This window comes from Novosphingobium rhizosphaerae (assembly GCF_050920675.1).
In the GTDB taxonomy this organism is placed as follows: Bacteria; Pseudomonadota; Alphaproteobacteria; order Sphingomonadales; family Sphingomonadaceae; genus Novosphingobium; species Novosphingobium rhizosphaerae.
The window spans coordinates 3,999,955-4,224,222 of the sequence record NZ_CP137861.1; the positions used below are offsets into that span (position 1 = coordinate 3,999,955).

At 66.5% G+C, this 224,268-nt stretch carries 219 protein-coding genes, 7 tRNA genes, 1 other RNA gene, 12 pseudogenes and 3 riboswitches (2 of these 242 cut by a window edge); of the genes and pseudogenes, 80 read left to right on the forward strand and 159 right to left on the reverse strand.

Annotated features, from left to right (window positions below; genetic code table 11):
• On the reverse strand, positions 1 to 991 hold the 5' portion of the coding sequence (locus R9J51_RS18070) for an MFS transporter (protein WP_168556898.1). Its footprint begins 488 nt before the window's first position; 991 of the gene's 1,479 nt are visible here — the first part of the coding sequence; its start codon is at positions 989 to 991; its stop codon lies off the left edge, out of view.
• 115 nt (positions 992 to 1,106) lie between these two features.
• Positions 1,107 to 2,141, reverse strand: coding sequence for a LacI family DNA-binding transcriptional regulator (locus R9J51_RS18075; RefSeq protein WP_168556897.1), 1,035 nt, complete (start codon positions 2,139 to 2,141; stop codon positions 1,107 to 1,109).
• Between the two features lie 370 nt (positions 2,142 to 2,511).
• Here R9J51_RS18075 and R9J51_RS18080 point away from each other — a divergent pair, with 370 nt between their 5' ends.
• The 5 genes from R9J51_RS18080 (at position 2,512) to R9J51_RS18100 (ending at position 12,497) form a co-directional block, all read left to right on the forward strand.
• Positions 2,512 to 5,343 carry a TonB-dependent receptor gene (locus R9J51_RS18080; RefSeq protein WP_168556896.1) on the forward strand — a complete coding sequence of 944 codons (2,832 nt, stop codon included), beginning with the start codon at positions 2,512 to 2,514 and terminating at the stop codon, positions 5,341 to 5,343.
• Between the two features lie 94 nt (positions 5,344 to 5,437).
• Entirely contained in the window at positions 5,438 to 6,958 is a 1,521-nt protein-coding gene (locus R9J51_RS18085; RefSeq protein WP_179505294.1) for a tryptophan halogenase family protein, read from the forward strand.
• Positions 6,955 to 8,805, forward strand: coding sequence for an alpha-amylase family glycosyl hydrolase (locus R9J51_RS18090; RefSeq protein ID WP_179505295.1), 1,851 nt, complete (start codon positions 6,955 to 6,957; stop codon positions 8,803 to 8,805). Before R9J51_RS18085 ends, R9J51_RS18090 begins: the two co-directional genes overlap by 4 nt.
• Positions 8,802 to 10,427, forward strand: coding sequence for an alpha-amylase family glycosyl hydrolase (locus R9J51_RS18095; RefSeq protein WP_179505296.1), 1,626 nt, complete (start codon positions 8,802 to 8,804; stop codon positions 10,425 to 10,427). Before R9J51_RS18090 ends, R9J51_RS18095 begins: the two co-directional genes overlap by 4 nt.
• 6 nt (positions 10,428 to 10,433) lie before the next feature.
• Positions 10,434 to 12,497 (forward strand): glycoside hydrolase family 97 protein, encoded by a 2,064-nt coding sequence (locus R9J51_RS18100; RefSeq protein WP_179505297.1) that lies wholly within the window; start codon positions 10,434 to 10,436, stop codon positions 12,495 to 12,497.
• 498 nt (positions 12,498 to 12,995) lie between these two features.
• On the opposite strand, the gene R9J51_RS18105 is transcribed toward R9J51_RS18100, so the two are convergent.
• Both R9J51_RS18105 and R9J51_RS18110 read right to left on the reverse strand, forming a co-directional pair.
• Complete coding sequence (locus R9J51_RS18105; RefSeq protein WP_179505298.1) at positions 12,996 to 13,439, reverse strand: c-type cytochrome; 444 nt, start codon at positions 13,437 to 13,439, stop codon at positions 12,996 to 12,998.
• A 142-nt stretch (positions 13,440 to 13,581) separates the two neighbouring features.
• Positions 13,582 to 14,559 (reverse strand): GAF domain-containing protein, encoded by a 978-nt coding sequence (locus tag R9J51_RS18110; protein ID WP_168556889.1) that lies wholly within the window; start codon positions 14,557 to 14,559, stop codon positions 13,582 to 13,584.
• 225 nt (positions 14,560 to 14,784) lie between these two features.
• On the opposite strand from R9J51_RS18110, the gene R9J51_RS18115 reads away from it, so the two are divergent.
• Entirely contained in the window at positions 14,785 to 15,834 is a 1,050-nt protein-coding gene (locus tag R9J51_RS18115; RefSeq protein ID WP_179505299.1) for an aldo/keto reductase, read from the forward strand.
• 197 nt (positions 15,835 to 16,031) lie between these two features.
• On the opposite strand, the gene R9J51_RS18120 is transcribed toward R9J51_RS18115, so the two are convergent.
• Positions 16,032 to 16,214 carry a Flp family type IVb pilin gene (locus R9J51_RS18120; protein WP_168556887.1) on the reverse strand — a complete coding sequence of 61 codons (183 nt, stop codon included), beginning with the start codon at positions 16,212 to 16,214 and terminating at the stop codon, positions 16,032 to 16,034.
• Between the two features lie 223 nt (positions 16,215 to 16,437).
• The gene (queF, locus tag R9J51_RS18125; RefSeq protein WP_168556886.1) at positions 16,438 to 16,902 is read right to left on the reverse strand and encodes a preQ(1) synthase; all 465 of its coding nucleotides are present in this window, start codon (positions 16,900 to 16,902) and stop codon (positions 16,438 to 16,440) included.
• A gap of 192 nt (positions 16,903 to 17,094) precedes the next feature.
• Here queF and R9J51_RS18130 point away from each other — a divergent pair, with 192 nt between their 5' ends.
• From R9J51_RS18130 to R9J51_RS18145, 4 genes are all read left to right on the forward strand, one after another.
• Positions 17,095 to 18,351, forward strand: coding sequence for a hypothetical protein (locus tag R9J51_RS18130; RefSeq protein WP_179505300.1), 1,257 nt, complete (start codon positions 17,095 to 17,097; stop codon positions 18,349 to 18,351).
• A gap of 120 nt (positions 18,352 to 18,471) precedes the next feature.
• The gene (gene sseA, locus R9J51_RS18135; protein ID WP_168556884.1) at positions 18,472 to 19,329 is read left to right on the forward strand and encodes a 3-mercaptopyruvate sulfurtransferase; all 858 of its coding nucleotides are present in this window, start codon (positions 18,472 to 18,474) and stop codon (positions 19,327 to 19,329) included.
• Between the two features lie 53 nt (positions 19,330 to 19,382).
• The gene (gene metC, locus R9J51_RS18140; RefSeq protein WP_179505301.1) at positions 19,383 to 20,630 is read left to right on the forward strand and encodes a cystathionine beta-lyase; all 1,248 of its coding nucleotides are present in this window, start codon (positions 19,383 to 19,385) and stop codon (positions 20,628 to 20,630) included.
• On the forward strand, positions 20,627 to 21,574 hold the full coding sequence (locus tag R9J51_RS18145) for a mechanosensitive ion channel domain-containing protein (protein ID WP_179505302.1): 948 nt from the start codon (positions 20,627 to 20,629) through the stop codon (positions 21,572 to 21,574). The genes metC and R9J51_RS18145 overlap by 4 nt, the downstream gene beginning before the upstream one ends.
• On the opposite strand, the gene R9J51_RS18150 is transcribed toward R9J51_RS18145, so the two are convergent.
• The 3 genes from R9J51_RS18150 to R9J51_RS18160 form a co-directional block, all read right to left on the reverse strand.
• Positions 21,542 to 22,822, reverse strand: a complete 1,281-nt coding sequence (locus tag R9J51_RS18150; protein ID WP_432787648.1) for a chloride channel protein — start codon at positions 22,820 to 22,822, stop codon at positions 21,542 to 21,544. The genes R9J51_RS18145 and R9J51_RS18150 overlap by 33 nt on opposite strands.
• Positions 22,823 to 22,903: 81 nt before the next feature.
• Positions 22,904 to 22,992, reverse strand: a riboswitch (Fluoride riboswitch).
• A 135-nt stretch (positions 22,993 to 23,127) separates the two neighbouring features.
• A complete protein-coding gene (locus tag R9J51_RS18155; RefSeq protein ID WP_168556880.1) occupies positions 23,128 to 23,370 on the reverse strand; it encodes a GCG_CRPN prefix-to-repeats domain-containing protein in 243 nt (80 codons plus the stop codon).
• A gap of 119 nt (positions 23,371 to 23,489) precedes the next feature.
• Positions 23,490 to 24,359, reverse strand: coding sequence for a GGDEF domain-containing protein (locus R9J51_RS18160; RefSeq protein WP_179505304.1), 870 nt, complete (start codon positions 24,357 to 24,359; stop codon positions 23,490 to 23,492).
• A gap of 319 nt (positions 24,360 to 24,678) precedes the next feature.
• Here R9J51_RS18160 and cobA point away from each other — a divergent pair, with 319 nt between their 5' ends.
• The 9 genes and pseudogenes from cobA (at position 24,679) to R9J51_RS18205 (ending at position 30,780) form a co-directional block, all read left to right on the forward strand.
• Positions 24,679 to 25,446 (forward strand): uroporphyrinogen-III C-methyltransferase, encoded by a 768-nt coding sequence (gene cobA, locus R9J51_RS18165; protein ID WP_179505305.1) that lies wholly within the window; start codon positions 24,679 to 24,681, stop codon positions 25,444 to 25,446.
• Positions 25,447 to 25,472: 26 nt separating this feature from the next.
• Positions 25,473 to 25,772: a DUF2849 domain-containing protein gene (locus R9J51_RS18170; RefSeq protein WP_168557013.1), complete on the forward strand. Its 300-nt coding sequence runs from the start codon at positions 25,473 to 25,475 to the stop codon at positions 25,770 to 25,772.
• A 2-nt stretch (positions 25,773 to 25,774) separates the two neighbouring features.
• Positions 25,775 to 27,409, forward strand: a complete 1,635-nt coding sequence (locus R9J51_RS18175) for a nitrite/sulfite reductase (protein ID WP_179505306.1) — start codon at positions 25,775 to 25,777, stop codon at positions 27,407 to 27,409.
• Positions 27,402 to 27,842, forward strand: coding sequence for a DUF934 domain-containing protein (locus tag R9J51_RS18180; RefSeq protein ID WP_179505307.1), 441 nt, complete (start codon positions 27,402 to 27,404; stop codon positions 27,840 to 27,842). Before R9J51_RS18175 ends, R9J51_RS18180 begins: the two co-directional genes overlap by 8 nt.
• 4 nt (positions 27,843 to 27,846) lie before the next feature.
• A pseudogene (locus R9J51_RS18185) lies at positions 27,847 to 28,589 on the forward strand (phosphoadenylyl-sulfate reductase); the annotation flags it as partial.
• 172 nt (positions 28,590 to 28,761) lie between these two features.
• A complete protein-coding gene (locus R9J51_RS18190; RefSeq protein ID WP_432787649.1) occupies positions 28,762 to 29,979 on the forward strand; it encodes an MFS transporter in 1,218 nt (405 codons plus the stop codon).
• Positions 29,919 to 30,155: a hypothetical protein gene (locus R9J51_RS18195; RefSeq protein ID WP_432787650.1), complete on the forward strand. Its 237-nt coding sequence runs from the start codon at positions 29,919 to 29,921 to the stop codon at positions 30,153 to 30,155. Before R9J51_RS18190 ends, R9J51_RS18195 begins: the two co-directional genes overlap by 61 nt.
• An 88-nt stretch (positions 30,156 to 30,243) precedes the next feature.
• Positions 30,244 to 30,450, forward strand: a complete 207-nt coding sequence (locus tag R9J51_RS18200; RefSeq protein WP_179505308.1) for a DUF2945 domain-containing protein — start codon at positions 30,244 to 30,246, stop codon at positions 30,448 to 30,450.
• A gap of 3 nt (positions 30,451 to 30,453) precedes the next feature.
• Positions 30,454 to 30,780, forward strand: a complete 327-nt coding sequence (locus R9J51_RS18205; protein WP_179505309.1) for a hypothetical protein — start codon at positions 30,454 to 30,456, stop codon at positions 30,778 to 30,780.
• A gap of 257 nt (positions 30,781 to 31,037) precedes the next feature.
• On the opposite strand, the gene R9J51_RS18210 is transcribed toward R9J51_RS18205, so the two are convergent.
• The 6 genes and pseudogenes from R9J51_RS18210 to R9J51_RS18235 all read right to left on the reverse strand — a co-directional run bounded on the left by R9J51_RS18210 (position 31,038) and on the right by R9J51_RS18235 (position 35,046).
• Complete coding sequence (locus tag R9J51_RS18210; protein ID WP_432787651.1) at positions 31,038 to 31,367, reverse strand: hypothetical protein; 330 nt, start codon at positions 31,365 to 31,367, stop codon at positions 31,038 to 31,040.
• Positions 31,368 to 31,410: 43 nt separating this feature from the next.
• Positions 31,411 to 31,897: pseudogene (locus R9J51_RS18215) on the reverse strand (SDR family oxidoreductase).
• Between the two features lie 81 nt (positions 31,898 to 31,978).
• Positions 31,979 to 33,107: pseudogene (gene proB, locus R9J51_RS18220) on the reverse strand (glutamate 5-kinase).
• A gap of 125 nt (positions 33,108 to 33,232) precedes the next feature.
• A pseudogene (gene obgE / locus R9J51_RS18225) lies at positions 33,233 to 34,285 on the reverse strand (GTPase ObgE).
• Between the two features lie 181 nt (positions 34,286 to 34,466).
• Positions 34,467 to 34,542, reverse strand: a tRNA-Ala gene (locus R9J51_RS18230).
• A 105-nt stretch (positions 34,543 to 34,647) separates the two neighbouring features.
• On the reverse strand, positions 34,648 to 35,046 hold the full coding sequence (locus tag R9J51_RS18235; RefSeq protein ID WP_432787652.1) for a hypothetical protein: 399 nt from the start codon (positions 35,044 to 35,046) through the stop codon (positions 34,648 to 34,650).
• Positions 35,047 to 35,178: 132 nt separating this feature from the next.
• Here R9J51_RS18235 and R9J51_RS18240 point away from each other — a divergent pair, with 132 nt between their 5' ends.
• Positions 35,179 to 35,370, forward strand: a complete 192-nt coding sequence (locus tag R9J51_RS18240; RefSeq protein ID WP_432787654.1) for a hypothetical protein — start codon at positions 35,179 to 35,181, stop codon at positions 35,368 to 35,370.
• Positions 35,371 to 35,629: 259 nt separating this feature from the next.
• Here the strand turns inward: R9J51_RS18240 and R9J51_RS18245 are convergent.
• From R9J51_RS18245 to R9J51_RS18375, 27 genes and pseudogenes are all read right to left on the reverse strand, one after another.
• Positions 35,630 to 36,406: pseudogene (locus R9J51_RS18245) on the reverse strand (Bax inhibitor-1/YccA family protein).
• A gap of 88 nt (positions 36,407 to 36,494) precedes the next feature.
• Positions 36,495 to 37,253, reverse strand: a complete 759-nt coding sequence (locus R9J51_RS18250; protein ID WP_432787655.1) for a pyrroline-5-carboxylate reductase family protein — start codon at positions 37,251 to 37,253, stop codon at positions 36,495 to 36,497.
• Positions 37,254 to 37,317: 64 nt separating this feature from the next.
• A pseudogene (locus R9J51_RS18255) lies at positions 37,318 to 37,819 on the reverse strand (YbjN domain-containing protein).
• Positions 37,820 to 38,108: 289 nt separating this feature from the next.
• Entirely contained in the window at positions 38,109 to 39,578 is a 1,470-nt protein-coding gene (locus R9J51_RS18260) for an SPOR domain-containing protein (RefSeq protein WP_432788007.1), read from the reverse strand.
• On the reverse strand, positions 39,491 to 40,159 hold the full coding sequence (locus R9J51_RS18265) for a tetratricopeptide repeat protein (RefSeq protein ID WP_432787656.1): 669 nt from the start codon (positions 40,157 to 40,159) through the stop codon (positions 39,491 to 39,493). The genes R9J51_RS18260 and R9J51_RS18265 overlap by 88 nt, the downstream gene beginning before the upstream one ends.
• A 125-nt stretch (positions 40,160 to 40,284) precedes the next feature.
• Positions 40,285 to 41,735, reverse strand: a pseudogene (gene ftsZ / locus R9J51_RS18270) (cell division protein FtsZ).
• Between the two features lie 204 nt (positions 41,736 to 41,939).
• A pseudogene (gene ftsA / locus R9J51_RS18275) lies at positions 41,940 to 43,204 on the reverse strand (cell division protein FtsA).
• A gap of 21 nt (positions 43,205 to 43,225) precedes the next feature.
• On the reverse strand, positions 43,226 to 44,188 hold the full coding sequence (locus R9J51_RS18280; protein ID WP_168556863.1) for a cell division protein FtsQ/DivIB: 963 nt from the start codon (positions 44,186 to 44,188) through the stop codon (positions 43,226 to 43,228).
• A 2-nt stretch (positions 44,189 to 44,190) separates the two neighbouring features.
• Positions 44,191 to 45,155: pseudogene (locus tag R9J51_RS18285) on the reverse strand (D-alanine--D-alanine ligase).
• A complete protein-coding gene (gene murB / locus R9J51_RS18290; RefSeq protein ID WP_432787657.1) occupies positions 45,152 to 46,039 on the reverse strand; it encodes a UDP-N-acetylmuramate dehydrogenase in 888 nt (295 codons plus the stop codon). Before murB ends, R9J51_RS18285 begins: the two are co-directional and overlap by 4 nt.
• A gap of 104 nt (positions 46,040 to 46,143) precedes the next feature.
• Entirely contained in the window at positions 46,144 to 47,568 is a 1,425-nt protein-coding gene (gene murC / locus R9J51_RS18295; RefSeq protein WP_169476043.1) for a UDP-N-acetylmuramate--L-alanine ligase, read from the reverse strand.
• Positions 47,565 to 48,779 (reverse strand): undecaprenyldiphospho-muramoylpentapeptide beta-N-acetylglucosaminyltransferase, encoded by a 1,215-nt coding sequence (gene murG / locus R9J51_RS18300; protein ID WP_179505315.1) that lies wholly within the window; start codon positions 48,777 to 48,779, stop codon positions 47,565 to 47,567. The genes murC and murG overlap by 4 nt, the downstream gene beginning before the upstream one ends.
• A complete protein-coding gene (locus tag R9J51_RS18305) occupies positions 48,776 to 49,927 on the reverse strand; it encodes an FtsW/RodA/SpoVE family cell cycle protein (RefSeq protein WP_179505316.1) in 1,152 nt (383 codons plus the stop codon). Before R9J51_RS18305 ends, murG begins: the two co-directional genes overlap by 4 nt.
• 104 nt (positions 49,928 to 50,031) lie before the next feature.
• Positions 50,032 to 51,327, reverse strand: a complete 1,296-nt coding sequence (murD, locus tag R9J51_RS18310) for a UDP-N-acetylmuramoyl-L-alanine--D-glutamate ligase (protein WP_179505317.1) — start codon at positions 51,325 to 51,327, stop codon at positions 50,032 to 50,034.
• Complete coding sequence (mraY, locus tag R9J51_RS18315) at positions 51,324 to 52,388, reverse strand: phospho-N-acetylmuramoyl-pentapeptide-transferase (RefSeq protein ID WP_168556857.1); 1,065 nt, start codon at positions 52,386 to 52,388, stop codon at positions 51,324 to 51,326. The genes murD and mraY overlap by 4 nt, the downstream gene beginning before the upstream one ends.
• Before the next feature lie 13 nt (positions 52,389 to 52,401).
• Positions 52,402 to 53,880 carry a UDP-N-acetylmuramoyl-tripeptide--D-alanyl-D-alanine ligase gene (locus tag R9J51_RS18320; protein ID WP_179505318.1) on the reverse strand — a complete coding sequence of 493 codons (1,479 nt, stop codon included), beginning with the start codon at positions 53,878 to 53,880 and terminating at the stop codon, positions 52,402 to 52,404.
• The gene (locus R9J51_RS18325) at positions 53,877 to 55,343 is read right to left on the reverse strand and encodes a UDP-N-acetylmuramoyl-L-alanyl-D-glutamate--2,6-diaminopimelate ligase (RefSeq protein WP_179505319.1); all 1,467 of its coding nucleotides are present in this window, start codon (positions 55,341 to 55,343) and stop codon (positions 53,877 to 53,879) included. The genes R9J51_RS18320 and R9J51_RS18325 overlap by 4 nt, the downstream gene beginning before the upstream one ends.
• Positions 55,340 to 57,079, reverse strand: coding sequence for a penicillin-binding transpeptidase domain-containing protein (locus tag R9J51_RS18330; protein ID WP_168556854.1), 1,740 nt, complete (start codon positions 57,077 to 57,079; stop codon positions 55,340 to 55,342). Before R9J51_RS18330 ends, R9J51_RS18325 begins: the two co-directional genes overlap by 4 nt.
• Positions 57,076 to 57,885: a hypothetical protein gene (locus R9J51_RS18335; RefSeq protein WP_179505320.1), complete on the reverse strand. Its 810-nt coding sequence runs from the start codon at positions 57,883 to 57,885 to the stop codon at positions 57,076 to 57,078. Before R9J51_RS18335 ends, R9J51_RS18330 begins: the two co-directional genes overlap by 4 nt.
• A complete protein-coding gene (rsmH, locus tag R9J51_RS18340; protein WP_432787658.1) occupies positions 57,882 to 58,880 on the reverse strand; it encodes a 16S rRNA (cytosine(1402)-N(4))-methyltransferase RsmH in 999 nt (332 codons plus the stop codon). The genes R9J51_RS18335 and rsmH overlap by 4 nt, the downstream gene beginning before the upstream one ends.
• Complete coding sequence (locus tag R9J51_RS18345) at positions 58,877 to 59,377, reverse strand: division/cell wall cluster transcriptional repressor MraZ (protein WP_179505321.1); 501 nt, start codon at positions 59,375 to 59,377, stop codon at positions 58,877 to 58,879. The genes rsmH and R9J51_RS18345 overlap by 4 nt, the downstream gene beginning before the upstream one ends.
• A gap of 418 nt (positions 59,378 to 59,795) precedes the next feature.
• Positions 59,796 to 60,134, reverse strand: coding sequence for a hypothetical protein (locus R9J51_RS18350; RefSeq protein ID WP_246866182.1), 339 nt, complete (start codon positions 60,132 to 60,134; stop codon positions 59,796 to 59,798).
• Positions 60,135 to 60,163: 29 nt separating this feature from the next.
• On the reverse strand, positions 60,164 to 61,162 hold the full coding sequence (locus tag R9J51_RS18355; RefSeq protein ID WP_168556850.1) for a cysteine synthase A: 999 nt from the start codon (positions 61,160 to 61,162) through the stop codon (positions 60,164 to 60,166).
• Positions 61,163 to 61,240: 78 nt separating this feature from the next.
• Positions 61,241 to 61,903, reverse strand: coding sequence for a heme exporter protein CcmB (gene ccmB, locus R9J51_RS18360; protein WP_179505322.1), 663 nt, complete (start codon positions 61,901 to 61,903; stop codon positions 61,241 to 61,243).
• Complete coding sequence (gene ccmA, locus R9J51_RS18365; RefSeq protein WP_179505323.1) at positions 61,900 to 62,514, reverse strand: heme ABC exporter ATP-binding protein CcmA; 615 nt, start codon at positions 62,512 to 62,514, stop codon at positions 61,900 to 61,902. The genes ccmB and ccmA overlap by 4 nt, the downstream gene beginning before the upstream one ends.
• 25 nt (positions 62,515 to 62,539) lie before the next feature.
• On the reverse strand, positions 62,540 to 63,331 hold the full coding sequence (locus R9J51_RS18370) for an SDR family oxidoreductase (protein ID WP_179505324.1): 792 nt from the start codon (positions 63,329 to 63,331) through the stop codon (positions 62,540 to 62,542).
• Positions 63,328 to 63,945 (reverse strand): DNA-3-methyladenine glycosylase 2 family protein, encoded by a 618-nt coding sequence (locus R9J51_RS18375; protein WP_179505325.1) that lies wholly within the window; start codon positions 63,943 to 63,945, stop codon positions 63,328 to 63,330. Before R9J51_RS18375 ends, R9J51_RS18370 begins: the two co-directional genes overlap by 4 nt.
• Positions 63,946 to 64,056: 111 nt before the next feature.
• Between R9J51_RS18375 and R9J51_RS18380 the strand changes: the two genes are divergently transcribed.
• Positions 64,057 to 64,362, forward strand: coding sequence for a 2Fe-2S iron-sulfur cluster-binding protein (locus tag R9J51_RS18380; RefSeq protein WP_168556845.1), 306 nt, complete (start codon positions 64,057 to 64,059; stop codon positions 64,360 to 64,362).
• Positions 64,363 to 64,434: 72 nt separating this feature from the next.
• Here the strand turns inward: R9J51_RS18380 and argC are convergent, their stop codons facing one another.
• The 3 genes from argC to R9J51_RS18395 form a co-directional block, all read right to left on the reverse strand.
• Complete coding sequence (gene argC / locus R9J51_RS18385) at positions 64,435 to 65,376, reverse strand: N-acetyl-gamma-glutamyl-phosphate reductase (RefSeq protein ID WP_179505326.1); 942 nt, start codon at positions 65,374 to 65,376, stop codon at positions 64,435 to 64,437.
• On the reverse strand, positions 65,373 to 65,753 hold the full coding sequence (locus R9J51_RS18390) for an SH3 domain-containing protein (RefSeq protein ID WP_169476028.1): 381 nt from the start codon (positions 65,751 to 65,753) through the stop codon (positions 65,373 to 65,375). The genes argC and R9J51_RS18390 overlap by 4 nt, the downstream gene beginning before the upstream one ends.
• Before the next feature lie 98 nt (positions 65,754 to 65,851).
• Positions 65,852 to 67,246: a M17 family metallopeptidase gene (locus tag R9J51_RS18395; protein WP_179505327.1), complete on the reverse strand. Its 1,395-nt coding sequence runs from the start codon at positions 67,244 to 67,246 to the stop codon at positions 65,852 to 65,854.
• Between the two features lie 56 nt (positions 67,247 to 67,302).
• On the opposite strand from R9J51_RS18395, the gene R9J51_RS18400 reads away from it, so the two are divergent.
• Positions 67,303 to 68,148, forward strand: a complete 846-nt coding sequence (locus R9J51_RS18400) for a PdaC/SigV domain-containing protein (protein WP_432787660.1) — start codon at positions 67,303 to 67,305, stop codon at positions 68,146 to 68,148.
• Positions 68,149 to 68,295: 147 nt separating this feature from the next.
• On the opposite strand, the gene R9J51_RS18405 is transcribed toward R9J51_RS18400, so the two are convergent.
• Positions 68,296 to 68,697: a hypothetical protein gene (locus R9J51_RS18405; protein WP_168556841.1), complete on the reverse strand. Its 402-nt coding sequence runs from the start codon at positions 68,695 to 68,697 to the stop codon at positions 68,296 to 68,298.
• Between the two features lie 368 nt (positions 68,698 to 69,065).
• Here R9J51_RS18405 and map point away from each other — a divergent pair, with 368 nt between their 5' ends.
• From map to R9J51_RS18425, 4 genes are all read left to right on the forward strand, one after another.
• Positions 69,066 to 69,896, forward strand: a complete 831-nt coding sequence (gene map / locus R9J51_RS18410) for a type I methionyl aminopeptidase (protein WP_168556840.1) — start codon at positions 69,066 to 69,068, stop codon at positions 69,894 to 69,896.
• A 401-nt stretch (positions 69,897 to 70,297) separates the two neighbouring features.
• Positions 70,298 to 70,636, forward strand: coding sequence for a P-II family nitrogen regulator (locus R9J51_RS18415; RefSeq protein ID WP_110761627.1), 339 nt, complete (start codon positions 70,298 to 70,300; stop codon positions 70,634 to 70,636).
• 154 nt (positions 70,637 to 70,790) lie between these two features.
• Positions 70,791 to 72,200, forward strand: a complete 1,410-nt coding sequence (glnA, locus tag R9J51_RS18420; protein ID WP_168556839.1) for a type I glutamate--ammonia ligase — start codon at positions 70,791 to 70,793, stop codon at positions 72,198 to 72,200.
• A gap of 206 nt (positions 72,201 to 72,406) precedes the next feature.
• Complete coding sequence (locus R9J51_RS18425; protein WP_179505328.1) at positions 72,407 to 72,910, forward strand: CHAP domain-containing protein; 504 nt, start codon at positions 72,407 to 72,409, stop codon at positions 72,908 to 72,910.
• A gap of 376 nt (positions 72,911 to 73,286) precedes the next feature.
• Here the strand turns inward: R9J51_RS18425 and R9J51_RS18430 are convergent, their stop codons facing one another.
• Positions 73,287 to 75,542, reverse strand: coding sequence for an EAL domain-containing protein (locus R9J51_RS18430; protein ID WP_248290522.1), 2,256 nt, complete (start codon positions 75,540 to 75,542; stop codon positions 73,287 to 73,289).
• 239 nt (positions 75,543 to 75,781) lie between these two features.
• Between R9J51_RS18430 and R9J51_RS18435 the strand changes: the two genes are divergently transcribed.
• Together R9J51_RS18435 and R9J51_RS18440 are read left to right on the forward strand one after the other, a co-directional pair.
• On the forward strand, positions 75,782 to 75,931 hold the full coding sequence (locus R9J51_RS18435) for a lmo0937 family membrane protein (RefSeq protein ID WP_168556836.1): 150 nt from the start codon (positions 75,782 to 75,784) through the stop codon (positions 75,929 to 75,931).
• A 137-nt stretch (positions 75,932 to 76,068) separates the two neighbouring features.
• Positions 76,069 to 77,493, forward strand: coding sequence for an aldehyde dehydrogenase family protein (locus R9J51_RS18440; protein WP_179505329.1), 1,425 nt, complete (start codon positions 76,069 to 76,071; stop codon positions 77,491 to 77,493).
• Positions 77,494 to 77,617: 124 nt separating this feature from the next.
• Here R9J51_RS18440 and R9J51_RS18445 read toward each other — a convergent pair whose 3' ends face one another.
• The 3 genes from R9J51_RS18445 to R9J51_RS18455 form a co-directional block, all read right to left on the reverse strand.
• On the reverse strand, positions 77,618 to 78,130 hold the full coding sequence (locus R9J51_RS18445; protein ID WP_179505330.1) for a hypothetical protein: 513 nt from the start codon (positions 78,128 to 78,130) through the stop codon (positions 77,618 to 77,620).
• A gap of 176 nt (positions 78,131 to 78,306) precedes the next feature.
• Positions 78,307 to 78,690, reverse strand: coding sequence for a hypothetical protein (locus R9J51_RS18450; protein ID WP_184117314.1), 384 nt, complete (start codon positions 78,688 to 78,690; stop codon positions 78,307 to 78,309).
• A gap of 275 nt (positions 78,691 to 78,965) precedes the next feature.
• Positions 78,966 to 79,376, reverse strand: coding sequence for a MarR family winged helix-turn-helix transcriptional regulator (locus R9J51_RS18455; protein ID WP_432788008.1), 411 nt, complete (start codon positions 79,374 to 79,376; stop codon positions 78,966 to 78,968).
• Between the two features lie 241 nt (positions 79,377 to 79,617).
• On the opposite strand from R9J51_RS18455, the gene R9J51_RS18460 reads away from it, so the two are divergent.
• Positions 79,618 to 80,058, forward strand: a complete 441-nt coding sequence (locus tag R9J51_RS18460) for an organic hydroperoxide resistance protein (protein ID WP_179505332.1) — start codon at positions 79,618 to 79,620, stop codon at positions 80,056 to 80,058.
• A gap of 21 nt (positions 80,059 to 80,079) precedes the next feature.
• Here R9J51_RS18460 and R9J51_RS18465 read toward each other — a convergent pair whose 3' ends face one another.
• Entirely contained in the window at positions 80,080 to 82,206 is a 2,127-nt protein-coding gene (locus tag R9J51_RS18465) for a tetratricopeptide repeat-containing sulfotransferase family protein (protein WP_432787661.1), read from the reverse strand.
• Positions 82,207 to 82,684: 478 nt separating this feature from the next.
• Here R9J51_RS18465 and R9J51_RS18470 point away from each other — a divergent pair, with 478 nt between their 5' ends.
• From R9J51_RS18470 to R9J51_RS18500, 7 genes are all read left to right on the forward strand, one after another.
• Positions 82,685 to 85,099 carry a TonB-dependent receptor gene (locus R9J51_RS18470; RefSeq protein WP_168556831.1) on the forward strand — a complete coding sequence of 805 codons (2,415 nt, stop codon included), beginning with the start codon at positions 82,685 to 82,687 and terminating at the stop codon, positions 85,097 to 85,099.
• A 119-nt stretch (positions 85,100 to 85,218) separates the two neighbouring features.
• Positions 85,219 to 85,905 (forward strand): TetR family transcriptional regulator C-terminal domain-containing protein, encoded by a 687-nt coding sequence (locus tag R9J51_RS18475; RefSeq protein WP_179505333.1) that lies wholly within the window; start codon positions 85,219 to 85,221, stop codon positions 85,903 to 85,905.
• A gap of 179 nt (positions 85,906 to 86,084) precedes the next feature.
• Positions 86,085 to 87,260, forward strand: coding sequence for an amine dehydrogenase large subunit (locus R9J51_RS18480; protein ID WP_168556829.1), 1,176 nt, complete (start codon positions 86,085 to 86,087; stop codon positions 87,258 to 87,260).
• Positions 87,257 to 87,826, forward strand: coding sequence for a MauE/DoxX family redox-associated membrane protein (locus R9J51_RS18485; RefSeq protein WP_432787663.1), 570 nt, complete (start codon positions 87,257 to 87,259; stop codon positions 87,824 to 87,826). The genes R9J51_RS18480 and R9J51_RS18485 overlap by 4 nt, the downstream gene beginning before the upstream one ends.
• On the forward strand, positions 87,823 to 88,425 hold the full coding sequence (locus tag R9J51_RS18490) for a methylamine utilization protein MauD (protein ID WP_179505334.1): 603 nt from the start codon (positions 87,823 to 87,825) through the stop codon (positions 88,423 to 88,425). Before R9J51_RS18485 ends, R9J51_RS18490 begins: the two co-directional genes overlap by 4 nt.
• 34 nt (positions 88,426 to 88,459) lie before the next feature.
• Complete coding sequence (locus R9J51_RS18495; protein ID WP_168556827.1) at positions 88,460 to 89,008, forward strand: methylamine dehydrogenase light chain; 549 nt, start codon at positions 88,460 to 88,462, stop codon at positions 89,006 to 89,008.
• A 34-nt stretch (positions 89,009 to 89,042) separates the two neighbouring features.
• Entirely contained in the window at positions 89,043 to 89,561 is a 519-nt protein-coding gene (locus R9J51_RS18500; protein WP_432787664.1) for a cytochrome C, read from the forward strand.
• A 55-nt stretch (positions 89,562 to 89,616) separates the two neighbouring features.
• Here the strand turns inward: R9J51_RS18500 and R9J51_RS18505 are convergent, their stop codons facing one another.
• On the reverse strand, positions 89,617 to 91,386 hold the full coding sequence (locus R9J51_RS18505) for an amidohydrolase (protein WP_432787665.1): 1,770 nt from the start codon (positions 91,384 to 91,386) through the stop codon (positions 89,617 to 89,619).
• Positions 91,387 to 91,486: 100 nt separating this feature from the next.
• Between R9J51_RS18505 and R9J51_RS18510 the strand changes: the two genes are divergently transcribed.
• Together R9J51_RS18510 and R9J51_RS18515 are read left to right on the forward strand one after the other, a co-directional pair.
• A complete protein-coding gene (locus tag R9J51_RS18510; RefSeq protein ID WP_179505336.1) occupies positions 91,487 to 92,653 on the forward strand; it encodes an aminotransferase in 1,167 nt (388 codons plus the stop codon).
• A gap of 107 nt (positions 92,654 to 92,760) precedes the next feature.
• A complete protein-coding gene (locus R9J51_RS18515) occupies positions 92,761 to 92,955 on the forward strand; it encodes a YqaE/Pmp3 family membrane protein (RefSeq protein ID WP_168556825.1) in 195 nt (64 codons plus the stop codon).
• A 7-nt stretch (positions 92,956 to 92,962) separates the two neighbouring features.
• On the opposite strand, the gene R9J51_RS18520 is transcribed toward R9J51_RS18515, so the two are convergent.
• From R9J51_RS18520 to R9J51_RS18535, 4 genes are all read right to left on the reverse strand, one after another.
• Entirely contained in the window at positions 92,963 to 93,655 is a 693-nt protein-coding gene (locus tag R9J51_RS18520; RefSeq protein ID WP_168556824.1) for a glutamine amidotransferase, read from the reverse strand.
• Positions 93,656 to 93,727: 72 nt separating this feature from the next.
• On the reverse strand, positions 93,728 to 93,901 hold the full coding sequence (locus R9J51_RS18525) for a hypothetical protein (protein WP_168556823.1): 174 nt from the start codon (positions 93,899 to 93,901) through the stop codon (positions 93,728 to 93,730).
• 307 nt (positions 93,902 to 94,208) lie between these two features.
• Positions 94,209 to 94,367: a hypothetical protein gene (locus R9J51_RS18530; protein WP_168556822.1), complete on the reverse strand. Its 159-nt coding sequence runs from the start codon at positions 94,365 to 94,367 to the stop codon at positions 94,209 to 94,211.
• A 49-nt stretch (positions 94,368 to 94,416) separates the two neighbouring features.
• Positions 94,417 to 96,009, reverse strand: coding sequence for an isocitrate lyase (locus tag R9J51_RS18535; protein WP_179505337.1), 1,593 nt, complete (start codon positions 96,007 to 96,009; stop codon positions 94,417 to 94,419).
• Positions 96,010 to 96,155: 146 nt separating this feature from the next.
• On the opposite strand from R9J51_RS18535, the gene R9J51_RS18540 reads away from it, so the two are divergent.
• The 5 genes from R9J51_RS18540 (at position 96,156) to R9J51_RS18560 (ending at position 100,698) form a co-directional block, all read left to right on the forward strand.
• Positions 96,156 to 97,574, forward strand: a complete 1,419-nt coding sequence (locus R9J51_RS18540) for a helix-turn-helix transcriptional regulator (RefSeq protein WP_179505338.1) — start codon at positions 96,156 to 96,158, stop codon at positions 97,572 to 97,574.
• 227 nt (positions 97,575 to 97,801) lie between these two features.
• A complete protein-coding gene (locus R9J51_RS18545; protein ID WP_179505339.1) occupies positions 97,802 to 98,311 on the forward strand; it encodes a GNAT family N-acetyltransferase in 510 nt (169 codons plus the stop codon).
• Between the two features lie 22 nt (positions 98,312 to 98,333).
• Entirely contained in the window at positions 98,334 to 98,909 is a 576-nt protein-coding gene (locus R9J51_RS18550; protein WP_179505340.1) for a DUF1285 domain-containing protein, read from the forward strand.
• Positions 98,906 to 99,517, forward strand: a complete 612-nt coding sequence (locus R9J51_RS18555; protein WP_179505341.1) for an NUDIX hydrolase — start codon at positions 98,906 to 98,908, stop codon at positions 99,515 to 99,517. Before R9J51_RS18550 ends, R9J51_RS18555 begins: the two co-directional genes overlap by 4 nt.
• Positions 99,514 to 100,698 carry a CCA tRNA nucleotidyltransferase gene (locus R9J51_RS18560; RefSeq protein WP_179505342.1) on the forward strand — a complete coding sequence of 395 codons (1,185 nt, stop codon included), beginning with the start codon at positions 99,514 to 99,516 and terminating at the stop codon, positions 100,696 to 100,698. The genes R9J51_RS18555 and R9J51_RS18560 overlap by 4 nt, the downstream gene beginning before the upstream one ends.
• 117 nt (positions 100,699 to 100,815) lie before the next feature.
• On the opposite strand, the gene cobU is transcribed toward R9J51_RS18560, so the two are convergent.
• The 14 genes and pseudogenes from cobU to cbiE form a co-directional block, all read right to left on the reverse strand.
• Entirely contained in the window at positions 100,816 to 101,322 is a 507-nt protein-coding gene (gene cobU / locus R9J51_RS18565; protein WP_179505343.1) for a bifunctional adenosylcobinamide kinase/adenosylcobinamide-phosphate guanylyltransferase, read from the reverse strand.
• The gene (locus R9J51_RS18570) at positions 101,315 to 102,772 is read right to left on the reverse strand and encodes a cobyric acid synthase (RefSeq protein WP_179506557.1); all 1,458 of its coding nucleotides are present in this window, start codon (positions 102,770 to 102,772) and stop codon (positions 101,315 to 101,317) included. Before R9J51_RS18570 ends, cobU begins: the two co-directional genes overlap by 8 nt.
• Positions 102,772 to 103,713, reverse strand: a complete 942-nt coding sequence (cbiB, locus tag R9J51_RS18575) for an adenosylcobinamide-phosphate synthase CbiB (RefSeq protein ID WP_179505344.1) — start codon at positions 103,711 to 103,713, stop codon at positions 102,772 to 102,774. The genes R9J51_RS18570 and cbiB overlap by 1 nt, the downstream gene beginning before the upstream one ends.
• Positions 103,706 to 104,692 carry an aminotransferase class I/II-fold pyridoxal phosphate-dependent enzyme gene (locus R9J51_RS18580; protein ID WP_432788009.1) on the reverse strand — a complete coding sequence of 329 codons (987 nt, stop codon included), beginning with the start codon at positions 104,690 to 104,692 and terminating at the stop codon, positions 103,706 to 103,708. Before R9J51_RS18580 ends, cbiB begins: the two co-directional genes overlap by 8 nt.
• Entirely contained in the window at positions 104,689 to 105,420 is a 732-nt protein-coding gene (gene cobS / locus R9J51_RS18585; RefSeq protein WP_179505346.1) for an adenosylcobinamide-GDP ribazoletransferase, read from the reverse strand. Before cobS ends, R9J51_RS18580 begins: the two co-directional genes overlap by 4 nt.
• A complete protein-coding gene (locus R9J51_RS18590; RefSeq protein WP_179505347.1) occupies positions 105,417 to 105,986 on the reverse strand; it encodes a histidine phosphatase family protein in 570 nt (189 codons plus the stop codon). Before R9J51_RS18590 ends, cobS begins: the two co-directional genes overlap by 4 nt.
• Positions 105,983 to 106,999, reverse strand: a complete 1,017-nt coding sequence (cobT, locus tag R9J51_RS18595; RefSeq protein ID WP_179505348.1) for a nicotinate-nucleotide--dimethylbenzimidazole phosphoribosyltransferase — start codon at positions 106,997 to 106,999, stop codon at positions 105,983 to 105,985. Before cobT ends, R9J51_RS18590 begins: the two co-directional genes overlap by 4 nt.
• The gene (locus R9J51_RS18600) at positions 106,996 to 107,403 is read right to left on the reverse strand and encodes a DUF1636 domain-containing protein (RefSeq protein WP_169476004.1); all 408 of its coding nucleotides are present in this window, start codon (positions 107,401 to 107,403) and stop codon (positions 106,996 to 106,998) included. The genes cobT and R9J51_RS18600 overlap by 4 nt, the downstream gene beginning before the upstream one ends.
• Before the next feature lie 23 nt (positions 107,404 to 107,426).
• Complete coding sequence (gene cobO, locus R9J51_RS18605) at positions 107,427 to 108,035, reverse strand: cob(I)yrinic acid a,c-diamide adenosyltransferase (protein ID WP_179505349.1); 609 nt, start codon at positions 108,033 to 108,035, stop codon at positions 107,427 to 107,429.
• Complete coding sequence (gene cobF, locus R9J51_RS18610; protein WP_179505350.1) at positions 108,022 to 108,789, reverse strand: precorrin-6A synthase (deacetylating); 768 nt, start codon at positions 108,787 to 108,789, stop codon at positions 108,022 to 108,024. Before cobF ends, cobO begins: the two co-directional genes overlap by 14 nt.
• Entirely contained in the window at positions 108,786 to 110,096 is a 1,311-nt protein-coding gene (locus R9J51_RS18615; protein WP_179505351.1) for a cobyrinate a,c-diamide synthase, read from the reverse strand. The genes cobF and R9J51_RS18615 overlap by 4 nt, the downstream gene beginning before the upstream one ends.
• Positions 110,093 to 110,857, reverse strand: coding sequence for a precorrin-4 C(11)-methyltransferase (gene cobM / locus R9J51_RS18620; RefSeq protein ID WP_179505352.1), 765 nt, complete (start codon positions 110,855 to 110,857; stop codon positions 110,093 to 110,095). Before cobM ends, R9J51_RS18615 begins: the two co-directional genes overlap by 4 nt.
• Positions 110,854 to 111,231, reverse strand: coding sequence for a cobalamin biosynthesis protein (locus R9J51_RS18625; RefSeq protein WP_179505353.1), 378 nt, complete (start codon positions 111,229 to 111,231; stop codon positions 110,854 to 110,856). Before R9J51_RS18625 ends, cobM begins: the two co-directional genes overlap by 4 nt.
• Positions 111,228 to 112,429: pseudogene (gene cbiE / locus R9J51_RS18630) on the reverse strand (precorrin-6y C5,15-methyltransferase (decarboxylating) subunit CbiE). Before cbiE ends, R9J51_RS18625 begins: the two are co-directional and overlap by 4 nt.
• Between cbiE and R9J51_RS18635 the strand changes: the two are divergent.
• Positions 112,428 to 113,189, forward strand: a complete 762-nt coding sequence (locus tag R9J51_RS18635; protein WP_179505355.1) for a cobalt-precorrin-6A reductase — start codon at positions 112,428 to 112,430, stop codon at positions 113,187 to 113,189. The pseudogene cbiE and the gene R9J51_RS18635 overlap by 2 nt on opposite strands.
• On the opposite strand, the gene cobJ is transcribed toward R9J51_RS18635, so the two are convergent.
• The 10 genes from cobJ to R9J51_RS18685 form a co-directional block, all read right to left on the reverse strand.
• A complete protein-coding gene (cobJ, locus tag R9J51_RS18640; RefSeq protein ID WP_179505356.1) occupies positions 113,153 to 113,914 on the reverse strand; it encodes a precorrin-3B C(17)-methyltransferase in 762 nt (253 codons plus the stop codon). The genes R9J51_RS18635 and cobJ overlap by 37 nt on opposite strands.
• The gene (gene cobI / locus R9J51_RS18645; protein WP_179505357.1) at positions 113,911 to 114,654 is read right to left on the reverse strand and encodes a precorrin-2 C(20)-methyltransferase; all 744 of its coding nucleotides are present in this window, start codon (positions 114,652 to 114,654) and stop codon (positions 113,911 to 113,913) included. The genes cobJ and cobI overlap by 4 nt, the downstream gene beginning before the upstream one ends.
• Positions 114,651 to 115,280, reverse strand: a complete 630-nt coding sequence (locus R9J51_RS18650) for a precorrin-8X methylmutase (protein ID WP_179505358.1) — start codon at positions 115,278 to 115,280, stop codon at positions 114,651 to 114,653. The genes cobI and R9J51_RS18650 overlap by 4 nt, the downstream gene beginning before the upstream one ends.
• Positions 115,264 to 116,400: a cobalamin biosynthesis protein CobG gene (locus R9J51_RS18655; RefSeq protein ID WP_179505359.1), complete on the reverse strand. Its 1,137-nt coding sequence runs from the start codon at positions 116,398 to 116,400 to the stop codon at positions 115,264 to 115,266. Before R9J51_RS18655 ends, R9J51_RS18650 begins: the two co-directional genes overlap by 17 nt.
• A complete protein-coding gene (gene cobN, locus R9J51_RS18660) occupies positions 116,397 to 119,657 on the reverse strand; it encodes a cobaltochelatase subunit CobN (RefSeq protein ID WP_179505360.1) in 3,261 nt (1,086 codons plus the stop codon). The genes R9J51_RS18655 and cobN overlap by 4 nt, the downstream gene beginning before the upstream one ends.
• Positions 119,658 to 119,668: 11 nt before the next feature.
• Positions 119,669 to 120,706, reverse strand: coding sequence for a cobalamin biosynthesis protein CobW (gene cobW / locus R9J51_RS18665; RefSeq protein WP_179505361.1), 1,038 nt, complete (start codon positions 120,704 to 120,706; stop codon positions 119,669 to 119,671).
• A 193-nt stretch (positions 120,707 to 120,899) separates the two neighbouring features.
• A riboswitch (cobalamin riboswitch) is annotated at positions 120,900 to 121,122 on the reverse strand.
• A gap of 69 nt (positions 121,123 to 121,191) precedes the next feature.
• Positions 121,192 to 122,238: a HoxN/HupN/NixA family nickel/cobalt transporter gene (locus tag R9J51_RS18670; protein ID WP_432787667.1), complete on the reverse strand. Its 1,047-nt coding sequence runs from the start codon at positions 122,236 to 122,238 to the stop codon at positions 121,192 to 121,194.
• Positions 122,239 to 122,403: 165 nt separating this feature from the next.
• Positions 122,404 to 122,642: riboswitch (cobalamin riboswitch) on the reverse strand.
• Between the two features lie 108 nt (positions 122,643 to 122,750).
• Positions 122,751 to 123,701 (reverse strand): oxygenase MpaB family protein, encoded by a 951-nt coding sequence (locus tag R9J51_RS18675; RefSeq protein ID WP_179506558.1) that lies wholly within the window; start codon positions 123,699 to 123,701, stop codon positions 122,751 to 122,753.
• 72 nt (positions 123,702 to 123,773) lie between these two features.
• On the reverse strand, positions 123,774 to 126,035 hold the full coding sequence (locus R9J51_RS18680; RefSeq protein WP_179505363.1) for a TonB-dependent receptor domain-containing protein: 2,262 nt from the start codon (positions 126,033 to 126,035) through the stop codon (positions 123,774 to 123,776).
• Between the two features lie 60 nt (positions 126,036 to 126,095).
• Positions 126,096 to 126,281, reverse strand: coding sequence for a hypothetical protein (locus R9J51_RS18685; protein WP_179505364.1), 186 nt, complete (start codon positions 126,279 to 126,281; stop codon positions 126,096 to 126,098).
• Positions 126,282 to 126,950: 669 nt separating this feature from the next.
• Between R9J51_RS18685 and R9J51_RS18690 the strand changes: the two genes are divergently transcribed.
• Positions 126,951 to 127,847 (forward strand): LysR substrate-binding domain-containing protein, encoded by an 897-nt coding sequence (locus tag R9J51_RS18690; RefSeq protein WP_179505365.1) that lies wholly within the window; start codon positions 126,951 to 126,953, stop codon positions 127,845 to 127,847.
• A 267-nt stretch (positions 127,848 to 128,114) separates the two neighbouring features.
• Here R9J51_RS18690 and R9J51_RS18695 read toward each other — a convergent pair.
• Positions 128,115 to 128,191, reverse strand: a tRNA-Met gene (locus R9J51_RS18695).
• Between the two features lie 148 nt (positions 128,192 to 128,339).
• A complete protein-coding gene (locus R9J51_RS18700) occupies positions 128,340 to 128,588 on the reverse strand; it encodes a DUF465 domain-containing protein (RefSeq protein ID WP_179505366.1) in 249 nt (82 codons plus the stop codon).
• Between the two features lie 206 nt (positions 128,589 to 128,794).
• On the opposite strand from R9J51_RS18700, the gene R9J51_RS18705 reads away from it, so the two are divergent.
• Both R9J51_RS18705 and R9J51_RS18710 read left to right on the forward strand, forming a co-directional pair.
• Positions 128,795 to 128,870, forward strand: a tRNA-Thr gene (locus R9J51_RS18705).
• 241 nt (positions 128,871 to 129,111) lie between these two features.
• Positions 129,112 to 129,225: an Arm DNA-binding domain-containing protein gene (locus R9J51_RS18710; protein WP_246866172.1), complete on the forward strand. Its 114-nt coding sequence runs from the start codon at positions 129,112 to 129,114 to the stop codon at positions 129,223 to 129,225.
• A 121-nt stretch (positions 129,226 to 129,346) separates the two neighbouring features.
• On the opposite strand, the gene R9J51_RS18715 is transcribed toward R9J51_RS18710, so the two are convergent.
• From R9J51_RS18715 to R9J51_RS18740, 6 genes are all read right to left on the reverse strand, one after another.
• Positions 129,347 to 129,823, reverse strand: a complete 477-nt coding sequence (locus R9J51_RS18715) for a nuclear transport factor 2 family protein (RefSeq protein ID WP_168556764.1) — start codon at positions 129,821 to 129,823, stop codon at positions 129,347 to 129,349.
• 13 nt (positions 129,824 to 129,836) lie between these two features.
• Positions 129,837 to 130,877 carry a serine hydrolase domain-containing protein gene (locus R9J51_RS18720; RefSeq protein ID WP_432787668.1) on the reverse strand — a complete coding sequence of 347 codons (1,041 nt, stop codon included), beginning with the start codon at positions 130,875 to 130,877 and terminating at the stop codon, positions 129,837 to 129,839.
• Between the two features lie 240 nt (positions 130,878 to 131,117).
• Positions 131,118 to 132,377, reverse strand: a complete 1,260-nt coding sequence (locus tag R9J51_RS18725) for a TolC family outer membrane protein (RefSeq protein ID WP_179505367.1) — start codon at positions 132,375 to 132,377, stop codon at positions 131,118 to 131,120.
• Entirely contained in the window at positions 132,370 to 134,787 is a 2,418-nt protein-coding gene (locus R9J51_RS18730; protein ID WP_179505368.1) for an ABC transporter permease, read from the reverse strand. The genes R9J51_RS18725 and R9J51_RS18730 overlap by 8 nt, the downstream gene beginning before the upstream one ends.
• Positions 134,788 to 134,799: 12 nt before the next feature.
• A complete protein-coding gene (locus R9J51_RS18735) occupies positions 134,800 to 135,480 on the reverse strand; it encodes an ABC transporter ATP-binding protein (RefSeq protein WP_179505369.1) in 681 nt (226 codons plus the stop codon).
• 14 nt (positions 135,481 to 135,494) lie between these two features.
• Positions 135,495 to 136,730 carry an HlyD family efflux transporter periplasmic adaptor subunit gene (locus R9J51_RS18740; protein ID WP_179506560.1) on the reverse strand — a complete coding sequence of 412 codons (1,236 nt, stop codon included), beginning with the start codon at positions 136,728 to 136,730 and terminating at the stop codon, positions 135,495 to 135,497.
• A gap of 157 nt (positions 136,731 to 136,887) precedes the next feature.
• On the opposite strand from R9J51_RS18740, the gene R9J51_RS18745 reads away from it, so the two are divergent.
• The 5 genes from R9J51_RS18745 to R9J51_RS18765 all read left to right on the forward strand — a co-directional run bounded on the left by R9J51_RS18745 (position 136,888) and on the right by R9J51_RS18765 (position 142,917).
• Positions 136,888 to 138,159 carry a response regulator gene (locus tag R9J51_RS18745; RefSeq protein ID WP_179505370.1) on the forward strand — a complete coding sequence of 424 codons (1,272 nt, stop codon included), beginning with the start codon at positions 136,888 to 136,890 and terminating at the stop codon, positions 138,157 to 138,159.
• A complete protein-coding gene (locus R9J51_RS18750; RefSeq protein ID WP_179505371.1) occupies positions 138,149 to 139,300 on the forward strand; it encodes a sensor histidine kinase in 1,152 nt (383 codons plus the stop codon). The genes R9J51_RS18745 and R9J51_RS18750 overlap by 11 nt, the downstream gene beginning before the upstream one ends.
• Before the next feature lie 172 nt (positions 139,301 to 139,472).
• Positions 139,473 to 140,984 carry a tryptophan halogenase family protein gene (locus R9J51_RS18755; protein WP_179505372.1) on the forward strand — a complete coding sequence of 504 codons (1,512 nt, stop codon included), beginning with the start codon at positions 139,473 to 139,475 and terminating at the stop codon, positions 140,982 to 140,984.
• Entirely contained in the window at positions 140,981 to 142,366 is a 1,386-nt protein-coding gene (locus R9J51_RS18760; protein WP_179505373.1) for a putative 2OG-Fe(II) oxygenase, read from the forward strand. The genes R9J51_RS18755 and R9J51_RS18760 overlap by 4 nt, the downstream gene beginning before the upstream one ends.
• Positions 142,367 to 142,452: 86 nt before the next feature.
• Complete coding sequence (locus tag R9J51_RS18765; RefSeq protein WP_179505374.1) at positions 142,453 to 142,917, forward strand: GNAT family N-acetyltransferase; 465 nt, start codon at positions 142,453 to 142,455, stop codon at positions 142,915 to 142,917.
• A 35-nt stretch (positions 142,918 to 142,952) separates the two neighbouring features.
• Here the strand turns inward: R9J51_RS18765 and R9J51_RS18770 are convergent, their stop codons facing one another.
• The 5 genes from R9J51_RS18770 to aspS form a co-directional block, all read right to left on the reverse strand.
• On the reverse strand, positions 142,953 to 143,477 hold the full coding sequence (locus R9J51_RS18770; protein ID WP_179505375.1) for a 2'-5' RNA ligase family protein: 525 nt from the start codon (positions 143,475 to 143,477) through the stop codon (positions 142,953 to 142,955).
• Positions 143,478 to 143,597: 120 nt separating this feature from the next.
• Positions 143,598 to 144,581: an endolytic transglycosylase MltG gene (gene mltG / locus R9J51_RS18775; protein WP_168556757.1), complete on the reverse strand. Its 984-nt coding sequence runs from the start codon at positions 144,579 to 144,581 to the stop codon at positions 143,598 to 143,600.
• Between the two features lie 59 nt (positions 144,582 to 144,640).
• Positions 144,641 to 145,897 carry a beta-ketoacyl-ACP synthase II gene (gene fabF, locus R9J51_RS18780; RefSeq protein ID WP_168556756.1) on the reverse strand — a complete coding sequence of 419 codons (1,257 nt, stop codon included), beginning with the start codon at positions 145,895 to 145,897 and terminating at the stop codon, positions 144,641 to 144,643.
• A gap of 138 nt (positions 145,898 to 146,035) precedes the next feature.
• Positions 146,036 to 146,272, reverse strand: a complete 237-nt coding sequence (locus tag R9J51_RS18785; protein WP_028657713.1) for an acyl carrier protein — start codon at positions 146,270 to 146,272, stop codon at positions 146,036 to 146,038.
• A 140-nt stretch (positions 146,273 to 146,412) separates the two neighbouring features.
• Positions 146,413 to 148,194, reverse strand: a complete 1,782-nt coding sequence (gene aspS, locus R9J51_RS18790; RefSeq protein WP_179505376.1) for an aspartate--tRNA ligase — start codon at positions 148,192 to 148,194, stop codon at positions 146,413 to 146,415.
• A gap of 184 nt (positions 148,195 to 148,378) precedes the next feature.
• On the opposite strand from aspS, the gene rnd reads away from it, so the two are divergent.
• Genes rnd through R9J51_RS18805 form a run of 3 tightly spaced genes read left to right on the forward strand, consistent with a single transcriptional unit; the run spans position 148,379 to position 151,106 of the window.
• On the forward strand, positions 148,379 to 149,611 hold the full coding sequence (gene rnd, locus R9J51_RS18795; protein ID WP_168556754.1) for a ribonuclease D: 1,233 nt from the start codon (positions 148,379 to 148,381) through the stop codon (positions 149,609 to 149,611).
• Complete coding sequence (locus R9J51_RS18800; protein ID WP_168556753.1) at positions 149,608 to 150,504, forward strand: hydrogen peroxide-inducible genes activator; 897 nt, start codon at positions 149,608 to 149,610, stop codon at positions 150,502 to 150,504. Before rnd ends, R9J51_RS18800 begins: the two co-directional genes overlap by 4 nt.
• Positions 150,501 to 151,106, forward strand: a complete 606-nt coding sequence (locus R9J51_RS18805; protein ID WP_179505377.1) for a YitT family protein — start codon at positions 150,501 to 150,503, stop codon at positions 151,104 to 151,106. Before R9J51_RS18800 ends, R9J51_RS18805 begins: the two co-directional genes overlap by 4 nt.
• 138 nt (positions 151,107 to 151,244) lie before the next feature.
• Here the strand turns inward: R9J51_RS18805 and pgsA are convergent, their stop codons facing one another.
• A complete protein-coding gene (pgsA, locus tag R9J51_RS18810; RefSeq protein ID WP_168556751.1) occupies positions 151,245 to 151,838 on the reverse strand; it encodes a CDP-diacylglycerol--glycerol-3-phosphate 3-phosphatidyltransferase in 594 nt (197 codons plus the stop codon).
• Between the two features lie 227 nt (positions 151,839 to 152,065).
• On the opposite strand from pgsA, the gene R9J51_RS18815 reads away from it, so the two are divergent.
• The gene (locus R9J51_RS18815) at positions 152,066 to 153,484 is read left to right on the forward strand and encodes an MFS transporter (protein ID WP_169475974.1); all 1,419 of its coding nucleotides are present in this window, start codon (positions 152,066 to 152,068) and stop codon (positions 153,482 to 153,484) included.
• Positions 153,485 to 153,491: 7 nt separating this feature from the next.
• Here R9J51_RS18815 and R9J51_RS18820 read toward each other — a convergent pair whose 3' ends face one another.
• The 3 genes from R9J51_RS18820 to R9J51_RS18830 form a co-directional block, all read right to left on the reverse strand.
• Positions 153,492 to 153,752 carry a hypothetical protein gene (locus tag R9J51_RS18820; protein ID WP_168556749.1) on the reverse strand — a complete coding sequence of 87 codons (261 nt, stop codon included), beginning with the start codon at positions 153,750 to 153,752 and terminating at the stop codon, positions 153,492 to 153,494.
• A 158-nt stretch (positions 153,753 to 153,910) separates the two neighbouring features.
• Complete coding sequence (locus R9J51_RS18825; protein ID WP_168556748.1) at positions 153,911 to 154,093, reverse strand: CsbD family protein; 183 nt, start codon at positions 154,091 to 154,093, stop codon at positions 153,911 to 153,913.
• Between the two features lie 131 nt (positions 154,094 to 154,224).
• Positions 154,225 to 154,659 carry an EVE domain-containing protein gene (locus tag R9J51_RS18830; RefSeq protein WP_168556747.1) on the reverse strand — a complete coding sequence of 145 codons (435 nt, stop codon included), beginning with the start codon at positions 154,657 to 154,659 and terminating at the stop codon, positions 154,225 to 154,227.
• 63 nt (positions 154,660 to 154,722) lie between these two features.
• On the opposite strand from R9J51_RS18830, the gene R9J51_RS18835 reads away from it, so the two are divergent.
• On the forward strand, positions 154,723 to 155,658 hold the full coding sequence (locus tag R9J51_RS18835) for an isopenicillin N synthase family oxygenase (RefSeq protein ID WP_179505378.1): 936 nt from the start codon (positions 154,723 to 154,725) through the stop codon (positions 155,656 to 155,658).
• 209 nt (positions 155,659 to 155,867) lie between these two features.
• Positions 155,868 to 156,434, forward strand: coding sequence for a carboxymuconolactone decarboxylase family protein (locus R9J51_RS18840; protein ID WP_168556745.1), 567 nt, complete (start codon positions 155,868 to 155,870; stop codon positions 156,432 to 156,434).
• A gap of 51 nt (positions 156,435 to 156,485) precedes the next feature.
• Here R9J51_RS18840 and R9J51_RS18845 read toward each other — a convergent pair.
• The 3 genes from R9J51_RS18845 to R9J51_RS18855 all read right to left on the reverse strand — a co-directional run bounded on the left by R9J51_RS18845 (position 156,486) and on the right by R9J51_RS18855 (position 157,205).
• Positions 156,486 to 156,561: transfer RNA gene (locus R9J51_RS18845), tRNA-Ala, on the reverse strand.
• Between the two features lie 64 nt (positions 156,562 to 156,625).
• A tRNA-Ala gene (locus R9J51_RS18850) sits at positions 156,626 to 156,701 on the reverse strand.
• Between the two features lie 186 nt (positions 156,702 to 156,887).
• Positions 156,888 to 157,205, reverse strand: coding sequence for an FYDLN acid domain-containing protein (locus R9J51_RS18855; RefSeq protein ID WP_168556744.1), 318 nt, complete (start codon positions 157,203 to 157,205; stop codon positions 156,888 to 156,890).
• Positions 157,206 to 157,457: 252 nt separating this feature from the next.
• On the opposite strand from R9J51_RS18855, the gene aroA reads away from it, so the two are divergent.
• From aroA to R9J51_RS18905, 10 genes are all read left to right on the forward strand, one after another.
• The gene (aroA, locus tag R9J51_RS18860; protein WP_179506561.1) at positions 157,458 to 158,780 is read left to right on the forward strand and encodes a 3-phosphoshikimate 1-carboxyvinyltransferase; all 1,323 of its coding nucleotides are present in this window, start codon (positions 157,458 to 157,460) and stop codon (positions 158,778 to 158,780) included.
• Positions 158,777 to 159,067 carry a CBU_0592 family membrane protein gene (locus tag R9J51_RS18865; protein ID WP_179505379.1) on the forward strand — a complete coding sequence of 97 codons (291 nt, stop codon included), beginning with the start codon at positions 158,777 to 158,779 and terminating at the stop codon, positions 159,065 to 159,067. Before aroA ends, R9J51_RS18865 begins: the two co-directional genes overlap by 4 nt.
• Positions 159,064 to 159,690: a cytidylate kinase gene (locus tag R9J51_RS18870; protein WP_179505380.1), complete on the forward strand. Its 627-nt coding sequence runs from the start codon at positions 159,064 to 159,066 to the stop codon at positions 159,688 to 159,690. Before R9J51_RS18865 ends, R9J51_RS18870 begins: the two co-directional genes overlap by 4 nt.
• A 98-nt stretch (positions 159,691 to 159,788) precedes the next feature.
• Positions 159,789 to 160,226, forward strand: a complete 438-nt coding sequence (locus R9J51_RS18875; protein WP_179505381.1) for a PilZ domain-containing protein — start codon at positions 159,789 to 159,791, stop codon at positions 160,224 to 160,226.
• 140 nt (positions 160,227 to 160,366) lie between these two features.
• Positions 160,367 to 161,527 carry an acyltransferase family protein gene (locus tag R9J51_RS18880; protein ID WP_179505382.1) on the forward strand — a complete coding sequence of 387 codons (1,161 nt, stop codon included), beginning with the start codon at positions 160,367 to 160,369 and terminating at the stop codon, positions 161,525 to 161,527.
• Positions 161,528 to 161,719: 192 nt separating this feature from the next.
• On the forward strand, positions 161,720 to 162,319 hold the full coding sequence (locus R9J51_RS18885; protein WP_432787669.1) for an NYN domain-containing protein: 600 nt from the start codon (positions 161,720 to 161,722) through the stop codon (positions 162,317 to 162,319).
• A gap of 173 nt (positions 162,320 to 162,492) precedes the next feature.
• Positions 162,493 to 162,855: a 30S ribosomal protein S6 gene (gene rpsF / locus R9J51_RS18890; RefSeq protein ID WP_179505384.1), complete on the forward strand. Its 363-nt coding sequence runs from the start codon at positions 162,493 to 162,495 to the stop codon at positions 162,853 to 162,855.
• Between the two features lie 3 nt (positions 162,856 to 162,858).
• Positions 162,859 to 163,083 carry a 30S ribosomal protein S18 gene (rpsR, locus tag R9J51_RS18895; RefSeq protein WP_011445073.1) on the forward strand — a complete coding sequence of 75 codons (225 nt, stop codon included), beginning with the start codon at positions 162,859 to 162,861 and terminating at the stop codon, positions 163,081 to 163,083.
• Positions 163,084 to 163,095: 12 nt separating this feature from the next.
• A complete protein-coding gene (rplI, locus tag R9J51_RS18900) occupies positions 163,096 to 163,689 on the forward strand; it encodes a 50S ribosomal protein L9 (RefSeq protein ID WP_179505385.1) in 594 nt (197 codons plus the stop codon).
• A 180-nt stretch (positions 163,690 to 163,869) separates the two neighbouring features.
• The gene (locus tag R9J51_RS18905; protein WP_168556738.1) at positions 163,870 to 165,333 is read left to right on the forward strand and encodes an AMP nucleosidase; all 1,464 of its coding nucleotides are present in this window, start codon (positions 163,870 to 163,872) and stop codon (positions 165,331 to 165,333) included.
• A gap of 43 nt (positions 165,334 to 165,376) precedes the next feature.
• Here the strand turns inward: R9J51_RS18905 and R9J51_RS18910 are convergent, their stop codons facing one another.
• The 4 genes from R9J51_RS18910 to R9J51_RS18925 form a co-directional block, all read right to left on the reverse strand.
• Complete coding sequence (locus tag R9J51_RS18910; RefSeq protein WP_179505386.1) at positions 165,377 to 165,898, reverse strand: YbjN domain-containing protein; 522 nt, start codon at positions 165,896 to 165,898, stop codon at positions 165,377 to 165,379.
• A 189-nt stretch (positions 165,899 to 166,087) separates the two neighbouring features.
• Entirely contained in the window at positions 166,088 to 167,902 is a 1,815-nt protein-coding gene (locus R9J51_RS18915; protein ID WP_179505387.1) for a M2 family metallopeptidase, read from the reverse strand.
• A 79-nt stretch (positions 167,903 to 167,981) separates the two neighbouring features.
• A complete protein-coding gene (locus R9J51_RS18920) occupies positions 167,982 to 168,740 on the reverse strand; it encodes an alpha/beta fold hydrolase (protein WP_169475964.1) in 759 nt (252 codons plus the stop codon).
• A complete protein-coding gene (locus tag R9J51_RS18925; protein WP_169475963.1) occupies positions 168,740 to 169,525 on the reverse strand; it encodes a sulfite exporter TauE/SafE family protein in 786 nt (261 codons plus the stop codon). The genes R9J51_RS18920 and R9J51_RS18925 overlap by 1 nt, the downstream gene beginning before the upstream one ends.
• Before the next feature lie 311 nt (positions 169,526 to 169,836).
• Between R9J51_RS18925 and R9J51_RS18930 the strand changes: the two genes are divergently transcribed.
• On the forward strand, positions 169,837 to 170,499 hold the full coding sequence (locus tag R9J51_RS18930) for a hypothetical protein (RefSeq protein ID WP_168556733.1): 663 nt from the start codon (positions 169,837 to 169,839) through the stop codon (positions 170,497 to 170,499).
• A gap of 86 nt (positions 170,500 to 170,585) precedes the next feature.
• On the opposite strand, the gene R9J51_RS18935 is transcribed toward R9J51_RS18930, so the two are convergent.
• The 10 genes from R9J51_RS18935 to ffh all read right to left on the reverse strand — a co-directional run bounded on the left by R9J51_RS18935 (position 170,586) and on the right by ffh (position 178,947).
• Complete coding sequence (locus R9J51_RS18935) at positions 170,586 to 171,611, reverse strand: aspartate-semialdehyde dehydrogenase (RefSeq protein WP_169475962.1); 1,026 nt, start codon at positions 171,609 to 171,611, stop codon at positions 170,586 to 170,588.
• Positions 171,612 to 171,709: 98 nt separating this feature from the next.
• Positions 171,710 to 173,986, reverse strand: coding sequence for a S9 family peptidase (locus R9J51_RS18940; protein ID WP_179505388.1), 2,277 nt, complete (start codon positions 173,984 to 173,986; stop codon positions 171,710 to 171,712).
• A 93-nt stretch (positions 173,987 to 174,079) separates the two neighbouring features.
• Positions 174,080 to 174,460 carry a 50S ribosomal protein L19 gene (rplS, locus tag R9J51_RS18945; RefSeq protein ID WP_168556730.1) on the reverse strand — a complete coding sequence of 127 codons (381 nt, stop codon included), beginning with the start codon at positions 174,458 to 174,460 and terminating at the stop codon, positions 174,080 to 174,082.
• Positions 174,438 to 175,343: a tRNA (guanosine(37)-N1)-methyltransferase TrmD gene (trmD, locus tag R9J51_RS18950; RefSeq protein ID WP_179505389.1), complete on the reverse strand. Its 906-nt coding sequence runs from the start codon at positions 175,341 to 175,343 to the stop codon at positions 174,438 to 174,440. Before trmD ends, rplS begins: the two co-directional genes overlap by 23 nt.
• A 100-nt stretch (positions 175,344 to 175,443) precedes the next feature.
• Positions 175,444 to 175,818, reverse strand: coding sequence for a type II toxin-antitoxin system VapC family toxin (locus R9J51_RS18955; protein WP_179505390.1), 375 nt, complete (start codon positions 175,816 to 175,818; stop codon positions 175,444 to 175,446).
• The gene (locus R9J51_RS18960; RefSeq protein WP_179505391.1) at positions 175,815 to 176,093 is read right to left on the reverse strand and encodes a hypothetical protein; all 279 of its coding nucleotides are present in this window, start codon (positions 176,091 to 176,093) and stop codon (positions 175,815 to 175,817) included. Before R9J51_RS18960 ends, R9J51_RS18955 begins: the two co-directional genes overlap by 4 nt.
• Before the next feature lie 65 nt (positions 176,094 to 176,158).
• Entirely contained in the window at positions 176,159 to 176,383 is a 225-nt protein-coding gene (locus R9J51_RS18965) for a hypothetical protein (protein ID WP_184117315.1), read from the reverse strand.
• 152 nt (positions 176,384 to 176,535) lie between these two features.
• Entirely contained in the window at positions 176,536 to 177,024 is a 489-nt protein-coding gene (rimM, locus tag R9J51_RS18970) for a ribosome maturation factor RimM (RefSeq protein WP_179505393.1), read from the reverse strand.
• Positions 177,025 to 177,039: 15 nt separating this feature from the next.
• Positions 177,040 to 177,432 (reverse strand): 30S ribosomal protein S16, encoded by a 393-nt coding sequence (gene rpsP, locus R9J51_RS18975; RefSeq protein WP_169475956.1) that lies wholly within the window; start codon positions 177,430 to 177,432, stop codon positions 177,040 to 177,042.
• 39 nt (positions 177,433 to 177,471) lie between these two features.
• Positions 177,472 to 178,947 (reverse strand): signal recognition particle protein, encoded by a 1,476-nt coding sequence (ffh, locus tag R9J51_RS18980; RefSeq protein WP_179506562.1) that lies wholly within the window; start codon positions 178,945 to 178,947, stop codon positions 177,472 to 177,474.
• A gap of 321 nt (positions 178,948 to 179,268) precedes the next feature.
• On the opposite strand from ffh, the gene R9J51_RS18985 reads away from it, so the two are divergent.
• The 6 genes from R9J51_RS18985 to R9J51_RS19010 all read left to right on the forward strand — a co-directional run bounded on the left by R9J51_RS18985 (position 179,269) and on the right by R9J51_RS19010 (position 185,013).
• Positions 179,269 to 180,936: a putative bifunctional diguanylate cyclase/phosphodiesterase gene (locus R9J51_RS18985; protein WP_168556723.1), complete on the forward strand. Its 1,668-nt coding sequence runs from the start codon at positions 179,269 to 179,271 to the stop codon at positions 180,934 to 180,936.
• Between the two features lie 40 nt (positions 180,937 to 180,976).
• Positions 180,977 to 181,798: a diaminopimelate epimerase gene (gene dapF, locus R9J51_RS18990; protein WP_179505394.1), complete on the forward strand. Its 822-nt coding sequence runs from the start codon at positions 180,977 to 180,979 to the stop codon at positions 181,796 to 181,798.
• An 8-nt stretch (positions 181,799 to 181,806) separates the two neighbouring features.
• Positions 181,807 to 183,000, forward strand: coding sequence for a MiaB/RimO family radical SAM methylthiotransferase (locus R9J51_RS18995; RefSeq protein WP_432787671.1), 1,194 nt, complete (start codon positions 181,807 to 181,809; stop codon positions 182,998 to 183,000).
• On the forward strand, positions 182,997 to 183,923 hold the full coding sequence (ftsY, locus tag R9J51_RS19000) for a signal recognition particle-docking protein FtsY (RefSeq protein ID WP_168556720.1): 927 nt from the start codon (positions 182,997 to 182,999) through the stop codon (positions 183,921 to 183,923). The genes R9J51_RS18995 and ftsY overlap by 4 nt, the downstream gene beginning before the upstream one ends.
• Positions 183,920 to 184,585: an inner membrane-spanning protein YciB gene (locus tag R9J51_RS19005; RefSeq protein ID WP_179505395.1), complete on the forward strand. Its 666-nt coding sequence runs from the start codon at positions 183,920 to 183,922 to the stop codon at positions 184,583 to 184,585. Before ftsY ends, R9J51_RS19005 begins: the two co-directional genes overlap by 4 nt.
• Positions 184,586 to 184,665: 80 nt before the next feature.
• A complete protein-coding gene (locus R9J51_RS19010; RefSeq protein ID WP_168556718.1) occupies positions 184,666 to 185,013 on the forward strand; it encodes a hypothetical protein in 348 nt (115 codons plus the stop codon).
• A gap of 22 nt (positions 185,014 to 185,035) precedes the next feature.
• Here R9J51_RS19010 and R9J51_RS19015 read toward each other — a convergent pair whose 3' ends face one another.
• The 30 genes and pseudogenes from R9J51_RS19015 to rpsB all read right to left on the reverse strand — a co-directional run bounded on the left by R9J51_RS19015 (position 185,036) and on the right by rpsB (position 208,613).
• Entirely contained in the window at positions 185,036 to 185,404 is a 369-nt protein-coding gene (locus R9J51_RS19015) for a response regulator (protein WP_179505396.1), read from the reverse strand.
• Complete coding sequence (locus R9J51_RS19020) at positions 185,401 to 185,916, reverse strand: hypothetical protein (RefSeq protein ID WP_432787673.1); 516 nt, start codon at positions 185,914 to 185,916, stop codon at positions 185,401 to 185,403. Before R9J51_RS19020 ends, R9J51_RS19015 begins: the two co-directional genes overlap by 4 nt.
• Positions 185,886 to 186,428 carry a PAS domain-containing protein gene (locus tag R9J51_RS19025; protein ID WP_432787675.1) on the reverse strand — a complete coding sequence of 181 codons (543 nt, stop codon included), beginning with the start codon at positions 186,426 to 186,428 and terminating at the stop codon, positions 185,886 to 185,888. Before R9J51_RS19025 ends, R9J51_RS19020 begins: the two co-directional genes overlap by 31 nt.
• 98 nt (positions 186,429 to 186,526) lie before the next feature.
• Positions 186,527 to 188,487, reverse strand: a pseudogene (locus R9J51_RS19030) (potassium transporter Kup).
• 142 nt (positions 188,488 to 188,629) lie between these two features.
• On the reverse strand, positions 188,630 to 188,851 hold the full coding sequence (locus R9J51_RS19035; protein WP_432787677.1) for a hypothetical protein: 222 nt from the start codon (positions 188,849 to 188,851) through the stop codon (positions 188,630 to 188,632).
• Between the two features lie 129 nt (positions 188,852 to 188,980).
• Entirely contained in the window at positions 188,981 to 189,325 is a 345-nt protein-coding gene (locus tag R9J51_RS19040) for a hypothetical protein (protein WP_432787678.1), read from the reverse strand.
• Entirely contained in the window at positions 189,322 to 189,759 is a 438-nt protein-coding gene (locus R9J51_RS19045; RefSeq protein WP_168556713.1) for a cytochrome c-type biogenesis protein, read from the reverse strand. The genes R9J51_RS19040 and R9J51_RS19045 overlap by 4 nt, the downstream gene beginning before the upstream one ends.
• Positions 189,756 to 190,316: a redoxin domain-containing protein gene (locus R9J51_RS19050; protein WP_179505399.1), complete on the reverse strand. Its 561-nt coding sequence runs from the start codon at positions 190,314 to 190,316 to the stop codon at positions 189,756 to 189,758. The genes R9J51_RS19045 and R9J51_RS19050 overlap by 4 nt, the downstream gene beginning before the upstream one ends.
• Positions 190,313 to 192,255: pseudogene (locus R9J51_RS19055) on the reverse strand (heme lyase CcmF/NrfE family subunit). Before R9J51_RS19055 ends, R9J51_RS19050 begins: the two are co-directional and overlap by 4 nt.
• Positions 192,252 to 192,704, reverse strand: coding sequence for a cytochrome c maturation protein CcmE (gene ccmE / locus R9J51_RS19060; protein ID WP_168556710.1), 453 nt, complete (start codon positions 192,702 to 192,704; stop codon positions 192,252 to 192,254). The pseudogene R9J51_RS19055 and the gene ccmE overlap by 4 nt, the downstream one beginning before the upstream one ends.
• A complete protein-coding gene (locus R9J51_RS19065) occupies positions 192,701 to 192,886 on the reverse strand; it encodes a hypothetical protein (RefSeq protein ID WP_169475948.1) in 186 nt (61 codons plus the stop codon). Before R9J51_RS19065 ends, ccmE begins: the two co-directional genes overlap by 4 nt.
• 22 nt (positions 192,887 to 192,908) lie before the next feature.
• Positions 192,909 to 193,637 carry a heme ABC transporter permease CcmC gene (ccmC, locus tag R9J51_RS19070; RefSeq protein WP_168556997.1) on the reverse strand — a complete coding sequence of 243 codons (729 nt, stop codon included), beginning with the start codon at positions 193,635 to 193,637 and terminating at the stop codon, positions 192,909 to 192,911.
• 165 nt (positions 193,638 to 193,802) lie between these two features.
• Positions 193,803 to 193,879: transfer RNA gene (locus R9J51_RS19075), tRNA-His, on the reverse strand.
• A gap of 130 nt (positions 193,880 to 194,009) precedes the next feature.
• Positions 194,010 to 194,882, reverse strand: a complete 873-nt coding sequence (locus R9J51_RS19080) for a type II secretion system protein GspK (RefSeq protein WP_179505400.1) — start codon at positions 194,880 to 194,882, stop codon at positions 194,010 to 194,012.
• Positions 194,879 to 195,463: a type II secretion system protein GspJ gene (locus tag R9J51_RS19085; RefSeq protein ID WP_179506564.1), complete on the reverse strand. Its 585-nt coding sequence runs from the start codon at positions 195,461 to 195,463 to the stop codon at positions 194,879 to 194,881. The genes R9J51_RS19080 and R9J51_RS19085 overlap by 4 nt, the downstream gene beginning before the upstream one ends.
• Entirely contained in the window at positions 195,460 to 195,828 is a 369-nt protein-coding gene (gene gspI / locus R9J51_RS19090) for a type II secretion system minor pseudopilin GspI (protein ID WP_179562315.1), read from the reverse strand. Before gspI ends, R9J51_RS19085 begins: the two co-directional genes overlap by 4 nt.
• Positions 195,825 to 196,331, reverse strand: a complete 507-nt coding sequence (locus tag R9J51_RS19095; protein WP_179505402.1) for a GspH/FimT family pseudopilin — start codon at positions 196,329 to 196,331, stop codon at positions 195,825 to 195,827. Before R9J51_RS19095 ends, gspI begins: the two co-directional genes overlap by 4 nt.
• A 77-nt stretch (positions 196,332 to 196,408) precedes the next feature.
• Complete coding sequence (locus R9J51_RS19100; protein WP_179505403.1) at positions 196,409 to 196,870, reverse strand: MarR family transcriptional regulator; 462 nt, start codon at positions 196,868 to 196,870, stop codon at positions 196,409 to 196,411.
• Between the two features lie 173 nt (positions 196,871 to 197,043).
• Positions 197,044 to 197,271, reverse strand: a complete 228-nt coding sequence (rpmE, locus tag R9J51_RS19105; protein WP_022677314.1) for a 50S ribosomal protein L31 — start codon at positions 197,269 to 197,271, stop codon at positions 197,044 to 197,046.
• A gap of 125 nt (positions 197,272 to 197,396) precedes the next feature.
• On the reverse strand, positions 197,397 to 197,870 hold the full coding sequence (gene fabZ, locus R9J51_RS19110; protein ID WP_168556704.1) for a 3-hydroxyacyl-ACP dehydratase FabZ: 474 nt from the start codon (positions 197,868 to 197,870) through the stop codon (positions 197,397 to 197,399).
• A 20-nt stretch (positions 197,871 to 197,890) separates the two neighbouring features.
• Positions 197,891 to 198,586, reverse strand: a complete 696-nt coding sequence (locus R9J51_RS19115; protein WP_168556703.1) for an OmpH family outer membrane protein — start codon at positions 198,584 to 198,586, stop codon at positions 197,891 to 197,893.
• Positions 198,586 to 201,255 (reverse strand): outer membrane protein assembly factor BamA, encoded by a 2,670-nt coding sequence (bamA, locus tag R9J51_RS19120; RefSeq protein WP_169475942.1) that lies wholly within the window; start codon positions 201,253 to 201,255, stop codon positions 198,586 to 198,588. Before bamA ends, R9J51_RS19115 begins: the two co-directional genes overlap by 1 nt.
• A gap of 231 nt (positions 201,256 to 201,486) precedes the next feature.
• A complete protein-coding gene (gene rseP / locus R9J51_RS19125; RefSeq protein WP_179505404.1) occupies positions 201,487 to 202,635 on the reverse strand; it encodes an RIP metalloprotease RseP in 1,149 nt (382 codons plus the stop codon).
• Positions 202,632 to 203,795, reverse strand: coding sequence for a 1-deoxy-D-xylulose-5-phosphate reductoisomerase (locus R9J51_RS19130; RefSeq protein WP_179505405.1), 1,164 nt, complete (start codon positions 203,793 to 203,795; stop codon positions 202,632 to 202,634). Before R9J51_RS19130 ends, rseP begins: the two co-directional genes overlap by 4 nt.
• Entirely contained in the window at positions 203,792 to 204,553 is a 762-nt protein-coding gene (locus R9J51_RS19135) for a phosphatidate cytidylyltransferase (RefSeq protein ID WP_432787679.1), read from the reverse strand. The genes R9J51_RS19130 and R9J51_RS19135 overlap by 4 nt, the downstream gene beginning before the upstream one ends.
• Positions 204,540 to 205,184: a polyprenyl diphosphate synthase gene (uppS, locus tag R9J51_RS19140; RefSeq protein WP_179506565.1), complete on the reverse strand. Its 645-nt coding sequence runs from the start codon at positions 205,182 to 205,184 to the stop codon at positions 204,540 to 204,542. The genes R9J51_RS19135 and uppS overlap by 14 nt, the downstream gene beginning before the upstream one ends.
• Before the next feature lie 80 nt (positions 205,185 to 205,264).
• Entirely contained in the window at positions 205,265 to 205,822 is a 558-nt protein-coding gene (gene frr / locus R9J51_RS19145; RefSeq protein ID WP_168556699.1) for a ribosome recycling factor, read from the reverse strand.
• 3 nt (positions 205,823 to 205,825) lie between these two features.
• Entirely contained in the window at positions 205,826 to 206,551 is a 726-nt protein-coding gene (gene pyrH, locus R9J51_RS19150) for a UMP kinase (protein WP_168556698.1), read from the reverse strand.
• A 237-nt stretch (positions 206,552 to 206,788) separates the two neighbouring features.
• Positions 206,789 to 207,733 carry a translation elongation factor Ts gene (tsf, locus tag R9J51_RS19155; protein WP_168556697.1) on the reverse strand — a complete coding sequence of 315 codons (945 nt, stop codon included), beginning with the start codon at positions 207,731 to 207,733 and terminating at the stop codon, positions 206,789 to 206,791.
• Between the two features lie 124 nt (positions 207,734 to 207,857).
• A complete protein-coding gene (rpsB, locus tag R9J51_RS19160; protein WP_168556696.1) occupies positions 207,858 to 208,613 on the reverse strand; it encodes a 30S ribosomal protein S2 in 756 nt (251 codons plus the stop codon).
• A gap of 511 nt (positions 208,614 to 209,124) precedes the next feature.
• On the opposite strand from rpsB, the gene R9J51_RS19165 reads away from it, so the two are divergent.
• Entirely contained in the window at positions 209,125 to 209,451 is a 327-nt protein-coding gene (locus tag R9J51_RS19165; protein ID WP_179505407.1) for a hypothetical protein, read from the forward strand.
• Here R9J51_RS19165 and R9J51_RS19170 read toward each other — a convergent pair.
• Both R9J51_RS19170 and R9J51_RS19175 read right to left on the reverse strand, forming a co-directional pair.
• Positions 209,423 to 210,214: a CDP-alcohol phosphatidyltransferase family protein gene (locus R9J51_RS19170; protein ID WP_168556993.1), complete on the reverse strand. Its 792-nt coding sequence runs from the start codon at positions 210,212 to 210,214 to the stop codon at positions 209,423 to 209,425. The two genes, R9J51_RS19165 and R9J51_RS19170, sit on opposite strands and share 29 nt — an antisense overlap.
• A gap of 5 nt (positions 210,215 to 210,219) precedes the next feature.
• Positions 210,220 to 210,969 (reverse strand): phosphatidylserine decarboxylase, encoded by a 750-nt coding sequence (locus R9J51_RS19175; RefSeq protein WP_168556694.1) that lies wholly within the window; start codon positions 210,967 to 210,969, stop codon positions 210,220 to 210,222.
• A 218-nt stretch (positions 210,970 to 211,187) separates the two neighbouring features.
• On the opposite strand from R9J51_RS19175, the gene R9J51_RS19180 reads away from it, so the two are divergent.
• Complete coding sequence (locus tag R9J51_RS19180; RefSeq protein WP_179505408.1) at positions 211,188 to 211,484, forward strand: hypothetical protein; 297 nt, start codon at positions 211,188 to 211,190, stop codon at positions 211,482 to 211,484.
• On the opposite strand, the gene R9J51_RS19185 is transcribed toward R9J51_RS19180, so the two are convergent.
• Complete coding sequence (locus tag R9J51_RS19185) at positions 211,466 to 212,125, reverse strand: XRE family transcriptional regulator (protein WP_168556692.1); 660 nt, start codon at positions 212,123 to 212,125, stop codon at positions 211,466 to 211,468. The genes R9J51_RS19180 and R9J51_RS19185 overlap by 19 nt on opposite strands.
• 107 nt (positions 212,126 to 212,232) lie before the next feature.
• Here R9J51_RS19185 and R9J51_RS19190 point away from each other — a divergent pair, with 107 nt between their 5' ends.
• A complete protein-coding gene (locus R9J51_RS19190; RefSeq protein WP_210425693.1) occupies positions 212,233 to 212,481 on the forward strand; it encodes an ogr/Delta-like zinc finger family protein in 249 nt (82 codons plus the stop codon).
• A 55-nt stretch (positions 212,482 to 212,536) separates the two neighbouring features.
• Here R9J51_RS19190 and R9J51_RS19195 read toward each other — a convergent pair whose 3' ends face one another.
• The gene (locus R9J51_RS19195; protein ID WP_179505409.1) at positions 212,537 to 212,833 is read right to left on the reverse strand and encodes a hypothetical protein; all 297 of its coding nucleotides are present in this window, start codon (positions 212,831 to 212,833) and stop codon (positions 212,537 to 212,539) included.
• Positions 212,834 to 213,117: 284 nt separating this feature from the next.
• Positions 213,118 to 213,203 (reverse strand) — tRNA-Tyr (locus tag R9J51_RS19200).
• 189 nt (positions 213,204 to 213,392) lie between these two features.
• On the opposite strand from R9J51_RS19200, the gene rlmB reads away from it, so the two are divergent.
• Positions 213,393 to 214,241 carry a 23S rRNA (guanosine(2251)-2'-O)-methyltransferase RlmB gene (rlmB, locus tag R9J51_RS19205; protein ID WP_169475938.1) on the forward strand — a complete coding sequence of 283 codons (849 nt, stop codon included), beginning with the start codon at positions 213,393 to 213,395 and terminating at the stop codon, positions 214,239 to 214,241.
• An 88-nt stretch (positions 214,242 to 214,329) separates the two neighbouring features.
• Here the strand turns inward: rlmB and R9J51_RS19210 are convergent, their stop codons facing one another.
• The 5 genes from R9J51_RS19210 to R9J51_RS19230 all read right to left on the reverse strand — a co-directional run bounded on the left by R9J51_RS19210 (position 214,330) and on the right by R9J51_RS19230 (position 220,795).
• Positions 214,330 to 214,602: an HU family DNA-binding protein gene (locus R9J51_RS19210; RefSeq protein WP_168556689.1), complete on the reverse strand. Its 273-nt coding sequence runs from the start codon at positions 214,600 to 214,602 to the stop codon at positions 214,330 to 214,332.
• A gap of 217 nt (positions 214,603 to 214,819) precedes the next feature.
• Positions 214,820 to 217,231 (reverse strand): endopeptidase La, encoded by a 2,412-nt coding sequence (lon, locus tag R9J51_RS19215; RefSeq protein WP_179505410.1) that lies wholly within the window; start codon positions 217,229 to 217,231, stop codon positions 214,820 to 214,822.
• 168 nt (positions 217,232 to 217,399) lie between these two features.
• The gene (locus R9J51_RS19220; RefSeq protein WP_179505411.1) at positions 217,400 to 218,476 is read right to left on the reverse strand and encodes an MlaA family lipoprotein; all 1,077 of its coding nucleotides are present in this window, start codon (positions 218,474 to 218,476) and stop codon (positions 217,400 to 217,402) included.
• Between the two features lie 136 nt (positions 218,477 to 218,612).
• Positions 218,613 to 218,948, reverse strand: coding sequence for a YbaB/EbfC family nucleoid-associated protein (locus R9J51_RS19225; RefSeq protein ID WP_168556686.1), 336 nt, complete (start codon positions 218,946 to 218,948; stop codon positions 218,613 to 218,615).
• Positions 218,945 to 220,795, reverse strand: coding sequence for a DNA polymerase III subunit gamma/tau (locus tag R9J51_RS19230; protein WP_432787680.1), 1,851 nt, complete (start codon positions 220,793 to 220,795; stop codon positions 218,945 to 218,947). The genes R9J51_RS19225 and R9J51_RS19230 overlap by 4 nt, the downstream gene beginning before the upstream one ends.
• Before the next feature lie 100 nt (positions 220,796 to 220,895).
• Between R9J51_RS19230 and R9J51_RS19235 the strand changes: the two genes are divergently transcribed.
• Positions 220,896 to 221,405 (forward strand): DUF4188 domain-containing protein, encoded by a 510-nt coding sequence (locus tag R9J51_RS19235; RefSeq protein ID WP_179505412.1) that lies wholly within the window; start codon positions 220,896 to 220,898, stop codon positions 221,403 to 221,405.
• 10 nt (positions 221,406 to 221,415) lie between these two features.
• Here R9J51_RS19235 and ffs read toward each other — a convergent pair.
• The 5 genes from ffs to R9J51_RS19260 all read right to left on the reverse strand — a co-directional run.
• An RNA gene (ffs, locus tag R9J51_RS19240) (signal recognition particle sRNA small type) lies at positions 221,416 to 221,510 on the reverse strand.
• 50 nt (positions 221,511 to 221,560) lie between these two features.
• The gene (locus R9J51_RS19245) at positions 221,561 to 221,839 is read right to left on the reverse strand and encodes an ETC complex I subunit (RefSeq protein WP_168556684.1); all 279 of its coding nucleotides are present in this window, start codon (positions 221,837 to 221,839) and stop codon (positions 221,561 to 221,563) included.
• A gap of 61 nt (positions 221,840 to 221,900) precedes the next feature.
• Positions 221,901 to 222,365 carry a low molecular weight protein-tyrosine-phosphatase gene (locus R9J51_RS19250; RefSeq protein WP_168556683.1) on the reverse strand — a complete coding sequence of 155 codons (465 nt, stop codon included), beginning with the start codon at positions 222,363 to 222,365 and terminating at the stop codon, positions 221,901 to 221,903.
• Between the two features lie 149 nt (positions 222,366 to 222,514).
• A complete protein-coding gene (locus tag R9J51_RS19255) occupies positions 222,515 to 223,636 on the reverse strand; it encodes a glycerophosphodiester phosphodiesterase family protein (protein ID WP_179505414.1) in 1,122 nt (373 codons plus the stop codon).
• Between the two features lie 2 nt (positions 223,637 to 223,638).
• A protein-coding gene (locus R9J51_RS19260; protein ID WP_432787681.1) for a TonB-dependent receptor crosses the window boundary here: on the reverse strand, positions 223,639 to 224,268 show its end. The gene runs 1,779 nt beyond the window's last position; the window shows 630 of its 2,409 coding nt (coding positions 1,780–2,409); the start codon falls outside the window, past its right edge; it ends in the stop codon at positions 223,639 to 223,641.

Genomic DNA, 224,268 nt, shown 5'->3' on the forward strand with positions numbered 1-224,268 from the left:
ACACTTCGCGCGTGACCACCGGCGTGGTGTAGATCCACAGGATGAACAGCGCGACCCAGGTGAAGAACTGCGCCAGGGCCAATTGCCGCATCGCGCGCGGCATCTGCGCCAGGTCGCTTACCACATGGGCCAGCGCGCCGGTGCTGCCCAATGCCCGCACCACCACCTGCAACACGCCGAACGCCACCAACCCGCCGCCCAGCACCAGCAACTGCTTGTCGAGGCCCAGCGCCAAGACCAGGCCGAGCAGCACCGCCCCGCCGATGATCCACAGCGGCCCGCGCGCGGGATAGACCAGCGGCCCATGGCTGGCCTCGGTTTCCGGCTCTTCGGCAAAGGCGGCCATCTGCGCCGGGCTGTATTCGCGCACGCGCAGCGCGGTCCACGCCACTGCCGCCACCATGGCAAAGGCGCCGAGGTAGAAACTATAGCGCACCGAGGGTGGGATCACCCCTTCGGGTGCGGTATTGGCAATGCCCATTGCCTTGAACGCAGCCGGCGCCAGGCTGCCCAGCACCGCGCCCGCACCGATGAACCAGGTTTGCAGGGCAAAGCCCTGGGCGCGCTGATGCGGCGGCGTCATGTCGCCCACAAAGGCGCGAAACGGTTCCATCGCCACGTTGAGCGAAGCGTCGAGCAACCAGAGGAACAGCGCGGCCAGGATCAGCAGCGGCGTGTTGGGCAGGCCCAGCAGCGCCAGCGCCGCCAGAACCGCGCCGGCCACGAAATAGGGCCGCCGCCGGCCGAATTTGCCCCAGGTGCGATCCGACCAGTGCCCGATCAGCGGCTGCACCACCAGGCCCGTGACCGGCCCCGCGATCCACAGGAATGCCAGATCGTCCACCTTGCTGCCCAGCGCCTGGAAAATACGGCTGACGTTGGCGTTCTGCAGGGCAAAGGCCAATTGGATGCCGAAAAAGCCGAAGCTGGTGTTCCACAGCCCCCAGAATGTCTGTGGGGGTTTTTGTGCCCCAAACGCAGCGGTGCTCATGGCGTCCTCTCTTCATTTCCCGCCTGCCGCGATGCGCCAGAGCGACCGCAGGAGCGAGATGCATACGAATGCTATGCGTTGGCCAGGGGGTGGAACCCTCGCGCTGGCAGCAATGCTACCCCCCGCTGCTCGCCCGCACCACCAGCCGGGTGGGCAGCACGGCGGGCGGCGGAATGCGCTCCTCGATTTGCGCAAGTACCGATTCCACCAGGGCTTCCCCTGCCAGGCGGATGTCCTGCACCACGGTGGTGAGCGGGGGATTGGCAAAGCCCGCGGCGGGAATATCGTCAAACCCCACGATCGCCACGTCGCCGGGTACGGCCAGCCCGGCATCGGCCAGCACGCGCTGCGCGCCGATGGCGATCAGGTCGCTGGCGGCAAAGATGGCATCGAACGCCACCCCGCGCGAGAGCAGCGTGCGCGCCGCGCCATGGCCGGATTCTTCCGAACTGATCGCATCGACCACCAGCGCCGGGTCTTGCGACAAGCCCGCTGCCGCCAGCGCGCGCAGCAGGCCTGCATGGCGTTGTTCGAATTCGGGATAATGGCTGTCGGCCTGGCCCAGGAATGCGATGCGCCGGCGGCCCCGCGCGATCAGGTGCTCGCCCGCCAGCCGCCCGGCACCGAAATTGTCCGATCCCACCGTGGCGCCGATCGTGCCCTGGTCAACCGAACCCCAGCGCACGAAATGGGTGCCGGCCTTCACCAGTTGGCGCAGGCGGCTTTCATAGAGGGTATAGTCGCCATAACCCAGCAGGATCAGCCCGTCGGCGCGGTGGCTTTCCTGATAGCGGCGGTGCCAGTCGTCCTCCAGTTTCTGGAACGAGACCAGCAGGTCCAGCCCCTTGGCCGCGCAATGCCGGGTGATCGAGCCCAGCATCGAAAGGAAGAACGGGTTGATGTTGGATTCATCGGGCGTGGGATCTTCGAAAAACAGCAGCGCCAGGGTGTTGGAGCGCTGCGTGCGCAACGAAGAGGCGTTCTTGTCCACCGTGTAATTGAGCTGGCGGGCGATCGCCTCGATCTTTTCGCGCGTGGCCTTGCTCACCGATTTGCTGCCGCGCAGCGCCCGGCTGACGGTGGGCTGCGAAACCCCGGCCAGGTAGGCGATTTCGAAACTGGTCGGCTTGTTCGAAGGCTTGCGCCCCATGGCGTGCTCTCCCACCCCGGATTGTTACCGCGCACATTATGCATAATTTCTAATTTATGCAACAACGCGTGAGCATATGCCCTGCCAATGGCATGATCTTCAAATCTATACATATGGAAAAAAAGACATTTTTTCGCATAAGCGAAATATGCCGGAATGCATGGTATACGTATGCCTTATTCGCTCCGGCCTTGCTTGGGCGTAGTTTGTAAACAAGCGAGATCCGGTGGAACCAGGTGTCACACATGCCGCCCAGCGGGATGGATGAACCTGGCGGGTATCGCGCATATGCCGATCGCCCAAATGGCGATGGGCCCGCCAACAAGGTTCGTGGCCGGTAAGAGTGCCGGCTGGGGGAGTGGAAGGTATCATGGCACATCACGCAGTTTCTGCGGGCGGCTTGCGCTGCTCGCTGGTCGCGCTGGCGACCGTTCTGGCCGGCAGCAGCCCGGCTCTCGCTCAGGAAGCGGCACCCGCGACGGCGCCGCAGGCAACCGCAGATGCCACTCCCGAACAGGGCGCCATCGTGGTTTCGGGTATCCGCGCCTCGCTCAATGCCTCGGCCTCGATCAAGCGCAATTCGATCGCCATCGTCGAAGCGGTTTCGGCCGAAGACATCGGCAAGCTGCCCGACGTCTCGATTGCGGACTCGCTCGCCCGCCTGCCCGGCGTGACCGCGCAGCGACTGGAAGGGCGCGACCAGCGCCTGTCGATCCGTGGCCTTGGCCCGGATTTCTCCACCACGCTGCTCAACGGCCGCGAACAGGTGACCGTGGGCGATAACCGCGGCGTCGAATACGATCAGTACCCGTCGGAATTCTTCAAGAACGTGGTCGTCCACAAGGCCGCCGATCCTTCGCTGATCGCGGCGGGCATTTCCGGCACGGTCGATCTGCGCATGCTGCGTCCGCTCGCCCAGGCCGGCCGCGTCATCGCTGTGCAGCTGCGCGGCCAGATGAACGGCATGAAGAAGCTCAACCCTGATGGCCAGCGCTATGGCTATCGCGCTTCGGCCACGTATGTGGACAAGTTCGCCGACGACACCTTCGGCATCGCCATCGGCGTTTCGGCCACCTCGGCCCCGTCGCAGGACGAACGCTACAACGCCTGGGGCTTCCCCACGCTGTCCGATGGCAAGACCCTGATGCTGGGCGGCGCCAAGCCCTATGTGCAGTCCAACCTGCTCAACCGCTATGGCGCGGTCGCCACGCTGGAATACCAGCCCAACGACAACTGGCACTCCACGCTCGACGTGCTCTATTCGCACTTCAAGGAAACGCAGCACCTGCGCGGGATCGAATTCCCGATCTTCCCCGATTGGTCGGGCCTGGGCGGCGGTGACACCACCACGATCCAGCCGGGCTACACGGTGAAGAACGGCTTCGTCACCGATGCCACGATCACCAACGTCAAGGCGGTGATGCGCAACGACTATAACCAGCGCAAGGCCGACAACCTGTCGATCGGCTGGAACAACGTGTTCGGCCTGTCCGACACGATGCACCTGACGGTCGATGCCAGCTACAGCCACGCCAAGCGCACCGACTTCCTGCTCGAAAACTATTCGGGCACCGGCTATATCACCGGTGGCGCGCGCGACACGCTGCACATCACCCAGAACAGCAACGGCACGTTCGATATCGTGCCCACGCTCGACTATGGCAACGCGGCGAATTTCGGCATCACCGATCCGCGCGGCTGGGGCTACAACGGCACCACCGCCGTGGTCCAGGCCGGCTTCCTCAACAAGCCCAGCTTCAAGGACGATCTGGCCTCGCTGCGTGCCAGCCTGGATGGCGAATTCGCCTCGGGCGGGTTGCTCAAGGGCTGGGAAGTGGGCGCCAACTACAGCTATCGCAAGAAGACCTCGGCGTTCACCTCGTACTTCCTGTGCCCCAAGGGCGGCGGCACCGGTTGCACGCCGGGCAGCGGCACCACCACGTTCGCGCCCATCCCGCAGGCCGCCGTCATCGGCACGGTTCCGCTCGCCTACCTCGGCGTGCCGCGCATGCTCGCGCTCGATCCGATGTACCTCTACAACAACGCGTACAACTCGGTGTACGACAACCGCCCGGTCTCGCTGGTGCGCGACAACTCGGTGACGGAAAAGGTCTGGACCGGCTATGCCATGATCAAGCTGGATGGCGACGTGGGCGGCAAGCGCCTGTCGGGCACCATCGGCGTTCAGGGCATCTACACCGACCAGAGCAGCAAGGGGTCGCTCTCGAACTTCGACAGCACCACCGGCGCGGTGATCGTGACGCCCGCCACCGGCGGCGCCAAGTACTGGAACGTGCTGCCCAGCGCCAACTTCGCGCTGGAACTGGCCCCGGCCACCTACCTCAAGCTCGCCGGCTCGCTCACCATGGTGCGCCCGCGGCTTGACCAGGAACGCGTGAACCAGGAATTCTCGATCAACCCGACCAACATCGGCTCCACCGATCCGACGCGTCCGTTCTTCAGCTCGAACGGCGGTAACGCAGCGCTGCGTCCCTACAAGTCGGCCAATCTCGACCTGTCGGCCGAGCACTACTTCGCCAAGGGCGGCTATGTGTCGGCAGCGCTCTATTACAAGCGCCTGACCGACTTCGTCGATCCCAACAACTCCTACGCCTATGATTTCAAGTCGGTCGTCGCCAGCCTGCCGGCCGCGATCCGCGACCAGATCGCCACCACGATCGGGCCGGTGACGGCGCCGGGCAACACCGGCAAGGGCACGGTCAAGGGCGCCGAAGCGACGGCTTCGCTGCCGTTCGGCATGTTCACCCCGGTGCTCGATGGCTTCGGCGTGTTCGGCTCGGTCAGCTATACCGACAGCCGCATCGTCTTTGCCAAGAACCCGGACGATCCGATCACGCTGCCGGGCCTCTCCAAGTGGGTGGCCAATGCCTCGGTCTATTATGAAAAGGCCGGGTTCCAGGCGCGGGCGAACTATCGCTTCCGCTCCAGCTTCCTGGCGGAAGTGGCGGGTCTTTCGGCCAATCCCACCTATCGCACGGCCAAGTCGGAAGGCATTCTCGATGCGCAGATCGGGTATGAATTCCAGCCCGGTTCGTCGCTGGCGGGTCTGGCTGTCATGTTCCAGGCCAAGAACCTCACCGATCGTCCGTTCATCACCTACCAGAACAACGATCCGCGCCAGGTGATCGATTACCAGCGCTATGGCCGCGATTTCTATCTGACCGTAAGCTACAAGCTGTAAGTTCCCTCCGAAAGCGGGTGGCTCTGCCGGGCCACCCGCTTTCAACCCCCAGGGTGCGAAACGTCGTCACGCTCTAACCGGAAGGCGCCCGGCCATGGACAGCCAAGCAGCACGTTCGATCACCATCGTGGGCGGTGGCACCGCCGGCTGGATGTGCGCGGCGGCCCTGGCCCATTTCGTGGGCGAAAACACCCGTATCACCCTGGTCGAAAGCGATGCCATCGGCACCATCGGCGTGGGCGAGGCCACCATTCCCCAGATCCGCATGTTCAACCAGACGCTGGGGATCGACGAGACCGATTTCATCCGCGCCACGGGCGCCACGTTCAAGCTGGGCATCGAATTCGCCGGCTGGCTCCGCCCCGGCCACAGCTATCTCCACGCCTTTGGCGACGTGGGCCGCGACATCGGCCTGGGCGGCTTCCGCCATTTCTGGTCGCGCGCGCATCGCCTGGGCCTGGCCCGCCCGCTGGGCGATTACAGCGTGAATGACCTGGCCGCCCGCGCCGGCAAGATGCACGACGGCGCCCCGCTGACCAACCGCAACGTGCCCGCCGTTCCCCACGCCTTCCATTTCGATGCCGGGCTCTATGCCGCCTACTTGCGCCGCTACGCGCAAAAGCATGGCGTGGTCCGCCAGGAAGGCACGATCGTGTCCGTCGCACGCGATGGGCAGAGTGGCGATGTCACCACCCTCACCCTGTCCGATGGCCGCGTGGTGGCCGGTGACCTATTCATCGATTGCTCCGGCCTGCGCGCGCTGCTGATCCAGGACACACTGGGCGTCGGGTTCGACGATTGGTCGCACCTGCTGCCCGCCAACAGCGCCGTGGCCGTGCCCAGTGAACGGACCGCACCGCTCACGCCCTATACGCGCGCCACCGCCCACGCCGTCGGCTGGCAATGGCGCATCCCGCTGCAGCACCGCACCGGCAATGGCCGCGTCTATTGCAGCGCCTTCATCAGCGATGACGAAGCCGCCGCCGGCCTGCTCGCCAATCTCGACGGTGCCCCGCTCGCCGACCCGCGCGTGATCCGCTTTGCCACGGGTCGCACGCGCCAGGCCTGGTCGCACAACGTGATTGCCATGGGCCTGGCCAGTGGGTTCCTCGAACCGTTGGAATCCACCTCGATCCACCTGATCCAGTCGATGATCGCGCGGATCATGGCGTTTGGCCCCACCTGCCGCCCGGCGCCTGCCGTGCGCGCCACGTTCAACCGCCAGTTTGCCGACGAGATGGAGCGCATCCGCGACTTCATCGTGCTGCATTACTGGGCGAACGAACGCGAAGAACCGTTCTGGCAGGCCTGCCGCAGCATGGCCCTGCCCGACAGCCTGGCCGAAAAGATCGAACTTTTCCGCAGCGCCGGGCACCTGTTCCGGGATCAGTCCGACCTGTTCAGCGAAGTGGGCTGGCTGCAAGTGCTGGTCGGCCAGGGCATCGTGCCCGCCACCAGCCACGCCCTGGCCGAAGCGGTCTCGGAAAGCGACCTGGCCGCCTGGCTCGATACCCTGCACACGCTCTATGCCCGTGAAGTGGCCGCCTGGCCCACCCACGCCGATTACATCGCGCGCCATTGCGCCGCGCCTTCCCCACAAGGACTTGTTGCATGATCCTGCGCCGCCGCGCTGCCGCCCTGGCGGCCGCTCTTGCTGCTTCCGCCCTGGCGCCGGCCCATGCCGCGCCCGCTCCCTCTGCCGTGGCCGCGCGCCCAGCGGCGGGCGAGTCGATATATTTTGTTTTGCCCGATCGCTTTGCCAATGGTGACAGCGCCAACGACACCGGCGGCTTGAAGGGCGGGCGCCTGCAAACCGGTTTCGATCCGGCCGACAAGGGCTTTTACCATGGCGGCGATATCAAGGGCCTGATCGCGAGGCTGGATTACATCAAGGGCATGGGCTTCACCGCCGTCTGGGTCGGCCCGGTGTTCAAGAACAAGGCCGTGCAAGGTGCGCCGGGGCAGGAAAGCGCCGGCTACCACGGCTACTGGATCACCGATTTCACCCAGGTCGATCCGCATTTCGGCACCAATGCCGAATTTGCCGCGCTGGTCACCGCCGCCCATGCGCGCGGCCTGAAAGTCTACATGGACATCGTGGTCAACCACACGGCCGACGTGATCCAGTATCGCGAAGCGCCGGCTGGCACCGCCGCCCCCTATCGCGACAAGGCCAGCTATCCCTACAGCCGCAAGGGCGGCCTGTCCGGCCCGGCGATCAACCAAGGCTTTGCCGGGGACGAAGATTCGAGCGAGGCCAATTTCGCCCGCCTCACCGATCCCGGCTATGCCTACACGCCCTTCATTCCCAAGGGCGAAGAGCACGCCAAAGTGCCCGATTGGCTGAACGACGTGCGCTATTACCACAACCGGGGCGACAGCACATTCAGCGGCGAAAACAGCCGCTTCGGCGATTTCGTCGGGCTGGACGACGTATTCACCGAGCATCCGCGCGTGCGCGCCGGGATGATCGCGATCTATGCCGACTGGATCCGCAAGTTCCACGTAGACGGGTTCCGCATCGACACCGCGCGCCATGTCGATCCCGGTTTCTGGCAGGCCTTCATCCCCGCGATGCAGCAAGTGGCCAAGGCCCAAGGCATTCCCCATTTCGCCATCTTCGGCGAAGTGGCGCGCGAAAACCCGGACAACGGCTATATCGCCCGCTTTACCCGGCGCGACGGCTATCCCAACGTGCTCGACTTTGCCTTCCACGCCGCCGTGCGCGCCGTGCTGGCGCAGGGCAAGGGCACCGATGTGCTGGCCGACCTGTTCGATGGGGACGTGCTCTATCAGGGCGGAGACGCGGCCGCGCTGGCCCAGCCGACGTTCATCGACAACCACGACGTGGGCCGCTTTGCCTGGCTGGTGGAGCACGACATGCCCGGCATCGGCCAGGACGAACTGCTCGCCCGCACGGCGCTCGCCCATACCATGCTGCTCACCCTGCGCGGCAGCCCGGTGGTCTATTACGGCGACGAACAGGGCATGATCGGCCATGGCAACGACCAGGCCGCCCGGCAGGACATGTTCGCCAGCAAAGTACCCAGCTACAACGACCAGCCACTGCTTGGCACCACCCGCACCACGACGCAGGACAATTTCAGCCCCGATCACCCGCTCTACCAGCTGATCGCCCGGCTCAACGGCTTGCGCGCCGCGCATCCGGCCTTGGCACGCGGGCGGCAGGTGACGCGCAGCTATGGCGAAAAGCCCGGCTTGTTCAGCGTTTCGCGGTTCGATCCCGTCACGGGCGCGGAATATCTGATTGCCTTCAACACCTCAGGCCAGCCCATCAAGGTGGCCAGCACGATCGGCACGAGCGCGAAAGACTTGCAAAGCCTGTTGGGCCAGTGCCCCGCCCATGTGGCTGCGCCTGGCTCGGTTGTGCTTGACTTGCCCGCTTACGGCAGCGCTGTCTGCCGCGTCCTTCCCACTTCCTCTCCTAAGCAAGGCCAATGACCCAGCAAACGCCCCCGTCTTCCGCCCAAGACCTGCCCTGGTGGCACGGCGCGGCGATCTACCAGATCTATCCGCGCAGCTTTGCCGATTCCAATGGCGACGGCGTGGGCGATCTGGCCGGCATCACCGCCCGGCTCGATCACGTGGCGCGGCTGGGCGCCGATGCCATCTGGATTTCCCCGTTCTTCACCTCGCCGATGCGCGATTTCGGCTATGACGTTTCGGATTACTGCAATGTCGATCCGGTGTTCGGCACGCTCGAGGATTTCGATGCCCTGGTGGCGCGCGCCCACGAACTGGGCCTGAAAGTCACCATCGACCAGGTCTATGCCCACACGTCGGACCTGCACCCGTGGTTCGTGGAAAGCCGGCAGAGCCGCGACAATTCCCGCGCCGACTGGTACGTCTGGGCCGATCCCAAGCCCGATGGCTCGCCGCCCTCGAACTGGCAATCGGTGTTCGGCGGCCCGGCCTGGCGCTGGGACGCGCGGCGCTGCCAGTATTACCTGCACAATTTCCTGGCCGAACAGCCGCAGGTCAACGCCCACAACCCCGCCGTGCAAGAAGCACTGCTGGGGGTGATGAAGTTCTGGCTGGATCGCGGGGTCGACGGGTTCCGCATCGATGCACTCAATTTCCTGATGCACGATCCCACCCTGCGCGACAATCCGCCCGCGCCCGAGGATGGCCGTCGCCGCACGCGCCCGTTCGATTACCAGCTCAAGATCTACAACCAGTCGCACCCCGGCATCGTCACGTTCATCGAACGCCTGCGCGCGCTGTGCGACAGCTATGGCGCGGTGTTCACCGTGGCCGAAGTGGGCGGTGACTTGGCCGAAACCGAAATGAAGGAATACACCGCCGGCCCGGCGCGCCTCAACAGCGCCTATGGCTTCGATTTCCTCTATGCCCCGCAGATCACGCCCGTCATGGTGCGCGATGTCCTGGCCAAGTGGCCCGATGAACCCGGCATGGGCTGGCCGAGCTGGGCGTTCGAAAACCACGATGCGCCCCGCGCCCTTTCGCGCTGGGCCACGCCCGAGGCGCGCGATGCCTATGCCCGGATGAAAGCCGTGCTGTTTGCCGCCCTGCGCGGCAACATCATCGTCTACCAGGGCGAGGAACTGGGCCTCACCCAGGTGGATATCCCGTTCGAGCAGTTGCAGGACCCCGAGGCGATTGCCAACTGGCCGCTGACGCTCTCGCGCGATGGCGCCCGCACCCCGCTGCCGTGGCAGGCGCAAAGCGCGATGGGTGGCTTCACCGCCGGCCCTGCCCCCTGGCTGCCGCTCGGCGAGGAAAACCTGGCGCGCGCGGTAGACCGCCAGGAAGCCGATCCCGCCTCGCTGCTCTCGCTCACCACGCGGCTGCTGCACTTGCGCCGGGAAAGCCCGGCGCTGCGCCACGGCAGCTTCGACGTGCTGCAGGCCGATGCCAGCCTGCTGGTGGCGCGCCGCCGTTTCGGCGGGCAGTCGCTGCTAGTGCTGATCAACATGGCAAACCAGCCGGTCGCCTGGCCGCAGGACGTGGCCGCAGAAGGCACCGTGCTGGTGGCCGAAAACGACGCCAGCCTGGGTTACCTGCCTGGCTTTGCCGCCCTCATCGTCGAAGAGAGGATCTAACCCCCCATGTCCGTTCTGACCCGTCTTGCAGCGCCGCTGGCGCTGACGCTGGCTTGCGCCCCGCTGCCGGCGCTGGCCCAGCAAACCCAGGATGCCCCCGTCACCGCCGCTTCGCCCGATGGCAGCCTGGTACTGACCGTCGCCATCGATGGCGATGGCCGCCCCACCTACAGCCTGTCGCGCAAGGGCAAGCTGCTGATCGGCGCCTCCTCGCTCGGCTTCATCCTCACCGATGGCCCCACCATGGTGCGCGGCAACCACATCGTGGGCAGCGAAAGCGCCAAGCCCGCCGCCACCACCTGGGAGCAACCCTGGGGCGAGCGCCGCTTCGTCACCGACAACCACACCGAATTGCTGGTCAAGTTCAAGCAGGTGCCCGAATGGGGCGGGCGCGAGATGAATGTGCGCTTCCGCCTGTTCAACGATGGCTTCGGCCTGCGCTATGAACTGCCCACGCAAGCGGCGATGACGACGATGAAGATCGCCGACGAGCTGACCGAGTTCAACCTCGCGCAGAACGGCACCGCCTGGTGGATCCCCGGCGGCGAATGGAACCGCTACGAGCAGGTCTACCAAAAGACCCCGATCGACGGCGTGTCCACCGCGCACACGCCGATCACCATGAAGCTCGCCGATGGCACGCACCTCGCGTTCCACGAAGCCGCGCTGGTCGATTATTCGGCCATGTGGTTCAAGCGTATCGATGGCACCAGCTTCCGCTCCACCCTCTCGCCCAATCCGGGCGGGCCGAAAGTGACGCGCGACCTGCCGTTCAACACCCCCTGGCGCACGATCCGCATTGCCGACAACGCCGCCGGCCTGGTCGAAAACGACCTGGAGCTGAACCTCAACGAGCCCAACAAGCTGGGCGATGTCAGCTGGGTCAAGCCGATGAAGTATATCGGCATCTGGTGGGGCATGATCCGCGGCGACTGGACCTGGGCCGAAGGCCCGAACCACGGCGCCACCACCGCCCGCACCAAGCAATACATCGACTTTGCCGCCAAGAACGGCTTCGGCGGCGTGCTGGTGGAAGGCTGGGACAAGGGCTGGAACGGCAACTGGTTCGGCAACGGCAAGGATTTCAGCTATACCCAGGCCACACCCGATTTCGACATCAAGGACGTCACCGACTACGCCCGCAAGAAGGGTGTGGAACTGATCGGCCACCACGAGACCGGCGGCAATATTGCCAATTACGAAGCCCAGCTTGATGACGCGATGAAGCTCTATGCCGCGCTCGGCGTTCATTCGGTCAAGACCGGCTATGTGGCCGATGCCGGCGGCATTCTCGCCCCCGGCGCCACGCCGGGCACTTATGCGATGGCCTATCACGATGGCCAGCGGCAGGTGGAACACCATCTGAAAGTGGTGGAAACGGCGGCCAAGTATCACATCGCCATCGACGCCCACGAACCGGTCAAGGACACCGGCCTGCGCCGCACCTATCCCAACTGGATCGACCGCGAAGGCGCGCGCGGCATGGAATACAACGCCTGGGGGCAGTTCGCCAACGGGCCGAGCCATGAACCCACGCTGGTCTATACCCGCATGCTCTCAGGCCCGATGGACTTCACGCCGGGCGTGCTCAGCCTCGAAGGCGCCAAGCACGCCCCGCTCGCCTCCACGCTGGCCAAGCAGCTGGGCCTTTACCTGGCGATCTATTCGCCGATCCAGATGGCCGCCGATTTCATCGAAACGCTGGCCGCCCATCCCAAGGAACTGGCCTTCATCCGCCAGGTGCCGGCCGACTGGTCGGAAAGCCACCTGATCGCGGGCGAAGTGGGCGAATATGCCATCTTCGCGCGCAAGGACCGCAAGAGCGACGACTGGTACGCCGGCGGCGTCAACGACGCCACCGCCCGCACCGTGACGCTCACCTTCGACATGCTCGACCCCGGCAAGACCTACGCCGCCACGATCTACAAGGACGGCGAAGGCGCGACCTACGAAACCGACGCCCGCCACAGGATCGCCTACGATACCAAAACGCTGAAAAAGGGCGACACCCTCACCCTCTGGCTGGCCCCCGGCGGCGGCACCGCCATCCGCCTCCACCCCACGAAATAAACGCAAAAGCCCTCTCCCCTTCAGGGGAGAGGGTTGGGTGTGGGGGATGCTGGGCGCGGAAAGGGATGGGCTCAGCCAACCAAGCCCAGTGCTTCAAGAAAATACGCCGCACCGATGATCGTGAGCATGGCAAAGAAAAAGATATCGAAGCATCTTTGAGCCTTGAAAACTCTCAAGATCGTCGTGCTTCGGTCGAACCTCGACCAACGCGAACCTGGCCTAAGGTGGCCCGTCCTGGCGATTTCTCGAAGCGCACGAAAAGACGCAACGGTCATCCACCCACCAAAAACCATCAGCGGAAAAGCGAGCCAAGCAGGCATGGCTTAGTCTACGATTTTTTATAAACTTTCACAACACAGTCCTCATCGCGAAGTTTGGTCAGCCCCCTTCGCCACTCTGAACTTGTTTCAGGGTCCAGGGTTCCACCTCGCATAGTGATCCAAGATATTGCCAGCATTCAAGCTGGACCCCGTGTCAAGCACGGGGCGACGACCCATGCTAGCGCCCCTGCGACCGCAAATAGGCAATCACATCCGCTCGGTTGAGCGGGTCGGAAATCCCCCCAAACATCATCGCCGTGCGCGGCACTACCGCCTGGGGATTTTTCAACCAGGCATCGAGCGTCGCATCGTCCCATTTGCCGCCGGCATCGCGCAGCGCGGCGGAATAGCCGAAAGCGGGGCGGTTGCGGCCCATGGGCTGGCCATAGGCGCCGTGCAGGTTCGGCCCGGCCATGTCCGGGCCGCCGGCATCGAAGGTGTGGCAGGCCTTGCACGAGGCGGCCTTGCGATCCCCGATCTGCGGATCGGCCACGCGCATCAGCGCGGCGAGCGAGGGGTTGGGACCGGCCTTGGCCAGCCGCGCATCGTGGGTCTTGTCTCCGCCGCAGGCAGACAGCGAAAGCCCGGCAAGGGCGGCGATCATGAGGCGCAGGCGGATCATGCGCCGGGCCTATGCCGCCGCATGCCCACGCGCGATATGGCATTTTGTCCCGCCGCGCCCAGTTGCACATTTTGCATTGCGCCCATCACACCGGCAAAAAATTTGCTCACAGCCGCGCAAATGGCGGCCGCGCCGGCGCGAATCAGTGCCGCAGCGACAGCCCCACCCGCTCCATCCGGCGGTAGAACGTGGCGCGGCCGATGCCGAGCAGGCGCGCCGCGCTGCTGACGTTGCCGCCTGCGCGGGCCAGGGCCTGGCGCAGCACGGCGCGTTCGCCGTCACCAAAGCAGGCAGGCTGGCCATCGCCCAAGAACTCTCCCAAGGGACGCGGGCTGATCGCCGTGCCCGAACCCAGGCGGAAATGCTGGCGCGCGGCGCGCGTGGCCCCGATTACCAGGTCGTCACGGTCCACCGCCAGCAGGGCATGGCCGCGCGCGGCCGGATCGGTGCCGGCCAGCACGATGCGCGCATCGGCATAGCGGCGGCAGAACAAGTCGCGCTCGATATGCCGGGCCGCGTCCTGCACCAGCGCGGCGATCAAGGCGGCCATGGCGCGATCATGGTCCCCACGCGCGGAAGATATGTCGAGCGCGGCGACCAGGCGCCCCTCGGCGTCGAAAATCGGCGCATCCATGCAACTTACGCCCACGTTGCGGCTGGCAAAGTGCTCGTCACGGTGGATGGTCACCGCGCGTCCTTCTACCAGGCACGTGCCGATGCCATTGGTGCCTTGCGCCGCCTCTGCCCAGGACGCGCCCGGCGCCAGGCCCATATCCTCGAACGGGGCGGCATCGGCATCGCCGGCGCGCCAATCCAGCACCACGCCGCCAGTATCGGCGATCATCACGCAGGCCCCGGCCAGCCCCACGCTGCCGAACAACCGATCGAGCACGGGCGCGGCCACGGCCAGCAATTCGCCGTTGGCGGCGCGCAAGGCGTTGAGTTCGGTCCCACTCAGCCGCTCTGCCGCAGCATCTGGCGCGGCCGGGTCCAGCCCGTGGTGCAGGGCCGAGCGGCACCACGAGGCCGCCACCGCCGAAACCGCCGCGCGCGAGGAATGCACCGCGCTGAGCACGCGGGCGGCATGATCGGGATCGGACACGGGATGCAAAACGGCCATCGGCACTGCCTCTCCATCGGCTGGGCTGCATGATTGCGATGCGGGCCTGCGCCGGCGCTTGTGCGGCACGGCCCCCTTTGCGGCGGGTTTATCTGGCTCCATCACTTCCATTTGCAAGGCATTTCAACCCTTGCCCATTGGCCTTTCGGCCGATGAGAAATCCTCATGTGCTTTTCCGCAATTCCCCGGCAAAGAAGGCGCGGCACCCAACGATGGAGCATTGTCTTGCAAACCCGCAAACTTGGCACGACCGGTCTCGATGTCAGCCTGATCTGCCTGGGCACGATGACCTACGGCTCGCAGAACACGGAAAGCGAAGCCCACGCCCAACTTGACTACGCCGTCGATCACGGCGTCAATTTCATCGACACCGCCGAAGCCTATCCCGTCACGCCGTTTCACAACGACACCATCGGCCGCACCGAGGAACATATCGGCACCTGGCTGGCCCAGCCGGGCAAGCGCGACAAGGTGATCCTGGCCACCAAGGTGGCCGGCCCCGCGCGCGACATGGTGCGCAAGTTCCGCGGCGGCGACAACAAGCTGGACCGGCGCAACATCCTTGCCGCGATCGACGGCAGCCTGGCCCGCCTGCGCACCGACTATGTCGACCTTTACCAGGTGCATTGGCCCGAACGCCACGTGCCGATGTTCGGCGCGCGCGGCCTTGCCCATGTGCAAGACCGCGAAGACCTGACCCCGCTTGAGGAAACGCTCGATACGCTGGGCGAACTGGTCAAGGCCGGCAAAGTGCGCCACGTGGGCGTATCCAACGAAACGCCCTGGGGCGTGGGCGAATACCTGCGCCTTTCCCGCGACAAGGACCTGCCGCGCATCGCCTCGATCCAGAATGCCTACAACCTGGTCAATCGCCTGTTTGAAAACGGCCTGGCCGAAGTGGCCTTGCGCGAAAGCGTGCCGCTGCTGGCCTATTCGCCGCTGGGCGCCGGCAACCTGACCGGCAAGTATCTGGGTGGGGTCATCCCCAAGGGTTCGCGCCGCGACGTGGCCAACCAGTTCACCCGCTACAACACGCCCAACGCCAACGATGCGATCGCGCGCTATGTCGCTATCGCGCACGCCTTTGGCCTGGATCCGGCCACCCTGGCGCTGGCTTATGTCAACAGCCGCCCGTTCGTGGCGGCCAACATCATCGGCGCCACCACGCCGGAACAACTGGCGCTGGCCATTGCCAGCGCCGACGTGACGCTGCCGCCCGAAGCGCTGGCCGCGATCGAGGCGGTCCACGCCGTGCTGCCCGATCCCTGCCCGTGATCGCTGCTGGAATTCCGGCGGAACCGGAATTCCAGGTTGCGGCACCAACCCGCACAAAAAGAAAGGGAGCCATTGCTGGCTCCCTTTCCCTCTACCGTGGATGGCCCACGCCCCGATCCGCACGGATCGTCGCAGGCCCTGGGACAGCCCAGACCAGCGCATCGGCGCGGCCTGGGCCATCAAGCCAGGATCAGGCCTTAGAGGTGGCCGTCCTGCGCGTTGTTCATGTCGTTCGACACGAGGTTGAAGGTGCCCGAGAGCGAGTTGCCCAGCGCGCCCATGGCGGTGATGGCGGCAACGGCGATGAGAGCAGCGATCAGGCCGTATTCGATGGCGGTGGCGCCTTCGGTGTCCTTGATGAGCTTGCGGAAGAAGGTCATGTCCAAGTCTCCTGTTTGAGTAACCCCGCCGCTCTTTTGGCAAAATCCCCCTAACCAATGGTAAATGCCCTAAGGAATTTCACAGGGATGCTGCGTTGCAACACCCTATCCCCGGCGCAACTCGTGGTTAATCTTTTGCAACCAATCCGGCGGCGCCAGCACCCAAGACAAAGGGAGCAAACTGCCCCCTTCATCCAAATCGATACGAAATCAGGAAATTTGCTCAACCGCGGCCCCGATAGCCGGGCACGCCCTGGTCGGGCAGCCACAGGCCGGCGGGCGGCGTAGCCGATTGCCAGAACACGTCGATGGGAATGCCCCCGCGCGGATACCAATAGCCCCCGATTCGCAGCCATTGCGGCTTCATTTCATCGAACAGCCGCTGGCCAATGCCCACGGTCACGTCTTCGTGAAAGCCGTTGTGGTTGCGGAACGAGCCCAGGAACAGCTTGAGCGACTTGGATTCGACGATGGTCTCGCCCGGTGCATAGTCGATCACCAGGTGGGCAAAATCGGGCTGGCCGGTCACTGGGCACAGCGAGGTGAATTCCGGCGCGGCAAAGCGCACCAGATAGAGCGAGCCCACGCGCGGGTTGGGCACATAGTCCAGCACCGCTTCTTCGGGCGAAGCGGGCAAGGCGCTGTTCTGCCCCAGATGCAGCGGAGCCGGGTGATGGGGGTCTGACATGACGGGGGAGTCCTTTCTCTTGGGTCGCGCCATGCACCGAAACCCGCGTGCCAGGCAAGCCGGCGGCTTGCGCCTGCCCATTCAGGCACTATTCAACGCCCTCCGGCCGTATCCGGCCAGAGAGGGCGCGGCAACGGCCCGATCATGCCATAGAGGCGACACATCTTGAGACGAGGCAGTTCAGGCCAGGCCATGCGCGGCATTTCCATCCTTCTTGCATCGACCCGCACCCTGCTGGTCACTGGTACCCTGCTGGCCATGCCGGCCATGGCATCGGCGCAGACCGCTTCGCAGGCCACCCCGCAGGCGGCACCCACGCAGCCCATCGTCTCGGCCGTGCCTACGCCGTCGCTGCCCACGCTCAATTCGCCGACGCCAGCCCCGGCGATCAAGCCGTCAGCACCTGCCGCGTCCACGCTCGTACCGCTGCCCCAGGCGAGCACCCCGGCTGTGGTGCTGCCCCAAGGCACGCCAAACCGTACCGCGCCCACACGCCGCCCGGCGGCGCAGCCCAAGCCGCCCGCTCCCGCACCCGCAGCCGTGGCCACACCCGCTGCATCGGCAACGCCCGGGCCGGAAACGACGCCAACGCCAAGCCTATCGCCTGTGCCCGAGCCATCACCCAGCGCCGCGCCGGAAGCGGCCAGCGACACCCCGGCGCCCGAAACCAGCGCAACGCCTGCCCCGCTTGCCCCCGCCACCGCCAGCGATGGCGCCGCCACGGCATGGTGGCCCTGGGCCGCCGGCCTTGGCGCGCTTGCCGTGATCATCGCCGCGCTGGCGCTGCGCCGCCGCCGCGCCACCCCGGTGCAAGCGCAGCCAACGCCGGCCCCGGCCCCCGCGTCCCGGCCGGCACCCAAGCCCCCCGTGCCCAAGCCCGCGCCCACCCCTTCACCGGCCCCGCAACCCCTGCCCGTACCGCCGCAGGCCGATCAGGCCGCACCAAGTCTTGAACTGGCCCTGCTGGCCGATCGGCTCAGTGCCACGCTGGTCAACGCCACGCTGTCCTGCCGCCTCGTGCTGACCAACCATGGCGCCGCGCCGCTGATCGACCTTGCGCTGTCGGGAGACATGACCTCGGCCCATGCCTCGCGCCCGATGGACGAACAACTGGGCCTGGCCGGGCCCGAATTGCCGCCACTGCGCCTGGTGGAGCAACTGGCACCGGGCGAAAGCGTTACCGTCGCTGCGGAAATGCGCCTGCCGCTGTCATCCATCCTGACGATTCGCGCTGGCGCGGCGCAATTGTTCGTGCCGATCGTGCGCGCCAGCGTCTGGGCGACCAAGGCCGACGATGGCGGCGCGCAGCACGCCCACGGTGCGTTCCTGGTGGGCCAACCCGCCGCCCCAGGCGATCAGGCGGCGCGGCTGCAACCTTTCCGCCTGGACCAGGGTCCCCGCGTGTTCGACGCGCTCGACCAGCGCGCGATGCCGCTGCCGGCGTTGTAATGCCGAAACGGCACACGTCGATTGGCCATTTTTGCAATCGACGCCACCGCGCTTGGGCTTTAAGTTCGGTCCCCAAAATGAACCCGCGCCAGACGGGTCGCACGCAGGCAGGAGAAATTCATGGAACCGCTGGTCTCCACCCAATGGCTCGCCAACGAGATGGGTGCGAGCGATCTGCGCATCGTTGATGCCAGTTGCTTTTTGCCCGAACACCGGCGCGATCCCGCGCTGGAATATGAAGCGTGCCATATTCCCGGCACGGTCTTCATGGATCTGGGCAACCTGGTAGACAGCGCCACCGGCCTGCCCAACACGCTGCCACCGGCGGAAAAATTCGCCAGCCGGATGCAAAGCCTGGGCCTGGGCGACGGCAGCCGGATCGTGCTTTACGATGACAGCCCGATCAAGTCGTCGACCCGCGCGTGGTTCCTGCTCACCCTGTTCGGCGCGCAGAACGTGGCCTTGCTCGATGGCGGGATCGCCAAGTGGAAAGCCGAAGGGCGGCCCTGCGCCCAAGGGCGCGAAACCCTGCGCCACCGCCATTTCACCGCCTGGAGCGACTTGCGCGCGCTGCGTTCCAAGGATCAGGTCATGGCCAACCTGGCCAGCCATGCCGAACAACTGGTCGATGCGCGCGGCGCCGGGCGCTTTACCGGCGAGGTCAAGGAAACCAACCCTGCGCTGGCCAGCGGCCACATCCCCGGCGCGCGCAACGTGCCTTATGCCAGCCTGTTTGCCCCCGATGGCACCTGGAAAAAGCCCGAAGGCCTGCGCGCCGCCTTTGCCGATGCCGGGGTTGATCTCGGCCGGCCGGTCATCGCCAGCTGCGGTTCGGGAATGACGGCCAATGTCGTGATCTTTGCCCTGCACCTGCTCGGCAAGAGCGACGTTGCACTTTACGATGGCAGCTGGAGCGAATGGGGCGCCGATCCCGCCACCCCCAAGGAAACCGGCCCGGCCACCTGCCTGGTAGACTGACGCAACGGTATGCAGGCTTTCGGATCGAGCGCAACTGTGCTTTGCACGCGGGCATGACTGCCCCTTCCGATACGCCGCCGCAAGACAGGCCGCTTCAAACCGCCACCCGAATCGTTGCCGCTGGCCGCCGTCCGGAATGGACCGGCACGGCCGGCCATCCCGGCGCCGTCGTCAACCCCCCGGTCTGGCGCGCGAGCACGCACCTTTACCCGGACATGGCCGCGCTGCGCAGCCATCCCGGCAATGCCGACGGGCATTTCTATTACGGCCGGCGCGGCGCGCCCACGCAATGGGCCCTGGCCGAAGCGCTCACCGAGCTGGAGCCGGGCGCGCAAGGTGGCGGCACCGTGCTTTATCCCTCCGGCGTCAGCGCGATTGCCGGCGCGCTGCTCACCGTGCTGCGCCCCGGCGACACCCTGCTGCTCACCGACAATGCCTATGAACCCAGCCGCGCCATGGCGCGTGGGCTGCTGGCCGATTTCGGGGTGAAGACGATCTGGTTCGATCCGATGGACACCACAGCGTTCACCGCGCTGTGCCCCGGCGCTGCAGCCGTGCTGCTGGAAGCGCCGGGCAGCCTGACGATGGAAGTGCCCGACATGCCCGCCCTGATCGGCGCGGCCAAGGCGCAGGGCCTCACCGTCCTGGTGGACAACACCTGGGCTTCGCCACTCGGCTTTGCCCCGCTGACCCATGGCGCCGATATCAGCATTGCATCGCTGACCAAGCACGTCAGCGGCCATTCCGACGTGGTCATGGGCAGCGCCACCGCCGCGGCCCCCTGGTATGGCAAGCTGCGGCTGCGCAGCCAGAACCTGGGCCTGGTGGTTTCGCCCGACGATGCGGCGATGATGCTGCGCGGCCTGCGCACCATGGGCCTGCGGCTGGAAGCGGCAACGGCGGGTGCGCTCAGCGTGGCGCAATGGCTGGCCACGCGGCCCGAAGTGGCGCGCGTGCTGTGCCCGATGCTGCCGGGATCGCCGGGCCATGAATATTGGCGGCGCGATTTCACCGGCGGGTGCGGCCTGTTCAGCTTCGTGCTCAAGGGCGGCACGGCCAAGGCGCGCGATGCCCTGATCGATGCGCTCACCTTGTTCGGCATCGGCTACAGCTTTGGCGGGTTCGAAAGCCTCGCCACCCCGGTCGATCCCGCCGCGATCCGCACGGCCAGCCCCTGGCCGCGTCCCGACATGGACAGCGCAGATCGCTTTGGCGTGCGCCTGGCCATCGGTCTGGAAGACGCGGGCGACCTGATCGCCGATCTGGAACAGGCCCTGGCCGCCTGGGCTGCCGCACAATGAGCTGGATGAGCCGCAAGGCGCACCACCAGGTAAACGATTTCCTCCAGTCGCTCGACGATCTGGGCTTTGATATCGGCCATTACCACATCTCGGTGTTCAACGCCGCCAAGATGGTGCTGGTGGTCGTGGCCATGTTCATGCTTGCCCGCCTGGGCAGCAAGCTGGCGCGCTATTTCTTTGCCCGCGCCACCAGCCTCGATTCCACCCAGCAGGTGCTGGGGGAAAAGATCGTCTCGCTCATGGTCTGGGCGCTGGCGTTCTTCATGGGCATCGACCTGCTCGGCATCAATTTTACAGCGCTCACGGTCTTTTCCGGCGCCTTTGGCCTCGCCATCGGCTTTGGCCTGCAAAAGACCTTCGGCAACCTGATTGCCGGGCTGATCCTGTTGATGGACCGTTCGATCAAGCCCGGTGACGTGATCGCCATCAACGATGGCAAGGGCAACACCGTGGGCCAGGTGCGCAAGATCGGCATCCGGGCGGTTTCGGTGGCCACGCGCGATCATCGTGAATACCTGATTCCCAACGAAATCCTGATGACGACCCAGGTCGAAAACTGGTCGTACTCCAACACCCAGATCGTGCTGACCATCCCGATCAGCGTGGCCTATGGCACCGATATCGACCTGGCCGAAAAACTGATGCTGGAGGCCGCCCGCGCCGCGCCGCGCGTGCTGCCCGAACCGGGGCCGTCGGTCGTGGTCACGGCGCTCGGCGTGAACGGGATCGAGATGGCGATCTATGTGACGATCGAAGATCCCGAAGAAGGTACGGCCAACGTGCGCAGCCAGGTGTTGCGCGCGTTGTGGCGACTGTTCCAGCAGCACGACGTGGAAGTGCCTTTTCCGCAATCGGACGTGCGCCTGCGCGATACCGCCGCGCTGCGGGCATTGCTTGAACCGGCGCCGCCGTTACAGCCAGACGCGGCGCACGGCCCGCAGTGATGCGCCGCCGCTGCGGCGTGGCCACTTGGGCCGGGCGATCCGCTGCGAAAGATAGATGCCGCCGTGGCCCGAGGCGAGATAGGCGCTGACGCAAGCCACGATCAGCGCCGGCGCCGCATCGATGCCGAACAGTTCCAGCCCCATCACCGCGCAGGCGACCGGGGTATTCGCCGCCGCACCGAACAGCGCGATCATGCCCATCGCGGCCATCAACGGCACCGGCAGCCCAAGCACGGGCGCCAGGGCGGAACCAAGCCCTGCACCGATGAAGAACAGCGGCGTCACTTCGCCGCCCTTGAACCCGGCGCTCAAGGTCGCCACGGTAAAGACCAGCTTGATCAGCCAGCTCCAGCGATCGGGCGGCGCCACGAAGAAACCCGGCAGGGTCGGTGCACCCGGATGGGCCGAGAGCACGCCAAGGCCAAGATAGTCCTGCGTGCCGAACGCAAATGTCAGGCCAATCACCAGAGCCCCGCCGATTGCCGGGCGCCACAGCGGATTGGCCACAAAGCGCTTGTACAGGTCGGCAAAACCATGGTTCGCCTCGGCAAACAGGCGCGCCACGGCCCCGCTGGCCACGCCCACCAGTGCGGCCTTGGCCAAGAGCGTGGCAAAGCCGGCCAGATTGGCCAGCGGCTCGGTCAACGGCAAATCGACGTGTGGATAGGGTGTGTGATGCGCGCCCCACAGGCGGCAGGCGAAATCGCCGGCCAGCGCCGCCGCCAGGCACGGCACCAGCGCGGCCAGGTCCAACCCGCCGAGCGCCAGCACCTCGATCGCGAACACCGCACCGGCCAGCGGGGTGCCGAACACCGCACCAAAGCCGGCGGCCACGCCGCCCATCAACAGCAGGCGCCGCGCCTTGCCCGTCAGCGCCAGCCGATCGACCAGCCCGTGCGCCAGGCTGCCGCCCAGTTGCACCGCCGTCCCTTCGCGCCCGGCCGATCCACCGAACAGGTGCGTCGCCACCGTGCCGATCACCACCAGTGGCGCCATGGCCAGGGGCACGCCACCGCCGGGCTCGTGAATTTCGTCCAGGATCAGGTTATTGCCGCCTTCGGCCCGCGCCCCGAACCGACGATAGAGCCAGGCCACGCCCACCCCGCACAGCGGCAGGCCATAGAGCAGCCAGGGCGCGGCAAAGCGTGTCCGCGTGGCCGCGTCCAGCGCCCACAGAAAGCCAGCGCAGGCCGTGCCCACAGCCAGGGCCATGGCAAGCAGCGCCAGCACGAAGCGAAGGCGGGTCATCAAGACGGGAGAACGGGTGAAAAATGCGCGCACGATTCCTCCTGTTGCACGGGCCGGCATGAACCATCATGGGGCCACTGGTTTCAGGTAGGAATCATCAGCCCTGGCGCCTTGCGGCGTGGCGGGCGGTTCGGCCAAAGGCCCGGCGGAAATCCATCGCCTTGGCCCGCGCTATGCCCAAGGCCCGCCGTTCGGTCAAGATGGTGCAGAATGCGAGGCTGCAAGGCGCGCTGTCAACGATCCGGCCAGGCTACGACGCAGCCAGGCCGTGACAGGGGCGGCCCCGCCCCTGCCCGCCCTGGCGATCAGCGATAGCGCCAGCCGCGATGCCATTCATGATAGCGCGGCCCATAGCCATGCCAGCCACGATAATAGCCATAGCCGTAGCCATAGACCGGCCGTTCGACCACGACCGTGCGCCCCATGGCATAGCAGCGGCCGTCCCAGGCGCGATACCAGCCCGCGCCACAACCATCGCGCGCCAGCGCCGGGGCCGTTGCCGCGAGGGAAGCGACCGCAACGGCCGCTGTCAGCAGGATCTTGTTCATATCAACCTCGTCTTGCCATTGATCCAGGCGTGTTTCCTGTGCCTGGTATGGGGTTGAACGCCGCAACGCCTGCTTTCCGTCGCTTCGTTTCGTCGCGGATGATACCGGATTGGGCGAACTCAGGGCCGTGGCAACGTGGCCAGTTGCTCGTCCCGCTGGGTGGCATGGCACACCACCTGGTCGCGCCCACGATCCTTGGCGCAATAGAGCGCTTCGTCGGCGCGCAGGACGGCGGCCGCCACGTCGCCATCGGTACAGGCGCTGATCCCGGCGGAAAAGGTGATGGCCCGGCCGCCAACCTGCCCGATCGGGGCCTGGCGCATGACCTGGGCAATGCGGCCCATGATCCGGCTGGCCTCTTCCTCCACGCAACCGGGCAGGAAGACCACGAATTCCTCGCCGCCCCAGCGTGCGACCAGGTCCACCCGGCGTGTCTGGCGCGACAGCAAGGCCGCCAGCGCGCCCAGGATGCGGTCGCCCTCGTCATGGCCCAGCGTGTCGTTGACCGACTTGAAGTAATCGACGTCGAGCAGCACCACGCAGCCGCGCACCCCGTCGTTGATCAGCGTGACGATCTCATCCAGGAAACCTCGCCGGTTGAGAATGCCGGTCAGCGCATCTTCCTGCGCCGCCACCACCAGCGCCTGGATCTGTGCCCCGGTGGACACGGCGGCGCGGTGCACGCCGGCATAGAGCGACTGGATTACATCCATTGCCGGCGGCAGCGCGGGGTTCTCGGCGGTGTTGAGGCTTTGCGCCAGGGCATGGATCGGATCGAGCAGCGCACCGATCCCCAGCAAGGCCATGATCGCGCCGATCACGGTGGCCAGCGTCAACAGCACGAATTCGGCCAGTTCGATGCGCCCTGTGGCAAGGCCCCAAGTGCAATAGCTGGCCAATGGCACGTGCGTGGTGACAAAGCACACCGTGAACAGCCGCAGCCGCAAGGAGCGCGGAAATATGAAAGACGTTGCGAGGTAGAAACGCATGATTGGTCCCCGGTGATCGGCCCGCCCGAGATTTATTGAACCCTGGCGCCCATGATCGGTGTGCGTAGATCAACAAATCTTTGGGGAAATTGGTTAAGTTGCGCCGGGCCAGCGGCGCGCCCAGCACCGCTGCAACCGCGCATAGCCGCCACTGCGGCGGCGCGGCGGCGCGTTAACCCATTGCCGCGAAATTGATCCTGTTCGACAAGCCGTGCTGCGGGCGCGAGCGGCCGTGGCGGGGCCGCCCTAAAGTTCGCCTAGCCCCTGCCCAATCCATTCTCGCTGGCAGGATGGCTTGGGTGGGGCCACATGCGCCACCATGACTGATCCCACACCTTGCGGAACCGTGTTCCTGGTCGGCGCCGGCCCCGGCGATCCCGATCTGCTGACCTTGCGCGCCGCGCGCCTGCTGATGAAGGCAAGGCTGGTGGTTCATGATGGCCTGGTTGAACCGGCCATCCTGGCGATGGTGCCGCGCGGTGCCCGGTTCATCTCGGTAGCCAAGCAACGCGCCCGCCACACCATGCCACAAGAGGCGATCAACGCGCTGTTGGTGGCAGAGGCGCAGGCCGGCCACGATGTGGTGCGCCTGAAAGGCGGCGATCCCTTTATCTTCGGGCGCGGCGGGGAAGAGGCGGAAGCCTGCCATGCCGCCGGCGTGCCCGTGCAGGTGGTGCCCGGCGTCAGCGCGGCACTGGGCGCGGCGGCATCGGCGCAGATCCCCCTCACCCACCGCGAAAATGCCTCGATCGTTTCATTCGTGGCCGGGCAATGCAAGGGGCTGTCGGATCAGAACTGGGCGGGCCTGGCAGGCGTTGGCCGCACCCTGGTGATCTACATGGGCGTGGCCACGGCCGCCGCCATTGCCGAAAAGCTGATGGCCGATGGCCTGGCGCCGACCATGCCGGTGGCCGTGATCGAAAATGCCTCGCGCCCGCAGATGCGCGTGGTAAGGGGCGCGCTGGCGGGCCTGGCCGATCTGGTGGCACGCGAACATATCAAGAGCCCGGCACTGATCGTCATTGGCGAAGTGACCGCGCGGGGAGATATCATGGAATTGCAGCAGGTGGTGGAGGCCGCGCGATGAGCGACAAGATCCCGGTGACGGACAAGATCAAAGTGATCACCGGCAGCGATCTGCGCACCGGCGACGTGATCTGGTGGACCGGTGAAGGCTGGTCGCGCCATGTCGACAACGCCGTGGCGGTAGATCACGATGCCGATGCCATCATCGCGCGCGAAAACGCCAAGCAGGTGGTGACCGACACCCATGTGATCGACGCCTTTGCCGGCCCGGACGGCACCGTGCGCCCGGCCCACATCAAGGATCGCATCCGCGCCCTTGGCCCCACCGTTCGCCTCGATCTTTCGCTCAAGCCTGCCGATCCGCAGGCCGGCACCTGGGTAATCTGACGATGTATCAATACGATCAACACGACCAGGCGATGGTCGATGCCCGCGTGGCCGAATTCCGTGGCCAGGTCGCGCGCCGCCTTTCGGGCGAACTGACCGAAGACCAGTTCAAGCCGCTGCGCCTCAAGAACGGGCTCTACCTGCAGCTCCACGCCTATATGCTGCGCGTGGCGGTGCCCTATGGCACGCTCAATTCCGCGCAGATGCGCGTGCTGGGCGATATCGCCGACAAGTACGACCGCGGCTATGGCCACTTCACCACGCGCCAGAACATCCAGTACAACTGGATCAAGCTTGCCGATGCGCCCGATATCCTGGCCGACCTCGCCAAGGTCCAGCTCCACGCGATCCAGACCAGCGGCAATTGCATCCGCAACACCACGTCGGATCACTTTGCCGGCGCTGCCGCCGACGAAGTGGCCGATCCGCGCCCCTATGCCGAACTGCTGCGCCAGTGGTCCACGTTCCACCCGGAATTCGATTACCTGCCGCGCAAGTTCAAGGTGGCGATCATCGCCAGCGACACCGACCGCGCGGCCATGCGCCTGCACGACATCGGCATCCAGATCGTGAAGAACGAAGCGGGCGAAATCGGCTGCAAGTTCTTTGCCGGCGGCGGCATGGGCCGCACCCCGATGATCGCGCCGTGCATTGCCGAATTCGTGCCCGCGCTGCAGATGATCAGCTTCCTCGAAGCGGCCCTGCGCGTCTACAACCGCCACGGCCGGCGCGACAACAAGTACAAGGCGCGGATCAAGATCCTCGTCCATGAAATCGGCGTGGCGGAATACAGCCGCCAGGTGCAGGAAGAATTCGCCCACATCCTCACCCAGGGCCTGGAACCGCCGCCAGAGGAACTCGAGCGCATCAAGGCGATGTTTGCCGATCCCGGCCTGGAAAGCGGCCTGCCTGACGATCTGGACCTCAGCGATCCCGATTTCGCGCTGTGGGTGGATCAGAATGTCCACGCCCACAAGCAGCCGGGCTACGCCATCGTCACCATCAGCCTCAAGCCCACCGGTGGCATTCCCGGTGACGCCAGCGCCGACCAGATCCGCCTGATGGCCGACCTGGCGCGCGACCACAGCCTCGATGAACTGCGCGTCAGCCACGCGCAGAACATCGTGCTGCCCCACGTGAAGAAGGCCGATCTCTATCGCGTCTGGCAGGTGCTTGATGCAGCGGGCCTCGCCACGCCCAACCTTGACTTGATCACCGACATTATCGCCTGCCCGGGCCTGGATTACTGCGCGCTCGCCAATGCCCGCTCGATCCCCCTGGCGCAGAAGATCACCGATCGCTTTGCCGACGTTGGCCGCCAGCGCGAACTGGGTGAGCTGAAGCTCAAGATCTCGGGCTGCATCAACGCCTGCGGGCATCACCACGCCGGCCACATCGGCATCCTCGGTGTGGACCGCAAGGGCGTTGAAAACTACCAGCTTTTGCTCGGCGGGGCGGAAAGCGCCGATACCTCGCTCGGCACCATCACCGGGCCGGGCTTTTCCGAAGATGGCGTGGTCGATGCCATCGAAAAGGTGACCGACGTCTATCTCGCCCGCCGCGATGCCGGGGAACGCTTCCTCGATACCTATCGCCGCATCGGCATGGCCCCGTTCAAGGAGGCGATCTATGGTTGAGTCCGTCCTGCGCTATCGCGATGATGAGCCGGTGGGCGATCCGGCCGTGACCGTCGATTCCTTTGCCGCGCAAGGCAATGCCACGGCCGTGCGGATCGAGCCGGGCGACGATGCCCTGGCCTTGCTGCCCTACCTCGATCGCATTGCGCTGATCGAAGTGAACTTCCCCAACTATGCCGACGGGCGTGGCTATTCGGCCGCCCGCAGCTTGCGCGAACGCGGCTATACCGGCGAATTGCGCGCCGTGGGCGATGTGCTGATCGATCAGCTTTCGCACATGCGGCGCTGTGGCTTCGATTCCTTTGCGCCGGAAAGGCCGATCAGCGCAGAGCAGGCCGAAGCCGCCTTTGCCACCTGGAGCGAAGTCTACCAGAAGACCGTCGATGGCCGCGCGCCGATCTGGGCCGCCCGCCACGGCAAGCAGGGGGCCTGAAGCCATGGCCAGCCCCGCCCGCACGCCCGACATCCTCGACACCGCCCCGCGCTTTACCGCGGATGACGTGGCCGCGCTCAACGCGCGGTTTGCGCAGGCCAGCACGCAAGAAATGCTGGCGGCGGTGCTGGGTGAAGGGCTTGCCGGCCGGGTGGCCGTCGTCTCCAGCTTCGGCGCGGAAAGTGCGGTACTGCTCCACCTGGTGGCCCAGGTCGATCCGGCCACGCCCGTGCTGTTCCTCGATACGCACAAGCATTTTCCCGAGACGCTGGCCTATCGCGATGCCCTGGTGGCGCAGCTTGGGCTGACCAATCTCGTCGTGCTCGAACCCGATGCCGCGGTGATCGCGAAAAAGGACGAAGCGGCCTGCGCTGGTCTTGGGACCCGGATGGCTGCTGCGAAATCCGCAAGGTGGTGCCGCTGGCCAAGGCCCTGACCGGGCTGGATGCCACGATCACCGGGCGCAAGGGCTTCCAGTCGTCGACCCGCGCCGGCCTGCCCCGGTTCGAACTGGACAGCAGCGATGCGGCCGGCCGCCTCAAGATCAATCCGCTCGCCAGCTGGACCAAGGACGCGCTGGAAGCCTATTTCACCGTCCATGGCCTGCCCCATCACCCGCTGGTGGCCCAGGGCTATCCGTCGATCGGCTGCGCCCCCTGCACCAGCAAGGTGGCGCCGGGCGAAGACCCGCGCTCGGGCCGTTGGAAAGGCTGGGACAAGACCGAATGCGGCATCCACGTGCCCGGCGCCAAGGACGACGACGAGAGCAAAGGTGGGGGCGAACTCCCCCCGGCTACGAACCGGTGTTTTGATCAAACCGCAATAACCGCAACGATAAACTTCATCGTTGCGCCGGGCTTGATCCCGCGCCTCGCTTTGGCCAAGGCCGGCGCAGCCCCCCGCCAGGAAAGCCCCGCCCTTGACCGAAGAGATCACCCCGCTGCGCCGCCGCCTGATCATGTGGCTGGTCACCGGCGCGCTGTTCATGGAAATTCTCGACGGCACCATCCTTACCACCGCCCTGCCGTCGATGGCACAGACCTTCCGCACCACGGCGGTGGCGCTCGATATCGGCATCTCGGCCTATCTGCTCGCGCTGGGCGTGCTGATCCCGGCGAGCAGCTGGCTGGCAGACCGCTTTGGCTCGCGCCGCGTCTTCGTCACCGCGATCGCCATCTTCACCCTGGCTTCGGCACTGTGCGGCCAGGCGCAATCGGTGCCGGAATTCGTTGCCCTGCGCGTGTTCCAGGGCGTTGGCGGCGCCATGATGACCCCGGTTGGGCGGCTGGTGGTGATGCGCCACACCCCGCGCGACCAGTTGATCGCAACGCTGTCTGCCCTCATCTGGCCCGCGCTGTTTGCCCCCGTGGTCGGCCCGCCGGTGGGCGGCTTCATCACCGAACACCTGGGCTGGCGCTGGATCTTCTATTTCAACGTGCCGCTGGGCATCGTGGCGCTGGCCGCGGCGCTGTGGCTGATCCCCGATGTGCGTGGTGAACGCCGCCGGTTCGACTGGACGGGCTTTGCCCTCACGGCCGTGGGCGTGTTTGCCTTGCAGATCGGCTTCGAACACAGCGCCCGCCGCATCGACGCGCTGGGCCTGGGCCTTGTCGCCGCCGGTCTTGCCGTGCTTGCCGTCACCATGGCCCACTTGCGGCGCAGCGCCAATCCGCTGCTCGATCTGGCCGCGCTCAGGACGCCATCGTTCCGCGCGGCGGTCAGCGGCGGCACGCTCACCCGCATGGCGATCGGCGCGGTTCCGTTCCTGCTGCCGCTGATGATGCAGGCCGGCTTCGGATTTGGCGCGGTGCACGCCGGGCTGTTCGTGGTGGCGCTGTTTGCCGGGGACATCACGATGAAAGCCATGGTGGAACGCATCCTGCGCCGTTTTGGCCACCGCCCCGTGCTGATCGTCAACGGTGTCCTGTGCGCCGCCTCGCTGGTTTCGCTTGCTGCGATCGGCCCCCACTCCCCTGCGCCGCTGGTGGCCGTGCTGCTCTATGTCAACGGCTGGGGCGCTCGCTCCAGTTCTCCACGCTCTCCACCCTCGCGTTCGCCGATGTGGATTCCGCCGCGATGGGTGACGCCAACGGCCTGTTCAACACCATCCTGCAACTGGGCGCCGCTGCTGGCGTGACTGCGGCAGCGATGAGCGTGCACGCGGGCGAAGCCCTGGCCGGCACGCTGGGCCTTGCGGGCGCCGGGGCGGATTACCGCTTCGCGTTCATCGCGATGGCGGTCCTGTCACTGGGCGGCCTGGTCAGCGCGCTACGGCTGCCGCACGAGGCTGGGCGGGCTCTGACCGCGGGGTGACAGCCGGCGCTGCCGGCGTTGCCCACAACCGCCTGGGAACGGGCTGGGTCACGTCTCGTTTTCGATTGCATAGCAAGAGGAAACGACCATGGCCGAAACGCTCCGCAAAGGCACCAAGGTAAAATGGAACAGCAGTGGCGGCACCGCGCACGGCAAGGTCGTGAAAAAGGTCACCAGCGGAACCAGGATCAAGGGCCACAAGGTTGCCGCATCGCCTGATAACCCGCAGGTAATCGTCGAAACCGACGAAGGCGCGCGCGCGGCCCACAAACCCCATGCCTTGACCAAGGAGTGAGGCATGGCGACCCAGAGCTTCACGCCCACGCACAAGATGGCGGCCAACGCCAAGCGCGGCCTCAGGCTGCGTGAAAAGTTCAACCGGGGCGGAACGGACGTGGGCGTCAAGCGCGCGCACCAGCTGGCCGAACGCCGGACCGTCAGCGAAAAAGACGTCAAGGCGATGGCAAGCTATTTCGCGCGCCATGCCGTCGACAAGAGTGGCCAAAGCCACCAGTGGGACAGCAACGATGATCCCTCCGCCGGCTTCATCGCCTGGCTGTTGTGGGGTGGCGATGAAGGCAAGCGCTGGGCAGAGGCAAAGCGGAAATCGCTGGACGAAGCCTAAGGCCTGCGTGCGGCTTGCAGGGCAACCGAAGCAGGACGTTAAACGCGCCGCCGCCCACAAAACGCAATCGCGCGCCCGCGGGACAGCGCCAGTCCGCGATCAACCCCTGCCGCGCAGCTGCGTTGGCGCTGATTGGCCAGGCAACCGTCCAGATCAGGATCGTTCCGGCCATGGCCTTGCGCGCAATGTCATGCGCGCAGGCTCGCGCGGATGGGCCGGCAATGCAAGGACGACGCAGGCAGGCGCGGCCTTGCCCCTTACAGCCAGCCCTCTTCCTTGTACCACGCTGCCGTTGCATGCAGGCCCAGCGTGGTTTCAACTTGCGGTTCCCACAGGCTGGCGGGTGGCCGCGCGCCGTCGCTCACGGTCCAATCGGGGTGGCACATATAGCCCACGCGATCGAGCGTGAGCTTGGCCTTGTCCTTGCGGGCCCAGCGATCGGCCTTGGCGGCCCATTCCAGCACGCCGCGCGGCAGGGGCAGCGGCTTGACCCGCTTGCCCACCGCCAAGCCGATGGCGCGGGCCAGGTCGGTATGGCTCCAGCCGCCGGGCACGCCATCGTCGGGCTCGAATGTCTGGCTGGTCACGTCTTCGCCACCGGGCACGAGGGCCAGCAGCAGCCGCGCCAGATCACTGACGTGAATGATCGAAGCGCGCCTTCGGGCGGCAGGGGCACCAGGCCTTGCGCGCCAGCTTGAACAGCTCGAACATCTCGGTGTCACGCGGGCCATAGATTGCCGGCGGGCGCACCACGGTCCAATCCAGGCTGGACGCGCGCACGATCATCTCGCCCTTGCGCTTGCTGGCGCCATAGGCCGAAAGCTGCGGCTCGCGCGCCGAAAGCGAGGAGACGTGGATGAACCGCTCCACCCCGCCGGCGAGCGCGGCGTTGACCACATTGAGCGTGCCCGACACGTTGCCGGCGTGAAAGCCGGCTTCGTCGGGCGCGTTCACCACCCCGGCAATATGCAGCACCACACCCGCCCCGCACCAGCCGCTTGAGCGCCGCGCTATCGTGCAGATCGCCCATCACCCATTCCACGCCATCACGCGCCGGCTGCGGGCGGCGGGTCAGCGCGCGCACGTCGATCCCGCAGCGCGAAGCCTGTTCCAGCACCGCCTGGCCAACAAAGCCGGTGGCCCGGTGATCGCCAGCAATTCGCCGGGCCTTTGGCGCAGGGCCATCATGTGCGGCCCCTCACAACAGCACCATCTGGTCCCGATGGATCAGCGCCGAGCGCGGGCATAGCCCAGGATTGCTTCATGGGCGGAAGACGGATGGCCCAGCAGGCGCGCCGCTTCGGCCGCATCGTATTCCGCCAGGCCACGCGCCAGGGTCTGCCCATCGGGGCCCAGCACGGCCACCACATCGCCACGTGCGAAATCGCCGGCAATGCCCGTGACCCCGGCAGCAAGCAGGCTCGATCCCCGCGCCAAAGCCGCCGCGGCACCCGCATCGACCGTCACCGTGCCGCGCATGCGCAGCCGCCCACCCAGCCAGGCCTTGCGCGCGGTGTGGCGGCGGCGCGGCAGGAACAGCGTGCCACGCGTGGTGCCAAACGCAGCGGCAATCGGCGAGACCGGCTGCCCGTCAATGATTGCCAGGGCCATGCCAGCCATTTCGGCAATCTCGGCGGCCTGCAATTTCGACGTCATCCCGCCCGATCCCAGGCCGGACGAGGAACCACCCGTGGCCATGGCGTGGATTTCGGGCGTCACGCCCTGCACCACGGGAATGCGCACCGCATCGGGCAGGCGAGGATCGCGATCATAGAGCCCGTCGATGTCGGACAGCAGCAGCACGCCCTGCGCGGCAGCGGCCTGGCCTACCCGCGCCGCCAGCCGATCGTTGTCGCCAAAGCGGATTTCCTGGGTCGCCACCGAATCGTTTTCGTTGATCACCGGCACTGCGCCAGCGGCCAGCCGGCCCAGCGTGGCCGTGACATTGAGATAACGGCGGCGGTCTTCCAGGTCTTCCAGCGTCAGCAGGATCTGCGCGGCGGTGATGCCGTGGCCGGCCAGCAGTTCGGCCCACAGCCCCGCCAGCGCGATCTGCCCGACAGAGGCACTGGCCTGGGCATCGGCCAGGCTGCCCCGCCCGCCCTTGGACAGGCCCAGCTTGCGCGCGCCCAGCGCGATGGCGCCCGAAGATACCACGATCACTGCTGCCCGGCGGCACGGGCGGCAGCAATCTCGGCCACCAGCGCGGTCAACCATTCGCGGCGCGGCTGCCCATCCTTGCCCACCAGCAAAGCCGAGCCGACCTTGATCACAAGGCGGGGGCAAAGGGCAGGATCGGCGAGATGGGAAAGCTGGCGAATGCGCATGATCGGCGCGGCTTAGGCCAAATGCCCGGCAGGTGAAGGGCGCTTGAAGGAATTGTGACACGGTTGGGCGCGGGCATGTGGATCAGCTTGCGCCAGGCCCCGTACCACCCCCAACCCCGATAAAATCAGATCGGGGACCAGGCTTGGCGTCGGCCGCGTCTTCCACTTCGCCCGAGGGGCGCTCGGTCGAGGTGGCGGCGGGCAGATGGTCGAGCACGGCGTCGAGCAGGTCGTCCATGCCCTTGCCCGTCGCGCCCGAAATCGGGAACACCCGCGTTGCGCCCGCTTCGATCAACTCGCGCGAGAACGCGCGCACCAGTTCGGCATCGACCAGGTCGATCTTGTTGAGCGCCACCAGGCGCGGCTTGTCTTCCAGGCCGGCGCCATAGGCTTCGAGTTCGTCTTCCACGATCTGCAACGCTTCGGCCGGATCGGTGCCGTGGATGTCGATCAGGTGGATCAACACGCGGCAGCGCTCGATATGGCCCAGGAAGCGGTCCCCGATCCCTGCCCTTCGGCTGCGCCCGCGATCAGGCCGGGAATGTCGGCCAGCACGAATTCACGCGCGCGATGACGCACCACGCCCAGCTGCGGGCGCGTGGTGGTGAACGCATAATCGCCCACCTTGGCCTTGGTGTTGGTGATCTGGTTGATGAACGTGGATTTGCCCGCGTTGGGCAGGCCAACCAGGCCGGCATCGGCCAGCAGCTTGAGCCGCAGCCACACGTACATTTCATCGCCCGGCCAGCCCGGCCCGCACTGGCGCGGGGCGCGGTTGGTGGACGATTTGAACGAGAGATTGCCGCGCCCGCCATCGCCGCCACGCAGCAGCACCACGCGCTGCCCCGGCTCGGTGAGATCGAGCAGCACGTTTTCGCGTTCGTCGTCCAGCACTTGCGTGCCCACCGGCACTTTGATCACCAGATCGTTGCCGCCGCGCCGGTGCGGTTCTTGCCCGCGCCGCCATGGCCGCGCTGGGCTTTGAAATGCTGGGTATAGCGGAAGTCGATCAGGGTGTTGAGCCCGGTCACCGCCTCGAAAACGATGTCGCCACCCTTGCCGCCATCGCCACCATCAGGGCCGCCGTATTCGACGTATTTCTCGCGGCGGAAGCTGACCGCACCGGGGCCACCCTGCCCTGAGCGGATGAAGATCTTGGCCTGGTCGAGAAAATGCATGGCGTTTAAATCCGGCAGTCCTGAAATGGCGCCGCCAGCGTGCCTTTTCAGCAAACGCCGATTGCGCCAAGGCCCGCTTTGCCCACCCGGCCCGTCGGCTGATGGCGCGTCGGAATTCAGGCTGGCTGCAGGCTGGCGAGCATGGGGACCGGAAATGGAACCGATCCGTTCAATTTCATACTGGTGGAGCCGAGGGGGATCGAACCCCTGACCTCGTCATTGCGAACGACGCGCTCTCCCAGCTGAGCTACGGCCCCGTTCCAGTATCTTCCACAGCGGGGATGCCAAGGCGTCCCTCGCTTCGGGAGCGCCGCCATTAGCGCAGAGGCATGGCGGCGCCAAGAGCAAATTTCGATCTTTTTTTAGAGCGCGCCAGTGGCCGGAGCCGGGCTGGCGCCCAGATTGGTCCCCTCGCTTGCCACCACCGGAATCACCAACCGGGTGCCGGGCTCGGCATTGCCATATTGCGCCCGCCAGATCGCCAGATCGGTGCGGTACTGATCATAGCGGCGATAGAATGCGTCGAACACGATCTCGATATTGGGCAGGCTGCGCACGGCGAACGCTTCCAGTTCTGCCGGGGGCAGCGTGGCCGCGTCACGCGCCACGGCGAGCGTCGCATCGCAGAAATCGTTCATCGTGGGCGGCAGGGCGAAGTGGTTGTAGACTGCAGTCATGTACTGTTCGCGCGGGGCGATAAACTGCGCGCCGAACTTGGCCTTGAATTCCTGGTCCACCGTCTTGTTGGCCTTGTCCAGCATCTTGGCTGGGATTTCAGGAATGTGCGATAGAGCGGCAGCAGATCGGCATGGCGCGGGCCAGCGCAATTGAGCGCGGCGACGTTATAGGCCGAACGCAGGTTCCACACCATCTGCGCCGGGGTGATGTTGCGGTTGACCGACTCGCGCAGGCCCGTGGCCGCCAACGGCGGCACGGTAAGATTGGCGCTGGCACCGTTGGGCGGCGTTGGCCGCGCCGGCACGATCACGACCTTGGGCGGCGGGGGCGGCGGCGGAGGGGGCGGTGGCGGCGCCTTGGCAGCGCAGCCGGCCAGGGCCACGCCCAGCACGGCGGTCAGCGCGTAGGCGCAGATCCGTGTCCGGCTTTGGTGCAACATGGCCATTTCCCCCTTTGATTTTCAACACTGTTTTTGGCGCTGGTGCGCAACATTCCCACCATGGCAGACCCCGGATCACGTGAACGGCGCTTGTGGTGAAGCGCCAACCTTTCTGAAAGCTGACTGAATTGGTAACCTGCTTTCCCGGAAAGGAAAATGCCCGACAACCGAAAAGGTTGCCGGGCACGTAATCTAACCTATGCCCGCCGCGGCAGGCAATGGCACGATCAGCGACGATCGCCCATCAGTTGCAAAAGCGAGGTGAACATGTTGATGAAATCGAGGTACAGCGTCAGCGCGCCCATCACCACGACCTTGTCCATCATCGCCGTGCCAGCGACATAGGCATACTGTTCCTTAAGGCGCTGCGTGTCATAGGCGGTAAGACCCGCAAAGATCAGCACGCCCAGGAAGCTGATGCCCCAGGCCAGGCCCGGCGAGGCGAGGAACAGGTTGATCACGAGGCGATGATCAGGCCGAACAGGCCCATGATCAGGAACGTGCCCATGCCCGACAGGCTCTTGCGCGTGGTATAGCCAAACAGGCTAAGCCCGCAAAGGCGCCGGCGGTGGCAAAGAACGTCGCCGCGATCGATGCGCGGTATAGACGAAGAAGATCGACGAGAGCGACAGGCCCATCGTCACGCTGAACGCCCAGAACAGCGCCTTGAGCGTGCCGGTGGAAATGCGGTTGATGCCAAAGCTCATGACCATGACGAACGCGAGCGGCGCAAGCGCGACCACCCAGCGCAGCGGGGTGCCGAACACGGCGGCGGCCATGCCGCTGGTGGCGAACACCAGCGCGACCACGCCCGAGAGCAACACGCCCGAGGCCATGTAGTTGTAAATCGAAAGCATGTAGCGACGCAGGCCGGCGTCGAACACTTCGCCGCGGCCGAATGCACCCGATAGGCTCGGAGACGCGCCGAAGCCCGTCTGCGAGGGCTGAGGGTCGTTCCAGTTTGCCATGGCTTGCACTTTCTCCATTGCGGGCAAAATGCCCATGGCTGCAATATCGGCCTTCCCCGCGCCGCTTTCAAGCGAAACCGGTGCGGACAAAATGTGACAAAGTGTATTTGCCGCGAGGGCGAAATCAGGCGGCGTCGCGGGCTTCCTGCGTCATTTCCGCGCTGCGGTCGCGCGCGGCGCGCAAGGTATCCTGCATCAGCAGCGCCAGGCGATCATCGGCGTCGAGCACGTCGAGCCCCTTTTGCGTGGTACCGCCGGGGCTTGCAACACGGCGGGCCAGTTCGCCCGGCCCGTATTCCGAAGCGGCCGCCAGGGCGGCGGCGCCATCCACCATGGCCAGAGCCAGGCGGTCTGCCTGTTCGCGCGGCAGGCCCAGCGCCGCCGCGCCTGCAGCCAGGGCATCGATCACGCGATAGATGAATGCCGGGCCCGATCCTGCCAGCGCCGTCACCAGGTCCATCTGGTCTTCGCCCGAAAGCCATTCGGCCGTGCCGAGCGGCGCCATCAGGTGCGTGACTTCGGCATTGATCAGGTCGGTGCCATCGCCCACCAGCGCGATGGGCGACTTGCCCAGTGCCGCGGCCAGGTTGGGCATGACCCGCACGACGGCGGCAGCATGCGGGAAACGCGCACGCAGCGTGGCAAGGTCAACCCCGGCCAGGATCGAAAGCACCACGGTGTTTTCCCCCACCAGCGGCGCGATCGCCGGCGCCGCTGCAGCCAGGCCCTGCGGCTTGAACCCCAGCATCACGAACCGCGGCGGCGCTTCGCCCACCGGGGCGCTGCGCAGCAGGCGCACGCCGGCCGGTGCCTGTGGCAGATGGGGATCGACCACTGTGAACGCCGCGGGCGCAATGCCGCTGGCCAGCCAGCCCGTGAGCATGGGCGCCACCCATGTTGCCGCAACCGAACTGGAGGAAGGAATACGTCATCTGCAAAAGGCTCCGTCAGGCTTCGCCCGCAGCATCGACCAGCGCGCTGGCCAGCGCATCGCCGGGCTCTTGTCACCCCAGAGGATGAACTGGAAAGCGGGGTAGAAGCGGTCGCACTCGTCCACCGCCGCCTCGATGGCGACTTGCGCCTGGTGCAGGCTGAGCAGGCCGTCGTCGCCCAGCATCAGCCCGTGGCGATAGAGCAGCACGCTGCCGTTGGACCAGATGTCGAAATGGCCGAGCCAGACCTGCTCGTTGATCAGCGCCATGACTTCGAACATCGCAGCCCTCTTGTCATCGGGCACGCGAATGTCGGGCAGCGAGAGGATCTGCAGCACATGATCCTCGGGCCGCCAGATGCAACGCAACTGGTACGTGGCCCAGGAGCCCTGCACTTCCCATGGATTTCATCGTCCGACACGAATTCGCAGGGCCAGCCCCGCGCTTCGAACAGGGAAGCGAGCATGTCCACCGGCGCGGCGTCGTCGCGGTCGCTGTCGTCGTGGCCGGTTCGCATCATCACGCCCCCTCACACGGTGCCCATGCCGGCGACAATGCCGACGCCGTTGCCGGCAGCCGTGGTTTCCATTCGATCCATCGCGGAGCGAATTGCCGCCGACAATCGACCGTTAGCCCAGGCTTGGGCAAAACTCGACAAGGCTGTGCAAAACTTGTGGACAAGCAGGTCAATCGCTCCCCTTCCTCGTTAGAGGAGCGGGTCCGGGGATGGTTGAACCCTGACGCAAGGCTTCGCACCACCCCCAACCCCTCCTTGCGAAGAGGAGGGGCGATTTCTCAACACCGTCCTACTTTGCAGAAACACCGTCCATCGCTTGCCCGGCCGGACTGTCGAACTGGAAGGCACCGACGCCCTTTGCCTTGAGCTTGGCCACAAATTCCTGCGCGGCGGCATCGCTGGGGAATGGCCCGGTGACCAGGCGATAGACCCGGTTCCACGATGTGACATAGGCCTTGCGGCCGTGCAATTCGGGAGCCTTGGCCTGAAGCCCGGCCCATTCCTTGCCCATCTTGGCGCGGTTGCCACCGGTCAGCACCTGAACCCAGGTGCGCGCCGGATTGGCGGCAAGCCGCTTGGCCTCTTCCTTGGCCTTGCGCGCTTCCTCGGCCTTCTTGGCATCGGCCAGCTTCTTTTCGGCCGCAGCCTTCTTGTCGGCAGCGGCTTTCTTGGCGTCGGCCAGCTTCTTGGCTTGGGCCGCCTGGCGCGCCTCGATCGCCGCCTTTTCGGCGGCAGCACGCTCGTTGGCGGCCTGGATCGCGGCCAGATCGACGGCAACGGTCGGCCGCTGCCGCTCTTCGGCCGGGGCGGCGAAACCGGCGAAGAGCGCGGCAAAGCCATCGGGCGAAGGCGCCGGCGGCACCGCTTGCGGCGCCGGTTGAGGCGCGGCTTGCGGAGGCAGCGTGTAGGAAGGTGTGGACGACGGCGTGGGCGCCGGCACGGGCACGGCCTGGGCCACCTGCACCGGCGTGGGATGCGGCGGCACGCCGGGCGCCGATGCGGGCACCGCTGCCGGGGCCTGCGGCACGGGCGGCAGCACGATGGCCGGCGCCGGCGTAGCAGTGGCCGGGGCGGTGGACGCGGTGGCCGGCTGGGCTGCCGGCGGCGACGCAGGACGCGGGATGACGTCCACGATCGGACCGGCATAAGCACCGGACGCGGCGGGCGGACTGGGTGGCGTGGCCTGCGCCAGTTGCGTGGGCCGCGCCACGCCCGCCGTGGCTGTGCCGGGCGTGGTGGAGGCGCTGGCCGTTGCCGTGGCGGGCGCCGGGATCACCCGCCCACGCCGATCGCGACGCACGGGCGCGGTAGCGGGCAGAGTCGCCGGCTGGGCCTGCGCCACGAGCACGGGCGCCTGGCGCGGATGGCTTTGCGCATATTGCACGATCTGCGGATCGTCGCGGCCGATATCGGCCGCGCGGGGAAAGCGGCCGAAATTGGCAGCCGCCGCCTGCTGTGCCGGGGTCAACCGGGTCAGATAGCGCAAGTATGGCGCGATGCCTGCGGCCAATTGCGGCGGCATCGAGGAATTGGCCACGGCCACGGCTTCGTCAGGCTGCCCGGCAATCGCCAGGATAAAGGTGCGCACGCGCCAGGCGGCACGATCCGACTGCGCAATCTGCGGGGCCAGCACCTTTTCGGCACTGGCGCGGTCGCCCCCGATCGCCAGGCTCAGCGCCAGGCGCCGGGTGATCTCGGCATCGGGCGCACGGGCCAGGGCCTGCTGGTAATAGCGCTGCGCCATCGCGTTATCGCCCACCAAGTCGTGCGCCAGCCTCGGTCCCCGGCCATGCCGGCCAGGTCTGCCCCGCTGCGCTCCGCCTCGTCAAAGGCGCGAATGGCGGGCAAGGGTTCGTTGTGACGCAACAGGGCCTTGCCGAGCTGGGCGTTGACCCGCCCATTGCCCGGCGCCACGTCGGCGGCGCGGCGCAGGAAACCCAGTGCGGCATCCACGTCGCCCAGCGCCATGGCAGCATTGCCGGCATCGAGCAGAGCCTCGGGATTACGCGGATCCTGGGCCAGGCGGGCCAGCGCGGCGTTGAGGCCTTGGCCATCCCCCCCCGACGGCACGGCCTGGACAACCGGGCGCGACACGGTGGGAAGCGGCTGCACCACCGGATTGGAGACCATCGGCAGCGGCGCCCCGGTGTAGGTCGGCGTGGGCGCAGGCGGCGTGGTGCTGCGGGTGACGGGCCGCGCGGTGCGGCTGCCCGGCGTATCCAGCACCGACTGCTGCGGCATCTGCGAAAGGTCTTGCGCCAGCAGCGGCAGCGGCGCCGCCATCAGCAGCACGGCCGCCAAAGCGGAAAACGGGCGAGCGGGAGAGGTTTCAAAAGTCATCTTGGCGCCGCCTTAGCGCATTGTCGCTTAAGCCAGAACAACAAGCCGCCACTCTCACGGGGGAAAGTGGCGGCATGGTGTGGCATCAAGCCAGAACGATTGCCCAGAGATTCATGAGCCGGGGATCATTGATTGTTCTGGCGGCCCAGGAAGCGCGGGATGCTGAGCGAGGACGCATCTTCGCCTTCTTCACTCTCTTCCGTGCGGGCGGCGCCGCGCGAAAGATTGGCCATCCGCTCGAACAGGGTGCTGCCCCCTGCCCCGCCACCCACGCGCGGGGTCGGGCGTTCAGCCTCACCCCCGGCACCGCCACCAAGGCCCAGACGCGGGGTTGGCGCGGTGGGCGCGGGATCGATCGTGTAGTCCTGCGCCGGATCGGCACCCAGGTCCAACGTCAGGTCGAGCGGATCGTCCGCAGCCGGTGCCGCTTCGGGCTCGGGCGTCCAGGCCGGAGCGGCCGGCGGCGGCGTGGCGGCAACGGGGGCCGGAGCCGCAGGCTGGGCCGTGGGCGTGGCAATCGCCGGACGCGGCGGCGCGGCCGCGTGAACGACGGGCCACGCGCTGCGCCGGGCAGGTTCACCGGGCGAGCAGCCTGTTCGGCCTGTTCCACGCTCTGCTCTATGCCAGTGGCGACCACCGACACGCGGATCTTGCCGTTGAGATCGGGATTGAACGCCGAACCCCAGATGATGTTGGCGTTGGGATCGACCAGTTCGCGGATGTGGTTGGCCGCTTCATCCACTTCGAGCAGCTTCATGTCGTCGCCGCCGATGATCGAAATGATCACGCCCTTGGCGCCCTGCATCGAAACGCCATCGAGCAGCGGGTTGGCAATGGCGCGTTCGGCCGCTTCGAGCGCACGGTTGGGGCCTTCTCCCTCGCCCGTGCCCATCATCGCCTTGCCCATTTCGCCCATGACCGAGCGCACGTCGGCAAAGTCGAGGTTGATCAGGCCGGGCATGATCATCAGGTCGGTGATCGAACGCACGCCCTGCTGCAGCACTTCGTCGGCAAGCTGGAACGCTTCCTTGAACGTGGTTTCGGCCTTGGCCACCAGGAACAGGTTCTGGTTGGGAATGACGATCAGCGTATCGACGTGCTTTTGCAGTTCCTCGATGCCGGTTTCGGCCGAGCGCATGCGGCGCGTGCCTTCGAACAGGAACGGCTTGCTCACCACGCCCACGGTCAGCACACCCTTGCGGCGCGCCGCCTCGGCAATCACCGGCGCAGCGCCAGTGCCGGTGCCGCCGCCCATGCCAGCCGCGATGAACACCATGTGCACGCCATCGAGCACGCGTTCGAGCTCGGGCAGGGTTTCCTCTGCCGCGGCGCGGCCCACTTCGGGGCGGGCGCCGGCGCCCAGGCCCTGCGTGATCGCCGGACCAAGCTGGATGCGGTTTTCCGCGATCGAATTGTTCAGCGCCTGCGCGTCGGTGTTGCAGACCACGAAATCGACGCCTTCGATATTGGCGCTGATCATGTTGGCAATGGCGTTGCCGCCGGCGCCACCCACCCCGATCACCGTGATACGGGGCCTAAGCTCGTCGATGGCCGGCGGTCCGATGTTGATGCTCATGTCGGTCTCCCTTTCGGGTTTGGCAGTGGGATGGGTCTGGGGCCGGAATGGCCGAAATGTGGATTTTCCAGCTTTGGCACGGAACGTTTCATCGAATCAAAGGCGATCGGCGCTTTTCCACAAGATCGATTGGCCATTTGGCCCCGAAATCGGCCAATCCGGTTGCTTCGTGCGACGAAAGCCCCGGATCGGTGGCATCAGCGTCTAAAAATACTCCTTGAGCGCGCGCGCGATCCGCCGCCCCATGCCCCACAGCGTAGTGGCGCCGGCGCCCTGGCTGGCCGCGGTCAGCTTGCGAATGTCGATCGGGTCGGACGCGGCATAGAGCACAAGACCCACCAGCGTGGACGAACTGGGCGTGGCGTGGCCCTGCGGCAGGCCCAGCATGGCCGGCGGCGCGCCGATCCGCACCGGGCGCCCCAGTGCCGATTGGGCATAGTCCGCCAGGCCCGGCAGTTGCGCACCGCCACCGGTCAAGACCACTTGCTGCCCGCGCGTGCCGGTAAAGCCATGGCCTTGAGGCAGCGGCCCAGCTCGTCGGTGAAATGGCCCAATTGCTGGGTAATGACCGAGATCAGCTCGGCGCGTGGAATGCGGTTCTTGTCGTCGGCATGACGCGCCATCGGCCCTGCCCCTTCGGGATCGCCCGGCGCGTTGACCGGGATCATCTCGCGATGGTCGGCAGGGCTGGCGATGGCCGAGCCCGACATGCACTTGAGCCGCTCGGCCTGATAGCGGCGGATGCCGAAGGCGGAGGCCACCGCGTCGGTGATGTCCCCCGATCCGAACGGCAGGACCTGCATGCCCAGCAGCATGCCACCGGCGTGGACCGAAACCGTGGTCACTTCCGCCCCGAAATCGACCAGGGCCACGCCCAAGTCGCGCTCCTCCTGGGCCAGGCAGGCAAGGCCGGCGGCCACGGGCGCGGCCACCACGCCATCGACCTTGAGGTGGGCGTTCTCCACCGTCTCGCGAATGTTGCGGATCGGTGCGCCATCGGCGAGCATGACGTGGATATCCACCGCCAGCCGATCGGCATGCAGCCCCTTGGGATTGGGCACGCCGTGCGCGCCATCGAGCGTGTAATGCGCCGGCTGGGCATGGAGCACGGTGCGCCCGTCGGGCTGGATCACGTCGCGCGCGGCCACCAGCAGGTGCGCGATATCGTCGTCCTCGATCCGCCGTCCGCCGATTTCCACTTCCACTTGCGCGGTGGAACTGGCCAGCCCCGCCCGGCACAGCCGACCAGCACTTGCGTGATCGAGGTGTTGGCCATCTTCTCGGCCCGCTCGATCGCGTCGCGCACCGAATGGGTGGCGGCGAGCATATCCACCACATAACCGCGCTTGATCCCTGCGAGGCGCGGTGGCCCGAGCAAGCACGACGAGTTCGCCCGCTTCGGACAGCCCGGCGATCATCGCGGAGGTACGGAACGAGCCAAGATTGACCGCGGCAAAGACCTTGGTGATGCGAGGGCTGCCACGGGCGGCTTATTCCTTGGTCTTGGCGGCCGCAGCGGCGGCCTTGGCCTTGGCCTTGGCAGCGACCTTGTCGCGCTGTTCCTGCGCCATTTCGTCAGAGTGACCAGGCACAAGCAGGTACGTGCGGTCCTTGGCGCGCATGTCGAAGCTGGAAACCTTGCCGCCCAGCAGGCGGTTGACCCCATCCATCCGCGCGAATTCCAGCAGCGCGGCGGCTGCTTCGTCTTCGCCTTCGGGCAGGGCAAGGACCTGGCCGGTCTTGAACGTCAGGTTCCAGCGGCGATTGCCGATCCATTCCGCTTCGGCCACCTGGGGCTTGAGCGCGGGCGCGGCATCGAGCAGGCGGTTGAGATCGGGCACGCGCGCCGCGGCACCATCGCCCGACAGCACAAACATGCCCTTGGCGCGCGCCTGGCTCACCGGCTCCAACTCGTGCCCGGTTTCATCGATCAGCATGAGCTGGTCGCCCTTGCGCAGCACGCCGTGGGGCGTGCGCTCCACCACATCGACCACCAGCGTATCGGGCAACTGGCGCGAAACGCGCGCGTCCTTGACCCACGGCAGCGTCAGCAGGGTTTCGCGCAAGGCGGCCACGTCCACCCGCGACATCGCCTGGTCGCGCTGGCCCAGCACCTTTTCATAGATGGTCTGCTCGCTCATCCGGCGCACGCCGCGCACTTCCACGCGCTTCACATCGAAGCCCGCGCCATGGGCCATGCGCGCCACTTGCGCTTCGGCCAGCGCCGGCACGCCGGCGATGTTGGCCACCGTCCACACCGTTACCGCGGCGGTGGCGAGAATGGCCGTCAACATGATCCGGTGCAGCGTTTCCTCGCTGAACGGCTGCACGCGCATGACATGGCCGATGGCAGAGCCGGTCTGCTTGCGCGCCGTCTGCACTTTGGCCTTGGCCCCGCGCTGCGCGGCCACCCGCCGCACGCCCTTGCCGCCACGCCGGATCGTTTGCGCCATGGTCAGCCGGCTCCTTGCTTCGCCTTGGCGGCGGCGGCGTCTTTCAGCGCCTCGGCCACGATCGCTTCGACAAGGTCAGGATAGTCCATCCCCATGTGCCGGGCCTGTTCGGGCACCAGGCTGAGCGGGGTCATGCCCGGCTGGGTGTTCACTTCCAGCAGGAACAGCCCTTCCACGCCGCGCTCGTCGTCCCAGCGGAAATCGGAACGGCTGGTGCCCTTGCAACCCAAGAGCTTGTGCGCGCGCAGGGCGATGTCCTTGCACGCCTGGGTGATGGCGTCAGGGATTTCCGCCGGGCAGACATGCTCGGTCAGCCCGTCGGTGTACTTGGCATCGAAATCATAAAAGCCGGTCTTGGGCTTCAATTCGGTGACCATCAGCGCCTGATCGCCCAGCACCGCCGTGGTCAGTTCCTTGCCGCGGATGAACGGTTCGGCCAGCAGTTCGGGAAATTCCTGCCACGGGCCGCGCGCCTCGGCACTGATCGGATTGCCGTAATTGCCTTCGTTGGTGACGATGGCAACGCCCACCGACGAGCCTTCGTTCACCGGCTTCAACACATAGGGGCGCGGCAGCGGATCGTGGCTGTACAGCTCTGCCGTCTTGACCACGCGCCCGCCGGGCATGGAATGCCGTGGGGCACCAGGGCCTGCTTGGTCAGTTCCTTGTCGATGGCGATGACCGAAGTGGCCAGGCCCGAATGGGTGTAGGTCAGGCCCATCAGGTCCATCATGCCCTGCACCGTGCCATCTTCGCCAGGCGTGCCGTGCAGCGCGTTGAACACCACATCGGGCGCCGCGTCGGCCAGGCGCAGCGCCACATCGCGGCCCATGTCGATCCGCGTCACCTTGTGGCCGCGCTGCTCAAGCGCGCTGGCCACGCCTTCGCCGCTGGTCAGCGATACCGGCCGCTCGCTCGACCAGCCGCCCATCAGCACCGCCACATGAAGCCGGGGCAGATCTGTCATGGCCGCCCTACCCGCTTGATTTCCCACTGCAACTCCACGCCTTGTGACTGTTTCACGCGGGCACGCACTTCCTCGCCCAGCGCCTCGATCTCGGTGCTGGTGGCATGCCCGGTGTTGATCAGGAAATTGGTGTGCTTCTCGCTCACTTGCGCGCCACCGATCGTAAGGCCGCGGCAGCCGGCTGCATCGACCAGCGCCCAGGCGCGGTGCCCCTCGGGGTTCTTGAACGTCGATCCGCCGGTCTTGCTGCGCAGCGGCTGGCTGGCCTCGCGCGCAGCGGAAATGCGGTCCATCTCCGCCTGGATCGCCGCCGGCTCGCCCGGTTCGCCCCGGAAGCGCGCGGCAACCACGATGGCGCCATCGGCCAGGTCGGAATGGCGATAGGCATAGCCCAGCTCGGGCAAGTCCATCCGCACCCGTTCGCCCGAGCGCAGCACTACGTCGCAATCGACGAGAATGTCCTTCACCTCGCGGCCATAGGCGCCCCCGTTCATGCGCACGAAGCCGCCGACCGTGCCGGGGATCGAACGCAGGAATTCAAGCCCCGCAATCCCGGCGTCGCGCGCGGTGGACGAAACCAGAATGCCCGAGGCCCCGCCCCCGCAATCGAGCGTGACAGCATCGAGCGCGGTCACTTTGGCAAAGGGCTTGCCCAGCCGCACCACCACGCCCGGCACCCCGCCATCGCGCACGATGAGGTTGGAACCAAGACCCAGCGCCATGACCGGCACTTCTGGCGCGAGCGCAGCGAGGAAGCCTTGCAGGTCCGCCGCGTCCTTGGGTTCGTAGAGCCAATCGGCATTGCCGCCGGACTTGAACCAGACCAGCGGGGCGAGCGGGGCGTTCGGGGTGAGCTTACCTTTGAGGTTGCTTGTGGTTTCCACCACCCCCCGGCCCCCTCCTCTGAAGAGGAGGGGGGGATTGGCATTGTGCTCCCCCTCCTCTTCAGAGGAGGGGGCCGGGGGGTGGTGCTGGCCCAAGCCCGACATCAGCCCTCACCCCGCAACGCCGTGATCGCCCCGGCCAGCCCGGCGGCCCACTTGGTGATGTCCCCCGCCCCCAGGCACACGATCATGTCGCCCGCCTGCAATTGCGGCGCCAGTTCGGCGGCGAGCGCTTCGGCGCCGGCGATCAGGTGCGCGCTGCGGTGGCCGCGCGCCTTGATGCCTTCGACCATCGCGGCGCTGTCCACGCCCTCGATCGGCTGCTCGCCAGCGGGATAGACCGGCGCTGCATAGACCACGTCGGCGTCGTTGAACGCGCCCTGGAAATCTTCCATGTGGTCGCGCAACCGGGTGAAGCGGTGCGGCTGGACCACGGCGATCACCCGGCCGCGCACGCCTTCGCGAGCGGCGGCCAGCACGGCGCGGATTTCCACCGGGTGATGGCCGTAATCGTCGATCACCGCCACGTCGCCGCCGTCCACGGCCACTTCGCCCACCTTGGTGAAGCGGCGCTTGACCCCGCCGAACTTGGCAAAGCCGGTGCGCACCAGATCGTGCGGCACGCCCATTTCCACCGCCACGGCAATCGCGGCCAGCGCGTTCTGCACGTTGTGGCGGCCGGGCATGGGCAGGTGAATATCCTCGATCCGCTGGAACGAGCCGTCGCGCTGGCGGAGCACGGCGGTGAAGCGGTTGCCACCCGGCACCGGGGTCACGCCTTCGCCGCGCACGTCGGCCTGGGCGGAAAAGCCATAAGTCACCACGCGGCGATCGCGCACCTGGGGGATGATCGCCTGCACTTCGGGATGGTCGATGCACAGCATCGCCGCGCCATAGAACGGCACGTTCTCGATGAATTCCACGAAAGCGCGCTTGACCTTGTCGAACGAGCCATAGTGATCGAGATGCTCGGGATCGATATTGGTGACGACCGCGATCGTGCCGTCGAGGCGCAGGAACGAACCGTCGCTCTCGTCGGCTTCCACCACCATCCAGTCGCTATCGCCAAGGCGCGCGTTGGAGCCATAGGAATTGATGATGCCGCCGTTGATCACCGTGGGATCGACCCCGCCGGCATCGAGCAGGCAGGCCACAAGCGAGGTGGTGGTCGTCTTGCCGTGCGTGCCGGCCACAGCCACGGTGTTTTTCAGCCGCATCAGTTCGGCCAGCATTTCCGCGCGGCGCACCACGGGAATGCGCGCTTCCAGCGCGGCGACCACTTCGGGATTGTCCCGCTTCACGGCGGTGGAGGTAACCACCACTTGCGCGTTCGCGACGTTTTCGGCGCGCTGGCCGATCATCACCGGAATGCCGCGCGCGCGCAGCCCTTCGACGACATAGCTTTCCGCCATGTCGGAACCCTGCACGGCATAGCCCATGTTGTGCATCACTTCGGCAATGCCCGACATGCCGATGCCGCCGATGCCGACGAAATGGATCGTGCCGATTTCAACGCCGACACCCTTCATGCTTCATTCTCCAGAGCGAGCGCACCGGCGCCGGCACCAACATTGCCCTGTGCCGGGGCGGTCGAGGCCGCATCCACCCGGATCACATCCATCAGCGGGGCGCCGCCAAACCCTTCGACCAGGTCGGCCAGATCCTGCACGGCATTGGGCAGCCCGCAATTCCACGCGGCATGGGCGGCATGGCCCAGGCCTGCCGGATTCATCGCCATGGCCTGGATCTGCTTGGCCAGTTCCTTGGGGCTGAAACCCGTCTGGCGAATCGCACGGGCCCCGCCGGCCTTGACCATTTCGCGGGTGTTGGCGGCCTGGTGGTCGTCGGTCGCGATGGGCAGCGGCACCAGGATCGCCGGCCGGCCCACGGCAGTGAGTTCGGCAATGGTCGACGCCCCGGCCCGGCCGATGAACAAGTGCGCGCCGGCCAGGCGGCTGGCCATGTCTTCGAAATAAGTGCCCAGTTCCGCCGGAATTTCATGCGCAGCATAGCGCGCGCGCACCGCTTCCAGGTCTTCCGGGCGGCATTGCTGCGTCACTTGCAGGCGATGGCGCAGCGCAGGCGGCAGCATGGCGAGGCCATCGGGCACCACTTGCGCCAGAACCGACGCGCCCTGGCTGCCGCCGGTTACCAGCACGCGAAACAGGCTGTCTTCGGAAAATTCGGGGAACGGCTCCCCGCGAAGGCCCAGCACTTCGGGGCGCACCGGGTTGCCCACCAGATGCACTTTGCCCCAGAAACGCGGATCGAGCCGTTCCACTTCAGGATAAGCGGTGGCGATGGCATCGACGCTTTTGGCCAGATAGCGGTTCACCCGGCCCAGCACGGCGTTCTGTTCGTGAATCACCGTGGGAATGCCGGCAGCGCGGGCGGCGAGCAGCGCGGGCAGCGCGGGATAGCCGCCAAAACCGATCACGCAGGCCGGCTGAAAGCTTTCGAACAGGCGCAACGCCATCGACCGGCCGCGCAGAATGGCCCGCAGCCCCTTGAACAAGGCCACTGGGTTCTTGCCCAGCCGTCCGGCGGGCAGCACATGCGCGGTAAGGAAATCGGGCTTGCCGGGTATCTTGGCGCCGCGCGCATCGGTGATCAGCGCCACGTGGTGGCCGCGTGCATGCAGTTCGGTGGCCAGGGCAAAGGCCGGAATCATGTGCCCGCCGGTGCCCCCGGCCGCCAGCACGAAGTGGCGCGATACGCCGGGTTGGTGTTGTACAGTCATTTGCGCGTCAGTTCGCCCAGGTGAAAGGTTTCGCGCGTCAGATAAGGGTTGCGGCGCGTGATGGCGAGCAGGAAACCCACGCCGATCAGCAAGGCAATGGTGGACGAGCCGCCATAGCTGATCAGCGGCAAGGTCATCCCCTTGGACGGGAACAGTTGCAGGTTGACGAGGATGTTGATGAAAGCCTGGCCGGCAAGCTGCGCCGTCAGGCCCGTGGCGGCCAGCACCGTGAACAGGTCTTCCTCGTCCACCAGGCGCAGCAGCACCCGCAGCACGATGGCGCAATAGAGGATCACGACGATAGCGCACGAGATCAGGCCGAATTCCTCGCCGATCACCGAGAAGATATAGTCGGTATGCGCTTCGGGCAGGGCATTCTTGCGCGCGCCCAGCCACAGCCCGGTGCCGCTCCACCCGCCGGCCACCAGCGTGCGCATGGCGAGGTCAACCTGGTCGAACTCTGCCCCGCCGGAAAGGAAATTGTCGATGCGGTGCGTGGCATTGGGATAGAGCAGATAGGCCAGCACCACAGCCGCGATCGCGCCGCCCATTGCCCAGCCCACGCGCGCCAGCGGCAGGCCCGAAAGCAGGACCAGCACGAACCACACGCCGGCGAACAGCACGGTGGAGCCGAAATCGGGCTGCGCCATCAACAACACCGCCACCAACACCATCGGCACCATCGACAGGCGGATCACCGGCATGTGCGGATCGCGCACTTTCCACGAGAGGATCCATGCCACGGCAATGGCAAAGCCGGGCTTGAGGAATTCCGACGGCTGGATGCCCAGCACCCAACGCTTGGCGCCTTTCACTTCGGTGCCCATGATCGGCACCAGCACCAGGGCAATGATCATCACCCCGGCCAGCATGATTGCGGCGCGGCGCGCGGCATCCTTGGGCAGCAGCGAGACGGCAAACATGCCGAGCAGGCCAAGTGCCTGCATTTCCAGCTGGCGCCAGAAGAAATAGAGATCGCCCAGCGCTTTCTGATGGGTGGAGAGGCGATGCGCGCTGGCCGGAGAGGCCGCCGCCACGGCGATCGCCCCCACGATCATCAGCACGAGGATCAGGCCCAGCAGCACGCGATCGATCTCGCGCCACCAGATCACCAGTTCGCTGCGCCGGGTGCGGCGAAAGCGCTGCATGGCGCCGGCCGAAGTGGCGGGCGCGGCGGTGGGCAAAGCAACGGCAGACGCCGGAACCGGACCGGTCGGCGGAGGGGCAACGGGCCCGCCAGAAGGCATGCCGATCAACTCCCCGCCGTCAGGGCTGCCACGATCTGGCGGAAGCATTCGCCACGCGCCTCGAAATCGCGGAACTGATCAAAACTGGCACAGGCCGGCGAGAGCATGATGACATCGCCCGGCACGGCCTGCTCCATCGCGGCGCGCACGGCATCGCCCAGCATCTCGGCCCGGGTCACCGGCATGACCGGCTCCAGGATTTCGGCAAAGCGAGGGCCCGCCTCGCCAATGGTATAAGCGCGCACGACGTGGCCGAAATGGGGCGCACACTCATCAAGGTCGTCGCCCTTGGGCAGCCCGCCCACGATCCAGTGGATGCGCGGAAACGCCGCCAGCGCCGGCGCGGTAGAGGCCGGGTTGGTGGCCTTGCTGTCATTCACGAACAGCACGCCGTTCTTTTCCGCCACGCGTTCCATGCGATGCGGCAGCCCAACGAAGCTTTTGAGGCCCGCGGCAATCGTCGCCTCGTCAAGGTCGAGATAGCGCGCGGCCCCCACCGCCGCGGCAGCGTTGGCGCGGTTGTGCGGCCCTTGCAAGCTGGGCCATTGCGCCGGATCGCCGGGCAGGTCGATGCCGTTGATGAACTGGAAGTTGGTGCCTTCGGGGGCAAAGCGCAGCACATCGTCTTCAAGCTCTGCCCGCATGTCCACCAGCGCAAGGTGGCCATGCGCCTGCATGCCGAACAGCCGCGCCTTGGACGCGACATAGGCATCATAGCCATCGTAGCGATCGAGGTGATCCGGGCTGACATTGAGCAGCACGGCCACATCGGCATCGAGCCGCTGGGTCAGGTCGATCTGGTAGCTCGACAGTTCCAGGACATAGACCCCGCCGGCCGGCAAGGGCTGCTGCTCCAGGATCGGCTTGCCGATATTGCCACCCATCAGGCTGGGCACGCCGGCAGCCTGCAACAGATGATGGGTCAGCGCGGTGGTGGTGGACTTGCCATTGGTGCCGGTGATCGCCACCACGCGATGGGCGGGCAGGTCGGCGCGGGCCTGGGCGAACAGCTCGATGTCGCCGATCACCGGCACCCCGGCACCGCGCGCATGGGCGGCAATGGGATGGCGGTTGAGCGGCACGCCGGGCGACACCACGACGCCGGCAAATCCGGCGAGGTCGATCGCCAGGGGGTCGGCCAGGGTGGCACGCCCTTCCAGCGCGGCGCGCGGTTCCTCGCGCGCGTCCCACGCCGTGACGTGGGCACCGCTGGCGAGCAGGCATTCGACCGTGGCCATGCCCGAGCGCGCCAGCCCGAGCACGGCGTATTTCTTTCCGGCAAAGGCGGACGAGACGATCATCGCACCTTCAGCGTGGCAAGACCGAGCAGGGCCAGCACGATCGAGACGATCCAGAAGCGGATCACCACGGTCGATTCCTTCCAGCCGAGCTGTTCGAAATGGTGGTGGATCGGGGCCATGCGGAACACCCGCTTGCCCGTGCGCTTGTAGACGAAGACCTGCACGATCACCGAGACCGCTTCCATCACGAACAGCCCGCCCACGATGGCCAGCACGATTTCATGGTGCGCGGCCACGGCGATCACGCCCAGCGTGCCGCCCAGCGCTAGGCTGCCGGTATCGCCCATGAACACGGCGGCCGGCGGCGCGTTGAACCACAGGAAAGCAAGGCCCGCGCCCATCACCGCCGCGCAGTAGATCGCCAGTTCGCCCGCGCCCGGCACATGGGGAATGCCCAGGTAATGCGCATAGTCGGCGCGGCCAGCCAGATAGGCGATGATCGCAAAGGTGCCGCAGGCGATGATCACCGGCATGATCGCCAGGCCATCGAGCCCGTCGGTCAGGTTCACGGCATTGCCCGCACCCACGATGACGAAGGCGGCAAACACGAAGTAGAACGGCCCGAGCGGAATGTAGAGATTGCTGAACACCGGCACATAAAGGTTGGTCTCGGTCACCACCAGCCAGGCAGCGATGCCGGCAATCACGAATTCGAGCAGCAGGCGCACCTTGGCCGGCACGCCCTGGTGCGCGTACTTCGTCACCTTGTCGTAATCGTCGAGAAAGCCGATCAGCCCGAAACCGAGCGTGACGATCAGGCAGGCCCAGACATAGCGGCTCGACAGGTCCATCCACATGAGCAGGCCAAGGACCAGCGCGGTCACGATCATCAGCCCGCCCATGGTGGGCGTGCCGCGCTTGGCCAGGTGGGTTTGCGGCCCATCCTCGCGGATCGGCTGGCCCTTGCCCTGGCGGATGCGCAGCATGTTGATGAAACGCGGGCCGATCAACAGCCCGATCATCAGCGCGGTCAGCAGCGAGGCCCCGGCCCGAAACGACTGGTAGCGGAAGAGATTGGTCAGGCCTTCATAATGCAGCCAGTGAGCCAGGAGATAGAGCATTCACCGTTCCTTGTCAGGCCAGCGCCTTTACCAGCGCGCCCAGACCAACCGAATTCGAACCCTTTACGAGGATAGCGTCCCCGCCCGCAATGCCGATCCGGGCCAGCACGTCTGCGGCCTCGGCACTCGTGTGCACATGATCGACTTGCAGCGACGCGGCAAGCGCGGTGCCGCTGCTTTTCCCCAATGCGGCGGCCAATGCCGCCATTTCGGGCCCAACCAGCACGGCGTGGGCAATGCCCGCCGCCAGGATTGGCCCGGCCAGGTCGGCGTGATAGCGATCCTCGTCGGCGCCCAGTTCGCGCATCGCGCCCAGCACGGCAATGCGCCGCGCTGCCGGGGTGGCGCCCAGGCCCGCCAGAGTAACGGCCATTGATGCCGGATTGGCGTTATAGCTTTCATCGATCAGCAGCGCGGTACCGCTGCCATCGCCGCCGGGGGCGGCAATGGCATGGCGCGCGCCGCGCCCGGCCAGCCCTTCCATTTCCGCCAGCGCCAGGCCGGCCGCACCCAGGTCTCCACCCACAGCGCGCACCGCCGCCATCACGGCGAGCGAGTTGATCACCCAGTGATCGCCCGGCTGCGCGACGGTGTAGCACAGCTTGCCGCCCCCTTCGCCAAAGCCGCCCAGGTCGGCGGTGACCAGCGAACCGCCGCCGGGCGCGGCCACCACGTCGAGCAGGCGCACATCGGCATGGGCGGCACGGCCAAAGGCAATGATCGTGCCGGCATGTTGCGCGGCCTTGGCGCGCAGGCGTTCGTAGTGCGGGCTGTCGGCCGGGATGATCGCCACCCCGCCCGGTTCCAGCCCTTCGAAAATCTCGCCCTTGGCGTCGGCAATCGCTTCCTCGCCACTGAAATGGCCGATGTGGGCCGGCGCGATGGTGGTGACGATGGCCACGTGCGGGCGCACCAGCCGCGTCAGCGCGGAAAGCTCACCGGCGTGGTTCATGCCCATCTCGAACACGCCGAACTGCGTGCGCGCCGGCATGCGCGAAAGGCTGAGCGGCACGCCGACGTGGTTGTTGTAGCTTTTCACCGAGCGGTGCGCGCGGCCCCGGCTGCCCCGGTCGAGCGCGGCGAACAGCGCTTCCTTCACCGAAGTCTTGCCCGCCGATCCGGTCACGCCGATCACCCGTGCCTCGGGCGCCAATCGCGCGCGGGCGGCGCGGCCCAGCGCATCGAGCGCGGCAGTGGTGTCCTCCACCAGCACATGCGGGTGCAGCACGGGATGCTCCACCAGCGCGGCGGCCGCACCCTTGCCGAACGCGCCAGTGACAAAGCGATGGCCGTCGGCGCTTTCGCCGCGCAGCGCGAGGAACAAGTCCCCTTCCATCACTTCGCGGCTGTCGAACGCCACCCCGTTCACGGCAAAGGCGGTGGAGGCCTTGCCCCCGGTTGCCGCCGCGATCTCGCTCGCGCTCCATAGCGCCAGCGGCGTATCGTCCTCGGCCTCCAACGGCCAATCGAGCAGGGCGGCGGTTGCGCTCATCCGGTTATCTCTCCCACGCATTCGCGGGCCACCTGCACGTCGTCGAACGGCAAGACCCGCATTGCTTCACCACGCCCCACGATCTGTCCCTGTTCGTGTCCCTTGCCGGCCACCAGCACGATGTCTCCCGCGCCGGCCTGGCTGACGGCCGCGGCAATCGCGGCGCGGCGGTCGGCCACTTCCACCGCCTTGCCATCGCAACCGGCCATCACGGCGGCGCGGATCACCGCAGGATCTTCGCCGCGCGGGTTGTCGTCGGTCACGATCACCACGTCCGATCCGGCGCAGGCCGCCGCGCCCATCGGTGCGCGCTTGCCGGTATCGCGATCGCCGCCCGCGCCGATCACGGTGATCAGTCGCGCGCCCACGTGCGGGCGCAGCGCGGCAATCGCGGCTTCGATGGCATCGGGGGTGTGCGCGTAATCGACATAGACCGGCGCGCCGACGCGGCTGATCGCCGAGCGTTCCAGCCGCCCGCGCACCGGTTGCAGCCGTGCCAGCGCATCGAGCGTGCGACCCGCGTCGCCGCCGCTCGCGATCACCAGGCCTGCGGCCACCAGGGCATTGGCCGCCTGGTACGCGCCGATCAGCGGCAACGTCACCTTGCGGGTGGCGCCTTGGTGCACGAGTTCAAGCACCTGGCCCAGTTGCGTGGGGGTGCGGCCGGCCAGGCGAATGGTCTCCCCCTTTTCGCCCACGGTGATCGCCTTGAGGCCGCGCGCCGCCACATGGGCCAAGGCCTTGTCGCTCCACGCGTCATCGGCCCAGACCACGGCGCTGCCGCCATCGGCCACCACTTCATCGAACAGGCGCATCTTGGCCGCGAAATAGGCGTCCATCGTCTCGTGATAGTCGAGGTGGTCGCGGCTGAGGTTGGTAAACCCGCCGGCCACCACGCGCAGCCCCTCGTTACGGAACTGCGAAAGGCCGTGGCTGGAGGCTTCATAAGCCACATGGCTCACCCCTTCGCGCGCCAGACCATGCAGGTTGGCCAGGAACGTGACGATATCGGGCGTGGTAAGGCCGGTGGAAACGCTTTCATCGGCGGTGGTCACGCCCAAGGTGCCGATCGAGGCGGCGGCGTGCCCGGCCATGCGCCACAGCTGGCGCGTCATTTCGACGGTCGAGGTCTTGCCGTTGGTGCCGGTCACCGCCACCACGGTTTCGGGCACGGGGGCAAAGAACGGCGCGGCCAAGTGCGCAAACAGGCGGCGCGGGTTGGCATCGGCCAGGTGCACGGCCCCTTCGACGCGGGCTTCCGGCCGGGCGACCACGGCAATCGCACCGGCGGCAATCGCGGCGGGAATGAAATCCTCGCCATTGGCCTGCGCGCCGGGAAAGGCACCGAACACCGTGCCCGGCGCCACCTTGCGATTGTCGATGGCAAAGCCGGTCACATTGATCTCGGCGGCCGCCTGGGGCAGCGCAACACCGGCAGACCGTGCCAGCAAACCCAGCTTCATTCACCATCTCCACTGCCGATCAACGGCGAAAGGTCAGAAATATCCACGTCGCGGCTGGCATCGGGCACCACGCCCAGCAGCGGCCCGATGCGCGGCACCACGCGGCCCACGATCGGCGCCGCGTTCCACGCCGCCGTGCGCTGGCCCGAGGTGGCCGCCGTGCCCTGCGGTTCATCGAGCATGGCGATGACCACATAGCGCGGCTTGTCCATCGGGAAGGCCGCCGCAAACGTCGCCACCAGCGACGTCTTGCGATAGCCGCCATTGCCCGGCTTTTCGGCCGAGCCGGTCTTGCCGCCCACGCGGAAGCCCGAGGCATCGGCCTTGCGCCCCGTGCCATCGGCCACGATCATGCGCAAGAGCTGGCGGATGCGCGCACTCGTGGACGCCTTGAACACGCGCGTGCCGGCCGGCACATGCGCCGGGTCCACCTTGTAGAGCGTGGCCGGGCGCCAGATGCCGCCATTGACCAGCGCGGCATAGGCACAGGCCAGGTGCAGCGGCGTGACGGCAATGCCGTGGCCATAGCTGACCGTCATGGTGGTGATCCGGCTCCAGTCGCCAGCCGCGTTTTCGCCGTGCGGCCACAGCGGAAAGCCGCGCGCCGGCAGTTCGATGGTGGGGCGCTGGTTCATGTGCAGCGCCATCATCGTGCGCTTGAGCAGCGGGCCGCCCAACTTGTCGGCGACCTGTGCGGTGACGATGTTCGATGAATGGATCAGCGCCTCGGGCACGTTGAGCGAGGCGCCGAAATTGTGGCTGTCGTGGATCGTGCGCCCGGCGATATGCAGGGGTCCGGCCGGGTAGCGAACCGACAGGTCGGTGACCACGCCCGCATCGATCGCAGCGGCAATGGTGATCGGCTTGAACGTGGAACCAAGCTCGTACACCTGGTTCGACACGCGGTTGAACACGAGGTCGTTAAACGCGCGATCCGATCGGTTGGGATTGAACGAGGGCAGCGAGGCCAGCGCCACCACTTCGCCGCTGTCCACATCCAGGACGATGCCCGCCGCGCCCTTGGCGTTGCTTTCCTGCATGCCGCGCAGCAGTTCGTCTTCCAGCGCGCCCTGGGCCCGCGAATCGAGCGAAAGCGCCACCGGCGTGCCGCGCTGCGCGGGATCGAGCAGGCGCGGCTCGAGCACCTGCTCCATGCCGACGTGGCCCTGGCCTTCTTCATCGACATAGCCCAGCACGTTCGCGGCAAGCGAGCCTTGCGGGTAATAGCGCTGGTTTTCACGCGGGAATTCCAGCGCGGGTTCACCCAGGGCAAACACGCGGTTGGCTTCCTCGGGCAGGACGCGCTTGCGCAAGTAGCTGCCCCTGCCCGATTTCAGGCGCTCCACCAGGTCCTTGTAATCGGCATCGGGGAATATCTGGACCAGCGCGCGGGCCACTTCCTCGGGCGTCTTTACCAGGGGATTGCCCCCCTCGCCCAGCGCCTTGGGATTGAACCACAGCGAATAGGACGGGAATGCGCGGGCCAGCGGCACGCCGTTGCGATCGGTGATCTCGCCACGCGGCGGCAAGAGCGCCTCTGCCAGCGAGCGGCGATCGGGCGCCTGCTCGAACAGCCCCAGCTGGGTGAGCCGCACCAGCGCGGTCAGGGTGAGAAAGATGAAGCCGACAGCCACCACCAGGACGCGAACCTTGGCGGTGACCAGCGAACGCTGGCGCACGCTGGCCAGCTGGACGCGGCCCGTGGCGATGGCTGCCGAGGCGGTAAGCTGGTTCACCGGCTCGTCTTCACTCCTGTCTTGCGATCCGTATGGGCAGTCTTTTGTGCAGTCTTCACGGCCGGCTTGGCTTTCGCCTTGCCTTTGCCGTCATCCTTGTCCGCCTTGGCGGATTTGGCCACAGCCTTAGTCCGGGCGCCGGTATCGCGGGAAGCCTGGGGCTTGGCCTTCTCCACCGTTGCCACGCGCTTGGCCGGGGCCTTGTCGCGCTTTTCGCCCTTTTCGTCGCCGCCATCGCGCTTGTGCGCGGTCTTGCTCGCGCTCGGGGCGTGCAGCGTGCCAAGCTTTTCGGCAAGCGTCGCGGTGGCTTCGGCATGGTCGAGCGCGCGGTTGCGCGGCTTGCCAGCGCCCCCATCGTCGCCCCCGGCGCCATCCCGCTCGGCCTCGTGCGTTTCGGCCAGCGGGCGCACGCCGGCATGCTCGCCCGACAATGCCGGGAAGGCGGCGGCGGCAATCACGCTGTCATCCACCGTCGCCACGCGGATCGGCGCGGGGGCATCGGGTTCGGCCGGCTTGCTCAGCACGGCAAGCTGGCGCTCGTTTTCCAGGTACTGCCCGGCCACGGGCGCGACATAGCCGAATTCCAGGTCATTCCACGCCTTCAACTGCTGCTGGTTGGCGCGTGTTTCGAATTCGGTTTCCAGGTACATCTTCTGCTGCTTGAGCGCGACGATCTGCCCTTCGGCACGGTGCACCTGGCTGCGCAGCGCATTGACGCGGAAAGACAGGATCATGACCAGCGCGCCGCATACCGCAAGCAGCGCCAGCCAACCGATCGACCGCAGGCGTTGGGCAGACAGGATCATGCCGAAAGGCTCCCCGCATTTTGCGAAAACGCGCGCGCGGAGGCGGCGGTACGCACCGCCCAGCGCAAGGTGGCAGACCGGGCGCGCGGGTTGCGTGCCTCTTCCTCCGCCCCCGGACGGATCGCCGCCGAAGGCTTTTCGAACACCGCGGCAAAGGCTTGTGCCTGGGGCGGCAGATGGCGCGAGCCCGACGGCGTGGCGCCGGCCGCTTCGCGCAGGAACTGCTTGACGATGCGGTCTTCCAGGCTGTGGAAGCTGACCACGGCCAGACGCCCGCCCGGCGCGAGCAGCCGCTCTGCCGCATCGAGCGCGGCGCGCAACTCGTCCAGTTCACCGTTCACGTGGATGCGCACGGCCTGGAAGCTGCGCGTGGCCGGATCCTTGGCCGCGCCGGGGCGATAGCCCAGCGCCTTGCGCACCACGGCGGCAAACTGGCCGGTGGTGGTGAGCGGCCGGGCCGCCACCACGGCACGCGCCACGCGGCGCGACTGGCGCTCTTCGCCATAGACATAGAGCACGTCGGCGATTTCGGCCTCGTCCGCCTCGTTGAGGAAGTCGGCCGCGCTCATCCCGTCTTGCGACATCCGCATGTCGAGCGGGCCGTCGCTGGAAAAGGCAAAGCCGCGCTCGCGCTGGTCCAATTGCATCGAGCTGACGCCGATATCGAGCACCACGCCCTGGACCTGGGCCATGCCCGCCTCCGCCATGGCCTCTGCCATTTCCGAAAAGCGGCGCGGATGCAGCACCAGCGTGGGCGCAGCGCCCTGGGTTTCGGGCCACAGGCGCCCGGCGGCAATCGCATCGGGATCGCGATCGAAGGCGTGAACCGTGGCGCCCTGCGCCAGGATCGCGCGGGTATAGCCACCCGCGCCGAACGTGCCGTCGACGATCACGTCACCGGCCTGTGGGGCAAGCGCGGCGATCACTTCATCGAGCAGCACGGGAATGTGCGGGGCCTGCACGGGCACGAGCGCGGAAGGCGGCAGATCGCTCACTTGCGCTTCCCCTTCTGCGCCGCTTCGGCCAGCAGCGCACGGCACGTCGCCTTGGCGCTGTCCCAGCCGCTGTCCATTTCGAACAGCACTTCGGGCGCCCAGATGGTGAAGAATTCGCCGCCACCGTGGAAATAGAGCGCGTCGCTCACGCGGGCCTGCTCCCCGAGGTGATCGGGCAGGATGAAACGACCGGATTCGTCAAAGCTGGCACGCAGGAAACCATAAAGCTGGGCGGCACGGGTATCGGGATCGAAATCCTCGCCCCGCTTGAAAGCCATTTCCTCTTCCCGCGCGATGCGGGCGGGAAAGGTTTCGACGCGAGACAGCCCGAAACCGGTGAGGCAGGGGAATTTGTGGTGGCGATCGAGGCAAAGCAGGCGCTGGCCCTGGGAGGCGTCCTTGACGGCGGCGCGGAAGTCTGCGGGCAGCACGAAGCGGTTCTTCTCGCCACGCGGCGAGAAGCCTTGCCCCCAGTAGTTTGACGGTGCTCCCGCCACGTCCCGTCACCACCTTGCCCGCCGGACAAAAGCTTCCCGTCTACGGCCGATGTGCGCACACCAGCCGAACCATCCCCCACGGATGCGACATGAAAGTTTGTCCCGATGGCGCCATGCTATCGCGGGAGCATCCGGGCGAAAAGGGGAAATTGCGGGAAAGAACGGTCAAAACCTGATTCAATTGAGGTTTTTTATGGTTTTTTGCCTTTAACCAAAGATGTGTTCACGAAATGTTTCCACCAAAAACCGTTGGAATCCCGTCGGTTTCCGAATCAGGGTCATTTTGGAGGTGCTTTTTCCCGTGCTTTCCCGTGGCGAACCGGGAATCGCGGACGCACTGTCCCGCATTTTCCCCGAAGCGGGAGAATCGCGCGAACGCATCACGCCTGGCCGCGCGCGGCGCAGCCAACGGGCGCGATCAGTGCTGTTGCGGGCTGGGGCTTTGCTGGGGCGGCGCGGCGCCAACCGGCAATTCCGGCGCGACGCCCATATCGACCAGGGGATCGTTGGCGGCCGTAGCGCTGGCTTCCACCGTGGGATCGAGCGCAGCGGCGCGATTGGCCAGCGTCACACGCTCCATCACCACATTGGCCAGGCTGATCAGCAGGATGATGGCCCCCAGGCCAAACAGTCCCACTTGCAGGCGATACACCGCCTGGGCACGCAGTTCACGTGGCGAAAGCGGCACGTGGTGGACCGGCACGATGGGCGCAGAAGGCGGCGCCCCGAACGGGGAGACCTTGCGTTCGCGTTGCAAGCCGAACAGCGCCATCGCGCAGCTATAGCTTATTGCTCAAGCCACGGGAAGATGGGCAGACCCTTGGCGCGCAGCCATTCGGGATTGTAGAGCGAAGAGAGGTAGCGGAAGCCCGTGTCGCACAGGATCGTGGCCACCCGTGCGCCGGGGCCGATCTGCTTGGCCAGCGCCACGGCGCCGGCCACGTTGATCCCGCTCGACAGGCCCAGGCACAGCCCTTCCTCGGCCAGCAGGCGCTCGACCCAATAAAGCCCTTCCTCGTCGGAAATGCGGAACTGGGTATCGATCGGCGCGCCTTCCAGGTTGGCGGTGATGCGCCCCTGGCCGATGCCTTCGGCCACCGAAGACCCTTCGGCCTTCAACTCGCCATGGGCGTAATAGCTGTAGAGCGCGGCACCATGCGGATCGGCCAGGCCAATGGTGACTTTCTCGTCGAACGCCTTGAGGCCCATGCCCGTGCCGGCGATCGTGCCGCCGGTGCCCGCCGCACAAATGAAGCCGTCGATGCGGCCATCCATCTGCGCCCAGATTTCGGGCGCGGTGCTTTCGATATGGGCGCGGCGGTTGGCGATGTTGTCAAACTGGTTGGCCCAGATCGCCCCTTCGGTTTCCTCGGCAATGCGGCGCGAGGTATGGACGAAGTGATTGGGATTGGAAAAGGGCGCCGCCGGCACCAGCACCAGTTCGGCCCGCAGCGCGCGCAGCGTGTCCATCTTTTCGCGCGATTGCGTCTCGGGCATCACGATCACGCTTTTGTAGCCCAGCGCATTGGCCACAAGGGCCAGGCCGATACCGGTGTTGCCGGCCGTGCCTTCGACGATGGTGCCGCCGGGCTGCAACACGCCGCGCTCTTCGGCATCGCGCACGATCCACAGCGCCGCGCGGTCCTTGACCGAGGCACCGGGATTGGCAAATTCGCACTTGCCATAGATTTCGGCGCCGGCCGCTGCGCTGGGCCCAGCCAGGCGCACGAGCGGGGTGTTGCCGATGAGGGAGAGGCTGTCGGGAACGATCGCGGGAGCAGTCATGGCAAGCGAGTTAAGGTGCCCCGACGCAATCGGCAACCCAATTGCGCTTGGGCACTCGAAAGCTATTCGCGCGCCGATCTATTCACGGCCGGCGCGGATCGCCGCCGCACCGGCAAAGGGCGCCACCGCCAGCGCCACCAGGCTGCACGCGGCCAGCAGGCCCAAGCCGCCTTCCCCGCCCGGCTGCAACGAGCCGGCGCCGAAGATCAGCAGGGGCACGGTCAACGGGATGGCCAGCAACCCGCCCAGCGCCGCGCCCGCGCGCAGCCCGGCCGTAAGCGCCGCGATCGTCACGCCGATGGCGGCCAAACCCGGCGTGCCTAGCAGCAGGCCCCATTCTACCGTGGCCAGTTGCACCGCATCGAGCGATAGCAACCCCGCCGCGATCGGCGTGGCCAGCAGCAACGGCACGCCAAAGCTGATCCAATGCGCCACGATGCGCACCAGCAGCAGCGCTTCTTCCGAAAGGCCACGCAGGGCCCATTGGTCGAACAACCCGGCTTCCACATCTGGCTCCACCAGCCGGTCGAGCGGCAGGATCGACGCCAGCAATGCCGCCACCCAGATCACCCCGGCGCCGGTGCGGCCCAGCAGGCGGGCATCGGGCCCGACGGCAAAGGGATAGAGCATCGCCACGGCCAGGAAGAACAACAAGGGCAGCGCCGCCCCGCCCCGCCCCTGTGCACCGCGCAGGAGCAGCGCCAGGTCGCGCCGAAAGATCGGCCAGAGGCGCGCGATCATGCCCAATCCCCTTCCGCGTCATCCCCATGGGGCAGCGGCACGTGATCGGCCATGGCCAGGGTCTTCACGCCCGCAAGCGCCAGCGGCTGGTGCGAGGCAATCACCACCAGCCCGCCACCGGCGCGGTGCGCCTCGATCGCCGCCTGCGCCTGGGCAGCCCAGGCCGTGTCGAGGCCATTGAGCGGCTCGTCCAGCAGCCAGATCGGCGCCTGGGCCGCCGCCAGTCGCGCCAGCGCGGCGCGCTTCTTTTGCCCGGTAGACAGGTAACGCACTGGCACATCGGCAAGATCGGCCAGGCCAAACGGATCGTCCGCATCGGGTGCCGTGCCGTCGATCCTGTGCCAGAAAACCAGCGCACGGCCCAACGGCAGATGCCCGTCGAGCGCCAGCCGCTCATCCACCAGGGCCACCGCGCCATGGCGCTCCACCGTGCCGGCAAAGGGCCGCATCAGGCCGGCCAGGATGCGGATCAGGCTGGATTTGCCGATGCCATTGGCCCCGGCCAGATGCAGCGCGTCGCCTGGCCCCAGGGCAAAGCCCACCCCGCGAAACAGCACGCGGTCGCCGCGCCGGCAGGCAATGTCATGGGCGGCAAGATGGGGTGCGGTCATCCCATCGGGCTCTAGCCGCCGCGCCTCATCGCTGCAACCGGCGGCGCAGCGCGCCGGGCAGCCAGCGGGCCGCAAAGGCCAGGCGCCGTGCCGTGGGGCCGACCAGCGTGTGCAGCCGTTGGCCATGTACCGCCTGCCACGCCGCCTGCGCCACGTCTTCGGCGCGGCCGATCTCCAGCCGCTGGCGCGTGACGACGTCGCGGATCGTGCCCGGCGTGGCGGCATTGGGTGCCTGCTCGATCAGCGGCGTGGCGATGAAGCCGGGCATCAGACTGCGCACGGCAATTCCATCACGTGCCCATTCGGCATCGAGCGCTTCGGTCAGCGCACGTAGCCCGGCCTTGGTGGCGGCATAGACGCTGGTGCCCGGCGTGCCGTAAAGCGCCGCCGCGCTGGCCGTGTTGAGCAGGCAGGCCGGCGCCCCGCCCTTCGCCGCCGCGGCCTGCAACCAGGGGTAGGCCGCGCGCGCGCCCAGGGTCGCGCCGGTCAGGTTGATCGCGATCACCTGCTCGATTTCGGCCACGCTGCACTGCGCGAGCGGCCCGCCCAGTGGCACCCCGGCATTGTTGGCGACAACGTGGATCGCGCCGCCCCCGGCCTGCGCAGCCTCGGCCAGCGCCGCGTCCCACCCGGCTGCGTCGCGCACATCGAGCCTATGGGCCGACCAGCGCCCGGCGGGAAGCAGCGCGCCGGTCTGCGCCATGCCGGCCGCGTCCACATCGGCCAGCGCCACGAACCAGCCCTCGGCAGCAAAACGTTGCGCGATGGCGCGGCCAATGCCCGATGCGCCGCCGGTGATGAAGATCGTGCCGGTCACAGCGCGGGATTGGAATAGCAGTGCCAGGTAAACAGTGCGAGCGCGCCGCGATGCGGGCGCCAGGGCTCGGCCAGGGCCCGCGTTTCCGCTTCGCTCGGCCGTTCGGGCAGGCCCAGCAGCTTGCCCAGGCCAACCTGCACGGCCAGGTCGCCGGCCGGCCAGATATCGGGCCGCCCCTCGGCAAACAGCAGATAGATTTCGGCAGACCAGCGCCCGATGCCCTTGATCCGCACCAGTTCGGCAATCGCGGCCTCGTCGTCCTCCGGCAGCGCGGCCAGGTCCAGTTCGCCCGAAACCACCAGCTCGCACAGCGACCGGGCATAGCCCTGCTTCTGCCGCGACAGGCCACAGCCGCGCAGCGCGTCGAAATCCGCGGCCAGCAGATCGGCAGGCGGAATCGCTTCGCCCAGCAGCGCTTCCATCCGCGTCCAGACCGAAGCGGCGGCGGCCACGCTCACCTGCTGGCCCACGATGGTGCGCAGCAGCGTGCGGTAGCCGGTCTCGCGCAGGCGTGGCTCGGGATAGCCCACTTTGGCCAAAGCATCGGCGAAAGCCGGGTTCTGCACGGCCAGGTGATCGAGCCCGGCCCTTATCGCTTCTGCCGAAAGTCCCATCGGGCGCCTCATCCCTTCGCACTTGCCAATATATTTGGGGGGCATTAGCAGCCGGGACGAAGGGCGAACAGAGATCGATGCGAATCCCGCCCCCATGAGGAGCTTTTGACAATGCCGAAGCTGGTTGTCGTAGATCGTGCGGGTGAGGAAAAGACCATCGAGGTCGGCACCGGCCTTACCGTGATGGAAGCCATTCGCGACAACGGCTTTGACGAGCTGCTGGCGCTGTGCGGCGGGTGCTGCTCTTGCGCCACCTGCCATGTCTATGTCGACGACGGCGCCGCGGCCCTGCCGACGATGAGCGAAGACGAAAACGACCTGCTCGACAGCTCGGACCACCGCACCCCGGCTTCACGCCTGTCGTGCCAGCTGCCGGTGGTCGATGGTCTCAAGGTCACGATCGCACCGGAAGACTGATCGCTTCCGCGCCTGTGGGCATGAAAAACGCGCCGGGGCCTGACCCTGGCGCGTTTTTTGTTGGTCAGGTTTTTAGAGCGAAAGCCCCGCCGTTTCCGGAAGGCCAGCCATCAGGTTGAGCGTCTGCACCGCAGCGCCGCTGGCACCCTTGCCCAGATTGTCCAGCCGCGCGACGAGACGCGCCTGGGCGCCATCCTTGCTGCCGATCACGCTCAGCGCCAGGCCATCCCAAGCCTGGGCGCTGCGGCGCATCAGGAACTCGCCTTCCTCGGGCGCCCCTTGCGTGACGCTCACGATCGGGCTGCCGGCATAGAACGCAGCCAAGGCATCGAACATCGCCTGGGCCGAACCGGTGCCCGAAAATGTCCGGCGCATGGCTTCGAGTGAAAGCGGCACTTCCACCACCATGCCGCGCAGCGCGGGCACCACGGCGGGGCTGAACAGCGGCGCGACCGAAAGCCCGGCATAGGCCGTCATTTCCGGCACATGCTTGTGCCCGAAGGCCAGGCCATAGCCACGCCAGGCAATGTCGGTATCGTCCTCGAACCGGGCGATCAGCGCCTTGCCACCGCCCGAATAGCCCGAGACGGCATGCACCACATAGGGCCAGTCGGCGGGCAACAGGCCGGCGCGCACCAGCGGCGCTAGCAGCGCGATGAAACCGGTGGGATAGCAGCCCGGGTTGGCCACGCGGCGGGCATTGGCCACCGCCTCGCGCCCGATGACTTCGGGCAGGCCATAGGTCCAGCCATCGGCCACGCGGTGTGCGGTGGAGGCATCGATCACGCGGGTGGTATCGTTGCCGATCATCGCCACGGCGGCGCGCGCGGCATCGTCGGGCAGGCACAGGATCACCACGTCCGCCGCGTTGATCGCTTCGCCACGCGCCGCATCATCCTTGCGACGCGCCTCATCCAGCGTGATCAGCGCAAATTCGGGCCGACCCGCCAGCCGCTCGGCAATTTCCAGGCCGGTGGTGCCGGCCGCGCCATCGATGAAGACCTGCGTGGTCATGCGTCCTGCTCCCCGGTAGGCTCCAGCGCGGCCAGCGCGACATAGCCGACCCGCCCGCCTTCATCCGAAGCCTGGCCCCAGGCCCAGCCGCCGGCCATGTCGATCACGGCAAAGAATTCGCCCGCCGGCAGGTCTGCCAGCACGTCTGCATCGGCGCGGCCCGCGCTGCGCAGCGGGGCGGCCGCCTTCAGGCGATGGGGCATGGGCACCGCATAGTGCGGCACGAACACGCGCCCTGCCAGGCGAATATGCGCCAGGTCACCGCGCACGGGCAGTCGCAACGGATCGACCTTCGCCGAAGGGCCGGACAAGGCCAGTTCTCCCTCGGGCGCTACGGCCGGGGAAACGACAAGGGCAAGATCGGATTCGGCAGACAAGACGGGTTCCCGGACATTCGCAAAGGCGCGCGCTTAGCCGCCCTTGCCCCGCGATTCAAGTTTTCCCCAAATCCGCCCTTTGCAGCGCGTGGCGCGGGTCAGGCCCGATAGCGTGCCTGCAACAGCCCCCAAGCCGCGCGCAGCCCCAGCGCCTCGCCACCCTTGGGCCGGCCAGGCTTGGCCACCGGCCGCCAGGCAAAGGTATCGAAATGCAGCCAGTCGATGCCCTTGCCCACAAAGCGATCGAGGAACAGCGCCGCCACGCTGGCGCCGGCAAAGCCGTTGCTGGGGGCATTCTGCAGATCGGCAACGTCGGATTTCAGCCATTCGCGATAGGCATCGTGCAGCGGCAGCGGCCAGCACGGATCGTCGCAGGCATTGCCGGCGGCCTGCACCGCACGCCCGGTTTCCTCCTGCCGCGCGAACATCGCGGGCAGATCGGGACCCAGCGCCACGCGCGCCGCGCCGGTCAGGGTGGCGAAATCGATCACCAGATCGGGCTTGGCCTCGCTCGCGCGGGTCAGCGCATCGCCCAGTACCAGGCGCCCTTCGGCATCGGTGTTGGTCACTTCCACGCTCAACCCCAGCCGCGTGCGCAGAATGTCCCCAGGGCGGAAGGCATTGCCGGCAATGGCGTTTTCCACTGCCGGTATCAGCAGGTGCAGCCGCACGGGCAAGTTCTGGCCCATGATCAGCGCCGCCAGCGCCAAGGCGTGGGCCGCGCCGCCCATGTCCTTTTTCATCAAGGCCATGCCCGAGGCCGGCTTGATATCCAGCCCGCCGGAATCAAAGCACACGCCCTTGCCCACCACGGCCACGCGCGGGGCATGGGGATCGCCCCATTCCAGCTCGATCAGGCGCGGGGCATGGCTGCGCGCCGCCGCCCGGCCCACCGCGTGGACCATCGGATAGTCGCGTTCCAGCGCATCGCCGCTCACCACGTGGATCGTGGCATGGTGCGCCTTGGCCAGGGCGCGCGCCTCGGCCTCGATCTGCGCCGGGCCCATGTCTTCCGCCGGCGTGTTGACCAGGTCGCGCACCATGGCGACAGCGGCAGCCTCGGCCAGGATCAGCGGCAGCGCGCGCACCGCGCCGGTCAACAGCACGCGCGTGCCGGGCTCTCCTGCTTCGCTGCGATAGCGATCGAAACGGTACTGCGCCGTGATCCAGCCATGCAACGCGCGGGTGCCATCGACACCGCCGGCCAGGCGATAGGTGCCTGCCGGCAGCCGCTCGGCCGCGCGGGCCAGGCACCAGGTGCCCAGGCTGGCGCGCTCGGCCACGCCGGCCACGGCCAGCCAGCCATCGCCCGCGCCTTCGGGCACCACGGCCACTTCTCCGGCAGCGCCTTCAAAGCCTTGCGCGGCCAGCAGCGCGCGCGCCTGGCCGCTGCGGGCGCGGAGCCATTCGGGCAGCGCGGCCTTGTCGACAATGTGCAGGGCAATCGCGGCTTGGTCGCGATCGGGCTGGATCAACGCGTTCTTGTCGGTCATCTTGGCGCAGACCTTGGCCCAGGTTGGCGCCAAGATCGAGAGGAATTTGCCCCGCAATGCCCGTTATGCCCCCTGCCCGCCCCCTCGCGCTGCTGGCCCTGGCCACGCTGGCCGCCTGCAACCGCCAGGCGCCGCCGCCGCCCGGCCCGACCAGCACCGCCGCCACCGCCGCTTCGGCAACCACAACGGCCACCGGCAGCCATGCCAGTGCCCAAGCCACGCAATCGTCCACCACCGGGCATGGCGTGAAGGAAAGCACCGACGCTTACGAATTTTCCTATTCCTGGCCCGCTGCCGCCGATGCCCTGCCGGCGCTCCGCGCCCAGCTCGCCGCAGACGAAGCCAAGACCCGCGCCACTTTGCTGCACGATGCCGCGCAGGGACAGAAGGAAGCCGCGCGCGACAAATACCCGTTCCATCCCTATGCCCACTGGCAGGAATGGCAGGTGGTGACCGACCTGCCCGGCTGGCTGAGCCTGTCGAGCCTGGTCGGCAACGACAGCGGCGGCGCCCATCCCAACTATGGCTATGCCGCGATCCTGTGGGACAAGGCCGCCGGCCAGCAGCGCCAGCCACTCGACCTGTTCACCTCGCCCGCGGCGCTGGCCAAAGCGATCCGCGCGGATTTCTGCAAAGCGCTCGACGCGCAGCGCGCCAAGAAGCGCGGCGGCAACGCCAGCCTGGGCAGCGCCAGCGGCTTTGACGAATGCATCGATCCCCTGGCGCAAACGGTCATCCTGGGGTCGCTGCGGCAAAAGGGCTTCGATCGCATCGGCTTCCTCATCGCGCCTTATGAAGCCGGGCCTTATGCCGAAGGCAGCTATGAAGTGACGCTGCCGGTCACCCCGGCGGTGCTGGCGGCCGTAAAGCCCGAATGGCGCGGGGCTTTTGCTGCGGAATAGGTGACGTGGTCTTCTTCACGCGGCAGCTTTTACTTTTTATCCATGGCTCCCGTTAATTTATTGGCACGCAGAGGCACACCAACATGGTAAATAATAATACTTTATTTGGAGAACATGGCTATGGCTGGTGACATATACGAATTTATATCAGAAGCCGAAAATATCACTGGCGACGACGACCACGAAAATCAGAAGGTAGGATAGGCCGATGGAGGCAAACACTTGATTGCTCATCCGTCGATAACCTTGAATGCGAAGCGCAATCGCCATACCTACACTCAACGCAAGAATTGGACCGAATACCACCGCCAGGATCCATCCACCGGCGCTAAGCGGCCGAAACTCCCTGTCACCCTCTCCGACAAGATGGTCGTTGTAGTCATCAATTGCCTGCTCGATCTCGTGTTCGGGTATTGCCCTACGCGCGATTTCCATCTCCGCTGCAGCAACTGCTGCTGGCTCAAAACCCTCATTCGAAACATCCGCCGCAATGCGCACAAGGTCGACATCAGACATTGAGGCCATACGCTTGGCAAAATCGGCTTCCATTGCTGCTCCCCTTGGTCCTTCGCACTATCCGGCGCGGCGCTACCTCGCGTCAAGCATTCCTTACTTTTTCACCACGCCAGCCAAAGGACGAGTGGTACGCTTGGTCTAGTTGGCAGAGCAAGACCGGAACGTCCGCTTCCCGCCACTCTCAACCCGCCCCTTGATTATTCCTGCGCAAGGGGGGAATCCAGATTTCTGGGCGTCGTCAAAAACCGGGTAGCCCTGATTATCATGCGGCAGCCACTGGATTCCCGCCTGCGCGGGAATGACGAAGTTGGGTGTGACGGACGCAGCTTCGCACCAAAAGCAGCCGCCACCCCCTTCGATCCCACCTCGCAATTTCGCCCCGCCCGCGCTATCTAGTCGCGATGACCGACTATGTGACCGTTGACGACACCGAAACCGTCCTGCGCGACGGAACGATCAAGCTGCATGGCCCCGCCGGGTTCGAGGGCATGCGCAAGGCCGGGCGCCTCGCCGCCGAGATCCTCGATGCCCTGGCGCCGCTGGTGCAGCCGGGGGTGACCACCGCCGCGATCGACGATGTGGTTCGCCAGATGACGCTGGACGCCGGCGCCGTGCCGGCAACGCTCGGCTATCGCGGCTACGCCCATTCCTGCTGCATCTCGATCAACCATGTGGTGTGCCACGGCATCCCCTCGGACAAGACGTTCAAGGATGGTGACATCGTCAATATCGACGTGACGCCGCTGCTCGATGGCTGGCACGGCGATACCAGCCGGATGTATCTGGTGGGCGATGTGCCGCTCAAGGCGCGCCGCCTGGTCGATGTGACCTATGAATGCCTGATGATCGGCATCGAACAGGCCAAGCCCGGCGCGCGGCTGGGCGACATCGGCGCCGCGATCCAGGCCCATGCCGAAAAGCAGCGCTATGGCGTGGTGCGCGATTTCTGCGGCCATGGCCTGGGCCGCCTGTTCCACGATGCGCCCGAAGTGGTCCACGCCGCGCGCGCGGGGACCGGACCGGTGCTCAAGCCCGGCATGTTCTTCACCATCGAGCCGATGATCAACCTGGGCAAGCCGGCGGTGAAGATCCTGGATGATGGCTGGACGGCGGTGACACGCGACCGGTCGCTGTCCGCGCAGTTCGAACATTCCATCGGCATTACCGAGGACGGCTGCGAAATCTTTACCGCCAGCCCCAAGGGCCTGCACAAGCCGCCCTACGCGGGGTGAGCGTCTGTTCCAAAATTCGCCCTCGGCGAATTTTGGGTTCGGCACCGGCCCACGCCCCCACCCGACCTCCCATAGGGTACTATCGCTGGGAGGTCGGGTGGGGGCGTGGGCCGGTGCCGCACAACAAGCGCGCTGCCCAAAAAAGAGGCAGTGCCTGCCTTTTATTTAAGCATTTTTAAGTCGCATTTGCGCAACAACCCGCATGATTTCATGCAAGGTTGGGTTGCTTTCTTACTTTCCCTGTGCATTTCCCGCTTTCGCACAAGGCAGCAATGGCCTAGGGCAAGGTGCTTAACAGTGGCACGATTCTTGTTAGTATCGGCGCTGCGGACACAAGGAACGTGCGGCTGCCCACATACCCGTGGTGCAGCGCGGCATTCAGGTGCAGGGGTCAGGAACCGGTGAAGAAGATCGAAGCGATCATCAAACCCTTCAAGCTCGACGAAGTGAAGGAAGCGCTGCACGAAATCGGCGTTTCGGGCATCACCGTCACCGAGGCGAAGGGTTTCGGCCGACAGAAGGGCCATACCGAGCTTTATCGCGGCGCCGAATATGTTGTCGATTTCCTGCCCAAGGTGAAGCTTGAGGTGGTGGTGGGCGACGCGCTGGTGGAACGCGTGGTGGAAGCCGTGGCCGCCGCCGCGCAGACCGGCCGCATCGGCGATGGCAAGATCTTCGTGATCCCCATCGAAAGCGCGCTGCGCATCCGCACCGGCGAACGCGACAACGACGCGATCTGATTGAATTTCGCCGCGGGCCCGGCCTTTCCTTCCGTGGAAGGACGGCTGGACGTGCGGCGCGTTAGCGGGGGTGGCCTTGGGACGGGCGGCCTCCTTATCCAACCACCCCTGACGCCCGCCGCACATATCTGGCAGGCAAACAGAAGGACCAGCGATGGCAAGTGCAAAGGACATCCTCGCCCGTATCAAGGAAGAGGAAATCGAGTGGGTTGATCTCCGCTTCACCGACCCCAAGGGCAAGTGGCAGCACCTCACCATGGTGTCTTCGGTCCTGGGCGAAGACGAACTGGAAGACGGCTTGATGTTCGACGGCTCGTCGATCGAAGGCTGGAAGGCCATCAACGAGTCGGACATGATCCTCAAGCCCGACCTCGACTCGGTGTTCGTCGATCCGTTCTCGGCCACGCCGATGCTGATCATCAACTGCGACATCGTCGAACCGTCGACCGGTGAACTCTATGCCCGCGATCCGCGCTCGACCGCCAAGCGCGCCGAAGCGTTCCTCAAGTCGACCGGCATCGGCGACACCGTCTATGTCGGCCCGGAAGCGGAATTCTTCCTGTTCGACGACGTCAAGTTCTATGACGGCTACGACGGCAACGGCTTCAAGATCGACGACATCGAGCTGCCGACCAACTCGAACAAGGACTACGAAGCCGGCAACCTGGCGCACCGTCCGCGCGCCAAGGGTGGCTACTTCCCCGTCGCCCCGGTCGACAGCTGCGTCGACATCCGTGGCGAAATGGTTTCGACCATGCTCGAAATGGGCCTGCCCTGCGACAAGCACCACCACGAAGTGGCCTCGGCGCAGCACGAACTGGGCCTGACGTTCGGCACCCTGGTGCAGACCGCCGACCGCATGCAGATCTACAAGTACGTCGTGCACCAGGTCGCGCAGGCCTATGGCAAGACGGCCACGTTCATGCCCAAGCCGATCATGAAGGACAACGGCTCGGGCATGCACACCCACATCTCGATCTGGGATTCGGGCAAGCCGCTGTTCGCCGGCAACGGCTATGCCGGCCTGTCGGACATGTGCCTCTACTTCATCGGCGGCGTGATCAAGCACGCCAAGGCGCTCAACGCCTTCACCAACCCGACCACCAACAGCTACAAGCGCCTGGTGCCGGGCTATGAAGCCCCCGTGCTACTGGCCTATTCGGCCCGCAACCGTTCGGCGTCGTGCCGCATCCCCTATGGTGCCGGCACCAAGGCCAAGCGCGTGGAATTCCGCTTCCCCGACGCGATGGCCAACCCCTACCTCGCCTATGCCGCGCTGCTGATGGCCGGTCTCGACGGGATCAAGAACAAGATCCACCCGGGCGAAGCCATGGACAAGAACCTCTACGATCTGCCGCCGGCCGAACTCGCCGCCGTGCCGACCGTCTGCGGTTCGCTGCGTGAAGCGCTGGACTCGCTGGCCGCTGACCACGAATTCCTGCTCGATGGCGGCGTGTTCACCAAGGACCAGATCGAAAGCTACATCGAACTGAAGTGGCCCGAAGTGTACCGTTGGGAAACCACGCCTTCGGCCGTCGAATTCGACATGTACTACAGCGCGTAAGCCACGCGCCGCCCGGCTGCCTCGCGCAGCAGGTGCACAGAACGACGCCCGGACCCAAGCGGTCCGGGCGTTTTTCGTTGGCCGGCATGCTGCATCGCAAAAGTTGTCCACAGGCGAGATGAATGCAGGATAAACGGTTCAGCCGCAGCGGTGAACCGTGGGAACCGCGGGTTCTCGAATCCGGGCAAATCCTTAAGGTGAGCGCCATGCTTCGCACCGCACTCACCGCTCTGGCCGCTTTCGCTTCGCTTGCTGCACTGCCGAACGTGGCCCATGCCCGGCTCCAGTGCGTGACTTATGCCCGCCAGGTTTCCGAGGTGCAGCTTTCGGGCAATGCGCGCGATTGGTGGGGCAACGCCGCCGGCACTTATGCCCGCGGCCAGGCCCCCAAAGCCGGCGCGGTCCTGGCATTCCGCGCTTCGCGATCGATGCCCTATGGCCACGTTGCGGTGGTGAGCAAGGTGGTCGATGCCCGCCACGTGATGATCAACCACGCCAACTGGTCGCGCCCCGGCATGGTCGAACGCGGCGTGATGGCGGTGGACGTTTCCGACGCCGGCGACTGGTCGGAAGTGCGCGTGTGGTATGGCCCGACCCAGTCGCTCGGCCTGCGCCCCTCGCCCGCCTTCGGCTTCATCTATCCCCACGGCGGCGTCGACACCCAGACCGCCTCGGTGGAGCTGGCCATGGCAGACAAGGCCCAGGGCTGATCGCTCCATCAACGCCAACGCAACAAGCCGCCCGCTTCCGGGCGGTTTTTTGTTGGTCGCACCGGCGCCGGCGGATTGCATGGCTTAGGTCATCGATTGTGGTGATTGGCTGCCGCAAGCAGTGGGACCCCGGGTCAAGCCCGGGGTGACGTTATCCATTTAATTATCTGAACTTTCGTCACCCCGGACTTGATCCGGGGTCCCACTATGCCGGTAACGCGCAAGCCCGGACAGGAACACGCGTCGTTTTCGGAATGGCTTCACACGAACGCACGAAGCGGGATCACGCGGTCTCTTCGTGGCTTTGTGGCTTCGTGTGGAATTTTGAACGCCCGAGCCAAGATGCCGCCCCACCAAAACGAGGAGGATCGCAGCCTCAGATCACCTGCCGCATGCGATCGGCCGCATTGCGGGTCAGCAGGGCGCAGGCCTGGTCTGCAGGCAGTGCCGGCCAGAACAAGTGCCCTTGGACAAGCTCGCACCCGGCCGCGTGGACCAGGCGGCGCTGGAGTTCGGTTTCCACGCCTTCGGCCACCACTTTCATGCGCAGCGTCTGCCCCAGCGCCACGATCGCGCCCAGGATCGATTGGGCGTCATGGTCCGCCTCGATGTTCTGCACGAACGAGCGGTCGATCTTGATGCGGTCGAACTGGAACGAGCGGAGGTAGCTGAGCGAGGAATAGCCGATCCCGAAATCGTCGAGCGCGATGCGGAAGCCCATGCCCTGCAGCGTGCGCAGCGATTGCGCCACGTTGTCGCTGCGATCGAGCATCACGCCTTCGGTCACTTCCAGGATGACCCGGCGCGGCGAAATGCCGGTTTCCTCCACCAGCGACTGGATCGTCTCGACAAAGCCGTGGGCCATGATCTGGATCGGCGAAAGGTTGATCGACAGGTCGCACGCCGGCCAGTTGCGGCACTGGGTGAACACGCGGCGCAACATCCATGTGCCTAGCGGCACCATCAGCCCGCATTGCTCGGCAATCGGCACGAACACGCCCGGGCCGATATCGCCACGCTGCGGGTGTGGCCAGCGCAGCAAGGCTTCGAACCCCTCGATCTGCCAGGTCGAAAGGTCCACGATCGGCTGGAAGTGGGCTTCCAGCTCGTCGGCGGCAATGGCCCGGCGCAGCTCCAGCTCCAGCTCGCGCGCCAGGCGCTCCGTCGCTTCCATGCCGTTGGTATAGCAGCGATAGCGCGCCCGGCCGCCCTGCTTGGCGCGGTAGAGGGCAATGTCGGCGCGGCGCAGCAGTTCGTCGGCGTCTTCGGTCTGCCCCGGTCCCCAGCTGATCCCGCACGAGCACGTGACGCCCAGGCTATGGCCCGAAATGATGAACGGCTCGGCCATCAGTCCCACCACTTGCCGCCCCAGGGCGTTCGCCGCGCCCAGCCCGCCTGTGGTGCGGCGCATGACCACGAATTCGTCGCCGCCAAAGCGCGCGATCAGGTCGGTCCGCAACAACCCGTCGCGCAGGCGCTGCGCCACCTGGGTCACCAGTTCGTCCCCCACGTGGTGGCCCATCGTGTCGTTCACCGTCTTGAACGCGTCGAGATCGATATAGGCGACGAACACGTCACCCTGGCCGCCCTGCGCGCGCTGGGCGATGACGATGTCCAGTTCCCCGCGCAGGCGTTCGGCAAAGTACAGGCGATTGGCCAGGCCCGACATCGGATCGTGCAGCGCGTTGTATTGCGCTTGAGCCTCGCTCGCCTGGAGATGGCGGGTGGTATCGCGCATGCGGCGCACGATCATGACGCCGCCCGCCAGCACGGCCAGGAACAGGAAGATCCAGGTGGCCAGCAAGGGCGCCGCGGCCTGCCAGATCGCCGGGCCGGGCAATTGCGCCGTCCACACGAAATAGCCCACCGGCCTGCCATCGGCGCTTTTGCGTGCCAGGATGTTGAGCGCCGGATCGCGCGGCGCGCGGCTGACGAAGCGGAAATCGGGCAGCAGCAGATCCGCGCCCAGCGCCCGCAGCACCTGCGAATCCATCACCCGCAGCGATACCAGATAGCGCGGCTCGGCCTTGAGCAGGGCATAATCACGGTCGGGCACGATTGCCGCCACCGTCAGCAGCATGGGCCGGCCGCCCCGCCAGATCAGCGAAGACGCCCAGCGCGTGAGCGGCGCCCCGCGCCGGTCCACCGGCCACAGTGTACCGCCCCGCCGTTCGAACCGCGCCATGGTGCCCGAAATCCGGCGGTTGCTGCGCGCCAGGTCGAGCGCGGCCTCCACCTGCCAGCGCAGTGGGCCATAGGGATAGGCCGGGTCATAATGGCCCTGCCGCCAGCCGCGCACCAGCGTGCCATCGGGCTCCACCAGCATGGTTTCCTGCGCGCCCTGGTTGGTCCAGGGGAACATGCCGAGTTCGCGATCCATCCAGTTGGTATCGGTCCGGGCCACCGCGTGGCGCATGGTTTCATCCCACACCAGTTGACCAGTCTGCCCGATGATCACCGTGCGCACGCGCCCTTCGAGATAGCGATCGACCATCTCGCGCTCGTCCTTGCGGGTAAAGGCATCGGCCACATGGACCGAGTGGTTGAACGCGGCCATCAGTGCGGCGGACAGCGCCAATAGTGCCGCGAAGGTGGCACCGACAATCCAGCCCGTGCGCTGTTCCTCGCTCACCCTTCGCTTCCCCCGGCCCTGGGATCGGCGCGGCGCGCGCCAAACTCTTCGAAAAATGTGGAGGAATATTCCCAATAAATGGTTAGCGGATAACCGTTAACCGCCCAAAATCTGCGGTTAAGCCGCTGGCGAGGCTTCGGGAACCATGGCCATCCTGCGCAGTTTCCATCGTCATAAGGATGCCAATCCGCGCCACTGCTCCCAAAAAAAGCGGGGCGCCCCCGTTCCAGGAGCCTGCCATGCTGTTGACCATTGCCCTTGTCCTGCTCGTGCTTTGGGCGCTGGGTGTTTTCGCCTTCAAGGTGACCGCCGGCGTCATCCACATCCTGCTGGTCCTGGCGATCATCGTGGGCCTGGTGCAGCTGTTCACCGGCCGCCGAACCGTCTGATCAAGCGCGCCGTGCACTTTCGAACCGATGGTGCACGGCGTGAAATCTTGGGCAGGTTGCATATGGCAACCGGCCTTGCCATCCGCCAAGCGCGTCCCTAAAAGTTAGCCAAACTAACTTTTGATCGGAGAAGCGCGATGCGCGAACACCTTCAGCACTATATCGATGGCCAGTGGGTCAATAGCCAGGGGGGCCGCCGCCACGAGGTGATCAACCCCGCCACGGAAGAGCCATGCGCCGCGATCACTCTGGGCACTGCCGCAGACGTGGACGCCGCCGTGCAAGCCGCTCGCCGGGCGTTCAAGACTTTCAGTCGCACCACGCGCGACGAACGCCTCGCGCTGCTGACCCGCATCGTTGAGGAATACAAGAAGCGTATTCCCGATCTGGCCCGCGCCATGGCTGAAGAAATGGGGGCGCCCGTCAGCTTTGCCGGCACGGCCCAAGTGGGCGCCGGGATCGGCGGCTTCATGGGCACGATCGCCGCGCTCAAGAACTTCCAGTTTGTCGAAGACAATGGCGCGTTCCAGGTGGCCTATGAGCCGATTGGCGTGGTCGGCCTGATCACGCCGTGGAACTGGCCGCTCAACCAGATCGCGCTCAAGGTGGCGCCGGCGCTGGCGGCAGGCAACACCATGGTGCTCAAACCTTCGGAAGAATGCCCCACCTGTGCCGCGATCCTGGCCGAAGTGATGGACGCCGCCGGCGTTCCAGCCGGTGTGTTCAACCTGGTCCAGGGCGATGGCCCGGGTGTTGGCACGGCAATCAGCAGCCACCCCGATATCGACATGGTCAGCTTCACGGGCTCCACCCGCGCCGGCATCATGGTGGCCAAGGCCGCTGCCGACACGGTAAAGCGCGTGCACCAGGAACTGGGCGGCAAATCGCCCAACCTCGTCCTGCCCGATGCCGATTTTTCCACGCAACTGCCCGCCACGGCTTCGGGCCCGCTGGTCAATTCGGGGCAAAGCTGCATCTCTCCCACGCGCATCCTCGTGCCGCGCGAGCGCCAGGCCGAAGCCGCGGCCTTCGTCAAGGCGATGTACACCGCCGCCAAAGTGGGCAATCCGCTGGAAGAAGGCGGGCACCTGGGCCCGGTGGTCAACAAGGCGCAGCACGAGAAGATTCGCGGGTTGATCCAGTCCGCGATCGACGAAGGCGCCACGCTGGAATGCGGCGGGCCCGACCTGCCGGCCGAAGTCAACCGTGGCTATTACATTGCGCCGACGCTGTTTTCCAACGTCTCGCCCCAGATGCGCATTGCCCAGGAAGAGATCTTTGGCCCGGTGGCCACGATCATTCCCTATGACAGCCTGGATGAGGCGATCGAGATCGCCAACGACACCAGCTATGGCCTGTCCGCCTGCATCACCGGCGATCCGGCCAAGGCCGCCGAAGTGGTCCCCGCCCTGCGCGCCGGCATGGTGGCCATCAACAACTGGGGCCCCACCCCCGGCGCCCCGTTCGGTGGCTACAAGCAATCGGGCAATGGCCGCGAAGGCGGTCTCTATGGCCTGAAGGACTTTATGGAAATGAAAGCGATCAGCGGGTTGCCGGCCTGATTTGTCGCCAGCATGCGCACTGCAAGGCCGCTCTCCGCTCGAGGGCGGCCTTCGTGTTTTGGGCGCGTCGGGTGGGGGCTTGGCGCAATGGCCATGGTGGATCGTGGTGGCAAACGGTCGTTCCCTAATTACCGCAGATAACGTTTGTCGGCTCCCCGAGAGCAACGACAACTTTCTTTATCTGGTCGTATTTCGCGGCAACGATCTGGTTCGAGGACGGGAGGTGTGCATCCCCCGTTACCTCAACGCCACCACAGCAAAAACAGACCGCTACCACGCCAATCTGATGGCCGTGATTGTAATATCGAAAGAAATGGTGCGGGTCAAAACAAGCGGCCACCTGATCCGGTGGATCGGTCAAATACAATGCCTTTTCGAAATCGGCGCGCTGCCTGGATTCAAGAATTCTTCCACGCGGATTTCGAAATTTCTGAACACCGTTTACGCCACTATTTTCCGCTTCCACAAATAAACGAACCTCGTTTGCATCGGGGAATATATTCGCAATCTGGTGATCAGGCTCTGGTGAATTTCGAGTGATTTTTTCCTGCGGCGCCAGTGGCGTTGCATGCTTGCTGTCGCAACTTCCCAGCACCAGCGCGAGAAAACTGGCAACGATATAAACGCCCCTCCGCATAATCGCCTTCCCCAATCTCCGAAAAACTATCGCCGCATTCACACCTTAAGATATTATGCTCCGCTGCGATAATCTCAGCAACTGGGCGCTTGCGCACAATATGCTCCGGTCACCTTGCACAATCTGGAAAGCGCAACGGAATTTTGATTCGCGCGGAGACGCAGAGACGCAGAGAATCAGCTTTTTATCTGCACTTCCGCGTGCCAACAGATTTCACACGAAGACACGAGGAGAGCGCTTCTCTTCGTGACTTCGTGGCTTCGTGTGGGATTTTGGGAAAGAGTGGCCCCGGCAATGAAGCGCATCAAGTTCAAACAGCGTGACGCATCACGAAGTTGGCTGAAATGTCCGAGTTTTGGTGAGAATCTGCCTTTGTCGCCTCCAACCTCGCCATTCTCGCGCAGGCGGGAATGGCGAGGGAAACGGCTGAAAGTGATGGTTGGCTGCCGGTTGATGGCCGCCTGAATTGCGTCAAGCTGGCAAGAGGCAGTAATTTCGCCAGACAAAGTGGTATTCACAATTTTCGGTTGGCCTGATGGCGCGTTGAGCGGTCCAGCCATCTTCGAAAGGCTGAACGAAGGTCATCGAACGTAGCTCTGGAAACTCACGCTTTAAAACGCGTCGAGCAATCGCTGCGGTTAGCCGCCGCCCAGTCTCAACTTCTACGAAACGGATCTCAACAAGACTCTCGACGTCGTTGCGTTTGTCAGTCACCCTAATCTTAACCGCTTGCATCTAATTTACCACCTCAGGGTAAAAGCAACGCCCGTACATAGCATCATTACTAATTATATCCAAAACTGAGCGCAAGCCAACATTCCCAAACCCTTCGGGCTCAGCCTCCCGTCTTCCGCAATTCCGCACCCAAGCGATCCATCGCGGCCTTCATCTGCTGCAAATCGCCCATCGGCATGTCGAGCGCCGAGAGCACGTCGAGCGGTACGCATTCCACTTCCCCCACCACTTTGGCCCCGGCCGGAGCCAGGGCCACGCGCACCACGCGCTCGTCCTGGGTGTCGCGCCGGCGCACGACGAGGCCGGCGGCTTCCATCCGCTTGAGCAAGGGGGTCAGCGTGTTGGATTCGAGGAACAGGACCTCGCCCAGTTCGCCCACGGTGCGGTCTTGCGCCTGGGCCAGCGCCACCAGCACCAGGTATTGCAGATAAGTCAGCCCGTGCGGCGCCAGCAATTGCTTGTAGAGCCGGTTGAACGCCAGTTGCGCGGCATAGACCGAAAAGCACAGCATGTTGGCAAAGGGCTGCCCCGGCACGCCCGGCGCCACGGCTTGCCCGCGCGCAGCAAGCAGCGCGGCGGCTTGCGGGCCTGAGAGCGTGGGTTCGATCGGGTCGGGCGTCTGGTTTTCCATGGCGCCAAGATAAATCGCACACGATCCAATCGCAAGGGCTTGACCTTTGAGCGCGACTCGACTAATTAGATCGCACACGATTTAGTCGTTTTCGATTTAAACCCAGGAAAGGACATCCCTCATGTCGATCAAGCCGCTCTACACCGCCCATGCCAAGGCCACCGGTGGCCGCGATGGCCGCGCCACGATTGCCGAAGATGGTGTCAACAATGGCCTGGAAGTGACGCTGGCCACGCCCAAGGAACTGGGTGGCAACGGCGCGGGCAACAATCCCGAGCAGCTCTTTGCCGCCGGTTATGCTGCGTGCTTCATCGGCGCGATGAAGTTTGCCGCGGCGCAGGACAAGGCCCTGCCCCGCGTGCCCAACGACATCGTGGTGGATTCGGCCGTGGGCATCGGCGCGCGTGCGGATGGCGGCTTTGGCCTGGCCGTGACGCTCACCGTGAACCTGCCGGGCGTGGATCGCGCCGCCGCCGAAGCGCTGGTGGCCAAGGCCGATGAAATCTGCCCCTACAGCCACGCCACGCGCGGCAACATCGACGTCACGCTCAACGTCGCGTAATCATTGCAGCAGCCGGCGGGTTTACCAGCCCGCCGGCACGCCTGGATAACTGCCCAGAACCGGCCCCAGCGCCACCCGCAAGGGATCGAGCCAGGGCTCGAACCGCTTCCAGTGTTCCACCGCATCGGTATAGATCGGCTGGCGCACTTGCTCCGAGCTCGCCGTGCGCACCGCGCGGCGATTTTGCCAGAACGCCAGGCAGCCGTCCTCGAACGGCACGCCCACCGCCGCCAGCAGCGCGCGCACCTGGCCCGGCGTATCGGCCACCATCTCTTCATAGATCACGCGGTGCACGCCTTGCGGCACCACGCGGTCGAACGCGGCCATCTGCCGCACATAGGCGGCGTAATAGCGGCCGATCTCGCTCAGGTCATAGCTGAACACCTGGCCCCGCGCGAAGTACTGCTTCCACCCCGAAAAGCAGCAGCCCAGCGGATGACGCCGCGCGTCGATCACCGTGGCATTGGGCAGGATCATGCGGATCAGGCCCACGTGTTGCCAGTTGTTGGGCATCTTGTCGACGAAGTGGGGCCGATCGGTCTTGCGATGGATGCGCGTGCGCTCCAGGTATTCCTCGCCCAGGCGGCGGCATTCGTCTGGCCCCAGGGAGGATAGCAGCGCCGCCATGTCGGCAAATTCGCCCCCGTCCTCGTCATTGGCGTCGACGCGCGATTGCAGGCGATCGGCAATCAGCATCATGTCGGGCAGTTCCATGGTGCCCTCGATCTGCGAATGGCTGGCCAGGATCTGCTCCACCAGCGTCGATCCGCTGCGCGGCAGGCCCACCACGAAGATCGGATCGGCGGCGGGACACCCCCAACCCTCGCGGCTTGCGAAAAACGCCTTGTCGAACAGTGCGATGTTCCGGTTGACCGCCGCGTCGGTGCGCGCCGGGTCATAGTCGAGCACGCTGCGCCGCAGCGCGTTGCCGCGCGCATAATGGGCAAACGCGCTTTCTGCCGCCGCGGGGTCGTCGCGGCTGAGGTCTTCATAGGCCTTGCCGAGCGCAAAGTGCAGTTGCGCCACGTCTTCGGCCCGGTCTCCGCCCACGGCATCGTGCGGCAGGGCGGCGCGCATCGCCGCAATATCGGGACGCTCCAACCGCACGGTCTTGAGATTGGCCAGGCTCCACCACGCTTCCCCGGTGGAGGGATCGAGCGCGGCGGCGCGGCGATAGGCGTTGATCGCTGCCGCCTGGTTGCCGATCGTCTTTTCCACGTGACCCAGGTTGAGCCACACCCGCGGCCGGCCCGGATCGCGTGTCAGGATCGCGCGATAAAGGTCGCGCGCGCCTTCCTGATCGCCGATGCGCACCAGCAGCGAGGCCTTGAGCATGGCGTGGCCGCCGTGTTCGGGATCGTCGGCCACCAGCCGCGTCGCATGGTCGAGCGCTTCGGCCACGTCGGGGCCCGTCGCCAGCAACCGCACCAGCAATTCGCGCGCAGCCACGAAAGCCGGGGCACGGGCCACGGCCGCGCGCAGCAACGGCAAGGCCGCGTCGATCTCGCCCTGGCGCCATAGCACTTCGCCCAGCAGGCGCAGCGCGGCAGGGTCGTCCGGCAAGGCGACAAGACGGGCGCGCACGTGCGTCTCGGCCTCGTCCAGCCGCCCCTCGCCCATCGCCAGGGCCGCGCGCAACAGCACGGGATCCTTGGATGCCGCCTCGATCCCGGCGATTTCGGCCTGGGCGGCGTCGGCCTCGTCGCCACTCGCGCGCAGCAGGCCGGCCAGCGCCTGCCAAGCATGGGCCAGTTCCGGCTTGAGCGCCACCGCCCGGCGCAAGTGGGCAGCGGCCTCGGCCCGCTCGTCGAGCGCAGCCAGCGTCAGGCCCAGTTCGGCCGCAGCGGCCGCCGCGCGTGGCTGGCTGGCGGCCAAGGCAGACAGCACGGCGCGCGCCTCGTCCAACCGGCCCAGCACGCGCAGGGCCTGGCCTTCGATCAGCACGGCATGGGGATGGCCAGGCACCGCGCGCAGGATTTCGCGCGCCTGGGCAAGCGCCAAGGCAGGCTGGCGCGCCATCAACCGTGCCGCGTGGCCCAGCGCCGCCTCTACCGAACCCGTACCTGTGCCGGTCGTGGCCGCGTCGGCCGTCGCTGCATTGGCCGTCCCCGTCGTCGCCATGCGCTGCCCGGCCATTTCGTTTGCCATCACAGTTCCTGCCATCCGTGTTTGCCCTCAATGAAGCATGCCACGCCTGCACGATTACGCAACTGCGAAGAAAGCCGTCATGGCGCACCAGCCACAGGCACGGCAATCTGCGATGCCAGATCGTGAATTTTTGTTGACAGCCTGGGATTTGGTGGCACTATCCAATTCCAGACAGTCGTACAAAATGCGCCGCAACGCGGTACTATGGGGCTAAATCAATACCTTGCATACAGTGCGCCGCAAAAGCGCACGCCTGCTGCCATTCGCGCAGCACGCGAGCCTGGGCGATGGCGCGCTCTGCAAAGATTGATCGCACGAGTGGGCAAGACGGCGCGGCGACTGCACAATAGAGCGACATAAATACAACATCGCACCACAGATCACCGTTCGCAGGAAAACGGCAAAGACAAAGAACTTCAGGCCATCAGGGGGCATGAACAATGGTGTTTGAACAACCGTCGCAAATCAGGGGTCGCAAATGAGGCGTGCGCTCAGGGTTCTCGGAGCCTCGACCGTCCTTTCCAGCATGGCCGTACCGGTTGCGGTGCTGGCCCAGGCCGCCCCGGCGCCTGCCCCCGATGCCGCCGCCGAAAACGGCACCGGTGGCCTGGGTGAAATCGTGGTGACCGCCACGCGCAAGGCCGAAAGCGTGCAGAAGGTGCCGATCTCGATCCAGGCACTGGGCGCGGAAAAGCTGGAACAGCACCAGGTTGCCACGTTTGCCGACTATGCCGGCATGCTGCCCTCGGTCAGCTTCTCAGGGCTTGGGCCGGGGCAGAGCGAAGTCTATTTCCGCGGCATTGCCGTGGACGGCGGCGCGCTCTCGACCAGCGGCACTTATCTCGATGACGTGCCGATTTCGGCGCCGGCGCGCATGCCCGAAGTGCACATCTATGATATCGAGCGGGTCGAGGCGCTGTCGGGCCCGCAAGGCACGCTTTATGGCGCCGGCTCGCTGGCCGGCACGCTGCGCATCATCACCAACAAGGCCAAGATCGGCAAGTTCGAGGCCGGATACGATGTGCAGGTCGATGCCTATGGCAAGGGCAAGCCCGGCGCCATGGTCGAAGGCTTCGTCAACATCCCGGTGAACGAAAACGTCGCCGTGCGCATGATGGGCTTCTATGACCACGAAGGTGGCTACATCGACAACACCCACGGCACTTATACCTACCAGTTGGGCGACGATGATCCCAACACCACCTACACCGTGGACAACGCCACGCTGGTGCAAAAGGATTACAACCCGGTCGACAGCTATGGCGGGCGCATCAATGCCACGATCGAGGCGGGCGACTGGAAGCTCTATCCGTCGGTCACCTACCAGTATCTCGACGCCAAGGGCTATTTCAACTACGATCCCCGCGTCGGCGATCTGCAAGTCCACGACTACAGCCCCACCGAAAACATCGATCGCTGGGTTCAAGCCTCACTGACCATCCAGGGCAAGATCGGCGATTTCGACCTGGTTTCCTCGTCTGGCTATTTCAAGCGCAAGATCGACAATACCAGCGATTACACCTATTACTCGGTGCACTACGACCAGCTTGGTCCGGGTTATGAAAACTATCTCAAGTTCCGTGACAAGAACGGCAACTTCATCAACCCCACCCAGTCCTACATCGGCCGCATCAAGCAGACCAAGGTGACGCAGGAAGTGCGGCTTTCGGTGCCCAAGACCTGGGGCTTCGACCTGACCGTGGGTGCGTTCTTCCAATACCAGAAGCAGTCGCAGGACGATGACTACCAGATCCCCGGTCTGAGCAAGATCGACCTGGCCACCTCTTGCGACGACGGCTGCGAATGGAATCCCGCCGTCAAGCGCGACGGGTTCTACAACGTCGATCTCGACCAGAAATTCCGCGACTATGCGGTGTTTGCCGAAGGCACGGTGCCGATCACCTCGCAAGTCAAGGTGACGGGCGGCATCCGCTTGTTCAAGGCCAAGAATTCGGTCTACGGCTTCAGCGGCGTGGCTTCCACCGCGCTGGCACTGGGCTGCACCGTGCCGTTCCCGGCCGACCAGCGCTTTACCTGCGTCAACAACAACAAGGCGCCCTACGAGGAAAATGGCGAGACGCACAAGGCGAGCGTGACTTGGCAGGTCACGTCCGACAAGATGGTCTACGCCACGTATTCCACCGGCTTCCGTCCCGGCGGCACCAATTCGCTGCCCGCGATGGGATCGTACAAGGCCGATCGCCTGACCAACTACGAAGTGGGCTTCAAGACCAGCTGGAACAACATGCTGCGCTGGAACCTGGCGGCCTATTACGAAAAGTGGACGGGCGTGCAGTACACCGTCATCCCGCTCGGCTTTTTCGGCAATGGCGGCACGGTCAATGCCGGCAAGGCGCGCGTGCTCGGCGTGGAAACCGATTTCGACCTCAAGCTGGGCAACATCACGCTGAGCGGTTCGGGGGCGTACAACGATGCCAAGTTGACGCAGGATTTCTGCGTGCTCGATCCCGCTACGCTCACCCCGCTCACCAATTGCTCGGGCAATCCCGATGCCATTGCCGCGGCCAAGGGCACGCGCCTGCCACGCCAGCCGCGCTTCAAGGGACAGCTTTCGGCCCGCTATGAAGGCAATTGGGGCTCGCTCGACGATTTCGCGCAGTTCACGATGCACGCGCAGACGATGTCGACGTCCAACCTCGATACCACCAAGAATGCGCTGCTCGGCAACACGCCAGGCTTCGTCAGCTTCGATTTCTCCACCGGCGTGTCCAAGGATAGCTGGACGCTCACGGCCTTCATCGAAAACATCTTCGACCGGCGCGGGCAGCTGTCCAAGAACACCTTCTGCGCCATCGAATATTGCTCCGGATCCTCGCGCACGATGCCGATCAAGCCACAGTATTTTGGCCTGAAATACTCCGTGCGCTATTGACGCGGCGTCCTTGCGGCGCGTTTCCCCTGCCCCCGTCGTGCCCCGGCACGGCGGGGGTTGTTTCATGACGTGACGATGGCAACTGGCCGGACCGTTCGCCCCGTGATAGCGTCGTGGCGATGACCGAAGCAGCCTCTGCGTCTCTCTCTTCCCGCGCCGGCGGCTATGCCCGCGGCGCCGCCACGGCCGAAGCCATCGTCAAGGCCGCGCGCAAGGTGTTGATCGAGGATGGCGCCGCCCATTTCACCGTGCGCCGCATCGCCGCCGAATGCGGCATGAAAGTGGGCAACGTCAGCTATCACTTTCCGCGCAAGGAAATGCTGGTGCAACTCCTGCTGGACGACATGCTCGACAGCTATGACAAAGTGCTTGAAAGCGAAGTGCGCCAGCCCGGCCTCAGCCCGCGCGAACGCCTGCGCCGCGTGATCGCACTGTGCCTTGAAGACATTGCGGGCAAGCGCACGACCCGGCTGTTCACCGAATTGTGGGCGATGGCCAACCAGAACGCCGTGGTGGCAGAGCGCGTCGCCCTGTTCTACGCCCGCGTCCATGGCGTGATCTGCGAATATGTCGGCGAACTCAATCCCGCGCTCTCACCGCAGGAAGCGCAGACCGTGGCGCTCTATATCAGCGCCTCGATGGAAGGGGCGACACCGTTCCTGGGCTTTGAAAAGCCATGGGCGGCCCAGATGCCGGCATTCATCGCCATTGCCGGCAAGGCCCTGGTCGATCTGGCCTGCACCATCACCCCGCAAGACATTGCCGGCCTGCCGTGCCCACCGCCGCAAGCATGTGATGCCAGATAAGGCAAAAAGTTTTGCCGCGCCTGCGAATGTCGCTTGACTGAAATAGGACAATCGTCAAAACTTGCGATCGCAACGGCAGGTGGGGGCATGCCGGACTCGGGGAAAATCCCCATCCTGCCTCGTCCATACCGATGCCGCGATCACCACGGGCTGTCACATTCAAACGGGGGCCGGCCACGATGACGTTTGCTGCCATCAAGGGGCGTTTCTTCGCATCTGCAACACTGGCTTTGGCGCTCGGCGGCGCGATGGCGCCGGCCATGGCGGCCCCGGTCGCCTCGGTCGAGCCCGAACAGTCCGACGTGGCGCAATTGACGCCGCCCAAGGCGAGCTGGTTCTTCATCAACCGCGGCTTCACCGAGAATTCCTCGGCGATCTACGACACCACCACCGGCAAGCTGCTCGGCCATGTCGAAACGCCGCAGCTGACCGACCTGGCGCTCGATCCGGCGGGCAAGTTCTATTACGTGTCTTCGACGTTGTGGACCAAGGCCTCGCGCGGGACGCGGCAGGACTATGTCTCGGTGTTCGACAGCGTCGATCTCAAGCTGCAGACCGATATTCCCATCCCCGGCCGCCTGCTCGTGGGCGGGCGCCTGAACAATTTCGTGGTCAGCCCCGACGGCAAGTTTGGCTATGTCTACAACATGAGCCCGGCATCGTCGGTCAACGTGGTCGACCTGGCGGCGCGCAAGTTCGTCAAGTCGGTAGAGCTGCCTGGCTGTGCCAGCCTGGTCTCCGTACCCGGCGTGGGGATTTCCGCCCTGTGCTCAGATGGTTCGCTCGCCACGCTCAGCCTTGCCGGGGCGAAAAGCGCGATCACCCGCAGCGAGCCGTTCTTTTCCGCGACCGACGATCCGATCTTCGACAATTTCCAGGTCGATCGCACCAAGAACCAGATCGTGATGCTCAGCTACACGGGCAAGATCTATACCGCGACGCTGGGTGCCAAGCCGGTGATTTCCGCGCCGTTCTCGCTTCAGGAAGCAGCCGGCGTGCCGGCCGGCTCCTCCGCGCCGAACCTGGTGAACTGGTATCCTGGCGGGGTGCAGCAGATGGCCCTGCATGTCCCCACGGGGCAGCTCTACGTGCTGATGCACATGGGCGAATTCTGGTCGCACAAGGCTGGCGCCAGCGAAGTGTGGCAGCTCGATCTTGCCACCCGCAAGGTAGTCAAGCGCATGGCCGTGCCGGGTGAACCGCGCATGATCGCCGTGACGCAGGAAGCCACGCCGCACCTGGTCTTCGCCGGAGAGGACGAGACCGTCTACGTCTATGACCTTGCCACCGGCAAGCAGGCGTGGAAGCTCGATCAAGCCGGCAACGGCGTGATCACGGTGGCGCAATCGCAGTGATCACGAGCGCCGCCCCCAATCTTGCGGGCGCGGTGGCCCTGGTGGGCCAGATCGCCACGGTCGGCGTGGGGCTGGTGTTCATGACGGCTGGGCTGGGCAAGCTGCGCCACCGGGCTTTGCTGCCCGGCGTATTGGCCAACTATCGCCTGCTGCCCGCGGGGCTGGTCGCGCCGCTGGCCGCCGTGCTGCCGGTGGTGGAACTGGCACTGGGCGGCCTGCTGGTGTCCGGCTTGCTGTCGGTGCCGGCCACGGCCCTGGCCATGGCGCTGCTGCTGGTCTTTGCCTGGGCCATGGCGGTGAACCTGCGGCGCGGGCGTGGGCATATCGATTGCGGCTGCGGGCATGCCGCCTTGCGCCAGCCGCTCGCCTGGCCGTTGGTAGCGCGCAACGTGGCCCTGGCTGCGCTGCTCGTGCCGGCGCTGGCGGGCCTGCCTTTGCCGGCCGGAACCTGGCCACTGGGCCTGACCGGCGGCGTGGTGCTGTTCCTTCTGTTCCAACTGTTCAATGCGATCGTGGCGCTGGCGGGTTCGCCCCTGGCAAACGCGCGAAAGGTAAGCGTTCGATGATGACGGCTCTGATCGTTGCGCAAGGGATTTCCTGGGTAGTCATCGCCGCGTTGGTGGTGGCGCTGCTGGCGCTGGCCCGACAGGTGGGCGTGCTGCACATGCGCGTGGCGCCGGCCGGCGCGCTGACCACAGCCGGTGGCCCGGCGGTGGGTGCGGCCAGCCAGGCGGTGGAAAGCCGCAACCTGGATGGCGCGCCGGTCCTGGTGGGCGGCGCGGCACATGGCACGCCGCTGCGCCTGCTGATGTTCGTCTCGGCCTCTTGCCCGCTGTGCAAGAACCTGATCCCCATGGCCAAGTCGTTTGCCCGTGACGAGCGCGTGGCGCTGACTTTCGTGGGCGACGACACGGTGGACGCCCAGCGCGAGATGATCGCCCGCCATGGCCTGGAAGCCTATCCCTTCGTCAACGGTCCGGAAGTGGGCCAGGCCTTTGCCGTGGGCAAGCTGCCGTTCGCCGTGCTGCTCGACGACAAGGGCGTGGTCCTGTCCAAGGGACTGGTCAACAGCCGCGAGCATCTCGAAAGCCTGGTGATCGCCCACGAGATGCGGGTCCATTCGGTGCAGGATTATGTGGCGCGGATGCACGGCGCTGTCGCCTGAACCCTGACGCCAAGATTTTTGAGGGGCAACGATCATGATCCATTTCGATGCTGACAGCCTGGGCGAAAAGGTCCTGCGTCGCTTTGCCGGTGGCACCTCGCGCCGGGGCATCCTGGCCCGCCTGGGCACTGCGCTGGTGGCCGCGCCGCTGTTTCCCGTGCTGCCCGTCAGCCGCGCCAACGCCGCCCCGGCCAAGCCCGATCGCGGGCCCGAAGCCAAGACCGGCTTTGCCCGCGGCGCGCAGGTGACCGACAACACCAAGTGCGATTACTGGCGCTATTGCGCGATCGACGGCGCACTGTGCACCTGCTGCGGCGGCGGGGTGCACACCTGCCCGCCCGGCGCGGAACCCTCCCCGGTTTCGTGGGTGGGCACTTGCGTCAATCCCGAAGACGGCAAGTCCTACCTGATCGCCTATCGCGATTGCTGCGGCAAATCCTATTGCAACAAGTGCAATTGCGACAATGCCGACCGCGAAACGCAGATCTATGTGCCGCAGCTCAACAACGACATCATCTGGTGCTTTGGCACACAGAGCATGGAATACCATTGCTCCACCGCCGTGCTGGTCGGCGCGGCCTGAGGCTGGCACCATGCGCTTTGCCCGGATTGCGTTGATGGCGGCGACTGCCATGTTGGGGGCGGGCCTGGCCACGCGGCTTGCCGCGGCGCACGATGCCACGCCCCCCGCGCCGCCACAGCAGGTGATGGAAGACCCCAACCAGGCGCGCGTGGACTATATCGAGAATTGCGGCGGCTGCCATGGCGTGAACGGCAGCACCGTGCCCGCGCAATTGCCCGAACTGATGGGCCGGGTCGGCTGGTTCATGTGCACGCCCGAAAGCCGCGCCTATCTGCTGCGCCTGCCCAACGTGGCGCACAGCCGCATTCACGACAATGCCGAACTGGCAGACCTGATGAACTACGTGGTATTCGTGCTGGGCGGCAACAGCGTGCCCGCCGGCACCCGGCCGTTCACCGCCGACGAGGTGGCCCGCGAACGCCAGCATGCCCTGGCCAATGCCTCGCTCACCGCCGAGCGCCTGCGGCACGCCACCGCCGCGGTCAAGCAGTGCCACGCCCCGCAGGATATCAAACTGCTCTATCCCGGCTACAATCCAGCCACCGCGCATTGACGGGCAGGCCCACGCTTGGGCAGCGCGGCATCATGGCCGCGCTGCCCATGGGCGTTTACCCCCGGGTTCGGCTGTCATAGACCAGCTTGCCGCCCACGAACGTCATGTCCACCTTGCCTTTGAGCAGGGCTTCGGGCGCAACCGTCAGCGGATCGAACGGCAGCACGATCATGTCGGCCAGCTTGCCCGGCTCCAGCGTGCCTTTCTGGTTCTCTTCCCATGAAAGCCAGGCGCCGTTGGCGGTGTACATGCGGATCGCCTCGGCCCGCGACACCGCTTCTTCCGCGCCATGCACCGCGCCGCTCGGCCCCTTGCGCGTGATCGCCGCATAGAGGCCGACCAGCGGCCCCACCGGCAGGTTGTCGCTGCCAAAGGCCATGAACAGCCCGAACTTCTTCACCGGCGTGGCGATCGCATTGTTGTGGGCCAGCCGCCAATCGTCGAGCACCTGGGTATAACGGTCTTCCAGGTTGTAGAGGAAATTGGGCTGCTGCGCGATCATCACATGATCGCGCGCCATGGTCTGCATCGTCGCCACTGGCGGCAGAATCGTGAAATGGTCGGTGAACCAGCGGCGTTCGGCGGGCTTGTGCGCGGGATCGGGGATCGTGCCCAGCGCCTTGTCATAGGCGGCCACGGTCTGGACGATGGCCGCATCGCCGATGCAGTGCAGCCCCAACTGCCAGCCCGCCCTTGCGGCGGTATCGACCATCGCCTGCAATTGCGCATCGGTGAACCGCCCCTTGCCGCGAAAGCCGGGCTGGCCCTTGTAATCGGCCAGGAGCCAGGCGGTCGGCCCGGTAAAGCCGCCGTCCACCGCGTTTTCACCGATCGCGCCCAGCCGCACGCGGTTGTCGCCATAGCCGGTGTGGTGCGGAAAAGCCTTGAGCCGCTCTGCCCCGGGATAGCTGATGTACATGGTCACGCGGGGCAGGCTTTCGCCCATTTCCGCATAGAGGGCGCGCGCGCGGCGAAAGGTCATGCCCGCGCCCAGCAGGTCCAGCCCCTGTTCGCCCGGCTTGGGCCCACCCGCGCCATAGGGTTCATCGTCGATCGATCCGCTGGCGTCGTGGAAACTGGTGATGCCCAGCGCCAGGATCGATTTGAGCCAGGTGACCGTCGCCGGCTTCATCACGTCCCAACCGGGCTGCGGGATCAGGCGCAACACCGCGCCATAGCTTTCGCGGATGATCCCGTTGGGTTCGCCGCCCGCATCGTGTTCGATCAGGCCGCCGGCCGGATCGGGCGTGTTGCGATCGATGCCCGCCAGTTTCAGCGCCAGCGAATTGGCCACCGCCGAATGGGACCCGGCGCGCACCAGCAGCACGGGATTGTCGGGCGCCGCGGCATCGAGATCGGCGCGGGTGATATTGCGCTTTTCCGCCAGGTTGGCTTCCTGCCAGCCATAACCGGTGATCCACTGGCCCGGTCCCAGCGCGCGCGCCTTGTCGCGCAGCATGGCCTGCACCTCGGCCATGCTGGCGGCCGACGCCACGGCAATGTCGCTCGGCTTGATCGGGGCGGGATGCAGGTGCGTGTCGATGAAACCGGGCATCAGTGTGCGCCCGTGCAGATCCACCACGTTTCGGGCGCGATAGCGGGCCAGCAGCCCTTCCCCGCCCACGGCAACAATGCGATCGCCTTTGACAGCCACCGCCGACGCCACGGAAAACCGCCTGTCCACCGTCAGGACATGGCCGTTGTGCAGGATCAGGTCTGCCTGCACGGCGCCGGCTTGGCCCCGGGCCAGCGCCACCGGCGCTGCCCCTGCCGCCGCCACCGTCATTGCCGCTGCGGCCACGCCGCAAAGCCACGTCCTGCCCATGATCTGCCTGCCCCCTTGATCGTTGCCAGCCACGCTAGCAAATTGTGATCGCAGTGCAACGGCCCTTGCCGCGCGGTGTCGCGCGCATAGAATAGCCGCCATGACCACGCCGTGCCTGAACCCGCTTTACGCCCAGATGCCGACCACGATTTTCGAGGCCATGTCGGGCCTGGCGCGGCAACACGGGGCGATCAACCTGGGCCAGGGCTTTCCCGATGGGCCGCCCCCGCCCGCCCTGGCGCAAGCCGCCGCGCGCGCCATGGCAGAACGATCGCAGCAATATCCGCCGATGGCCGGCGTGCCCGAACTGCGCGATGGCGTGGCCGCGTTCTACGCCCGGCGCCAGGGCCTGGCCCTGTCGCGCGAGCACGTGATTGTCACCTCGGGCGCGACGGAGGCGGTGGCCGCCGCAATCCTGTCCACGGTGCAGCCCGGTGACGAAGTGCTGGTGCTGGCCCCGGCCTATGACGCCTATGCCCCGTTGGTGCGCCGCGCCGGGGGCGTGCCGGTGTTCGTCGCGCTCAGCCCGCCGGCCTGGGCCATGCCGATCGACGCCTTGCACGCCGCGATCACGCCACGAACGCGCGCGCTCATTCTCAACGATCCGCTCAATCCCACCGGCACCGTGACCACCGCCGCCGAGCGCGCCGCATTGGCTGCACTGTGCGTGAAGGCCAATCTTGTCGCCATCTGCGACGAGGTGTGGGAAGTGGTGCGCTTCGATCGCCAGCTTCACGCGTCGCTGATGGCCGAGCCGGGCATGGCCGCCCGCACGATCAAGATCGGTTCGGCCGGCAAGATCTTCGGCGCCACGGGCTGGAAAGTGGGTTGGCTGGTGGCCGATCCGGCGCTGGCGGCCGTGGTGGCCCGTGCACACCAGTTCCTTACCTTCACCACGCCGCCGATGCTGCAATGGGCCGTGGCCGAGGGGCTGGCCGATGACGCGCTGATCGATAGCCAGGTGGCCGACTGGGCCGCTTCGCGTGCGGCGCTGCTGCGCGCCCTTGCGGCCCATGGCTTTGCCGTGCTGCCGGGCACGGCCACGTGGTTTTCCTGCATAGACCTGGCGCAAAGCGGCTTCACGCTGGATGACACTACCTTTGCCACCCGCGCCGTGGCCGAAGCCGGGGTTGCCACGATCCCGCTGTCGGCCCTCTGGGAAGGGCCGCCCGCGCCGCGCCACATCGTGCGGCTGTGCCACTGCAAGCCGGCGGCGATGGTAGAGGAAGCCGTGGCGCGCCTGGCGGCTTGGCGGGATGGGCTTTGATGCCTATCGCCTGCCGACGCCCATCGGCCCTTCATCGACAAGGCATTGCCCGCCGTCGCCGGCTTCCTATCTTCAACAGGCTCGCAACCGAAATCCCGGAGAATGCCGTGCTCTACCTTGTGGCGATCCTGTTTCCGCCGCTCGCGCTGTTGCTGGTGGGCAAGCCATTCCAGGCGGTGCTCAACCTGTTCCTGTGCCTGTTGTTCTGGATTCCCGGTGTCGTGCACGCGCTGTTCGTCGTGCATTCGGCCAAGGCAGACGCGCGCACGCAGCGCATCGTGACGGAACTGCGCCGGCGCTGAAGCGGCCCTAAGCCAATCCTGCCAGCCATTCCCCGATCATGGCCCGGCCGGCCTGAACCGCGCCACCGCCGTGGGCATCGTGCGCGTGGCGCAGCGAGGCCTCGGTGTGGCCGGCGGCCGAGACATCCTCGGGGGATTGCTCGATCCAGGCGTCAAATCGCGGATCTTCGCCCATTTCGGCGTGGAATTGCAGGGCCAGCAGGTTCTTGCCACGGCGAAACGCCTGGTGGGCATAGACATGGCTTGACGCCAGCAGTTCCGCGTTGGGTGGCAGCGTGAAGGTGTCGCCATGCCAATGCAGCACCGGCACGCCGGCAACATGGCGCAGCGGGCTGTCGGCAACGTGCACCTGCACGGGGTGGAAACCCACTTCCTTGGCATGGCCGCGATAGACATCCGCGCCCAGCGCTGCGGCAATCATCTGCGCGCCAAAGCACACGCCCAGCGTGGGCCGGTCGGCTGCCAGGCGCAGTGCCAGGCGGCGCATCTGGCAGCGGATCCAGGGATGCTCGATCTGGTCATAGATGCCCATCGGCCCGCCCATCATGATCAGCAGGTCGGGCTCGCGCAGGTCCAGCGCCGGAAAGGCCGGATCGGACACATCGATCCGGTCAACCACATAACCGGCCTCTTCGATCGGCTGACGATAGCCGGCCACCCCTTCGTAGGGCACGTGGCGGATGATCAACGCAGACTTCATGGGCCTCTATCGTGAACAATCGGTTTCAGGCGGGCAAGCGCACCCTTGGGGTTTTCTACAGGGGTCTTGTCGTCACAGGCCCAGCCGGCGGAAAAATTCCTCCGCCGTGCTGGGCCGTTCGCCATCCGGCCGCGCGGCGCCCAGCGTGCCCCACGAAGGGTGCGGCAGGGGCGCGGCAACGCGAAGGGATGCCGGCTGGCGGGAAATTCGGCGGGCCAGTTTGGGCTGGGCAAGCAAACGGGACATTCGCATTCTCCTTTTTACGGGGCCGAACACGAACCTGGCCACATGGCCTCGCTTTCGTGCGCTTTAGCTTTTGGTGACGCGGAGCAAGCTGGCAGGATCAAAAGCCGCGATCGGACATGCCGATGCATTTTCTCTACTGATTCGGTTGATAAAGGTCATTCGAGAAATGCTGAAGGCTGCCCAAGATTTCCTTGGGCTGTCGAGCACGCAAAGCCCTGGCCAAGAAGAAGGCCCGCCGCGCGCCCTTGGGCGTGCGACGGGCCAGCCTTTCCTCCCCAGGAAAAGCGAAGTCGTCCGATCCTGCGGCTTAGCGCCCGATGGCGCTGCCGAGGCGGTGATAGAGGTGCGAGAACTTCACCGATTCGGGCTTGTCCTCGATATCCTTGAGGTAGTGCAGCACGGCCTCGCGGATCAGCTTGAAGTCCTCGGTCGAGAGGACTGCACGGGCACGGGCAGGTTCAGCCATTGTCCTTCTCCTTCGTGTTGGGTTCGCTTCTCTTGATTCTTGGCCTGGCTCAGGCCGCGAACTGGTTCATCGTGTTGTGTGCGCCGCCGGCCTTGAGCGCGGCTTCGCGGGCGAAGTATTCCTTGTGATCGTCGCCGATGTCCGATCCGGCCATGGCCTGGTGCTTGACGCAGGCAATGCCCTGGCGGATTTCCTGGCGCTGCACGCCCTTGACGTAGCCCAGCATGCCCGCCTCGCCGAAGTACTCGCGGGCCAGGTTGTCGGTGCTGAGCGCGGCCGTGTGATAGGTCGGCAGCGTGATCAGGTGGTGGAAGATGCCGGCTTCGCGCGCCGCATCGCGCTGGAACGTGCGGATGCGCTCGTCGGCCTCTGCCGCCAGCGGCGTTTCGTCATAGTCCACGCTCATCAGCCGCGCCCGGTCATAGCCGCTCACGTCCTTGCCTTCCGCCGCCCAGGCGTCGAACACCTGCTGGCGGAAATTGAGCGTCCAGTTGAAGCTGGGCGAGTTGTTGTAGACCAGCTTGGCATTGGGGATCACTTCGCGGATGCGCGAAACCATCCCGCCGATCTGGCCGATGTGCGGCTTTTCGGTTTCGATCCACAGCAGGTCCGCGCCGTTCTGCAGGCTGTTGATGCAATCGAGCACGCAGCGGTCTTCCCCGGTGCCGGGGCGGAACTGATAGAGGTTCGAAGGCAGGCGCTTGGGCTTCACCAGCTGCCCGTCGCGGGTGATCAGCACGTCGCCATGGCCCAGCGTGGTGGCGTCGACCGGCTCGCAATCGAGGAAGCTGTTGTACTGGTCGCCGATGTCGCCGGCTTCGCGGGTGAAGGCGATCTGCTTGGTCAGGCCCGCACCCAGCGAGTCCGTCCGCGCCACGATCACGCCATCGTCCACGCCCAGTTCGAGGAACGCGTAACGGACCGCGCGGATCTTGGCGATGAAGTCCTCGTGCGGAACGGTGACCTTGCCATCCTGGTGGCCGCACTGCTTTTCATCGGAAACCTGGTTTTCGATCTGGATGCAGCAAGCGCCCGCCTCGATGAACTTCTTGGCCAGGAGATACGTCGCCTCGGCGTTGCCGAACCCGGCGTCGATATCGGCCACGATCGGCACGATGTGCGTTTCGTGGGTGTCGATATCGTGCTGGATCTTGGCCGCACGCACCTGGTCACCAGCCGCGCGCGCCGCGTCCAGATCGCGGAACAGCTGGTTCAATTCGCGCGCATCGGCCTGGCGCAGGAACGTGTAAAGCTCTTCGATCAACGCGGAAACGCTGGTCTTCTCGTGCATCGACTGGTCGGGCAGCGGCCCGAATTCGCTGCGCAGCGCGGCGACCATCCAGCCCGACAGGTAGAGGTAGCGCCCCTTGGTGGTGCCGAAGTGCTTCTTGATGGAAATCATCTTCTGCTGGCCGATGAAGCCGTGCCAGCAGCCCAGCGACTGGGTGTAATTGGCTGGATCGGCATCATAGGCAGCCATGTCGCGGCGCATGATCGCGGCGGTGTAGCGCGCGATGTCCAGCCCGGTGCGAAAGCGGTTCTGCAGGCGCATGCGCGCCACGCTCTCGGCGGCGATGCCGTCCCAATGGGTATTGGGCGTGATCGTGCGATCGGCCTCGATGATCGATTGCTGGTACGTCATGGCATGTGCCCCTTCCGGTATGCGTGATCCTTCGCTGCAACCGGAATTACTGCTGCATGATGCACTGCGGAATGCGTTACGGGGTCATGTTGTCAAACTTTACAGCTTTTGCTTGTAAAGTTGTACAGGCCTGACAAGATGCCGCCATGGCCCGACCATCCGCCCCATCCCGCCCACTCTACCTGGGCCCGCGCATCAAGCGCCTGCGCCGCGAACTCGGCCTTACGCAACAGGCCATGGCCGAGGACATGGGCGTTTCGCCCAGCTACATCGCCCTGATCGAGCGCAACCAGCGTCCGTTGACGGCCGACCTGCTGTTGCGCCTGGCCGCCACCTATCGGCTCGACATGGCCGACCTCGCCGCCCAGGACCGCGACGATCACGCCCGCCGCCTGGCCGAGGCGCTGCGCGATCCGCTCTTTGCCGAAATCGACCTGCCCGCGCTGGAAGTGGCAGACCTCGCCACCAGCTTCCCCGGCATGACCGAGGCGATGCTGCGCCTGCACGGCGCCTATGCCCGCGCGAATCAGGCCCTGGCAGAAGGGCGCGAGGCCCATTCCGCTACCCCGGCTGCGGACCCGATGGGCGAAGCCCGGCGCTTCATGAGCGCGCGGCAGCACTGGTTTGCCGCGCTCGAAACCCGCGCCGAAGCCGTGGCCACCGAAATCGACAGCGCAGGCGGTAGTGCCGAATGGCTGCGCCAGGCCGGTGTGCGCGTGCGCGCCATGCCGGCCAGCGTGATGATGGGCGCGCTGGCCCGCTATGACCGGCACAACGAACAGCTCCTGCTCGACGAGTGCCTGGGGCCCCAGCGCCGCGCCTGGCAGATCGGCCTGCACATTGCCTATACCAGCCTGCGCCCCGATATCGCCGCCATCGTGCGCGGCGAAAGCTTTGCCAGCGCCACCGCCGCGCAACTGGTGCGCCGCGCCCTGGCCGAACTGGGCGCGGCGGCGCTGCTCATGCCCTATGACCGCTTTGCCCGTGCCGCGCAGGCCCTCGGCCACGATCCACAGGCGCTGGCAGACCTGTTCGGCCTGGAATGGCAGCACGCCGCGCTGCGCCTTGCCACGCTGAACAAGCCCGGCCACGAAGGCGTGCCGTTCTTCCTGGTGGAGCAGGATGCTGCCGGCAACGTTACGCGGCGCATGGACGGCGCCAGTTTTCCGTTTGCCGCGCCCTCGGCCGCAGGGGGCGGCGGCTGCCCGCTGTGGACCCTGCACCAGGCCTTTGCCCGGCCCGGTGAAGTGCTGACCCAATGGCTGGAAATGCCCCATGGCGAGCGCTTCTTTTCGGTCGCTCGCACCGTGGACGTGCCCACCGGTCCCGGCCTTCCCCCGGTGCGCCGGGCGATGGCATTGGTCTGCCCGGCGGCCCACGCACCCCGCGTGGCCGCCGCCCGCGGCGCCGATCCGCAAGCAACGCCGGCAACGCCGGTGGGTGTGACCTGCCGCCTGTGCCAGCGCACCGAGTGCCCGGCCCGCGCGCAGCCGCCACTGGGCCGCGAAATCCTGCCCGACGATTATCGCCGCGCCGCCGTCCCCTTCGTGTTCAGCGAGAGTTGAGCCCAGCAACGGGAAGCACCCTCGCAGTCAAGCGCCGCGCCAGCGCCCTTCGACAAGCTCAGGGCGAACGGAGGGGGGAGAGCGATTCTCTGAAATCCCGTTCGGGCGTGGCCTGTCGAAGCCCCGGCCCCACCGCCGCCGGCCCCCAATCGCTTGCACCCCCGCCCCCCGGCCGCTATCGGCCGCGCGACTTTTCCCGATTCCCCAGCGCAAAGGCGCCCTGTCCCTTGTCCACGATCATTCCCCTGGCCGACGTCGATCCGCAACTGGTCGAAGAGCTGCTCGATGCCGCATTCGAACCGGAACGCCGCCAGCGCACGGCCTATCGCCTGCGCGAGGGGCTGGAATGGCTTCCTGGCCTGTCGTTTGCCGCGCTCGACGACGAGGACATGCTCGCCGGCACGATCCAGTGCTGGCCCGTGGCGCTCACCACGCTCGAAGGCCGCCGCGTGCCGATGATCATGGTCGGCCCCGTGGCGGTGATGCCGGGGCAGCAGGGGCGCGGCTATGGCAAGGCGCTGGTCACGGCCAGCCTGACGGCGATCGATCCGCGCGCACCGCTACCGCAGGTGATGATCGGCGATCCGGAATACTACGAACGGTTTTTCGGTTTCAGCAATGCCCACACCGGCGGCTGGCAGCTCCCCGGCCCGTTCGAGCAGCACCGCCTGCTGTGCCGCACCGCCAATCCTGCCGTTCTCCCGGCCGAAGGCGTGCTGGGGCCTTGGCGGGGCTGATCAAGTCTGGCACTTGCGAGGCGTGCCCTACGATCCTCCCCCCGAGCTGGCCGGTCTTTCGCTGAGCGAAATCGCCGCGCTGGCGCAAAGCCGCCGCCTGCCCCCGCTGGACCAGTGGAGCCCCGCCCACAGCGGGGAAAGCCACATGCGCATCCAGGCCGATGGCACCTGGCTGCACGAAGGCAGCCCGATCACCCGCCCGGCCATGGTCCGCGCCTTTGCCACGCTGCTGATGCGCGACGCGGACGCGCAGCACTGGCTGGTTACCCCGCACGAGCGCCTGGCCATTGCCGTGGACGATGCCGCGCTGATCGCCATCGACATGGGAGTGCGGCACGATCCCGCCACTGGCGAAGCGGTGCTGGCCTTCCGCCTCAACACCGACGATATCGTGCTGTGCGGGCCCGAGCACCCCTTGCGCGTGGCCGGCACGCCCGATGTGCCCGCATTCTACCTGGCGGTGCGCCACGGCGTGGAAGCGCGCCTCAACCGCAGCACTTATGGCCAATTGGTGGCCCATGCCCTTGATGTGTCCCCGCCCGAAGCGCTTGGGGTTTCCAGCCGGGGGGCCCACTTTGCCCTGGTGCCGCCAGCGTGACGGCTTCGCTGTTCGACCGCCTGCGCGCCTTGCACCGCGCCGGGCATGACGGGCCCACTCCCGATCTGATTGCCGATTGGCGCGTGTTGCCGCCGGGCGGCTTGCGCGCGGCGGCCGTGCTGATCGCCGTGACCGACCGCGCCGATCATCCCGATGGCCCCGGCGTGCTGCTGATCCACCGCCCCAGCCACATGCGCGCCCATCCCGGCCAGGCGGCGTTTCCGGGCGGCAAGATCGAACCGGGCGAAACACCGGTCGAAGCTGCGCTGCGCGAGGCGAACGAGGAACTCGGCATCGATCCGGCCGACGTGCGCGTCATCGGGCCGACCGATCGCTATCGCACCGGCACCGGGTATGACATTACGCCCGTTCTGGCCGTGGTGCCCGAAGGCCTGGCGCTCCAGCCCAATCCGGCCGAAGTGGCCGGCTGGTTCGAACCGCCACTGGCCTTGCTGATGGACCGGCGCCGCCACGGCTGGGTAGAGGCGGAATGGAACGGCCAGCGCGGCCGCACGATCGAGCTGATCTGGCAGGGCCACCGCATCTGGGGCGTGACCGCCGCGATCATCGCCAACCTCGCCAAACGCCTGGAATGGCCCGCCGCATGACCACAACCCTGCCCGCCGCCCCCTGGACCGCCCGCCAAGACCTGGCCGCGCTGGTGGCCGCGCTCGATCCCGACGGGGCAGGCACCTGCCGCTATGTCGGCGGCGCGGTGCGCGACACATTGCTGGGCATCGATGTGAAAGACATCGACATGGCCACGCCGCACCGGCCGGAAGAAACCCAGGCCCTGCTCAAGGCCGCCGGCATCCGCCAGGTGCCCACCGGCCTTGCCCATGGCACGATCACCGCCGTGCTGCCCGGCGGCCCGGTGGAAATCACCACCCTGCGGCGGGATGTGTCCACCGACGGGCGCCACGCCACCGTGGCGTTTTCGCAGGAATGGCACGAAGACGCCGCGCGGCGCGATTTCACCATCAACGCGCTCTATGCCGATCCGCGCACCCTGGAAATCAGCGACTATTTCGGCGGGGAGGCAGACCTTGCCACCCGCACCGTGCGCTTCATCGGCGATGCGCAGCAGCGCATCCGCGAGGATTACCTGCGCATCCTGCGCTATTTCCGCTTCCAGGCGCGCTTCGGCTCACTCCCCGCCGATGCTGAGGCAGAAGCCGCCTGCGCCGCGCTGGCGCCGGGGATGAAAGGCCTCTCGCGCGAGCGGATTGCCAGCGAACTGCTGGGCCTGCTCGCCCTGCCCGATCCCGCGCCCACCGTCACGCGCATGGCGCAGCTGGGCGTGCTGGGGCAAGTCTTGCCAGAGGCGGACCCGGACGCGCTGCCGGCGCTGATCGCGGCCGAAGCGCGCGAGGGGCTTGCGCCCGATGCGCTGCGTCGCATGGCCGCGCTGCTGCCGGCCGATCCGCCGCTGGCCGACCAAGTCGCCGCGCGGCTGCGCCTGTCGGCCGCCCAGCGCAAGCGCCTCGCCAGCGCCGCCGCGCGCACCGTGCTCGATGGTGCGCGCCCGGCGCGCGCACTGGCCTATGAACTGGGCATGGCAGAAGCCATCGACCGCCTCGCCCTCGCCGGCCGCGACACCGCAGACCTGGCGGACTGGACCGTCCCGCGCCTGCCGCTCAAAGGCGGACAGATCGTGGCGCGCGGCGTGGGCGCCGGGCCAGACGTCGCCCGCACCTTGCGCGCCGTGGAAGCCCGCTGGGTCGCCGAAGGCTTCCCCGACGAAGCCCGCGTGATGCAACTGCTGGACGAAGAACTGGCAAAAATCTGACTCAACTCCCCCTCCTCTTTAGAGGAGGGGGCCGGGGGGTGGTGGAAACCTGGCGCAAGGCCCCACACCACCCCCAACCCCCTCTTCTAAAGAGGAGGGGGCTTTTGCAATCCCCCCCTACTTCAACCGCACCGCCAGCCCCGCACAGACCAGCACCGCCTCGTCGCAGCAGGCCGCCATGCGCTGGTTGGCCCAACCGGCCTCGTCGCGAAAGCGCCGCGCGAGGGCATTGTCGGGCACGATGCCCTGGCCCACTTCGTTGCTCACCAGGATCACCAGCCCCGCCGCCCCGGCCACCGCGCGCTCCAGCGCGTCGAGCGCCCCTGAAATGTCCCGCTCCGCCAGCATCAGGTTGCTGAGCCAAAGCGTGAGGCAATCGACCAGCAGCACGCGGCCCGGCCCCGCCTCCCGCGCAATCGCCTCGGGCAAGTCCAGCGGCGCCTCCACCGTCTGCCAGCGCCCATCGCGCTCCGCCTGGTGGCGGGCGATGCGGGCGGTCATTTCCCCGTCGAAAGCCTGCGCCGTGGCGAGATAGACCGGTGCCAGCCCGCTCGCCTCGGCGCGCATCTGGGCATGGCGGCTCTTGCCCGACCGCGCCCCGCCGATCACGAACAGGCTAGGCATCCTGCGCCGCCAGGGCCAGCAATCCGTCTATATCCATGTGCCGCTCCAGTTCCTGCGCGATCTCGTCCAGCGCGGCATCCACCACGGCATCGTGATCCGCCCCGTCAGACGGCGCGCCCAGCCAGGCCAGCAGTGCCCCGCGCAAACCCGGCCCACCCAGCGCGCCATGGACATAGCTGCCGATCACCTGCCCCGCCGCGTCCATCGCCCCATCGGCGCGCCTGCCGTCCAGCACGGCAAAGGGCCGCGCGCAATCGGGGCCTTGCGTTTCGCCCATGTGCATCTCGAACCCGGCGAAGGCCTGCCCCATGGCCTGCCCCGTCACGCGGCGCAGCGCCTTGTCGGGGGTCAACACCGTCGTCACGTTCAGCAGCCCCAGCCCGGCCACTTCGCCCGGTGGCCCTTCGATGCCCAGCGGATCGGCAATCGTCAGGCCCAGCATCTGGTATCCGCCGCAAATGCCCAGGATGCGCCCTCCACGCCGGTGGTGGGCCAGAATATCGATATTCCAGCCTTGGGCGCGCAGGGCGGCCATGTCGGCCAGCGTGGCTTTCGATCCGGGCAGCACGATCAGCGCGCAATCGGCGGGGATCGGCCGGCCGGGCGGCACCATCACCAGTTCCACCCCGCTTTCGCCTTTCAGCGGATCGAGATCGTCGAAATTGGCAATGCGCGGCAGGATCGGGCAGGCAATGCGCAGGGCACCGGGGCGCGGCGCGGCGTGGCGTTCCAGCACCACGGCGTCTTCGCTGGGCAGCCGCGCACTGGCCACCAGCCAGGGCACCACGCCAAACCCGCGCCAGCCCGAAAGCGCTTCGATCTGGCGATAGCCATCCTCGAACAGCGCCACATCGCCCCGGAACTTGTTGATGACAAAGCCCTTGATCATGGCGGCGTCTTCCGCATCGAGCACCGCGCGGGTGCCCACCAGCGCGGCGATCACCCCGCCCCGGTCAATATCGCCCACCAAAACCACCGGCACTCCGGCGGCGCGGGCAAAGCCCATGTTGGCAATGTCCCCGGCGCGCAGGTTGATTTCGGCGGGCGAACCCGCGCCCTCCACCAGCACGAGATCGGCCCGCGCGCGCAGGCGCTGCCAGCTGGCCAGAACTTCGGGCAGCAGCGCCGCCCGGCCCATGCGGAAATTGCCGCTGCCCAGCGTGCCACGCACTTTGCCGTGGACCACCAGTTGCGAGGTGTGATCGGCCTGGGGCTTGAGCAGCACGGGGTTCATGTCGGTGTGCAATTGCGCGCGGCAGGCCAGCGCCTGTAACGCCTGCGCCCGGCCGATCTCGCCGCCATCGGCGGTGACGGCGGCGTTATTGGACATGTTCTGCGGCTTGAACGGCAAGACCCGCAGGCCCCGGTTCGCCGCCGCGCGGCACAGCCCCGCCACCAGCACCGATTTGCCCACGTCAGACCCGGTGCCCTGCACCATCAACGCACCCATCATGATCCTTTCCATGCCCACAGCGCGGCTAGCACGATCAGCAGCACGCAGGCGCGGCGATAGAGGCGCAAGGCCCGCGCCACATCGCCCGCCGTCGCCTCTACCCGGCCATCACCAATCCACGCCTTGTCGTGCACCACGCCGTCATAGGCCACTGGCCCGGCCAGGCGCAGGCCCAGAGCGCCGGCCATCGCTGCCTCGGTCCAGCCGGCATTGGGCGAGGCATGGCGGCCATGATCGCGCCACAGCACCGCCCAGCCACCTCCACCCGCCAGGCACAGCAGCACGGCCCCCAACCGCGCTGGCAGCAGGTTCAACACATCGTCCAGCCGCGCCGCTGCCCAGCCGAACGGCCCCCACGGCGCCTCGCGATGGCCGATCAGGCTGTCAGCGGTGTTGATCGCCTTGTAGGTCCAGAGGCCAGGCAACCCACCCACGACCAGCCAGAACAGCGGCGCGGCCACGCCGTCGCAAAAACTTTCGGCAAGGCTCTCGATCGCGGCGCGCGCCACGCCGGCGGCATCGAGCGTGGCGGTATCGCGCCCCACGATCATCCCCACCGCGCGCCGCGCCGCCGGCAGATCGCCCTGCGCCAGTCCCACGCCCACGGGCCGCACATAATCATGCAGGCTGCGCAACGCCAGCCCCGGCCAGGCAAGCAAAGCCACCGCCGCCCAGGCCCATGGCCCCAGCAGCCAGCCGGCCAGTGCCTGCAACAGCCAGCCGCCGCCAATCGCCAGCACAAGCAGCACCAGCGCGGTCAGCGCGCCCATGGCCCGCCGCAGCGTCGCACCCCATTCCTGCCGGTTCCAACCCCGTGCGCACCAGCCGATCACGCGGGCAAAGCCACCCACCGGATGGCCCAGGCGTGCATAGAGCGGCGCGGGCCAGCCGATGGCCGCGTCCACCAACAACGCGGCCAGCACCATGGGTTCAGCCATGATCAGGCTCAATACATTCGGGCAGGGCCTCCACCAGCCGCGCCAACGCGGCCGCATTGCCAGGCAAGCCCAGCCGCAGCCAATCAGGTCGCGCAGCAAAGGGCCGCGTCAGGATATGCTGCCGGGCAAGGTGATCGAACAGGGCCGCCCCATCCACCCCGCGCACCAGGCGGAACAGCGGGCACATGCCGCCCGGCGCATAGCCTTTGGCCACCAGCCCCGCATCGAGCGCGGCGGCCTGCGCGGCCAAATCGACCCGCGCCTGCGCAATCCAGCCCGCGTCGCGATAGGCCGCGGTGCCGATGGCCAGCCCCGCCGCGCTCACCGGCCAGGCCCCCAGCCGCGACCGTACCTTATCCAGCAACCCGCGCGGCCCCAGCACAAAGCCCAGCCGCACGCCGGCCAGCCCAAAGAACTTGCCGAACGAGCGAAACACCACCAGCCGCCGCGCCTCGCCCACGTCCCCGGCCAGGCTCTCAGCGGGATGCGTGTCGGCAAATGCCTCATCCAGCAAGAGCCAGCCCTTGCACCCGCGCCGTTCCAACAGATCGCGCATGGCGGCGCGGGGTAGCAAACGGCCATCGGGATTGGCCGGATTGGCCATGACCAGATGCCCGCCATCGGCTGCCGCCAGATCATCGACCGCCACGCTATCGCGCAGCATGGCGGCATGGGTGCGATAGCCATGCGCGGCATGGAAGCCCGCCTCACCGATCAGATCACCCACCAACCGCAGGCCGATCTCGGTGCCCGGCACGGCGCAGACATGATCGACCGCGCAGCCGAAATGCCCTGCCGCCGACCGCTCCAGCGCATGCAACGCCGCTTCATCGGGCAGTGCCTGCCAATCGACCGGCACTTGCGCGGTGTGGGGCCAGGGGCGAGGGTTGATTCCGGTGGACAAGTCCAGCCAATCGCCATCGCCATAGCGCACCCGCGCCGCCGCCAGCCCGCCGCCGTGCCAGGTGAACCGGTTCAGCTCCACAGTCGCGCCTCCACGCACACCGCCAACAATAGAACGACTTCGTTCCATTCGATCCCGGCGCCATGGCCATCGCCCGAAATTCCGCCGATCCGCGTGGCCAGCCACCGGCCCCACAGCGCGATGGCTGGCACCGCCACCAGCAGCGCAGGGTGCCACCAGGCTGCAAGCAACAAAGCGCCGGACCACAGCGCCAGATCGCGCCGCCGGATCGCCCCGGCAAAACGCGCGCCCAGCCCGGCATGGAGCGGCACCATCCAGCGCGCCCAGGCCAGCGGGCCGATGCGCGCCGCGAACGGCACCAGCACCACGGCGGCCAGCCCATGCTGCACGGCCACGGCGTGCAGCAAAACCAGCTTGGCCATAAGCTGCATGACCACGGCCACCACGCCAAAGCTGCCCACATGGGGATCGGCCAGCACGGCCAGCAGCCGCGCGCGGTCCTGGTGCGCGGCGTGCGCGGCGCCGCTGGCATCGGCGATATCGGCCAGGCCATCGAGATGCAGCGCGCCGGTGATCCACACCCAGGCGATCACGCCGGCCAGTGCGCCGGTCCAGGGATCGATCCACGCCCCGGCCCAGGCGGCGCCGGCCACAGCAGTGCCCACGATCAGGCCAACAGCGGGAAACCAGCGCATGCAGGCGGCAAAGTCCGCCTCATCCGCCATGACCGGCGGCAGCGGCAGGCGGGTAAGGAACTGCGCTGCCAGGATCAGCCGCTTCATGCCGCCAGCCCCACGATCTGCGCCACGCGCGGCTTGACGGGCCAAACCTTCAGGCTGAGCAGCGCGGTATAGGGCAAGTCGAACGCCCAGGCCTGTTCCGGCGAGAAGCCGCACAACGCCGCCAGTGCCGCGCGCATCGCCCCGCCATGCGTTACCACCAGGGTATCGACCGGAGCCAGCGCGGCCAGCGCGTCGGCCACGCGCGCGCGCAGGGCTGCCCAAGGCTCGCCGCCGGGTGGGGCGTGGGCATCGGGATCGCGGTAGAACGCCGCCAATGCCGCCGGCTCGATCTGCGCCGGGGCCATGCCGTCCCACGCGCCGAAATCCAGCTCACGCCAGCGCGGATCGGCCTTTGCCACCAGGCCCAGCGGCGCGGCGATGGCCTGGGCCGCTACCCGGCAGCGTTGCAGGTCTGACGTGATCACCTCTGCCACGCGCAAGCCCTGCGCGCGGGCCACGCAAGCAGCCAGTCCATGTGCCGCAGAGGGCATATCACGATGCCCCAGCAACAGCCCTGGCTGTTCGGGCGCGCCATGGCGCAAAAGATGCAGCATGAACGCGGTCATAGCCCGGCGGCCACCCCGGCTTCGTCGAACGTGGCCATCTGCGCATGGGCAGCCAGCGCGGCGCGGATCACGCCCACCGCCACGGCCGCGCCGCTGCCCTCGCCCAGCCGCATGTTCAGGCTGAGCAGCGGATCGAGGCCCAGCCGCGCCAGCAGGCGCACATGGCCCGGTTCCGCCGAACAGTGCCCGGCCAGGCAATGATCGACGATGCCCGGCGCCTGCACCGCCAGCGGCGCCACCGCCGCGCAAGTGATGAAGCCATCGAGCACCACCGGAATGCGCAAGGCCCGCGCGCGCAGCACGGCGCCGGCCATGGCGGCAATCTCCCGCCCGCCCAGGCGGCGCAGGGTTTCAAATGCCTGGTTCGGCGCATCGGCATGCCGGGCCAGCGCGCGTTCGATCACCATGGCCTTGCGCGCAACGCCACTTGCATCCAGGCCGGTGCCCGGCCCGGCCCAATCGGCCGCACTGCCACCGAAACTGCGCGCGCAGAGCGCGGCTGCGGCAGTGGTGTTGCCAATTCCCATTTCGCCCAGCGTCAGCAGATCGAGATCGGGCGTCACCACCTCCGCCCCGGCATTGAGCGCGGCCAGGCATTCGGCTTCGCTCATCGCCGGGCCAGCCGTGAAATCGGCGGTGGGACGATCGAGATCGAGCGCCACCACGCGCAAGTCCATCCCGGCCGCCCCGGCCAACGCGTTGATCGCGGCGCCCCCGGCGACAAAGTTGGCCACCATCGCGGCCGTCACGCTGACCGGAAAGGCGCTGACGCCGTGCACGGCAAAGCCGTGGTTGCCAGCAAAGATCGCGGTGCGCCCCTGGCCGATGGCGGGCCTCTCGCGCCCTTGCCACCCGGCCATGAACACGGCGATTTCTTCCAGCCGGCCCAATGATCCACGTGGCTTGGTCAAGACCGCCTGCCGCGCACGCGCAGCAGCAATGGCACCAGCATCGGGAGCCGAGAGATCGGCCAGCGCCGCAGCAAAGGCGGCGGGAGAGGCAAACACGCTCATACCGCAACAAACCCGGCGGGCGGGGTGCGGGTGATGAAATGGCCTTTCACGCCTTGCGGCCATTCCTTGAACGGCACGCGGCCATGCTCGCTTTGCGCATAGGCGGCCGCATAATCGAGAATGGCGGTGGCGGCCGCTTCATCGGGCGCGAACCGGCCCAGCACATAACCCACTTTGCCCGGCGCACGCAGGTGCACGGTGCAATGGTCCTTGCAGGCAAACAGGCAGGGCATTTCCTGCAAGGCGATGCCGGCATAGCGCGCATCGCCCTGCTGCACCGCGCGCAGCGCCTCCAGCAGGCGCGCGCCGCCGCGCTGGCCATTGTCATCTTCGCGCACGTCGGCGCTCAATCGGCAAGTGTTGCAGGCCACAATGGCCGGGCCATCGTCAACGGGTGTGAGCATGGGGGTATCCTTCAACGGGGGGATCAGAATTCGATGCCTGCTTGCGCTTTCACGCCAGAGCGGAAGGGGTGCTTCACCTGGGCCATTTCGGTGACGAGATCGGCCGCCTCCACCAGCGCATAGGGCGCGTTGCGGCCGGTGACGATCACGTGCTTCATCGCCGGGCGCGCGGCGAGCACGGCCAGCACTTCGTCGAGCGGCAGGTAATCGTAGCGCAGCACGATGTTCAGCTCGTCTGCCAGCACCATGGCATAGGCCGGATCGGCGATCATGCGCGCCACTTCCTCCCACGCGGCGCGAGCGGCCGCCACGTCGCGCGCGCGGTCTTGCGTATTCCAGGTGAAGCCTTCGCCCATGGCCTTGAAATCGACGTGATCGGGAAAGACATCGAACACGCGCCTTTCCCCGGTGGTCATCGCGCCTTTGACGAACTGCACCACGCCCACCCGCATGCCGTGGCCCACCGCGCGCAGCACCATGCCCATGGCGGCGCTGGTCTTGCCCTTGCCCTTGCCGGTGTGCACGATCAGCAGGCCCTGTTCGCGGGTCTTTGTGGCCATGATCTTGCCTTGCGCGGCCTGCTTCTTGCGCATCTTTTCGGTGTGGCGCGCCTCGTGATCAGCAGCTTGCATCGCCCTTGTCCTTTTTCAGCAGATAGATGTCCATGATCCAGCCGTGCTGCGCGCGCAGCGCGGCACGGCGGGCCAGAATGCGCGGGGCGGCCTGGGCCAGGGGGCCATGCTCCAGCGCCTGTTGCGCCATGCCCAGATAGGCGCCCCACCAGATGGCAATGCCCGCCGGATCGAGCGCCCGAAACGCGCCACCGGCATCGAGCATGACCACCACATGCAGCGCCCCCGGCGGCCAGCCATGCGCGCGCAGCAGGCGGCCGGTGGTGATGGTCACCGGCCCGGCCAGGGGGTTGAGCGGAATGGCATGGGCGGCGGTGAGCGCCTGCACGCTGGTGATGCCCGGCACCACGTGGATCGACAGCGGCAAGCCTTGGCCCGCCAAATGTGCGGCAATGCGCAAGCTGCTGTCATAAAGCGCGGGATCGCCCCAAACGAGCAAGGCCGCCCGCCCGCCCTGCGGCAGGGCCTGCGCCAGGGCGGCCTGCCACACCCCGGCAATTGCGTGGTGCCAGGCGTTGACCGCACCGGCATAATCGCCCGCGCCATCGCGCACCGGCATGGCAAATTCCACCTGTGGCACCGCGCGGGTGAGCACCGCCGCGCAGATCGTGCGCCGCACGTCGATCAACCCGGCCTTGTCCGCGCCTTTATCGGGCAGAAGGATCACATCGGCTGCGTTCATCGCCTGCACGGCAGCCAGCGTCAGGTGATCGGGATTGCCCGTGCCGATGCCAATCAGATCGAGGTGGATCATGCCTGCCCCGCGATCATGTGGAAGAACGTACCGGTCACGCGGCCCCGCCGCGATCCGCCTTCGGGCACGGCAGCGCCGGTGGCATCGGCCACACTCGCCAGCGCCTCGTCCGGCTGGGCCAGGATGCTGCAATAATGGAATTCGTGCCCGCGCAAGGCGGTGCCCGCCGCCATCGCCCCCACCGGCGCCAGCAGCCGCGCCGCGCGATAGCCCAGGTGCAGGCGCCGCACGGCATGGCTGGTTTCCAGGCCGAGCAGCCCGGCCATGGCGTGGCGCGTGCCGGCCTTGTCCACCAAACTTTGCCCCAGCACCATGTATCCGCCACACTCGCCATGCACGGGCCGCGTCTGCGCATGATGGCGCAGCCCGGCGAGGAAGCGCCCTGCCGCAGCGATGCGCCCGGCGTGCAGTTCGGGGTATCCGCCCGGCAGCCACACCATGTCCGCATCGGGCGCGGGCGCTTCATCGGCCAGGGGCGAGAACGGCAGGATCTGCGCGCCCGCCGCCTGCCAGCCATGCAGCAGGTGCGGATAAAGGAACGAGAACGCCGCATCGCGCGCCACGGCCAGGCGCTGCGCCGGCGGGGGTGGCAGGTGGGCCGCCGATGGCTGGGCCGCCTGCCCGGATGCCGCCGCGATCAGCGCGGCAAGGTCCACATGATCGCGCACGAACGCCGCCAGCTTGTCCAGCGCGCTGTCGAGATCGGCGTGTTCCTGTGCCTGCACCAGGCCCAGGTGCCGCTCCGGCAAGGCAAGGTCTGTGCGGCGCGGCAGGGCGCCCAGCACCGGCAGACCCACTTGCGCCATGCCGGCGCGCAGCAGGCTTTCGTGGCGCGGGCTGGCCACTTTGTTGAAAATCACCCCCGCCACGCGCAAGGCGGGATCGAAGCGGGCAAAGCCCAGCGCCGTCGCCGCCGCCGATTGCGCCTGGCCCGAGGCATCGAGCACCAGGATCACCGGCCAGCCCATGCGCCGCGCCACATCGGCACTGGCACCGTTGCCGGTGGCGCCCGGCTGCGCAACGCCATCGAACAGGCCCATCGAGGCTTCCGCCAGGGCGAGGTCTGCCCCCTGCGCCTGGCCCGCCAGCGCATCGATCAGGCCGGGCGCCATGGCCCAGCTATCGAGGTTGAACGAAGCACGGCCGGCAGCGGCGCGGTGAAACGCCGGGTCGATATAGTCAGGCCCGTTCTTGAACGGCTGCACCACCAGCCCCTGCTGCACCAGCGCGCGCAGCAGGCCGAGCGTGAGCGTGGTCTTGCCCGCGCCCGAACTGGGCGCCGCGATCATCAGGCCCGGCACTGTCATGCCTCTGCCTGTTGCGGGCGGAAGCGCCGCTCATAATCGGGGGCATAGAGGCTGCTGGGCGCAAAATCGCTGGCGTCCAGCACGCGGCCCACCAGGATCAGCGCGGTGCGCTCCATGCTGCCGGCCACCGCCGCTTCCACGCTGGCCAGCGTGGCGCGCACCACGCGCTCCTCGGGCCAGCTCGCGCGCCAGACCACCGCCACCGGGCAATCGGCGCCATATTCGGGCAGCAGATCGGCCACCACTTGCCCCAGATTGTGGATCGAGAGGTGAATGGCCAGCGTCGCCCCGGTCTGGGCAAAGGCCGCCAGGTTTTCACGCGGTGGCATGGCGCTGGCGCGGCCGGGCGTGCGGGTGAGCACGAGCGATTGGCCCAGCGCGGGCAGCGTCAGTTCCGCTTCCAGCGCGGCAGCGGCGGCGGCAAAGGCCGGCACGCCGGGGGTGATGGTGAAAGGAATGCGCAAGGCCCGCAGCGCGCGCAACTGCTCCCCCATGGCCGACCACACCGAAAGATCGCCCGAATGCAGCCGCGCCACATCGTGCCCGGCGGCATGGGCGGCGGCGATTTCGGCCATGATCTGGTCAAGCGAAAGCGGCGCGGTGTTGATGATGTGCGCGCCGGGCGGGCAGTGATCGAGCACGGCGGCCGGCACCAGCGAGCCGGCATAGAGGCACACTGGGCAGGCCGCGATGCGATCCCGCCCGCGCAGGGTGAGCAGATCGGGCGCGCCGGGACCGGCGCCGATGAAATGGACGGTCATCGTTCTGTGCTTTCGGCAAGGGCGCAAGTGGCCAGGCGATCGGGCGAAATATGGCGCGCGCTCAGCAGGCGGGCATGGGGGCCAGCGCCAGCCAGCGCGGCCGCTTCGGCAAGGCTGCCGATGCCGCGCGCGTGCAGGCTGGCGGGCGATTGCGTGGGCGTGGCGCAATGGGCCAGCTGTTCGGGCGCGATCGGCAGCAGCGGCAGGCCGAGCGCCTGGGCCAGAGGGGCCAGCGCGGCGGCCTTGTCTGCCGCCGTGGCCAGATGGGTGACGGGCGGATGCCCCTGTTGCGCCAAGGCCAGGGCGGCGCGCAATGCGGCGGGCGTGGCAGCGCCGCGAAAGCCGAAGCCGGCAACAATCCCATGGCCGATCATCGCACCGCGCTCCACTGCACCAGCGGATAGCGTGCTTTCCACCCGCGCCGGCTGCCCAGCGCGGTGGCATCGGCCAGTTCGATGCGCAGCAGGCTGCCACCGGCTTGCGCGTGCCACTGCGCCAGCAATGCTTCGGATTCCAGCGTGACGGCGTTGGCCACCACACGCGTGCCCTTGGGCAGGCACGCCCACAGCGCATCGAGCAGCGCCGGGTTCAGCCCGCCACCGATGAACACGGCATCGGGCGGCGGCCCATCGGGCAGGCAGACCGGCGCGCGGCCGGTGATCACGCGCAGGCGATCCACCCCCAGCGCCGTGGCATTGGCGCGCGCGCGGTCGGCACGCAAGGGATCGGCCTCCACCGCCACTGCCCGGTTGGCCGGGTGGGCCAGCAGCCATTCGATGCCGATGGAGCCGGAACCCGCGCCGATGTCCCACAACAGCTCCCCCGCGCGCGGGGCCAGCGCCGCCAGCGTCAATGCGCGCACGGGCGCCTTGGTGATCTGGCCATCGGCGGCGAACAGGGCATCGGGGCGGCCGGCGGTGACCGGCATGGCCAGCCCGTCTCCCGCCACGGCCAGGCCCACCGCCACGGGATGGGCCACGTCTGCCAGCGCAAAGCCATCGGCGCGCACCTGCCGCACCCGTTCGCGCGGGCCGCCGAGCGCCTCCAGCACATGAAGCTGGGCTTCGCCAAACCCGGTGGCGACGAGATAGGCGGCGAGATCAGCCACGGCGGCGCCATCGCGCAGCAGCACAAGCGCGCAGGCGCCGGGCGCAAGATACGGGCGCAGGCGTGAGAGCGGCGCGGCGTGCAGGCCCAGGCACGCGCAATCCTGCAAGGCCCAGCCCAGCCGCGCCGCCGCCAGGGCAAACGTACCGGGCGCGGGATGGGCCACCCATTCGTGGGGCAAGAGATGCGCTGCCACACTGCTGCCTGCGCCGAACCAGAACGGATCCCCCGATGCCAGCATAGCCACACGCCGCCCGCGCAAGGCCAGAAGCCGTTCGATTCCGTCGGCAAATGGCACTGGCCATTCGATGACCCGCGCCGTAAGCGGGCCAGCCAGGGCGAGATGGCGGGGCGGGCCGATCACCACCTCTGCCCGGCCAAGGCCGCGCGGGCAGCGGCGGAAAGGCCATCACGGCCATCCTCGCCCATGCCGATGATGCTCAACCAGGGAGCCGGTTCAGACATGCCAGAGATCCTGATTCTGGGCGGCACGACCGAGGCGAGCGCGTTGGCGCAGTTGCTGGCCGCGCAGGGTCTGGCCGCCACGCTCAGTTATGCCGGGCGCACCCAGGCCCCGCGCGCGCAGCCGGTGCGGGTGCGCATCGGCGGGTTTGGCGGGGTGGAGGGGCTGGCCGCCTATCTGCGCGAATACGGCGTGACGCATCTGGTGGACGCGACCCATCCCTTTGCCGCGCAGATGAGCGCCCATGCCATGGCGGCCGCGCAGGCCGCTGGCGTGCCGCTGATCGCCCTCACCCGCCCGGCCTGGCAGACGCAGCCGGGCGACGCCTGGACCCGCGTGGCCGATGTGGCCGGCGCGGTGGATGCCCTGGCCGGGCCGGCGCGGCGCGTGCTGCTGGCGCTGGGGCGGATGCATGTGGCAGCCTTTGCCGCGCAGGGGCAGCACCACTATGTGCTGCGCTTTGTCGACACGCCCGATGCGCCGCCGCCCCTGCCCGATCACGCGCTGGTGGTCGATCGCGGGCCCTTCACCGTGGAGGGCGATATGGCCCTGCTGCAACGCCATGCCATAGACCTGATAGTGTGCAAGAACGCGGGCGGCAGCGGCGCGCAGGCCAAGCTGATCGCCGCGCGCGCGCTGGGCCTGCCGGTGATCATGATCGACCGGCCAGACCTGCCCCCGCGCCACGAGGTGCACGATCCGCAAGCGGTGCTGGACTGGATCGCTCATGCCGCGGCCCCATCAAGGCTGCGCGGGGTGTAAAGCACCGGGCCAGTGGCCCGGTGGATCATGCGCGTCTGGCTCGATCCCACGATCACCACGGTGCGCATGTCGGCCATGTCGGGCTGCGCCTGCGCCAACGTAACGATGCGCAAGTGCTCCTCGGGCGTGGAGACGGCGCGGGCGAACAGGACCAGGCGCGCCGGGCCGCAGCATTCGCGCAGCACGGCCAGCGCGCGGGCGAACCCCTCGGGCCGCGCGCGCGAGCGGGGATTGTAGAACGCCATGGCGAAATCCGCCTCTGCCGCCAGACGCAGCCGCCGCTCGATCACCGCCCAGGGCTTGAGATTGTCCGACAGGTTGATCGCGCAGAAATCGTGGCCCAGCGGCGCCCCGGCGCGCGCGGCAGCGGCCAGCATCGCGGTGATGCCCGGCAGCACGCTGACCGGCACATCGGCCCAGCGGGGCGCGCCTTCTTCCACCACTTCGAACACGGCGGCGGCCATGGCGAAGACGCCGGGATCGCCCGAGGAAACCACCACTACCTGCCGGCCCTGCGCCGCCAGATCGAGCGCATGGGCGGCGCGTTCGCGCTCCACCCGGTTGTCCGACGGGTGCAGCGTGAGGCCGGGGCGCGGCGCCACGCGGGCGACATAGGGAATATAGCCGATAACATCGGTAGCAGCATCGAGCGCGGCGCGCACTTGCGGCGTGACCATGGCTTCGTCGCCCGGCCCAAGGCCGACGATGGCAAGCGTTCCGGTCATGGCCGGCGCCCCTGGCCGTGGATCAGCAGAATGGAGAAATAGGGCGTGACTTCGCTCGCCTCCATCAGTGGCGTCACCCGCTGGGCGGGCATGGCGGCATATTCCACCAGCCAGGCCGCACCCTCGCGCCCGGCAGCGGCCACGGCGCGGCGCAGCTTGGGCAGGTTGCGGCCGATCTTCATCACCACCAGCGCATCGGTATCGCGGATGCGGCGGGTGAGTTCGTCTTCGGGCAGCGTGGCCATGGCCACGGTCAACACATCGTCACCCCAGGTGATCGGCAGGCCGGTGGCATTCCAGGCGCCGGCCATGCCGGTGATGCCGGGCACCACCTGAACCGGCACCTGGCCCGCCAGACGGCTGTGCAGGTGCATGAAAGAGCCGTAGAAAAAGGGATCACCCTCGCAGAGCACGACCACGTCTTCGCCGGCCCGGGCCAGTGCGGCCAGGCGCGTGGTGCACTGGGCATAGAACGCGGCAAGGCAGGCGTTGTAGCGCGGATCGCTGACCGGGATTTCGGTGGTGACGGGATATTCCATCGGGATTTCCACCGCATCATCGCGCAGCAGATCGGCGGCGATGCGCCGCGCCTGCCCCGGCCGCCCGGCCTTGCGGAAATAGGCGATGTGGCGCGTGGTGCGCACCAGCCGGTCTGCCCGCACGCTGAGCAGATCGGGCGCGCCGGGGCCAAGGCCGACACCGTGGATCGTGCCGGCAATAACGTTGGGAGCCGCGCTCATTCCGCGTCGCTCGCCAGGGCGTTGATCGCCGCCACGGTGATCGCGCTACCACCCAGGCGCCCATCCACCACGCAGCAGGGCACGCCCTGCCACTCCCACAACGCAGCCTTGGATTCAGCCGCGCCGACAAAGCCCACCGGGCAACCGATGATCGCCGCCGGGCGCGGGCAGGACGGATCTTCCAGCATGTTGAGCAAGTGGAACAGCGCGGTGGGCGCGTTGCCGATGGCCACCACGCTGCCGGCCAGATGCGGTCGCCACAATTCCAGCGCGGCGGCGGAGCGGGTGTTGCCCATGGCCCGCGCCAGCGCAGGCACGCCCGCATCGTGCAGCGTGCAGACCACGGCGTTGCCGGCCGGCAGGCGCGTGCGGGTGATCCCTTCGGAGACCATACGTGCATCGCACAGGATCGGTGCCCCGGCGCGCAGCGCGGCGCGCGCGGCATCGACAAAGCCAGCCGAAAAGCGGATCTGCCGGGCCAGGTCCACCATGCCAGCAGCGTGGATCATGCGCACCGCCACCGGCTCTTCACGCGCGGCGAAGCGCGCCAGATCGGCCTCTGCCCGGATCGTGGCGAAGGACTGGCGATAGATCGCCGCGCCATCGGTTTCATAGCTGTGCGGCATCGGTCAGCCTTTCGAAATGGGCGAGCACCTCTTGGGTGCAAAGCGGGGTTCCCGTGCCGGCCAGGGCATCACGCGCCAGATCGAACCGGCCATCGGCGCGGCCGGTCAGGACATGGGCGGCAGGGCGGCTGGACGCGCAGCCCTTGGCGCAGCCAGAAACGTGGAGTGTGCCGCGCACCAGCGGCGCCAACGCCAGGGCAAGATCGCGCGTGGGCACATGGGCCTGCGGGCAAGCCGGCGCGCCGGGGCAGGCCTCCACCTGCAAGACCGGATCGGTCGGATCGGCGATCAGGCCGGGGACCGTCCCGGCACCGGCACCCTCCACCACCATGACGCGCCACGGGGTCAGGCGTAGGGCCTGCGCACCGGGCACATCGAGCGCAGCGACAAGCGCGGCGGCATCCACCCGGCCGAATGGCGCGCCATGGGCCATGCCCAGCGCACCGGGACCGGGGCGCAGCGGCGCAGCGGACGCGGCCGGGGTTTCCTGGCCCGTGGCCCAGGCGGGCAGCGGCGCGGCGTGGCGAGCCATGCGCCCTGCAAAGCCGCTGTTCGCAAACCAGCGGGCCAGCGCGATCAGGCCATCGGCTTCCCGGCCCGGCACCAGTGCCACGCCCGTGGCGCGCCCGGCGGCGCGCAGGATCAGGCCACCGCCCGCACCCCGCTCCACCCGGAAATCGCCCGGTTCGCCCAGCAGCATGGGCGCGGCGCCCGCGTCGATCACGAAACCCACCTTGCCCGGCAACGCGGGCAGTTCGGGCAGGCGCGCCAGCAATTCCGCCGCCACGCGCGCGGTATCGTCGCCCATGATCCAATCGGGGGCGACCAGCACATTGGCGCGGCGCTCCGCCACCGGATCGGCGTCTACCAGTCCCAAGGCCAGCAAATCGTGCAGCGCGGCCTGCCAGCCGGCTTCGTCCAGCCCGCGCAGTTGCAGGTTGGCGCGGCGCGACATGTCGATCAGGCCATTGCCATGGCGCGTGGCCAGCCCGGCCAGCGCCAAAGCATGTTCTCGCGAAAGCCGGGCCAGGCGCGGCTTTACGCGCAGCAACAGGCCATCGCCCGCCGCCATCGGGCGCCAGGCATCGGGGCACCAGCCGGCGATGCGAAAGCCGCTCATGCCAAAAGCTCCGCCAGGATGGCATTGCGCCGCGTGGGCCACAGGCCCGCCGCATGTAGCGCAGCAAAGCGCTGCTGCATCGCCGCCAGCGCACCGGGATTGTCGCGTTTCAGAAACGCGCGCACTTCGGGCGTGCCCAGCGTGGCCTGGTAATAGAGGTCGATCAGGTGCGCGGGCACGCTGCCGGGCGCCAGATGGGCAAAGGCGCCCAGGTGATCGAGCGTGGCGGCCAGTTCTGCCCCGCCGCGAAAGCCGTGGCGCATCATGCCGGCAATCCACCCCGGCTGCGCCGCGCGGGCGCGCACCACGCGGGCGATCTCTTCGTTCAGGGTGCGCGCCACGGGCCGGGCGGGATCGCGATGGTCGAGATGATAGAGCGCGGCCTTTCCGCCCGCTACGGCTTGCGCGGCGGCAAAGCCGGCCTCGTGCGCGGCATAGTCCATGCTCAGCAACAGGTCGGTTTCGGGCAGATCCTGCGCATGGACAAAGGCATCGGCCGCCGCCACGCGGGCGCGCAGGCCGGCGGCATCCTCTCCCGCTGCATCGAGCGCGTGGGAAGAGGCAGCCAGCCAGGCTTCGCCAGCGGCACGGCGGCTGGCCGCGTCATAGGTTTCGGCCGCTTCACCCAGCCCGAGGCCATAGCGGCCCGGCGCCGGGCCATAGACGCGCGGCGCGGGCGCCTGGCCGGCGAAAGGGTTCCACTCGGGCGGCTCATCACGCCCACACAGCGCCTGCACCGCCTGGCCAAACAGCACGGGCAGCATGGGAAAGGCATCGCGAAACAGGCCCGAAACCCGCAGTGTCACGTCCAGGCGCGGATGGTCGAGCGTGGCCAAGGCCAAGATTTCCACGCCGGTCACCCGCTCGCTGGTGCCGTCCCAGATCGGCGCCGCGCCCAGCAGGTGCAGCGCCATGGCAAAGTCTTCGCCACCCGTGCGCATCGTGGCCGATCCCCACAGGTTCACCACCAGCGCGCGCGGATAATCGCCGTGGTCCTGCAAATGGCGGCGCACCAGTTCCTGCGCCATGGCCACCCCCTGCGCATGGGCGGCGCGGGTGGGCAGGCTGCGCGGATCGACGGCATAGAGATTGCGCCCGGTGGGCAAGACATCGGCCCGCCCGCGCCAGGGCGAACCCGCCGGCCCCGCCGCCACGCGCCGCCCGGCCAGCGCGGCCAGCAGGCCAGCGCGCTCTGCCGCGCCCTGGCTGCCGCGCCCGAACACGTGCAGGCCATCGCCATATTGGCTGTCTTTCACGTCGCACACGAAGCGGTCGATCCGGGCGATCGCCTCGGCCGGGCTGGCATCGGGGGCAAGGCCCAGTTCGGTTTCCAGGCCCAGGCCTTGCGCCTCTGCCCGGATCGCGCCGATCAGCCGATCCCGCCGCGCGGGATCGAGGCCCACGGCCCCGGAAAATTCATCGAGCAGTGCCTCCACCCGCGCCAGGCCCGCGCCGCTTGCCACCCGCACCGGCGGGGGCGGCATGTGGCCCAGCGTGACCGCTCCGATGCGCCGCCGCGCCTGCGCCGCTTCGCCCGGATCGTTGACGATGAACGGATAGATCACCGGGAGATCGCCGATCAGCGCCTGGGGCCAGCATTGTTCGCCCAGCGCCACCGCCTTGCCCGGCAGCCATTCCAGCGTGCCATGCGCGCCCATATGCACCAGCGCGTCCATCCCTTGCGCCCGCAGCCAGAGATAGAACGCCACATAGCCATGGCGCGGGCAGCGGGTGAGATCGTGATAGCTCTCGTCCCGCCCAGCCACGTCGCCGCGTTCGGGTTGCAGCGCGATCAGGGCATGGCCGGCGCGCAAGGCGGCAAAGTGGAATGCGCCGTCGCGCACCGCCGGGTCCGCCTCGGCCGCGCCCCAGCTTTGCGCCAGGTCTTGCTGCAAGGCGGGCGCCAGCTCTGCCAGAGCGGCGCCATAGGCGGCCAGCGGCCATGCCAGGGTTTCCCCCGCCAGCCGCGCCGCCAGATCGCCCGCAGGCGCCATGGCATAGCCGGCACCCGCCAGATCATCGAGAACGGCGGCTGTAGAGGCCTGCGCATCGAGGCCCACCGCGTGGGCCATGGCATGGGCCTTGCCCGGATAGATGGAAAGCACCAAGGCAACCTGGCGCTCTGCCGCCGGGCGCTGCGCCAGCGCGATCCACGCCGCCACGCGCCCGGCAATGGCGACGATGCGCGCGGCATCGGGCGCATGAACCTGGCGGGCAAAGCCCAGCGCGGCATCCTGCGCCACGGCCTGCTTGAAACTGGCCACCCCGGCAAACACGCGCCCGTCGATTTCGGGCAGGACGACATGCATGGCGAGGTCTGCCGGCGCCAGGCCGCGCGCAGAGGCGGCCCAGCCCTCACGCGTGCCGGTGGCCAGCGCCACCTGGAACACCGGGGCGCCGGCGCCATCGAGCGGGCTGTGCCCGGCCTCGTCCCGCGCGGAAAAGGCCGTGGCGTTGACGATGGCGGCGGGCCTGAGCCGGTCCAGCGCGGCTTCGACCAAGGCGCGCGATTGCGGTTCTTTCAACGACGTGACGTAAAGCCCCAGGGCGCCGATGCCGTGTGCCGCGAGGGCCGCGATCAGCGCGGCGATCGGCGCGCAATCCTGCGCCGCCAGGGTGGAGCGATAGAACACCACCAGCGCCAGCGGCTGGGCCGGATCGGCCTGCCAGGCCAGCGGATCGCAAAGGCCGCCCTGCGGGTGCCAGCCCCCAGCCATCGGCAGCGGCGGTTCCGCGATCGCAGCAGAGGCCCCACGGCCCAGCCCGGCCTCTTGCGCCAGCAGGGCGAGCGCGGCAGCCATGCCTTGCGCGCCGCCCGCGTCGCACTGCCGCGCCAGTTCGCGCAAAGGTGCCTCGCCCAGCGTGGACGCGGCATCGAGCTGAGCATCGGCGCGCCCGTCTGCCGGCAAGACCGCCAGCGCGATGCCGCGTTCGCGCGCCAGCTGCGCCACCTGGCCCAGGCCATAGCGCCACCACGCCACCCCGCCGATCAGCCGGATGAGAATGCCGCGCGCGCCGGCGAGCGTGCGCTCCACATAAGTATCGACCGAAAGCGGATGTTCCAGCGCGGCCAGATTGGCCAGGCGCAGCGTGGGAAACGCCGGATCGCGCGCGCGCGCCAAGTGCCAGGCGGCGGCACAGGCAGCCAGGTCGCTGTCAGAGAAAGACAGCACGACCAGGTCTGCCGGGGCCTGCCCCAGGTCTTGCGGCACGGCGGTTTCTTCCAGGCCGTGGCTCTCGCGAAAGAGGACGTGCATCGCGCCTGCCCTCAGGCCAGCAGCGCCGCCCGGATCGCTTCCGGCTCCAGCCGCTCCCGCTCGGCAATCGCCACCAGTTGCCCGCTGCGCGGCTCGCCCGCGCGCCAGGGTCGGTCATAGTGATGGCGCACGCGCGCGCCCACCGCCTGAACCAGCAGGCGCATCGGCTTGCCCGCCACCGCGACATGGCCTTTCACCCGCAGCACGCCGTGGTCTGCCGCCAGGCGCGCGATGCGCGTGGCAAGGTCTGCCGGATCGGCGATTTCGTCCAGTGCCACCACGGTGCTGGCGAAATCGTCGTGCTCGTGATCGTCCGCGCCATCGTGGTGAGACGGGCGCGCGGCGATATCGTCTTCCGCCGCCGCGTTCAGGCCCAGGATCACGCGCGGATCGGCGGCACCTTCGGCCAGGTCGATCACCGGCATGGGGCGCGGCGCGGTCTGCGCGATCACCGCGCGGGCCTGCGCGAGCCCGTCCGGCCCGGCCAGATCGCCCTTGGTCAGCAGCACCATGTCGGCACAGGCAAGCTGGTCCTCGAACACTTCAGCCAGCGGTGTTTCGTGGGTCACGCCCGGATCGGCGGCGCGTTGCGCCTCAAGCGCCACCAGATCGGGGGCGAAGCGGCCGGCGGCCACGGCCTCTGCATCGGCCAAGGCCAGCACGCCATCGACGGTGATGCGGCTGCGGATCGCGGGCCAGTCGAACGCCTTGAGCAGCGGCTTGGGCAGCGCCAGGCCGGAAGTCTCGATCAGGATGTGATCGGGCCGGGGATCGAGCGCGAGCAGGCGCTCTACCGTGGGGATGAAATCGTCGGCCACGGTGCAGCAGATGCAGCCATTGGCCAGTTCCACGATGTTTTCGGCCGGGCAATCGGGAATGGCGCAGGATTGGAGGATGTCTCCATCCACGCCCAGCGTGCCGAATTCGTTGACCACCACCGCCAGCCGGCGCCCGCCGGCGTTGCGGATCAAGTGGCTGATCAGCGTGGTCTTTCCCGCGCCCAGAAAGCCGGTCACGATGGTGACGGGCACTTTTGCCAAATCCGGCATGCACAAAACCCTTCCGCGCGCCAGCGACGGACAAAGGCAGGGCTTCACCGGAACGATCCGGCCGGGCGCGCGGCGGCGGGCCGGCGCACGAAGGCGCCCGCCACAACGCAAGCCCGTGCAGCCCCAGCCGCACAAGTCTTCGTCGCCCAGACGGAAGTGTTACCGTGCCCGGACCATCCCCTGGATCAAGGCAAGAGCGACCAGTGCGCCGGCAGGTCTCCTGGCTCGTGGGTCAGGGCTTGATGCACGCCTTCCCAGGCACTTGGTGCCCAGTGGCCGCCCCCGGCCAAAACCGGAGACAAAGTGCATCGCGCTCGCCACTTACAGTTGCAGGGACAGCTGCGGACTTGGGGCAAAGCCCCGCACCGCATTCCCGATTAAGCCCCTCTCGGGGCACCGACGCGATCTTCGCGAACGACGGGCCAGGCCCGTCCTTCGTCACTGCATCTAGCCCAGTTCGGAAGCCAAGCCAACTGTCCTTGGCATCAGGATGGTTCTGCCACCTCGATCTCGTCCAGCCGCTGCCAGCGATAGATCGCCAGGCTGGCCAGCCAGCACAGCGCGAACAGGCCGATGATGGCAAAGCCCAGGCCATTGAAATTGCCGGCCAGATCGGCGGCCAGGCGAAAGGGCGCACTGCCCAGCCCCAGCTTCTGCCCGATCAGCGCGGCCGCCTCGATCCCGCCGATCACGATCGCCACCAGCGCGGAAACCAGCGTGATGGTGATATTGTAATAGAGCTTGCGGATGGGTTTGACGAAGGCCCACTCATAGGCGCCGAGCATGACCACGCCATCGATCGTATCGACCAGCGCCATCCCCGCCGCAAACAGCGCGGGCAGCACCAGCACGGTGCCCAGCGCCAGCCCGCTCGCCGCCTGGCTGGCCGAAAGGCCGAGCAGCGCCACTTCGGTGGCGGTGTCGAACCCCAGGCCGAACAGGAAGCCTAGCGGCGCCATATGCCACGAGCGCGTGACCAGGCGGAACATCGGCCGAAACAGGCGCGAAAGCAGCCCCCGGCCCGAAAGCAGCAGGTCGAGGTCTTCCTCCACATAGGTGCCCCCTGCCCGCACATGGGCAAAGGTGCGCCACACCGACCGCAGGATGACCAGGTTCATCGCCGCGATGGCAAACAGGAACAGCGCCGAAACCGTGGTGGCGATCACCCCGCCCACCTCGCGCCAGGCACCAAACCGGGCGAGCGCCGTGGCGGTGAGCGCCACCGCCACCGAAGCGAGCGCGATGATCGCGGCATGGCCCAGCGCAAACCACAGGCCCACGGCGACGGGCCGCTGCCCCTGTTGCATGAGCTTGCGCGTGACATTGTCGATCGCGGCGATGTGATCGGCATCGACCGCATGGCGCAAGCCAAGGCCCCAGGCGAGCAGCGCGGTGCCGAGCATCAGCGGTTGGGCGTGGAACAGGCCCAGCGCCCAGACCCAGGCAAGCCCATTGGCAAGGACCAGGCAGGCGATAAGCACGGTGATGCGCCGCCGCAGCGGCGACGCGGAAAAACGGGATGATGCAGGCACGAACAGACACTCCGGCCAGGGTTGCGACTGGACCGGACACGCTTGTTGCGCGCGCACGCCACGCATGGCGCCCGCGCAGCCGCGCCCGGCCGCGATGGCGTCGCTCTGACGGAATGAACCGTGCCGCGGCCATCCCCTGGGCCAAGGCCATCCCCCGGACGGAGGAACGAGCGACCTGCGCCGGCCGGTTTCCTGGCTTGCGGGTCAGGGCTTGATGCATGCCTTCCCAGGCCTCGCCCGTCTTGGCGTCCGGCCCAGTGGCTGCTTTCCCGCCGATACCGGGAAAGCGGTATGCATCGCGCTCGCCGCTTACAGTTGCAGGGACAGCCACGGATTTGGAGCACCAGGCCCCGCACCGCGTTCCCGATTGAGCCCTCTCGGGCACCGGCGCGATCTTGCGCCCGGCGATTGCGCACCGGGCGGCAAGGGCATAGCCAGCACTCTGCCCCGGCGCAATGGCAAGTCGCCGGCCAGGTAACCGCGCCGCCGCGCCGCCTGGGTGCTGCGCTCGCTCAGTCTGACGATCCCCCGCCCGCTGCCCGCTGGCGTGCGGGCGCGAACGCCCATTGCAGCGTGCGCGCCATGGCAAAGGCGCCGCCGCGCACGATCGGCAAGGCGGGCAGCATCACGTGCCGCTGGTGCAAGGCCTTGGCCCAGGGCGGCATGAGATCGACCGCCGCCTGAAACAGCACATGCTGTGCCGGCGCGGCGGCCAGCGAGGGCGCGGGTTGCGACAACACCATGCGGGCGACCTCGCGCGTGCGCTGGTCGGCGCGCAGTTCGGGGCGGAATGCCGCCATCAGTGCCTCCGCCTCGGCGCGGGTTTCCGGGACCGGATCGGCGTCCAGCCGACGCGCAACCAGGCCTGCCTGCCTGATATAGGTATCCTGGTCGGCGCGCGTCATGCCCGGTTCGCCATAGGCGATCCAGGCGTCGAGAAAGCATAGTGCCTCGCACACGTGAACCCAGGCCAGCAAGCGCGGATCGCTGGCGCGATAGGGCGTGCCATCGGGCAAAGTGCCTTGCACATGCGCATGGACGGCTTTCACTTTGTCGATCGCAGCATCCGCCAGGGCACGATCGGCATAAGTCGTCACGGCAATGAACCGCGCGGTACGCCGCAACCGGCCGGGCATGTCGTTGCGGAACGTGCTGTGGTCCCACACCCCGGCCAGAGCGGCGGGGTGCAACATCTGCAACAGCAGCGCCGCGACGCCGCCGATCATCATCGTGGTCACATCGCCGTGCACGCGCCAGATCACCGAATCGCGCGCGAACAATGCATTGTCCGATCGCACGACCGGACTTTGCCCCCTCGCCCGATCGTGGAACACCGCCTGTACCTGCGAAACGAGCAAGCGCCGCAGCAGCGCGGTGGGGGCAAGGTCCGTCGGGCTGGTCACGCCGCAAGGATTGCCCGAAACGCGGCCGGCGCGCCAGCGGTTAGCGACAGGCCACGGCATGATGCTGCAGGCCATGAGCACCCCCGTGGTGACCATGGCCTGCAGAGAAGCAAAGAACCAACCGGCGCGGGTTCAGAAGTTGAAGCCGAGACGGGCGCCAAAAGTGCGGGGCGGACGCAGGCCAACCACCGGCAGACCGAGCACGGGATGAACGAACGACATCGACTTGATCACGCGGTCTTCGATGTTGTCGACAAAGCCCGAAACCGAGAAGCGGTCTCCCGCGGCGTGCCAGGTGAGCGTGGCGTTCGAAACGGTCGTGGCGTCCTGGTATTGCCCAGAAACATACTCCTCGCCCAGCCAGTACCCGCTTTCGATCCGCGTGCCGACCTGCGCATCGATGCGCGATCCACCCGCCAAATCAAACGTATGGCGATAGGACAAGTTCACCGTCCACGTGGGCGAAAGCGGCACGGTGCGTCCCGCACAATTGACCTGAACCGCCGCTTGCCCGGCAATGGCCGTCGTGGGGCAGCTCGTCTGCGCCGGGCCATTGGCGGTGCTTTGGGTATAGGTGAATTCCTTGTAGCGGGAATGCAGGTACTGCACGTCTGCGCTCAGCGTGTCGCTCGGCGCGGGCTGCCAGGTTATTTCCACTTCCGAGCCATAGATTTCGGCCTTGCCGGCATTTTCGGTGATGAGGTCGAAGCCGGCCGGCTGGATCGGGCCAAGGTGCGTCACCTGCTTGTTGCGGTAATCCCAATAGAACAATTCGGCGTTGACCTGGAGCGTGTTGCCAAAGAAGCGGTTCTTGCTGCCGATCGTATAGGCCGTAAGCGTTTCGGGCTTGTAGGTGTTGGGCGGCTGCGAGCCGAAGAACCCGCCAGCCTTGAAGCCGGTTCCGACATTGGCATAAAGTAGCGACTGCGGGCCGGCGTCGTATTCGACACCACCTTTCCAGGTTACGCGGTTGGCAGTCAGGTCACCGCTAAGCGCGGCATAGCAGGCGCCCGTCGTGGCATCATAGGGCGCGCAGGTGGAAGTGGATTGCCCAGCCCCCAGCGGCGAACCGTGGTTGCCCGCCTGCGTCTTGTGCTCGTGCGTGTAGCGCAGGCCGCCCGTCAGGCGCAGGCCATCTGCCAGGGCAAAGGTCAACTGGCCGAAGGCGGCATAGCTGCGGGTGTTGAGCAGCGGATTGGTATAGCTGAACGATACCCCCTGGTTGGCAAACAGGTTGAAATGCAAGTCTTCGTTATAGAAGAAGCCACCCAGCAACCACTGGAGCCGCGCCGTCTTGTTGGACGAGGCCAGCCGCGCTTCGAGTGAGGTGGTCTTGGCATTTTCCGAAACCTGCAACGGAAAGCCGGGGTTGTACTGAAGATAATCGTTGCTGCTGTCCCGATAGGCCGGAATAACCGTCAGCGTGGCATTGTTGAACGCATATTCGGCCGTCGCCGAAACGCCCACGTTGTTGGCATTGACATAGCCCTTGTCGGTAAATGCCGGCAGCAGATTGGGATTTTGTCCACCCGTGATGCCAAGCGAGACATTGCGCAGCAGTGCATTGCTGCCATCGGCCGTGGGCCCGGCATAGGCATTGGAAGACAAGAACGGCGAAAACACGGCGCCCGGTCCCTTGCCACCCTGGTGCGCATAGTCGCTGGCGATCAGGACGTGAAAGCGGTCGCTGGCGACGAGTTTCAACTGAGCGCGCACCGCTTCGCTGCGATCGTCGTTATAGCCGTCGGAGAAATAGCCATCACGGCGGGTGATCTGCCCGGCCACGCGGAACGCCGAACCGCCACCGAGCGGCGCATTGAGCGCCAGTTCGCCGCGCCACAGATTGTAGTTGCCCACTGTCACGTTGCCGCTGGCTTCATAGGCATCGTCGGGCTTGTGCGCGATGATGTTGAGGGCCCCTGCGGTTGCATTGCGGCCATAGAGCGTGCCCTGCGGCCCCTTGAGCACTTCAACGCGGTCAAGATCGTAAAACAAGCCGTCGGCGCCAGCCGAGCGAGCGATGTAAACCCCATCGAGGTTTACCGCCACGGCCGGTTCGGCATAGGCATTGCCGGCAAAGTTGCCCACGCCGCGCACCGTCACTTGCGTACCGGCCCCGCCCGACGCCGCCAGCTTGAGCGCCGGCACCAGTTTGGAAAGATCTTGCGGCTGGCTGACGCCAGCATTGACCAGCGACGCGGCATTGACTGCCGAAACCGCCACGGCCACGCGCTGCAGGTTTTCCGAGCGCCGCTGTGCCGTCACCACGATATCGCCGATCCCGGTCTGCGGTGCTTCTGGCGTGGTTGCCGCGCCGGCGTCTTGCGCCTGGGCCAGCGATGGGCTGCTTGCCAGGGCGCATGCCGCCGCCGACCACAACAGATATTTGGTCATCAAACCTCTCCCTTGAAATCCCGGCCTTTTCCGCCGGTTTTAAACTGCGCCGTTGTGGCGTCAGGCCTGTGCGAAGTTGGCGTCGTGGATCACCGCAAACGCCAGGATTCCCACCCGGCAGCCACGCCCGAATGCAAACCCATGGCTTTCGACGAATGCGACGCCCATTGGCGTGCCCGTGGCGATCGGGCCGCTTGGACAGAGCGTTCTCATCGTTTGCTGAAACGCGCCAACTTCCTGCGCCAAGCCCTCCTCCGCGCTGGCGGCGCTAACGGCCACCTAACTGACCAGATCCCCATTAATGTACGATTTAGTCATTGTCACGCGAAATATGCGGCAAGCAGCCCTCGCCGCCCACCGGGCACCACTGCGCCGCAGGCTGAACGCCCGCAACCGCGGTGAACCGGCGGGCTTTTGCCGCAGCCACCATCAGGGAGGATTTGCAAAACGCTGCGCAGCATGGGCGCACGAGACCGCCGGGCAGGATGCAGGCGACACAGCCGCAGGGAGCGGCGCTGGCCGCCGGCTTGGTTGGCGCCGGATCAGATCCGCGCCCGCTCTGTCCTCAGCAAAAAAGCGACAAGGCGGGCGATGCCGCCAGCGCGCTGGGCCGCAAACTCATAAGCCTGGACTATGGCCGGGCGCGGTGTTGGTCCCTCTTTTGCGGGATGCTCCACGGGCTGTCGAACGCCGTTCGCACGTAGACGGCAGAGACGCCCAGCATAGTCTCCCAGAGCAAAGACAATCTGGTGAAATGGTGCGATGGTTGGCGATCCATACAGGGCACAGGTGCATGGTTCATGGCTGGCTATCCTTGCGGCGGCGGTGAAAACTGCCATCCGGAATACCCAGCCCACGCCCGTTCTGGCCAACCAATTGATCGACAGAGATCATTACCTGTGTTTATGATCTTGCATGCGCAAGATTCCCCCCCTGGCTGCTGTTCGGGTGTTCGAAGCGGCGGCGCGACATGAAAACTTCACCGCCGCCGCCCAAGAACTGGGGATGACCCAGGCTGCTGTCAGCCACCAGATTCGCCTGATCGAAACCCATCTGGGCCAGCAGCTGTTCCGGCGCGAGCGCCAGCGCGTGGTCCTGACCGATGCAGCGCGGCGCGCGGCGGCAAACCTTGGCAAGGGCCTCGACATGATCGAGGCCGCCTTTGCCGAGATGCGCGCCGATGACGAAGGCACCCTGACGATTTCGACCACGCCCACATTTGCCAATGCCTGGCTGGCATGGCGGATCGGCCGCTTCCAGATGTGCTATCCCGATATTGCCGTGCGTCTGTTGATGCAGGAAGGGCTGGCCGACTTTGCCGGCGATGGCATCGATGTGGCGGTGCGTTCAGGATACGGACCCTGGCCCGATCTTGCGACGCATCGCTTGATGGAGCAGGATTTTACCCCGATGTGCAGCCCGGCATTCCTGGCGGCACAGGGTGGGCAGATCCTGGCCGAGGACCTGCTCCGCCTGCCCCTGATCAGCCCGCATGATCCCTCGTGGGCCTGCTGGCTGCAGCAGGCGGGGCTGACACGCGCAGACGAAGCATCCTTGCAGGGCGTGCGCATGGATTCGCAGGCAAACGAAGGCCATGCGGCAATGGCGGGCCAGGGCGTGGCGATGCTGACGCCGTTTTTCTGGCACCAGGACATGGCCGAAAAGCGTTTGGTTCAATTGTTTCCCCAGGTGTCCAGCCTGGGTATGGCCTATTGGATCGCCTATCCCGACCATCGCCGCCGGTCCCGCAAGATCCGTCGCTTTTGCGAATGGCTGCTGGCCGAAATCGGGACATTCAAGCAGCCATCCTGAAATCGCCGCCCTTCACCGGAAAGGGCAATGCAGGCGCCAATGTCCTGGCCGGGGGCCGAGGCGAAGGACGTCCTCTAACGACCTGGACGGGGCAGACACACTCTATGGCTGGGGCGGCAACGACGCGCTGGTGGATGGCCTTGGGACGGTCGCAGCGACGGGCACAACGACCCATTCAAACCAAATGGAATCTGGGCTTAAACGTGGTTCCAATTTTCCGGAGAAGTCATTTCTCGCTTTGAACGCAAAGGAACAAAATGACTTTGATGGTAGCGGAGGAGGGACTCGAACCCCCGACACGCGGATTATGATTCCGCTGCTCTAACCGACTGAGCTACTCCGCCCCAGGCCGCGCCGCGTCTGGCGACGCGCGGTAGGGCGGCCAACTAGGCGGCGCGGGCTGATACGTCAACCTGCTTTTTGCCGACTGGGCCGCGTTCTCCACAAGCTTGACGGCCTTGACCCCACCCGCGCCGGGCGGCGGTGACGGGCTCACGCTGCCTTGGCCAGTGCCAGTTGCTCAGCCAAAGCATCGAGCAAGGCAAGGCGCTGCTTCTTCAAGCCCTCGAGATGCTCGTCCGAAGCGGGCGCGACATCGCTTTCGATCCGGTGCACCGCGCGGTTGAGCGCGTGATATTGCTCCACCAGCTTGTGAACGTGGGCATTCCTGGCCCGCAAACTGTGCAGCAGCGCCGCATCGTCGGAAAAGGCGTCCTGAAGATCGCCGGGAACGTGTGTCATGCACAACTCCTGCATGCCGTTTCTGTCATGAAGCGATCATGCCCGCGCTGCACCCACCGGCATTGCGCTTGGTCAATCGCCCGGAAATTCCACGCGCGCCCGCGGATTTCGCAAGATATCCACCAAAAACCCGCCGCCACCCCACGCAAAAACCATTGCATTCCCCTCCGCGCAAAGCTAATCGCCCGCCAGCCCACCGGGGCCAAGCCGCTTTAGCTCAGTTGGTAGAGCATCGCATTCGTAATGCGGGGGTCACAGGTTCGAGTCCTGTAAGCGGCACCAGGGGCTTATTCCCAAAACGCCTCAGCACATTGACTTGGCTAGATTTTCGGTCGATTTTGTCTTCCGGATGCTCTCGCTTTGTGCCAGGCTTTCTCACCACTTTTCACGCCAAGTGGGGCATTTCTGAGGGAAACGGAACCCTAGCAAAAGGCGTTGCCCGAAATTTTCAGCTTCAAACTCTCCCTATCGCAAGCCCGATGGGAAAGGCCTCTATCTTGAGGTCTCGCCCTCAGGCACGAAGATCTGGTACTTCAAACATCGCCTTCATGGCGTTGAGAAGCGCCTGTCGCTTGGCCAATGGCCGGACGTTGGGCTGAAAGCGGCCGCGCCCGGCCTGACAAGGCGGGCGATCTGATTCGTGATGGCAGGGATGTGGGATGCCCTCGACCATTCGAACGCCCCTCCCTTTGGAGGTGCCATTTCGCCGCCTCTCATGGCGAGTTCGGGCAAAGGCAATCTTGCCAGCCGGCAGGTCGCTACTGACCTGCCGCGTCTTGCTGCTCTGCCGGTGTCGCGGCACGGTGGCCGTAGCTGAGCACGCTGGTGATCCGCCAGGCGCCGTCCTGCTTTGCCCAGACCATCACGAACTTGGCGATACCCTCGCACCGTCCTGTCGCCAGTTCGCAGAAGCGGTGTTCGCCTTCCTCGATCGCGCCAAAGTCCTTGATCGGATAGACGCGGAACGTTGTCGGGATCAGTTCGCGCTTCACCTTCCCGCAGATGTACTTGCGGACGCCATCGACCATCGCGTCACGCTCGAACGTAGCGCCGCCGGTGTCATGATAGAAGGCAACCTTGGGGTCGAAATAGCCGGAGAAGGTCGGCAGGTCGCAGCGGTTGTAAGCATCGAACACCTTGGCATCGAGCGCGCCGATCTCCGTCGTCAGCGGATCGTTCATCGGCGGGGCTGGCGTGGCGGGCAACGCGGCGGCGAGGACGATGGCGGTCATCATGCGCTTGGTCCTTTCAGTTCATCTGGCCGCGCAAGAAGGCGATCAGTTGGGGATCACTGTTGGTGCCTTCGAGGATGGGCAGGATGACCCGCCATCCGTTGTCGCTGTTGGTCAGGATGACGATCCCGTCGCCGCTGGCGCGATTGATGGCGGCGAAGGTGAAAGCCCCGGCGTCCTTGCCGGTGTGCAGCATCGTCGTCCCGCCGGGAAAGCCGAGGAGCTGCCAGCCCAGGCCAAACCCGGTCCAGGGCGGACAACTGGTCGCTTTGGCTCCGGCACATGTCCCGGGGGTCAGATCGGCCTGCGACCGGCGGCGTTCTGCGGCAACGGAGGGGGCCAACCCACGGTCGTTCCGCACTGCGATGAGGAAGCGAGCATAATCGCGCGCCGTCGCGTGCGCCAGGTCTGCGGCATTGTAGTGCGTGACCGGCCCGAAGGGCAGCGGCTTGCCCGCCTCGTCATAGGGAACGGCGAGCGGCATCGTCGCGCCCTGCGCGGACACATAGCCCGAAGCCCGCATGCCGGCCGGGGCGAAGAGCCAGCGTCCCGCAAGCGCCACGAACGATTTCCCGGTGCGATGCTCGGCATAACGCGCGGCGTATTGATACCCCTCGCCCGAATAGCCCGTTGTCGTGCCGGGATCATGCTCGAAGGCCAGCCCCTGCGCGTCGCGCCAGTTGGGCAATCCGGTGCGATGGCTCAACGCCATGCGAACGGTGAGCTTCAGACGCCGGGGGTCGTGCGACAGGTCCGGATCGCTCCAATAGCGATCCATCGGCGCATCGAGCGCCAGCTGGCCAGCCGATACCAGCCGCAGCACGACCTCGGCCGTCAGCGGCTTCGTCAGCGATGCGAGATTGTAAGGCGTGGACACCCTGGCCGCACGGTTGGGGCCAGCCACGCCCCAAGCGCGCGTCGAGACGATGCGGCCGCTGCGGATCAAGGCGACCGATGCGCTCTCCACGCGCTGTTCGCGCAAGACGGTGGTCATGTCCGGCAGCGAGGCCTGGGTTCTGGCTTGCGCCACCGGCACCCAGCCCAGAACGGCCATCATGGCCCAAGGAACTATCTGCTTCAGCACGGCAACTGTATTACGCATGCAAAGCAGCTAGCGAGATCGACGGTCGGCAGCAACCTGGCTTGTTCCGGTCCCCCGTTTTGACAGACGTGGCAACCCAAGGGCACGCGCCATCCCCAGTTTGGCGGCGGCCAACGAGGCGGGAGGGACCATCGAAGCCAGAACGGGGACCAATTCCGATCCGGCTAAAACACCTGCAACGCAGCTGGGTGCGCTTCATGGGCCTGGTATCGCATCATGATCGAGGTGCCCGGTGGCGCGCAACAAGGCGGCTTGGGCAATGATCGTGTCGCTGCGGTTGCGCGCCAGGGCGAGCTGGGCGGAGCGCAGGCTTTCATCGGCAACGAGAATGTCGAGCGTCGAGCGCAGGTCGAAGCCATATTCGGCCCTGACGCCGCCCAGGGCAAGATTGGCTGCATCCACGCCCGCCTGGTTGGCGGTCATCTGCGCCTTGGCACCGGACAGCGCGGCCCAGGCGGCATCGGTGGAGCGGGTCGCCTCGCGGCCGGCGGCGGCGGCATCGAACATGGTTGCGCGGTGCTGGGCCTGTGCCTGGCGCACTTGCGATGCCACCAGCCCACCGGTCAGAAACGGTACGTGCAGGGTCAACCCCACATTCGCGGCACGCAGGAAACTGCCTGGCCCTGCCCCGCCGATGCGCACGTCATAGCCATAGCCGCCGCCCAGCGACACCGTTGGCGCGCCGCCTGCGCGCGCCTGCTGGATCCGGGCGCCGGCCGCATCGGCGGCACGCAGGCTCTGCTGGTAGAGCGGGTTGGCGTCCAGGGCGTCCGCACGCGCCTGCGCCAGCGTGGCCGGTAGCGGGCCGAGCGCGGGTGGCGGTGCCAGCGCGCCGGGATCATGACCAACCACCGCGCGATAATCGGCCGCGGCCCCATCAAGCTTGGCCTGGGCCGCGGCAAGCGTTGCGCCGGCGCTGGCACGTTGGGCCTCCAACTGGGCGACATCGGTGCGGGTGGCCTTGCCCAGGCGATAGCGGGCCTGCGCCTCTGCCACCTGATGATCGAGCAGTGCGATATCGGCCTTGCCGATTTCGACGGCCTGCTGGTCATAAAGCAGTTCGGCATAGACGCCGACGACTTGCGTAAGCAGCACCGCTTCGGCATCGCGCAGCCCCTCTTGGCCGGCGGCCACATCGCGATCAGCTGCGCGCACGCCCGACGCAATGCGGCCACCGGTCCAGATGGGCAGGCTGGCCGAAACGGTGCCTCCCGCGCCGCGATCATAATCGAACCGGTCATAGCCTGCCGCGCCGTCGGCAGCGGCGGTGATCCGCCCGGCCGCCCGGGCCTGTTCGGGCGTTTCGGCCAGCGCATCCTGCCGCGCCCGCGCAGCGGCAAGGGTCGGATTGCCGAGATAGGCCGCCTCGACTGCATCGCGGAGCGTCTCGGCCGCAGCCGGGGGCGATGCCAGCACCGTGGCCAGCGCGGCGGCAACCAGCATCGACTTATTCATGATGCAGCGCCCAGGCCGGGGTTGCCCGCGATGCCCGCAGGGATTGGGCAAGCACCGTGACCACCGCTATGCCCAGCGCCAGCAGCGTCGCAGCCACGAAATAGAGTGGCGAGAGCGCAATGCGATCGCTGAAGCCGGCCAGCCAATGCCGCATGGCAACCCATGCCAGCGGCCAGGCAATCACATTGGCCATCAGCACGGGACGCAGGAACTGGCCCACCAGCAGCCTGACGATATCGCGGGACGAGGCGCCGAGTGCCTTGCGAATGCCGATTTCCTTCACCCGCCGCGAGGTGTTGAACGAGGCGAGCCCCCACAGCCCGACGCAGCCGATCAGGACGGCCAGGACCGATCCGATGGTGAAGAGATTGGCCGCGTGGTCATCGGCAGCAAACAGCTTGGCAAGGTCCTGATCGGCCGGTGCGGCGTCGAACGGCACTTCGGGTGCGATCTTGCGCCAGGTGGCGCGCACCGCGTCCATCGCGGCATCCATGGGGCCGGCATAGCGCACGGTGATGACCGGCGCGCCGAGGTAGCGGCTCCAATAGGTGTAATACGTGGCGTCCATCGGCACGTGCGGCGAGAAAAAGCGCATGTCGTCGACCACGCCGATGATCGTGCGCGGCCGCCCCTTGCCAACTGTCTTGCCGACCGCATCCTGTGCGGAGCGGAAGCCGAGCATGGGAACGGCGGTGCGGTTGATTACGATGGCGCGGTTTTCGGTTCCCTTGGTGCCATTGGAATCGTCTGTCCCGTGGCGATCATCAAACAAGCGGCCGGCCACCACCCGCGCGCCATACGTGGTGAAGAAGTTGCGGCCGACGACGATCTCGCGCAGCGATGGGCCTTCGCCGGGGCGGCCCGGTATCTCGATATTGTTGGCGTTGTTGTTGCCAAAGCCGCCGGCGGCGGTATCGGCCATTGCCACCGAACGGATCATCGGCAGCCCGCCAATGGCGTCGCGCATGGTGCTCTGTTGCCCCTCGCTCAGCCCGGCGCCGCTCTTGATCACGATCAGCCCGTCGCGGGCAAAGCCGAGATCGGCCTGCCGCAGATGGCGCGTCTGTGCCACCAGCACGAAGGTGCCGATGATGAATGCGGTGGCGAGGGTGAACTGGAAGACGACGAGCATTTCGCGCAGCCTGGCGCCGGTGCGGCCACCGCCGGGCGAACGCGCCGATGCCAGGACGGCTGCGGCCGGGAAACGGGAAAGCAGCACCGCCGGATAGAGGCCAGCGCCCATCCCGACGACAATCGCCAGCACCACCAGCGCGGGCACGACCAGGGCATAGGGGATAGACAGGGTGAGCCCGGCCGCGGCATTCACCAGCGGCAGGCCCAGTTCTGCCAGCGCCAGCGCCAATAACGCGGCAAGCGCGGTGGTGAGGACCGCCTCTCCGGCAAACTGGCGCACCAGCGTGCCACGGCTGGCGCCCAGCACTTTGCGCATCGCCACTTCGCGGGCGCGCAAGCCAGCGCGGGCCGTGGCCAGGTTCACGTAGTTGACGATCGCGATCAGCAGGGTGAGCACACCGACAATGCCCAGCGTCACGATGGTCTGGCGCACGCTGGCCATTTCGCGGCCAGCCGGGGTGAGATGGTGATCGGCAAGCGGCAGCAGCGTGAGCTGCATCGTCTTGTCGGCGTTGGCGCCCAGATCGGCGGTGCCATGGCGGACGACGAACGCCGGCATCCTGGCGGCAAAGGCCTTGGCCGCAGCCGGGTCGGGAAAGCGCAGATAGGTGTTTACGGATGTGCTGCCCCAGCGATACCACCAGTCTTCATTGCCCTGCGGCGCCCCCTTGGGAATGCGGGCCAGCATCGTGAACTTGAGATCGGTATTGCGGGGCAGCGGAGCGAATACCCCCGCAACGCGATAGGGCGCGGTTCCTGCGCCGATGTTGAGCGTAAGGGTCTGCCCCACCGGATCGGTGGTGCCAAAGTATTTGTGCGCGATATTGGCATCGATCAGTACGTTGGACGGCGCGGCCAGCGCGCGTGCGCCATCGCCTTGCAGCATCGTCAGATCAAACAGGTCGAAAAACTGCGAGTCGACCCAGCCGAGATCCTCGGCCGTGCCGATGCCGCCGCGCAGCACCGTGGCCCCCACATTGTTGATGCGGGTGCCCGAAAGCCCGGGAAAATCGGCCTGCATTTCCTCCAGCAGGCCGCCCATCGTGTTGGGATAGGCGCCGTTGAACGGGCTGTCGGGCATGTTCCACACCGTCTGCACCAGATAGACCTGATTATGGCGAGGCAACCACGTCTCGTAGCTCGTCTCGAACCGCACATAGAGGCCAAGCACCAGGAACACGGCGATGCCGATGGCCAGGCCACCGATGTTGAGCGCGGCATAGAGCCGGTGGCGGGTGAGCGAGCGATAGAGGGTGAGGAAAGCAAAGCGGTTCATCGGCATGCCTCCTCAGATCGCGCGGGCCAGCGAGGCGACGATGCGCCCGTCGAGCATGTCGATCCGCCGCCGCGCGATGTCGGCATGGCTGGGCGAGTGCGTCACCATGATGATCGTTGCGCCTTCGGCATTGAGGCTGGTGAGAATATCCATCACCTGCTGGCCGTTTTCGGTATCGAGGTTGCCGGTCGGCTCGTCGGCCAGGATCAGCTTCGGTTCGCCGACGATGGCGCGCGCGATGGCGGCGCGCTGTTGTTGCCCGCCGGAAAGCTGGTGCGGAAAGTGCCGTGCGCGGTGCGATACGCCGACGCGGTCCATCGCGGCGGCAACGCGGGCCTTGCGATCGCCGCCGCTGTCCTGGCGATAGATCAGGCCCAGTTCGACATTTTCGGCAATCGTCAACTCGTCGATCAGGTTGAAGCTCTGGAACACGAAGCCCAGCGTCATCGCGCGAAAGCGGGCAAGCTCGGCTTCATTCAGCGCCACCAGGTCGCGATCGCCAAACAGATAGCGGCCTGCCGTGGGCCGATCGACCGTGCCCAGCGTGTTGAGAAGGGTGGATTTGCCGCAACCGGAAGGCCCCATGATCGCGACGAATTCGCCCGCTGCAACCTCCAGGTTGATGTCGGCAAGCGCGGTCGTCTCCACATCGTCGGAAACGTAGCGACGCTGGATATTCTCTAGGCGGATCATCAGGAGCCCTTCGGTCAGCGGAGGTTGAGGGTATCGCCCGTGATGGACGATGTGTTGGAGGTCACGATGCGGTCTCCCGCGGCCAGGCCCGAAAGGATTTCCACTTGTTCGGGGTTGCGCCGGCCAACCTTGATTGCGCGGCGCCGGGCATGGCGGCCATCGGCGTCGATCACGAAGGCAGAGGTGCCGCCGCCGCTGTCCAGCCAGCCGCCCACCGGGGCCACCAGCGCGCTGCTGGTGGCGCCCAGGGTGGCGCGAATATCCATGGTCTGCCCGCGATTGAGGCCTTGCGGCGCCTGGCCCTGAAAGCCCAGTTCGATGTGGAAGCGGCCGTTGGCCACTGCGGGCAGGACCTTGGTGATCACCAGGCCGATGCCCGCCTCGCCTTTGGCCTGCTGGCCCACCGCGACACGGCCGAGATAGTATTCGTCCACATCGGCAACGAGTTTCCACGCGCCTTCGCTATCGACCTGGGCCACGTGATCGCCGGCCTTGAGCGTCTGCCCGGGCTGGATGACCAGGTTGCCGAGACGGCCGGTGACCGGCGCGCGCACCACCAGCGCATCCAGCCCGGCGCGCACGGCAGCCAGGTTGCCGGTCAACCGCGCGCGGGTATCGGCCAGGCGCGAGGCCTGGACCCCGGCAGTGCGGTCTTCACGGTCCTGCCCGGTGCGCAGCTGGCCCAGGCGCTTGCGCTGATAATCGGCCTCTTCCTGATAGCTTTTGACGCCTTCGTCGGAAACGAAGCCCTGATCGTGCAATTGCTGGCGGATCGACAGATCGCGGCGCGCCTTGAGCAGGTCGTAGTTGGCCGATGCGGTTTGCGCCGCCCGATCCAGACGACTGCGTTCGAGGGACAATTCGTCACCGGTCAAGGTGCCGAGCTGGCTGGCGATCTCCGCCTCGCGAGTGAGAACGTCCAGCTTGAGCGTGGGATTGACCAGCGTGGCCAGCGGCTGGCCCGCATTCACCCAGGCGCCGTCCTGCACCAACAGCTTTTCCACCTGCCCGCCCGACAGGGTATCGACCAGCGTGGTGACCTTCGGAGCGACCGACGCACGGATCGGCAGATAGTCTTCGAACGGCGCCCGCGCGACAGCGCCCGTCTCGATCGTGGCTGCCGCAATGTCGGTCGATCCGGCCGCGGGCAGCAATCGCCAGGCGAGCCCTGCCGCCAGCACGATGGCCACGCCGCCGGCGACCCAGCGCCAGCGGCGGCCAAGGCGGGGCCGCGTGATGCGGCGGTCCATGCCCGCGCCATGGTTGCGCGGTGATTCGGGAGATGCTCCGTTGCTCATGCGGAAAGTATCGCAAAGTCTGGAGCTTTGAACTAATTGACTGCCAATAAACAATAAATCAGGTTTGTCTGGACAAGCGCGTTTGCGATATCGCACACACTGTCCGGAAATGGACACTTCCCCACGCCCGTCAACCGCTCCGCGCGTTCTGCTGATCGACGACGATCGCGATGTGCACCAGGCCGTATCCGTCCTCTTTGCCAGGGCCGGTATCGATCTGGTCAGCGCCATGCAGCCGGAAGAGGCCTATTCGGCGCTGGAACTGGCGTCGGCCGACGCCATCCTGCTGGATCTCAATTTCACGCGCGGCCGTACCCATGGCGAGGAGGGCTTTGCGGCCCTCGCCCGGCTCCTGGGGGATGATCCGGATGCAGCGGTGGTGGTGATCACCGGACACAGCGGCATTCGCATCGCCGTGGCCGCGATGCAGGCCGGGGCGATCGATTTCGTCATGAAACCCTGGCGCAACGAGGAACTGCTCGAACGCGTGCGCGCCGCGATCGCGCATCGCCATCGACGCCGGGAAATCGCGGCACTGCGGCAGCATGATGGCGCACTGGCCGATCCGCCGCGCCTGCTGGGCGCCAGCGAGGCGATGGAACGGGTGCGCGATCTGATCCGGCGGGTCGGGCCGACGACCGCCAATGTGCTGATCCTTGGCCCGGCCGGTTCGGGCCGCAGCCTGGCCAGCCGGGCGATCCATCATGCATCGGCGCGCGCGGCGGGCGAACTGGTGACCCTCGACGCGCGCGCCGCGGCCGACGTGCACGACGATGTCGCCGGCGCCGATATCGTGCGCGCGGCAGGTGGCACGCTGCTGCTGCGCCATGTCGATCGGCTGAACGAGGTGTCGCAGGGGCGCCTGCTTGCCCGCTTGCCCGGCGATGTCCGCATCATCGCCACGGCGCAGACGGCCGAGCCGTTGTTGCCGGCGCTGCGGGCCAGGGTCGGTACGGTAGACATCGCACTGCCCCCGCTGGCGCGGCGTGGCGGCGATGCGCTGCTGCTCGCCCGCCACTTTGCCCGCGCGGCCGAACGCCGCCATGGCCGGCCGGTGCTGGGCTTTACACCCGAAGCAGAGGCGGCAATCGCCGTGGCCCACTGGAGCGATGACGTGCGCGGGCTGGCCCAGGCGGTGGAGCGCGCAGTGGTGCTGGGCGATGGCGGCCTGATCGGCGAGGCGGATCTGGGCCTTGGTCAGCCCCTTGCCGAAAAGCCGGCCGGCGCGCCGGTTGCTTCCAGCCTCAGCCTGGAAGAGAGCGAGCGCACGCTGGTTGCTGCCGCGCTCAAGCGGCACGGGTTCAATGTCAGCCGTGCCGCCGATGAATTGGGCTTGAGCCGCGCCGCGCTCTATCGCCGGATGGCCAAGCATGGGCTTTAGCAGCGTCAAAACCGCGCTTCCGGCGCAAGTGCTGCTGTTCGGCTGCGGCGCTGCCACCGTGGCGGCCTGGAACGGCGGCTTTTACGCCTGCTTCGTGCTGGTGCTGCTGCTGGGCTTCTGGCTGGCAACGCTATCCCTGCTGCGGGCCATCCCCCCGCGCCCGCTGCCCGAACGGCAGGTGGCACGCGCCGATGGCGATGCAGATCGCGCAGTCTTGCGCGCGGTGCTGGACCAGGCGCCCACGCCCCTGTTGAGCGTGGAACGCAGCGGCCGCGTCCGCGCGCTCAACCGGGCGGCGCGCACGGTGTTCGGCATCGCAGATGTGCTGGTCGATGTCCCCGATGCCTTGCGCCACAGCGCGCCGCGCCTGCGCTATGCCGGGCGGGCTTATCGCGTCGACCGGATCGAGGCGCATGACGCGGGCGCAGCGCGCACCATCCTGGCACTGATCGACATCGAAAGCGAAGAGCGCATTGCCGAGGCGCGGGCCACGCGCGAACTGCTCGAAGTGTTGAGCCACGAGGTGATGAACGCGCTGACCCCGATTGCCTCGCTTGCCGAAAGTGCGCTGACGACATTGGATGATGCGCCGCCGCCGGTTGGGCTCCTGCGCGACATGATCGGTACCTTGTCCCGCCGTGCCGACGGGCTGCTGCATTTTACCCAGGCCTATCGCCAGTTGGCCCGGCTTCCCGAACCGTCGCTGGCGCCCACCGCACTCGACCTGCTGTTCGACGATCTGCGCCGCATGTTTGCCGCGCGCTGGGCGGGCCGCGTCACCTTGCTGGCGGATGCCCCTCCAGACGGGATGGTGGTGATGGACCGCGACCAGATCGGCCAGGCACTGTGGGCCTTGCTCCAGAACGGCGCAGAGGCAGCGCTGGACGGGGCAAGCGCGCCGCAAGTCCACCTTTCCGCGCGGCTGGACGATCGCGTGTCGCTGCGCGTGGCAGACAACGGGGCGGGCGTGGCGGATGAGGCGCGCTCGCGGATATTCCATCCGTTCTACACGACCAAGACGGAAGGCAGCGGCGTCGGCCTCAGCCTCGCACGACAGATCGCCCGTGCCCATGGCGGCGATCTGTGCCTGATGCCCGGCAAGGGCGCGGTGTTCGAACTGTCGCTTCCCAGCCACCTCTAGCGCGCGTTCGCCAACGGCATTTGCCCAGGCCGTCAAGGGCGAGCATGGTGACTTCATCTGTCAGGCGGCAGCGGCGGTAGAACTGCGTGCGGCGCCTCCCTGCACGAAAGCGTGCTTTGCGCGACCTGCAATTGATTGTAGGATCAGCACGCCCAGGGAGGGGACAAAGACAATGGATGATCGCAAGATCCGCAAGGTGTTGATTGTCGGCGGTGGTTCTGCCGGTTGGATGACCGCCGCGATGCTTTCGCACGCGCTCACGCGCGATTGCGCGATCACGCTGGTGGAAAGCGAGGAAATCGGCACGATCGGGGTCGGCGAGGCGACCATTCCGCCGATCCGCATGTTCAACCAGACCCTGGGCATCGACGAGCGCGAATTCCTGGCGCGCACCAAGGGCAGTTTCAAGCTGGGGATCGAATTCGTTGGCTGGGGCGCGGAAAACTCGCGCTATTTCCATCCTTTTGGCCCCTATGGCCGCAATTTCGACATGGTGCCGATGCACCAATACTGGCTGCGCGCGCAGGCCGAGGGCGAGACCGCGCCGCTCGACGAGCATGCCATGGCCTGGCACCTGGCGCGCGCGGGCCGCTTTGCCCACCCCTCCCCCGATCCGCGCAACGTGATGAGCACGTTCGATTATGCCTATCACTTCGACGCCGGGCTCTATGCCCGCTTCCTGCGCGAGCGGGCAGAGGCGGCCGGCGTCACGCGGGTGGAAGGCAAGATTGCCGATGTGGCGCTCGATGGGCAGACCGGCTTTGTCGAGGCGGTGACGCTGGAAGACGGGCGACGGGTGGAGGCGGAACTGTTCATCGATTGCTCGGGCTTTCGCGGGTTGTTGATCGAAGGTGCGCTCAAGACCGGGTACGACGATTGGTCGCACTGGCTGCCCTGCGACCGTGCCGTGGCCATGCCCTGCGCGCATCCCGCTACAGACCCCAATCCTGCCCCCTACACACGATCGACCGCACGCGCGGCAGGGTGGCAGTGGCGCATTCCGCTGCAACACCGCATCGGCAACGGCTATGTCTTTTGCAGCGCGTTCCTGGACGAGGACCGCGCGGCGCAGGACCTGGCGGCGAACCTGGATGGCAAGGCGCTGGGCGATCCGCGCGCGGTGCGGTTCCAGGCCGGGCGGCGCAAGCTGCACTGGAACCGCAACGTGATTGCCGTGGGGCTGTCCTCCGGCTTTCTCGAACCCTTGGAATCGACCTCGATCCACCTGATCCAGGCCAATATTTCCAAGATCCTGGCGCTGTTTCCCGACAAGGACTTCGATCCGGCCACCCGCGATGAATTCAATCGCATCGCCCATGGCGAGATGGAGCGCATCCGCGATTTCATCATCCTGCATTACAAGCTGACGCAGCGGCAGGATGCGGACCTGTGGCGCCATGTCGCGGCGATGGACATTCCCGATACCCTGGCCTTGAAAATCGAGCATTTCCGCCGCCATGGCCGGCTGATCGCGCGTGAGCTGGACCTGTTTGCCCCGCCATCGTGGCTGGCAGTGCACATCGGCCAGAACAACCTGCCCAAGGGCCACGATCCGCTGCTCGACTATCGCACGGCCGATGGCCGGGCCTGGCTGGCCAGGCTGCGCGGGGCGATGGCGAGCGAGGCGGCGCGGGTGCCGCTGCATGGCGCGGTCCTCGCGCAATTGACGCCGCAGGCAGCATGAGCGCGGGCGCGCAGGCCTGGCTAGACCGGGCCCGCGCCCTGCGCGCACGGCAGGACATGGTGGGCGCCGAAGCGGCCCTGGCCCAGGCGCACATGCTGGCGAAAGGCGACATGCAGATCGCCTTTCTGCATGCGCAGGCGCGCTACGAACTGGGGCACCGCGCCGCGCACGTCTTTGCCCACGTATGCCGGCAATGGCCCGATCATCTCGATGCGCAACGCAACCACGCCCTGGCCCTGGCGAGCGAGGGCCAGGTGCCTGCCGCCCTGGCCGCGCTGGAAGCCGCGCTGGCCCGCCACCCCACCTGGGCCGAGGGGCACCGCGTGCTGGGCTCGCTGCGCTGGGTGAGCGGGGACACCCAGGGCTTTGACGCCAGCTTTGCCCGCGCCGCCCGCGCGCATCCTGCCCATGCGCCGCTGTGGCTGGGTTGGTTTGCCGCCGTGGCCCAAGTGCGCGACTGGTCGCGCGCCACCGAGATCCTGAATGAAGCAGAGCGGCGTCTGGGCGCTCTGGCCGCCCTGGCCCAGGCGCGGGTGTTCCTGGCCGGCGAAAGCGGCGACGCGGCGCTGATGGCCCGCATTCTGGCCCAAGGCAACCTGGCGGCGAGCCCGCTGGTAACCATCGCGCGCATCCGCCAGGCCCTGCGCGAGGGCGCGCCCGATGCCGCGCTGGCGCTCGCACTCCCGCTGACGCAGCAGGCGCCCGGCTCCCCCGTTGCGGGACAAGCCTGGCCCTATGTTTCCACCTGCTGGCGCCTGCTGGGCGATCCACGCGCGGCCTGGCTGGATGGTGACCCGGCGTTCGTGCACAGCGTGGACGTGGGCCTTTCCACCGCGGAGTTGGGCGAACTGGCTGATCTGCTGCGCGGGTTGCACCAGGCGCAATTGCCCTATCCCGAACAATCGGTGCGCGGCGGCACGCAGACCGACCGCAGCGTGCTGCTGCGCCACGAAGCCCCCCTCGCCCGCGCACGGGAAGCGCTGCTGGCGGCCACGCACGATTACCTGCGCGCCCTGCCCCCACCCGATCCCGCGCACCCGCTGCTGTCCCGCCCGCGCGAGGCCTTGCGCATCAGCGGCAGTTGGTCGGTGCGCCTGCACGGAAAGGGTTTCAACGTCACCCATGCACATCCGCTGGGCTGGATCAGCAGCGCATTTTACTTGGCGCTGCCCGATCCTGCGGCCAACGCCGCGCCCGATGCCGGCCACTTTCACTATGGCGCGCCGCCAGAAGAACTTGGGCTGGGCCTGGCGCCTTACGGCACGATTGCGCCGGCGGTGGGGCAACTCGTCCTGTTCCCCTCCACGCTGTGGCACGGCACCGTCCCGTTCGACGCGGGCGAGCGGCTCAACATTGCCTTCGATGTGGTGCCGGGCATGTAATTGACGCGCCGCGCGGGAGCAGATTTCATCCCGGGCAGACCGCCTGGCCCTATTGCAACCACAATTGTGTTCGAGAAAATCGTTCCATGACAACCATCAGGCACGCCCAGTTCCCGGCCGACACTGCTGTGGTGCTGGATATCTGGCGAGAGTATGTCGCCAGTCCCACTGTCAGCCTCGACTATCAGGGAAACGAGGCGGAGTTTGCGAACCTGCCCGGCAAGTATGCGGCGCCGGAAGGATGTGTGCTGCTGGCGGATCGCAACGACGCGATAGACGGGTGTATCGCATATCGGGGGGTCGGTGCCGAAATTTGCGAGATGAAACGACTGTATGTCCGTCCCCGCGCACGCGGTCAGGATCTCGGCCGAAAGCTGGTGGGCCGATTGATCGACGAAGCCCGCACCGCCGGCGATCTTGAAATGAGGCTGGACGTGTTGGCGGAGTTCGCGTCCGCGCGCCAGTTATACGAAACCTTCGGCTTCGTTCCGGCGGAACCCGTATCGTACAACCCGATCCCCGGCACGGCCTTTCTTGGCCTGCGCTTATAACCTATCGATCCCAATCCCAGGCTCATCCCGTCCCGCTACCGCCCGCGAAAGGTCCATTGGGCTTGGGTTTGCCAGGCACCGCCACCCTCGGGGAGACGTTGCAGGCTGTGCAGGTCAAGGCCGGCGAAGGCGAAGGGCTCACCCTGGAACCGCCCCGCCAGCGCCGCCTGGAGCGCACGCACCTCACTGCGGGGGACCTTGTTCTGGATGGTCACGTGGAAACGCGGCGTGCCTTGGTCGGCCATGCCCAGCAAGCCGTGGAGCGCCGTGGCAAGATCGGCGTGCACCGCTTCCAGCGCCGGGCTGTGGACCGCAACAGCCGTGCCGGTGCCCTGGTCCACCACCCCGGCGAGTTGGGCCGGCGGTGGCGGCGTCATCGTGCAAAGCCGCGCGACCAGGCGGTGCACTTCCCCCAGGGCGGAGGGCGGCAGAGCGTGGAACAGGGTGACATGGGCAGGCACGTGGTTGCGCTCGGGCGGGTAGTGCGCGCGGCGCAGGCCCTGCATCTGGCCGAAAAGCGCGGCGGGGAGCCGGGCGGTGAGGACCAGAGGCCCGCTCACCCGATGCACCCTGCCGCGCGGGAGAAATCGGAACAGCCGGAACGAGGCGCAAGCGCTTCAGGCGGCAAATCCGTAAAACTCCCTATGGCGTGATACCGGGTTGCCGCCGGCAAGACCAGCTTACAGATCGCCACGCGCGCGGCGGATGGCAAACCACTTGGCGACGTTGGCATTGTGCTGCTCCAGCGTATCGGCAAACACGTGGCCGCCGGTGCCATCGGCGACCATGAACAGCGCCTCGGTCTTGGCCGGGTGCAGCACCGCCTCGATCGAGGCGCGGCCCGGATTGGTGATCGGCCCCTTGGGCAGGCCGGTCATCGCATAGGTGTTGTAGTCGTTGACCGCCTGGATTTCCGACTGGCGGATGCGGCGGCCCAGCGGCTTGCCGCGCGTGATCGGATAGATGATCGTGGGATCGGCCTGCAGCAGCATGCCCTTGCGCAGGCGGTTGGAATAGAGGCCCGCCACCATCCGGCGCTCGGTGGGCTTGCCGGTTTCCTTTTCCACGATGGAGGCCAGGATCAGCGCCTCTTGCGGGGTCTTGGCCACGGTATCCGGGCTGCGCTGCGCCCACAATTCGGCCAGGGTCTTGGTCATCGCCGCCTGCATCCGCGCCAGTACCGCCTTGCGCGGCTCGCCCCGCCGGATTTCATAGCTGTCGGGCAGGACAGTGCCTTCCTCGGGCACGTCCACCGCACCGGTCAGCAGCGGCTGGGCCATCAGGCGTTCCTGCACCATGATCGCCGGCATGCCTTCGGGCACGGTCACCAGGCGGCGGAGCGTGCCCTGCTCGCCCTGCAGGATCTTCAGGATCGTCGATCCGCTGGCATGGGCGGGCAGGCTGAATTCGCCGGCCTTGATCGGTGCCTTGTCGCCCAGCAGGCGCGCCCGCGCGCGAAACGTGGTGGCCGAGGCCACCGCCCCTTCGGCTTCCAGCTTGTCGGCAATCGAGCCCACGCTGGCGCCATCGGGCACGACGAACGCGGCGTCCTTGGCCAGCGGGCCGGGTCCATACCAGCCCCACAGGAAATGCGTGCCCCAGGCCGCCGCCAGGAGCAGCACGCCCAGGATGACCAGCCGGACCTTACCGATACGGGCAATCATGGGCGCGCGCTTCCTTGGTTTGCGGCTTTGAGGTCTGCGACGGCGTTTGGCCTTGCGGCTCAAACTGCCTTCATGATCAGGCTGGCGTTGGTGCCGCCAAACCCGAACGAGTTGTTGAGCACGGCGCGCACGGTGCGCTTCTTGGCCACGTGCGGCACCAGGTCGACGCCGTCGGTTCCCTCGTCGGGATTGTCGAGGTTGAGCGTGGGGGGCACGATCTGGTCGCGGATGGCCAGGATGCAGAAGATCGCTTCCACCGCGCCCGCGCCGCCCAGCAGGTGGCCGATGGCCGACTTGGTGCTGCTCATCGACGCGCCCGACAGGTCATCGCCCAGCACGCGCTTGACTGCGGCGAGTTCGATCGTGTCGGCCATGGTCGACGTGCCGTGAGCGTTGACATAGTCGATGTCGCCCGCTTCCATCCCGGCCTTGCGCAGCGCCATGCGCATGGCGAGTTCGGCGCCCTTGCCTTCGGGGTGCGGCGCAGTGACGTGATAGGCATCGCCCGACAGGCCGTAGCCGACCACTTCGGCATAGATCTTGGCGCCGCGCGCCTTGGCGTGCTCGTACTCTTCCAGCACGACAACGCCAGCGCCCTCGCCCATCACGAAGCCGTCGCGATCCTTGTCATAAGGGCGGCTGGCCTGTTCGGGGCGGTCGTTGTAGCTGCAATTGAGCGCGCGCGCCTGGGCAAAGCCGGCCACGCCCAGCGGGTTGATCGTGCTTTCCGCGCCGCCCGCCAGCATCACGTCGGCGTCGCCATCCTTGATCATCCGCGCGGCATCGCCGATCGAGTGGGCGCCGGTGGAGCAGGCGGTGACGACCGCGTGGTTCGGGCCCATCAGGCCATACTTGATCGAGACCTGGCCCGAGATCAGGTTGATCAGGCGGCCATGGACGAAGTGCGGGGAAACGCGGCCCGGGCCCTTTTCGTGCAGGACGATCGATTCGCTTTCGATCCCCGGCAGCCCGCCGATGCCCGAACCGATCGAGCAGCCGGTGCGCGTCTTGAGATCGTCATCCATGTCCACCAGGCCGGCGTCTTCCAGCGCCTGGCCCGCGGCATCGATGCCATAGACGATGAACGGATCGACCTGGCGCTGAATCTTGTGGTCGACTCGCTTGCTCGCGTCGAATCCATAAGGATGGTCGGCCGGCTTCACTTCGCAGGCGATCTGGCACTTCTGGTTGCTGGCGTCGAACCGGGTAATCGGCCCGGCGCCAGACTTGCCGGCGAGCAGATTCGCCCAAACGGTTTCCACGTCCGCGCCCAGCGGGGTGACAAGGCCGAGGCCGGTTACGACGACACGACGCATTCTATTCTCCGCAAAATCACAAACGAACAGGCCCAGCCCCGCAGACATGGGGGCTGAGCCTGCCGAATTCCTCCCCTTTTGCCAATACCTTGTGCCGTTTTAGGCAAAGGCGATGGCGCTCATGGGGAAGCGGGGCGATCAGCCCTTGTTTTCGTCGATGTACTTGATCGCGTCCGAAACGGTCGAGATCTTCTCGGCCGCGTCGTCGGGGATTTCCACACCGAATTCTTCTTCAAAGGCCATGACCAGCTCGACGATGTCGAGCGAGTCAGCGCCGAGATCGTCGATGAAGCTGGCGTCTTCGGTGACCTTGTCGGCCTCGACGCCGAGGTGCTCGACAACGATCTTCTTAACGCGGTCGGCGGTATCGCTCATTATATGCCCCTTCGCAGGAAACAGGTTGGTGGTCGCGGGTCAGGCATCGCCCTAATAGGCTGTTGAACCGCTGGCAAGAGGCGCCCGCATCGTGCCCTCTCAAGCGTGGGACACGAGCGCCGGTCGGAAGGCGCTGCCGATCAGCCCTTGGGCTGTTCGACAACGCGAATATTGAGTTCCCGCAACTGCTTGGGTTCGGCCGGCGAAGGCGCACCCATCAGCAGGTCTTCGGCCCGCTGGTTCATCGGGAACAGCGTGATCTCGCGCAGGTTCTGCGCGCCGCACAGCAGCATGACGATGCGATCCACCCCGGCCGCCATCCCGCCGTGGGGCGGCGCGCCATACTGGAACGCGCGGTAGAGACCGCCAAAGCGCTCTTCCACGTCGGCCTTGGTCAGGCCGACGATCTCGAACGCCTTGACCATGGTTTCGGGCGACTGGTTGCGGATCGAACCCGAAGCGATTTCATAGCCGTTGCACACCAGGTCGTACTGGAAGGCCTTGATCGTCAACGGATCCTGGTTCGTCAGCGCGTCCATCCCGCCCTGCGGCATGGAGAACGGGTTGTGGCTGAATTCCACCTTCTTGTTGTCTTCATCCCATTCATAGAACGGGAAATCGACAATCCAGCACAGCTTGTAGGTGCCTTCTTCCACCAGGCCGAGCTGGGCGGCCACGCGGTTGCGCGCCAGGCCCGCCAGCTTGGCGGCCTGGTCGGCCTTGCCCGCGGCAAAGAACAGCCCGTCGTTTTCGCCAAGGCCCAGCTCGGCATAGAGCGCGGCCATGCCTTCGGCCCCATGATTCTTGGCGATCGGCCCGCCGAACTCGCCGCCCTTGCGGGTGACATAGCCCAGGCCCGCATGGCCTTCGGCACGCGCCCAGTCGTTCATCTCGTCGAAGAACTTGCGGCTCTTGTCCGCCGTGCCCGGCGCGGGAATCGCACGGACCACGCCGCCGCCGCCCACGATCTTCTCGAACAGGCCAAAGCCCGAAGCGGTGAAGTGGTGCGAAACGTCGGTGATGATCAGCGGGTTGCGCAGGTCCGGCTTGTCCGAACCATACTTGAGGATCGCCTCATCATAAGGAATGCGCGGGAACTGGCCCACGGGCGTCACCGGCTTGCCGTCGGCAAAGGCTTCGAACACGCCGCCGATCACCGGCTCCATCGTTTCCCAGACTTCTTCCTGGGTCACAAAGCTCATTTCCAGGTCGAGCTGGTAGAATTCGCCCGGCAGGCGATCGGCGCGCGGGTCTTCATCGCGGAAGCATGGCGCGATCTGGAAATAGCGGTCGAAACCCGCCACCATCAGCAGCTGCTTGTACTGCTGCGGCGCCTGGGGCAGCGCATAGAACTTGCCGGCGTGGATGCGGCTCGGCACCAGGAAGTCGCGCGCGCCTTCCGGGCTCGACGCCGTCAGGATCGGGGTGGAATATTCGGTGAAACCGGCCCCTTCCATGCGGCGGCGCATGTCGGAAATGATCTTCGTGCGCGTGACGATGTTGGCGTGCAGCGTCTCGCGGCGCAGATCGAGGAAGCGATAGCGCAGGCGGATGTCTTCGGGATATTCCTGCTCCCCGGCCACCGGCATGGGCAGTTCTTCCGCCGCCGAAAGCACGGTGGCGGCCTTGGCAAAGACTTCGATGGCGCCGGTTGCCAGGTTGGCATTCACGGTTGCTTCGTTGCGCGCCTTCACCACGCCTTCGATCGTGACGACGCTTTCCACGCGCACGCCTTCGAGCAGCGGCAGCGCGGCGCTGTCGCTATCTGCCACGATCTGGGTGATCCCGTAGTGATCGCGCAAGTCCACGAACAGCACGCCGCCATGGTCGCGCTTGCGATGCACCCAGCCCGAGAGGCGAACGTTTTCGCCGACATGCTCGCGCGAGAGGGCGCCGCAGGTGTGGGAACGGTAAGGATGCATCGAAACTCTTTCCAATCGGTCTGCAATAAGGCAGGTGAGACAGGCTTAATGTCTGGCGCGGCCAAGAGGCGATGGCCGCGCTTTTGTCAAGCCGCCGCTCCCGGACGGGGGCACCACCGGCCCCAGGCCGCCCCAAGGTGTTGCGGCACCTGTACGGCGGAATCGGGCCATACAGAAAAGAACGATGAAGATACATCCGCTGATTACCACGACCGCCGCGCTTGCCGAACTGTGCGAGCGGCTGGCCAAGTCAGACTTCGTCACGGTCGACACCGAGTTCATGCGCGAGAACACCTATTGGCCGGAATTGTGCCTGGTGCAGATCGCCAACGAGGAGGAAGCGGCCGCGATCGACCCGCTAGCGCCGGGGATCGACCTTTCCCCGCTGCTCGACCTGTTGGTGGACAACGAAGACGTGCTCAAGGTCTTCCATGCCGGCGGCCAGGACGTTGAAATCATTTACAATCTTTCGGGCCGCACGCCGCACCCGATCTTCGATACGCAGATTGCGATGATGGCCCTCTCGCAAAGCGAGCAGATCGGCTACTCCAACCTCGTCGAAGCCTGGCTGGGCCTGTCGATCGACAAGGGCGCGCGCTTCACCGACTGGTCGCGCCGCCCGCTGACCGAGCGGCAGATCGAATATGCCATCGGCGACGTCACGCACCTGTCGAAAATCTTCCCCAGGATGCTCAAGCGTCTGATCAAGACAGGGCGCGGCGAGTGGCTGGACATCGAGATGGAAAAGCTGGCCGATCCCGAAAACTATCGCAACGACCCGGGCAAGGTGTGGGAAAAGATCCGTCCGCCCAGCCGCAACCCAGCCGTGCTCGGCCGCCTGCGCGCGATCGCCGCCTGGCGCGAGGCCGAGGCGATGGACAAGAACATCCCGCGCGGCCGCATCATGCGCGACGAAACCCTGGCCGACATCGCCAGCCACCCGCCGCGCGAACAGCATGACCTGGCCAAAGTGCGCGGCCTCTCCACCGGATGGAAGGATAACGACATCGGACGCCGCCTCATGCAGACCCTGGCCGATGCCAAGCCCCTGACCGAAGCGGAAATGCCGCCGCGCGCACCGCGCGGTGCGCCGCTGGGCAAGGAAGGCGCGCTGGTGGCCGATCTGCTCAAGCTGCTGCTCAAGATCCGCAGCCGCGAGATCGACGTGGCCTCGCGCCTGCTTGCCCGCAGCGACGATCTGGAAGCGCTCGCTGCCGGGCAGCGCAAGGGCTTGGCCCTGCTGGAAAGCTGGCGCTACGAACAGTTCGGCCGCGATGCGTTGGAACTGGTCGAAGGGCGACTGGCCTTTGCCGTGGTCAACGGCAAGCTCAAGATGGCGCATATCGACCAGATCGGCAACAATGGCGGGGCCGCTCCGGCGGCGGGCACGGCACCCGAGGAGCCGACCGGGGAATGAGCACTTACCTGCCCACCCTCAAGCAATTGCAATACCTGGTGGCGCTGCACGAACACGGCCACTTCGGCAAGGCAGCCGATTCGTGCTTCGTCTCGCAGTCCACGCTTTCGGCGGGCCTGCGCGAACTCGAATCGCTCTTGGGCGTCACTCTGGTGGAGCGCACGCGCCGCGTCGTGCGCTTCACCCCGCTGGGCAACCAGGTGGTGGCCAAGGCGCATCGCCTGCTGCGCGAAGCCGAAGAACTGTCCGAACTCGTCCAGTCGCACGGCGTGCCGCTGGCCGGCGAACTGCGGATGAGCGTGATCCCCACGATCGCGCCGTTCCTGCTGCCGCGCCTGTTGCCCCGGCTGCGCCGCGATCGCCCGCAATTGAAGCTGTTCCTGCGCGAGGAGCCCAGCGCCGCCGCGATCGAATCGCTGCACCATGGCCGCGCCGATTGCGTGCTGCTGGCCCTGCCCTTTGCCACCGGCGAAGTGGACGTGGCCCCGCTGTTCAAGGACCGGCTCTATGTCGCCTTCCCGCAGGATGATCCGCGCGATCCGCCCGAATCGATTCCCCCGTCGCTGATCGACGAGAATCGCCTGCTGCTGCTGGAAGACGGGCACTGCCTGAAAGAGCATGCCCTGGCCGCGTGCAACCGGCCCGAACTGCGCGCCAGCGCCACGATGATCGGCACCAGCCTGCACACCCTGGTGCAGATGGTGGACAATGGCCTGGGGTTGACCATGCTGCCGGAAATGGCGGTGGAAGCCGGCATCCTGCACGACACCCACATCGTCGCGCGCCCACTGCAATCCGATCACGCCTATCGCGAGATCGCGCTGGTCTGGCGCAAAAACTCTCCCCGTGCCGAGGAATTCAAGCTCCTGGCCGAGGAACTGCGCGCGCCATGAAAGTCCAGCGCCACAACGCGCTGGAAGATCTCTACGGCGTTGCCACGGGCTGCCTGTTGCTGGCCCTGGGACTGCACCTGCTGCACCAGGCGCGGCTGATCACCGGGGGCATGGCGGGCCTGGCGCTGCTGCTGTCGTACCTCGCGCCGCTTTCACCCGGTACGCTGTTTGCCGTGCTCAACCTGCCGATCTTCCTGCTCTTCTGGCGCAGCCAGGGCACGCCCTACACGCTGCGCAGCCTGGTCGCGACGCTGGCCATCACCGGCATGGTGACGCTGGTGGCCAAGGGCCTGGTGCTCACTTCGGCCAGCCCCGCCGCCGCCGCGGTGATCGGCGGCACGGTGATGGGCATGGGCCTACTCGCCGTGACGCGCCACGGCACGGCGGTGGGCGGATCGAGCGTGATCGCCCGCTGGCTCAGCCGCAAGAAGGGCTGGAACTTCGGCCGCCTGCTGATGATCACCGACGCCACGATCATCGCCACCTCGGCGCTGGTCCTCGGCCCCGAACGCGCGATCTGGTCGCTGGTGAGTGCCACCTGCGCCAACCTGATGGTGATGACCTGGCACCGCCCGGACCGCTATCTGGCGGAGAGTTTGTGAGAGACCATCGGGCGCGATGAAGTAGCGGGACCCCGGATCAAGTCCGGGGTGACGGTATCATCCTTCGTCACCCCGGACTTGATCCGGGGTCCCGCTGTTCCGCTGCGATAAACCTAACGCCGGCTGCCGAAGCCCCACTCAATCCATGTGCTTCAAACCAACCCGCAGGTAATCCCAGCCGGTGATCACGGTCAGCCCCGCTGCGCCCCACAGCGTCGCCAGGCCCACCGTGTGCGGCACGTTGATGACGATGCCCGACAGGGTCAGCGTCCACCACGGCGTGGCGCAGCCCAGGATCAGCGAGCCGAGCGAGACCATCTGGAACGTGGTCTTCCACTTGGCGAGCTTGGACACCGGCACCGAAACCTGGATGCCGCCCAGGAACTCGCGCAGGCCGGAAACCGCGATCTCACGCAGCAGGATGACGAGGCCGGCGATCACGTGCATGTCGCCAACATAAGGGCCGGTCAGCACGCCCTGTGCGGTCAGCACCAGGATCACGGCGGCGACCATGATCTTGTCGGCAATCGGGTCGAGGAACACGCCCAGCTTCGACACCGCGCCTTGCGCGCGGGCGAGGTAACCGTCGAAATAGTCGGTCACGCCCATCAGGCAATACATGGCAAAGCCCAGGGCATAGCCGGTGGGCCAGTGTGGCCACCACAGCAGGGCCACCAGCAGCGGCACGGCGACAATGCGCGAAAGCGTGAGAATGTTGGGCAACGTCAGCATGGTCGTTACGCAATACGGCGCTGGCCGCAAACATGGAAACGGTTTGTGCACCATACGGCTGGCATGGCCGATCTTGCGCTCGGCCATCTTGCCGATCGTTCGGGCGCCACCCATTTACGACAGGCTGCGGGCAAATCCCGCGTGGTGCCTCGCTTGCCCCTTGCCCCCCCCGCGTGGGGCGCTAAGGCAGGCGGAACAGAGACCAGGGATGCCCGGCAACATTTAGAATGACCACCACAACGCATCTCCTTCGCGCCCGTCGCTTCTTGCCCCTGTTCGTCACCCAGTTGCTGGGCGCGTTCAACGACAACCTGTTCAAGAACGCCATGGTGCTGTTCGTGGTGTTCAGCGTGTACAATTCGGAAAAAGCCGAAGCGCACTTTTCCGGCATGGCGACGGCGCTGTTCATCATTCCCTTCGTGGCGCTGTCCGCGCTGTCGGGCCAATTGGCCGACATGCGCGACAAGGCCCGCATCATCCGCATCGTCAAGACCTGCGAGATCGGGATCATGGGCGTGGGCGCGGCCGGCCTGCTGCTGGCGTGGAAGGGTTTCCACGTCGAAGGCATCGCCATTCCGCTGATGCTGCTGGCGCTGTTTGCGATGGGCGTGCATTCCACGTTCTTTGGCCCGATCAAGTACGCCATCCTGCCCCAGCACCTGCACGCCGATGAAGTCCTGGCCGGCACCGGTCTGGTCGAAGCGGGCACCTACATGGCGATTCTGGCCGGCACTATCGTGGCGGGCTACATCTCTGCCCCGGCAGCGGCGATCACGGTGATCGTGACGGCGCTGATCGGCTTTTTCGCCGGGCGCAGCGTGCCCGATGCCCCGCCTGAAAAGCTGGACGAACCGCTGGCCCTGCCCTTGCTGCGCCCGTTCCTGGCACGCCCGCGCAGCCTGGTGCGCGCCGTGGGCCTGGTGCCGGTGGTTGTGGCAGACCAGGTCGTCTCGCTCTATCGCCTGGTCCATTCCACCACGCGCCACCCGCGCGTGTTCCTGGCGATTGCCGCGATCAGCTTTTTCTGGGCCGTGGGCGCGATCCTGTTCGTGCAGTTCCCGCCGCTCGCCAAGAACGTGCTGGGCTGCAGCAAGGAAGTGGCCAGCCTGTTCCTGGTGATCTTTTCCGTGGGCATCGCGATCGGCTCGATCTCGATCAACCGGCTGCTCAAGGGCACGGTTTCGGCGCGCTATGCCCCGGCCTGCGTGGTGGGCACCGGGCTGTTCGTGGCCGGCTTCCACTTCGTCTGCGCGGCCTGGCCGGTGCCCGAACAGCGCGGCTTGCTCAACCTGACCGGGTTCATCACCGCGCCGCTGGCCGTGCCACTGGTGGGCACGCTGCTGGGCATCGCCATCACCGGTGGCATGTTCATCGTGCCGCTCTATGCCTTCCTCACCACGGTGGTGGAAAAGTGCGAGGCAGCGCGCACCATTGCGGCGAACAACATCGTCAATTCGGCGGCCATGCTGGTGGGCTCGCTGCTGGCGATGGGGTTGACGGCCGCCGGCGTGCGCATCGTCGACCAGTTGCTGCTGACCGGGGTGCTCTGCCTGATTTCGGCCTGGCTCGGGTGGTTGCTCTATCGCGCCGAGCGCGTGCACCTGGGCGAGCGCGAGGCGCACACATTCGACGAAATGGTCGGCTAAAGCTGGTTCAGCTGATGAAGGCCATGATCGCCATGAAACAGGCGCAATAGGCCATCAGGAATTCCTTCACGTCCTGCAACGTGATGCGCTTCCAGTCCACAGGCTGGGAACGCAATGCGGCGCGCTCCATGGCTGCCAGCACTTCGGGCTCGTGCACCGGCATCGGCAAGAGCACGCGGCGCGGCAGCGTGGCCCGGAACGGATGGCCCGGCGCCTTGCCAAAGACGCTGCCCGATCGGGGCGCGGGATGAGGGGCGGAATCGAACATGCCCGCCCTGTTTAGACAATATTAACCATGATGCCACTGCCCGCGCTGCACGTGCGCTGCTGCAGGCGTATCGCCATGGGACAGGGCCCACAAACGAAGCGGGCCGCCCCGGGAAAAGGACGGCCCGCCGTGTCATGTCAGGGACTGTAGCGCAGCGATCAGATGTCGTCGCCCAGAGCGCCCTTCACCTTGCCCGCAGCCTGCTGGGTCTTGCCCTTGGCCTGCTGGGCCAGGCCTTCGGCCTGAAGCTTGGCGTTGTCGGTCGCCTTGCCGGCGGCTTCCTTGACGTTGCCAACCGCTTCGTTGGCCAGGCCCTTGGCGCGATCCTTGAGTTCACCCATGGTGCATCTCCTTGATTTTAAAGGTTCGGATGCGGCCGGGAGAGGGGGGAGCCGGCCGCATCCTTCGAAGCCAACTACGCCCCAGGCGCCCGGTTGGTTCCATGCGATGCGACAGGCCGTTGTCGTGCGCGTTAAACCGTTCCGCCGGCCATCGCCAGGATATGGTCCCATTCATCACGCCGTACCGCGCAGACCGACAGGCGCGACAGGCGCACCAGTTCCATCTCGGCCAGTTCGGGCGTGGCCTTGATCGTCTTGAGGGTGACCGGATTGGCCAGTTTGGCCACCGGCTTGACCTTGACCGCCGCCCATTTGCCGTCGGGATCGGTCGGGTCGGTCAGGCCGGGCACGCTGATGGTTGCAATGCCAACTATTTCCTTGCCGATGTTGGAATGATAGAAGAACGCCAGATCGCCCTCCTTCATCGTCCGCAGGTTCCGCGCTGCCAGATGGTTGCGCACGCCGTCCCAGGTTCCCTCCTTTTCGTTGACCAGATCGTCCCAGCCGTACACGTCGGGTTCGGACTTCATCAGCCAAAGCTGGGTATCGGCACTGATCTCGATCATGGAAACCTTGCGGAAAATGGGTTGGAAGGCGCGCCCATACCGCATTTTCCCCTGGGGAGCCAAATGAACCTCGATACCCTGCCCGTCTTGTCCCTTGCGGCCGATCCGGCCACGCTTTCGCGCGATCTTGGCGCCAGTTTCCAGCAGTTCGGCTTTGCCATGGTCAAGGATCACGGGCTCGATCCCGATCTGGTGGCGCACGCCTGGGCGCAGACGCAGGCATTCTTTGCCCTGCCCGATTCGCAAAAGCGCGAATATGCCATTCCCGGCATCGGCGGTGCGCGCGGCTATACGCCGTTTCGCACCGAAATCGCCAAGGGCGCGAAAGTCAGCGATCTCAAGGAATTCTGGCATGTCGGCCGCGATCTGCCGGCCGGCCATCCGCTGGCGGCGGCCATGCCGCCCAATGTCTGGCCAAGCGAGCCCGAGGGTTTCCGCGACACCTTCACCACCCTGTTCGCCGCCTTCGACGACGTGGGCGCCCGCATCCTGGCGCGCATCGCGGTGTGGCTGGGGCTGGACGAGCATTGGTTCGATCCCGCGATTGCCGATGGCAATTCGGTGCTGCGCCTGCTGCACTATCCGCCGGTGCCCGGCGCGCCCGATGGCGCCATCCGCGCCGGCGCCCATGAAGACATCAATCTCATCACCCTGCTGCTGGGGGCCGAGGAAGCGGGGCTGGAGCTGCTCGCCCGCGATGGCCGCTGGATCGAGGTTTCGCCCCCGCCGGGCGCCCTGGTGGTCAACATCGGCGACATGCTCCAGCGCCTGACCAACCACGTGCTGCCCTCCACCACGCATCGGGTGCGCAATCCCGATGGCGCGCGGGCCGAGTTCAGCCGCTATTCGATGCCGTTCTTCCTGCACTTGCGCAGCGATTTCGCGTTCCACACCCTGCCCCAGTGCATCACCGCGGAGACCCCCGATCGCTATCCCGTGTCGATCACGGCGGACGAGTACCTGCAGCAGCGCCTGCGCGAAATCGGGCTGAGAATGTAAAGATCTGGTTCAAAATTCGCCGCAAGGCGAATTTTGGGTTCGGAACCGGCCCGCTCCCCCACCCGAGCTCCCAACGATAGTACCCTATGGGAGGTCGGGTGGGGGAGCGGGCCGGCGCCGAACCATCCGAACACAGATCAACGGAACCGGCAGGCGCATGGTGCATTGCAGGCGCGGGACCTGTTGCACCGCACAAAAAAGGAGCGCCCATGCGCCTGCCCCTCATTCCCCCGGCCCAACTGACCGACGAGCAGAAGCCGCTCTACGAAGCGATGCGCCAAGGCATCGCCAGCAATTTCAACGCCTTCAAGGTGATCGATGATTCCGGCGCGCTGATGGGTCCGTGGAATCCCTGGCTGCATTCCCCGCGCATCGGCAAGGCGATCTGGGACCTGACGCTGGCCCTGACGGCAGAGGCGACCGTGCCCGATCGCGTGCGCCAGGTGGTGATCCTGGCGGTGGGCGCCCGATTCGATGCCGCCTATGAGATCTATGCCCATGTCGCCGTGGCCGAGAAGGACGGCATGAGCGCACAGCGCCTCGCCACGCTGACCGCCGATCTCAAGCCGGCGGACCTTGCACCCGATGAAAGCGTGGCGTTCGACCTGGCCTATGCCCTGGCGCGCGGCGGCGTGCTGCCCGAGCCGGTCTATGCCCTGGCGCGCGAAACCTTTGGCCAGGACGGGCTCAACGAGCTGATCTTCCTGGTCGGGCTCTATGCCATGGTCTCGGTCACGCTCAACGGCTTCAACGTGCCAGTGCCCGAGCGCGAATAAGGCCGAAACGCAAAAAGCCCCGCACATGGCGGGGCTTTTTTGATCCGGAACTGGTGGAGCCGAGGGGGATCGAACCCCTGACCTCTACAATGCCATTGTAGCGCTCTCCCAGCTGAGCTACGGCCCCACGTGTTCCAGCATTGACGTCCACAAGAGACGAAGTTCCTGTTAATCCAAGAACTTTCGCAGACTGGTGGAGCCGAGGGGGATCGAACCCCTGACCTCTACAATGCCATTGTAGCGCTCTCCCAGCTGAGCTACGGCCCCAAATCGTCTGCCAGGACACCCTGGGAGGCACCCTGTCCGGCCATGCCACCAAGTGGTGATCATCGCCGGGAGCCGCGCCTCTAAGGGAGAGGCTGACGGCTGGCAAGAGGCTTTTTTTGCCGCCTGCCGATTTTCGCGGGCGTCCCGGAAATGTCTTGTGGACATCCCCGGGCAACCCCGAAAGGCTTAGTTTTCCTCGTCCTCGCCGTCGTGCGCGCCCACGCCCAAGTCGTCGTCGCCACCCAGGTCCACGTCGTTGTCGGGCGAATCGCCATCGTCGTCGATGTCCAGATCCTCGTCGGCCAGATCGACGTCGGCATCCGCCTCGACCTTTTCCTTCTGGATCTCTTCATAGGGGATCGGCTGCTTCGACTTGAGCACCGGCTCGGGATGCCAGGAATACTTGCATTCCACGCACGTCACCGGATCGGCATTGCCGAGGTCGTAAAAGCGGGTGCCGCACTTCGGACAGCTATGCTTGGCGCCCCATTCAGGCTTGACCATGGATAATCCTCGAAAAGCTCGCCCGCCGCCATTGGGGCACGGACCGAAAGCAAAAAAGCGTCTTGCCAAAGACCATCTGTATGCGCGTTGCCCGGAAATCAAGCGTGCGCATGACAGACTGCGGCGGGCGCCTTGCCATAGTGGCCGCGCGCTGTCAAAAGCCGCGCGTTTTTGCAGCCTCTTTTGCATTCTTGGCCCCTTTGGCATTCTTGGAAAGATCGATCCGTGAGCACCCATTCCGATCCCGCCCTCATGCGCCCCCGCCGCTTTGCCGCCCAGGGGCCGCTCAAGGGCCGGATTCGCGTGCCGGGTGACAAGTCGATCAGCCACCGCTCGATCATGCTGGGCGCGCTGGCCGTGGGCGAAACCCGCGTGACCGGGCTGCTGGAGGGCGAAGACGTGCTCTCCACCGCTGCCGCCATGCGCGCGATGGGCGCCACCATCGAACGCCAGGCCAATGGCGATTGGCTGGTCGCGGGCGTGGGCGTGGGCGGCCTGCTGCAACCCAACGGCGCGCTCGACATGGGCAATTCCGGCACGTCCACCCGCCTCTTGATGGGCCTGGTCGCCAGCCATCCGATCACCGCCTGCTTCGTGGGCGATGCCAGCCTGTCCAAGCGGCCGATGGGCCGGGTGATCGATCCGCTCAGCCAAGTGGGTGCGCTCTTCACCGCCTATCCCGGCGGGCGCCTGCCGCTGATCGTGGAAGGCGCAGCCACGCCCGTGCCCCTCACCTATCGCCTGCCCGTGGCCTCGGCCCAGGTGAAAAGCGCGGTGCTGCTTGCCGGGCTCAACACGCCCGGCATCACCACCGTGATCGAACCGGTGCCCACGCGAGACCATTCCGAACGCATGCTGCGCGGTTTTGGCGCCGACTTGTCGGTCGAACTCGATAGCGACGGCGCCCGCGTGATCCGCCTGGTCGGCGAAGCCGAACTCAAACCGCAGACCATCACCGTGCCCGGCGATCCATCGTCGGCCGCATTCTTTGCCGTGGCGGCGCTGATCGTGCCGGGGTCTGACCTGGTGATCGAGAACGTCGGCCTCAATCCCACCCGCGCCGCGCTGTTCGACGTGCTGCGCCAGATGGGCGGCAGCATCGAGGAATTGGACCGCCGCGACGTGGGCGGGGAGCCGGTGGCAGACTTGCGCGTGCGCGCCTCCACGCTCACGGGAATCGATGTCGATCCCGCAGTGGTGCCCAGCATGGTGGACGAATTCCCCGTGCTGTTCGTGGCCGCCGCCCATGCCCAAGGCCGCACGATCACGCGCGGGCTGGAAGAGCTGCGCGTCAAGGAATCGGATCGGATCACGGTGATGCGCGTCGCGCTGGAACAGGCCGGCGCCCGCGTGCAGGAAACCGAGGACGGCCTGATCATCGACGGCACCGGCGGCGAAGGGCTGCGCGGTGCCAACAACCATCCCGTGGCCACCCATCTCGATCACCGCATTGCCATGTCGTTGGCGGTCGCTGGCCTGGCCAGCGCGGCCGGGGTGGAAGTGGACGATACGCGTCCCATCGCGACCAGCTTCCCGGTGTTCGAGCAGTTGATCGCCACGGCCACGGGGCAATGACGCTTTCGCCGGTGTTTGCCAATATCTGCGGCTTTATCGGCATGGCCTGCATCATCCTGGCCTATGCCTATACCACGCGCGAGAGCGCCAACGGCCGCCAGCCCAACCCGTTCGTGCAGCATGGCACCAACCTGGCCGGCGCCGCGTTGCTGACGGTTTCGCTGATGGTCAATCTCAACCCTGCATCGCTGGTGCTGGAGGGGTTCTGGTCGGCCATCGCGATCTGGGGCCTGGCCAAGGCCCTGCGCGAAAAAAGAATGCGTGAAGGAAGGACGAACCCGCGATGATCATTGCCATCGATGGCCCCACGGCATCGGGCAAGGGCACGATCGCCCGCGCGCTGGCCGATCATTTCGGCTTGCCCCATCTCGATACCGGCCTGCTCTATCGCGCAGTCGGCCGCCAGGTGGCGCTCAATGGCGGCAATCCGGATGATCCGGCCGATGCGCTGGCCGCCACGGACTTTCCCGAAAGCGTGCTCGCCGATCCCGAACTGCGTTCGGAAGCAAGCGGGGGCCTGGCCAGCCGCGTCTCGATCCATCCGGACGTGCGCGCCGCGTTGCTGGCGCGCCAGCAGGCTTTTGCCAACCAGCCGGGCGGCGCCGTGCTCGACGGGCGCGACATCGCCACCGTCATCGCCCCGCATGCAGAGGCCAAGCTGTTCGTGACCGCCAGCGTGGCGGCGCGGGCACTGCGGCGCTGGGCCGAAATGCAGGCACAGGGCCGCACGGTGGCGCGCGAAGAAATCGAGGCAGACCTCGCCGCCCGCGACGCGCGCGACGCGGGCCGCGCCACCGCGCCCCTGCGCCAGGCCCCCGGCGCGGCCCTGCTCGATACGTCATCCATGGGGCGCGAGGCGGCCGTGGCGGCCGCCATTGCCCTGGTGGAAAAGCAGCTGGCGGCAATTTAAGGCGATAAGGGCGATTGCGTATTGCGCCGCGCCGCCTGAAAGCCATCGCCCAACCACCGTTCTTCCGTGGCAAAGGGCATTGGCCAGCGGAGAACATCATGTTTCGCAAGCAGGAATTGGACGAATCCGGCCCGCGCGAGGGCGGCCCCGGCATGACCGCCGCCGCCACTGGCGCCGAAGCGCGCCGTTTTCCCCGCATCGGGGTGGAACTGCCGGTGCGGGTGAAGCACGGGCTGGTGCGCGCCACGGTCATGCTCAAGGATCTCACGCCCTATGGTGCGCGGATCGAAGGGCTGGAAAAGCAGCGCATCGGCGAGCCGATCATGCTCATGCTGCCCGGCCTCAAGCCCAAGCTGGCGTTCGTTGCCTGGTCCGAACCGATGACCTCGGGCCTGGAATTCGACCACCCCTTGCACGAAACCGTGTTTGCCGCGCTGGTCAGCGATTTTGCGGTGGGGCATCACCGCCGCATGGCCATGGGCCGCCCGCGCGCTGCCGCGACGGCCGCCGATACCGGCGCCGCCGAGGCGGCCTGAGCGCAGGCGGCCGGTCCACCGCGAGGCACAGGCAATTGGGCGCAGGCAAACGCTTGACCATGGACGCGCGCGGCCCATGCGGTTACGGGCGGGCCATGGCCCCTGCCCCGCTTCCCTGCCCTGCCGGTTGATCCCGCGTGATGCCGCAACGCCTCCACCATCTCGATGCCGCACGGGCCGTGCTGCTACTGCTGGGGATTCCGTTTCACGTCGGCACCACGGCCACGATGATCCTGTCGCCCGGCCTGCCCATGTGGATGGCCAATCCGGTGCTCGGCGTCGGGCTGTCGTTCATCCATTCGTTCCGCATGTCGGCGTTCTTCATCCTGGCCGGCTATTTTTCCGGCATGGCCAGCACCCGGCGCGGGCGCCTGTCGTGGCTGGCCGACCGGATGGTGCGCGTGGCCCTGCCGCTGGTGGCCAGCCTCGCCAGCCTGGCGGTGATCCAGTACCATCTCAAAGTCATGCTTTCACCGGCCTGGGCACCGGGCCTCTATGGCTGGCCCCTGGCGGTGGAGCACTTGTGGTTCCTCGTCGTGCTGTTGGGCTTTGTCCTCACGTATGCCTTGCGCCCGGCGCGCGCATTCGTGCCCGATCGCCTGTGGCGCCCGCTGCTCGGCCTTGATCGCGGGACATGGCCGGTGCCCCTGGTGGCGCTGGCCGCCTGGGGCGCGGGGCTGGCCTGGCTGGGGCAAGTGCTGGGCCTGCAGGACAACGAAGCGGTGATCGGCCAGGAACTGCTGCTGCGCTATTTCCAATACCTGCCCGCTTTCGTCATCGGCGCGCTGGGCTGGCGGCTCAAGCTGGCAGACCGCCTGTTCGCGTTCGAGGGGCGCTGGCCCTGGCTGGCCGTGCCGCCGCTGATGATCGGGCATTTCCTGCTCGACCCGCTGGTGCGCCCGCATCTGGGCTGGGAAGCCGATCCCACGCCGCTTTTGCGCGTGCTCGATGGCGCGCTGGCCTGCGCGCTGACTTATGCCATGGCCCTGGTGGTGTTCCGCGTGCTGGCCCACCTGTTCGACCGGCCCAGCCGCGCCGTCTCGTTCCTGGTCGATGGCGCCATGGCGATCTACCTGTTCCACATGACCGTGACGATGCTGGTGATCCTGGCCGTTGCCCGCCTGGGCGCTGCCGGCTGGCCGTTCCCGACGATGCAATGGGCCGCGCTTTCGGCGCTGGTGCTGGGCCTGTCGGTCCTGGTCTTCCTGGTCGTGCGGCGCATTCCGGTGCTGGCGCTGGTCTTTGGCGGGCAGCGCATGGCGCCCCGCCAGCGTGCCGAAACCCCGCCCGCCCATTTATAACTGACGCGATGAAATAGCCGAAAGCCCCGCGGTTCTAACAAGAAGCGTCGGGTGGCTTGATCCAACTTGACATTTATAAAACCAATAACGATAGAACACCGCCACTAGCTCCCCGCCGGACTTGGCCGGAATCGGTCCCCGGCGGGGTTTTTAAGTTGGTGTACCATGACAGGGCAAAAGCCGAAATATGCAATGGCCTTCATCGACGGCCAGAATTTATATCAGCACGCCAAAGATGCATTCGGGCATCATCACCCGAACTACGATCCAATAAAGCTGCATCGAATGGTATGTGCATCTAAGGGATGGACACCAAACTTAGTTCGATTTTACACTGGCGTGCCTAGCGAGAAAGAATCGCCAATGTGGGCTGGGTATTGGTCAAACAGAATTCTGGCAATGAAACGTGCCGGCATACACGTAACTACGAGACCACTTCGTTATCGTGCTACGAAGGCTTTTGACTGCAATGGTCAAGAACAAGAAATTACAGTTCCTCAAGAAAAAGGGATTGATGTTCGCTTGGCACTCGATATAGTTACGTGCGCCATTAAAAGACAATATGATGTAGCGGTGATATACAGCCAAGACCAAGATCTAAATGAGGTAGTCGCAGACGTCAGGGACGCCGCTGACGCCGTGGGAAGGACGATTGAGATTGCCTCAGCTTTCCCGTCTGGCCCTAACGCCACATACCACCGTGGGATTAACAAGACAGAGTGGATTCGGCTTGAGCAGCCCGATTATGATCAATGCTTAGACCTGCGCGATTATCGTCCAAAAGGCGTCTGAAAATCAGCCGAGATACTACCTTGATCATGGATTGCTTGCATTCCCGCGCGAACCGGCTAAGGGCGACGCTCCCTTCGACCGAATCGGCAAGGGAAACCCGAAGAAAGCCGGAGGGGCCCCGCAATCCCGCGGACAAGCCAGCGATCGGTTAGACTAGATAAAGGACGCGAAGCATGCCGCTTTACGAGCATGTCTTTCTGGCGCGCCAGGATCTGAGCCAGGCTCAGGTCGATGCGCTTGCCGCCACCGCCACCGAAATCGTGGAATCGAACCAGGGCAAGGTCACCAAGACCGAAACCTGGGGCCTGCGCTCGCTGGCCTACAAGATCCAGAAGAATCGCAAGGCGCACTTCGTGATGCTCAACATCGAAGCCCCCGCGGGCGTCGTGGCCGAGCTGGAACGCCAGACCGCGATCAACGAAGACGTCATCCGCTACATGACCGTGCGCGTGGACGAACACGAAGCCGGCCCGTCGGTCATGATGCGCAAGAACGACCGCGAACGCAGCCGTCGTCGCGAACGCGAAGGGGAATAAGCCATGGCTCGTCCGTTTTTCCGTCGCCGCAAGAGCTGCCCGTTCTCGGGCAAGAACGCCCCGAAGATCGACTACAAGGACGTGCGCCTGCTTCAGGGCTTCATGTCCGAACGTGGCAAGATCGTCCCGTCGCGCATCACCGCCGTTTCGGCCAAGAAGCAGCGTGAGCTGAGCCAGGCGATCAAGCGCGCCCGGCACATCGGCCTCCTGCCCTACATCGTGAAGTAAGGAGCGCCAGCCATGCAGATCATCCTGCTCGAGCGCATCGAGAAGCTCGGCTTCATCGGTGACGAAGTCTCCGTCAAGGACGGTTACGCCCGTAACTTCCTGCTGCCCAACAAGAAGGCCCTGCGCGCCAACGACGCGAACCGCAAGGTTTTCGAAGCCAACCGCGCCCGCATCGAAGCTGAAAACGCGGCCCGCCGCGAAGAAGCCAAGGGCGAAGCCGGCACGGTTGAAGGCAAGGAAGTGGTGCTCATCCGCGCCTCGTCCAACTCCGGCCAGCTCTATGGTTCGGTTTCGGTGCGCGACATCGTCGACGCCCTGGTCGCCACCGGCGCCAAGGTTTCCAAGTCGATGATCGTGCTCGAACGCCCGATCAAGACCATCGGCGTCTTCGACGTGCGCGTTTCGCTGCACCCCGAAGTGTCGGTCAACGTCAAGGTGAACGTGGCCCGTTCGCCCGATGAAGCCGAACTGCAGTCGAAGGGTGTCGACGTGATCGACGCCATGTTCGAAGGCGACACCGGTGGCTTCACCGAAGACTACGATCCCAATGCCGAACCGGGCGAAATCCCGGCCGACCTGCTCGAAGAAGGCGAGGCGCAAGCCTGATTTCTTCGCGGCCGATCCGGCATCGCAAAAAGGGCGTCCCTCGCGGGGCGCCCTTTTTTGTTGCCGTTCCCGTTGGAAAGGCGCTGCCCTTGCGCTGTCATCGTGCGGCTTTTTTTGGCCGCATCGTTTTTCGCGAAAAACCGGTTCCCACTTTTTCGCACGATGCTTTAAACCAAGATCATGAACGCAAGCGACACTTTCACCGCCACCTCCCCCGCTGCCATCATTGCCGAACTCGCCGCCCGCCACGACGCGGCCTGTGCGCGGCTGCGGGCCGATATTGCCCGCTACATCGCCGATGGCACGCTGCCCGATCCGGCCGCGCGCCAGGCCGGGGCCTATTGCTATCCCGAACTGCGCCTGCATTTTGCCGGGGTCAGCCACGGCACCGCCGCCGGCCGCGCGTTTGGCCGCCTGACCCGGCCGGGCAGCTATGCCACCACCATCACCCGCCCCGCGCTCTTTGCCGCCTACCTGGAAGAGCAGCTCGGCCTGTTGATGGTCGATTACGAAGTCACGCTGGAAGTGGCCGCCTCGACCCAGGAAATCCCGTTTCCCTACGTGGTCGATGGCACGCTGGGCTTTGGCACGGTTTCGCCCAACGAACTGGCCAAGCACTTCCCCACCACCGACCTGGCGCACATCGGTGACGAGATTGCCGACGCGCTCGACGCCAGCCTGGATGGCGGGGCCGGGCCCGCGCCGCTTGCGCTGTTCGACGGGCTGCGCACCGATTTCAGCCTGGCGCGCCTGGCGCATTACACCGGCACCAACCCGGCCGATTTTCAGCGCTACATCCTGTTCACCAACTACCACCGCTATGTCGACGAGTTCGTCGACTGGGCGGGCCGCCAGCTGGGCCAGGACGATTTCGTGGCGCTGACCGGCGCGGGCGGCCTGGCGCTGGATGCCCACACCGCCCACGCGCGCGAGCGGCTGTCCGACACCGCCTGGCGCCGCCACCAGATGCCGGCCTATCACCTGATCCGGCCTGATCGCTCGGGCATCACGCTGGTCAACATCGGCGTGGGCCCGTCCAACGCGAAGACGATCTGCGACCACCTGGCCGTGCTGCGCCCCGAAGCCTGGCTGATGATCGGCCACTGCGGCGGCCTGCGCCCCACCCAGAAGATCGGCGACTATGTGCTGGCCCATGCCTACCTGCGCGACGATCACGTGCTGGACGATGTACTGCCGCCCGAAATTCCCGTGCCGGCCATTGCCGAAGTGCAGGTGGCGCTGGCCCAGGCGGCCGAAGTGGTGAGCGGCAGCGGCGGGGCGGACCTCAAGACCCGCATGCGCACCGGCACGATCGTCACCACCGACGATCGCAACTGGGAACTGCGCTATGCCCATTCCGCCCGCCGCCTCAGCCTGAGCCGCGCGGTGGGGATCGACATGGAAAGCGCCACGATCGCCGCGCAAGGCTATCGCTTCCGCGTGCCCTACGGCACGCTGCTGTGCGTGTCTGACAAGCCGCTGCATGGCGAGATCAAGCTGCCCGGCCAGGCCAACCGGTTCTACGAGGAAGCGATCGCTGCCCACCTCGAAATCGGCACCACCGCCTGCGCCCTGCTGCGCGCCGAGGGCGACCGCCTGCACAGCCGCAAGCTGCGCGCCTTCAACGAGCCGCCGTTCCGGTAAGATGTCGGCGAGGGGCCCGGATGGAATTTGGGCCCCTCCAGCCTCAGCGCGCGGCGCTGGCCAGTTGCGGATGGCCGCTGGTGGGGAACACTTCGCTGCCGATCGAATCGAGCGCCATGCGATAGGATTTGACCACCATGGCAAAGACCGAGGTATCGATGCCGCTGCCGGTGATCACGTCCCATGACACGGTGACCGACTTGTCTGCCGCCACCGAAACCGCGCCGAATCGGTTGGCATTGACGAAAGCCACGGCCTTTTCCGCGTCGAACGGGCGTTCGGGATGGAAGCTGCTGGAAAATTGCAGCGACTGGCACCCGCCATGGGTCACCTCGTTGCAATCATAGAACACCACTTGCGATCGCCAGCCGCCGATATCGGCCGTGACCAGCGGATCGCCCGAGGAATCCTCGCCCAGGCTGGCCTGATAGCCTTGCGCCTTGAGCGCGGTGACGACGCTGGCCGGCGTCATCGCCGAAACCGTTTCCGCCTGGGCGCAGGGCGCCGTGGCCAGCAAGATGCCGCCAACAACAGCGCAGGCAACGGCGGGAAGTTTGAATTCCATCCCCAGCATCCTCAACAATCGTGTTCTTGTTTGTTGAAGAAAGCGTCTCACACTCGCCCCAGCCTGGCAAGCGCTGAAATTCACCCAGTGAAATCGGCAACTTGGCGTGCGCTGCACAAGAAAAGAGGCCGGATTCCTCAAGAATCCGGCCTCGTCTCAGGCCTTGGTGGCCATGTTGCGGCGCAAGAATTACCAGCCGCAATCGGCGCCAGCGTTCTGCTTTTTCAGCCAGGCCGAAAGCGGCGCGAAATAGCGCAGCATCGCCCCGCCGCTCATCTCGCGCGTGCCGGTGAACACTTGCAGCGCATCGGGCCAGGGCTTGGACGCACCCATCTTGAGCATGGCGTCAAGCTTGGCGCCCACCTTGGGATTGCCATAGAAGCTGCAGCGGTGCAGCGGCCCCTTCCAGCCCGCTTCCTTGCAGGCCGCTTCATAGAACTGGAACTGCAGGATCCGCGCCAGGAAATAGCGGGTATAGGGCACACCCGCGGGCACATGGTACTTGGCCCCTGGGTCAAAGGCATCGGCGCCGCGCGGCCCCGGCGGCACCACACCCTGGTATTGCAGCCGCATGTCGTTCCAGGCCTTTTCGTAGTTGTCGGGCGTGATCTGGCCCGAGAACACACCCCAGCGCCAGCGGTCGATCAGCAGGCCGAACGGCAGGAACGCCACCTTGTCCATCGCCTGGCGCAGCAGGAGGCCGATGTCCTTGTCCGGCCCCGGCACCTTGGCCGGATCGAGCAGGCCAAGCTTTACCAGGTAATCGGGCGTGATCGACAGCGCCATGGTATCGCCGATCGCCTCGTGGAAGCCGTCGCTGGCGCCTTCCATGTACCAGCGCGAAGGCTGGGCATTATAGGCGCGCTGGTAGAAGTTGTGGCCCAGTTCGTGGTGGATCGTCACGAAGTCCGACGCGTCCACCTTGATGCACATCTTGATGCGCAGGTCGTCGACATTGTCGAGATCCCAGGCCGAGGCATGGCACACCACGTCGCGGTCGCGCGGCTTGGTGAATTGCGAACGCTGCCAGAACGTGGCGGGCAGCGGCTGGAAGCCCAGCGAGGTGTAGAACCCCTCCCCGGTCTTGACCATCTTGAGCGGGTCATAGCCCTTGTCCTTGAGCAGGCCGGTCAAGTCATAGCCGATGTCGCCCGCGCCCTGCGGCGCCACCACGTCATAGATGCCACCCCATTCCTGGGCCCACATATTGCCCAGCAGATCGGCACGGATCGGGCCCTTCTTCGGCTGCACGCCGTCGCCATACTTGGCGTTGAGCTTGCCACGCACATAGCAGTGCAGTTGCTGGTAGAGCGGGCGCACTTCGCCCCAGACCTTTTCGGTCAGCGCGGCAAACTGGTCCGGGCTCATGTCATAGTTCGCGCGCCACAGCGCGCCGGTGTCGGCATAGCCCAGCTCGCGCGCGCCGGCATTGGCGATGTCGACCATCTTGGCATAGTCCGCCTTCATCGGCGTGCCGACGCTGTCGTGCCAGGACAGCCACATTTCCTTCAGCTCTTCGGGATTGCGATTGGTGGCCATCGCTTCCTCGATGTCGCTGCCGTTGATCGGCTGGCCGCGCAGCGTGCCATGACCCTTGCCATAGATGCCCTGGATGCGGGCCTGGAGCGCCGAGAACTGCTCCGCCGCGCCCGGGGTCGACGGCGCCGGGCTGGTGATCTGGGTGCGGATCATCGTCAGCTTGCGCAGCGTTTCGGGCGAAAGGCCGGGCACTTTGGCAAATTCGGCCGCCTGCTTGGCCTGGGCCACCTGCAGCTTGCTCATCGTCGCGCCGCCATCGGCGGTGATTTGGGCCGTATCGTCGGTGATATAGGTTTCATAGACCCACTCGGCGCGGCCCGAAGTGACGGTCTGATCGGCATAGGCCTTGTCCGCCTGGGCCAGCCAGGCATCGACGTCTGCGGGCGTTGCGGCTGGTGCAGCCAGGGCCGCCGGCGCGGCAAGCGCGGCCGCAACCAGCGCCACGGTGGAAACGAGGGTTTTCATGAATGGGGCACTCCCTGCAGGGGCGGGCGGGCTTGCCGCCCGGCCATGCGCCATGGGGTGCCGCCCAAATGCCCTCAGGTCAAGCCGAAGTGGTGAGGAATGAAACCAGTTCCGCGCCCAGTTCGGGCCGGGTGACGCAGCCCATGTGCGTGCCGGGGATCGTCGCGCGGCGAGCATTGGGCAGCGCCTGCGCCAGCTTGTCGGCACTGCCGTTGTCGTTGTCCTGATCGCCGCACAGCACCAGCGTGGGCATGGCGATCGCCACCAGTGCGGCCGGGTCGGTGTCTTCCATCGCGCCGATCAACTGGCGCACCGCCACGCGATCCACCCCGCTGGTTTTCAGGAACTGCTGCGACAGATATTCCGGATCGCCGTGGCGGAACGTGCCGAAGCCATCGATCACCTTGCGGAAAAAGGCCAGGCGCTGGTTCCATCCGGCCAGCCCTTCCAGCCCCATGCCCGCCAGGACAAGCTTGCGCGGGGCAAGACCGGCGATCACGCTGCGCGCCGCGGTGCGCGCGCCCAGCGAAAAGCCGACGAGATCGAAGTCTTCCAGGCCCAAGCCATCGACCAGCGCCGCCACATCGCGCGCCAGCACATCGGGCGGATAGGCTTCTGCTTCATGCGGCGCGGCACTTTGCCCATGCGCGCGCAGATCGGGCATCAGGCAGCGAAACCCCGCTGCGGCCAGTTGCGCCGCCGTGCCGAACTTGATCCAGTTGACCTGGGCCGAGGAAAACAGGCCGTGCAGCAGGATGACCGGGCGGCCTTCGCCCAGTTCGTGCAGCGCCAGGCTCGTGCCGCCAAACCCTTGATAAAACGTCGTCTTCGTATCCATCAGCTCAGCAACTTGATTCCCGATACCAGCAGAACGGCGGCCAGCGCCGGGCGCAGGATACGATCGGGCGCGCGGGTGGACAACAGGCTGCCGATGATAACGCCGGGGATGGAGCCAAGCAGCAGTGCACCCAGCAGCAGCAGGTTCACGTCACCGATGATCCAGTGGCCAAAGCCGGCCACCAGCGTCAGCGGCACGGCGTGGGCAATGTCACTGCCCACGATGCGCGCGATGCGCAGGCCGGGATAGAGCAGCAGCAGCGCGGTCACCCCGATCGCCCCTGCCCCTACCGAAGACAATGTGACTGCCACGCCCAGCAGCACGCCCAGCAGCACAGTGGCCCACGGCGCCCGTGCCGCGGCGGCACCTTCGCTTTCGTTGCGTTGTGCAAAGGCGGCAATCTGCTTTTGAAACAGCGTGGCGAGCGAGGTGAGGATCAGCATCACGCCCAGCACGAGGAGCATGATCTTGCTGGCCGAAGCGGGCGGCCTGCCCCAGCTGGAAATGACCAACAGCGTGACGACCGCTGCGGGCACGCTGCCCATGGCCAAGCGCCCGACGATGCGCCAGTCCACGCTGTCACGCTTGCCGTGCACGGCCGAGCCGACGACTTTGGTCAGCGAGGCGAACAGCAAGTCGGTGCCCACGGCCGTACCTGGATTGATCCCGAAGATCAGCACCAGGATCGGCGTCATCAGCGATCCACCGCCAACACCTGTCAGGCCCACGAGAATGCCCACCAACAGGCCGGCAACCGCGTGCAGGGCATCGAAGTGTTCCAGCATTGTCCCTCCGACAAGGTACTAGGACCAACGTGGCCCTTGATCGGCGGCCATACTGGCGTGGGGGGCATCTCGGCAATGCCTGGCGCCCCAATCTCTACTTTGAGACTTGGCATTCTTTCTTTCGCGCGGGCGATACGCAACCCCGCCCCGCTCGCTTCGCCGCAGTCTGGGCACACCATCGCGCCAAGGTGCACGGCTTTGGCGACAAAGCGAAAGCCCTGCGGAACGCAAGCCGCGCACCTGCGGTTCCCCCGCCAACACGGCCGCATGCGGCCATCCGCTATCCACCATCCGATTGTGGAGTTCGTTCGATGAGCAAGACCAAGATCACCCTGCCGCTGCTGGCGGCCACTGCCATGATTGCCGGCTTTTCGGCCCCCGCCCACGCCGCCGGCAAGGCCGAGCGCGCCCGCCAGGCGATCGCCGCGGCCCAGGCCAAGATCGACACGGCCGAGCAGCTCGGCACGGCCGAGTTCCGCCCGGGCGAAACCGCCCAGGCCAAGGCCGCGCTGGCCCATGCCCAGGAAAACCTTTCGGCCGGGCACAAGCCCGAAGCCATCGATGATGCGATCCACGCCTCCGCGCTCGCCGACACCGCGATCGGCATGATGCAGAAGCACAAGGCCGAAATGGCCGATCGCCAGTCGGCCGCCGCCGTCGCCGATGCCCAGGCCCAGGCCCAGGCCGCGCAGAACCAGGCCGATGCCGCCAACGCGCGGGCCGACGTTGCCACCGCTGCCGCGCAGTCTTCGGCGGCTGACGCCGCTGCCGCCCGCCAAGCCGCAGCTGTGGCGATGACCACGCCGCAGCCCGCCCCGGCCACTGTGGAAACCACCGTCACCACGCAGGGCGCTGCCCGCGCGCCGGTAAAGAAGGTCACGGTCAAGAAGGTCGCGCGCCGCACCACCCACACCCCGGTGCGCACGGCTTCGGCCGCCGGCACGGTGACCACGACCACGCGCATCACGCAATAACACGCGCGGCACGCCCACAAAAAGGCCCCGGTATTCCCGTGCGGAATACCGGGGCCTTTTTCATGCGGCCGTTATAGCCGGCTCGCTCAGCCCTTCTTCAAGTGGCGGCGGCCCAGCAGTTCGGCAATCTGCACGGCATTGAGCGCGGCGCCCTTGCGCAGGTTGTCCGACACGCACCACAGCGACAGGCCGCTGTCCACGGTCGGATCTTCACGCACGCGCGAGACATAGGTGGCGTAATCGCCCACGCATTCCACCGGAGTGACGTAACCACCGTTTTCGCGCTTATCCACCAGCATGACGCCCGGCGCCTCGCGCAGGATGTCCTGGGCTTCGATGGCCGTGATTTCTTCCTCGAATTCCAGGTTGATGGCTTCGGAATGGCCAATGAATACGGGCACGCGCACGCAGGTCGCGGTCACCTTCACCTTGGGATCGAGGATCTTCTTGGTTTCGGCCACCATCTTCCACTCTTCCTTGGTCGAACCGTCGTCCAGGAAGCTGTCGATATGCGGGATCACGTTGAACGCGATCTGCTTGGTGAACTTCTTGGGTTCCACCTGGTCACCCACGAAGATCGCGCGGCTCTGTTCGAACAGCTCGTCCATGCCTTCCTTGCCCGCGCCCGAGACCGACTGATAGGTCGCCACGACCACGCGCTTGATCTTGGCCTTGTCGTGCAGCGGCTTGAGCGCCACGACCATCTGCGCGGTGGAGCAGTTGGGATTGGCGATGATGTTGCGCGCCTTGTAGCCGTCGATCGCGTCGGGGTTCACTTCGGGCACCACCAGCGGCACGTCCGGGTCCATGCGATAGAGCGACGAGTTGTCGATCACCACGCAGCCCTGCGAAGCGGCCTTGGGCGCATAGATCTTGGTCGGCGCGGAACCGGCGGCGAACAGCGCGATGTCCCAGCCGGTGAAGTCGAAATGCTCGACGTTCTGAACCTTGAGCTTCTTGCCGGTTTCACCAAAATCGATCTCGATGCCGTGCGAGCGCGAGGAAGCCAGCGCCGCGATCTCGTCGATCGGAAATTCGCGCTCGGCCAGGATGTTGAGCATCTCGCGGCCGACATTGCCCGTCGCACCCACCACTACAACCCGATAACCCATGGTAACTTACACTCCCTTGCGGGCGCCTTGCGCGCGCCCGTTCCTTAGCGGCTGGTTCCAACCAGCCAAGCGAAAGGGGCTTGTGCCCCCCAAACGTCTTATTTGCCGGCGCCCGCCCCGTTGCGATCGAGGAAGCGGAACATCGTTTCATAGAGATGCTGGCTCACCTTGGGGCCGCTGATGCGGTGGGTATAGCCGGGATAGAGCATCATCTCGAACGGCACCGCCTCGCCCTGCATCTTGGCGATGAGGGCAGAGCTGTTCTCGAACACCACGTTGTCGTCGGCCATGCCGTGCACCAGCAGCAGCGGATCGCGAATCTGGCTCGTCCGCTCCAGCGCGCCGGCGGCCTTGTAAACCTCCGGCACTTGCTTGGGATTGCCCAGGTAGCGTTCGGTATAGGCGGTGTCGTACAGTTCCCATTTGGTCACCGGCGCCACTGCGATGCCCGCCGCCCAGACGCCGGGATGCGCTTCGAGCATCTTGACCGTCATGTAGCCGCCATAGGACCAGCCAAACGTGCTGACCCGCTTGGGATCGACATAGGGCTGCGTCTTCAGCCACTGCGCCCCGGCCAGCTGGTCTTCCACTTCCACCGTGCCCATGGCGTGCCAGATCGCGCTGGCGAAATCGACGCCCCGGTTTTCCGATCCGCGATTGTCCAGCGCGAAGTAGATATAGCCCTTGGCCACGATCGCCTGGGCCAAGGCGCCCTGCCAACCCTTGTGCACCACGTTGGCCGTGGGGCCGCCATAGTGATAGGTGAACACCGGATAGCGCTTGCCCGGCACCAGCGGCGGAGTGATCATCATGTAGCGCAACGGCGTGCCATCGGCCGCGGCAATCGTGCCGAACGTGGCCGGGCGATGCGCGGCCAGATACGGCGCATAGGGGTGGCCCGCGTCCACCTTGTTTTCCTCGATCCAGGCCAGGCGCTTGCCCGTGGCATCGGCCAGATAGGATTGCGGCGGCTGCGCATCGGCGCTGCGCGTCACGATCAGGGTCTGGCCCTTGCTGTCCATGCTCGCCTTGTTGTCGAACGCCGCATCGGTCAGCCGCTCGATCTTGTCGGGCGCCTTGAGCGAGAGGGCATAGACCTGGCCGGCCAGTACATCGTCGCGGGTAGCGGCAAACACCACGCGGCCAGCCTTCTGGTCAACGCCGACCAGGTCGGTCACGGCCCAGTCGCCCTTGGTCAGTTGCTGCCACTGGGCATCGCCGCCGTTTGGCTTGAAGCGGTAGAGATGGCCAAAGCCATCGCGTTCCGACCACCAGATCAGGCTGCCGTCATCGAGGAAACGATAGTTGCTCGACAGGTTGATCCAGCTCTTCTCGCGCGCCTGCTCGGTAAAGAGAACGCGCGCCTTGCCCGTGGCCGGGTCCACCGCCAGCATGTCGAGCCGGGTCTGCGCGCGGTCCAGCCGCTGGACATAGAGCGTCTTGCCATCGCGTGCCCAGTCCACCCGGCCAAGGTAGATGTCCTTGTCGCTGCCCAGGTCCACAGCCACGCGGTGGTTGCCATCGGCATCCATCAGCCACAGCGAAACATCGGCATTGGCGCCGCCGGCCGCCGGATAGCGCTGGTCGAACGTGCGCGTGCCATCCGCGCCGATCGCCGCGCGCGTCACCACGCCCACCGCTGCCTCGTCGAAGCGTTCCACCGCCAGGCGCTTTTCATCGGGCGCCCACCAGAAGCCGTTCATCCGCGCCAGTTCTTCCTGGGCCACGAACTCCGCCTCGCCCCAGTGCACGGTGTCTGCCGTTTCCTCTGGGCTGATCGCGCGCGGGGCGCTCTTGCCGTCGACCGGGGCCACCCACAGGCGGCGATCGCGCACGAAGGCAATGCTCTGCCCTTCAGGGCCCAGGCGAGGGTTCAATTCCCCGCCGGTCGTGCCGGCGATCTTGCGCACCGTGCCATCGAGGCCGGCCAACAGCAGATCGCCATCCAAGGGCACCAGCACGGCCTTGCTGTCGCTCGCCCAGTCATAGCTGACGATGCCCTTCAGGTCGCCGATGCGCTGGCGCTCGCGCTGCATCTTCTCCGCTTCGCTCAGCACGCGGCCCGAAGACAGCTTGAGCGAATCGACCAGCATCGACCACTTGCCGGTCTTGCGATCGAACCCCCACAAGTCGAACCGCTCGCGATCGTCGGCGCGGTTCTTGAGCAGGGTGAGATAGCGCCCATCTGGCGACAGCTGCACGCCGCGCGGGGTCGGCCCGTTGAGCGACGGGCTGGCAAAGACGCGCTCCAGCGTGAGCGGGGCGGTCTGGCGGGCCACGCTACCGGTCACGGGCGCATCCCCGGCCAGCGCGGACGGAGCGAAAGCGGGCGCGCAGGCAAGCGCGCCGGAAAGCAGCAGAAGACGAAAACGCATGGCAAGAGGCTGTTCCCGATAAGCAAAAAGGCGCCCTGGCGGGTATGCCAGGACGCCTTTCTACGGTCATTTCCGTGTCGCGGCGGCGGCTTCTCAGCCTTCCTGGCCGGCGCGTACATCGCGCCGTTCAGCAATACGGGCGCTTTTGCCGGTGCGGCCGCGAAGGTAGTACAGCTTCGCACGACGCACCACGCCCCGACGGACGACGGTAATCGAATCGATGTTGGGCGAGTAGAGCGGGAACACGCGTTCCACGCCTTCGCCGAACGAGATCTTGCGGACGGTGAAGTTCGAGCCCAGGCCACGGTTCGAACGCGCGATCACCACGCCTTCATAAGCCTGAACACGGGTGCGGTCGCCTTCGACAACGCGCACGCCCACGCGGACGGTGTCGCCGGCGCGGAATTCGGGAATGGACTTCTTCGCCTTGAATTCGGCGATGGCTTCAGCTTCAAGCTGCTGAATCAGGTTCATTTTTCAAACGTCCTGCACTTTTTTGCCGCGCGCCAGAGGCAGACTGGGCCCGAGCGTCGACATGACGCTCCCAAAGGTCCGGCCTGCGTAACCGTGTGTCATCCTCGGATTGGCGTTGCCGCCATTCCGCGATCTTCGCATGATCCCCCGATCGCAGCACTTGCGGGATCGCGCGCCCTTCCCATTCCTGGGGGCGGGTATAGTGGGGATATTCGAGCAGCCCGTTTTCGAACGACTCTTCATGCCCACTGGAAGCCGCGCCCATTACGCCGGGAAGCAGGCGAATGCAAGCATCCAGCAGCATCAGCGCCGCGCATTCGCCGCCGGACAGGATGATGTCTCCCACCGAGACTTCCTCCACCTGGCGGCCTTCGAAAATCCGCTCGTCAAACCCCTCGAACCGCCCGCACACGACAATGACGCCCGGCCCCGCCGCCAGCTCGCGCACCCGCGCCTGCGTCAACGGACGCCCACGCGGTGTCATGGCGATGACGGGGATGGCCTCCCCGGCACGGGGCGGGGGACCAGCCGCAGGCTGGTGGAGGGGGTTCGCGTCCTCAAACGCCGCGTCAGGCGCCGAGACCCCTCCACCACCGACTTCGTCGGCGGTCCCCCTCCCCGCCTCGGGGAGGATCTTTTGCGCCATCAGCCCCCGCGCATGATCGATGGCCCTAGCCAGCACATCCACGCGCAATACCATGCCCGCCCCGCCCCCGGCCGGCGTATCGTCCACCGTGCGATGTTTGTCGGCGGCAAAATCGCGGATCTGCACTGGATCGAGCGTCCACTTGCCCTCCCCCAGCGCCCGCCCCGCCAGGCTTACCCCCAACGGCCCGGGAAACATCTCGGGATAAAGCGTGAGAACGGCAGCGTGGAAGGTCATGCAAAAAGTCCTGCTCGATCCTCCCCGGCACGGGGAGGGGGACCAGCCGCAGGCTGGTGGAGGGGCCTTGGCGTGGCCAAGCGGCCTTGGCAACCGTGCCTTATCGCACCCAGTTCTCGACCTTTAGCCCCGGCACGTCGGCATAGTCGGCCACGTTGTCAGTGACCAGCACCAGATCGAGCGCCAGTGCATGGGCCGCAATCAGGCGATCGAAACTCCCACGCCGGAACGGAACGCGGGCATAGGCTTCAGCAGCGGCCGCATCGAAGGCCAAGACTGGCACTTCTTCCGAGAAGATGGCCAATACCTCGCGCAACGGCGGCTTGCCCGCTTCAATACCCAGCAGGATTTCCGCGTGGACAATGGCCGATGTGGCAAGATCGCCCTCCTCGCATTCGGCAAGGCGAGCACGCAACATCTCGCTGCGCGCCTCAAGCGCGACGATGATGGCATTGGTATCGAGCAGATACTTCATGCCGGTTCGTCGGACATGTCATCCCACACACGCCGGCTCGGTTCGAACACCCGATCCTCCGGCTTGCGCAATTCCAGGCCCAGGCCGGCGCCAATGCCCCAGACCTTGTCGATATTGAACTTGCGCTTAGGCCGATCCTTGGCGTGAAAAACCAAGGCGTCGCCCCGCCATTCCACGGTCCAGTCGATGCCAGGATCGACGCCAAGCCCCTTGGGCAGGCGCAGCGCAACCGAATTGCCGGACATGAAGCTCTTGGCTTTGAATTGCTCGGTCACTAGCGCACCTCTGTATATACGATCTGTATATACCATGCTGATCCCAGCGTCAATCGACTGCCAGATCAATAGCGTTGCCGATGGGCCGCCCGATGCGATGTCTTGCCCAAGAGATAAAGCGCGACCGACATGCCCATTCCGAACAGCAGTGCCACCGCCATGAACAACAGGATGCCCGCAAACGCGACGTAGATGCAGCCTTCCTGACCGCATTCACCATGCCAGGTGGCTGACAGCAAAGGCAGCGCGATCACTGCCGCCAACGTTCCCGGAAACAGGGAGGACGCCAACACGGCACACCTCAAACGCGACCAACGTGGGCGCCACCGACCGAAAAGCCATGCAGTCGCCAACGCAACCAACAAATTGCCGGCAAAAATCAACGGGAAAAGCACGGGCAGACCCCCAGCCACGGCACTTCAGAGTGCCAGCGGAGAGTTCATCATTCCGCGTAAAGCGCGTCAATCAACAGGCGCTCCTGGTCCCATTCCGGAACCGCTTCCGCCCGCATCGGCACCATGAAGCGCTTGCCATCGGGCCGCTCGATATCGAGCACGTCGCCCGCGCCGTAATTGTCCACGCCCACGCACGTGCCGAGCACGGTGCCGTCGGTGGAATGGGCGGGCAGGCCGATCAGGTCGGCGTGGTAATACTCGCCATCGGCGAGTGGCGGCAGGGCCGAGCGCGGCACGGTCAGCGCCGTGCTGCGCAAGCCTTCCGCCGCGTTGCGCGTGGTCACTTCGGCAAAGCGGGCGATCGCCCCGCCCTTGCCGTCGTCGCGCAGCTTTTCCAGGGTCAGGGTGCCGCCGTTGAACGCCTTGTAGGCCTTCAACGCCGCCACGCCTTCTCCAAACAGCTTGAGGCGCACTTCGCCGGCCACGCCATGGGCGCCGGCGATGGCCGCCAGCGTGACCGGTCGATCGTGCGTCATGCCGCTCTAATCGCCTCAGGCTTCGGCGGATTCGGCCGGCGCGTTGGCAGCAGCCGCGGCTTCAGCAGCAGCAGCGGCCTTTTCAGCCTTGTCTTCGGCGCGTTCCTTGGCCTTCTTGCCGGGTTCGCCAGCCTTGGGGTTGTTGGTGGGGGTGCGTTCCTTGATCCCGGCCTTGTCGAGCAGGCGGGCAACGCGGTCGGTCGGCTGGGCGCCAACGCCAAGCCAGTAACGCACGCGGTCTTCGACCAGGCGCACGCGATCGGCAGCGTCCTTGGCGAGCAGCGGGTTGTAGGTGCCCACCTGCTCCAGATACTTGCCATCGCGCGGGGCGCGGCTGTTCGACGCAACGATCTTGTAATAGGGGCGCTTCTTGGAACCGCCACGCGACAGACGCAGAGAAACAGACATTCGACTACCTTTCGACTAAACTGGAAAATAACGGAAAAATCATTTCTTCTTGAGCAGGTCACCCAGGTTGGCGGGCAATCCGCCGCTGCCAAGGCCGGGCAGGCCACCAAGGCCGCCGCCCATGCCACCCATGCCGCCGCCCTGCTGGTCCAGCCCCGGCATGGCGGCGCCCAGGCCACCCTTGCCGAACAGCGCGCCCAGCCCCTTGAGGCCGCCCATCTTCTTGATCTGCTTCATGGCCTTGGCCATTTCCATGTGCATCTTCAGAAGCTTGTTGACGTCCTGCACCGTGGTGCCCGATCCCTTGGCCACGCGGATCTTGCGCTTGGCATTGAGCAATTCGGGCTTGGCGCGTTCCTTGACCGTCATCGAGCCGATGATCGCGTCCATGTGCAGCAGAACCTTGTCGTCCATGCCGGACTGGGCCATCGCCGCCTTGGCCTTCTTCATGCCCGGCATCAGCCCCGCGAGGGCACCCAGGCCGCCCATGCGCTGCATCTGCTGCAACTGGCTGCGCAGGTCGTTCATGTCGAACTGGCCCTTGGCCATGCGCGCGGCGAGCCGTTCGGCTTCGTCCTGCTTGATCGTCGCGGCCGCCTTTTCGACGATCGAGACGATATCGCCCATGCCCAGGATGCGGCCGGCCACGCGTTCGGGCTGGAACTGCTCGATCGCGTCGAGCTTTTCACCCGTCGCGGCAAACTTGATCGGCTTGCCGGTGACGGCGCGCATCGACAGCGCCGCACCACCGCGTGCATCGCCGTCCATGCGGGTGAGCACCACGCCGGTCAGGTCCACTTCGCCGGCAAAGGCCTGGGCGACGTTGACCGCGTCCTGGCCGGTCAGCGAATCGACCACCAGCAGCGTTTCGCGCGGGGTGGAGACGGCGGCCACGGCCTTCATCTCGTCCATCAGCGCGGCATCGACGTGGAGGCGCCCGGCGGTGTCGAGCAGCAGCACGTCCACGGCCTGGAGCTTGGCCGCGTTCATCGCGCGGGTGGCGATTTCCACCGGCGACTGGCCCGGCACGATCGGCAGCGTGGCCACACCGGCCTGCTCGCCCAGCACCTTCAACTGTTCCTGCGCGGCCGGGCGATTGACGTCGAGCGACGCCATCAGCACCTTCTTGCCGCGCTTTTCCTTGATCAGCTTGCCGATCTTGGCGGTGCTGGTGGTCTTGCCCGAACCCTGCAGGCCGACCATCATGATCACCACCGGCGGGGTGGCCGCCAGATCGAGATCGGCCGCCTCGCTGCCCAGCATCTCGACCAGGGCATCGTTGACGATCTTGACGACCTGCTGGCCAGGCGTGACCGACTTGAGCACCGACTGGCCCACGGCCTCTTCGGTGACGCGGTCGACGAAGCGGCGCACCACCGGCAGGGCCACGTCGGCCTCCAGCAGGGCAATGCGCACTTCGCGCATCGCGCCACGCACATCGTCTTCGGAAAGCGCGCCGCGTCCGCGCAGGCGGTCGAATACGCCGCCAAGCCGGTCGGAAAGACTGTCGAACACGCGCTGCTCCATTGCCAAGCCGCACGCCACCAGCCGATAACGCGAAAAACGCCGGTGGGCGAAACCTCGCCGACCAGCGTGCGCCATCCATCAGGGGGCGTACAAAACGAATCCGCATCAGTGCCGGCGATTCCCGGCCCTTGCAGAGCGCCGGCCTTACCCGTGCGCCCGTCCGATTGCAACCCCGGCCCGGCCCAAACGCCCGCAAATGCGCCACTGCCGAGACCTTAACCAATATTTCAACCTGCCGCACGTAGATTCCCGGGATCGGTCAATGGGGGGCTTCATCGGCAGCCCCGGGGGAATACGGCAGGTAACGGCATGGCAAGCGCGGCACTCGACAGCGGCACGACCGCAACCCCGCAGCCCGGAATTGCCCGCGCCGAGCGTGACATCGTTGCCCTGGGCATCATCACCGCCGCCATCATCCTGTTCGTCGGATCGGGTTCGGCCGTGCTGACCAGCACCGTGCGCCACGTGCTGTTCGGCGGCGCCAGCGTCGATTCGATCCTGGCCAATGCCCTGCTGCTCAACATCGCGCTGATCATCTTCGGCTGGCGCCGCTATGTCGAACTGACCGGCGAAGTGCGCGAACGCCGCCGCGCCGAAGAAACCGCCCGCACGCTGGCCTTCACCGATCCGCTCACCGGCTGCCTCAACCGCCGCAGCCTGGACAGCGCGATCGAGACCCTGGTGCACGAGGCCCGCGTCCAGGGCGATGCCGTCGCGCTGTTCATGCTCGATCTCGACAAGTTCAAGCGCGCCAACGATCTGCATGGCCACCAGACGGGCGACGCGGTGCTGGTGGCAACGGCCAGCCGGCTGCGCGCGATCCTGCCCTCGGGCGCTATCATCGCCCGTATCGGCGGCGACGAATTCACCTGCGCCATGCGGTTCGATCCGGCGCGCGCAGGCGTGGTGGAGCAGATTGCCGAGCAACTCAACGCCGCCCTGGCCGAGCCGGTGGTGCTGGCCGAGTGCGAGGTGGAGATTTCCGGTTCGATCGGCCTTGCCCGCAGCGACGGGGCCACCATTCCTGCCGGCACCGACGATGCGATCGCGGCCGCGCGCCTGCAACACCATGCCGACCTGGCGATGTACCAGGCCAAAAGCAGCGGGCGGAACCGGTTCTGCTGGTTCGACCCGGCGATGGAAAAGGAACTGCGCTTTCGCGCCGAACTGGAAAGCGGCATTCGCGAGGGCATCGCGCGGGGCGAATTCGTGCCCTATTACGAAAAGCAGATCGATATCGACACCGGCCGCCTGACCGGCTTCGAAATGCTCGCCCGCTGGCAATCGCCGCGCCACGGGCTGATCGCGCCCGATGTGTTCATCCCCGTGGCCGAGGAAATCGGCGTGATTGCCGAACTGTCCGAATCGCTCATTCGCCAGGCCTTGGCCGACGCGCGCGATTGGGATGCCTCGCTCACCCTTTCGGTCAATGTCTCGCCCCTGCAACTGCGCGATCCATGGTTCGCGCAGCGCCTGCTCAAGCTGCTGGTAGAAGCGAATTTCCCGCCGCATCGGCTGGACGTGGAAATCACCGAGACCTGCCTGCACGAAAACCTGCCGCTGGTCCGCTCGCTGGTGGCCAGCCTCAAGAACCAGGGCATTCGCCTTAGCCTTGACGATTTCGGCACCGGCTACAGTTCGATCGCGCAATTGCGCTCCCTGCCGTTCGACCGCATCAAGATCGACCGCAGCTTCGTCTCCACGCTCGATCGCTGCAAGGACAGCGCAACCATCGTGGCCGCGATCACGTCGCTTGGCCAGGGGCTCGACCTTCCGCTCACGGCCGAAGGGATCGAAAGCGAAGGCGTGCTCGAAGAACTGCGCAAGCTTGGCTCGTTCAAGGGCCAGGGCTTCCTCTATGGCCAGCCGCAGGACGCGCAGACCGTGCGCACGGCCCTGGCGGCCGAGGATCTGCTGGTTACCGGCCATGATACGGCAGACATCGCCCCCGCGCAGGATCGCGCCGCCAACGGCTGAACCATTGCGCCAAGGCCCGTTGGCGCCTAGATCGCGCCCCATGCGCATTCCCTTCCTCAAGATGCACGGCCTGGGCAACGATTTCGTGGTGATCGACGCGCGCGAAACGCCTCTGCCGCTTTCGCCCGCCCGCGCCCGCGCACTGGCCGACCGCCATACCGGCATCGGCTGCGACCAGTTGATCGTGCTGGAGCCTTCTGCCCAGGCCGACGTGAAGATGCGCATCTTCAATCCCGACGGCAGCGAAGTGGGCGCCTGCGGCAATGCCAGCCGCGCGGTGGGCCTGCTGCTGGCCGCCGAGCGCGCTGGCCGCACGCGCATCGAAACCGGCGGCGGCCTGATCGAAGCACAAGCCACCGACGCGGGCATTGCCGTGGACATGGGCGCGCCACGCTTTGACTGGGACGCGATTCCCCTGGCCTATGCGATGGACACGCTGGCCATGCCGCTGGGTTGGGAAACCCTCGAAAACCCGGTTGCGGTCAATGTCGGCAACCCCCATGCGGTGTTTTTCGTGCCCGATGCAAGCGCGGTGGACCTGGCACGCCTGGGCCCGATCATCGAGCATGACCCGGTCTTTCCCGAACGCGTCAACGTCAACGTGGCGAGCCTGATCGGCCCCGATCACCTCGCGCTGCGCGTGTGGGAACGCGGCGCCGGGCTGACCCGCGCCTGCGGCACCGGCGCCTGCGCCACGGCGGTGGCCGCCATGCGGCGCAAGCTGGTGGGCCGCAGCGTGGCCGTCACGTTGCCGGGTGGCACCTTGCGCATCGATTGGCCCGAAGGCGGCTCCATCACGATGACCGGCCCGGCCACCACCAGCTTCGAAGGCGCTTTCGACGACGCGCTCTACCCGCTCTGAGACCTGACGTGTCCGCGCCTGCCGCCCCCGAAGTCGTCACGCTCGGCTGCCGGATGAACCTTTCGGAAAGCGAGGCGATTCGCGGCCTGCTGGCCAGCGCCGCAACGCCCACCGTCGTGGTCAATTCCTGCGCCGTCACGGCCGAAGCCGTGCGCCAGTCGCGCCGCGCGGTGCGCCGCCTGCGCCGCGACCATCCCGAGGCGCGGCTGCTGGTGACCGGCTGCGCCGCGACGATCGACCCGGCCGGTTTTGCCGCGATGGACGAAGTGGACGGCGTGGTGGAAAACACTGCCAAGCTCGATCCCGCCCGCTGGCAGGTCCCTGCCCCTGCGCTGCCCGTGGCCCCTTCGGAACGCCACACCCGCGCCTTCGTGGCGGTGCAGAACGGCTGCGACCATGCCTGCACGTTCTGCATCATTCCCGCCGGGCGCGGCGCCAGCCGCTCTGCCCCCGTCGCGCAAGTGCTGGAAACCGTGGCCGGGCACCTGGCCCATGGCGTGGCCGAAGTGGTGCTGACCGGCGTGGACCTTACGAGCTGGGGCGCCGACCTGGCGATCCCCGCGCGCCTGGGCGATCTGGTCGCGGCGATCCTGCGCGCCTTCCCCGCCCTGCCCCGGCTGCGCCTGTCCTCGGTCGATGGGGTGGAGATCGATCCGCTGCTGCTCGATCTGCTGTGCCATGAGCCGCGCGTGATGCCGCATGTGCACCTCTCGCTGCAATCGGGGGCAGACATGGTGCTCAAGCGGATGAAGCGCCGGCATACCCGCGCCCAGGCGCTGGACCTGGTGGAAACGCTGCGGCGCCACCGCCCGGACATGGCCATCGGCGCAGACCTGATCGCCGGCTTTCCCACCGAAGACGAAGCGATGCATGCCGACAACCTCTCCATCGTGGCACAGGCACAGATCGTTCACGGCCACGTCTTTCCCTATTCCCCCCGCCCCGGCACGCCCGCCGCGCGCATGCCGCCAGTGGCGCCCGCGCTGGTGCGCGAACGCGCCGCGCAACTGCGCGCCGCCGTGGCCCAGGCACGCAGCGCCTGGCTGCAAGGCCTGGTCGGGCGCCCCGCACAAGTGCTTGCCGAACGCGACGGCACCGGCCATGGCCCGGATTTCGCGCCCTATCGCCTGCCTGCCGGCACGCCGCCCGGCAGCCTGGTGACGCTGACACCCGAAAGAATCGAAGAAGGAATGCTGGCATGAGTAGCGACAGCTGGTCGGAACGCCTGGTAGGCGGGCTGCGCAAGACGTCGGAACGGCTGGCCGGCAACCTCGCGGGCCTGGGTGGCGCCACCCGCCTCACCGATGCGCAGCTCGACGAGATCGAGGACGCGCTGATCATGTCGGACCTGGGCCCGCGCGCGGCGGCCCGCATCCGCAAGACTCTGGCCGCCGCCCGGTTCGATGGCGGGCTGGACGATGCCGCCCTGCGCGCCGCCGTGGCCGAGGAAATCGCCGCGATCCTGCGCCCGGTGGCCAAGCCTCTGGACATCGTCGCCTTCCCCCGCCCCCAGGTGATCCTGGTGATCGGCGTCAACGGTTCGGGCAAGACCACCACGATCGCCAAGCTGGCGCACTTGTTCCAGGAACTCGACTATTCGGTGATGCTGGCGGCCGGCGACACGTTCCGCGCCGCCGCCATCGGCCAGCTGAAAGTCTGGGCAGACCGGCTGGGCGTGCCGATCGTCACCGGGCCGGAAGGGGGCGATCCGGCCTCGATCGTGTTCGATGCGGTCAAGGCTGCCACCGACCGAGGCACCGACGTGCTGATCGTCGACACCGCCGGGCGCCTGCACAACAAGCGCGAACTGATGGACGAACTGGCCAAGGTCCGCCGCGTGCTCGGCCGCCTCAACCCTGAGGCGCCGCACGACGTGGTGCTGGTGCTCGATGCCACCAACGGGCAGAACGCGCTTCAGCAGATTGAAATCTTCAAGGATGTGGCGGGCGTTTCGGGCCTGATCATGACCAAGCTCGATGGCACCGCGCGCGGCGGCGTGCTGGTGGCGGCGGCCGAACAATATGGCCTGCCGATCCATGCCATCGGCGTGGGTGAAACCATTGATGACCTTCGCCCGTTCGATCCCGATCTGGTGGCCAAGGTGATTGCGGGGGTGTTTCAATGAACGCGGGACAGCACAAGCACCAGACGGGCAAACCCAAATCATCCTGGGTGAACCTGGCGGTCGATTACGGCCCCTTGCTGGTGTTCTTCCTCGCCTATCGCCATTTCAGCCCGGACAAGAGCGCGGATTCGGGCGTGGGCGCGGTGGTGGCAATCACCAAGAGCACGGTCGTGTTCATGGCCGCCACGGTGGCCGCGCTGATCGTGTCGAAATGGCGCCTGGGCAAGGTTTCGCCCATGCTGTGGCTTTCAACCACGCTGATCCTGGGCTTTGGCACGCTTACCGTGTTCCTGGGCGATCCGTTCTGGATTCAGATCAAGCCCACGGTGATCTACCTGCTGTTTGCCGCCGGCCTGTTCGTTGGCCTGGCGCGCGGCAAGGCAGTGCTGCGCCTGCTGCTGCAAAGCGCGTTCGACGGGCTGGACGAGGCCGGCTGGCGCAAGCTGTCGCGCAACTGGGCGTGGTTCTTCCTGTTCCTGGCCGCGCTCAACGAAGTGCTGCGCCACACCCTCAGCTTCGATGGCTGGCTTTCGGCCAAGCTGTGGGGCGTGAGCGCGCTGTCGTTCCTGTTCACCTTTGCCCAGATCCCGATGCTGCTGCGCCATGGCCTGGGCAGCGAGCAGGCCGTGGACGAGGCGGAAAGCACCACCCCGCACGATTGATCGCGGCGCATGATGGGGAACGCCACGGCGGGTCCCGCGTTGGCCATGGCAAAACCACCACGAACGGGAGTGACCGTCTCATGCGCCGTATTATCCTCGCCCTTCCTGCGCTGATGCTTGCCGCAGGCGGCCTTGCCGCCTGTTCGGAAAAGACCCAGGACCAGACTGCGGCTGCTGCCAATTCGGCCGCTGACGATGCGCGCGACGCCGCCAAGGACGCCGGCCGCGCTGCCGACAAGGCCGCGGACAACGTTGCTGCCGCCGCCGACAAGGCGCTCGACAACGCCAGCAAGGCTGCAGACAAGGCCGCCGACGACGCCGGGCACAAGCTCGACAAGGCGGCTGACAAGGCCGGCACTGCCGCCGACAAGTTTGGCAATCGGGTGAAGCAGGGCGCCGACGAAGCGTCTGACTCGCTCAAGCACTGATCGCTAATATGCCGGCCCCGGTTCAGCCAGCCAGCAGGCCTTCGAGGCAGGCGGTCAGGCGAGCCGGGGCATAGGGCTTGTTGAGCACCGGCACGTCGGCAAATTCGGCCTCTACCGCGCCATAGCCGGTTGAAATGGCAAAGGGGATGCCACGCGCGCGCAGGATGCGCGCCACGGGTGCGCCCGGTTCCCCGTTCAGATTCCAATCGAGCACGGCCACGTCCAGTGCTTCGCTCGCCGCCACGGCCAAGGCGTCAGCCTGCGTGCCGATCGGTCCGACGACCTCCGCGCCCTCGTCTTCCAGCATGTCGGCCAACATGGCCGCCACGATGAATTCGTCTTCGACCACCAGCACGCGGCGGCCGGCAAGAGGCTGGGCGGGCGTGGTCATGTGTCATCCTCGCGCAAGTCTGGGAAGGCTGGGTGGGCGGCGGGGGGATCGAAATGCTGGGCGGGCAGCACAAGGCGGACGACAAGCCCGGTCACTGCATGGTCAAGATGCGCTTCGCCGCTGAGTTGGCGGGTGATGGCGTCGCGGATCAGCCGCGAGCCAAAGCCGCTGCGCGCCGGCGGCGCCACCGGCGGGCCGCCATGCTCGCGCCATTCCAGGGCAACGCTGCCATCGTCCTGCACGTCCCAGGCGACCGCCACGGTGCCCGCCGTGTTGGACAGTGCGCCATACTTGATCGCGTTGGTCGCCAATTCGTGCAGCACCATGACCAGCGAAACCGTTGGCGCGGCATAGACTCGCAAGTCTGGCCCCGCCACGGCCAGCCGCCGCGCGCCGCCCACGCCCAGTTCGCCGCCGTTGCAGATCGTCAGCCCCTGGCGCACCACTTCGGCCAATGGCGCGCCGGCCCATTGCTCCCGGCTCAGGATCGTGTGGGCAGAGGCCCAGCGCATGCAGCCGCGCGTTGAAATTCTCCACCGCATCGACCGGGGCATGCGCCCCCCGAAACGATTTGCCACGCCATGGCCTGAACCACCATCAGCGTATTCTTCACGCGATGATTGAGTTCCTCCACCATCAGGCGCAGGCGATCTTCCAGGGTCTTGCGCTCGGTAATGTCGATCCCGGTGGATTGCGCCACCTGCCAGCGTCCCTGGTCATCGAATGCCAGGGCGTGATTGCGCCACAGCGTCCAGCGCACGGTGCCATCGGCCACTTCCAGGCGATTCTCGATCGTGCGTGCCGGATTGTCCGGGGTCAGTTGCGCGAGTTCGGCACGGATCGCCGCATGCTCGCTTTCGGGGATGAAGACCCACAAGTTGCGGCCCGTCAGCCGCTCGGGCGGGCTTTGCATCATGCGCGCATAAGCCGCGTTGGCGAACAGGATCGTGCCATCCGCGGTGAAACGGCAGACCATCTCCAGCTGCGCATCGAGGATATCGCGCAAGATTTCGATGTCACTCACGCGCGTACAGGCCCCGGCATGATGTGTGGAGGTTTCCACCGGTTATAGCTTTGCCAGAACCGGCGCAGACCGCAAAGCCCAGCATAGCCCGTTTTCGATCAAATACGTAGCTGGCTGCCCAGCTCGACCACGCGGTTGGTTGGCAGGCGGAAGAATTCCATCGCGCTGGCCGCATTGCGGAGCATCCAAGCAAACAGTTTTTCCGCCACAGCGCCATGCCCGGCTTGTCCGAGGGGATCAGCGTCTGGCGCGAGAGGAAGAAGCTGGTCTTCATCATGTCGAACGGTTCACCGCAGGTGGTGATGGTCTTGAGCGCGGCCGGCACGTCGGTCTCTTCCAGGAACCCGAAGCGCAGGGTGAGGCGATAGAACCCGTTGCCGAAGTCCTTGACGTCGGATCGCTGCGCCAGATCGACATAGGGCTCGTCCTGGATCTGCACCGTCAGGATCACCACGCGGTTGTGCAGCACCTTGTTATGCTTGATGTTGTGCAACAGCGCCGAGGGCACCCCGTTGGAGGCAGAGGCCATGAAGATGGCCGTTCCGGCCACCCGCGCGGCGCTGGAATGGGCAGACTTGGTGAAGACCTCCAGGGGAATCGATCCTTCGGCCATCCCGGCACGCATCAGTGCCCGCCCGCGGGACCAGGTGGTAAGCAGCGTGAAGATGGTGATGCCCATCACCAGCGGCACCCAGCCGCCATCGGGGATCTTGGTAAGGTTCGCGCCCAGGTAGCCCAGGTCGATCGCCATGAACAAGGCCAGCAGGCCGGTGGCCAGCACCGGCCGCCAGTGCCACAGCTTGATCAGCACCACGCCCAGCAGCACGTTGTCGATCATCATCGCCCCGGTCACGGCAATGCCATAGGCGGCCGTGAGGTTGGACGAATGGCGGAACATCAGCACCAGGAGGATCACCGCCACCATGAGAGCGGAATTGATCACCGGAATGTAGATCTGCCCGGCCGACGTGCTGGTGTGGCGGATCGTCATGCGCGGGATGAAGCCCAGCTGGATCGCCTGCTGCGTGACGGAGAACGCGCCCGAGATCACCGCTTGCGAGGCGATCACCGCCGCCAGGCTGGCAATGATCAGCAAGGGCCACTGGAACCAGTCGGGCGCCAGGAAATAGAACGGGCTGACCAGCGCGGCCTGGCCCTCGCGCATCAGCAGCGAGGCTTGGCCCAGGTAGTTGAGCACCAGCGCGGGCAGCACCAGCGCCAGCCAAGAAACACGGATCGGGTTGCGCCCGAAGTGGCCCATGTCGGCATAGAGTGCCTCGGCCCCGGTCACCGCCAGCACGGCTGCGCCCATCGCCAGGAAGCCGCGGAACGGATCGGCGGCGAACATCGCCACGGCGTGGTGGGGCGAAAGCGCGCCGATCACTCCGGGCAACAGGGCAATGCTCACGGCCCCGAGCACCGCGATCGTGGCGAAATAGACCAGCATGATCGGGCCAAAGAACGTGGCGACACGCTCAGTGCCCCGGCTCTGGATCAGGAACAGCGCAATCAGGATCGCCACCACCATCGGCACCACCCAGCTTTGCATGCTGGGCTGGTAGACCGAGAGCCCCTCGATCGCGCCCATCACCGACACCGCCGGGGTGATCATCGAATCGCCATAGAACAGCGCAGTGGCGAACACGCCCAGCAGCACGATGCCCCGGCCCCAGCGCTTGCCCGCGGTGTGCTGGTTGATCAAGGCCAGCAGCGCCAGGCTGCCGCCCTCGCCCTTGTTGTCGGCGCGCATGATCACCGAGACGTATTTCAGCGTCACGATGATCATCATCGACCAGAACATCAGGCTGACGATGCCGTAGATGTGCGTCTGGTCGAGCGGCAGGCGATGGTGACCGGCAAACGTATCGCGCAAGGCGTAGAGCGGGCTGGTGCCGATGTCACCGAACACCACGCCCACGGCGCCCACGGCCATCTTGATCACGCTGGCCTGCCGGTGCCCGGGGCCATGGCCATGCCCCGCGTGGCCCGGCGCCGGCGGCGCGGCATTGGCGGGAACGGATCGGTCCGCAGCCCCTGATTCACCCACGGCATTGTTCATGGCAAGACTGCCCCCGGCCGCACTGGCCCCATGTCACCATCCGGCCCGCGATAGGGCCGAATCGGGCCGGCGCTTAGCACCGGCGCCCAACCTGAAGCAATGGTGACCAAAGCGCCGCAAGCGGCAAGCAGTTCCCGAGAATTCACTTCTTGCCGGACGCCGGAGCCGGCGCCGCAGACGCGGGCGCAGGTTCTCCCGAAGCCGCCGGCGCGCCGCCGCTTGCGGCAATCATCTGGTCCAGCCGTTCCAGCCGCGCGGCCAGATCGGGGCGATAGGGCGCATCGGCGGGCGAGCGCGCCAAGAGATCGGCCCACATCGCGCGCGCATCGACCAGGCGGCCCGATTGCGCCAGCGCCAGGCCCATGAAGAACGGCGGGCCGGGTGATTGGGATCGATCGCGGCGGCACGGCGGAACGCATATTGCGCGGCCGGGGTAATCAGCCCCTCGCTATGCCCCACCAGGGCATTGCCCAGTGCCACTTCGACATCGGCATCATCGGGGTTTTTCACGCGCGGCCTTGCCCAGCACATCGGCCGCGGCGCGGTATTGGCCCTGCCGCGTGAGCCCGTCGGCCAGGATCAACCAGCTGCGTCCCTTGGCAAAGGAATTGCCCATCTGCTGCCGTTCCTTGAGCAGCGTGGCATCAGCCACCGCAGCGTTTTCCACAGCGGGTGTGGGCGCGCCAGGCAGGCCGGGATGGCCTTGCAGCGCATAACCGGCAAGGCCGAACAGCAGCGCTGCGCCGGTCACTTCCCAGCCGGTGCGCGGCAGGCGCCCGATCAGGACCATTGCGGCAAACGCCACCCCTGCCACGGCGAGAACCAGAACCCAGGTCATGGCTTGTCCTTGCGAAGATTGGCACGGCGAAAGCGCCCGCGCAGCAGCAGCGCGGCCAGCGCCAGGAACACCGCCGGCGCGGCAAACAGCGGCCAGGTCAGCGGCTTGACCTGCGGCGTATAGCTCACATAGTCGCCATAGCGGTCGATCAGCCACTGGCGGATCGCCTCGGGCTGTTCCCCGGCGGCAATGCGCGTGCGCACTTCGTTGCGCATGTCACCGGCCATCGAGGCATCGGAATCGGCGATCGACTGGCTCTGGCACTTGAGGCAGCGCAGCGTTTCCATCAAGGCTTGCGCCTTGGCCTCCTGCGCCGGATCGGGCAGCTGGCGATAGGCATAGGGCGCAGGCGGCATGCTGTCTTGTGCCACGAGCGGGGCCAGCGGCAGGACCAGGGCAGCGCCTGCAGCAAGAATGAAACGGCTTCGTTTCATTGTCCTGCCTCCTTGAGCTTGCCCAGGATCATCGGCACGTCATCGGGCATGATCGCGCCGATATGCTGGTAGCGGATCACGCCGCGCGCATCGACCACGAAGGTTTCGGGCACGCCCGAAGACCCGATGCCGATCTGCACCTTGCTGAGGTCATCCTGGCCGATGCGGGCAAAGGGGTTGCCGTTGGCTGCCAGGAACCGGGCCAGATCGTCCTTGCGGTCGCGGATGGCCACGCCATCGATCTCGGCCCCGGCTGCGGCCAGCTGGGCCAGCTGCGGCGCTTCCACCGCGCAAGGGCCGCACCACGAGGCGAAGATGTTGAGCAGGCGCGGCTTGCCACCCACGAACTGCGCCCTGGCGAGGCCCGGCCGGTCGGCACTTGCGGGCGGCAGGTCGAACGCCGGGATCGGCTTGCCGATGAACGTGCTGGCCACTTCACGGTTGTCGGGCCGCAGCAGGCCCCAGACCACCAGGGCAAGGAAGGCGGCAAACAGCGCGAGCGGCAACCACAGCGCCAGGCCCGGCTTGCGTGGAGCGGAGGACGGCGGGCCGCTCATCGGCCCTGCCTTTCGCGGCGAAACGTGATCTTGTCGATAGCCACAGCCGCTTCACGTCGCGGGCCACCCGCCCGACCAGGGCGAGCAAACCGCCCAGGCCCACGAGCAATCCGCCCAGCCAGATCAGCGGCACGAAGGGCTTCCACCAGAAGCGCATCTGCCAGCGGCCGTCGTCGCCCTCTTCACCCAGCACCACATAGAGCTGGCCATTCCAGCGGGTTTTCAAGGCGGATTCGGTGCGAGTGCCGGGCGGATTGGCAAAGACCCGCGCCTGCGGCGTGAGCACGACCGCATCGCCGCCGGCATAGCGGGCCGAAACCGTGGCCTGCAGCGCCGTCCAGTTCGGACCCGCCACCGGATCGATGCGATCGAGCGTCAGGGCATAAGGGCCGACCTGGCGGGTTTCACCAGGGGTGAGCGCGGCCAGCTTCTCGATCGAAAACGCGCTTTCGCTGGCCATGCCCATCGCCGCGACGGCCAGGCCCAGATGGCTGACCACCATGCCCCAGACCGGCAGGGGGGTGCGGCGCAGGTTGCGGCCGCGCAACGGCAGCAGGCTGGCGAGCGCCAGCCCGGCGCCCAGCCCCAGGCCCAGCGCGGGCAACGTGTTGACGCCCGACGCAAAGGCCGCGCCCGCAACCGCCACGGCGAGCAGCGCCGGAACCGCCAGCACCGGAGCCACGCGGCCGCCACGATCGTCCTTCCAGCGCAGGAGCGGCCCCACCGCCATCACCACCAGCATGGGGAAGGCAAAGATCGCCGAAACCGGGTTGAAATAGGGCGGCCCCACCGAAACCTTGACGCCGAACGCCTCGGTCAACAGCGGATAGAGCGTGCCGACCAGCACGATGCCCAGGATGCCGCAGAGCATCACGTTGTTGAACACCAGCGCCGCCTCGCGGCTGACGAAGGCAAAGCGCGCGCCTTCGGTCACCGTGCCGGCGCGCAGGGCGAAGAGCAGCAGCGCCCCACCGATGTAGATCGCCAGCAGGGCCAGGATGAAGCTGCCCCGCGCCGGATCGACCGCAAAGGCATGGACGGAGGTGAGAATGCCCGAGCGGACCAGGAACGTGCCGACCATCGACATGGAAAAGGCAATCACGCCCAGCATCACCGTCCAGGCGCGCAGCGCATTGCGGGCGGCCAGCACCGACACCGAGTGGAGCAGCGCCGTCGCCGCCAGCCAGGGCATGAGCGAAGCGTTTTCAACCGGGTCCCAGAACCACCAGCCACCCCAACCCAGCGTGTAGTACGCCCAATAGGAACCGGCGGTGATCCCCACCGTCAGGAAGATCCACGCGCCCAGCACCCAGGGGCGCATCGCGCGGGCAAAGGCCGGCCCGACATCGCGCGTGATCAGCGCGCCCACGGCAAAGCTGAACGCGATCGAAAGCCCGACATAGCCGACGTAGAGCGTGGGCGGATGGAACGCGAGGCCGATATCCTGCAGCAACGGGTTGAGCCCGGCGCCTTCGGGCGCGGGCTGCGGCAGCCGGGCAAAGGGGTTGGACGCAAGCAGCAGGAACGCATAAAAACCCAGGCTGACGAAAGCCTGCGCTGCCAGCGTGGCGATCAGGGTCTTTTCCGGCAGGCGCCGTTCGACCAGCGCCACGAACCCGCCCGCCAGGCTCATGATCGTGACCCACAGCAGCATCGAGCCTTCGTGATTGCCCCAGGTGCCGGCGATCTTGAAGATCAGCGGCTTGGCCGAATGGCTGTTTTCGGCCACCAGCTTCACCGAAAGATCGGTGGTCACGAACAGGGTGATCAGCGCGGCAAACGACAGCGCCACCAGCACGCCTTGCGCCACGGCCACCGGGCGCACCACGCCCACCATGCCCGCGCCCTGCGGCCGCAGCGCCAGCGCGCCGGCGACGAGTTGCAGCACTGCCAGCGCCGCTGCCATCCACAGAATGGCCAGTCCGAGTTCGGCGATCATTTCGTTTCCGCCACCACGGCCTTGGCCTGGGCCTGGGTCATGTCCTTCATTTCGCGCGGCACATATTTCTCGTCATGCTTGGCCAGGAGATTGTCGGCCACGAAAGTGGCGCCTTCCATGCGGCCTTCGGCCACCACGCCCGATCCCTCCACGAACAGGTCGGGCGTGATCCCGGCATAGCGCACGGGCACCGTGGCCTTGCCATCGCCCACCACGAACGTGATCGTCACGCCATCGGGCATGGTCTTGATCGATCCACGCTGCACCATGCCGCCCAGGCGCACCGCCCGGCCCTGTTCGGGCGGGTGCGCCACCAGATCGCTGGGCACGTAGAAATAGCTCGCCTGCTTGGACAGCGCCCAGGCCGCCAGCAGCCCGGCGCCGATCAGCGCCGCCAGGGCAATGACCAGCAGGACCAGCCGTTGATGCTTGGCCTTGATCGCACTCATGTTTCGCTCTTTCGCCCGGTGTTCTTTCTCTCGGGACCGCCCGATCGGCCACGCACGGCATCGCGCCGCGCCTCGGCCCGGCGCATGGACCACAGGGTAAGGCCCACCAGCAGCAACGTGCCCACCACCCCGACAGTGAGGGCAGCGGCGACATAATGCCATTGATCGAGGCGTTCGTGCATGAATATCCCTCCCGCGTGGCCGTCAGGCCATGGCCTTGCGGCGCAGGCGCGCCTCGGCCTGGATATCGGCCAGCAGCGTGCGCATGCGGGCCAGCACGACACCGCCGAAAATACAGGAAAAACCCAGCGCGCCGATGAGCAGCGGCCACAGGAACGTGCCATCGATCGATGACTTGCCCAGCGTGATCGAGGCGGGCTGGTGCAGGCTGTTCCACCAGATCACCGAACGGTTGATGATCGGGATGTTGATCGCGCCCACCATGCCGAAGATCGCGGTAACGCGGCTGGCGCCGCTGCCCGCGGCGGCATCGCGCTGCGCCGCGCCGGCCAGCGCGATATAGCCGAAATAGAGGAACAGCAGGATCAGATAGCTGGTCAGCCGCCCGTCCCACACCCACCAGGTACCCCAGGTCGGCCGCGCCCAGATCGATCCGGTGATCAGGCAAAGCGCGGTGAACACGGCCCCGGGCACCGCGGCCGCGCGCGCGGCAATGGCCGCCAGCGGATGGCGCCAGACCAGCTCGACCAGGCTGGACACCGCGATGGTGGACCAGCCGGCCATGCCCAGCCAGGCGCAAGGCACGTGGATGAACAGGATACGCACCGTCTGCCCCATCAACCGATCGGGCGGAACCACCAGCAGGCCCCAGGCCAGCGCGCCGAAAGCGAGGACCAGCCCCACCCCCAGCAAAAGCGGCATAAGCCAGCGGGCAAGCCGCAAAAAACGGGCGGGATTGGCAAAACCGTGCATATCGGCGAACTTGGGATCCTTCTCCACCAGGCCATGGCCCGGCCGCTCTGCTGTGCCATTGCGCCAGATCAAGGGCAAGCAAAACAGCGGCGGAAAGCCTTGGACCTTTGGGAGGAGAAGGCGTGGGGCGGCCACATGAGCCACCCACTGCAATGTCAGGAGAAATGGGGCGATCGAAGGGGTTCGAACCCTCGACCTCCGGTACCACAAACCGGCGCTCTAACCAACTGAGCTACGATCGCCACGGCGGCGCCCTGGGGCGTGTCCGCAAGTCCGAAAGGGGCGGCGTCAAGCGTGCTCCGTTCGGGTGGCCGCCCTTGCAACAATCCCGCCGCCTTGAAAAGGGAAAACTTGCATCGGGGGATAACTTTTTCAGCGGTCGGCGGCGTCGCCCCACGTGCGTGCAGCGATTTGCGCGGTGGCCTGGCTGGCGTCCACCAGCACCTCTTCGGACCACGCCTGCGAATCGATCGTGGCGACAAGCCGTGCCCGCAGCCAGCGATCATCCAGCAGCACTTCGCCCGGCGCCAGACCCTGTGCCGGCCCAAGCGCGCCGGCAAGATCGCGATAGCCACCGGGCGGCGCCAGGGCGATCAGCTGCTCGGCCCGCGCCACGGGCAACAGGTCCGGCGCGAACATGGCCAGCAGGCGTCCCTGCCCCGGCGCCAGGCTGCGCAGGGCCACGGGCGAACTGCCCGCTTCGGGCAAGGCGCAAAGCCACGGCGCAAGGCGGGCATGGCGCGCCGCCGTCATCCCCGCCACGGCGCGCAGTTCGCCCACGGCGAGCAGCGGGCGGCCGGCAGCCACGATCCAACCCGCCATGCCCTCGGCCAGGGACCGGGCTTCATCGGGCGCGGTCCCCAGCGAGACCGCAAGCGCGCGCAGTTCGAGCACGCCCGCCGCGCGCGGCCCCAGCGTGCCATCGGCCTGTGGCGTGACGAGGGCGTTGACGTTGAAGCAATTGCCACCCGGCCCCACGCGCCAGGCGATCTGTCCACGCGGGACCGGCCAGTGGCCCTGTCCGGCGCGCAGCCCGGCGCCGAGCTGCACCAGAAGCCGTGCTTCCCCCTCTGCCAGGGCGCGTTGCGCGGCCCCTTGCGCCTCCACATTGGCGGCCAGGCGGGTCGCCAGGCCGAGCCTGTCGAGCATCAGCGCGGCCAGCACGGCCATGATCGCCACCAGCACCAGCACCGCAAGCAGCGCAGCGCCCCGTTCATGCCCCCCTGCCTCGCGCCGCCCGCTCATGGCCGACCGACCGGCACGACAAGCTGGAGCGGCCCGGCCAGCCCGGCTGGCTGCACCTGCAGTTCGGCGGCAACCGGCGAGGCATCGCCCGCCCCCTGCCCCCCGGCGGGCCAAGGCGGATCATGCCATCGGCCCGCATCGTCGCGCAGCCGCAGGCGGGGCCGCATTGCCAGGGGCAGGATCACCACCTCCGCAGCGGGGGCCGCCCCGGCAAGCTGGGCATAGCTGCGCCGCACCAGAGCCTGCCCGGTCCACCGGTATTCCAGGCGCTCAAGCGGCGGGCGCGGCAAGTCTTCCGGATTGGCCCGCCCGCCGCGCACCAAGGCGAGCAACAGGCCGCCATCGGGAGCGCCGGCAACAAGCCCCAGGCGTGGCTCGGCCTGGACCAGGTCTGCCCGCCACAGCGCCACCATGCGACGTAGGCGGCCGGCATCCGCATCGTGCCGGCGCAGCACGAGTTCGCTCGCCACCGTGCCGCGCAGCAGGCCCAGAGCAGCGGCGGCGATCAGCGCGAAGACGGCAAGCGCCACCAGCATTTCGACCAGGGTAAAGCCCCGCTCTGCGCCACGGTGCGCAATCATCGCGCGAACTGCACCGCGCGCGCAACGCTCGCCTCGCCCGGCGCATCGAGCGCCCGGACGGTGATGTGCGCCACCAGCAGCGCGCCATCGCGCCGCACGCTGCGTTGCCAGGCAAAGCGGCGGCCTGCGTTGATCGTGATCCCGCCTGCCACGCCCGCGGTCGGGACGCCGGGAGCGGTACGCCATTGCGTGGCCAGATTGCCGGCGGTCACATCGCGCAGCAGGCGCCGATCGAGCGCGGCGCTGCCCGCCAGGCTGGCCGCCTCAAGCCGCAGCAGCGCCAGCGCCGCCACGGCAAACACCGCAAGCGCCACCATCACTTCAAGCAGCGAAAAACCGTTGGACGCGGGCGGGCGAGCCATCATCGTGCAACCACGGTGACCGCGCCATCAGGCGCCATGGCAACGCCTGCGCGCTGCCCATCGGCCGCCAGTTCGACCGCCAGCGGCGCGCTTGGCATGCCAACCGCATCGAACAGCACCCGCCGCGTGACACCGCCAGCGCCAGGCACATCGACCGCAAGACCGGGCGGCCATGCATGGGCGGCCAGGCGCCGATCGGCCAGCGCGGTCCAGGCATCGTCATGGCGGACGGCAAAGGCATAGCCGGTGCGATCGATCGTCAGCGCCACGGGGCGTCCACCGATGACGGCAGCATCGCGCGCCGCCGCCAGGCGAAGCGCCAGGCGCTGCGCCTCTGTTTCGGGAAGGGACGAAAAACCCGGCATGGCCAGGATCACTGCGGTGGCGGCAAGGCCGGCAATGGCTAGGGCCACGATCAGTTCGACCAGCGAAAAGCCGGCCTGCCCGCCGCGATTCTCTGGTTCGGGCGCAAGAGAGGCCGGGGAATGCGCGCTCGCCGGGTTCATCCCTGGGCGATTGCGCCCCGCCCCCGGTCAGCGCAAGCGCGGCCGGGGCCGTTTTGGAGCTAATACGAAAGGCGTGGTCAGCCTTCGGCGTCTTCCCGCTGCGCGCGAATCACCGGCAGCGCGGCATGCAAGGCGGCCAGGGTATCGGCGTCGAACAGATGGGAAAAACGCTGCTCGTGACGTTCGATCCGCGCCTTGGCATCGGCAACGACGGCCGCGCCCGTATCCGTCAAGCGCAAGGCATGGCTGCGGCCATCGGCGCGTTCGCGATCGATCAGGCCGCGATCCATCAGGCGCGAAACGATCGGCACCATGTTGGCGCGCTTGATGCCCAGCACCTGCCCCACTTCGGTTTGCGAACAGCCGGGGTTTTCCGCCACCACCAGCAGCGCGGTGACTTCCGCCGGGCGCAATTCGATATCGGCGAGTTCGCGGGCCAGATCGGCCATCATCACGGCCGAGGCGCGGCGCAACTGGTAACCGAGCAGGCGATCGAGCGAATTGGCCAGCAGACCGGACGGGGAAAGGGGTGGAAGCATGCCGTTACCTTATGACGAGACCGGGCCATAGCAAGCGGGTACGCCCCCGACAGCCACGCAAACCGCGCGATTTCATTTCCGCGCTGGGCGACGGATACGAAAAAGGGCGGCCAAGGCCGCCCTTCGTGCGCAAGGGGCGCGGCCCGCAAAGGCCCGCCCCCGATGCGGCCGAATCACTTCTTGAGCGTAAGGCCACCGAAGCGCTTGTTGAACTGGGCCACGCGGCCACCCTGGTCCAGCAGACGCTGGTTGCCACCGGTCCAGGCCGGGTGCGAGGTGGGATCGATGTCGAGTGCCAGCGTGTCGCCTTCCTTGCCCCAGGTGGAGCGGGTTTCGAACACGGTGCCGTCGGTCATCTGCACCTTGATGAAGTGGTAGTCGGGGTGGATGTTGGCCTTCATGGTACTGCTCCGATATGCCACCGGTTCCGACCGGCAGCTGGGAAACGGGTAAGGGAAACTCGAAAGCGGCGCCCCTAATCCAAAGGGCGCCGCTTGTCGAGTCTCGTGCCGAAAACGGCAGGCAATCAGCTGTCGGCGATCATCGCGGTAAAGCTGCATTCCGTGGCGATCTTGTCACCCAGCATGGCCTTGCCAGCAAACTTGCACACGCGCGACCGCTTTTGCGTGAATTCCACGTGCAGGTCGAGCAGGCAACCCGGCTCCACCGGCGTGCGGAACTTGGCATCCTCGATCGCCATGAAATAGACCAGCTTGCCAGACCCGGCGAGGCCGAGCGTTTCGACCGCGAGCACGCCGGCCGCCTGGGCCAGCGCCTCGATCTGGAGGACGCCGGGCATGATCGGGCGGCCGGGGAAGTGACCCTGGAAGAACTGCTCGTTCATGGTCACTGCCTTGATCGCGTGGATGCGCTCACCCACCACGAGCGAGGCGACGCGATCGACCAGCAGCAAGGGATAGCGATGCGGCAGCGCCGCCATCACCTTGGTCACGTCGAACGACAGCGGCGCGGCCGTTGCGGCCTGGACTTCCTCGGTCATCTTCCCCTGCCTGCCTTGCCTTAGCGGCCTTCGGGCGCCTTGGCGCCGGCCTGAGCCGGTGCGGCCTGCTGCTGGGCCTGCTGCTGCGCGGCGGCTTCACGCTGCGCGCGCGGCATCCAGCCGGCGGGCGGCACGAGCTGCGCGGTGGGGATCAGGGCGTTGAGTTCGGTCAGGATATCCTGGCTGATGTTGGACGCCGGATCGCCCTTCACCACGGCCTGCACGTCGAGCACGATCGTGGCGCGGCGCTTGGCCATGGCGCGCTGGGTAGCGTCGTCCAGCTTGTCCGAAATCTGTTCGATCACATACTGTTCGGCCAGGTTCAGCGGCGCCAGGATCTGCTGGATCTCGCGCTTGCCATCTTCCTGGATCTGCTGGATCTGTTCCACTTCGGCCTGCAGCGCGTTGCGATCGGCCTTGGGGTTCTTCTGGTCGGCCTGGAACTTGTCGGCCAGCGGCTTGAGCTGGGCGTTGATCTGGTCGCTGCGCGTCTTGGCCTGGTCGATCTGCGCCTTGTAGGTGACCGGGCGCTGCTGCATCGCGGTCTGGTAGGCCGACGAAGAGCCGACGATCGCCTGCGGATTTGCATAGGCGATGCCGTTGGCGACAGGAGCGGTGGACGCAGCCGGAGCGGCAGCGCGCGATTGAGCCATGGCTGCGGGGGCAGCCGAGATCATCAGGCCCGCGATCAGGGCCGAGGCAATGCGGAGTTTCATCAGAACTGGGTTCCCACGTTGAAAGTGATGGGCTGGGTGTCGTCGCCGTCGACCTTCTTCAAGACCTTGGCGAAGTCGATGCGGAACGGGCCGAATGGCGAGTTCCAGTTGACGCCGACGCCGATAGAGACGCGCGGCTGAGGTGAATTGCCGACGTAGACTTCGTCGTACTTCTGGTAAGTGCTGTTGGCCGTGCCGTCCGAAGCATTGGCCGCAGTGGTGACCTTGCCGGTCAGCGCATCGGTGTAAAGCACGACGCCCGTGCTGGTGGCGGGGCGGCGCACGCCCCACACCGCGCCGGCATCCATGAAGATCGACGGACGCAGGCCCATTTCGCGCGCGCCGGCGCCCAGCGGAATCTCCATTTCGGCGTGGCCGATATAATAGAAGCGGCCACCCAGTGCGTCGTCGGACCACGAGTTGCGATCGGTGGTGATCGCGCCAAACGTGCCATCGGAATTGCGCGAATAATACTTGCGCAGCACGCGCGGGCCGACGCCGCGAATATCGAAGCCGCGCATCTGGGGCTGGCCCAGGAAGAAGCGATCGGTCAGGCGCACGTCGTCCACGGTCGGGTCGCTCGAACGGCTGGCGAGCGGTGCGATCGCGCCGCCTTCGCCGCGCAGGCTGAACACAAAGCCCTTGCCCAGCGGCCAATAATGCGCCGCATTGGCGGTGATACGGGCGTATTTCACCGAACCGCCCAGGCCCGCGATATCGCCGCTGAGCAGCCACGAGGTGCCCTTGGTGGGGCGCATGCGGTTGTCCAGCGTATCATAGACCAGCGAGGTACCGATGATCGAGCTGACGCGGCTGCCGATCGCATCGCACAGATAACGGCCGGCCAGCAGCGGGCTGCACGTGCCGTCGAGGTAATAGGTCGCCTCGTCCAGCGTCACGTCGTCGAAGTTGAGAGTGTAGCGCCCGATCAGCGACATGTACTCGGTCAGCGGCACGCCGGCGCGGATCTGGAAGCCGGTGGTGGTCTGCTTGTACGTCGTGTTGCGGTTGGAATTGAGGTAGTTGAAGCTGTTGTAGTCGCGGCGATAGACGTCCACGCCCATCGAGATGTTGCGATCGAACAGGTACGGCTCGGTAAAGCTGACCTGGACGCTGCGCGAATAGTACGAATAGTCGACCGAGAGGCCGATCGTCTGGCCGCGACCGCGGAAGTTGTCCTGGCGGATCGAGGCCTGGAAGATGAAGCTTTCCAGGCTCGAGAAGCCCGCCGAAAGCTGCAGCTGGCCGGTGGGCTTTTCTTCCACGTTGGCTTCGAGCGCGATGCGATCGGGCGTGGTGCCCGGCTTCTGTTCGACTTCGAACTTTTCCTGGAAATAGCCCAGCGACTTGATGCGGTTGGACGAGCGCTTGATCTGGTAGGAATTGAACGCGTCGCCTTCGGCCAGACGGAATTCGCGACGAATGACCTTGTCCTGCGTCAGCGTGTTGCCGTTGACATCAACCCGCTCGACATAGACGCGCGGCGCTTCCGCAATGCGGAAGTTGATGCCCATGGTGAGGTCATCCTTGTTGCGCGCGAAATCGGGCTGCACGTTGGCAAAGGCATAGCCCAGGCTGCCGGCCGTCTCGCTCAGGCTGTCGACCGTGTCTTCGACCAGCTTGGCGTTGTACCAATCGCCCGCCTTCATCGGCAGCTTCTTGACGAGGCTGTCGCCGTCGATTTCGCGCAGCTGGCTATCGACCTTCACGTCGCCGAACTTGTAGCGCTTCCCTTCCTCCACCACATAAGTGATGATGAAGTCCTTCTTGTCCGGCGTCAGTTCGGCCACGGCCGAAACCACGCGGAAATCGGCATAGCCCTTGGTCAGGTAGAACTGGCGCAGCTTCTGCTGGTCGAACGCGAGGCGATCGGGATCGTAGCTGGTGCCCGAGGAGAACAGGCGGAAAGCGCGCGACTGCTTGGTCACCATCTCGGTGCGCAGCTCGGTATCCGAGAACTGCGAGTTGCCGATGATGTTGATCTGGCGAACCTTGGACTTGGGCCCTTCGCTGATCTCGAACACGATATCGACGCGGTTCTGGTCGAGCATGACCATCTTGGGCTCGACCGAGGCGGCGAATCGGCCCTGGCGCTTGTACAGCTCGATGATGCGCGACACGTCGGCGCGCACCTTGGACCGCGTGAAGATCTGGCGCGCCGAAAGCTTGATCTCGGGAAGGATCTTGTCTTCCTTGAGACGCTTGTTCCCTTCCAGGATGATGCGGTTGACGACCGGGTTTTCCTTGACCTGGATGGTCACGGCGCCGGCGTTGTTGCGCACCTGCACGTCGGCAAAGAGTTCGGTGGCGAACAGGTCCTTGAGCACCTGGTCGGCCGCGGCCTGGGTATAGCGATCGCCCTCGCGCAGGCGGATATACGAGCGAATCGTATCGGGCTCGAGGCGCTGGGCGCCATCGATGGTGATCGAGGTGACCAGCTGCACCGGTTCGGCAGGGGCTGCCGGAACCGGGGCGGGTGCAGCGGCCGGCGCGGCAGCGGGTGCAGCGGCGGCAGCAGACTTGGCCTTGGGCGCGGACTGGGCCAGAGCCGGATTGACCAGCGTGGTCGAGGCGAGCAGCGCCACCGCGAGAGTCGAGGCCCTCGCCGAGGCTGGGTTCGGTGCCCGCGCTGCGGCGGGGGCGGTCAGGCTCGCGTACCGTTCATTCATCACCAAGCGCCATCCCGTCTGAATTCGTAATGTTCCGCCACACTGGCGGTTGCCGGATTTTCGGCACCGCAGCCCTGTGCCCCATGCCGCTTTGCCAATCAAGCAAGCATGGCGCAACGCACCGCATTCACCCCGCATATTGTGGAAAATAATGCGCCGAGGGCCCTTGCCGGGCCCCCTGCCCGGCTTGTGGCCGATCACGTGGCGCCAACGTGGCGCAGATCCAACGGATCAGCCGCCGAAAACCTTTGCTCCAAACAGGCCATGCGCACCGAACAGGTCGAGCGAGGCGACATCGTTGACCGTAACGATCAGCATCAGGGCCACCACCAGCGCCAGCCCGGTGCGAAACGCCCATTCCTGGCCGCGCGCACTGACCGGCCGGCGGCGCACCGCCTCTGCCAGGTAGAAGGCCAGATGCCCCCCGTCCAGCACCGGGATTGGCAACAGGTTGATGAATCCCAGATTAATCGAGATCAGCGCCACGAAGAACACGAAGGGCTGCCAGCCCGAAACAAGTTGCTCGCCCGAGTACTTGGCGATCTTGATCGGCCCGCCCAGTTCCTTCACTTCGCGCCGCCCGGTAACGATCTGGGCAATGCCGGTCACCATCGTATCGACAATGCCGCGCATCTGCCGCGCGCCATCGGCCACGGCCTCGAGCGGGCCCACGCGAACCACTTGCACGCTGGCCGGGCCGATCCCGATGAAGCCGATCTTCTGCACGTTGCCAAAGCGATCCGCATCGGTGCGGGTGGCAGCCACGATGGGCAGCGCCTGGCGCTTGCCGCCGCGGTCAACCACCATATCGAGCGCTTCGCCCGGGTGCTGCGCGACGGTCATCTTCACATCGACGAAGGTATCGACCGCGCCACCGCGCATCGCCACGATCCGGTCACCCACCCGAATGCCGGCCTTTTCCGCCACGGAGCCCGGCTGCACCACGCCCACCACCGGCGCGGCGACCAGCTTGCCATAGGCCATGGTAAAGCCGGAAAGGATGGCCAGCGCGACGAGCAGGTTGGTGACCGGGCCTGCCAGCACGATCAAGGCGCGCTGCCACAGCGGCTTGGCCTGGAACGTGCGGTTGCGCTCGCTGGCCGGCAGTGCCAGCCATTCGGCGGTCGGCTTGCTCGTCGGGCTCATGTCGCCGGCGAACTGGACGTAGCCGCCCAGCGGCAGCAGCGAGAGCTTCCAGCGCGTGCCGCGCTTGTCGGTCCAGCCGATGAGTTCGCGACCAAAGCCGATGGAAAAGACGTCAGCCTTTACCCCGCACCAGCGCCCGACCAGATAGTGTCCCAACTCGTGCAGGAAAACGAGCGGCCCCAGCACGAGCACGAAGGCCAGGAAACTGGTCAATAGGCCGGGAGTGTGCATCAACGAACGGGCTCCATGCACTCATGTGCGCGCAAGCGGGCTTCCTGGTCAACCGCGATCACATCCGCCAGCGATGCCGGTGGCGGGGGCAGTCCACGGTCCAGGACCGCTTCGACACATGCCACGATCCTGGTGAACCCGATCTTACCAGCCAGGAATGCAGCCACCGCAATTTCGTTGGCGGCATTGAGCACTGCCGGCGCGCCTCCCCCGGCGATCACCGCTTCGCGCGCCAGGCGCGTGGCAGGAAAGCGCTGCTCGTCGGGCTTGCGAAACGTCAGTTCCCCGATCTCGGCCAGATCCAGCGGCGTGCAGGGCGTATCCATGCGTTCGGGCCAAGCGAGGCACGAAGCGATCGGCACGCGCATGTCCGACGGGCCGAGTTGTGCCAGGGTGGAACCATCGCGGTATTCGACCATCGAATGAACGATCGATTGCGGATGCACCAGGATACGCAACCGCTCCACGCCCACGGGGAAGAGATGGAACGCCTCGATGAATTCGAGGCCCTTGTTCATCATCGTGGCCGAATCGACGCTGATCTTGGCGCCCATCGACCAGTTGGGATGCTTGACCGCCTGCGCGGGCGTGGCATCGACCAGGCGATCGGCCGCCCAATCGCGGAACGGGCCACCGCTGGCGGTGAGCGTGATCATCCGCACATGCTGCGCAGCATTGCCCGCCAGGCACTGGAAGATCGCGTTGTGTTCCGAATCGACCGGCAGCAGCGTGGCGCCGCTGCGCGCGACGGCGGCGGTCATCACCTCGCCTGCCGAAACCAGCGCTTCCTTGTTGGCGAGGGCCACGATCCGGCCGCATTCGATCGCAGCCATGGTGGGGGCAAGGCCGGCACAGCCCACGATCGCCGCCACGGTGATATCAGCCCCGCGCGCCGCAGCCTCTACCAGCGCGGCGGGCCCGGCGGCGGCTTCCACGCCCGAGCCGGCTAGCGCGGCGCGCAAGTCTTCGAGACGGGCGGGATCGGCCACGACCGCGAGCCTGGCCGAGAATTCACGGGCCAGGGCCGCCAGTTCGGCCACTTGGGCGTGGGCTGTCAGTGCCTCCACCCGAAAAGCCGACGGATTGCGCCGCACCAGATCGAGCGTGGAAGCGCCGATCGAGCCGGTGGCCCCCAGGACGGTGATCGTGCGTTGCGCGGTCATGCCGGTGCACCCAGCGCCCAGGCCGTGCCGACGATGATCGCCACCGGCAGCAGGCCATCGACGCGATCGAAAAAGCCGCCGTGGCCCGGAATGAGGCGCGAGGAATCCTTGACCCCTGCCCGCCGCTTGAGCCACGATTCGTAGAAATCGCCCGCTTGCGCGGCCACCGCAAGCGCCGCGCCGGCAAGCGCCGCCACGCCCAGGTTGGCGATATGCAATGCTTCTGCCAGGCTTGGCCCGGTGGGACCGATGCCGCTGATCAGCCAGGCACCGCCCAGCGTGAACAGGCCGGTCCACAGCCCCGCCGCCGCCATGCCGCCAGCCAGCCCCGCCCAGGTCTTGGACGGACTGATGCGCGGGGCGATCTTGGGGCCGCCCAGCGCCCGGCCGGTGAAATAGGCGCCAGTGTCGGTGCAGATGACGAGGCCCATGACGGCGACGAGCAGCGGCGTGGGCATCACGATCAGCGCCAGCGCCCCCCACCCGACGTAGACAGCGCCGGTGATAACGGCAGCGCCCATGCGCGCGGGATCGGGCGCGATGCGCGAAACCAGACGCACGTATTCGCCAAACACGACAAGGCCGACCAGCGCGATGAACGCGTCGAGCGCCACGCCGCCCCGCCACACGGCAAGCCCGGCCACTGCCAGCATGACCACCGCCGATGCCACGCGCACCGGCAGGTCCGACCGTTTGGCAGGCACGGCCGCAGCAGAGGGCGCCGGATCGGACGCGCCTTGCGGATCAGCGCCCGCCAAAGCGCCGCTCCCGCTCGGCAAACTGGTCCAGCGCCTCACGCAAGTGTTCGGGGGTAAAATCGGGCCACAACACGGGCGTGAACACCATTTCGGCATAGGCCGCCTGCCACAGCAGGAAATTCGACAGGCGCACTTCGCCCGACGTGCGGATCAGCAGGTCGAGCGGCGGCAGGTCTGCCGTATCGAGCTCGGCCGCGATGGTTTCGGGCGTGATCTCGCCCTTGGCGGCGGCGCGGGCGGCAGCACGGGCGATTTCCTGCTGCGATCCATAGTTCAGCGCGATCGCCAGCGTCAGGCGGGTGTTGCCGGCGGTGCGCGCCAGCGCCGCATCGATCAGTTCGACCAGGTCGGGCGCGAGCGCACGATAATCACCGATGATCTTGAGGCGCACGCCGTTGCGATCGATCTCGTCGATGTCGCTGCGGATGAACGTGCGCAGCAAGCCCATGAGATCCGAGATTTCCTCGGCCGGGCGCTTCCAGTTTTCCGAACTGAACGCATAGAGCGTCAACGCTTCCAGGCCCAGGTCTCCCGCTGCGCGCACGGCTGCACGCACCGCTTCCACGCCGCGCTTGTGGCCAAACACACGGGGCATGAATCGCTTCTTGGCCCAGCGCCCGTTGCCATCCATGATGATGGCAACGTGACGGGCCACGGGGGCAGCATCGCCCCCGGCGTCGCGAACCTGCGGCACGGGAACCGGCGCGGCGCTCACTTGCCCAGGATTTCCTTTTCCTTTTGCGCGGCCGCTTCGTCCAGCGCCTTGATCGTCTCGTCGGTCAGCTTCTGGACTTCGGTTTCCAGACGCTTGCGCTCGTCTTCCGAAATTTCCTTCTTGGCTTCGTCGGCCTTCAGGGCTTCCATGCCATCGCGGCGCACGTTGCGCACGGCAATGCGCGCGCCTTCGGCATACTTGCTGGCCAGCTTGGCCAGTTCCTTGCGGCGCTCCTCGGTCAGATCGGGAATCGGCAGGCGCAGGTTGTTGCCGTCGTTGATCGGGTTGAGGCCCAGGCCCGCCGAACGGATCGCCTTTTCCACCGGGCCCACGTTGGAGCGATCCCACACCTGCACCGAAAGCAGGCGCGGTTCGGGCGCGGAAACGGTGGCCAGCTGGTTGAGCGGCATGTGGCTGCCATAGACTTCGACCGTGACGGGATCGAGCAACGCGACATTGGCACGGCCGGTGCGCAGGCCGGCCAGATCGCCCTTGAGCGCTTCGACCGCACCTTTCATGCGGCGCTCCAGATCGCCCTTGTCATACTTTGCCATGGATCAGGCTTCCTTCCGAACGGTGGTCTGCGTGCCCTCGCCAGCCAGCACGCGGGCGAGATTGCCCTGCTCGCGGATCGAGAACACGACGATGGGAATGTTGTTGTCGCGGCACAGTGCCACGGCCGAGGCGTCCATCACCTGAAGATTGTGCGCCAACACCGTGTCATAGTCGATGGTGTCAAAGCGCTTGGCCGCCGGGTCTTTCTTGGGATCGGCGTTATAGACGCCGTCCACGCTGGTGCCCTTGAACAGGGCATCGCACTGCATTTCGGCGGCGCGCAGGGCAGCGCCGGAATCGGTGGTGAAATAGGGGGCGCCCACGCCTGCGGCAAAGATCACCACGCGGCCCTTGGCCAGGTGCCGCTCGGCGCGGCGACGGATCACCGGCTCGCACACCTGGTCCATCTGCACCGCCGATTGCACGCGGGTATCAACCCCCAGCTTTTCCAGGGCAGACTGCATGGCCAGCGCGTTCATCACCGTGGCGAGCATGCCCATGTAATCGGCCTGGGCGCGGTCCATGCCCTTGGCAGCGCCGGCCATGCCGCGAAAGATGTTGCCGCCGCCGATGACGAGGCAGATTTCCAGGCCTGTTTCCTTGGCAGCCTTCACTTCGGCCGCCAGCGCCGCAACGAAATCGGTGTCGATGCCGAACTGCTGGTTGCCCATCAGCACTTCGCCCGAAAGCTTGAGCAGGATGCGCTTGAACTTTGCAGGGCTGGTCATGGGGCGTTCGGGTCTCGCAACTACGGGGCAGGAATGGATGGCGGGCGTGCTGACGTGAGCCGGCGGCCCCCACCACCCTTGGTTCGCGCCCTTATACGCAGCGCATCGGCCGTGCCAAGGGCGCGGGTGCGGTTTAGCGGCTGATGAACGCAAACGTCCCCGCTGCAACAGGGGCCGGCGGCTTGTTCATGAACAAGGCCAGGCCCCGGTTGCGCGGGGACGCATGCCAAGCAATGCTTACTTGAGGCCAGCTGCAGCCGCCACTTCGGCGGCGAAGTCGGTTTCTTCCTTCTCGATGCCTTCGCCCAGCTGGAAGCGGACGTAGTCGACCAGGGCGATCTTGGCGCCGGCAGCCTTGCCAGCAGCGTCGACGACCTGCGAGATCGGGGTCTTGCCGTCCATCACGAACAGCTGCGAAAGCAGGGCGTTTTCCTTGGCATACTTGGCCACGGCGCCGTCAGCGCGCTTGGCCAGGATTTCTGCCGGGATTTCCTTGCCGCTCTTGGCAGCTTCTTCGGTCGCCTTTTCCAGGGCGATCTTGCGCTCGCGCTCAAGCACGGTCGGATCGAGGTCTTCGGCCGAAAGCGCCTGCGGGAAGGCAGCAGCGATGTGCATCGCGATCTGCTTGCCGAGCGGCTCCAGCACATCGGCGCCAGCTTCGGATTCGAGCGCGACGAGCACGCCGATCTTGCCCAGGTTGGTGGCCGCGGCGTTGTGCATGTAGGGCACGACGATGCCGTTGGTCACGGCCACGTGCTTGATGCGGCGCAGCTGCTGGTTTTCACCGATGGTGGCAACGTTGTTGGTCAGCTTGTCGGCCACGGTGCCGCCGTCGGGATAGGCAGCAGCCTTGAGCGCTTCCACGTCAGCCGCGCCGGTTTCCAGCGCCACTTCGGTCGACTTGCGGACGAAGTCCTGGAACTGGTCGTTCTTGGCGACGAAGTCGGTTTCCGAGTTGACTTCGACGGCCACGCCCTTGGTGCCCGAAACGGCCACGCCAACCAGGCCCTCGGCCGCGGTGCGGCTGGACTTCTTGGCAGCGGCAGCCAGGCCCTTGGCGCGCAGCGCGTCGACAGCGGCTTCGAAATCGCCGCCGGCTTCGTCCAGGGCCTTCTTGCAGTCCATCATGCCGGCGCCGGTGCGCTCGCGCAGGTTCTTCACGTCAGCGGCGGTGTAAGCCATCGCGTTGGTCCTTTGTCTGAAACGGTGCGGCCGCGGCTGCACGCGCCGCGGCCCTACTTCATGAAACGGGACAATTCGGTGACGGCGCCGTTTGCGGCGCCGCCGCCGTCATGCCGGATGCCGATCAGCCTTCGATGGCTTCTTCGGCAACCGGTTCGTCCAGCGCGCCCAGGTCCACGCCCGCGGCATAGGCGGCGTCACGGCCACCCTTGGTCGCTGCAGCGGCCACGGCTTCGCAGTAGAGGCGGATGGCGCGGCTGGCGTCGTCGTTGGCCGGGATCGGGAACGCGATGCCTTCGGGCGACACGTTCGAGTCGAGGATGGCAACGACCGGGATACCCAGGACGTTGGCTTCCTTGATCGCCAGTTCTTCCTTGTTGGCGTCGATCACGAACATCACGTCGGGGATGCCGCCCATGTCGCGGATGCCGCCGAGCGACAGTTCGAACTTGTCGCGTTCGCGGGTGAGCTGGAGGACTTCCTTCTTGGTGAGACCGGTGGTGTCACCCGAAAGCTGTTCTTCCAGCGCCTTGAAGCGCTTGATCGAGCCCGAGATGGTCTTCCAGTTGGTGAGCATGCCGCCCAGCCAGCGATGGTTGACATAGTGCTGGCCCGAAGCGCGCGCGGCCTGGGCGATCGGTTCCTGCGCCTGGCGCTTGGTGCCCACGAACAGCACCTTGCCGCCGGCCTGGACCGTGGCAGAGATGAATTCGAGCGCGCGCGACATCAGCGGAACGGTCTGCGACAGGTCGAGGATGTGGATGCCGTTGCGGGCGCCGAAGATGTACGGCTTCATCCGCGGGTTCCAGCGGTGGGTCTGGTGGCCGAAGTGGGCGCCAGCCTCGATCAGTTGCTGCATGGTGACGACGGGAGCCGCCATAGTCATTTCCTTCCGGTTTCACCTCTGGAGCGCTGGAACCGCGCGGAGAACCCGCAGCTGGCACCGGTATGTGCGCGCCCCATGTGGACTGGCCCGGCTGTCATGAAGGCGGCGGAATGCCGCGAATCATCGCTGGGCTGCGCGGCCCATAGCGCGCACCACCAGACTTTGCCACCGGAAATACCCTTAGCAGTGATTCGCGTGGATAACGGCCGCCCGGCGCACCGCAACCACGGCTGATCGCGGCCCGATCGACGGGAATTCACGGCGGTTCCGACGCAGATTCCTCGATTTTCGATCTAAGCACAAATACTTAGGATGCGCACAAAGGTGCTTGAAATTCCAGTTGACGCGCTGGAACAAAAGTGGAACATTCAGGACGTCAACGGGGCCAAGAGGAACCGTTCAGGAACGATCGAGTTATCCACAACACAAGCGCTTGCTGTCAAGTCTCGGTCACAGGTTGCCCGGATTGGCCGCCCGCCCTCTTGTCTTCGGAAAGGCTTTTGCCATGCTCGCCACTCTCGCTTCGCTCGTCATTGCCGGCGCCGGCGTTGCAGCCCTGGTTGCCGTTGCGGCCACCTGGCGCGGGCAGCTTGGTGCCATCCGCCAGCTTCTTGCCGATGCGCGCGCACTCGAACAGGCCGACGCGCTCGACCTCGATCGCGCCTTTTTGGCGCGCCTCGTCGAATGCCCGATGGCCGATCCGGCCGCCCTTGATCCGGCTGCGGCCGATCCGGCCCCTGCCCTGCGTCCCGTGGTTCGCAATGTCCGCCGCGTGGCGCCGCGGGCGGCGCCCCAACCGGTGGTTACTGGACCGCGCCGCGCTGCCGCTTGAGGCGGGCATAGCGCACCACGCCCAAGGGGATGAGCGCCAGGTAAAGCGCGCAAATCCCCACCAGGGTCAACCAGGGTTCGGTCAACAGCGCGGCAAAGACCAGACCGGTCAGCGCGATCAATTCCAGGCGAATGGTCTTGCGCGGACGGAATGAAGACCAGCCCGGCGTTGCCATGTTGGAAATCATCATGAACGCGATCAGCGCCGCCCAGGCCGCCACGAACACGGGATGGCGCAACTCGTCCCGGCCGCTGGCAATCCACAGATAGAGTGGCAGGAACGAAAGCCCCGCCCCGGCTGGTGCCGGAACACCGGTGAGAAACCCGGCGGACTTATGTGGCTGCTCTTCCATGTCGATGCGCGCGTTGAAGCGCGCCAGGCGCAGCGCGCAGCACACCGCGAGCGCAAGGGCCGCAAACCAGCCAAAGCGCGGCATCTGCTGCAACGACCACAGATAGAGGATGAGCGCCGGCGCGACACCGAACGAGATCGCGTCGGACAGGCTGTCCAACTCGGCGCCAAAGCGCGATTGCGCCTTCATCAGCCGCGCCACGCGGCCATCGATGCCATCGAGCATCCCGGCCAGGATCACCGCCAGGACAGCGCCGCGAAAATCGCCGCCGATCGCAAAGCGGATGCCGGTCAACCCGCAACACAGCGCGGCCGACGTAATCGCGTTGGGCACCAACCCACGCAGGGTCAGCCCGCGTGGCAGGCGATGGCGCCCGAAATCCTCACCGGAAAACGCTTCCTCATCCCCCAAGGGTGTCACTGGCTGATGCCCTCGATCAGCGGAGCGTCGCCGATTTCGGCCAGGACGGTTTCACCGGCGACCACGCGCTGGCCGATCAGCACCTTGGGCTCGGTGCCGACGGGCAGATAGACATCGACCCGGCTGCCAAAGCGAATCAGGCCCACGCGCTGGCCCACGGCCACGATGTCTCCGCCCTTGACGAAAGGCACGATGCGGCGCGCCACCAGGCCAGCGATCTGGGTAAAGCCGATCTTCACGCCGTCGCTGCGTTCGACCAGAAAATGCTGGCGCTCGTTCTCTTCGCTCGCCTTGTCGAGATCGGCGTTGAGGAACTTGCCGGGAATATAGACCACGCGGCGAATCGTGCCGCCGATCGGCGAACGGTTCACGTGCACGTCGAACACCGACATGAAGATCGACACGCGGGTGACCGGCGTGGGGTCCATCGCAGGCTGCCCGCTGCCATCGTCGGCGGAAAGCTCGCGCGGGGGCGCAACCTTCTGGATCAGCGTGATCAGGCCATCGGCCGGCGCCACGACAAAGCGATCGTCACGCGGCGTGACTCGCACCGGATCGCGGAAGAACGCCAGCACGCCAAGCGTGAGGAACACCAGCGGCCAGGCCACGATGCTGCCACCGAACACGGCAGCGATCAGCGCGATGGCCCCGGCAATGGCGCCAAACTTGCGCCCTTCGGGATGGATGGAGGGCCAGGACCAACCGGCATTGCCGCGTCCGCGATTGTCAAAAATGTCACCAGGCATGGCGCCGGTCTAGGCGCTGGCGCGCCGCGCGGCAAGCGTGTGGCACGCAGCCACCCACCAAGCGCGCTCACGGATCGACCGGCGCCATGGCCTTGGCTGCCGCTATATCGTTGTAAACCATTGTTCTACAACGCCCATCCGTCGCTTAATTGCCAAAAATGGAGTGCTATGGCCGGGCCCCATGATGGGCAAGCCCCTGAACCGAAAGAGCCCACGCCATGCTGCCCTTCCCCTATCCATTCTGGCCCATCTGGCTGTTCAGCCTGGCCGCCGCCGCATCGATCGTGCTCGCCCGCCTGGCCAACCGGATTGTCCCCGGCCCGGGCCATCGCCCGATCTGGCGCCATGTCTGGCGCGAATGCCTCGCCCTGCCTGCCTTTGCCACGCTGGCTACGATCGCAGCCATGCAGCAGGGCGCCGCGCCGCTGGCCTCACCACTGATCGCCATGATGCTGGCGCTCGCCGGATTTCGCCGGGTGGCCCGCGCTACCGTTCGCTACATCTTGCGGAAATAAGCGACGACGCGGCCCAGCACGTGCACTTCGCCATCATAAGCAGTGATCGGCGTGATCGCAGGATTGTCTGCCATCAGCAGCCAGCCGCCGTCCTGGCTGGGCCGCAACCGCTTGACGCAGCCCAACCCGCAGTAGCTCACGGCCCAAACCTGATCTGCCAGGCGGGGCGTGTTCTGGGTCGTGTCGATGAGCAGCAGATCGTTGTCCAGGATCGTGGGGATCATGCTGTCCCCCGATCCGCGCGCGATGATCAGGCTTTCGGCCGGCGCGCGCGTGTAGAGATCGAGCCATTCGCGCGGAAACATGCGCTGCACATCGGCAATCGGCTGGTCGAGATAGGCCGCCCCCAAGCCGATCGCCAGATCCACTTCCCGCACCGGCACCAGGCCCATTTCATGTGCCACCACCGCCACCGAAGGCAGGCGTGGCCCGTCGGCGGCAACCTCGTCGGTTTCACCCGTGAGATATTCCACGCTGGTTTCCAGCGCGCGGGCGATGGCGTGGAGATGGCGGGACCCCTGCGCACCTTTGCGGATCAGATGATTCACGCTGGGCTGCGAAATCCCGACACGACGCGCCAATTCTGCCTGCGACAGGCCCAGTGCGCTGATTCGCGCGGCAATGCGATCGCCCAATGTCATGGCGATGGATCTATAGCTTTAACTATAAAATATCAATACGTTTGTCTATTGATCCAGATATAGACAATGCTATTATAGCTTAGTCGATACAAATGGAGATTCCACCCATGCCTCCCACCTGCTCCAGCGAGGCCCGCACGGGACGCCTGCGCTGCCCGCATTGCCACACGCCCGGCCAACGGCGGTCCAGCCGTCCGGTCACCGACACCCATCGGGAAATCTATTACCAGTGCAGCAACGTGGCGTGTGGCCACACCTGGAAAGCCAGCGAGACATACGATTATGGCCTGGTGCCCAGCGCCACGCCCGATCCGCGCGTGACCTTGCCGCAACGGCCGGCACGCTCAGGCGCATAAGCCACCGCCTGGCTGGCCGGCCTGCAAATTTCGAAGAACGAGCCCAAGGCCAGGATCAGCCCCTGATCGGCAGGGCTTCGACGTTGCCGGCCGGCGCCGGGATGCGGAAAGGAAAGCCAGGCTCTCGCGCGAAGGATTCCACTTCGTTTCCGGCAATGATCGCCCCGCTCTCGGTCACGACCCGGAAGATGCTCCGATCTTCCGTTTCCCAGCGCAGGAGCATCAGCATGATCTTGGCCAGAGCCTCGGGGCGGACGCTGCCGATGCGTTGGAAGCCCTTGGCACGTGGGGCAATGGCATCCTCGGGCGGTGTCCACTCGAGCCAGGCCAGTTCGGTCCAGTTTCTGTCCATCGTCACCTCAAGACTGGAGGTGAGGCCCGCCCGGCTTCGATCGGCCGGGCATCACCGGATGTTTGTCATGATTTTCCGACACTTCCTTAGGACAATTTACTAAAGTTAACAATCATCCAATTGAGGTAAAGTGCTGGCTTCATAGGCTGTGGGTGGAGCGGGCGACGAGGCGTTGGCGACGCTGGTGAAGCTTGCCATGGCATGGACGCGACGCGCCAAGCCCCCGAGCGCTCGAGGTGCGCGGGGGAGCCGTAAACATCGTCATGATGATCAGAGAGCACTGGTGGTGGACAGGGCTAGATTCGAACTAGCGTACGCTTGCGCGGGCAGATTTACAGTCTGCTGCCTTTAACCACTCGGCCACCTGTCCACACCAGATTTGCCGGTGCGAGGAGCGCCTTTTTCAAGGGTTTCCCGCGTTTGAATGGGCCGTTTCGCTGCAAGCGATCCGGTCCGTCCGGCCGAGTGAGAGGCCCTTTGGCGAACCATCGCTTGCCTGTCAATGGGGGGGCTGGCTAAGGGCGATGCAGTTTTCGATTTTTATGCACAGGTGTTCGCAATGCCCCGCCACGATGATGACCAAGACAACCGCCGCGATGCCGGCAAGAAAGGCCGCTCCCTGCGCGGCCGGGCCGGGCGCAACCAGGGCGGCCGGGGATCGGGCCGGGGCAGCACCGGAACGGTGCGGCTGTGGGGCCGCCATGCGGTGGAAGCGGCGCTGACCAATCCCAACCGCACCGCCAAGAAGCTGTGGGGCACGCGCGAGGCGATCCAGGAGATGCTGGACGACCATGACGCGGAACTGCCGCGCGACCTGCCGGTGGAATACGCCCAGGCCGTCGACCTGGCGCGCCTGGTGGCACGTGACGCGCCGCACCAGGGCCTGGTGCTGGAATGCCTGCCGCTGGACGACGTGGCGCTGGACGACGTGCTGGAAGAGGCCGAGGGACGCACGCTGGTGCTGCTCGACCAGGTGACCGACCCGCACAATGTCGGCGCCATCCTGCGCTCGTGCGCTGCGTTCGATGTGGCGGCGCTGATCACCCAGGATCGCCACGCTCCGCCCGAGTCGGGCACGCTGGCCAAGTCCGCATCGGGCGCGCTGGAAGTGGTGCCCTGGGTGCGGGTCGTGAACCTGGCCCGTGCGCTCGAACTGATTGCCGACGCCGGCTATTGGCGAATCGGGCTTGATGGCGAAGGCGACGCGGCGTTTCCCCATGCCCTGCCGAGCGGCCCGGTCGCCCTGGTGCTGGGCGCGGAAGGCGAAGGCATGCGCCACAATGTGATGCAGCATTGCGATGCCCTGGCCCGCCTGCCGATCAGCGGCGCGATCGAAAGCCTCAACGTGTCGAACGCGGCGGCCATCGCGCTCTATGCCGCCGCCACGCGCGAGGTGGAGGAAGACTGACCCCACATCCAATTATATTTTCCCACAAAAAAGGGCCGCGTCGGCATGCGACGCGGCCCTTTTTTCTGCGGCATGCCGCGCGATGCGATCAGTTGACCGCGTCCTTGAGGCCCTTGCCCGCCTTGAACTTGGGCTGCGCCGACGCCTTGATCGACATCGGTTCGCCCGTGCGGGGGTTGCGGCCGGTGGACGCCTTGCGCTTGGCCACCGAGAACGTGCCAAAACCGACCAGTCGCACTTCTTCACCCTTGGACAGGGCGCCGGTGATCGATTCGAACACTGCCTCCACGGCCTTGATCGTATCGCTCTTCGACAGGCCGCTCACATCGGCGACGGCGCTGATCAGATCGTTCTTGTTCATGTGCGGAACCCCCTACCTCTTTATGGGACAGTAAGCGTTGGAAAATCGTGATTTCGGGTGCGCGGAAAAGAGCCGAGAAAAAAACCGCTGTCAAAGGCAAATACGCGGCAAACGCTAGATTTATCCCCGAAAACGGCGGACTTGGCGGGCAGACAAAAGCCACGCGCAACGATGTTGCGCGTGGCTCCCGTCAAACTACGGTAAGCAACGGCTGCGATCAGTGCGCGGTGGGCGCCGCCGGAGCGCTGCCGGGCAGTGGTGCAGCCGCTGGCTGGGTCGCCAGATCGTCGGCTTCGGTCCACTCGATCGCTTCCACCGGGCCGACAAGGGCGCGCGAGAGCACTTCATCGACATGGCTGACCGGTACGATATCGAGGCCCTCGCGGATGTTGGCCGGGATTTCGGCCAGATCCTTGCGGTTCTCTTCGGGGATCAGCACCGTCTTGATGCCGCCACGCAGGGCCGCCAGCAGCTTTTCCTTGAGCCCGCCGATGGCCAGCACGCGGCCGCGCAACGTCACTTCGCCGGTCATCGCCACGTCGGCCCGCACGGGAATGCCGGTGAGCGTCGAGACCATGGCCGTGACCATGCCGATGCCCGCGCTTGGCCCATCCTTGGGCACGGCGCCTTCGGGCAAGTGGATGTGCAGGTCCTTGCGCTGGAAGATCGAAGGCTTGATGCCATAGGCCGGGCTGCGCGCCTTGACGAAGCTGAACGCCATCTGGACGCTTTCGCTCATCACTTCGCCCAGCTTGCCGGTCGTGCGCACCGCACCCTTGCCGGGCACCGTCACGCTTTCGATCGTCAGCAGTTCGCCACCCACTTCGGTCCAGGCGAGGCCGGTGACGGCGCCGACCTGGTTTTCCTCGTCCGATACGCCATGGCGGAACTTGCGCACGCCGGCGAACTCGTCGAGGTTTTCCGGCGTAATGGTGACGCTCTTTTCCTGGCCTTCCAGGATCTTGCGCAGCGACTTGCGGGCCAGGCGGGCAATTTCCCGTTCCAGCGTACGCACCCCGGCTTCCCGCGTGTAATAGCGGATCAGATCGCGCAGCGCGTCCTGCTCGAGCGTGAATTCGCCCTTGCGCAATCCGTGCGCCTCCACCTGCTTGCTCACCAGGTGGCGTTCGGCAATCTGGACCTTCTCATCCTCGGTATAGCCTTCGAGGCGGATGATCTCCATGCGGTCGAGCAGCGGCTGCGGCAGGTTGAGGCTGTTGGCCGTGCACACAAACATCACGTCGGACAAATCGATGTCCAGCTCCAGGTAGTGGTCCTGGAACTTGGCATTCTGTTCGGGATCGAGCACTTCGAGCAGCGCCGAGGCCGGATCGCCGCGGAAATCCTGGCCAAGCTTGTCGATTTCATCGAGCAGGAACAGCGGGTTGGACGCACCAGCCTTGCGCAGGTTGGTGACGATCTTGCCCGGCAGCGAGCCGATGTAGGTGCGCCGGTGCCCGCGAATCTCGGCCTCGTCGCGCACGCCGCCGAGCGACTGGCGGATGAACTGGCGGCCGGTGGCCTTGGCAATCGACTTGCCCAGCGAGGTCTTGCCCACGCCCGGCGGGCCGACGAGGCACAGGATCGGTCCCTTGAGCTTGTTGGTGCGCGCCTGCACGGCCAGGTATTCGACGATGCGATCCTTGACCTTGTCGAGCGCGTAGTGATCGGCATCCAGGATCGCCTGGGCGCCCGGGATGTCCTTCTTGAGCTTGGAGCGCTTGCCCCAGGGCAGGCCCAGCAGCACGTCGAGGTAGTTGCGGATGACCGTGGCTTCCGCGCTCATCGGCTGCATGGTCTTGAGCTTCTTGAGCTCGGCATTGGCCTTGGCGCGGGCTTCCTTCGACAGCTTGAGATTGTCGATCTTGTCCTGCAGTTCCTGGACTTCGTTGGCTTCCTCGCCATCGCCGCCGCCCAGTTCGGACTGGATCGCCTTCAACTGTTCGTTGAGGTAATATTCGCGCTGGGTCTTTTCCATCTGGCGCTTCACGCGGCCACGGATCTTGCGCTCCACCTGGAGCACGCCCAGTTCGCCTTCCATGAAGGAAAGCACCATTTCCAGCCGCTTGAGCGCGTCGGTTTCCGAAAGCACGGCCTGCTTGTCGGCCACCTTGGCCGCCAGGTTGGCCGCCACGGCATCGGCGAGCTTGCCGGCATCCTCGATATCGCCCAGCTGCTGCCCGGCATCCTGCGGCAGCTTTTTGGAAAGCTTGGCATATTCGGCGAACTGATCGACGACCGAGCGCATCATGGCCGACACTTCGGTGCCGGAAACGACTTCGGGATCGATCTGCGCCACCTCGGCCATCAGCATATCGCCGTGGCTGGTGCTCTGCGGGTTGAGCGCTTCAAGCTGGGCACGATGGTGCCCTTCGACAAGCACGCGCACCGTGCCATCGGGCAGCTTGAGCAGCTGAAGCACGCTGGCGATCACACCGGTTTCATAGAGATCGTCGCGATCGGGATCGTCGCAGCCGGGATCGAGCTGGGCCAGCAGGAAAATGTCTTTCGAGCCCGCCATGGCGGCTTCGAGCGCGGCGACCGACTTTTCGCGGCCGACAAACAGAGGCACGACCATACCGGGAAACACCACGATGTCGCGCAACGGAAGCAGGGGATACAAAGTCATAAGTGCAAATGTCCGTCCCACCTGCCGCACAAGAACCCAAACCGGCAGGGCTTGTCACAGATATGGGGTGCAAGGCGCCGCCCCGCAATGCCCAAGCGGCAAGACGGTTGGGGATTGCCCGATTTCAGCCCTTTTGGCCGTTTTATGCGATTTGCTGCGCCGGCGCGATCACGGCGTGGCGGGCGCCGGAGTGGGCTGCGCAATGGGGGGCAGGACGACCGGTGGCAGCACCTGGCCATCAGGGGCCCGGGCCGGGCCGGGGGCAACCGCCGGCGCCGGCGGCGCGACGACATTGGGCGCGCTGGTGCCGGGCGCGGGTACCGGCGCCTTGGGCTTGCGGCCCTTCAACTCGTCGATCTGCGCCTGGCGGGCGGCAAGATAGGCCTGCTTGGTGGCAAGGTAGGGATCGCCGGCCGCACGGATCGCCTTGATGCGGCGGTCATCGTCGAGACGATCGTTGAGCGAGCGCACGACGAAGCTGCCGGTGACGTAATAGGGGCTACGCAGCGGCCCACCGACGATCGCCGGCAGGAACGCGCGATCGATGCCCAGCCCGATCACGTCGCGCAGAGTGGTGGGGCCGACCAGCGGCACGAACAGGAACGGCCCGGGACCGACGCCATAATAAGCCAGAGTATTGGCAAAGCCGTTGCGCCGGTAGGGCAGCTTGAACGGCTTTGCCACGGCAACATCGAGCAGCCCGGCCACGCCGACCGTGGAATTGATCGCAAAGCGGCCGAGCGTTTCGGCCGCCTTCCCCGGCTTGAGCTGCAAAAGGAAATTGAGCGCCACGACCGGCTCGGTCAGATTGGTGAAAAAGTGACGCAGGCCGGCGCGAATGGGATAGGGCACGGCCGAACCATAGGCCTTGGCCGCAGGTTCGATCAGCGCGCGGTCGACCGCCTGGGTGGCGGCAAACGTCACTTTGTTGAGCGCGATGACCGGATCGCCCGGCGGCGGCCCGCGCCGCGCGTTGACGACGATCGCGCTGTCGTCAGCCGGTTGATCGTTGGCAGCCACGGGCGGCGTTGCCCCGGTCGAACCCGAAGGGGCGAGCGGGGGCAAGACGATCGGCGGCAGGATCTGCCCATCGGGGGCACGCGAAGGCACCGCCCCATCGGCTGGGGCAGCGGCGGGCGCCGCAACAACGGCCGCAGGTGCGCCGTTCGTGGCCGGCGGTGGCACGGCGCCTTCATCAATCGGCGTGGTCCCGGCCAACGCAGCGGCAAGCAATACGATCATCATGTCCCCGTAGGCGATCTCGCCATGACTGGGCGCTGAACAGAAGCGTTACATACGCGGCGGTTGCTCAGCGCACCTGGTCATGACGGAACAACGGCCTTCCAAAAAGGTTGCGCGACCCGAAAGGTTGCGCGGCCGATCAGAAAGGCAGCTTGAAGCCCGGCGGAATGCCGGCAGCCATCTGCACCTTCTGCATTTCCTCGCCCGCGGCGGCGTCGGCCTTGGCCCGCGCATCATTGAACGCGGCCGCCACGAGATCTTCGAGGATGCCCTTGTCGGCCGGCACGAGCAGGCTGTCATCGATCGCGACGCCGATCACGCGGCCCTTGGCCGAAGCCTTGATTTTTACCAGGCCGCCGCCGGCGGCACCTTCCACCTCGATGCCATCGAGGCGGCCCTGGGCGTCCTCCATCTGGCGCTGGATGGTTTCGGCGGCCTTTTGCGCCGCCTGGATCATTTCTTCCATGGACTTCATGCTTGTCTGCTCCGCGCAGGCGACCACGGCCGGCGTTCGGACGTGGCAGGGTTGGATTCGTCGAGAATTTCAGCGCCGGGAAAGGCTTCGAGCGCGGCACGCACGAGGGGGTCCGCACGCATCGCGGCGTCGGCCTGTGCTTCGAGCGCAGCCTTGGCTTCCACCAGGCTGGGTTGCGCGCCTTGTGCGGCCGGACCATCGAGGCGTTCCACCAGCCAGGCCTGGCCGGTGATGTTCTGCAAGGCCTTCTTGATGTCGGCCGTGGGATCGCCCGGCAGGCCAGGGGCGAGTTGATAGCGTAGCGTGCCCATGCGCAGTTCGATCAGGCGCACCGACAGGCGCATGGTTGCGCCCGTGAGCGGTGACACCTCTTCCACCTGCTCCACCAGGGCCTGCCAATCCATGCCCACATGGCCGGGCGCGCTGGCAGCGGCATGGGCCGATGGCGCGCCATCGGCCGGGGCGGCAGCGGCTGCAGCGGCAAGCGCCGGGGCTTGCGCCAGCATCTCTTCCAGCTTGCGCACCAGCCCGCCCGGATCGGGCATGTCGGCCGCGTGCAACACGCGCAGCAGCGCCATCTGCGCCGCGACCAGCGGATCGGGCGCGGTCTTGACCTCGTCATGGCCCTTGAGCAGCAACTGCCACAGGCGGTGCAACTGCCCGGCGGAAAGATCGCCGGCCCAGCCCTGGAGCGCGGCAGCTTCCTCGGCCGAGCGGGCTTCGCCTTCCGGCCCGCTGATCTGGGTGACGGTGACCTTGTGCACCAGATCGAGCTGCGCGCGCAGCATGGCCACCGGCTCGATCCCCAGGGCATACTGGTGCGCCACTTCGCCCAGCAGCGCCGCGCCATCGCCTTTGAGCATGGCGGCAAACAAGCGACGTTGCAGGGTCTTGTCGGCCAGGCCCAGCATGTCCTGCACTTGCGCGGCGGTCACGTGGATGGCGCCGCCCTCGCCCGTGCCGGCCAGATCGGCATGGCTGATGGCCTGGTCGAGGATCGACAGCCCGTCGCGCGCAGACCCTTCGGCAGCGGCGGCAACCATCGCCAGCGCATCGGCTTCGGCATCGACGCCTTCGGCCTTGCAGACATGGGCGAAATGATCGGCCAGCAGCGCCGTGGGAATGCGGCGCAAGTCGAACCGCTGGCAGCGCGAAAGCACCGTGACCGGCAGCTTGTCCACTTCGGTGGTCGCAAACAGGAACTTCACATGCGCCGGCGGTTCTTCCAGCGTTTTCAGCAGCGCGTTGAACGCGTTGCGCGAAAGCATGTGCACTTCGTCGATGATGTAGATCTTGTAGCGCGCGGACACGGCGGCATAGCGCACCGCCTCGATGATCTCGCGCACGTCGTCCACGCCGGTGTGGCTGGCCGCGTCCATCTCGATCACGTCGATATGGCGGCCTTCGGCAATCGCCCGGCACGGTTCGCACTGCCCGCAAGGATCGATCGTGGGGCCGCCCTGGCCATCAGGACCGATGCAGTTGAGCGCCTTGGCGATCAGGCGCGCGGTGCTGGTCTTGCCCACCCCGCGCACGCCGGTCATCAAAAAGGCATGGGCCAGCCGATCGCGGCGGATCGCGTTGGCCAGGGTCTGCACCATGGCTTCCTGGCCGATCAGCGCGGAAAAGGTCTGCGGGCGATATTTGCGCGCAAGCACGCGATAGGGCTGCGCGGGCGCAGCGGGCGCTGGCTGCGGCGCGGCCGTGGGCGCCGGCCGAGGCGCGGGATCGCCGAACATCGCACCCTGCCCGGCCGCTTCGAGTTCGGCGGCGCTGGGCGCAGCCTCTTGCGCGGGGGCTTCGGGGGTTTCGGGCTCATGCCCAAACATGTCGGTTGAATCGGCCATTGTTTCCCTAGGTAGGCGCAAAGGCTGCAAATGTCGAAGGGGGGTGCCACGGTTTCCCGCAAGGTTGCGCACGCAGCGCGGTTTGATACCCTGGGCCGCGATGACCACGATCGTGCCCGGCCGCTTTACCGCCCAGACCACCGCACCCCTGGTGGTGTTCCTGATCGGCATGCGCATCAACCGCTTTCGCGCGGTCAGCGCCTGGTTGCCGGTGGCCCGGGCGATGGGGCCGATGCTGGCCGAACTTTCGGCCGCACCCGACAGTGGCTTCCTGGGTTTCGAGCCGATGCTGCGCGGTTTGCGCACGGTGATGCTGGTGCAATACTGGCGCGATTTCGACAGCCTGGAAGCCTATGCCCGCGCAACCGACAAGACGCATTGGCCCGCGTGGCGCGCGTTCAACAAGGCAGCACGCAAGCAGGGCGGCGGTGTGGGTATCTTTCACGAAACCTATGCCGTTCCGGCCGGTGGGTGCGAAAGCGTCTATGTGGATATGCCCGCGTTCGGCCTTGGAAAGGCACTTGGGGGCAAGGCGCTGGGGCTGGTTCCGGCCACGGAAGGGCGCCAATCGGCGCGGGGGCGGATGAAAACATCCGGGCAAGACGATTGAAATTCTTGCCGAAGAAGGAGCCGGGCGACCCGCCGCAATCCGTTGTGGCTGCTTCCTTCCGGACCTGACCAGGTTGGCGAACGCAAACGTCCGCCCGACTCCCGGCCCGCCCTATGGCGCCGGCGCGCGCCGATTGCAAGCGCCGGCATGATCCATCAACGGAAATTGTCGGCGTAGCTCTGCAGCTTCAGCCGGCGGGGCGGCGTGGGGGTGACATGCACGGCAATGCCATACTTGTCGGCATAAGCGCGGGCGTCGGCCTCGGTTTCGAATGTGAGAATGACTTGCTGCTTGGTGTCGCCAGAACCGGCCCAACCCATGAGGGGATCGGGGCGCTTGGCCTCTTCGGGGGCGAATTCCAGGAGCCAGTCAGCAGTACGGGCCTTGCCGGACTGCATGGCATTTTTCGGGCGCTGATAGATGCGTGCGGGCATGGCCGGTGCTTTCGTGCGTTTCGCTGTGCAAATCAAGAGGGAATGGCCCCGGTGGCGCGGTTCAGCGCTGCATGCGGGCCACCAGGCGGCGTGCCGCCTCGCTGACGTCTTCCCACGCTTCGGCGAAATCCTGCTCGTCACCATAATAGGGATCGATCACCGCCTGCCCTTCCCGGCCGGGTACCAGGTCCATCAGCAGGCTCACGCGGGCCAGCGTGCGGCGCGGGGCCATGCGCTTCAAGTCCTGCAGGTTCTGCGAATCGAGCGCGAAAATCTGGCCGAACTTGGTGAAATCGTCTTCGGTCACCTGGCGGGCACGATAGCGCGAAATGTCGATGCCGTGCTTGAGCGCCATGGCCTGCGCGCGCGGATCGGGCGGATTGCCGGCATGCCAGCTGCCCGTGCCGGCCGAATCGATCGTCACGGCCAGGCCCGCCTTGACCGCCTCGGCCCGGAATGCCGCCTCGGCCATGGGCGACCGGCAGATATTGCCCAGGCAAACAAACAGCACGGCTGGCTGGCTCACCGCATTCCCTTCCAAAAGATCCCTGTTCGCGCGCATCCCCACGCGCCACCGCATGGGGGGGGCGCCGCGATGCCCGTCGCACCGCAATAAAATACGCTGCAATGCAAAAAGTCCAGCGCCAAGCCGCAGGTTTCTTGCCGGCCGAGCGATCAGGCCCCATCCACGGCGCGGCGGCCGAGCGCCGGATCATCGGTGAAGAAGCCGTCGATGCCGGCGGCAAGATACTTGCGGATTTCCGCGACGCTGCCGCTTTCGCAGCGCAGCGCAGTGCCACACTGGCGCAGATCGGCGGGAAGGAAAACCGGCTCTGGCCGGAAGGTGTAGCAACCCACCTTGAGACCGGCACGATGGGCATCGGCAATGATCGGGCCCGGCGCCTGCAACGCGCCATCGCTGCCCACGTCGATCAGCGTACGGTTCCACGGCGCGATCCAGTCTGCATAGCCCGCCACTTGCGCCAGGCCAGGCGCAGACAGAATCTCGCCATAGGTGAGAGTGCCACCGGCAGCGAGCACGTCTGCCGGGCGCTTGCCGGGCTCTTCGGTCAGCTGCATCAGCGCGATGTTGCGATGCCGCGCCAGCAGCGGACGCAAGCGCTTGAGGTTGGCCACCTCGAACGACTGCACGATGACCGGGGCGTGCTGCAGCCAGGCATGCGCACGGATCGCGGCCAGCAGCTTGGCTTCCATGTCATGGCCCAGGCTGTGAAAATACGTGGAGTGCTTGATTTCGGGAATGATCCCGAGCGGACGCGCACGGCTCTTGGCAGCCGTGGCGGCAAAGGTGACGATCTCGTCAAACGTCAGGATCTGGAACTGGCCGTCGAACGCCATGCTTTCCGGGCGCAGCTTGCCCAGGCGTTCCTTGGCGCACAGCGCCTTGAGTTCGGCCAGGGTGAAGTCGGGGGTGAACCAGCCTTCCTGGCGCTCCCCGTCGATCACCGCCACGGTCTTGCGCGCGGCAAATTCAGGGCGGCTGGCAACGTCGGTGGTTTCGGCAATGTTGGGTTCGTGGCGCGAAACCAGCACGCCATCCTTGGTTGGCACCAGATCGGGCTCGATGAAATCGGCGCCGTCGGCCACGGCGCGCTGATAGGATGCAATGGTGTGTTCGGGCCGGTGCGCACAGGCGCCGCGATGGCCCAGCACAAGGGGATGGGCCGGCCGCCCCGCGCCCTTCCTGCCCTGGCGTGCCAGGGCAGGAAGCGCCGCCGTGCCAGCAAGGCCGGCCCCGGCGGCAAGAACAACGCGACGCGAAACCGGACCGGTCATGATCAAAGCCCCAAAGAGAGTGTGGCGAACCACTGGCGCGGCGCCAGCGGATAGATGGCATAGGTGTTGGTATTCGAGCTGACCGACACCGTCGAGGTGCCCTTTTCATCGAACAGGTTGGTGACGTTCACCGAAACCTCGGCCTTGCGCAGGCCCAGGCGTTCGGCCGGCAGCTTGTAGGCAAGGCGCAGCGCGGCGGTGAACGTGGGATCGACCCAGGCATCGTTGGTATAAGTGGCATAGCGACGGCCAACATAGTCGCCCACCAGCTGCCCTTCGAACGCGCCCAGGGTCAGCGTGGCAACGGTCTTGTCGAGCACCGAGGGGCTGCCCGGAATGCGCTTGCCGCCCGTGGGCACCACGCCATTGACCGTGGCCGTGCCGCCGATGCGGGTGCCGGTGGCGGCGCTGCCGTTGACCACGGTGAGCGTGGAATAGTCGCTATCGTAGATCGAGCGGTTGTAGCTGAAGGCGTTGTAGAGCGAGAAGACCTGGCCAAAGCGCAGCGTCAGGGCCACATCGACGCCATCGGTCTTGACCCCGCCGACGTTGAAGATCGCCGGGGTGCCGCCCGCGATGGAACTGCCGCCCAGGCCGCCCACCGCCGGGGTGATCCCCAGCAGGCGATCGTG

Coding starts and splice junctions, on each gene's coding strand:
- fabF (WP_168556756.1), bottom strand. CDS start 145,897: ATGCGTCGTGTCGTCGTAACCGGCCTCGGCCTTGTCACCCCGCTGGGC.
- R9J51_RS18490 (WP_179505334.1), top strand. CDS start 87,823: ATGATGACGGCTCTGATCGTTGCGCAAGGGATTTCCTGGGTAGTCATC.
- R9J51_RS19210 (WP_168556689.1), bottom strand. CDS start 214,602: ATGAACAAGAACGATCTGATCAGCGCCGTCGCCGATGTGAGCGGCCTG.
- rplS (WP_168556730.1), bottom strand. CDS start 174,460: ATGAACCTGATTCAGCAGCTTGAAGCTGAAGCCATCGCCGAATTCAAG.
- R9J51_RS18205 (WP_179505309.1), top strand. CDS start 30,454: ATGGCGACCCAGAGCTTCACGCCCACGCACAAGATGGCGGCCAACGCC.
- R9J51_RS19010 (WP_168556718.1), top strand. CDS start 184,666: ATGCGCCGTATTATCCTCGCCCTTCCTGCGCTGATGCTTGCCGCAGGC.
- glnA (WP_168556839.1), top strand. CDS start 70,791: ATGGCAAGTGCAAAGGACATCCTCGCCCGTATCAAGGAAGAGGAAATC.
- R9J51_RS18955 (WP_179505390.1), bottom strand. CDS start 175,818: ATGAAGTATCTGCTCGATACCAATGCCATCATCGTCGCGCTTGAGGCG.
- R9J51_RS18175 (WP_179505306.1), top strand. CDS start 25,775: ATGTATCAATACGATCAACACGACCAGGCGATGGTCGATGCCCGCGTG.
- R9J51_RS18250 (WP_432787655.1), bottom strand. CDS start 37,253: ATGCTCACGGGCTGGCTGGCCAGCGGCATTGCGCCCGCGGCGTTCACA.
- R9J51_RS18470 (WP_168556831.1), top strand. CDS start 82,685: ATGAGGCGTGCGCTCAGGGTTCTCGGAGCCTCGACCGTCCTTTCCAGC.
- rpsP (WP_169475956.1), bottom strand. CDS start 177,432: ATGTCTGTTTCTCTGCGTCTGTCGCGTGGCGGTTCCAAGAAGCGCCCC.
- R9J51_RS18100 (WP_179505297.1), top strand. CDS start 10,434: ATGTCCGTTCTGACCCGTCTTGCAGCGCCGCTGGCGCTGACGCTGGCT.
- R9J51_RS19015 (WP_179505396.1), bottom strand. CDS start 185,404: ATGACCACGCCCGCCCAGCCTCTTGCCGGCCGCCGCGTGCTGGTGGTC.
- argC (WP_179505326.1), bottom strand. CDS start 65,376: ATGACCACGCAGGTCTTCATCGATGGCGCGGCCGGCACCACCGGCCTG.
- rnd (WP_168556754.1), top strand. CDS start 148,379: ATGAAGATACATCCGCTGATTACCACGACCGCCGCGCTTGCCGAACTG.
- R9J51_RS18835 (WP_179505378.1), top strand. CDS start 154,723: ATGAACCTCGATACCCTGCCCGTCTTGTCCCTTGCGGCCGATCCGGCC.
- tsf (WP_168556697.1), bottom strand. CDS start 207,733: ATGGCTTACACCGCCGCTGACGTGAAGAACCTGCGCGAGCGCACCGGC.
- gspI (WP_179562315.1), bottom strand. CDS start 195,828: ATGATGGCTCGCCCGCCCGCGTCCAACGGTTTTTCGCTGCTTGAAGTG.
- R9J51_RS19100 (WP_179505403.1), bottom strand. CDS start 196,870: ATGCTTCCACCCCTTTCCCCGTCCGGTCTGCTGGCCAATTCGCTCGAT.
- R9J51_RS18085 (WP_179505294.1), top strand. CDS start 5,438: ATGGACAGCCAAGCAGCACGTTCGATCACCATCGTGGGCGGTGGCACC.
- cobO (WP_179505349.1), bottom strand. CDS start 108,035: ATGCAAGCTGCTGATCACGAGGCGCGCCACACCGAAAAGATGCGCAAG.
- R9J51_RS18395 (WP_179505327.1), bottom strand. CDS start 67,246: ATGACCGACAAGAACGCGTTGATCCAGCCCGATCGCGACCAAGCCGCG.
- R9J51_RS18675 (WP_179506558.1), bottom strand. CDS start 123,701: ATGCCGTGGCCTGTCGCTAACCGCTGGCGCGCCGGCCGCGTTTCGGGC.
- ccmE (WP_168556710.1), bottom strand. CDS start 192,704: ATGAGTGCGATCAAGGCCAAGCATCAACGGCTGGTCCTGCTGGTCATT.
- cobI (WP_179505357.1), bottom strand. CDS start 114,654: ATGAGCGCGGCTCCCAACGTTATTGCCGGCACGATCCACGGTGTCGGC.
- R9J51_RS18615 (WP_179505351.1), bottom strand. CDS start 110,096: ATGACAGTGCCGGGCCTGATGATCGCGGCGCCCAGTTCGGGCGCGGGC.
- frr (WP_168556699.1), bottom strand. CDS start 205,822: ATGGCAAAGTATGACAAGGGCGATCTGGAGCGCCGCATGAAAGGTGCG.
- R9J51_RS18535 (WP_179505337.1), bottom strand. CDS start 96,009: ATGACGTACCAGCAATCGATCATCGAGGCCGATCGCACGATCACGCCC.
- murD (WP_179505317.1), bottom strand. CDS start 51,327: ATGATCGTCTCGTCCGCCTTTGCCGGAAAGAAATACGCCGTGCTCGGG.
- R9J51_RS18460 (WP_179505332.1), top strand. CDS start 79,618: ATGTCGATCAAGCCGCTCTACACCGCCCATGCCAAGGCCACCGGTGGC.
- R9J51_RS18510 (WP_179505336.1), top strand. CDS start 91,487: ATGACCACGCCGTGCCTGAACCCGCTTTACGCCCAGATGCCGACCACG.
- rlmB (WP_169475938.1), top strand. CDS start 213,393: ATGCCCCGCCACGATGATGACCAAGACAACCGCCGCGATGCCGGCAAG.
- R9J51_RS18095 (WP_179505296.1), top strand. CDS start 8,802: ATGACCCAGCAAACGCCCCCGTCTTCCGCCCAAGACCTGCCCTGGTGG.
- fabZ (WP_168556704.1), bottom strand. CDS start 197,870: ATGACCGAGGAAGTCCAGGCCGCAACGGCCGCGCCGCTGTCGTTCGAC.
- R9J51_RS19095 (WP_179505402.1), bottom strand. CDS start 196,331: ATGAACCCGGCGAGCGCGCATTCCCCGGCCTCTCTTGCGCCCGAACCA.
- R9J51_RS18455 (WP_432788008.1), bottom strand. CDS start 79,376: ATGCTGTGCTTTTCGGTCTATGCCGCGCAACTGGCGTTCAACCGGCTC.
- R9J51_RS18935 (WP_169475962.1), bottom strand. CDS start 171,611: ATGGGTTATCGGGTTGTAGTGGTGGGTGCGACGGGCAATGTCGGCCGC.
- map (WP_168556840.1), top strand. CDS start 69,066: ATGACCGACTATGTGACCGTTGACGACACCGAAACCGTCCTGCGCGAC.
- R9J51_RS18655 (WP_179505359.1), bottom strand. CDS start 116,400: ATGAGCGGCTTTCGCATCGCCGGCTGGTGCCCCGATGCCTGGCGCCCG.
- R9J51_RS18425 (WP_179505328.1), top strand. CDS start 72,407: ATGCTTCGCACCGCACTCACCGCTCTGGCCGCTTTCGCTTCGCTTGCT.
- R9J51_RS19175 (WP_168556694.1), bottom strand. CDS start 210,969: ATGCCTGGTGACATTTTTGACAATCGCGGACGCGGCAATGCCGGTTGG.
- R9J51_RS18235 (WP_432787652.1), bottom strand. CDS start 35,046: ATGCTGGACAAGGCCAACAAGACGGTGGACCAGGAATTCAAGGCCAAG.
- R9J51_RS18625 (WP_179505353.1), bottom strand. CDS start 111,231: ATGATCGGCCATGGGATTGTTGCCGGCTTCGGCTTTCGCGGCGCTGCC.
- R9J51_RS18915 (WP_179505387.1), bottom strand. CDS start 167,902: ATGAAAACCCTCGTTTCCACCGTGGCGCTGGTTGCGGCCGCGCTTGCC.
- R9J51_RS19235 (WP_179505412.1), top strand. CDS start 220,896: ATGACCACGATCGTGCCCGGCCGCTTTACCGCCCAGACCACCGCACCC.
- murG (WP_179505315.1), bottom strand. CDS start 48,779: ATGACTGTACAACACCAACCCGGCGTATCGCGCCACTTCGTGCTGGCG.
- R9J51_RS19065 (WP_169475948.1), bottom strand. CDS start 192,886: ATGCACGAACGCCTCGATCAATGGCATTATGTCGCCGCTGCCCTCACT.
- R9J51_RS18265 (WP_432787656.1), bottom strand. CDS start 40,159: ATGACTTTTGAAACCTCTCCCGCTCGCCCGTTTTCCGCTTTGGCGGCC.
- R9J51_RS18985 (WP_168556723.1), top strand. CDS start 179,269: ATGGCAAGCGCGGCACTCGACAGCGGCACGACCGCAACCCCGCAGCCC.
- R9J51_RS18750 (WP_179505371.1), top strand. CDS start 138,149: ATGGGCTTTAGCAGCGTCAAAACCGCGCTTCCGGCGCAAGTGCTGCTG.
- cobU (WP_179505343.1), bottom strand. CDS start 101,322: ATGCCTAGCCTGTTCGTGATCGGCGGGGCGCGGTCGGGCAAGAGCCGC.
- R9J51_RS18195 (WP_432787650.1), top strand. CDS start 29,919: ATGGGTGACGCCAACGGCCTGTTCAACACCATCCTGCAACTGGGCGCC.
- cobW (WP_179505361.1), bottom strand. CDS start 120,706: ATGCCGGATTTGGCAAAAGTGCCCGTCACCATCGTGACCGGCTTTCTG.
- rplI (WP_179505385.1), top strand. CDS start 163,096: ATGCAGATCATCCTGCTCGAGCGCATCGAGAAGCTCGGCTTCATCGGT.
- R9J51_RS18745 (WP_179505370.1), top strand. CDS start 136,888: ATGGACACTTCCCCACGCCCGTCAACCGCTCCGCGCGTTCTGCTGATC.
- R9J51_RS18355 (WP_168556850.1), bottom strand. CDS start 61,162: ATGACTGCTCCCGCGATCGTTCCCGACAGCCTCTCCCTCATCGGCAAC.
- R9J51_RS18495 (WP_168556827.1), top strand. CDS start 88,460: ATGATCCATTTCGATGCTGACAGCCTGGGCGAAAAGGTCCTGCGTCGC.
- R9J51_RS18875 (WP_179505381.1), top strand. CDS start 159,789: ATGTTTCGCAAGCAGGAATTGGACGAATCCGGCCCGCGCGAGGGCGGC.
- R9J51_RS18110 (WP_168556889.1), bottom strand. CDS start 14,559: ATGGCCGTTTTGCATCCCGTGTCCGATCCCGATCATGCCGCCCGCGTG.
- R9J51_RS18440 (WP_179505329.1), top strand. CDS start 76,069: ATGCGCGAACACCTTCAGCACTATATCGATGGCCAGTGGGTCAATAGC.
- R9J51_RS19045 (WP_168556713.1), bottom strand. CDS start 189,759: ATGAAACGAAGCCGTTTCATTCTTGCTGCAGGCGCTGCCCTGGTCCTG.
- R9J51_RS18405 (WP_168556841.1), bottom strand. CDS start 68,697: ATGGAAGCCGATTTTGCCAAGCGTATGGCCTCAATGTCTGATGTCGAC.
- R9J51_RS18700 (WP_179505366.1), bottom strand. CDS start 128,588: ATGACACACGTTCCCGGCGATCTTCAGGACGCCTTTTCCGACGATGCG.
- R9J51_RS18680 (WP_179505363.1), bottom strand. CDS start 126,035: ATGACCAAATATCTGTTGTGGTCGGCGGCGGCATGCGCCCTGGCAAGC.
- R9J51_RS18305 (WP_179505316.1), bottom strand. CDS start 49,927: ATGCAGCGCTTTCGCCGCACCCGGCGCAGCGAACTGGTGATCTGGTGG.
- R9J51_RS19050 (WP_179505399.1), bottom strand. CDS start 190,316: ATGAGCGGCCCGCCGTCCTCCGCTCCACGCAAGCCGGGCCTGGCGCTG.
- R9J51_RS18520 (WP_168556824.1), bottom strand. CDS start 93,655: ATGAAGTCTGCGTTGATCATCCGCCACGTGCCCTACGAAGGGGTGGCC.
- lon (WP_179505410.1), bottom strand. CDS start 217,231: ATGACTTTGTATCCCCTGCTTCCGTTGCGCGACATCGTGGTGTTTCCC.
- R9J51_RS18280 (WP_168556863.1), bottom strand. CDS start 44,188: ATGGCGCAAACGATCCGGCGTGGCGGCAAGGGCGTGCGGCGGGTGGCC.
- ccmC (WP_168556997.1), bottom strand. CDS start 193,637: ATGCACGGTTTTGCCAATCCCGCCCGTTTTTTGCGGCTTGCCCGCTGG.
- uppS (WP_179506565.1), bottom strand. CDS start 205,184: ATGGATGGCAACGGGCGCTGGGCCAAGAAGCGATTCATGCCCCGTGTG.
- cobS (WP_179505346.1), bottom strand. CDS start 105,420: ATGAAGCGGCTGATCCTGGCAGCGCAGTTCCTTACCCGCCTGCCGCTG.
- R9J51_RS18830 (WP_168556747.1), bottom strand. CDS start 154,659: ATGATCGAGATCAGTGCCGATACCCAGCTTTGGCTGATGAAGTCCGAA.
- R9J51_RS18335 (WP_179505320.1), bottom strand. CDS start 57,885: ATGATCCTGTCTGCCCAACGCCTGCGGTCGATCGGTTGGCTGGCGCTG.
- R9J51_RS18885 (WP_432787669.1), top strand. CDS start 161,720: ATGGCCTTCATCGACGGCCAGAATTTATATCAGCACGCCAAAGATGCA.
- R9J51_RS18375 (WP_179505325.1), bottom strand. CDS start 63,945: ATGGGACTTTCGGCAGAAGCGATAAGGGCCGGGCTCGATCACCTGGCC.
- R9J51_RS18150 (WP_432787648.1), bottom strand. CDS start 22,822: ATGACCCGCCTTCGCTTCGTGCTGGCGCTGCTTGCCATGGCCCTGGCT.
- R9J51_RS18380 (WP_168556845.1), top strand. CDS start 64,057: ATGCCGAAGCTGGTTGTCGTAGATCGTGCGGGTGAGGAAAAGACCATC.
- R9J51_RS18650 (WP_179505358.1), bottom strand. CDS start 115,280: ATGCCGCACAGCTATGAAACCGATGGCGCGGCGATCTATCGCCAGTCC.
- R9J51_RS19245 (WP_168556684.1), bottom strand. CDS start 221,839: ATGCCCGCACGCATCTATCAGCGCCCGAAAAATGCCATGCAGTCCGGC.
- R9J51_RS18435 (WP_168556836.1), top strand. CDS start 75,782: ATGCTGTTGACCATTGCCCTTGTCCTGCTCGTGCTTTGGGCGCTGGGT.
- R9J51_RS19035 (WP_432787677.1), bottom strand. CDS start 188,851: ATGGGCCTGGCGCTGGCGCAATCGGGCCGCCTGGTCGATGCGCGCGCG.
- dapF (WP_179505394.1), top strand. CDS start 180,977: ATGCGCATTCCCTTCCTCAAGATGCACGGCCTGGGCAACGATTTCGTG.
- R9J51_RS19020 (WP_432787673.1), bottom strand. CDS start 185,916: ATGCGCTGGGCCTCTGCCCACACGATCCTGAGCCGGGAGCAATGGGCC.
- R9J51_RS18805 (WP_179505377.1), top strand. CDS start 150,501: ATGAAAGTCCAGCGCCACAACGCGCTGGAAGATCTCTACGGCGTTGCC.
- rpsF (WP_179505384.1), top strand. CDS start 162,493: ATGCCGCTTTACGAGCATGTCTTTCTGGCGCGCCAGGATCTGAGCCAG.
- R9J51_RS18905 (WP_168556738.1), top strand. CDS start 163,870: ATGAACGCAAGCGACACTTTCACCGCCACCTCCCCCGCTGCCATCATT.
- R9J51_RS18800 (WP_168556753.1), top strand. CDS start 149,608: ATGAGCACTTACCTGCCCACCCTCAAGCAATTGCAATACCTGGTGGCG.
- cobF (WP_179505350.1), bottom strand. CDS start 108,789: ATGATCCACCTCGATCTGATTGGCATCGGCACGGGCAATCCCGATCAC.
- R9J51_RS18840 (WP_168556745.1), top strand. CDS start 155,868: ATGCGCCTGCCCCTCATTCCCCCGGCCCAACTGACCGACGAGCAGAAG.
- rpsB (WP_168556696.1), bottom strand. CDS start 208,613: ATGGCGGCTCCCGTCGTCACCATGCAGCAACTGATCGAGGCTGGCGCC.
- R9J51_RS18560 (WP_179505342.1), top strand. CDS start 99,514: ATGACCACAACCCTGCCCGCCGCCCCCTGGACCGCCCGCCAAGACCTG.
- R9J51_RS18465 (WP_432787661.1), bottom strand. CDS start 82,206: ATGGCAAACGAAATGGCCGGGCAGCGCATGGCGACGACGGGGACGGCC.
- R9J51_RS18820 (WP_168556749.1), bottom strand. CDS start 153,752: ATGTTCGATTCCGCCCCTCATCCCGCGCCCCGATCGGGCAGCGTCTTT.
- R9J51_RS18870 (WP_179505380.1), top strand. CDS start 159,064: ATGATCATTGCCATCGATGGCCCCACGGCATCGGGCAAGGGCACGATC.
- mltG (WP_168556757.1), bottom strand. CDS start 144,581: ATGATTGCCCGTATCGGTAAGGTCCGGCTGGTCATCCTGGGCGTGCTG.
- R9J51_RS19230 (WP_432787680.1), bottom strand. CDS start 220,795: ATGGCCGATTCAACCGACATGTTTGGGCATGAGCCCGAAACCCCCGAA.
- R9J51_RS18715 (WP_168556764.1), bottom strand. CDS start 129,823: ATGATGACCGCCATCGTCCTCGCCGCCGCGTTGCCCGCCACGCCAGCC.
- mraY (WP_168556857.1), bottom strand. CDS start 52,388: ATGCTCTATCTCCTGGCTCACTGGCTGCATTATGAAGGCCTGACCAAT.
- R9J51_RS19040 (WP_432787678.1), bottom strand. CDS start 189,325: ATGACCTGGGTTCTGGTTCTCGCCGTGGCAGGGGTGGCGTTTGCCGCA.
- R9J51_RS18525 (WP_168556823.1), bottom strand. CDS start 93,901: ATGTCCCGTTTGCTTGCCCAGCCCAAACTGGCCCGCCGAATTTCCCGC.
- R9J51_RS18505 (WP_432787665.1), bottom strand. CDS start 91,386: ATGGGCAGGACGTGGCTTTGCGGCGTGGCCGCAGCGGCAATGACGGTG.
- R9J51_RS18090 (WP_179505295.1), top strand. CDS start 6,955: ATGATCCTGCGCCGCCGCGCTGCCGCCCTGGCGGCCGCTCTTGCTGCT.
- R9J51_RS18530 (WP_168556822.1), bottom strand. CDS start 94,367: ATGGCTGAACCTGCCCGTGCCCGTGCAGTCCTCTCGACCGAGGACTTC.
- R9J51_RS18940 (WP_179505388.1), bottom strand. CDS start 173,986: ATGCGTTTTCGTCTTCTGCTGCTTTCCGGCGCGCTTGCCTGCGCGCCC.
- R9J51_RS18920 (WP_169475964.1), bottom strand. CDS start 168,740: ATGGATACGAAGACGACGTTTTATCAAGGGTTTGGCGGCACGAGCCTG.
- R9J51_RS18450 (WP_184117314.1), bottom strand. CDS start 78,690: ATGGCTGGACCGCTCAACGCGCCATCAGGCCAACCGAAAATTGTGAAT.
- queF (WP_168556886.1), bottom strand. CDS start 16,902: ATGTCAGACCCCCATCACCCGGCTCCGCTGCATCTGGGGCAGAACAGC.
- R9J51_RS18690 (WP_179505365.1), top strand. CDS start 126,951: ATGCGCAAGATTCCCCCCCTGGCTGCTGTTCGGGTGTTCGAAGCGGCG.
- R9J51_RS18325 (WP_179505319.1), bottom strand. CDS start 55,343: ATGAAGCTGGGTTTGCTGGCACGGTCTGCCGGTGTTGCGCTGCCCCAG.
- R9J51_RS18635 (WP_179505355.1), top strand. CDS start 112,428: ATGCCAGAGATCCTGATTCTGGGCGGCACGACCGAGGCGAGCGCGTTG.
- R9J51_RS19180 (WP_179505408.1), top strand. CDS start 211,188: ATGCTGCCCTTCCCCTATCCATTCTGGCCCATCTGGCTGTTCAGCCTG.
- R9J51_RS18825 (WP_168556748.1), bottom strand. CDS start 154,093: ATGGGTGAACTCAAGGATCGCGCCAAGGGCCTGGCCAACGAAGCGGTT.
- metC (WP_179505301.1), top strand. CDS start 19,383: ATGACTGCCCCTTCCGATACGCCGCCGCAAGACAGGCCGCTTCAAACC.
- cobM (WP_179505352.1), bottom strand. CDS start 110,857: ATGACCGTCCATTTCATCGGCGCCGGTCCCGGCGCGCCCGATCTGCTC.
- R9J51_RS18785 (WP_028657713.1), bottom strand. CDS start 146,272: ATGAGCGATACCGCCGACCGCGTTAAGAAGATCGTTGTCGAGCACCTC.
- R9J51_RS18590 (WP_179505347.1), bottom strand. CDS start 105,986: ATGACCGCGTTCATGCTGCATCTTTTGCGCCATGGCGCGCCCGAACAG.
- bamA (WP_169475942.1), bottom strand. CDS start 201,255: ATGAATGAACGGTACGCGAGCCTGACCGCCCCCGCCGCAGCGCGGGCA.
- R9J51_RS18880 (WP_179505382.1), top strand. CDS start 160,367: ATGCCGCAACGCCTCCACCATCTCGATGCCGCACGGGCCGTGCTGCTA.
- rpmE (WP_022677314.1), bottom strand. CDS start 197,271: ATGAAGGCCAACATCCACCCCGACTACCACTTCATCAAGGTGCAGATG.
- cobA (WP_179505305.1), top strand. CDS start 24,679: ATGACTGATCCCACACCTTGCGGAACCGTGTTCCTGGTCGGCGCCGGC.
- R9J51_RS18400 (WP_432787660.1), top strand. CDS start 67,303: ATGCCCGTTATGCCCCCTGCCCGCCCCCTCGCGCTGCTGGCCCTGGCC.
- R9J51_RS18475 (WP_179505333.1), top strand. CDS start 85,219: ATGACCGAAGCAGCCTCTGCGTCTCTCTCTTCCCGCGCCGGCGGCTAT.
- R9J51_RS18930 (WP_168556733.1), top strand. CDS start 169,837: ATGAGCAAGACCAAGATCACCCTGCCGCTGCTGGCGGCCACTGCCATG.
- cobT (WP_179505348.1), bottom strand. CDS start 106,999: ATGAGCGTGTTTGCCTCTCCCGCCGCCTTTGCTGCGGCGCTGGCCGAT.
- R9J51_RS18570 (WP_179506557.1), bottom strand. CDS start 102,772: ATGGGTGCGTTGATGGTGCAGGGCACCGGGTCTGACGTGGGCAAATCG.
- rimM (WP_179505393.1), bottom strand. CDS start 177,024: ATGACGCACGATCGACCGGTCACGCTGGCGGCCATCGCCGGCGCCCAT.
- ftsY (WP_168556720.1), top strand. CDS start 182,997: ATGAGTAGCGACAGCTGGTCGGAACGCCTGGTAGGCGGGCTGCGCAAG.
- R9J51_RS18855 (WP_168556744.1), bottom strand. CDS start 157,205: ATGGTCAAGCCTGAATGGGGCGCCAAGCATAGCTGTCCGAAGTGCGGC.
- R9J51_RS18200 (WP_179505308.1), top strand. CDS start 30,244: ATGGCCGAAACGCTCCGCAAAGGCACCAAGGTAAAATGGAACAGCAGT.
- aspS (WP_179505376.1), bottom strand. CDS start 148,194: ATGCATCCTTACCGTTCCCACACCTGCGGCGCCCTCTCGCGCGAGCAT.
- R9J51_RS19190 (WP_210425693.1), top strand. CDS start 212,233: ATGCCTCCCACCTGCTCCAGCGAGGCCCGCACGGGACGCCTGCGCTGC.
- R9J51_RS18765 (WP_179505374.1), top strand. CDS start 142,453: ATGACAACCATCAGGCACGCCCAGTTCCCGGCCGACACTGCTGTGGTG.
- murC (WP_169476043.1), bottom strand. CDS start 47,568: ATGAAGGGTGTCGGCGTTGAAATCGGCACGATCCATTTCGTCGGCATC.
- R9J51_RS18910 (WP_179505386.1), bottom strand. CDS start 165,898: ATGGAATTCAAACTTCCCGCCGTTGCCTGCGCTGTTGTTGGCGGCATC.
- ccmB (WP_179505322.1), bottom strand. CDS start 61,903: ATGATCGCGCGCCTCTGGCCGATCTTTCGGCGCGACCTGGCGCTGCTC.
- R9J51_RS18760 (WP_179505373.1), top strand. CDS start 140,981: ATGAGCGCGGGCGCGCAGGCCTGGCTAGACCGGGCCCGCGCCCTGCGC.
- R9J51_RS19130 (WP_179505405.1), bottom strand. CDS start 203,795: ATGACCGCGCAACGCACGATCACCGTCCTGGGGGCCACCGGCTCGATC.
- R9J51_RS18815 (WP_169475974.1), top strand. CDS start 152,066: ATGACCACCACAACGCATCTCCTTCGCGCCCGTCGCTTCTTGCCCCTG.
- R9J51_RS19165 (WP_179505407.1), top strand. CDS start 209,125: ATGCTCGCCACTCTCGCTTCGCTCGTCATTGCCGGCGCCGGCGTTGCA.
- R9J51_RS18735 (WP_179505369.1), bottom strand. CDS start 135,480: ATGATCCGCCTAGAGAATATCCAGCGTCGCTACGTTTCCGACGATGTG.
- R9J51_RS18160 (WP_179505304.1), bottom strand. CDS start 24,359: ATGCGTTTCTACCTCGCAACGTCTTTCATATTTCCGCGCTCCTTGCGG.
- R9J51_RS19005 (WP_179505395.1), top strand. CDS start 183,920: ATGAACGCGGGACAGCACAAGCACCAGACGGGCAAACCCAAATCATCC.
- R9J51_RS19085 (WP_179506564.1), bottom strand. CDS start 195,463: ATGATTGCGCACCGTGGCGCAGAGCGGGGCTTTACCCTGGTCGAAATG.
- R9J51_RS19220 (WP_179505411.1), bottom strand. CDS start 218,476: ATGATGATCGTATTGCTTGCCGCTGCGTTGGCCGGGACCACGCCGATT.
- R9J51_RS18180 (WP_179505307.1), top strand. CDS start 27,402: ATGGTTGAGTCCGTCCTGCGCTATCGCGATGATGAGCCGGTGGGCGAT.
- trmD (WP_179505389.1), bottom strand. CDS start 175,343: ATGACCTTCCACGCTGCCGTTCTCACGCTTTATCCCGAGATGTTTCCC.
- R9J51_RS18730 (WP_179505368.1), bottom strand. CDS start 134,787: ATGAACCGCTTTGCTTTCCTCACCCTCTATCGCTCGCTCACCCGCCAC.
- R9J51_RS18600 (WP_169476004.1), bottom strand. CDS start 107,403: ATGCTCACACCCGTTGACGATGGCCCGGCCATTGTGGCCTGCAACACT.
- R9J51_RS18865 (WP_179505379.1), top strand. CDS start 158,777: ATGACGCTTTCGCCGGTGTTTGCCAATATCTGCGGCTTTATCGGCATG.
- cobN (WP_179505360.1), bottom strand. CDS start 119,657: ATGCACGTCCTCTTTCGCGAGAGCCACGGCCTGGAAGAAACCGCCGTG.
- R9J51_RS18075 (WP_168556897.1), bottom strand. CDS start 2,141: ATGGGGCGCAAGCCTTCGAACAAGCCGACCAGTTTCGAAATCGCCTAC.
- R9J51_RS18445 (WP_179505330.1), bottom strand. CDS start 78,130: ATGCGGAGGGGCGTTTATATCGTTGCCAGTTTTCTCGCGCTGGTGCTG.
- R9J51_RS18540 (WP_179505338.1), top strand. CDS start 96,156: ATGGCCCGACCATCCGCCCCATCCCGCCCACTCTACCTGGGCCCGCGC.
- R9J51_RS19185 (WP_168556692.1), bottom strand. CDS start 212,125: ATGACATTGGGCGATCGCATTGCCGCGCGAATCAGCGCACTGGGCCTG.
- R9J51_RS19115 (WP_168556703.1), bottom strand. CDS start 198,586: ATGAAACTCCGCATTGCCTCGGCCCTGATCGCGGGCCTGATGATCTCG.
- R9J51_RS18155 (WP_168556880.1), bottom strand. CDS start 23,370: ATGAACAAGATCCTGCTGACAGCGGCCGTTGCGGTCGCTTCCCTCGCG.
- ccmA (WP_179505323.1), bottom strand. CDS start 62,514: ATGACCGCACCCCATCTTGCCGCCCATGACATTGCCTGCCGGCGCGGC.
- R9J51_RS19225 (WP_168556686.1), bottom strand. CDS start 218,948: ATGAAGTCCATGGAAGAAATGATCCAGGCGGCGCAAAAGGCCGCCGAA.
- cbiB (WP_179505344.1), bottom strand. CDS start 103,713: ATGGCTGAACCCATGGTGCTGGCCGCGTTGTTGGTGGACGCGGCCATC.
- R9J51_RS18480 (WP_168556829.1), top strand. CDS start 86,085: ATGACGTTTGCTGCCATCAAGGGGCGTTTCTTCGCATCTGCAACACTG.
- R9J51_RS19080 (WP_179505400.1), bottom strand. CDS start 194,882: ATGAGCGGGCGGCGCGAGGCAGGGGGGCATGAACGGGGCGCTGCGCTG.
- R9J51_RS18320 (WP_179505318.1), bottom strand. CDS start 53,880: ATGAGCGCAACCGCCGCCCTGCTCGATTGGCCGTTGGAGGCCGAGGAC.
- R9J51_RS18740 (WP_179506560.1), bottom strand. CDS start 136,730: ATGGACCGCCGCATCACGCGGCCCCGCCTTGGCCGCCGCTGGCGCTGG.
- R9J51_RS19195 (WP_179505409.1), bottom strand. CDS start 212,833: ATGGACAGAAACTGGACCGAACTGGCCTGGCTCGAGTGGACACCGCCC.
- R9J51_RS18725 (WP_179505367.1), bottom strand. CDS start 132,377: ATGAATAAGTCGATGCTGGTTGCCGCCGCGCTGGCCACGGTGCTGGCA.
- R9J51_RS18130 (WP_179505300.1), top strand. CDS start 17,095: ATGCGCGGCATTTCCATCCTTCTTGCATCGACCCGCACCCTGCTGGTC.
- R9J51_RS18145 (WP_179505302.1), top strand. CDS start 20,627: ATGAGCTGGATGAGCCGCAAGGCGCACCACCAGGTAAACGATTTCCTC.
- R9J51_RS18120 (WP_168556887.1), bottom strand. CDS start 16,214: ATGACCTTCTTCCGCAAGCTCATCAAGGACACCGAAGGCGCCACCGCC.
- R9J51_RS18720 (WP_432787668.1), bottom strand. CDS start 130,877: ATGATGGCCGTTCTGGGCTGGGTGCCGGTGGCGCAAGCCAGAACCCAG.
- pyrH (WP_168556698.1), bottom strand. CDS start 206,551: ATGACCAGCCCTGCAAAGTTCAAGCGCATCCTGCTCAAGCTTTCGGGC.
- rpsR (WP_011445073.1), top strand. CDS start 162,859: ATGGCTCGTCCGTTTTTCCGTCGCCGCAAGAGCTGCCCGTTCTCGGGC.
- pgsA (WP_168556751.1), bottom strand. CDS start 151,838: ATGCTGACGTTGCCCAACATTCTCACGCTTTCGCGCATTGTCGCCGTG.
- R9J51_RS18500 (WP_432787664.1), top strand. CDS start 89,043: ATGGCGGCGACTGCCATGTTGGGGGCGGGCCTGGCCACGCGGCTTGCC.
- R9J51_RS18925 (WP_169475963.1), bottom strand. CDS start 169,525: ATGCTGGAACACTTCGATGCCCTGCACGCGGTTGCCGGCCTGTTGGTG.
- R9J51_RS18105 (WP_179505298.1), bottom strand. CDS start 13,439: ATGATCCGCCTGCGCCTCATGATCGCCGCCCTTGCCGGGCTTTCGCTG.
- aroA (WP_179506561.1), top strand. CDS start 157,458: ATGCGCCCCCGCCGCTTTGCCGCCCAGGGGCCGCTCAAGGGCCGGATT.
- cobJ (WP_179505356.1), bottom strand. CDS start 113,914: ATGACCGGAACGCTTGCCATCGTCGGCCTTGGGCCGGGCGACGAAGCC.
- R9J51_RS19255 (WP_179505414.1), bottom strand. CDS start 223,636: ATGACCGGTCCGGTTTCGCGTCGCGTTGTTCTTGCCGCCGGGGCCGGC.
- R9J51_RS18755 (WP_179505372.1), top strand. CDS start 139,473: ATGGATGATCGCAAGATCCGCAAGGTGTTGATTGTCGGCGGTGGTTCT.
- R9J51_RS18080 (WP_168556896.1), top strand. CDS start 2,512: ATGGCACATCACGCAGTTTCTGCGGGCGGCTTGCGCTGCTCGCTGGTC.
- sseA (WP_168556884.1), top strand. CDS start 18,472: ATGGAACCGCTGGTCTCCACCCAATGGCTCGCCAACGAGATGGGTGCG.